Origin of the sequence: Xenorhabdus poinarii G6 (genome assembly GCF_000968175.1) — a bacterium.
Taxonomy (GTDB): domain Bacteria; phylum Pseudomonadota; class Gammaproteobacteria; order Enterobacterales; family Enterobacteriaceae; genus Xenorhabdus; species Xenorhabdus poinarii.
On sequence record NZ_FO704551.1, the window covers coordinates 3,229,033 to 3,459,718 of the forward strand.

Annotated in this window: 175 protein-coding genes, 9 tRNA genes and 5 pseudogenes (1 of these 189 cut by a window edge); 74 read left to right on the top strand and 115 right to left on the bottom strand. The window is 45.3% G+C overall.

The window, feature by feature from the left end; genetic code table 11:
• The first annotated feature begins 194 nt into the window (after positions 1-194).
• The 3 genes from ptsN to npr are packed head-to-tail and all read left to right on the top strand — an operon-like array spanning position 195 to position 1,846.
• Complete coding sequence (ptsN, locus tag XPG1_RS14925) at positions 195-662, top strand: PTS IIA-like nitrogen regulatory protein PtsN (RefSeq protein ID WP_045959811.1); 468 nt, start codon at positions 195-197, stop codon at positions 660-662.
• A gap of 39 nt (positions 663-701) precedes the next feature.
• Complete coding sequence (gene rapZ, locus XPG1_RS14930; protein ID WP_045959813.1) at positions 702-1,553, top strand: RNase adapter RapZ; 852 nt, start codon at positions 702-704, stop codon at positions 1,551-1,553.
• A gap of 20 nt (positions 1,554-1,573) precedes the next feature.
• Entirely contained in the window at positions 1,574-1,846 is a 273-nt protein-coding gene (gene npr, locus XPG1_RS14935) for a PTS phosphocarrier protein NPr (protein WP_045959815.1), read from the top strand.
• Positions 1,847-1,991: 145 nt separating this feature from the next.
• Here npr and XPG1_RS14940 read toward each other — a convergent pair whose 3' ends face one another.
• Complete coding sequence (locus XPG1_RS14940) at positions 1,992-2,531, bottom strand: hypothetical protein (protein ID WP_045959817.1); 540 nt, start codon at positions 2,529-2,531, stop codon at positions 1,992-1,994.
• 80 nt (positions 2,532-2,611) lie between these two features.
• On the opposite strand from XPG1_RS14940, the gene XPG1_RS18595 reads away from it, so the two are divergent.
• From XPG1_RS18595 to rnk, 3 genes are all read left to right on the top strand, one after another.
• Positions 2,612-2,776, top strand: coding sequence for a hypothetical protein (locus tag XPG1_RS18595; RefSeq protein WP_157879514.1), 165 nt, complete (start codon positions 2,612-2,614; stop codon positions 2,774-2,776).
• Between the two features lie 437 nt (positions 2,777-3,213).
• Entirely contained in the window at positions 3,214-4,446 is a 1,233-nt protein-coding gene (alr, locus tag XPG1_RS14945; RefSeq protein ID WP_045959819.1) for an alanine racemase, read from the top strand.
• A gap of 205 nt (positions 4,447-4,651) precedes the next feature.
• A complete protein-coding gene (rnk, locus tag XPG1_RS14950) occupies positions 4,652-5,062 on the top strand; it encodes a nucleoside diphosphate kinase regulator (protein ID WP_045959821.1) in 411 nt (136 codons plus the stop codon).
• Between the two features lie 50 nt (positions 5,063-5,112).
• Here the strand turns inward: rnk and pmbA are convergent, their stop codons facing one another.
• A complete protein-coding gene (gene pmbA / locus XPG1_RS14955) occupies positions 5,113-6,456 on the bottom strand; it encodes a metalloprotease PmbA (RefSeq protein WP_045959823.1) in 1,344 nt (447 codons plus the stop codon).
• 199 nt (positions 6,457-6,655) lie between these two features.
• Here pmbA and yjgA point away from each other — a divergent pair, with 199 nt between their 5' ends.
• Positions 6,656-7,192, top strand: a complete 537-nt coding sequence (gene yjgA, locus XPG1_RS14960) for a ribosome biogenesis factor YjgA (protein ID WP_045959826.1) — start codon at positions 6,656-6,658, stop codon at positions 7,190-7,192.
• Between the two features lie 131 nt (positions 7,193-7,323).
• Here the strand turns inward: yjgA and XPG1_RS14965 are convergent.
• Positions 7,324-7,752 (bottom strand): annotated as a pseudogene (locus XPG1_RS14965) (IS6 family transposase); the annotation flags it as partial.
• 183 nt (positions 7,753-7,935) lie between these two features.
• Between XPG1_RS14965 and XPG1_RS14970 the strand changes: the two are divergent.
• Genes XPG1_RS14970 through XPG1_RS17145 form a run of 4 tightly spaced genes read left to right on the top strand, consistent with a single transcriptional unit; the run spans position 7,936 to position 13,263 of the window.
• Positions 7,936-10,032: a type I secretion system permease/ATPase gene (locus XPG1_RS14970; protein ID WP_231853029.1), complete on the top strand. Its 2,097-nt coding sequence runs from the start codon at positions 7,936-7,938 to the stop codon at positions 10,030-10,032.
• Positions 10,033-10,049: 17 nt separating this feature from the next.
• Entirely contained in the window at positions 10,050-11,519 is a 1,470-nt protein-coding gene (locus XPG1_RS14975; protein WP_052708322.1) for an HlyD family type I secretion periplasmic adaptor subunit, read from the top strand.
• Between the two features lie 20 nt (positions 11,520-11,539).
• Positions 11,540-12,007: a tetratricopeptide repeat protein gene (locus tag XPG1_RS14980; RefSeq protein ID WP_052708323.1), complete on the top strand. Its 468-nt coding sequence runs from the start codon at positions 11,540-11,542 to the stop codon at positions 12,005-12,007.
• Between the two features lie 11 nt (positions 12,008-12,018).
• Entirely contained in the window at positions 12,019-13,263 is a 1,245-nt protein-coding gene (locus XPG1_RS17145) for an SPM autocatalytic domain-containing protein (protein ID WP_052708324.1), read from the top strand.
• A 529-nt stretch (positions 13,264-13,792) separates the two neighbouring features.
• On the opposite strand, the pseudogene XPG1_RS14990 reads toward XPG1_RS17145, so the two are convergent.
• The 9 genes and pseudogenes from XPG1_RS14990 to mreB form a co-directional block, all read right to left on the bottom strand.
• Positions 13,793-14,362 (bottom strand): annotated as a pseudogene (locus XPG1_RS14990) (IS6 family transposase); the annotation flags it as partial.
• A 99-nt stretch (positions 14,363-14,461) separates the two neighbouring features.
• A complete protein-coding gene (tldD, locus tag XPG1_RS14995) occupies positions 14,462-15,907 on the bottom strand; it encodes a metalloprotease TldD (protein WP_045959830.1) in 1,446 nt (481 codons plus the stop codon).
• A gap of 18 nt (positions 15,908-15,925) precedes the next feature.
• A complete protein-coding gene (gene nit1 / locus XPG1_RS15000; RefSeq protein WP_045959832.1) occupies positions 15,926-16,774 on the bottom strand; it encodes a deaminated glutathione amidase in 849 nt (282 codons plus the stop codon).
• On the bottom strand, positions 16,771-20,586 hold the full coding sequence (gene yhdP / locus XPG1_RS15005) for an AsmA2 domain-containing protein YhdP (protein ID WP_045959834.1): 3,816 nt from the start codon (positions 20,584-20,586) through the stop codon (positions 16,771-16,773). Before yhdP ends, nit1 begins: the two co-directional genes overlap by 4 nt.
• Before the next feature lie 94 nt (positions 20,587-20,680).
• A complete protein-coding gene (gene rng / locus XPG1_RS15010) occupies positions 20,681-22,150 on the bottom strand; it encodes a ribonuclease G (protein ID WP_045959835.1) in 1,470 nt (489 codons plus the stop codon).
• Positions 22,147-22,734, bottom strand: a complete 588-nt coding sequence (locus XPG1_RS15015; RefSeq protein ID WP_045959836.1) for a Maf family protein — start codon at positions 22,732-22,734, stop codon at positions 22,147-22,149. The genes rng and XPG1_RS15015 overlap by 4 nt, the downstream gene beginning before the upstream one ends.
• Before the next feature lie 71 nt (positions 22,735-22,805).
• A complete protein-coding gene (mreD, locus tag XPG1_RS15020; RefSeq protein ID WP_045959837.1) occupies positions 22,806-23,294 on the bottom strand; it encodes a rod shape-determining protein MreD in 489 nt (162 codons plus the stop codon).
• Positions 23,291-24,343 carry a rod shape-determining protein MreC gene (gene mreC / locus XPG1_RS15025; RefSeq protein ID WP_045959839.1) on the bottom strand — a complete coding sequence of 351 codons (1,053 nt, stop codon included), beginning with the start codon at positions 24,341-24,343 and terminating at the stop codon, positions 23,291-23,293. Before mreC ends, mreD begins: the two co-directional genes overlap by 4 nt.
• 108 nt (positions 24,344-24,451) lie before the next feature.
• The gene (gene mreB, locus XPG1_RS15030; RefSeq protein WP_010847922.1) at positions 24,452-25,495 is read right to left on the bottom strand and encodes a rod shape-determining protein MreB; all 1,044 of its coding nucleotides are present in this window, start codon (positions 25,493-25,495) and stop codon (positions 24,452-24,454) included.
• Positions 25,496-26,030: 535 nt separating this feature from the next.
• Here mreB and acuI point away from each other — a divergent pair.
• The 9 genes from acuI to fis all read left to right on the top strand — a co-directional run bounded on the left by acuI (position 26,031) and on the right by fis (position 33,820).
• Complete coding sequence (acuI, locus tag XPG1_RS15035) at positions 26,031-27,020, top strand: acrylyl-CoA reductase (NADPH) (RefSeq protein ID WP_045959841.1); 990 nt, start codon at positions 26,031-26,033, stop codon at positions 27,018-27,020.
• Between the two features lie 155 nt (positions 27,021-27,175).
• A complete protein-coding gene (gene aroQ, locus XPG1_RS15040) occupies positions 27,176-27,637 on the top strand; it encodes a type II 3-dehydroquinate dehydratase (RefSeq protein WP_045959843.1) in 462 nt (153 codons plus the stop codon).
• 19 nt (positions 27,638-27,656) lie between these two features.
• A complete protein-coding gene (gene accB / locus XPG1_RS15045; protein ID WP_045959844.1) occupies positions 27,657-28,106 on the top strand; it encodes an acetyl-CoA carboxylase biotin carboxyl carrier protein in 450 nt (149 codons plus the stop codon).
• A 13-nt stretch (positions 28,107-28,119) separates the two neighbouring features.
• Complete coding sequence (gene accC / locus XPG1_RS15050; RefSeq protein WP_045959846.1) at positions 28,120-29,469, top strand: acetyl-CoA carboxylase biotin carboxylase subunit; 1,350 nt, start codon at positions 28,120-28,122, stop codon at positions 29,467-29,469.
• A gap of 187 nt (positions 29,470-29,656) precedes the next feature.
• Positions 29,657-29,899, top strand: coding sequence for a YhdT family protein (locus XPG1_RS15055; RefSeq protein ID WP_045959847.1), 243 nt, complete (start codon positions 29,657-29,659; stop codon positions 29,897-29,899).
• Complete coding sequence (panF, locus tag XPG1_RS15060) at positions 29,889-31,331, top strand: sodium/pantothenate symporter (protein ID WP_045959849.1); 1,443 nt, start codon at positions 29,889-29,891, stop codon at positions 31,329-31,331. Before XPG1_RS15055 ends, panF begins: the two co-directional genes overlap by 11 nt.
• A gap of 35 nt (positions 31,332-31,366) precedes the next feature.
• Positions 31,367-32,248: a 50S ribosomal protein L11 methyltransferase gene (gene prmA / locus XPG1_RS15065; RefSeq protein ID WP_045959850.1), complete on the top strand. Its 882-nt coding sequence runs from the start codon at positions 31,367-31,369 to the stop codon at positions 32,246-32,248.
• Between the two features lie 284 nt (positions 32,249-32,532).
• Positions 32,533-33,507, top strand: coding sequence for a tRNA dihydrouridine synthase DusB (gene dusB, locus XPG1_RS15070; protein WP_071825394.1), 975 nt, complete (start codon positions 32,533-32,535; stop codon positions 33,505-33,507).
• 16 nt (positions 33,508-33,523) lie between these two features.
• Complete coding sequence (fis, locus tag XPG1_RS15075) at positions 33,524-33,820, top strand: DNA-binding transcriptional regulator Fis (protein WP_010847912.1); 297 nt, start codon at positions 33,524-33,526, stop codon at positions 33,818-33,820.
• Between the two features lie 408 nt (positions 33,821-34,228).
• Here fis and XPG1_RS15080 read toward each other — a convergent pair whose 3' ends face one another.
• Entirely contained in the window at positions 34,229-35,143 is a 915-nt protein-coding gene (locus tag XPG1_RS15080; protein ID WP_045959855.1) for a LysR family transcriptional regulator, read from the bottom strand.
• Positions 35,144-35,268: 125 nt separating this feature from the next.
• On the opposite strand from XPG1_RS15080, the gene XPG1_RS15085 reads away from it, so the two are divergent.
• The 3 genes from XPG1_RS15085 to XPG1_RS15095 all read left to right on the top strand — a co-directional run bounded on the left by XPG1_RS15085 (position 35,269) and on the right by XPG1_RS15095 (position 39,010).
• Positions 35,269-36,648 carry an MFS transporter gene (locus XPG1_RS15085; protein ID WP_045959857.1) on the top strand — a complete coding sequence of 460 codons (1,380 nt, stop codon included), beginning with the start codon at positions 35,269-35,271 and terminating at the stop codon, positions 36,646-36,648.
• Complete coding sequence (locus tag XPG1_RS15090) at positions 36,648-37,040, top strand: hypothetical protein (protein ID WP_045959859.1); 393 nt, start codon at positions 36,648-36,650, stop codon at positions 37,038-37,040. Before XPG1_RS15085 ends, XPG1_RS15090 begins: the two co-directional genes overlap by 1 nt.
• A 269-nt stretch (positions 37,041-37,309) precedes the next feature.
• A complete protein-coding gene (locus tag XPG1_RS15095) occupies positions 37,310-39,010 on the top strand; it encodes an NAD(P)/FAD-dependent oxidoreductase (RefSeq protein ID WP_045959861.1) in 1,701 nt (566 codons plus the stop codon).
• A gap of 318 nt (positions 39,011-39,328) precedes the next feature.
• On the opposite strand, the pseudogene XPG1_RS19345 reads toward XPG1_RS15095, so the two are convergent.
• The 4 genes and pseudogenes from XPG1_RS19345 to XPG1_RS15110 form a co-directional block, all read right to left on the bottom strand.
• Positions 39,329-39,539, bottom strand: a pseudogene (locus tag XPG1_RS19345) (DNA primase family protein); the annotation flags it as partial.
• A pseudogene (locus XPG1_RS18600) lies at positions 39,513-39,723 on the bottom strand (hypothetical protein); the annotation flags it as partial. The pseudogenes XPG1_RS18600 and XPG1_RS19345, both read right to left, overlap by 27 nt.
• A gap of 172 nt (positions 39,724-39,895) precedes the next feature.
• Positions 39,896-40,795 (bottom strand): LysR family transcriptional regulator, encoded by a 900-nt coding sequence (locus XPG1_RS15105; RefSeq protein WP_045959864.1) that lies wholly within the window; start codon positions 40,793-40,795, stop codon positions 39,896-39,898.
• Positions 40,796-41,178: 383 nt separating this feature from the next.
• A complete protein-coding gene (locus tag XPG1_RS15110) occupies positions 41,179-44,232 on the bottom strand; it encodes an inverse autotransporter beta domain-containing protein (RefSeq protein WP_045959865.1) in 3,054 nt (1,017 codons plus the stop codon).
• 1,647 nt (positions 44,233-45,879) lie between these two features.
• Here XPG1_RS15110 and XPG1_RS15115 point away from each other — a divergent pair.
• The 5 genes from XPG1_RS15115 (at position 45,880) to XPG1_RS19195 (ending at position 50,224) form a co-directional block, all read left to right on the top strand.
• Complete coding sequence (locus XPG1_RS15115; protein WP_045959867.1) at positions 45,880-46,854, top strand: HlyD family secretion protein; 975 nt, start codon at positions 45,880-45,882, stop codon at positions 46,852-46,854.
• Between the two features lie 13 nt (positions 46,855-46,867).
• Positions 46,868-48,013 (top strand): ABC transporter permease, encoded by a 1,146-nt coding sequence (locus XPG1_RS15120; RefSeq protein WP_045959868.1) that lies wholly within the window; start codon positions 46,868-46,870, stop codon positions 48,011-48,013.
• Positions 48,010-49,194, top strand: coding sequence for an ABC transporter permease (locus XPG1_RS15125; RefSeq protein WP_231853030.1), 1,185 nt, complete (start codon positions 48,010-48,012; stop codon positions 49,192-49,194). The genes XPG1_RS15120 and XPG1_RS15125 overlap by 4 nt, the downstream gene beginning before the upstream one ends.
• A gap of 158 nt (positions 49,195-49,352) precedes the next feature.
• Positions 49,353-50,114 carry an amino acid ABC transporter substrate-binding protein gene (locus XPG1_RS15130; protein WP_045959870.1) on the top strand — a complete coding sequence of 254 codons (762 nt, stop codon included), beginning with the start codon at positions 49,353-49,355 and terminating at the stop codon, positions 50,112-50,114.
• 35 nt (positions 50,115-50,149) lie between these two features.
• A complete protein-coding gene (locus XPG1_RS19195) occupies positions 50,150-50,224 on the top strand; it encodes a hypothetical protein (protein ID WP_157879572.1) in 75 nt (24 codons plus the stop codon).
• A 195-nt stretch (positions 50,225-50,419) separates the two neighbouring features.
• On the opposite strand, the gene XPG1_RS15135 is transcribed toward XPG1_RS19195, so the two are convergent.
• The 4 genes from XPG1_RS15135 to XPG1_RS15150 form a co-directional block, all read right to left on the bottom strand.
• Positions 50,420-52,054 carry a hypothetical protein gene (locus XPG1_RS15135; RefSeq protein WP_045959873.1) on the bottom strand — a complete coding sequence of 545 codons (1,635 nt, stop codon included), beginning with the start codon at positions 52,052-52,054 and terminating at the stop codon, positions 50,420-50,422.
• Between the two features lie 10 nt (positions 52,055-52,064).
• A complete protein-coding gene (locus XPG1_RS15140; protein WP_045959875.1) occupies positions 52,065-53,429 on the bottom strand; it encodes a hypothetical protein in 1,365 nt (454 codons plus the stop codon).
• A 255-nt stretch (positions 53,430-53,684) separates the two neighbouring features.
• Positions 53,685-55,283 (bottom strand): hypothetical protein, encoded by a 1,599-nt coding sequence (locus tag XPG1_RS15145; RefSeq protein WP_045959877.1) that lies wholly within the window; start codon positions 55,281-55,283, stop codon positions 53,685-53,687.
• Between the two features lie 530 nt (positions 55,284-55,813).
• Positions 55,814-57,298 (bottom strand): hypothetical protein, encoded by a 1,485-nt coding sequence (locus XPG1_RS15150; protein WP_045959880.1) that lies wholly within the window; start codon positions 57,296-57,298, stop codon positions 55,814-55,816.
• A gap of 896 nt (positions 57,299-58,194) precedes the next feature.
• Here XPG1_RS15150 and XPG1_RS15155 point away from each other — a divergent pair.
• From XPG1_RS15155 to XPG1_RS15165, 3 genes are read left to right on the top strand one after another with little or no spacing between them, the layout of a single operon-like run.
• A complete protein-coding gene (locus XPG1_RS15155) occupies positions 58,195-58,902 on the top strand; it encodes an amino acid ABC transporter permease (protein WP_045959882.1) in 708 nt (235 codons plus the stop codon).
• A complete protein-coding gene (locus XPG1_RS15160) occupies positions 58,880-59,644 on the top strand; it encodes an amino acid ABC transporter ATP-binding protein (protein ID WP_045959884.1) in 765 nt (254 codons plus the stop codon). Before XPG1_RS15155 ends, XPG1_RS15160 begins: the two co-directional genes overlap by 23 nt.
• A gap of 49 nt (positions 59,645-59,693) precedes the next feature.
• On the top strand, positions 59,694-60,467 hold the full coding sequence (locus XPG1_RS15165) for an amino acid ABC transporter substrate-binding protein (RefSeq protein ID WP_436286813.1): 774 nt from the start codon (positions 59,694-59,696) through the stop codon (positions 60,465-60,467).
• A gap of 81 nt (positions 60,468-60,548) precedes the next feature.
• Here the strand turns inward: XPG1_RS15165 and rraB are convergent, their stop codons facing one another.
• Positions 60,549-60,974, bottom strand: a complete 426-nt coding sequence (rraB, locus tag XPG1_RS15170) for a ribonuclease E inhibitor RraB (RefSeq protein WP_045959886.1) — start codon at positions 60,972-60,974, stop codon at positions 60,549-60,551.
• Positions 60,975-61,207: 233 nt separating this feature from the next.
• Between rraB and argF the strand changes: the two genes are divergently transcribed.
• The 5 genes from argF (at position 61,208) to XPG1_RS15200 (ending at position 78,498) form a co-directional block, all read left to right on the top strand.
• On the top strand, positions 61,208-62,221 hold the full coding sequence (gene argF / locus XPG1_RS15175) for an ornithine carbamoyltransferase (protein WP_045959889.1): 1,014 nt from the start codon (positions 61,208-61,210) through the stop codon (positions 62,219-62,221).
• 338 nt (positions 62,222-62,559) lie between these two features.
• Positions 62,560-63,705 (top strand): trans-sulfuration enzyme family protein, encoded by a 1,146-nt coding sequence (locus XPG1_RS15180; RefSeq protein ID WP_045959891.1) that lies wholly within the window; start codon positions 62,560-62,562, stop codon positions 63,703-63,705.
• A 45-nt stretch (positions 63,706-63,750) separates the two neighbouring features.
• The gene (locus tag XPG1_RS15185; protein ID WP_045959893.1) at positions 63,751-65,178 is read left to right on the top strand and encodes a Na+/H+ antiporter NhaC family protein; all 1,428 of its coding nucleotides are present in this window, start codon (positions 63,751-63,753) and stop codon (positions 65,176-65,178) included.
• Between the two features lie 40 nt (positions 65,179-65,218).
• Complete coding sequence (locus XPG1_RS15190; protein WP_045960827.1) at positions 65,219-66,214, top strand: D-cysteine desulfhydrase; 996 nt, start codon at positions 65,219-65,221, stop codon at positions 66,212-66,214.
• 806 nt (positions 66,215-67,020) lie between these two features.
• The gene (locus XPG1_RS15200) at positions 67,021-78,498 is read left to right on the top strand and encodes a non-ribosomal peptide synthetase (protein ID WP_045959898.1); all 11,478 of its coding nucleotides are present in this window, start codon (positions 67,021-67,023) and stop codon (positions 78,496-78,498) included.
• A gap of 460 nt (positions 78,499-78,958) precedes the next feature.
• On the opposite strand, the gene hpaR is transcribed toward XPG1_RS15200, so the two are convergent.
• Entirely contained in the window at positions 78,959-79,408 is a 450-nt protein-coding gene (gene hpaR, locus XPG1_RS15205; protein ID WP_045959901.1) for a homoprotocatechuate degradation operon regulator HpaR, read from the bottom strand.
• 711 nt (positions 79,409-80,119) lie between these two features.
• Between hpaR and rapA the strand changes: the two genes are divergently transcribed.
• Entirely contained in the window at positions 80,120-83,029 is a 2,910-nt protein-coding gene (rapA, locus tag XPG1_RS15210; protein WP_045959903.1) for an RNA polymerase-associated protein RapA, read from the top strand.
• A gap of 183 nt (positions 83,030-83,212) precedes the next feature.
• Entirely contained in the window at positions 83,213-83,866 is a 654-nt protein-coding gene (gene rluA / locus XPG1_RS15215) for a bifunctional tRNA pseudouridine(32) synthase/23S rRNA pseudouridine(746) synthase RluA (protein ID WP_045959905.1), read from the top strand.
• Between the two features lie 35 nt (positions 83,867-83,901).
• On the opposite strand, the gene djlA is transcribed toward rluA, so the two are convergent.
• Positions 83,902-84,726: a co-chaperone DjlA gene (gene djlA, locus XPG1_RS15220; protein WP_045959907.1), complete on the bottom strand. Its 825-nt coding sequence runs from the start codon at positions 84,724-84,726 to the stop codon at positions 83,902-83,904.
• Positions 84,727-85,102: 376 nt separating this feature from the next.
• Here djlA and lptD point away from each other — a divergent pair, with 376 nt between their 5' ends.
• From lptD to apaH, 6 genes are all read left to right on the top strand, one after another.
• Positions 85,103-87,466, top strand: coding sequence for an LPS assembly protein LptD (gene lptD / locus XPG1_RS15225; RefSeq protein WP_045959909.1), 2,364 nt, complete (start codon positions 85,103-85,105; stop codon positions 87,464-87,466).
• 64 nt (positions 87,467-87,530) lie between these two features.
• Positions 87,531-88,835, top strand: coding sequence for a peptidylprolyl isomerase SurA (gene surA, locus XPG1_RS15230; RefSeq protein WP_045959912.1), 1,305 nt, complete (start codon positions 87,531-87,533; stop codon positions 88,833-88,835).
• On the top strand, positions 88,822-89,814 hold the full coding sequence (gene pdxA / locus XPG1_RS15235) for a 4-hydroxythreonine-4-phosphate dehydrogenase PdxA (RefSeq protein WP_173425880.1): 993 nt from the start codon (positions 88,822-88,824) through the stop codon (positions 89,812-89,814). The genes surA and pdxA overlap by 14 nt, the downstream gene beginning before the upstream one ends.
• Positions 89,807-90,646, top strand: a complete 840-nt coding sequence (gene rsmA / locus XPG1_RS15240) for a 16S rRNA (adenine(1518)-N(6)/adenine(1519)-N(6))-dimethyltransferase RsmA (protein WP_045959915.1) — start codon at positions 89,807-89,809, stop codon at positions 90,644-90,646. The genes pdxA and rsmA overlap by 8 nt, the downstream gene beginning before the upstream one ends.
• A 12-nt stretch (positions 90,647-90,658) precedes the next feature.
• On the top strand, positions 90,659-91,036 hold the full coding sequence (gene apaG, locus XPG1_RS15245) for a Co2+/Mg2+ efflux facilitator ApaG/CorD (protein ID WP_045959918.1): 378 nt from the start codon (positions 90,659-90,661) through the stop codon (positions 91,034-91,036).
• A gap of 2 nt (positions 91,037-91,038) precedes the next feature.
• Positions 91,039-91,860, top strand: coding sequence for a bis(5'-nucleosyl)-tetraphosphatase (symmetrical) ApaH (apaH, locus tag XPG1_RS15250; protein ID WP_045959920.1), 822 nt, complete (start codon positions 91,039-91,041; stop codon positions 91,858-91,860).
• Positions 91,861-92,101: 241 nt separating this feature from the next.
• Here the strand turns inward: apaH and XPG1_RS15255 are convergent, their stop codons facing one another.
• From XPG1_RS15255 to rlmE, 17 genes are all read right to left on the bottom strand, one after another.
• On the bottom strand, positions 92,102-94,003 hold the full coding sequence (locus tag XPG1_RS15255; protein ID WP_045959922.1) for a DEAD/DEAH family ATP-dependent RNA helicase: 1,902 nt from the start codon (positions 94,001-94,003) through the stop codon (positions 92,102-92,104).
• Complete coding sequence (locus XPG1_RS19355; RefSeq protein WP_489981664.1) at positions 93,993-94,073, bottom strand: hypothetical protein; 81 nt, start codon at positions 94,071-94,073, stop codon at positions 93,993-93,995. The genes XPG1_RS15255 and XPG1_RS19355 overlap by 11 nt, the downstream gene beginning before the upstream one ends.
• 100 nt (positions 94,074-94,173) lie before the next feature.
• Complete coding sequence (gene nlpI, locus XPG1_RS15260; RefSeq protein ID WP_045959925.1) at positions 94,174-95,058, bottom strand: lipoprotein NlpI; 885 nt, start codon at positions 95,056-95,058, stop codon at positions 94,174-94,176.
• Between the two features lie 180 nt (positions 95,059-95,238).
• Positions 95,239-97,365: a polyribonucleotide nucleotidyltransferase gene (gene pnp / locus XPG1_RS15265; RefSeq protein ID WP_045959927.1), complete on the bottom strand. Its 2,127-nt coding sequence runs from the start codon at positions 97,363-97,365 to the stop codon at positions 95,239-95,241.
• 241 nt (positions 97,366-97,606) lie between these two features.
• Positions 97,607-97,876: a 30S ribosomal protein S15 gene (rpsO, locus tag XPG1_RS15270; protein ID WP_045959930.1), complete on the bottom strand. Its 270-nt coding sequence runs from the start codon at positions 97,874-97,876 to the stop codon at positions 97,607-97,609.
• Between the two features lie 173 nt (positions 97,877-98,049).
• A complete protein-coding gene (truB, locus tag XPG1_RS15275) occupies positions 98,050-98,991 on the bottom strand; it encodes a tRNA pseudouridine(55) synthase TruB (protein WP_045959932.1) in 942 nt (313 codons plus the stop codon).
• Positions 98,991-99,401 (bottom strand): 30S ribosome-binding factor RbfA, encoded by a 411-nt coding sequence (gene rbfA, locus XPG1_RS15280; protein WP_045959934.1) that lies wholly within the window; start codon positions 99,399-99,401, stop codon positions 98,991-98,993. Before rbfA ends, truB begins: the two co-directional genes overlap by 1 nt.
• A 75-nt stretch (positions 99,402-99,476) precedes the next feature.
• Positions 99,477-102,251 (bottom strand): translation initiation factor IF-2, encoded by a 2,775-nt coding sequence (gene infB / locus XPG1_RS15285; protein ID WP_045959936.1) that lies wholly within the window; start codon positions 102,249-102,251, stop codon positions 99,477-99,479.
• Between the two features lie 25 nt (positions 102,252-102,276).
• On the bottom strand, positions 102,277-103,785 hold the full coding sequence (gene nusA / locus XPG1_RS15290) for a transcription termination factor NusA (RefSeq protein ID WP_045959938.1): 1,509 nt from the start codon (positions 103,783-103,785) through the stop codon (positions 102,277-102,279).
• 21 nt (positions 103,786-103,806) lie between these two features.
• Positions 103,807-104,259 (bottom strand): ribosome maturation factor RimP, encoded by a 453-nt coding sequence (gene rimP, locus XPG1_RS15295; protein WP_045959940.1) that lies wholly within the window; start codon positions 104,257-104,259, stop codon positions 103,807-103,809.
• Positions 104,260-104,480: 221 nt separating this feature from the next.
• A tRNA-Met gene (locus tag XPG1_RS15300) sits at positions 104,481-104,557 on the bottom strand.
• A gap of 58 nt (positions 104,558-104,615) precedes the next feature.
• A tRNA-Leu gene (locus XPG1_RS15305) sits at positions 104,616-104,705 on the bottom strand.
• A 59-nt stretch (positions 104,706-104,764) separates the two neighbouring features.
• Complete coding sequence (gene secG / locus XPG1_RS15310) at positions 104,765-105,103, bottom strand: preprotein translocase subunit SecG (protein ID WP_045959942.1); 339 nt, start codon at positions 105,101-105,103, stop codon at positions 104,765-104,767.
• Positions 105,104-105,286: 183 nt separating this feature from the next.
• On the bottom strand, positions 105,287-106,624 hold the full coding sequence (gene glmM / locus XPG1_RS15315) for a phosphoglucosamine mutase (RefSeq protein WP_045959945.1): 1,338 nt from the start codon (positions 106,622-106,624) through the stop codon (positions 105,287-105,289).
• 86 nt (positions 106,625-106,710) lie between these two features.
• Positions 106,711-107,565: a dihydropteroate synthase gene (folP, locus tag XPG1_RS15320; RefSeq protein ID WP_045959947.1), complete on the bottom strand. Its 855-nt coding sequence runs from the start codon at positions 107,563-107,565 to the stop codon at positions 106,711-106,713.
• Positions 107,566-107,689: 124 nt separating this feature from the next.
• Entirely contained in the window at positions 107,690-109,612 is a 1,923-nt protein-coding gene (ftsH, locus tag XPG1_RS15325) for an ATP-dependent zinc metalloprotease FtsH (protein WP_045959949.1), read from the bottom strand.
• Positions 109,613-109,660: 48 nt separating this feature from the next.
• Complete coding sequence (gene rlmE / locus XPG1_RS15330; RefSeq protein WP_045959951.1) at positions 109,661-110,290, bottom strand: 23S rRNA (uridine(2552)-2'-O)-methyltransferase RlmE; 630 nt, start codon at positions 110,288-110,290, stop codon at positions 109,661-109,663.
• Between the two features lie 136 nt (positions 110,291-110,426).
• Here rlmE and yhbY point away from each other — a divergent pair, with 136 nt between their 5' ends.
• Positions 110,427-110,720, top strand: a complete 294-nt coding sequence (gene yhbY, locus XPG1_RS15335; protein ID WP_045960829.1) for a ribosome assembly RNA-binding protein YhbY — start codon at positions 110,427-110,429, stop codon at positions 110,718-110,720.
• A 109-nt stretch (positions 110,721-110,829) separates the two neighbouring features.
• On the opposite strand, the gene greA is transcribed toward yhbY, so the two are convergent.
• A complete protein-coding gene (greA, locus tag XPG1_RS15340; RefSeq protein WP_045959953.1) occupies positions 110,830-111,306 on the bottom strand; it encodes a transcription elongation factor GreA in 477 nt (158 codons plus the stop codon).
• Positions 111,307-111,586: 280 nt separating this feature from the next.
• Between greA and dacB the strand changes: the two genes are divergently transcribed.
• Positions 111,587-113,035, top strand: coding sequence for a serine-type D-Ala-D-Ala carboxypeptidase (dacB, locus tag XPG1_RS15345; protein WP_045959955.1), 1,449 nt, complete (start codon positions 111,587-111,589; stop codon positions 113,033-113,035).
• Positions 113,036-113,128: 93 nt separating this feature from the next.
• Here the strand turns inward: dacB and cgtA are convergent, their stop codons facing one another.
• The 3 genes from cgtA to rplU all read right to left on the bottom strand — a co-directional run bounded on the left by cgtA (position 113,129) and on the right by rplU (position 115,011).
• Positions 113,129-114,295 carry an Obg family GTPase CgtA gene (cgtA, locus tag XPG1_RS15350; protein WP_045959956.1) on the bottom strand — a complete coding sequence of 389 codons (1,167 nt, stop codon included), beginning with the start codon at positions 114,293-114,295 and terminating at the stop codon, positions 113,129-113,131.
• Positions 114,296-114,424: 129 nt separating this feature from the next.
• A complete protein-coding gene (gene rpmA / locus XPG1_RS15355; RefSeq protein ID WP_045959958.1) occupies positions 114,425-114,682 on the bottom strand; it encodes a 50S ribosomal protein L27 in 258 nt (85 codons plus the stop codon).
• Positions 114,683-114,702: 20 nt separating this feature from the next.
• Complete coding sequence (gene rplU / locus XPG1_RS15360; RefSeq protein WP_045959960.1) at positions 114,703-115,011, bottom strand: 50S ribosomal protein L21; 309 nt, start codon at positions 115,009-115,011, stop codon at positions 114,703-114,705.
• 250 nt (positions 115,012-115,261) lie between these two features.
• Here rplU and ispB point away from each other — a divergent pair, with 250 nt between their 5' ends.
• Entirely contained in the window at positions 115,262-116,233 is a 972-nt protein-coding gene (gene ispB, locus XPG1_RS15365; RefSeq protein WP_045959963.1) for an octaprenyl diphosphate synthase, read from the top strand.
• Between the two features lie 30 nt (positions 116,234-116,263).
• On the opposite strand, the gene XPG1_RS15370 is transcribed toward ispB, so the two are convergent.
• A complete protein-coding gene (locus XPG1_RS15370) occupies positions 116,264-116,644 on the bottom strand; it encodes a DNA-binding protein (protein ID WP_045959965.1) in 381 nt (126 codons plus the stop codon).
• Between the two features lie 75 nt (positions 116,645-116,719).
• Positions 116,720-117,067: a DNA-binding protein gene (locus XPG1_RS15375; protein ID WP_045959967.1), complete on the bottom strand. Its 348-nt coding sequence runs from the start codon at positions 117,065-117,067 to the stop codon at positions 116,720-116,722.
• Between the two features lie 188 nt (positions 117,068-117,255).
• On the opposite strand from XPG1_RS15375, the gene XPG1_RS15380 reads away from it, so the two are divergent.
• Positions 117,256-117,522: a helix-turn-helix domain-containing protein gene (locus tag XPG1_RS15380; RefSeq protein ID WP_045959969.1), complete on the top strand. Its 267-nt coding sequence runs from the start codon at positions 117,256-117,258 to the stop codon at positions 117,520-117,522.
• A gap of 103 nt (positions 117,523-117,625) precedes the next feature.
• On the opposite strand, the gene mdh is transcribed toward XPG1_RS15380, so the two are convergent.
• On the bottom strand, positions 117,626-118,564 hold the full coding sequence (mdh, locus tag XPG1_RS15385) for a malate dehydrogenase (RefSeq protein WP_045959971.1): 939 nt from the start codon (positions 118,562-118,564) through the stop codon (positions 117,626-117,628).
• Between the two features lie 396 nt (positions 118,565-118,960).
• On the opposite strand from mdh, the gene argR reads away from it, so the two are divergent.
• Positions 118,961-119,431 carry a transcriptional regulator ArgR gene (gene argR / locus XPG1_RS15390; protein ID WP_045959973.1) on the top strand — a complete coding sequence of 157 codons (471 nt, stop codon included), beginning with the start codon at positions 118,961-118,963 and terminating at the stop codon, positions 119,429-119,431.
• A 53-nt stretch (positions 119,432-119,484) separates the two neighbouring features.
• On the opposite strand, the gene mpl is transcribed toward argR, so the two are convergent.
• Entirely contained in the window at positions 119,485-120,858 is a 1,374-nt protein-coding gene (gene mpl / locus XPG1_RS15395; protein WP_045959975.1) for a UDP-N-acetylmuramate:L-alanyl-gamma-D-glutamyl-meso-diaminopimelate ligase, read from the bottom strand.
• Between the two features lie 172 nt (positions 120,859-121,030).
• Between mpl and fbp the strand changes: the two genes are divergently transcribed.
• The 4 genes from fbp to ppa all read left to right on the top strand — a co-directional run bounded on the left by fbp (position 121,031) and on the right by ppa (position 130,311).
• Positions 121,031-122,035, top strand: coding sequence for a class 1 fructose-bisphosphatase (gene fbp / locus XPG1_RS15400; protein ID WP_045959977.1), 1,005 nt, complete (start codon positions 121,031-121,033; stop codon positions 122,033-122,035).
• A gap of 373 nt (positions 122,036-122,408) precedes the next feature.
• A complete protein-coding gene (locus tag XPG1_RS17150) occupies positions 122,409-125,822 on the top strand; it encodes an inverse autotransporter beta domain-containing protein (protein ID WP_052708325.1) in 3,414 nt (1,137 codons plus the stop codon).
• A gap of 293 nt (positions 125,823-126,115) precedes the next feature.
• Complete coding sequence (locus XPG1_RS17155) at positions 126,116-129,559, top strand: inverse autotransporter beta domain-containing protein (protein WP_052708326.1); 3,444 nt, start codon at positions 126,116-126,118, stop codon at positions 129,557-129,559.
• 221 nt (positions 129,560-129,780) lie between these two features.
• Positions 129,781-130,311, top strand: a complete 531-nt coding sequence (ppa, locus tag XPG1_RS15415; RefSeq protein WP_045959979.1) for an inorganic diphosphatase — start codon at positions 129,781-129,783, stop codon at positions 130,309-130,311.
• A 71-nt stretch (positions 130,312-130,382) separates the two neighbouring features.
• Here ppa and XPG1_RS15420 read toward each other — a convergent pair whose 3' ends face one another.
• From XPG1_RS15420 to tamA, 3 genes are read right to left on the bottom strand one after another with little or no spacing between them, the layout of a single operon-like run.
• On the bottom strand, positions 130,383-130,739 hold the full coding sequence (locus XPG1_RS15420; RefSeq protein ID WP_045959981.1) for a gamma-glutamylcyclotransferase family protein: 357 nt from the start codon (positions 130,737-130,739) through the stop codon (positions 130,383-130,385).
• A 2-nt stretch (positions 130,740-130,741) separates the two neighbouring features.
• On the bottom strand, positions 130,742-134,527 hold the full coding sequence (gene tamB, locus XPG1_RS15425; protein ID WP_045959983.1) for an autotransporter assembly complex protein TamB: 3,786 nt from the start codon (positions 134,525-134,527) through the stop codon (positions 130,742-130,744).
• Positions 134,524-136,266, bottom strand: a complete 1,743-nt coding sequence (tamA, locus tag XPG1_RS15430) for an autotransporter assembly complex protein TamA (RefSeq protein WP_045959985.1) — start codon at positions 136,264-136,266, stop codon at positions 134,524-134,526. Before tamA ends, tamB begins: the two co-directional genes overlap by 4 nt.
• A 135-nt stretch (positions 136,267-136,401) precedes the next feature.
• On the opposite strand from tamA, the gene msrA reads away from it, so the two are divergent.
• Both msrA and paeA read left to right on the top strand, forming a co-directional pair.
• The gene (gene msrA / locus XPG1_RS15435) at positions 136,402-137,049 is read left to right on the top strand and encodes a peptide-methionine (S)-S-oxide reductase MsrA (protein WP_045959987.1); all 648 of its coding nucleotides are present in this window, start codon (positions 136,402-136,404) and stop codon (positions 137,047-137,049) included.
• A 151-nt stretch (positions 137,050-137,200) separates the two neighbouring features.
• Positions 137,201-138,538 (top strand): polyamine export protein PaeA, encoded by a 1,338-nt coding sequence (gene paeA / locus XPG1_RS15440; protein ID WP_045959989.1) that lies wholly within the window; start codon positions 137,201-137,203, stop codon positions 138,536-138,538.
• Positions 138,539-138,629: 91 nt separating this feature from the next.
• Here paeA and XPG1_RS15445 read toward each other — a convergent pair whose 3' ends face one another.
• Positions 138,630-138,836 (bottom strand): DUF1107 domain-containing protein, encoded by a 207-nt coding sequence (locus tag XPG1_RS15445; RefSeq protein WP_045959992.1) that lies wholly within the window; start codon positions 138,834-138,836, stop codon positions 138,630-138,632.
• 326 nt (positions 138,837-139,162) lie between these two features.
• Here XPG1_RS15445 and XPG1_RS15450 point away from each other — a divergent pair, with 326 nt between their 5' ends.
• A complete protein-coding gene (locus XPG1_RS15450) occupies positions 139,163-139,720 on the top strand; it encodes a YtfJ family protein (RefSeq protein ID WP_045959994.1) in 558 nt (185 codons plus the stop codon).
• Positions 139,721-139,798: 78 nt separating this feature from the next.
• Here XPG1_RS15450 and cysQ read toward each other — a convergent pair whose 3' ends face one another.
• The 18 genes from cysQ to tsaE form a co-directional block, all read right to left on the bottom strand.
• On the bottom strand, positions 139,799-140,542 hold the full coding sequence (gene cysQ, locus XPG1_RS15455; protein ID WP_045960837.1) for a 3'(2'),5'-bisphosphate nucleotidase CysQ: 744 nt from the start codon (positions 140,540-140,542) through the stop codon (positions 139,799-139,801).
• A gap of 238 nt (positions 140,543-140,780) precedes the next feature.
• Complete coding sequence (gene bamJ, locus XPG1_RS15460; RefSeq protein ID WP_045959996.1) at positions 140,781-141,401, bottom strand: BamJ family beta-barrel-assembly machinery protein; 621 nt, start codon at positions 141,399-141,401, stop codon at positions 140,781-140,783.
• Positions 141,402-141,544: 143 nt separating this feature from the next.
• Positions 141,545-141,997 carry a 50S ribosomal protein L9 gene (gene rplI, locus XPG1_RS15465; protein ID WP_045959998.1) on the bottom strand — a complete coding sequence of 151 codons (453 nt, stop codon included), beginning with the start codon at positions 141,995-141,997 and terminating at the stop codon, positions 141,545-141,547.
• Positions 141,998-142,035: 38 nt separating this feature from the next.
• Positions 142,036-142,263 carry a 30S ribosomal protein S18 gene (gene rpsR / locus XPG1_RS15470; RefSeq protein ID WP_000135199.1) on the bottom strand — a complete coding sequence of 76 codons (228 nt, stop codon included), beginning with the start codon at positions 142,261-142,263 and terminating at the stop codon, positions 142,036-142,038.
• A gap of 4 nt (positions 142,264-142,267) precedes the next feature.
• Positions 142,268-142,585, bottom strand: a complete 318-nt coding sequence (gene priB, locus XPG1_RS15475) for a primosomal replication protein N (RefSeq protein ID WP_045960003.1) — start codon at positions 142,583-142,585, stop codon at positions 142,268-142,270.
• Between the two features lie 5 nt (positions 142,586-142,590).
• Positions 142,591-142,989, bottom strand: coding sequence for a 30S ribosomal protein S6 (gene rpsF / locus XPG1_RS15480; protein ID WP_045960005.1), 399 nt, complete (start codon positions 142,987-142,989; stop codon positions 142,591-142,593).
• 203 nt (positions 142,990-143,192) lie between these two features.
• Positions 143,193-143,927: a 23S rRNA (guanosine(2251)-2'-O)-methyltransferase RlmB gene (rlmB, locus tag XPG1_RS15485; RefSeq protein WP_045960007.1), complete on the bottom strand. Its 735-nt coding sequence runs from the start codon at positions 143,925-143,927 to the stop codon at positions 143,193-143,195.
• A gap of 80 nt (positions 143,928-144,007) precedes the next feature.
• Positions 144,008-146,548, bottom strand: a complete 2,541-nt coding sequence (rnr, locus tag XPG1_RS15490) for a ribonuclease R (RefSeq protein WP_045960009.1) — start codon at positions 146,546-146,548, stop codon at positions 144,008-144,010.
• A 44-nt stretch (positions 146,549-146,592) separates the two neighbouring features.
• Positions 146,593-147,012, bottom strand: coding sequence for a nitric oxide-sensing transcriptional repressor NsrR (gene nsrR, locus XPG1_RS15495; RefSeq protein ID WP_045960011.1), 420 nt, complete (start codon positions 147,010-147,012; stop codon positions 146,593-146,595).
• Positions 147,013-147,282: 270 nt separating this feature from the next.
• Positions 147,283-148,581, bottom strand: coding sequence for an adenylosuccinate synthase (locus XPG1_RS15500; protein WP_045960013.1), 1,299 nt, complete (start codon positions 148,579-148,581; stop codon positions 147,283-147,285).
• 276 nt (positions 148,582-148,857) lie between these two features.
• The gene (gene hflC, locus XPG1_RS15505) at positions 148,858-149,856 is read right to left on the bottom strand and encodes a protease modulator HflC (RefSeq protein ID WP_045960015.1); all 999 of its coding nucleotides are present in this window, start codon (positions 149,854-149,856) and stop codon (positions 148,858-148,860) included.
• A 2-nt stretch (positions 149,857-149,858) separates the two neighbouring features.
• Positions 149,859-151,100, bottom strand: coding sequence for an FtsH protease activity modulator HflK (gene hflK, locus XPG1_RS15510; RefSeq protein ID WP_071825396.1), 1,242 nt, complete (start codon positions 151,098-151,100; stop codon positions 149,859-149,861).
• Between the two features lie 327 nt (positions 151,101-151,427).
• A complete protein-coding gene (gene hflX, locus XPG1_RS15515) occupies positions 151,428-152,708 on the bottom strand; it encodes a ribosome rescue GTPase HflX (protein ID WP_045960018.1) in 1,281 nt (426 codons plus the stop codon).
• 98 nt (positions 152,709-152,806) lie between these two features.
• Positions 152,807-153,109 (bottom strand): RNA chaperone Hfq, encoded by a 303-nt coding sequence (hfq, locus tag XPG1_RS15520; protein WP_045960020.1) that lies wholly within the window; start codon positions 153,107-153,109, stop codon positions 152,807-152,809.
• Positions 153,110-153,234: 125 nt separating this feature from the next.
• The gene (gene miaA / locus XPG1_RS15525) at positions 153,235-154,176 is read right to left on the bottom strand and encodes a tRNA (adenosine(37)-N6)-dimethylallyltransferase MiaA (protein WP_045960022.1); all 942 of its coding nucleotides are present in this window, start codon (positions 154,174-154,176) and stop codon (positions 153,235-153,237) included.
• Positions 154,169-156,163 (bottom strand): DNA mismatch repair endonuclease MutL, encoded by a 1,995-nt coding sequence (mutL, locus tag XPG1_RS15530; RefSeq protein ID WP_045960025.1) that lies wholly within the window; start codon positions 156,161-156,163, stop codon positions 154,169-154,171. Before mutL ends, miaA begins: the two co-directional genes overlap by 8 nt.
• Positions 156,164-156,245: 82 nt before the next feature.
• Positions 156,246-157,589, bottom strand: coding sequence for an N-acetylmuramoyl-L-alanine amidase AmiB (gene amiB / locus XPG1_RS15535; RefSeq protein ID WP_045960027.1), 1,344 nt, complete (start codon positions 157,587-157,589; stop codon positions 156,246-156,248).
• 14 nt (positions 157,590-157,603) lie between these two features.
• Positions 157,604-158,068: a tRNA (adenosine(37)-N6)-threonylcarbamoyltransferase complex ATPase subunit type 1 TsaE gene (gene tsaE / locus XPG1_RS15540; protein ID WP_045960030.1), complete on the bottom strand. Its 465-nt coding sequence runs from the start codon at positions 158,066-158,068 to the stop codon at positions 157,604-157,606.
• 214 nt (positions 158,069-158,282) lie between these two features.
• On the opposite strand from tsaE, the gene queG reads away from it, so the two are divergent.
• Positions 158,283-159,440 (top strand): tRNA epoxyqueuosine(34) reductase QueG, encoded by a 1,158-nt coding sequence (gene queG, locus XPG1_RS15545; RefSeq protein ID WP_045960033.1) that lies wholly within the window; start codon positions 158,283-158,285, stop codon positions 159,438-159,440.
• A gap of 548 nt (positions 159,441-159,988) precedes the next feature.
• Here the strand turns inward: queG and XPG1_RS15550 are convergent.
• Positions 159,989-160,064, bottom strand: a tRNA-Gly gene (locus XPG1_RS15550).
• A gap of 371 nt (positions 160,065-160,435) precedes the next feature.
• Here XPG1_RS15550 and XPG1_RS15555 point away from each other — a divergent pair.
• Positions 160,436-163,816, top strand: a complete 3,381-nt coding sequence (locus tag XPG1_RS15555) for an indolepyruvate ferredoxin oxidoreductase family protein (RefSeq protein WP_045960036.1) — start codon at positions 160,436-160,438, stop codon at positions 163,814-163,816.
• 110 nt (positions 163,817-163,926) lie between these two features.
• On the opposite strand, the gene XPG1_RS15560 is transcribed toward XPG1_RS15555, so the two are convergent.
• From XPG1_RS15560 to orn, 3 genes are all read right to left on the bottom strand, one after another.
• Positions 163,927-164,002: transfer RNA gene (locus tag XPG1_RS15560), tRNA-Gly, on the bottom strand.
• Between the two features lie 53 nt (positions 164,003-164,055).
• A tRNA-Gly gene (locus tag XPG1_RS15565) sits at positions 164,056-164,131 on the bottom strand.
• Positions 164,132-164,348: 217 nt separating this feature from the next.
• Entirely contained in the window at positions 164,349-164,894 is a 546-nt protein-coding gene (orn, locus tag XPG1_RS15570; protein WP_045960038.1) for an oligoribonuclease, read from the bottom strand.
• Between the two features lie 111 nt (positions 164,895-165,005).
• Here orn and rsgA point away from each other — a divergent pair, with 111 nt between their 5' ends.
• The 3 genes from rsgA (at position 165,006) to mscM (ending at position 170,466) form a co-directional block, all read left to right on the top strand.
• The gene (gene rsgA / locus XPG1_RS15575) at positions 165,006-166,064 is read left to right on the top strand and encodes a small ribosomal subunit biogenesis GTPase RsgA (protein ID WP_045960041.1); all 1,059 of its coding nucleotides are present in this window, start codon (positions 165,006-165,008) and stop codon (positions 166,062-166,064) included.
• A gap of 93 nt (positions 166,065-166,157) precedes the next feature.
• Complete coding sequence (asd, locus tag XPG1_RS15580; RefSeq protein ID WP_045960043.1) at positions 166,158-167,078, top strand: archaetidylserine decarboxylase; 921 nt, start codon at positions 166,158-166,160, stop codon at positions 167,076-167,078.
• A 25-nt stretch (positions 167,079-167,103) separates the two neighbouring features.
• Positions 167,104-170,466, top strand: coding sequence for a miniconductance mechanosensitive channel MscM (gene mscM / locus XPG1_RS15585; RefSeq protein WP_045960046.1), 3,363 nt, complete (start codon positions 167,104-167,106; stop codon positions 170,464-170,466).
• Between the two features lie 91 nt (positions 170,467-170,557).
• Here mscM and yigL read toward each other — a convergent pair whose 3' ends face one another.
• Genes yigL through recQ form a run of 3 tightly spaced genes read right to left on the bottom strand, consistent with a single transcriptional unit; the run spans position 170,558 to position 174,232 of the window.
• The gene (gene yigL, locus XPG1_RS15590; protein ID WP_045960049.1) at positions 170,558-171,358 is read right to left on the bottom strand and encodes a sugar/pyridoxal phosphate phosphatase YigL; all 801 of its coding nucleotides are present in this window, start codon (positions 171,356-171,358) and stop codon (positions 170,558-170,560) included.
• Between the two features lie 20 nt (positions 171,359-171,378).
• Positions 171,379-172,377 (bottom strand): lysophospholipase L2, encoded by a 999-nt coding sequence (gene pldB / locus XPG1_RS15595; RefSeq protein ID WP_045960052.1) that lies wholly within the window; start codon positions 172,375-172,377, stop codon positions 171,379-171,381.
• 28 nt (positions 172,378-172,405) lie between these two features.
• Positions 172,406-174,232, bottom strand: coding sequence for an ATP-dependent DNA helicase RecQ (gene recQ, locus XPG1_RS15600; protein WP_045960054.1), 1,827 nt, complete (start codon positions 174,230-174,232; stop codon positions 172,406-172,408).
• Between the two features lie 482 nt (positions 174,233-174,714).
• Between recQ and XPG1_RS15605 the strand changes: the two genes are divergently transcribed.
• The 3 genes from XPG1_RS15605 to XPG1_RS15615 all read left to right on the top strand — a co-directional run bounded on the left by XPG1_RS15605 (position 174,715) and on the right by XPG1_RS15615 (position 177,529).
• A complete protein-coding gene (locus tag XPG1_RS15605) occupies positions 174,715-175,200 on the top strand; it encodes a thioesterase family protein (RefSeq protein WP_045960057.1) in 486 nt (161 codons plus the stop codon).
• Positions 175,201-175,532: 332 nt separating this feature from the next.
• Positions 175,533-176,426 (top strand): EamA family transporter RarD, encoded by an 894-nt coding sequence (rarD, locus tag XPG1_RS15610; RefSeq protein ID WP_045960060.1) that lies wholly within the window; start codon positions 175,533-175,535, stop codon positions 176,424-176,426.
• Between the two features lie 302 nt (positions 176,427-176,728).
• Positions 176,729-177,529: a class I SAM-dependent methyltransferase gene (locus tag XPG1_RS15615; RefSeq protein ID WP_045960062.1), complete on the top strand. Its 801-nt coding sequence runs from the start codon at positions 176,729-176,731 to the stop codon at positions 177,527-177,529.
• Positions 177,530-177,882: 353 nt separating this feature from the next.
• On the opposite strand, the gene XPG1_RS15620 is transcribed toward XPG1_RS15615, so the two are convergent.
• The gene (locus XPG1_RS15620) at positions 177,883-179,064 is read right to left on the bottom strand and encodes an MFS transporter (RefSeq protein WP_045960064.1); all 1,182 of its coding nucleotides are present in this window, start codon (positions 179,062-179,064) and stop codon (positions 177,883-177,885) included.
• 124 nt (positions 179,065-179,188) lie between these two features.
• Between XPG1_RS15620 and XPG1_RS15625 the strand changes: the two genes are divergently transcribed.
• The gene (locus XPG1_RS15625) at positions 179,189-180,106 is read left to right on the top strand and encodes a LysR family transcriptional regulator (protein WP_045960066.1); all 918 of its coding nucleotides are present in this window, start codon (positions 179,189-179,191) and stop codon (positions 180,104-180,106) included.
• 11 nt (positions 180,107-180,117) lie between these two features.
• Here the strand turns inward: XPG1_RS15625 and XPG1_RS15630 are convergent.
• The 8 genes and pseudogenes from XPG1_RS15630 to lptM all read right to left on the bottom strand — a co-directional run.
• A pseudogene (locus tag XPG1_RS15630) lies at positions 180,118-180,539 on the bottom strand (AAA family ATPase); the annotation flags it as partial.
• Positions 180,540-180,805: 266 nt separating this feature from the next.
• Positions 180,806-181,756 carry a magnesium/cobalt transporter CorA gene (corA, locus tag XPG1_RS15635; RefSeq protein ID WP_045960069.1) on the bottom strand — a complete coding sequence of 317 codons (951 nt, stop codon included), beginning with the start codon at positions 181,754-181,756 and terminating at the stop codon, positions 180,806-180,808.
• A gap of 88 nt (positions 181,757-181,844) precedes the next feature.
• A complete protein-coding gene (gene uvrD / locus XPG1_RS15640; RefSeq protein ID WP_494545914.1) occupies positions 181,845-184,010 on the bottom strand; it encodes a DNA helicase II in 2,166 nt (721 codons plus the stop codon).
• An 86-nt stretch (positions 184,011-184,096) separates the two neighbouring features.
• Positions 184,097-184,813: a 5-amino-6-(5-phospho-D-ribitylamino)uracil phosphatase YigB gene (gene yigB, locus XPG1_RS15645; protein ID WP_045960074.1), complete on the bottom strand. Its 717-nt coding sequence runs from the start codon at positions 184,811-184,813 to the stop codon at positions 184,097-184,099.
• Positions 184,813-185,727 (bottom strand): tyrosine recombinase XerC, encoded by a 915-nt coding sequence (xerC, locus tag XPG1_RS15650; protein WP_045960076.1) that lies wholly within the window; start codon positions 185,725-185,727, stop codon positions 184,813-184,815. The genes yigB and xerC overlap by 1 nt, the downstream gene beginning before the upstream one ends.
• Positions 185,724-186,428, bottom strand: a complete 705-nt coding sequence (locus XPG1_RS15655) for a DUF484 domain-containing protein (protein ID WP_045960078.1) — start codon at positions 186,426-186,428, stop codon at positions 185,724-185,726. Before XPG1_RS15655 ends, xerC begins: the two co-directional genes overlap by 4 nt.
• Positions 186,429-186,476: 48 nt before the next feature.
• Positions 186,477-187,301 (bottom strand): diaminopimelate epimerase, encoded by an 825-nt coding sequence (dapF, locus tag XPG1_RS15660; protein WP_045960080.1) that lies wholly within the window; start codon positions 187,299-187,301, stop codon positions 186,477-186,479.
• 40 nt (positions 187,302-187,341) lie between these two features.
• Positions 187,342-187,542 carry an LPS translocon maturation chaperone LptM gene (gene lptM, locus XPG1_RS17805; protein WP_045960842.1) on the bottom strand — a complete coding sequence of 67 codons (201 nt, stop codon included), beginning with the start codon at positions 187,540-187,542 and terminating at the stop codon, positions 187,342-187,344.
• Between the two features lie 78 nt (positions 187,543-187,620).
• Here lptM and cyaY point away from each other — a divergent pair, with 78 nt between their 5' ends.
• A complete protein-coding gene (gene cyaY / locus XPG1_RS15670) occupies positions 187,621-187,941 on the top strand; it encodes an iron donor protein CyaY (RefSeq protein WP_045960082.1) in 321 nt (106 codons plus the stop codon).
• Between the two features lie 116 nt (positions 187,942-188,057).
• On the opposite strand, the gene XPG1_RS15675 is transcribed toward cyaY, so the two are convergent.
• Positions 188,058-190,655, bottom strand: coding sequence for a class I adenylate cyclase (locus XPG1_RS15675; protein WP_045960084.1), 2,598 nt, complete (start codon positions 190,653-190,655; stop codon positions 188,058-188,060).
• A 715-nt stretch (positions 190,656-191,370) separates the two neighbouring features.
• Between XPG1_RS15675 and hemC the strand changes: the two genes are divergently transcribed.
• Genes hemC through hemY form a run of 4 tightly spaced genes read left to right on the top strand, consistent with a single transcriptional unit; the run spans position 191,371 to position 195,504 of the window.
• The gene (gene hemC / locus XPG1_RS15680; RefSeq protein ID WP_045960086.1) at positions 191,371-192,312 is read left to right on the top strand and encodes a hydroxymethylbilane synthase; all 942 of its coding nucleotides are present in this window, start codon (positions 191,371-191,373) and stop codon (positions 192,310-192,312) included.
• The gene (gene hemD, locus XPG1_RS15685; protein ID WP_045960088.1) at positions 192,309-193,049 is read left to right on the top strand and encodes a uroporphyrinogen-III synthase; all 741 of its coding nucleotides are present in this window, start codon (positions 192,309-192,311) and stop codon (positions 193,047-193,049) included. Before hemC ends, hemD begins: the two co-directional genes overlap by 4 nt.
• A 20-nt stretch (positions 193,050-193,069) precedes the next feature.
• Complete coding sequence (gene hemX, locus XPG1_RS15690) at positions 193,070-194,296, top strand: uroporphyrinogen-III C-methyltransferase (protein WP_045960090.1); 1,227 nt, start codon at positions 193,070-193,072, stop codon at positions 194,294-194,296.
• 2 nt (positions 194,297-194,298) lie between these two features.
• On the top strand, positions 194,299-195,504 hold the full coding sequence (gene hemY, locus XPG1_RS15695) for a protoheme IX biogenesis protein HemY (RefSeq protein ID WP_045960092.1): 1,206 nt from the start codon (positions 194,299-194,301) through the stop codon (positions 195,502-195,504).
• Between the two features lie 756 nt (positions 195,505-196,260).
• Here hemY and XPG1_RS15700 read toward each other — a convergent pair.
• The 19 genes from XPG1_RS15700 to trxA all read right to left on the bottom strand — a co-directional run bounded on the left by XPG1_RS15700 (position 196,261) and on the right by trxA (position 214,345).
• A tRNA-Pro gene (locus XPG1_RS15700) sits at positions 196,261-196,337 on the bottom strand.
• Between the two features lie 24 nt (positions 196,338-196,361).
• Positions 196,362-196,448: transfer RNA gene (locus XPG1_RS15705), tRNA-Leu, on the bottom strand.
• A 15-nt stretch (positions 196,449-196,463) separates the two neighbouring features.
• Positions 196,464-196,539, bottom strand: a tRNA-His gene (locus XPG1_RS15710).
• A gap of 90 nt (positions 196,540-196,629) precedes the next feature.
• Positions 196,630-196,706: transfer RNA gene (locus tag XPG1_RS15715), tRNA-Arg, on the bottom strand.
• 163 nt (positions 196,707-196,869) lie between these two features.
• Positions 196,870-198,252: a bifunctional threonine/serine APC transporter ThrP gene (thrP, locus tag XPG1_RS15720; RefSeq protein WP_045960094.1), complete on the bottom strand. Its 1,383-nt coding sequence runs from the start codon at positions 198,250-198,252 to the stop codon at positions 196,870-196,872.
• A 276-nt stretch (positions 198,253-198,528) separates the two neighbouring features.
• A complete protein-coding gene (gene wecG, locus XPG1_RS15725) occupies positions 198,529-199,266 on the bottom strand; it encodes a lipopolysaccharide N-acetylmannosaminouronosyltransferase (protein WP_045960097.1) in 738 nt (245 codons plus the stop codon).
• The gene (wzyE, locus tag XPG1_RS15730; RefSeq protein ID WP_045960099.1) at positions 199,253-200,713 is read right to left on the bottom strand and encodes an ECA oligosaccharide polymerase; all 1,461 of its coding nucleotides are present in this window, start codon (positions 200,711-200,713) and stop codon (positions 199,253-199,255) included. Before wzyE ends, wecG begins: the two co-directional genes overlap by 14 nt.
• On the bottom strand, positions 200,710-201,825 hold the full coding sequence (locus XPG1_RS15735) for a TDP-N-acetylfucosamine:lipid II N-acetylfucosaminyltransferase (RefSeq protein WP_045960100.1): 1,116 nt from the start codon (positions 201,823-201,825) through the stop codon (positions 200,710-200,712). The genes wzyE and XPG1_RS15735 overlap by 4 nt, the downstream gene beginning before the upstream one ends.
• The gene (wzxE, locus tag XPG1_RS15740) at positions 201,822-203,072 is read right to left on the bottom strand and encodes a lipid III flippase WzxE (RefSeq protein ID WP_045960101.1); all 1,251 of its coding nucleotides are present in this window, start codon (positions 203,070-203,072) and stop codon (positions 201,822-201,824) included. Before wzxE ends, XPG1_RS15735 begins: the two co-directional genes overlap by 4 nt.
• Position 203,073: 1 nt before the next feature.
• Entirely contained in the window at positions 203,074-204,204 is a 1,131-nt protein-coding gene (gene rffA / locus XPG1_RS15745) for a dTDP-4-amino-4,6-dideoxygalactose transaminase (protein ID WP_045960102.1), read from the bottom strand.
• On the bottom strand, positions 204,191-204,910 hold the full coding sequence (rffC, locus tag XPG1_RS15750) for a dTDP-4-amino-4,6-dideoxy-D-galactose acyltransferase (protein WP_045960103.1): 720 nt from the start codon (positions 204,908-204,910) through the stop codon (positions 204,191-204,193). Before rffC ends, rffA begins: the two co-directional genes overlap by 14 nt.
• On the bottom strand, positions 204,888-205,769 hold the full coding sequence (gene rfbA / locus XPG1_RS15755; protein ID WP_045960104.1) for a glucose-1-phosphate thymidylyltransferase RfbA: 882 nt from the start codon (positions 205,767-205,769) through the stop codon (positions 204,888-204,890). The genes rffC and rfbA overlap by 23 nt, the downstream gene beginning before the upstream one ends.
• An 18-nt stretch (positions 205,770-205,787) precedes the next feature.
• The gene (rffG, locus tag XPG1_RS15760) at positions 205,788-206,873 is read right to left on the bottom strand and encodes a dTDP-glucose 4,6-dehydratase (protein ID WP_045960105.1); all 1,086 of its coding nucleotides are present in this window, start codon (positions 206,871-206,873) and stop codon (positions 205,788-205,790) included.
• A complete protein-coding gene (gene wecC / locus XPG1_RS15765) occupies positions 206,870-208,132 on the bottom strand; it encodes a UDP-N-acetyl-D-mannosamine dehydrogenase (protein ID WP_045960106.1) in 1,263 nt (420 codons plus the stop codon). Before wecC ends, rffG begins: the two co-directional genes overlap by 4 nt.
• Positions 208,129-209,259, bottom strand: coding sequence for a non-hydrolyzing UDP-N-acetylglucosamine 2-epimerase (wecB, locus tag XPG1_RS15770; protein ID WP_045960107.1), 1,131 nt, complete (start codon positions 209,257-209,259; stop codon positions 208,129-208,131). The genes wecC and wecB overlap by 4 nt, the downstream gene beginning before the upstream one ends.
• A 79-nt stretch (positions 209,260-209,338) precedes the next feature.
• Positions 209,339-210,409, bottom strand: coding sequence for an ECA polysaccharide chain length modulation protein (gene wzzE / locus XPG1_RS15775; protein WP_045960108.1), 1,071 nt, complete (start codon positions 210,407-210,409; stop codon positions 209,339-209,341).
• Positions 210,410-210,439: 30 nt separating this feature from the next.
• A complete protein-coding gene (gene wecA, locus XPG1_RS15780) occupies positions 210,440-211,528 on the bottom strand; it encodes a UDP-N-acetylglucosamine--undecaprenyl-phosphate N-acetylglucosaminephosphotransferase (protein WP_045960109.1) in 1,089 nt (362 codons plus the stop codon).
• A 339-nt stretch (positions 211,529-211,867) separates the two neighbouring features.
• Complete coding sequence (rho, locus tag XPG1_RS15785) at positions 211,868-213,127, bottom strand: transcription termination factor Rho (protein ID WP_010845326.1); 1,260 nt, start codon at positions 213,125-213,127, stop codon at positions 211,868-211,870.
• A gap of 891 nt (positions 213,128-214,018) precedes the next feature.
• Positions 214,019-214,345 carry a thioredoxin TrxA gene (gene trxA, locus XPG1_RS15790; protein ID WP_045960110.1) on the bottom strand — a complete coding sequence of 109 codons (327 nt, stop codon included), beginning with the start codon at positions 214,343-214,345 and terminating at the stop codon, positions 214,019-214,021.
• A gap of 121 nt (positions 214,346-214,466) precedes the next feature.
• On the opposite strand from trxA, the gene rhlB reads away from it, so the two are divergent.
• Both rhlB and gppA read left to right on the top strand, forming a co-directional pair.
• Positions 214,467-215,750: an ATP-dependent RNA helicase RhlB gene (rhlB, locus tag XPG1_RS15795; RefSeq protein ID WP_045960844.1), complete on the top strand. Its 1,284-nt coding sequence runs from the start codon at positions 214,467-214,469 to the stop codon at positions 215,748-215,750.
• 92 nt (positions 215,751-215,842) lie between these two features.
• Complete coding sequence (gene gppA, locus XPG1_RS15800; protein WP_045960111.1) at positions 215,843-217,342, top strand: guanosine-5'-triphosphate,3'-diphosphate diphosphatase; 1,500 nt, start codon at positions 215,843-215,845, stop codon at positions 217,340-217,342.
• A gap of 19 nt (positions 217,343-217,361) precedes the next feature.
• Here the strand turns inward: gppA and rep are convergent, their stop codons facing one another.
• Both rep and ilvC read right to left on the bottom strand, forming a co-directional pair.
• On the bottom strand, positions 217,362-219,392 hold the full coding sequence (rep, locus tag XPG1_RS15805; protein WP_045960112.1) for a DNA helicase Rep: 2,031 nt from the start codon (positions 219,390-219,392) through the stop codon (positions 217,362-217,364).
• Between the two features lie 215 nt (positions 219,393-219,607).
• Positions 219,608-221,086: a ketol-acid reductoisomerase gene (gene ilvC / locus XPG1_RS15810; protein WP_045960113.1), complete on the bottom strand. Its 1,479-nt coding sequence runs from the start codon at positions 221,084-221,086 to the stop codon at positions 219,608-219,610.
• 156 nt (positions 221,087-221,242) lie between these two features.
• Here ilvC and ilvY point away from each other — a divergent pair, with 156 nt between their 5' ends.
• Positions 221,243-222,124, top strand: a complete 882-nt coding sequence (gene ilvY / locus XPG1_RS15815; protein WP_045960114.1) for an HTH-type transcriptional activator IlvY — start codon at positions 221,243-221,245, stop codon at positions 222,122-222,124.
• Between the two features lie 114 nt (positions 222,125-222,238).
• Here the strand turns inward: ilvY and ilvA are convergent, their stop codons facing one another.
• The 6 genes from ilvA to XPG1_RS18610 all read right to left on the bottom strand — a co-directional run bounded on the left by ilvA (position 222,239) and on the right by XPG1_RS18610 (position 228,810).
• Complete coding sequence (gene ilvA / locus XPG1_RS15820; protein ID WP_045960115.1) at positions 222,239-223,786, bottom strand: threonine ammonia-lyase, biosynthetic; 1,548 nt, start codon at positions 223,784-223,786, stop codon at positions 222,239-222,241.
• Positions 223,787-223,788: 2 nt separating this feature from the next.
• The gene (gene ilvD / locus XPG1_RS15825; RefSeq protein WP_045960116.1) at positions 223,789-225,639 is read right to left on the bottom strand and encodes a dihydroxy-acid dehydratase; all 1,851 of its coding nucleotides are present in this window, start codon (positions 225,637-225,639) and stop codon (positions 223,789-223,791) included.
• An 86-nt stretch (positions 225,640-225,725) separates the two neighbouring features.
• Positions 225,726-226,655 (bottom strand): branched-chain amino acid transaminase, encoded by a 930-nt coding sequence (locus XPG1_RS15830; RefSeq protein WP_045960117.1) that lies wholly within the window; start codon positions 226,653-226,655, stop codon positions 225,726-225,728.
• A 24-nt stretch (positions 226,656-226,679) separates the two neighbouring features.
• Positions 226,680-226,937, bottom strand: coding sequence for an acetolactate synthase 2 small subunit (gene ilvM, locus XPG1_RS15835; RefSeq protein WP_045960118.1), 258 nt, complete (start codon positions 226,935-226,937; stop codon positions 226,680-226,682).
• Complete coding sequence (ilvG, locus tag XPG1_RS15840; RefSeq protein ID WP_045960119.1) at positions 226,934-228,580, bottom strand: acetolactate synthase 2 catalytic subunit; 1,647 nt, start codon at positions 228,578-228,580, stop codon at positions 226,934-226,936. The genes ilvM and ilvG overlap by 4 nt, the downstream gene beginning before the upstream one ends.
• A gap of 134 nt (positions 228,581-228,714) precedes the next feature.
• On the bottom strand, positions 228,715-228,810 hold the full coding sequence (locus XPG1_RS18610; RefSeq protein WP_157879519.1) for an IlvGEDA operon leader peptide: 96 nt from the start codon (positions 228,808-228,810) through the stop codon (positions 228,715-228,717).
• Between the two features lie 604 nt (positions 228,811-229,414).
• Here XPG1_RS18610 and XPG1_RS15845 point away from each other — a divergent pair.
• Positions 229,415-230,686 carry the 5' portion of a YifB family Mg chelatase-like AAA ATPase gene (locus XPG1_RS15845; protein ID WP_045960120.1) on the top strand. It continues 246 nt past the right edge of the window, so only the first 1,272 of its 1,518 coding nucleotides appear in the window; it begins with the start codon at positions 229,415-229,417; the stop codon falls past the right edge of the window.

The following is a 230,686-nucleotide window of genomic DNA, read 5'->3' on the forward strand; positions in this document are numbered from 1 at the left end:
ATAAAATTACCACTGTTCTCTCTATAAACACCTTTTAGGTAACACCATGCGATCTTTCGGTCGGTGGTGATCTTTCGATTTGTACCGATGTATTTCAAGGTGTTGAACGAACGAAAGTTCGGTTCTGGTGCAGTGAATCAATACCAGATGCCCGTCAGGCATCTGGTAGAACAAGGCCCTAAGTGAATAAAGAAATGAACAACGAAACAGATTTACCCCTAAGCTCAGTCCTTTCACCCGAATGTACACGCCACAATGTACTTTGTTCGAGTAAAAAGCGAGCTTTAGAGATTATCAGCGAACTGGCATCAAAACAGCTTGGCGTATCAGAAAATAGCGTATTTGAGGCTATACTTTCCCGCGAGAAAGTTGGCACTACCGGGATCGGGAACGGGATTGCAATCCCTCACGGCAAATTAGATAAAGAGAGTTCGGCGAATGCCGTTGGGGTATTTTTACATCTAGAACACCCCATTACCTTTGATGCCATTGATAATCAACCTGTTGACTTATTGTTCGCTTTATTAGTGCCATCAGATCAATGTCAAACTCATTTACACTCACTATCATTGATTGCAAAACGTCTTGCAGACAAAAACTTCTGCCGTCGTCTGCGCTCAGCTCTGAGTGATGATGAATTATATAAAATCATTACTGAATAAATAGTGATGACAATTGTAAACATTTAGGAGAGTCACCTCATGGTGCTGATGATAGTCAGTGGTCGTTCAGGGTCAGGGAAATCTGTCGCGCTGCGTGCCCTGGAAGACATGGGCTTCTATTGTGTGGACAACCTGCCGGTTGTGTTGCTACCAGAGCTGGCAAGCTCACTGGTTGAACGCGATATTTCAGCAGCAGTTAGCATTGATGTCAGAAACATGCCGGAGTCACCCGAAATTTTTGAAGAAGCCCTGACGAAACTCCCTGACAGTTTTTCACCACAGCTACTGTTTTTGGATGCAGATCGTAATACCCTGATCCGTCGCTACAGTGACACGCGCCGTTTGCATCCGCTATCCAGCAAAAATCTGTCACTGGAAAGTGCCATTGACCAAGAAAGCGATTTGCTTGAACCACTGCGTTCACGGGCCGACTTGATTATCGACACATCGGAAATGTCCGTTCATGAACTGGCAGAGATGCTCAGAACCCGTTTACTGGGCAAACGGGAACGTGAACTGACAATGGTGTTTGAATCTTTTGGTTTCAAACATGGTATTCCCATTGACGCCGATTATGTTTTCGATGTGCGTTTCCTGCCAAACCCGCACTGGGACCCGAAACTGCGCCCTATGACGGGTTTAGATCGCCCTGTCGCCGCATTTTTGGATCGCCACACTGAAGTTCATAATTTCATTTATCAAACACGTAGCTATCTTGAACTTTGGTTACCTATGCTGGAAACCAATAATCGCAGCTACCTGACTGTCGCGATTGGTTGTACCGGTGGTAAACACCGTTCGGTCTATGTTGCCGAACAGCTAGCCGATTATTTCCGATCTCGTGGTAAAAACGTGCAGTCACGTCACCGCACACTGGAAAAACGTAAATAGCACGCCCCATAAAGCAAAGCATGACAGTCAAAAAGCGGCTTGAAATTAAAAACCGGCTTGGTATGCATGCCAGACCTGCGATGAAACTCCACGACCTTGTGTTGCAATTTCAATCGCAGGTCATTTTGCGCAACAGTCGTCATATTCAGGCTGAGGCTTGCAGTGTCATTGCCATGTTAATGTTAGATTCCGAACAAGGTAGCTATATTGAAGTTGAAGCGACCGGGCCGGATGAAGAGCAGGCTCTGGCGGCGATTACCGAACTTTTCAACGCAGGATTTGATGAGGAATAGTTGCGCATCTATCCAATAGATCAAATTACCCACCCAACCGATAGTGTCATATTAATAACATTAGCCGGCTGATAAGCTATCTTCGCTCATTAGACCACAACATTTTTACAGCGCGTTTTGGAACTCATCTATACAGAAAAAACACTCACTTCTTATAAGGATTGCTTTTTTCTGATTGATCTTCATTTGAGGGCGAGATCTCATAAAACATATCACAATTGCTCGATATGCTATTACGCATTGTTATAAATAATTGACTATTTTCTTTTGTTAAAAAATAATAACTTGGATAATTATTTTTGGGATATAGAGTAGCAAAAACAGGGATAATTTGATTTTTATCATGACAATCAAGATCAGGGAAATACTCTTCGGAGTAAACAATTTCCTTATCTCTGATAAAAATAAATTTCAATCCAACATCAGTAAATCGATATTGCATACCAATAGCATTATTGATCGATTTTGAATTTTTTCCGTCGGGGAAAATATAAGCCCTATCCCAGCTAAAGGGGGTTAAATCTTTAAAATCAACCAAACATTCTTGATTTATCTGGCAATGTTTATTACTGTAATCAACGATAACCTCTTTGATATCCCACTGTCTAAAAGAGAAAAAATAGACAAAAGTTAGAATAGCAAATGCACTTAAAATAAGTAGTATTTTTTTATTACTTACCTTCATTTTTTAATTTCCCTTTACTAATCGATTTGCTCAATAACCAAATTGGTCGCCATATTGGTTTGCACGCAAGCACAAAATCAATGAAGGACTTGGCACTCGTTGTACTGGAGACGTTCCATAAAGAGGGGTTATATATCGCTGTTAAAAACGCGAATGCCTATGACGTCGTAAAAGAAAAAATTAGCGACCATCAATACCATTATATGAAATCCGTCTTCCAAAGCCTCGATGAAAACGGACAATAAAATCCGTATGGTTCCCTGATTAAGATGTGTCCTCAGATTTTTATCTGAGGGCCTTTTATGGGGCCGGAAAATTTTTAACGTGTTGTTACGATATCTGCATTGACTATATGCCATCTCCTTTCTTCACCCTCTCCCGTTCACGTTTTTTGACCATATCCGATTTTGACAATAGCAAGAAACAAGTCATTAAAACTGACAAAAGATAAAAAAACCTTCCTATATCCTGCAAGTAGATCCTTCTTCAATTCTAAAAATGATTGGCCAAAACCATTAACACAGTTAATAAAACTGACTATTTATAAATAGTATTAGATATATAATAAATGTTATCTTTCAATAATTTAAACATGTGAAATAAATTAATAAAAAACTTATCATTAAGTGTTTTTTACGTACCGTGCATTGCACGCATAAATCCTAAACTGGAGATTTACTTCATGCGTTTTAATAAAACCACACTGGCGATCCTTCTTGGTCTGGGTCTGTTTCAAGGTGTTGCCCAAGCAGCACCTGTGCTCTCTTTAGATAACACCCACGCAGAAAGCATCGCAGCAACCAATAACGCTTGGGTTGAAATCAATACCACGACGTTCGAAAACAATATCCACACACTACGAAAAAATCTGAACAAAGGGACTCAATTGTGTGCGGTACTGAAAGGGGATGCGTATGGCCACGGGCTCGGCCTGCTGATGCCGTCTATCATTAAAACTGATGTGTCTTGTGTGGGAATTACCAGTAATGAAGAAGCGCGTCTCGTCCGGGAAAGCGGTTTCAAAGGACAACTCATGCGTGTCCGTACAGCCAATGTGAGCGAAATTGAAAGCACATTGGGCTATGACATGGAAGAGATGGTTGGTGATCTGGAACAAGCTCAGGCTGTTGATGCGCTGGCTAAAAAACACGGAAAACACATTCGTGTTCATCTGGTATTGAATACCGGTCTCATGAGCCGCAACGGGCTGGAAATGAAAACAGAGCAAGGTAAACAAGACGCTCTGAAAATCGCTCAGCTACCTAACCTGAAGCTGGTCGGCATAATGAGCCACCATGCACTCGCTAATCTGGATGCTATCCGTTCCAGTATTAATCACTTCCAGGAACAAACTGCTTGGTTGATCAACGCAGCTAATCTGAACAGAGATGAAATCACGCTGCACGCATCAAGTTCCCTTGCGTCAATGAGCATTCCTGAAGCACAGTTCGATATGGCGCGCGTTGGTAGTGCCCTTTACGGTATTCTGCCCGACAGCCATCCAGAATATAAGCCACTGATTGAATTAAAAACTCGTGTTGCTTCTGTTAAAACCTACCCGAAAGGCAATGGGATTAGCTACAACAACACTTACACACTGACGCGTGATTCCAAACTCGCCAACCTGCCTGTTGGTTTCTCTGATGGCGTAAGCACCAACCTGTCAAACAAAGCCTATGTTCTGATCAATGGTCATCGTGCCCCTATTGTGGGGAGCATCACCATGAACACCGCGATGGTCGATGTGACTGACCTGCCTGACGTGAAGGCCGGCGATGAAGTTGTGCTCTTTGGTAAACAAGGCAATAACGAGATCACGCAGTCTGATATCCAAAAATGGAGTGGTCAGCATATTGTTGAGTTATCTTCCATTTGGGGAGAAACCAACCCAAAAATCGTGGTAAAGGGTCTATAATCAAAGTGCCGGTGATATCTGGTTATTCTTCTTAACCTGTGCTGATGAGCCTTATTTCATTAAAAACACAAAACAGTTCGTGATCATGATCTCTTTATTTTCACGACAGAACAGCCTAATATCATTTTAATCACTTTGAAAATAACACCCCCCTCCTTCGTGGCGTGGGGTGTTATTTTGTATTGAGCCTAATTTGGAGCGTGGTATGACAACACCTAAAATCATTATCAATGAACTCGACGCTGAACGTTTAGATTCTCTGTTAGAACAGCCTGCCTTTGCCAATTCCAGTATTGCCAAAGCGTTGAACGAAGAACTGGATCGGGCTGAGATAGTGGCTCCAGTGGATATTCCGGCGGATATTGTCACAATGAACAGTGAAATTCGTTTTATTGATCTGGGCAGTAATGAAGAACGAGTGCGGACACTGGTCTACCCTGCGTCCTTGCAAGACAGCACAAAGCATCTGTCCGTAATGGCGCCTCTAGGTGCTGCACTTCTGGGTCTACGGGTCAATGATGAAATCACCTGGACATTACCAAACGGCGAAAAAACCCGCATAAAAGTATTAGAATTGCTTTATCAACCCGAGGCCGCCGGCGAATATCATCGCTGATTTTCAGCCAGCTCAGTCATACCGAACTGGCTACTGTTGATTGAGTATCCCTATTGACCGGCGATACTCATTTCCGGCAACAATACCGAACCACACTGAATATTACTGCGCGTTTCAATATCATTACCGATTGTCACCATATTTGCCCACATCTCTTTCAAATTGCCTGCAATGGTGATCTCACTGACTGGGTACTGTATTTCCCCCTTCTCGACCCAAAAACCGGATGCACCACGTGAATAATCCCCGGTCACTGCGCTAACGCCCTGTCCCATCAACTCGGTGACAATCAGCCCTGTTCCCATCTCACGTAACAAATCAGCAAAATCCAGCCCCTGACCGGCAATCTGCCAGTTATGAATACCACCCGCATGACCGGTATTCACCATTCCCAACTTACGAGCAGAATAGGAAGTCAGTAACCAAGTCTGCAAAACCCCATCTTTAACAATCTCACGTGGGGTTGTACGTACACCTTCACTGTCAAAAGGCGTAGAAGCCAATCCACGCAGCAAATGAGGCTGTTCTTTAATCGTCAACCAGGAAGGCAGGATTGGTTTGCCCAGGCTATCCAACAAGAAAGAAGATTGACGGTAAATACTGCTGCCGCTGATCGCGCCAACTAAATGGCCGAACAATCCCGTAGCCACTTCCGCAGAAAAAATAACCGGCGCTTTCATCGTTGATAATTTACGCGCACCCAAACGGGAAAGCGTGCGACGGGCACACTCCTGACCAACCCACTCAGGCGATTTTAATTCGTCAAGACGACGACTCACCGTATAGGCATAATCGCGCTCCATATTGCCATCTTGCTCAGCAATCACACAGCTCGACATCGAATGGCGGCTTGAACAGTAGCTCTGTAACATGCCATGACTATTACCAAATACCCGAATACCATAATGGCTATTGAAACTCCCCCCCTCCGTATTCGTAATCCGTTTATCTGCCTGCACGGAGGCTTGCTCAGCACGGGCAGCCAACTCAATGGATTTATCCGCATCCAGATCCGCAGGATGGAAAAGATCCAGTTCAGGGGCTTCAAAGGCCAATAATTCTTTATCTGCCGGGCCAGCATAAGGATCAGGAGAAGTATAGCGCGCAATATCAATGGCCGCCTGCACTGTACGCGCAATCGCTTCAGGGCTGAGATCCGTGGAGGACGCACTTCCTTTACGTTGCTGGTGATAAACCGTTATCCCCAATGCGCCATCGCTGTTAAACTCAACATTTTCGACTTCACTGAAACGGGTACTAACGCTAATTCCCGTGGTTTTATTGACAGCGACTTCCGCAGCATCACTGCCTGCTTTCGCTAATTCCAGAGCCTGGGCAACCGCATCTTCCAGCCTCTTCCGCTGCTCGGCGATTTGTTGATTGGTGATTATCATTAATTAACCATAATCCAATGAATTAAAAGGTAAATTTATCAGGAAAAATGCGTTCTTTCGGTTCATTGCACGAATGCCGAGTGGTAATCAGGCAATTTTCCCAGTTACAATACACAATATTAGGATGTTAACACCCACCGGACGATAGGTCATGTGCCAAAACACACCTTTATCCGGCCTTTTTAGAAGGAAAACCATTATGGCAAAGCAGCCTGAAGATTGGCTCGACAATTATCCTGCTGAAGAGGAAGAAGAAGAGATAATCTGGGTCAGTAAAAGTGAGATCAAGCGGGACGCTGAAATCCTGAAAAAGTTGGGCGCTGAACTGGTCGAACTCAGTAAAAACCAACTGGAGCGAATTCCTCTGGATGAAGATCTGCTGGCCGCCATTGAACTGGCGCAGAAAATTAAACGTGAAGGGCGTCGCCGCCAATTACAGCTCATTGGTAAATTGTTGCGTGCCCGTGATCCTGAACCCATTACCACAGCGTTAGATAAACTGAAAAATCGCCATAACCAGCAAGTGGTTATCTTACATAAACTGGAAGAGCTGCGTGATAAACTGCTTGAAAATGACGATGCCTTTGAAGAAGTGATCGCCCTATATCCACATACGGATCGCCAGCAACTTCGGACAATGGTTCGTAATGCTAAAAAGGAAAAAGCGGCGAATAAACCACCGAAATCCTACCGCCAGATTTTCCAATATTTGAAAGAGCTGTCAGAATCAGCTTAATCTTCCCTCTCCGCCATTTCGTTAAGAATTGGCGGTCATTTCCTCCCTTCCCTTTCATTATTCATCTAGATTAAGTTACGCTTTGGGTTAAATGTAATGAGAGAATGAACGAAAACAGAATTGATTGATTTTTAATCGGTCAGTTGATGAAAAAAGTCTGCCGGTGAAATCTGACTTTCCGCTCCCCGTGGATATTGTCCTTTACATAACATATTGACCCATTCAATGCCCTCTAGTACGGTCTTGACTCGTCTGAAATGCTTGAATTCCAGCATAGGGCGTGTCCGTCGTTTGACACAACGATGCTCCTGTTCATTCAGCGCGACTGTATTGGCATCGCTCTTATCGATTGTCACCACGTCAGGCCGACTGTGTTGCCTCATCGCTTTTTTAAAGAAACGCAGAGCAGCCTTCTTATCCCGATGCGCGGTTAGCAAGAAGTCCACCGTATTGCTGTCGGAATCCATTGCCCGGTGAAGATATTTCCATTGACCTTTCACCTTAATATAGGTCTCGTCCAGTTTTCAGCAACGCCCGACCGCAGACTTGTCACGTCGGTAACTTCGCTACCCGTACGCGCCTGACCGAGAACAGGGAATTCTAAGGCCTATCTTTTCAGCTCGGGTTAAAACAAGGAAATTTAATAAATTTAAATTATTTATAACTCACCATATTGATAATGAGAATTATTTGATATATTATTTTGAAAGTTAGAAATAATTATTCAGGATGAAGGTATCAGATTGTCTCAATCATTAATAACAGGATTGGTTTTGATTGCTGGGTATCACGGTGTTAATTTGGATAGTTTTTCAATAAAACATCAATTTTCTGATAAAGATGGATACTTCGGTGTAACTCAGTGGTTGCTAGCGGCGAAAGAACATTCGCTCCATGCTAAATTAGTCAAAAAATCAATTGATAGACTTAGATTTTCTCCTTTACCGGCATTAGTTATAGGTGAAAACGAATCTTCGTTTATTTTATTAAAAGCAGAAGATAATAAATATCTCATCTATGATATAAAAGGGAAAAGTAATCGTATTCTTGACAAGAATGAGTTTGATTCCATTTATTCAGGCCAGATTATCCTTATTTCTTCAAAAAAATCAGTTTCAGATAAATTGCAGCGATTTGATTTTACTTGGTTCATTCCAGTAGTTATTAAATATCGTCATATATTTACTGAGGTTTTAATATTATCCATTTTTATTCAGGTTTTTGCATTAGTAACACCGCTTTTCTTCCAAGTGGTTATGGATAAAGTTCTTGTCCATCAAAGCTATAATACTTTAGATGTTATCGCCTTCGCTTTTGTTGTGGTTGTTTTTTTTGAGGTTATTTTAACTGGATTAAGAACATATCTTTTTTCACATACAACAAATAGAATAGATATTGAATTAGGCTCAAAGCTATTAGGCCATATAATAAATCTTCCAATTCGTTATTTTGAAGTTAGGCGGATAGGAGAAACAATTGCCAGGATCAAAGAACAAGAGAATATCCGCCAGTTTTTAACGGGACAGGCGTTTACATCTATCTTAGATTTTATGTTTTCTTTTCTCTTTATTATTGTGATGTGGCATTATTGCCCTCCTTTGACATTAATTGTTTTAATTTCCTTACCAATATATATTACTCTGTCTGTAATTATTAGTCCCATCTTAAGAAAACGTTTAGATAAGCAATTTGCCAGAAATGCTGATAATCAGGCTTTCTTAGTCGAAACGGTAAGCACAGTTTCAACATTAAAATCACTGGCTGCTGAGAGGCAAATCATAAATCGCTGGCATGAATTATTGCCTGCATATATTGGTTCAGCCATGAAAGTAACCCGTTTAGCTATATTTGGGCAACAAGGTGTTCAATTAGTCCAAAAAATAGTTTCGATTTTAATTTTGTGGTTTGGTGCTCATTTAGTGATTAGTAATGAAATCACTGTTGGTCAGCTTATTGCCTTTAATATGTTAGCCTCCCAGGTCACTGCACCTATTATTCGCTTGGCTCAATTATGGCAGGATTTTCAACAAATAGGGATTTCTGTTGCTCGCTTAGGTGATATTTTAAATACCCCTACAGAGCATGCTGACAGTAGTGTAAATTTATCTTCATTGCGAGGAGATGTCACATTTGAAGATGTTTTTTTTCGCTATCAAATGGACGGAAAATGGAACATAAGTAGTTTATCTCTGGATATTAAGGCCGGCGAAATTATTGGTATAGTTGGCCGCTCCGGCTCGGGAAAAAGTACCTTAGCTAAACTTATTCAACGCTTTTATATTCCAGAAAAGGGAAGAATAATGCTTGATGAGTTGGATCTTGCATTAGCTGAACCAACTTGGTTGCGACGCCAAATTGGTGTTGTACAACAAGAAAATGTATTGCTTAATCGCACAATAAAAGAAAATATTGCACTCACTCATCCATCTGCATCTTTACAGTCTATCATTCAGGTCTGTAAACAGGCTGGTGCTCATGATTTTATTATGCAATTACCTAAAGGGTATGACACTCAAATTGGTGAGCAAGGTGTTGGATTATCTGGAGGACAAAGGCAACGCATTGCACTGGCTCGTGTTTTATTAAACAATCCCAGAATACTTATTCTTGATGAGGCAACAAGCGCACTTGATTACGAATCCGAAAAAGCCATTATGATGAATATGCCATTAATTTGTAAAAATAGAACGGTAATTATTATTGCACATAGGTTATCTACAATAAGAAATACAAACCGTATTATTGTTATGGATAAAGGGGAAGTTGTAGAGAATGGATCACATGATCAATTAATGAATATAGAAAATGGTATTTATCGAAAAATGGCTGAATTAGTATAATCTTCAATGAGGTTTTTGTGCAGATATCCGTTTGGTTTAAAGGTGTCAGTGAATTTTTCCACCGTTATAAATCGGTTTGCCTTCTTGTATGGAAGGAGCGTAATAAGCTGACACCTCCGAAGCGTTTAAAGGATGAATATACTTTTTTACCTGACCATTTGGCTTTAACTGAAACACCCGTTTCACCTTTAGCGAGATGGACTGGCCGCTGTATTATCACGTTATCTGCATTGACGATCACGTGGTCATATTTTGGTCAGATAGATATCGATGTCATTAGTCAGGGAAAAGTAATAAGCTACGGACGAAATAAAATCATTCAACCATTGGAAACAGGCCAGATAAAAGATATTTGGGTTATAGAAGGGCAATATGTCCATAAAGGTGATGCTTTAGTCGCAATAGATGTTTTAGGGGCTGAAGAACAACATCAGCAGAATGTATTAGCCCTCAATACTGCATTAATTAACTATCAAATAGGCAATTCAGTATTGACATCGATTTCTGCGCAAAAAAAGGAACTGGAATGGAGTTCTTTATTACCCCATGATAATAAAGAAGAAATACTTTCAATTATTAATTCAATAGAAGATGAACAAAATCAACAAGGCTGGAATATGGCCTATTCTCTATACCAAACATGGATGAATAAAAACAAGCAGTTGATAGAGAAGAGACATCAGTATCAACTAGAGTCTAAATCTGTACAAGAAGAGATTGTATCTTTGAGTAATTCTATTCAACTTGAATTACAAAGAACGGTATCTTATGATAAATTGTATAAACAAAATTATTTATCACGCCACGAATGGCTAAATCAAAGAGATAAACTTTCCAGATTAAAACACCAGCATGAAATTAATAAAAATAGGCATCTTGAACTGGCACATAAAATAAATGAAGTTGAGCGTGAAAAAGAAATTAACACCCAAACAGTGTTAAAAGATGCGAATGAAATGAAAAGGAATGCACATAATGATATTCAGCGATTATTTATTGAGTCTAAAGTGTCAAAAAAAAGAACTCAAACAACTATATTATATAGTCCTGTTGATGGAAGAGTCCAGCAATTAGCTTTCCATACTATTAATGGAGTAGTACCGGCTACCCAAGCAATGATGGTTATTGTACCTGACGAGTCACCACAGGAAATTGAAGTCAGGATCGCAAACAAGGATATGGGTTTTATTCATGAGGGACAATCAGTTGTCATAAAAGTGGATTCTTTTCCCTATACCCGATATGGCTATTTGACTGGCCAGATTAAAAATGTCAGTTATGATTCAGTAGAAGATAAAGAACAAGGTTTTATTTTTCCAGCTATTGTTAGCCTTGATAGTAATAAAATTAAAATTGATGAAGAATTTGTTACATTGAAAGCGGGTATGACGGTGACTGCTGAAATAAAAACAGGAAAACGCAGAGTTATAGACTATATAATCAGCCCATTAAAAACCAAGATGGAAGAAAGTTTTTGGGAAAGATAAAAACAATCCGAGGTGATAGCATGAGAAAAAAGTTTAGTATAATCATACTCCCTATAATTACGTTATTAACTTCCTGCGTTGATAACATAAATTATAAAAACCTTAATGAAGATGAGCTAATCAGAACAGCTGTCAAATTAGATCATGAAGATGAAAATTATCATGAGGCATTTAAGTATTATTTATTAGCGGCAGAAAAAGGCAATGCTGTTGCATTAAATAATCTTGGCTATCTATATGAACAGGGGCTGGGAGTAAAGCAAAATTATACAAAAGCCTTAGATTATTATAACAAAGCGATTAGGTCAGAAAATCCTAAAACGGCTTTACATAATTTATCTAGATTATATTTAGATGGACTAGGAGTAGAAAAAAACAAAGAAAAGGCCCTGGAATTACTTAAAAAATCGGCTGACTTAGGAAATAATCAGGCAATGAGTGATTTGTATTGGTTAACAAATCCAAAATCAAAAAATGAATATAATTAGGAGATAACAGTATGGAAAAAATAATAAATGATTCTGTTAGTGGCGCTGCTTACGATCAAAACTTCATCACTGTGCATGTTGCGAAACCGGGAACAAAGTTAAAAAATCCTGATAATACAACGGGTATATCACGAACAGGTCATGTTTGGATGACGATAGAAAGAGGTAAATATCAAGAATCGACGGATATTGGCTGGTCAACAGGAAGTTCTTTACAAAAGGGTGGATATGATAATGTTAGTTTAAATGATAGCGTTATATATGATAAGAAAACGGTAAAAAGTTATACCGTACAAATACCAGGGGAAAGTAGAGAAAAATTAATGGACTTTATTAATCAAGCTCCTTTAGGGAAAATACCTGGATTTTCTCCGAACTATAATCTTTTCACTAACAATTGCGTGCATTTCGTCAGGAAGGCTCTAAATTACGCTAATGCGAATATAGGCGGATTTTTGTTACCTCACTTTACTCCTAGTAGCAATTATGAAAATATTGCTGAAATGATAGGGGAAAATTATAAAAATGCAGACACTTGGGGTGAAAAATGGAAAGAGAAAAACTATACAGTTCTGCCGCATTCTCCATTAATTGTTGATTTAAATGGAGATGGAGTGATCACCATACCTGAAGGCGATGTATATTTTGATATAAATAACGATGGAGAAAGTGAATCTATTGGTTGGGTCGATAAAAATGATGGGCTTTTAGTTTATGACAATAATAATGATGGAAAAATAGTGTCTGGCAGCCAACTTTTTGGTAACTATAGCATTATTAAGGGTAAAAAAGATTTTACAAATGGATTCGAAGCGTTATCAGAATTGGATTCTAATAATGATCTTATTATATCAAAAGATGATAAAGAATGGGATAGATTAAAAGTATGGAAGGATGAAAATAGTAACGCTATTGTCGATGAAAATGAATTAGTCGGTTTATCTGATATAGGAATTAAGGAAATAAATTTAACGTACAGAGATGAAGCATATGTAGATCAGGCAGGTAATGCACATAAAGAGACCTCATTTGTTACATGGGATAATGGTGAGATAACGGATATTGTAGATGTGTGGTTCCAATCTCACCCTAAGTTAACAAAAGAAGATGCCAGTGCATCGACACAACAAGAAATTCATAAAATGATTAATTCCATGGCTGAATTTAGTATAGAAAGTGTAAGTTCATCAATTAATCAAATAACGCCACGACAGGATACCCCGATGACGGTATTAGCAACACCGCTTGTCGGTTAGAGAAATATACTATTTTTATTTATGAAATAACCCAAATTTTGTTTAAACCGTCACTGGGAAATTTTCTTCTGAATAGAACACCTTCATTGACGGTTTTTTCCATTTAAAGCAATAATCAATTGTCATCCTCCCATTTGCATGGCGGTTAAAAGTAGAATTCAAACTATATATATAAAGTATTATCAGATTTATGAACATAGATATCGCGGTAGATAATAAACAAAATACAATAAACTTATCAAAATAAAAATATTTTTCAGTAAAAAAACGTTAATAAATGGATAACTAAAACAAATTGAAAAAGAAATCATCACTAAGGAAATTATATTTACGATAATACTAGATTTATTTGCATTAACATGTATGAAGATAATAAAACTAATAAAAGATAGCCAAATAGAAGAAAATGAAAAAGAAAGAAATGACATAGATAATCCTTACGAATGTATTTTACACATAATACACGTTGATATTTTTTTGTACAAAAAAATAATAACTTCTTAATTTACCCTAATTCTGGATAAGAAATTGACGTAAAGCCTAACATTGGCCGTATCCGACGTTTGACATGGCGATGGTCTTGCTCAATGCGGTTATTCAGGTATTTATTTTGCCGGATTTCAATCCCCTGCTGAGGCGATCCTTCCGCATTGAGGAGGGTGAGCGCGGCAGTATTGGCCCCACTTTTATCGATAGTCACGACGGCGGGTCTGCCGTGCTGGCATATCGCTTTACGGAAAAAACGCCGGGCTGCCGTTGCATCGCGGCAAGCGGTCAGCAGGAAGTCAATCGTCTGACCATCGGTATCGACCGCCCGGTAAAGGTATTTCCACTGGCCTTTGACTTTAATGTACGTTTCATCCATTCGCCACCGGGAACCAACGGGCTTTTTGCGAGGTCAGAAAGCCTTGCCGAACAGGGGCACCAAACGTAACACCCAGCGAGGTATCGTAACATGGTCGACCCCAATGCCGCGCTCTGCCATCATCTCTTCGAGATTTCGCAGACTCAAGGCATAAGCGAGGTACCAACGAACACATTGGGCCATGATATCGACTGGATAATGCAGACGTTTGAACGCTTTTCGGATAAGGGACATCGCTCTGGACTCGCTCAAAAACAGGGGAGCTTACCTGATGGCCACTTAATGCGACAGAACCACTTGGCTTCCCGCGAAAAGCGAGAAGCCAAGAAAGAGTTAAGCCGTTCCACCTACAGTCAGGTTATCGACTTTCAGTGTGGGTTGTCCAACACCGACAGGGACACTTTGCCCTTCTTTACCGCAGACACCGACACCTTTGTCGAGAGCCAAGTCATTGCCAACCATTGAGATTTGCTGCATCGCCTCAATACCAGAACCAATCAGGGTAGCCCCTTTGACCGGTTTTGTAATTTTGCCGTTTTCAATCAAATAGGCTTCCGAGGTTGAGAAAACAAATTTACCGGAAGTGATATCCACCTGACCACCACCAAAATTGGGGGCATACAGGCCATTCTCAACACTGGCAATAATTTCGTCCGGTGTCGCATTTCCTTGCAACAGGTAAGTGTTAGTCATACGTGGCATTGGCAAATGCGCATAAGATTCACGACGGCCGTTACCTGTCGGAGCAACGCCCATCAGGCGGGCATTGAGTTTATCCTGCATGTAGCCTTTCAAGATGCCATTTTCAATCAATACATTGTATTGTCCTGGCACCCCTTCATCATCCACAGACAGTGAACCACGTCGCCCTTCCATCGTGCCATCGTCAACGACAGTACACAGTTCTGAAGCCACTTTTTGCCCAATCCGGCCAGAGAAGACAGACGTTCCACGACGATTGAAATCCCCTTCCAGACCATGCCCTACTGCTTCATGCAGCAGAACCCCCGGCCATCCTGCCCCCAATACGACGGGCATTGTGCCCGCCGGTGCTGCAACAGCGGACAAATTGATCAAGGCCATGCGCACCGCTTCACGAGCAAACTGTTCTGCCCGTGTTTGTCCCTCTTCAGTGCGTAAGAAGTATTCATAACCATAACGCGCCCCGCCACCACTGCCACCACGCTCACGCTTACCGGCATCTTCCACTAACACACTGACAGAAAGACGCACTAATGGACGGATATCTGCTGCCAATGTGCCATCGGTTGCCGCAACCAGCATTTGCTCATAAACACCGGTTAGGCTGGCATTGACCTCTTTCACCCGGGGATCTTCCGCTCGTGCAATTTGATCAACCCGATGCAACAACGCAATTTTATCTTCCCGGCTCATGCTCTGTAACGGATTCACGGTCGGATAAAGGGCTTTATATGCCACCGCCCCTAATGTATGGGCAGTGCCATTCCCGGTTTCCCGTACAATGCTGCGAGCGGCCTGAGCACTTTGCTGTAACGCATCCAATGTAATTTGATCGGCATAGGCAAAACCGGTTTTCTCGCCACTGATAGCGCGAATTCCCACACCTTGATCAATGTTATAAGAGCCATCTTTGATGATTCTGTCTTCTAATACCCATGTTTCATGGTAGCTGGATTGGAAATAGAGATCCGCGTAGTCCAGACGACGTTCCGATAATTGACTCAGTACAGAAAATAAGTCTTGATGACTCAAATTATTCGCCGTCAGTAAATATTCACTGACATCAGTTAAACTCATATTGATTACTCTATTATCTTAATTGGAATGCTTCTTTATCAAAGAAGTCAGTTGTGGACGGAAGCGATTGTGTTTCACCACTTTGATCTGCTCACGCATGTGAGTCAAACTCTCCTTACGGATATTAAGCAGTAATGCACTGACAGACAGAGGATTTTGTTTGATAACATCCCCCCAACCACTCACTGCCAGGGTGTGTCCCCATGTTCTGCGCGTCCCGTGGACACCAACCTGTGCCGGCGCCAAAATAAGGCACTGATTTTCAATCGCACGCGCTCTCAACAATGGCTCCCAATGCGCCTTACCCGTCAGGCGGGTGAAAGCAGAAGGGACGGAAATCAGTTCTGCCCCCTGTTCACGCAATGCCTGAAAAAGTCCCGGAAAGCGCAAATCATAACAGATAGACATCCCCAAACGACCCACTGGCGTATCAACAACGGTAATATGCTCACCACGCTGGTAAATCGTGGATTCATTGTAAGCGCCGTGTTCGTCATTGATATTGACATCAAACATGTGAATTTTATCGTAACGCGCTCGGATCTCGCCCTGATCATCAAACAACAGGCTACTGCTCGTGATACGTGTTGGATCTTCCCGGCTGACCAGCGGCATCGAGCCAATCAATAGCCAAACACCGTACCGCTGCGCCATTTCGCTCACAGCCTGTTGCAACGGCCCGCGGCCTTGAGTTTCGGCATATTCACGATAAATATCAGCGTCAGCGAACAACAGCGCAAGTTCAGGTGTCAGAACCAGTTTTACTGTTTCTGGTAATTGCTTAATTTGTTGTTCAATTTGCGCCAAATTGTGTTTAACGTTGGTACCACTGCATAATTGTAAAAGTGCAACATTGACATTTTTCATGGCTCTTTATCCCCCTTAAGCTGACGTAAAACTTCATCAATTTTAGGCTGTTCGAGGCTGCCGGTTAACCGATAGCGAATGAGCGATATTTTACTCCAGAGAGGGCTCAGTACTTTTGTCGCAGCAAAAACGGCAGCGCCAACCACCGGGTTGACCGCAAAGGCCGTCGCGACGCTCACTGTAGCCGAAATGTCCGGCGTAATCACCACATCCATATTGAGCTTACGATGAACTAAATCTGTCTGCCCTGTCGCATTAATATCCGCAGCCAATCCATCAATGAGAAAGTTATTGGTATACATAACCCCATTTTTTATGGTTGCATTACCACTTATGGAATCAAAATTGAAATCATTACTGAATGTGTCACTGAAATCCAATTGTAATTTACGCAACAATGCATCAAAACTGATGAATCTTAATAATTGCCCTGCGCTGCCACCACCTAATTTAGCGATAGCCCCTCTTTCCATTTTTCCGCTCAGCGTTCCATTTAACGTCTTGAGATCAAGCTGCCATGGCACGTTTTGCCATTTCAAATCGAAATCAAATTTAAAAGGTGCATCAACAATCGGCACGATAAATCCCAGGTAAGCGGCCATATCATCGAACTGATTTCCCGCTAACGTCCCGGTGATATGGCTATTGTTTCCAATATCATTTTCATACCAGCGACCGGCTAATGCCAGCTTGCCGGCACGGTTCTCCAGTTGCCCATGCGTCAAGACCAAAGCGTCACCTTCGGGCATGATCGAACCGGATACTTTGCCCAGTTTTAGGCCAGCCACCCAACACTCTGTACACTGAACATCCAATGCCGGCCATTTGTTCAAAGAATAATGTGGCACAGAGGCTTTGTCCGACGATAAATGATTACTATCACGCGACGGCGCTGCCGCAAGCCGGGGGTCATAATAAAGATAATGGATGACTGCCTGCATCGGCTTATTTTCTTGAATCAGAAGATTGCCATTAATCTCCTGCCCCTGCGCGCTCACGGTTATGCTGCCATGTTGTCGAGCGACATTGAATGTCAATTGATGCCAACGCTGTCCAGCCAGATCCAGTGCAGGCAATGAAATGTCAACAATTCCCGGCCACGAAAAAACCTGATTTTCCGACGGCGCCCAACGCAGTAGCTCAAGCAACGCCAATAATTTATCACCTTCTATCGCAGGCAACTTTAATGTCAGTAACGATTTTTTCGGTAACTCAGGGAAGTGACTATTGGTGTGAAAAATTCCCCGCTGCAATCGGGTATGAGCCTCGTCCAACGCCCATTGAGTATTAAATGCGTATTGCGTGCCCACGCCCCCTTTTATCTGGAGCTGGTTCATATCGCCTTCGGCATAAAGATTCAACTTATCCCACTCCCTCAGCGAGGTTGTACTCAGGCCAGGTAGTTTACTCTTTAAATGTGACAAATCGGCTTTAACGGCAACACGATATTTCACATCATGATTTGCAGCTGAATCACCAGAAGGTAGGGTAATATTCACATCCCCCCGCCAATTCAGCGTGCCAGATAAGTGGTTGCTCATTTCGACAGGAAGCATCGGGAGTGTCTTCGCCGCCCAACGTGAATCCAGCTTCACATTAACCTGATAATGCTTTGGCAACGCTTGAGTCGAAAATTGCAGGGACAACGGGTGTCCTAACCAGTTAGCGGATAATGCTTCACTTTTTAAGTTTCCATTGTCAAAGCGAAATTTCCCATTGAGATGTTCCATTTTACTCTTCAATGGCTTGATGAAGAGATGCGTATCCTTCAGCACCACGTCTCCACGCGCGGCAACGTTTCCCTGCTTCAGAGGAATGTCCAAATGAAGATGACCACCCACCCGGCCATCAAGCTGCAAACTGTTCAGTGCATTGCCAATCGAGTTCACCATCGGACTTTGATTGAAATACTCATGGAAATGCTTCCCTTCTCCAGAGAGTTCAGCATCAATAAATAGCTTATGCTTGTCATAATCCGCAATAACCGCCGAAACCTGTCTGGCCGCCACTTTCCCTAAATGGGCGTTCTGAGCCTGCATCCACAATCCGTTGTTCTGGAAATTCAGATCAATATCCAAATCAAACAGCGCCGGCCAATCGGGTTGGTATTGAAAGGTGGCATGGCGCAGAGGAACAAGTACCTGAAATTGCCCCTCATTCTGTTTAAACGGGAAATCATGGGGATCACCATGAAAAATGAAGCTGGCATTATCCACGCTTCCCTTAATCAAGGCAGCGGTTAAATAGTCGGTCAGCGCTTCCCCCATCAGCGATTTGGGGAAATAGCGCCATGATTCGCCAATGTCGTTAACACGGATGCCTGCTAACATCGCCAGCACCGGCGGTTTATCATGGGGTTTCAGATAGCGGAAATTCCCATTAAGCCATAGCGATTTTGCCTGTAAATCCAACCCCTGACCCGATATTGCCAGGCCATCGTGCTCCTTTTTCCAGACAATCTTCCCTTCGCTACTGGCAATCTCAAGCGGTGCCTGAAACCTAGCGCCATCATCAATGACACTGTTTTTCAAACCAAACTGAAGCGTTCCCCCCTGTACATTCCCCGCTAACATGCCACTGAAATGGTTGATGGCAGGCAATTCTTTCCAATGTAACCAACTGACATCCCGCCAGTTCAGGCGAATTCCCATCTCGTCGGGAAACGCGGGGGTAATATCGAGGGCAAAACGGTCAATAACCCCTTTCGGCTGGCGGCGCTGCCAATCCTTGACAACATCAGATGTCACAAAGGAGAGCATCGGTAAGATCCCATTCAAGTATTCAAGCTGGATATTATCGGCACGGATACGCCAGTGATCCTGCCCCTGATATTTGGATGCTTGCTTAAGATAGAGTGTCGAAAGCTTCCCCCCAGGCCACGGTTGCCCGTTCGTTTTCAGGCTTGCCAGATCCGGGATAGCAAACAACCAGCCTTCACCCTGGCGGCGCATTTGTAAAAGAAAATCATTCACTGCGAGCTGATGTTTTTCATTGCCGACATGCCAATTGACGCCACCGTGTTTTAGCTGCACGTGTCCGCTATCAATGCGCCCTTCTTTCAGGGTAACCCAGCTCGCTAAACTAAAATGAGCCTTATCCAACCCGGTGTTATCCCTCAGCCAGCGGCTTAACCATGGGCGCATATCCATCTCATCAGCCTGCAAATAAACCGTGCCATTATCCAGCACGCCATTGATATCTTTCAGGTCAAACTTCACCTGAACAATCCCTTCTTGCCCATTAATGGAAGAGAGATTTACGCTGCCTTGTGCCCGATGGCGGTTATCTTTGTTTAACCATGTGAATTGTGGCAATAACAGATCAACTTTTTCCCCCGAGGGTGCCAAAAAGGTTAAGCGACTGTCATACAGGTCAAAATGGTTGAATTGCTCAAGAAACAGGGTAGAGAGTCTGTCTGGTTTAGATAGCCTGTTTTCAGCCTGTTGCCCGAACAATGTCTTATCGTAATTGATTTGAAGCTGATAAAAAGACAAATCACGAAAATACCAGCGCCGCTGTAAAAGTGAACGCCAGATATCCAAAGAAAGCCGGATTTTTTTGGCATGAATCTCGACATTTTCCGCTTTTGCACTGATATCGTGGAGTTCGAGGCTAGGGCCAAAGGATTCCCAACGGCCGTTGATATACCCCATATTGACAGGGGTATTCGTCACGTCAGCAATTTTTTCGACTAATTGCTGACGATATTCATCGATATGTGGCAGGAAAAAACGCAGCCCACTGACAATCAAAGCCACAATGATAATGATTATTGCGGCTGTCGCTAATAAGATCCCCGGCAGTCGCCTCACATCGTTCTCCTTGGTTGTCAGCGCGGTTGCTCTGCAAGCCAGCTTTACACAGCCAGACCCAGATTGATAAACCCAATCTTATAAGATCATGGCGTTACATCATGATCACGTCAAATTGCTCCTGGCTATAAAGCGGCTCTGTTTGCAATTTAACCTGTTTACCAACAAAGAGTTCGACCTCTGCCAGTGCGTGTGACTCATCTCCTTTCAGGGCTTCGCTGATGGCAGGCGAGACATAAACCAGAAAACGATCAGCCGCTATTGCCCGATTGACACGGACAATTTCCCGTAAAATTTCATAACAGACGGTTTCGACGGATTTTACCGTGCCACGCCCCTGGCATGTCGGACAATGATGACACAAAATATGTTCAAGACTTTCTCGTGTACGTTTACGGGTCATCTCAACCAGGCCCAATTGTGAAAAACCATTAATGGTTGTTTTCACTCTATCTTTACTTAATGCCTGTTCCAAAGATGTCAATACACGACGACGGTGTTCTTCATGCCCCATATCAATAAAGTCAATGATAATGATGCCGCCCAAATTGCGAAGCCGTAATTGCCGGGCGATTGCCTGCGTTGCTTCGATATTGGTATTAAAGATAGTTTCTTCCAGATTACGATGCCCGACAAAAGCACCGGTATTAATATCAATGGTTGTCATGGCTTCGGTCTGATCGATGATCAGATAACCCCCTGACTTTAATTCTACTTTGCGTTCCAGCGCCCGCTGAATTTCATTTTCCACGCCATACAGATCGAAGATTGGCTGATTTCCCTGATAATGCTCCAGTTTGGCATTCATCTCAGGAATATATTCATCAATAAATTCCTGCAACTGCACAAATGTCTGGCGGGAATCAACCCGAATACGATCAAGGGAAGCGCCCGCAAAATCACGTAAAACACGCTGCGCTAATTCCAGTTCACCATAGACCTTGTTTTTCGTGATATTGCGTTTTTTACGTTCAATCACCTTACTCCACAGACGCTTCAAAAATGCGGCATCTTGTGCAATTTCGTCGGTCCCCACACCTTCAGCCGCCGTACGGATAATAAAACCGCCGTGTTCATCACAATAATCCATGACGATGCTTTTCAGACGATCACGTTCTTCTGCGCTCTCGATACGCTGTGAAACACCGACATGCGAGGCGCCCGGCATAAAGACCAAATAACGCGAAGGTAAAGTAATATCTGTCGTCAGACGAGCGCCTTTGGTGCCCAGGGGATCTTTCACCACCTGGACAATTAAATCCTGTCCCTGACGAACCAGTTCCGCAATGTCCCTGACATGGAAATTCTTCCGCTCTTCACCGGCAATACATTCCGTATGTGGCACAATATCCGATGCGTGCAGAAAAGCGGCTTTCTCCAGCCCGATATCGACAAACGCCGCCTGCATACCGGGCAAAACCCGGCTCACGCGACCTTTATAAATATTTCCGACAATGCCTCTGCGGGTTTCCCGTTCAATATGAATTTCTTGCAAGATACCACCATCAATATAAGCAACCCGCGTTTCGGATGGTGTTACATTGACTAATAACTCTGCTGTCATGAATAATCCTTCCCATCAGCTAACGCTAAAAATCGTGTGATTAACTCATACGTTTCCACCAGTGGTAAGCCGACAACAGCATGGTAGCTGCCCTGAATTTTTCTGACAAAACAGCCACCTTTACCTTGAATGCCATAAGCACCGGCTTTATCCATTGGTTCCCCGGATGCAATATATTCCTGTATTTCCTGTTGAGATAACTGGCGGAATATCACATCTGTTATGACGATTTCACTCAAGATATGTTGACTGTTCGATAAAGCAACTGCCGTCATGACCTGATGGCACTGACCTGACAAAACATTCAACATTTCTGCTGCCTGTTGCTGATTTCGTGGTTTTTCCAAGATACGGTGATTAAATACCACAATGGTATCCGCGCCCAGAACCGGGCCATCATCTGGTGCAATTGCGACACCTGCCTGTGATTTTTCTCTGGCCAATCGAGTCACATATTGCTGTGGTGACTCCCCTTCATGCCATTTTTCTTCAACCTGAGCAGTCAGGATTTCAAAATTGAAATCCAGCAATTCCACCAGCTCACGCCGTCTTGGTGAGCCAGAAGCTAAATAAATCGTTTTCATCGTGCATTATCCTTAGGCGTCTTTATTATTAGCTTCTTTTCTTCATCTATTGTTATTAGTGACTAATGTTTTTAGTGAACTGAAAATTGACGACGGATTTTCCGCATTAATAAAAATAGCCAGGGCCAGAGAATACCATTGACCACCCCATTCCAGAACACTTCGGGATGAAAGAGCATCTTAGGTAACGAGACATAAGCCAGAAATACGCAACAGTTCATCAAAGTTGAAAGCCCAGCGACAACCAGAGATTGCTGCCAGAGCGGCATATTACGGATAAGCTGAAATTTGAAAGCCACCAGAAAACTGATCAGACTAAAGGCCAGCGCATTCGCCCCCAGAATACTGCCGTGCAACAGATCAGTAATCATCCCCAGTACAAAGCCCGTTCCTACGCTAACGCGATGAGGTAGTGCAAGTAACCAGTAAATTAAACATAACATCAATAAGGTAGGACGAAACATAAAAAACTGTTCCGGCCACGGCATAATTTGTAGAACCATTGCAATCAGGAAAGATAACCAAATGATCCAACCTCTGCGGCGATGATGTTGACTCATTGCTGATTTCCTGTCGCTGATAATGGCGATTTCGGTGTCGGTTTTGCGGTTGATTTTGTTGTCGGTAATGCCTGGCGGTGATGTTTCGCTTGATCAGAATCAGCTGGCATTTCCTGTAATTGCTGTGTCGCATGGGGTGGATTTGGCGATACCTTGGGTAACAGTGGCGTCAAACGTTCATTCGCTGTCTGCGAGACTTTTTCCGGTGATAGTGGCTTAAATGGGTTATTATGAACCCCCCACAATAGCAGCACATAACGCAAACGCCGCAATTCAGCGGAAGGATGCGCCTGAATCACTGCATGCGCTCGCTGATTATCAATTTTAACAGAAGAAACGACAGCGACAGGATAACCTTCCGGAAAACGGCCACCCAACCCTGACGTAACCAGAACATCCCCAACGCGAATATTAATATCACTTGGCAAAGGCTCCAGCAGGAGATCCTCCGAGCATCCGGTGCCATTGGCAATAACTCGAATATCATTGCGTAATACTTGTACAGGAAGGGCATGTGTCGGGTCACAGATCAGCAATACCCGGCTGCTCAGCTGATTCACCGCCGTCACTTGCCCCACAACACCGCGATCACTGATAACCGGTTGCCCTTCATACACGCCATCTTTTGCGCCTTTATCGAGGACAATTTGCGCCCGATAAGGATCCATACCCCCCGAGATGACCTGCGATACCATCATCTGTTCATTCTTAAGCCGGGGTGAAACCAGTAATTCACGTAAGCGGGAGTTTTCTTGTTTCAACTGCGCCAACAATTGCAATTCGCCACTCTGTAACAGCAGTTTATTCCGTAATGTCTTATTTTCCTGTTCAAGAGTCCGACGACTCGTCAGAGAGGCTGAGATACCATCCAGAAACTGACGTGGCCCGCTGGCAAGAAAGTAAAACGGACTCACCGCCGTATCCATGTAGCTACGGACTTTGTTGAAAACACCGAGTCGACTGTCTACCACAATCAAAATAATGGCAATAACGATAGCAAAAAAGAGTCGTATTTGCAGAGAAGGCCCTCTGCTGAAAATTGGCTTCATAAGCGGTGTATTGTCGGGCTATGTTATCTCATTAATGATAAAACTCCGGAACAATCAGCAAGGAGGCACCCATAAAACCTATTCACCTCCCAGCTCACAGAGTTACTTTCAGTCTTCGCTAAACAGATCGCCACCGTGCATGTCGATCATTTCTAACGCCTTACCGCCACCCCGGGCGACACAGGTCAGTGGATCTTCAGCAACAATAACGGGAATCCCGGTTTCTTCCATCAACAAACGGTCAAGGTTACGCAGTAAGGCACCACCACCGGTCAGCACCATGCCACGTTCAGAAATATCGGAAGCCAATTCAGGTGGACATTGTTCCAGCGCGACCATAACAGCACTGACAATACCGGTTAATGGCTCTTGCAGCGCTTCAAGAATTTCATTGGAGTTCAGTGTAAAGCTGCGGGGTACCCCTTCCGCCAGGTTACGACCACGCACTTCGATTTCACGTACTTCATCCGTCGGATAAGCAGAGCCAATTTCATGCTTAATACGTTCTGCGGTTGCTTCCCCGATCAAAGAGCCATAATTGCGGCGAACATAGTTGATAATGGCTTCATCAAAACGATCACCACCAATACGCACAGAAGACGAATATACAACCCCATTGAGGGAGATAACCGCAACTTCTGTGGTTCCGCCACCGATATCGACGACCATTGAGCCAGTGGCTTCGGAAACAGGTAAACCCGCACCAATAGCTGCTGCCATCGGTTCTTCAATCAAAAATACCTCTCTGGCGCCCGCGCTTTGGGCGGATTCACGAATGGCCCGACGTTCAACTTGTGTCGCGCCGACCGGGACACAGACCAACACACGCGGACTTGGGCGCATGAAACTATTGTTATGAACCTGTTTGATAAAATGTTGCAGCATTTTTTCAGTCACATAAAAATCAGCAATGACCCCATCCTTCATCGGGCGGATAGCGGCGATATTACCTGGAGTACGCCCTAGCATTTGTTTTGCTTCCAGTCCTACTGCTGCAACACTTTTTGGTGAGCCGGCTCTGTCCTGCCGAATCGCAACGACAGAGGGTTGATCCAATACGATCCCTTGACCTTTAACATAAATAAGGGTATTGGCAGTACCCAAGTCAATGGACAAATCGTTGGAAAACATGCCACGAAATTTCTTTAACATAACGAAAGGATAATCCTGCAAGCTGGGGACGGAGATTAACCGTCTACTCTACCAACCACATGAAGCAGCGACAAGGCGCATAATTAACTACTTTTACTACTTCAATAAAAGTGGCTACGTTATTTACATCAGAATGACAATATTCTACGTTACTTTTCTCTAACGGAGCAGAAAAAAACTGCCTAAAAATGGGTTAATTTAACCAATAACTTCATCATCACCCTCAAAAACACGGAATACACCAAAAAACCAACATTATAGTGCATATTGAGAGACTACTACCCGCTTTTCACCCCCCGTATTACCTTATGATCATTTCAGTAACTTCAGCTAATATTCCCATTTTCTTAAAAATTTTCTGCGTCCTTTTGCAACCCGTTATCACAATATTGTAGTTTGCCCGTTTCAGGACATCAGATTTTATCTATATTGTGGTCATCCCCCAACATCACCCCAAACCTCAGCCAGAACTAAAATGACGATGAGATAAAACAACGTATAGCACCTGGCCAATATCCAGCAAGGGAGAATGATCATGAAAGCACTATTACTGGAACAACACGTACGGGAACAACACGAAACATTATCAGCATCCATTCAAGATATTGAGACTTTTCAATTGCCATCAGGTAATGTGGTCGTTGATATCCATTGGTCGTCACTCAATTACAAAGATGCGCTGGCGATTACCGGCAAAGGGAAGATTATCCGTCAATTTCCGATGGTGCCAGGCATCGATTTCGCCGGTGTTATTCATCACTCCGAAGATCCGCGTTTTCATATCGGACAGCACGTTTTGCTGACCGGTTGGGGAGTAGGAGAAACGCACTGGGGTGGGCTGGCAGAACAGGCAAAAGTATCCGGTGAATGGCTGACCCCCTTACCGCAACAATTAAGCGCCCGGCAAGCCATGATTATTGGTACAGCCGGTTTCACGGCTATGTTATGTGTCATGGCTTTGGAACAAGGGGGCGTGACACCGGAAAGTGGAGAGATTGCCGTAACAGGTGCCAGCGGTGGTGTTGGAAGTACCGCAATTACCCTGTTGTCACAACTGGGTTATTCCGTCACCGCAATCAGCAGCAAACCGGACAATCAAGATTATCTATTGTCGTTGGGGGCGAAAAAAGTTTTGCCTACCCGTGAATTCGATCAGCCATCACGCCCGTTGGCAACACAACGTTGGGCCGGTGTGATCGATACGGTTGGCGGCGCAATCTTAGCCACGTTACTGGCACAAATGCGTTACAACGGTACAGTAGCCGCCTGTGGCATGGCAAATAATAGCACACTCACCACCAGCGTTATGCCCTTTATTTTGCGTAATGTGCGTTTACAAGGCGTGGAATCGGTAACTGTGCCGGCCTCGAAACGCCTTGCCATTTGGCAACGGCTGCAAACATTACTGCCGGATTTCTTTTATCAACAGGCGTCAAACGAAATTACATTAGGGCAAGTTGTCGAATATGCCAATAAACTGATAAACAATCAAATTACAGGCAGAACAATCGTAAAGATACGCTGATAAGACCAGTATTTAGCTGCTAAATGCCACGATATGTTTATAATGTCGGGCTTTATCGCCAAATTTACCCCGCTCGATATCAGAAAGAGATGACAAACGGTTGACATCGAGTTATCTTGGTCGATTGTTGACAGATTGCCGGAGATACCCGCACAATGGCAGACAAGTTTCGCATTTTACTCTTGAATGGCCCCAACCTGAATCTGTTGGGAACGCGAGAGCCAGAAACCTACGGTACGTTAACGCTTGATGACATCGTTAACACGCTGTCACAAGACGCTCAGCAATTGGGCACTGAATTATCCCATCTGCAATCCAATGCAGAATCGGAACTGATTGAGAAAATTCATTCAGCGCGGGGCAATACAGATTTTATTTTGATTAACCCTGCGGCATACACGCATACCAGTGTCGCATTACGCGACGCACTTCTGGCGGTAGATATCCCATTTATTGAGATTCACCTTTCCAACGTGCATGCCCGCGAACCCTTCCGCCATCACTCCTATCTTTCCGATATTGCAGTTGGGGTTATCTGCGGATTGGGGGCGGATGGTTATCGTTTTGCATTACAGGCAGCGGTCAACCGCTTGTCAACATCTAACTCATTGACTTAAAAAGTACGGAATCACACTCATGGATATTCGTAAGATAAAAAAACTGATCGAGCTGGTTGAAGAATCAGGCATTTCTGAACTGGAAATTTCTGAAGGCGAAGAATCAGTACGCATCAGTCGCACTGCGGCAGCCCCCGTAATACCGGTGACACAGCAATACCTGTCCTCGCCTGTTCAGGCCGCAGCGCCCGCACCGGTAGCGCCAATAGTCGCTGATAAACCAGCAGAAATCAGCGGTCACACCGTTCGCTCCCCAATGGTGGGTACGTTCTATCGTTCACCAAGCCCGGATGCAAAAGCGTTCATCGAAGTGGGTCAGCATGTCAATCAGGGCGACACCCTGTGCATCGTTGAAGCCATGAAAATGATGAACCAAATCGAAGCGGACAAAACCGGCGTAGTGAAAGCGATTCTGGTCCAGGACGGTCAACCTGTTGAATTCGACGAGCCACTGGTCATCATCGAATAACGAGGCGTACCTCATGCTTGAGAAAATTGTCATTGCTAACCGCGGTGAAATTGCACTGCGTATCCTGAGAGCCTGTAAAGAGCTTGGGATCAAAACGGTTGCTGTGCACTCTGCGGCAGACCGTGACCTGAAGCACGTTCTGCTGGCAGATGAAACCATCTGCATCGGCCCGGCGGCCTCAGCCAAAAGCTACCTGAACATTCCTGCCATTATTTCTGCGGCAGAAATTACCGGGGCGCAAGCGATCCACCCGGGTTATGGCTTTTTATCCGAAAACGCTGACTTTGCTGAGCAAGTTGAGCGTTCCGGCTTTATTTTTATCGGCCCGAAAGCAGACACCATTCGTTTGATGGGGGACAAAGTTTCCGCTATCTGTGCGATGAAAAAAGCGGGTGTTCCTTGCGTGCCCGGTTCTGATGGCCCGTTGGGTAGCGATACCGAGAAAAACAGAGCTGTTGCTAACCGCATCGGTTATCCGGTGATTATCAAGGCATCGGGCGGCGGTGGCGGTCGTGGTATGCGTGTCGTACGCAGCGACAAAGATCTGGAACAATCCATTGCCATGACCCGCGCAGAAGCAAAAGCGGCCTTCAACAACGACATGGTGTACATGGAGAAATTCCTTGAAAATCCACGTCACGTTGAAATTCAGGTTTTAGCGGACGGTCAGGGCAATGCGCTTTATCTGGCTGAACGCGACTGCTCCATGCAGCGCCGTCACCAGAAAGTGGTGGAAGAAGCACCGGCACCAGGAATTTCATCCGAATTGCGTCGGAGTATTGGTGAGCGTTGTGCCAACGCCTGTATCGAAATCGGCTATCGCGGAGCAGGTACGTTTGAATTCCTGTATGAAAACGGCGAATTCTACTTTATCGAGATGAATACCCGTATTCAGGTTGAGCATCCTGTGACGGAAATGATCACCGGTGTTGATCTGATCAAAGAACAGTTGCGCATTGCAGCAGGTATGCCACTGTCCATTAAGCAAGCAGATATCAACATCCAGGGTCATGCGATCGAATGCCGTATCAATGCAGAAGATCCGAAAACCTTCCTGCCAAGTCCGGGCAAAATCACGCATTTCCACTCACCGGGTGGGTTTGGTGTACGTTGGGAATCCCATATCTACGCGGGATATACCGTTCCACCTTACTATGATTCCATGATCGGTAAGCTGATCACTTATGGTGAAACCCGTGAAGTCGCCATTGCGCGGATGAAGAACGCCCTGGCTGAGTTGATCATTGACGGCATCAAAACCAATATTGATCTGCAACTGGCCATCATGAATGACGAAAACTTCCAGCAAGGTGGAACCAATATCCACTATCTGGAGAAAAAACTGGGATTACAAGAAACGTAAGTTTTTTGGCATCCGCATTCAAAATAAGCCAGTCTGCATGAATAACAACCCATCTTTACCAGAAAAAGATGGGTTGTTTAATTCACCGGTATTTTGATTTTCTCAACACATTTTCCTCCTGAATAAATCAGCACATTACCGTACAATCCCCTCTCATATTGTTTCATGTAAGTTACCCGGAGAACGGATGGACGGACGATTTGTTCAATCCCATAAAGAAGCACGCTGGGCAGTATTCCTGACGTTAGCTTATTTGATTGGCTGGTTGCTATGTGCCTATCTACCCAGTAGTTCTATTGGCTTAACTGGACTACCGCACTGGTTTGAACTGGCTTGCCTGCTGCTACCCGCCTTATTTATCATCCTCTGCTACGTGATGGTGACATTGATATTCAAAAATATTCCGCTGGAGGATGAAGATGCAAAGTGAAGTCATTCTGCCTCTCGCGGGCTATATGGCACTGGTTTTTTTGCTGTCAGTCTACGCCTATCGCCGTCGGCAATCCGGCGAATTCTTAAATGAATATTTTCTCGGCAACCGCTCTATGGGGGGATTTGTACTGGCAATGACCATTACCGCCACCTATATCAGCGCCAGCTCGTTTATTGGTGGCCCGGGGGCAGCTTATAAATACGGTATCGGTTGGGTATTGTTATCATTAATCCAACTGCCCGCGATATGGCTTTCCCTGAGTGTACTAGGCAAAAAATTTGCCATTCTTGCCCGACGTTACAATGCCGTCACGCTCAATGATATGCTCTATGCCCGCTATCAGAGCCGATTTTTGGTCTGGTTTGCCAGTATCAGCCTGCTGGTCGCCTTTATCGGCGCAATGACAGTACAGTTCATTGGCGGGGCGCGTTTACTGGAGACTGCTGCGGGTATCCCGTATGATACCGGGTTGCTGATTTTTGGCATCTCGATTGCCCTTTACACCGCATTTGGCGGATTCAGAGCCAGTGTCCTGAATGATGCCTTGCAGGGGCTAGTAATGCTGCTAGGGACTGCATTATTACTGACAGGCATTATCTACAAAGCTGGCGGATTATCAGCAGCCATTACGACACTGCGTTCGATTGACCCTAATCTGGTTTCCCCCCACGGGGCCGATAACATCCTCACAGGGCCATTTATGGCCTCTTTCTGGATATTGGTCTGCTTTGGTGTTGTTGGGCTGCCACACACCGCTGTACGCTGCATTTCTTATAAAGACAGTAAGGCGGTTCATCGCGGAATTATCCTTGGCACCATCGTGATGGCCATCCTGATATTCGGTATGCACCTGGCAGGGGCACTTGGCCGGGCTATCATTCCTGATCTGACGATCCCCGATCAAGTGATCCCAACCTTGATGATCACCGTACTGCCTCCTGTCGCGGCCGGTGTTTTCCTGGCTGCCCCCATGGCTGCAATTATGTCCACCATTAATGCCCAACTGCTGCAATCTTCAGCCACCATCGTCAAAGATCTCTATTTGAATCTGTACCCACAACAGATAAAACAGGAGAAAAGGTTATCGCGCATTTCCAGCTATTCCACCCTGTTTCTGGGTGCATTATTGTTGCTGGCCGCATGGCACCCACCTGAGATGATTATCTGGCTGAACCTGCTGGCATTTGGGGGGCTGCAAGCCGTTTTCCTCTGGCCGTTGGTTTTAGGGTTATACTGGGAAAAAGCCAATGCCAGTGGCGCAATCAGCTCAATGCTGACCGGGGCTGCAAGTTATACTTTGCTGGCAACTTTCAATATCCAGTTTCTTGGTTTCCATCCCATCGTGCCATCCCTCTTATTGAGTTTGCTAGCATTTTGGATAGGAAATCTGATGGGTAATAGACACACACAACAAACCGCGGCTTCTTAATCATGCCCGCGAGATCCACACAAAGAGAATTTTTTATGCCTTGGATACAACTAAGATTAAACACAACAGGACAACAAGCTGAAGCCTTAGGTGATGAGCTGATGGAAAGTGGCGCAGTCTCCGTCACTTTTCAGGATAGTCACGATACCCCCATTTTTGAACCTCTGCCGGGCGAAACCCGTTTATGGGGCGATACTGACGTGATTGGCCTGTACGATGCTGAAACGGAGATGAAAGCGGTTGTCAGCCAACTGGAACAAGTGCCACAATTGGGCAAGGGTTTTATCCATAAAATTGAGCAACTGGAAGATAAAGACTGGGAGCGTGAATGGATGGACAATTTCCATCCCATGTGCTTTGGCAGACGTCTATGGATTTGCCCTAGCTGGCGTGATGTGCCAGATCCTGAGGCCGTGAATGTGATGCTTGATCCCGGTTTGGCTTTCGGAACCGGTACTCATCCCACCACATCGCTCTGCCTGCAATGGCTCGATGGCCTCGACCTGGCAGGTAAAACGGTGATCGACTTCGGTTGCGGTTCAGGGATATTAGCTATCGCAGCCCTGAAACTAGGTGCAAAACACGCTATTGGTATTGATATCGACCCACAAGCGATCCAAGCCAGCCGGGATAACGCTGAACGCAACGGTGTATCTGACCAATTAACGCTCTACTTATCTAAAGATCAACCCAAAGACCTTGAATGCGATATCGTGATTGCCAATATCCTGGCAGGCCCGCTACGCGAACTCGCCCCGATCATCGGCTCACTGCCTAAATCGGGTGGCTTATTGGGTTTGTCCGGCGTTCTAGCCAGTCAGGCCGAAGGCGTTGCTCATGCCTATGACAATGAATTTATTATCGATCCTATCGCAGAGCAAGAAGAATGGTGCCGCATCACAGGGATTAAAAAATAATCATTTAACACCTATTGAAAAGCGAGATTATCCACTAAAATGATTTTCTAGGAGGTCAATGGGGGGTAATCCGCTCTCTTTATGATGAGAAATACCGGTAATAACAAATTTCATTAATAACATGTAACTTACTGTTATTTAAGGTTAATAAACCAATTCTGAAAAAATCAACTGGAAAAAATCCGTTATAAATATCGATTCGCTCAAAGTTTGGCCTTTCATATCTTGTGAAAAATGCGTAATATACGCGCCCTTAGTCACAGTTGACCACTCTTTCTTCGTTTATGCGTATCGGACAATACCAGTTGAAAAACTGTCTTATTGCGGCGCCTATGGCCGGCATAACAGATCGCCCGTTTCGATCTCTTTGCTACCATATGGGTGCAGGAATGGCAGTCTCAGAAATGCTTTCTTCCAATCCCCAGGTTTGGAAGACGGATAAATCTCGGCTACGTATGGTTCATAGCGACGAACCGGGGGTGCGTTCTGTACAAATTGCTGGCAGTGATCCTGATGACATGGCAGCGGCAGCAAAAATTAACGTTGCCAGTGGTGCTCAGATCATCGATATCAATATGGGGTGTCCAGCTAAAAAGGTGAATCGTAAGCTGGCAGGTTCTGCATTACTGCGTTACCCGGCATTGGTCGAAAAAATCCTTTCCGCGGTAGTCAATGCAGTTGATGTCCCTGTCACTTTGAAGATCCGGACAGGATGGTCACCGGAAGAACGTAACTGTGTAGAAATTGCCCAATTGGCCGAGCGTTGTGGTATTCAGGCTCTTACCATACATGGCAGGACACGTGCCTGCCTGTTTAACGGTGAAGCCGAGTACGACAATATTCGGACAGTTAAGCAGACTGTTGCCATGCCAATTATTGCCAATGGTGACATCACTGACCCGCTAAAAGCCAGAGCAGTGCTTGAATACACCGGGGCTGATGCCCTGATGATAGGCCGCGCTGCTCAGGGAAGACCCTGGATCTTTCGGGAAATCCAGCATTATCTGGAAACAGGAGAACTGCTGTCACCGATGCCACTTGGCGAAGTGCAGCGTTTAATGAGCGAGCATGTACGAGAGCTGCATGACTTTTACGGTCAAGGCAAAGGAGTTCGTATTGCACGCAAGCATGTCTCTTGGTATCTCAAGGAACATGCCCCTGCTAACCAGTTTCGGCGCACATTCAACGCCATTGAGGATGCCAGCGAACAGCTGGAGGCGTTGGAGGCATACTTCGAAAATTTTTGCGTAAATAAATAAAAGAGCTGACAGAACTATGTTCGAACAACGCGTAAATTCTGATGTACTAACCGTTGCTACTGTTAATTCACAAGATCAGGTAACTCAAAAACCTCTGCGTGATTCAGTTAAACAAGCACTGAAGAACTATTTTGCTCAACTGAACGGTCAAGACGTTAATGACCTGTATGAGCTGGTACTGGCTGAAGTAGAACAGCCACTGTTGGACATGGTGATGCAATACACCCGTGGCAACCAAACTCGCGCAGCACTGATGATGGGAATCAACCGCGGTACTCTGCGTAAGAAACTGAAAAAATACGGCATGAACTGATCCTAGTCTGAGATCATGTTGTTATAAAAGCACTTTCTCTTTTAGGGGAAGTGCTTTTTTGTTTCTGTTTATACAAATGTTTATACACAGAAAAATGTTTATTCCGTTGGAGATAAGCAAGTAGGCAATGGGATAACTTGAAAACAAAGAAAAAGCCATGAGAACAAAAACAGCTTCTTTGTTATCTCAGGGCTTAAAATTTCAGATGGTGACTTTTTGTCTGATTAAGATTCACCATGATCACATTCAATCACATTGTTGTGGTATTTGATTTGTCGATATTCAACATGAAAGGTTGTTAACCTTTAAGAGGGGGCTCGCGATAAGTTTGTTGTCACTCCGTTTTTTCTCTTGAATCACTCGTCACGAGTTTTGCTAATGTGTTTGAGATTGACTGTTTAGATTTTGTTATTGTTTGCTGTTGATCTTTTCGATCTGGCTTTGTAAGAAATTGATAAATGTCCGGACGTTCTCGGAGACATGGCGGGTATTGGGATAGAGCGCGTAGATACCTTGTCTGGGAAAGCGGTGGTCAGGCAGTAATTGGGTTAAACATCCGTTGGCAATATCTTCTTGCACCAGCCAAGCGGGCAGTAACGCCACGCCTGCGCCGCTACGGGCAAATGCCAGCAATGAAGCCGCGCTGTCAGCCATGATCATGGGAGGAGCGTCTGCCCTGAACAGCACATTGTCGCCTGCAGGTGTAAAAATCTGCCAGTTTAACGGTGTGGCAAGGCGGCTATGTGCGATCCAGCGCGCGCTTTGCAATTGTTTCAGGTCAGTGAGGGTATTGTCATGATGCGTCGTTAAATATTCTTTTGAAGCGACAGGTAAAATATCGAACCAATCGATCAGCTTCGCATGGTGAGTGGAGTCCGCCAATTGGCCAAGACGTATCGCCACATCAAAACGTCCGGAGATCAGATCATCATTTTTTGATGAAGAAACGTGCTGGATGCGTAGTTGCGGATGCAGGGCGGCAAATGCCGAGAGCACGGGAACCACGACTCTGGCCCCATATTCCGGCGTGGTGGTGATACGCAGCATGCCTTTCAGGCCGGTATGATCGCTGCGGACATCATCCAGGATTTTTTCCACATCCTGCAACAACTGTAGACAGTGCAGATAAAAACGCTCACCGGCATCGGTGACGGCCACCTGCCGGGTACTGCGGGTGAGCACGGAAGTGCCTAATGTCTCCTCAAGCTGTTTGATATTAAAACTCACTACCGCTTTGGTCAGCCCCAGTGTCTGCGCCGCGCCGGTAAAACTGCCGGCTTCCACTACCGCCACAAATATCTCCAGACGTTGCATATTCAGCATGGATCTTCCTTATAAATTTAGATTACTGTAAAAATAATTTTGACAGTGTAATTACAAAACGTCGATTTATCTTTTTTTTCCTAACTGTATACTATGCCCATTATGCTGTTTTTCATGAGAAATCTATGAATTATCGGGTGCGTGTCGCTAGCGTCTATCTGCTGGGTTTTTTCATCGATCTGGTCAATATGTTTATTGCCAACGTCGCCTACCCTGATATTGGCAGGCAGCTTAATGCGCCGGTCAGTCAGCTGGCGTGGGTGAGCAATGGCTATATTCTGGGATTAACGTTAGTTATTCCCCTGAGTCGTTGGCTGGCAAAACGAATGGGCTCAAAGCGCTTGTTTATCCTCTCACTGATTCTTTTCATCATCGGTACCTGCGGTGTGGCTGGCGCCTCCCAGATTGAGCAACTCATTGCCTGGCGTGTGGTGCAGGGGCTGGGCGGGGGGCTGCTGATCCCTGTTGGTCAGACAATGACCTATGCTCTTTATCGCAGTCATGAACGGGCAAAACTCTCTTCGGTCGTTATGCTGGTCGCCTTAATGGCGCCAGCGCTCTCTCCGGCCATCGGTGGCGTGTTGGTAGACAACGTCAGCTGGCGCTGGGTATTTTTAGCCAGTTTGCCCCTGGCGTTCGTCACATTGGTTCTCGCCGCTTGCTGGCTGAAGAGTGATGTGCTTGCCACCAATGCCGAACGGCTGGATTTCAGCGGTCTTATCTCGGGCTGTCTGGCGCTGACTTTGATTCTGCTAGGCCTGACTTACATGGGCGAATCCGGTCGCCTGGGCTTGGGAGCGGCGTTACTGGTCTCAGGTATTGCGCTGATGGGCTGGTATGTACGCGCTTCATTACGTAAAACACAACCGTTGCTCAATCTGCGTCTGATCCAGGAGCCGATGCTGCAAACCGCGATGCTTATCTACCAACTTATTCCGGGCATTTTTACCGGCGTCAGCCTGATTGCGATGCTGTATTTGCAGGATCAGTTGGGGATGCATGCCACCCTGGTGGGCGCGATGATGCTTCCCTGGGCGATAGCCTCATTTGCTGCTATCTCCCTCACTGGCAAAAAGTTTAATAAGGTCGGGCCGCGCCCACTGTTTATCATTGGTTGCCTGGTGCAGGGGATCGGTATTGGATTATTACCTCTGATTGGCAGTGCCGATGACGTGATTTTGGCGGCTGTCGCTTACGCGCTAATGGGGTTCGGGGGAAGCCTGTGCAGCAGCACCGCGCAGAGTTCGGCGTTTATTCAGGTACACGATACCGAGCTGGCGGATGCCAGTGCACTGTGGAACATCAATCGTCAGCTCAGTTTCTGTTTTGGTGTGACATTAATCAGCTTATTACTGAACGTGTTACTCAACATGTCAGGCATTCAGCAAACCCAGGCTTATCGTCTGTGCTTTGTTCTAGCGGCACTTAGCGCTGTCATTCCCGTCTTACTCTGCCTACGGATAGCGAATAGCAGAGTCATTCTTATGTTTAATCAGGAGAAATGATGAATCACTACTTTCAGGAAGTCTTAGATGCTCACGTGCTGATCCGCCGTTGGCTCGGTGATGCCAGCAGCCCCGCCGAGGTGTGTGAAGATTTGTTGGCGCGTTTCAGCCCGGCCTATTCCATGGTGACGCCAAATGGCGGCCAGCTTGATTACACGTCACTAACTTCGTTTTTCCGTACGCAATGCGGCGCAAAATCGGGGCTGGAGATTGAAATCGACAATATGCAATTGATTGCAGAGAGTACTACAGGGGCTACCGTGACTTATCGGGAACGGCAGCAGCTGCCAGGCCAGGACGCAACGCTGCGCTTTTCGACCGTGGTGTTCGAGTTGGGGATGGATAATCAGGTGATATGGCGCCATCTGCATGAGACAGCACTTCCTTTATAAGCATTCTCATTGGATTAATTTTCTTAAATCGGCGGGATATTTGGGAACAAGTATTCAGCCGTGTTACGCAATACAATCCATGTTGTTTTATGCAAAGACGTAGAATTAAGTCGTATCAATATTAACAAATGTATTTTCTCTGGAGGGCATTGGTGTAATTAAGCGCAATGCGTTAGAAAACGTGTGGGAGCGCTTTCTTTAACTGATTAATTAAGAACTCAATGTAGATAACCTCATATAAACTAAAAACAGATTAAGGGAGATAGTCTATGCTAGATAAAAGCATCAACACCGAAAAAACGCGTGCTTTTCCATATATTGATTCGTTATTCGATTACGGCACCTATCTTTACCGAGTAAAGGCCAAAGGGGCAATTGGACAATTTGCCACACCCTGTAACGAGCGTGTGGCCATTATCGGAGCAGGGCTAAGCGGTATGGTTGCCGCCCGCGAGTTGCTAAAAGCCGGGGTACGTCATGTCACTCTGTTCGAAGCCGAAACAAACCGACACGGCGGCCGGCTGTTAAGCCAGCAATTTGATGCTGAGATGCCTGAATATATTGCCGAGATGGGTGCGATGCGTTTCCCGCCTTCCGAAGTTGGGTTATTCCATTATTTGGATAACTTCAATATTGATACCGCATCCGTTTTCCCCGATCCTGGGGTTGTTGATACCGAAATTCATTTCCAGGGCGACGCCTTTACATGGCAAGCAGGCTCACCACCGCCATCCTTGTTTCACCGTGTTGACCGCGGCTGGAAAAGCTTTTTACAAGAGGGGGGTGTACTGGATGGTAAGCAGCTGATTGCGCCATTGGCTATCACCCAGGCGTTACGAGAAGGGCGGCTGGCTGATGCCAAAGAGGCATGGCAAATCTATATTGATGTCTTTGGCGATAGCTGTTTTTACTCTTCATTGGTAAGAATTTTCACCAGTTCCAATCCGCCAGGCGGAGAACATTGGGAGAAACCTAACGATTTTGTGCTGTTTGGTTCACTTGGCATCGGCTCCGGCGGTTTCCAGCCGGTATTCAGGGCGGCATTTATTGAAATCATGCGTCTTGTTGTCAATGGCCTGGAGGAGGATCAGCGTCTGGTGCCGGATGGTATTAGCACGTTAACTGACCGCATGGGCAGTGAAGTACTCGCGGATAAGCCGTTGGCCGACCGCATTATCTATCAGAAAGTCACTGATATTTCCCAACAGGACGATGGACGCTTTATTATCGACACCGATGACGGCGCACAGGCAGAATTTGACCGTGTAATCGTGACGGTTTCAACACGTGCCATGCAGGTTTCATTAAAACTTTCACAACGCAATAAGTGGCTGGGTGCAGACGTTTCACGCGCAATTAATGAAACACACCTGATTGGCTCGTCAAAGCTATTTCTCCTGACACAGACGAAATTCTGGCTGAAAGAACAGCTGCCGCGGACTATTTTGACCGATACCCTGGCTAAAGGGATCTACTGCCTGGACTATCAGCCTGAAAATCCCGACGGGCATGGTGTCGTTTTGATCAGTTATACCTGGGAGGATGATTCTCACAAACTGGTGACATTGAGTAATAAGCGCGCCCGACTGGATCGCCTGGTTGATGAGCTGCGTCAGACCGCGCCGGAATTTGCCAAATATCTGGTGCCGCTGAATGATGACTCTAAATATATTCAGGAATACGATTGGCTGACGGATGCCAATGCTATGGGGGCATTTAAGCTCAATTACCCGGGTAATGACCACTATTCAGAAGCGCTGTTTTTCCAGTTCCAGACGGCTGTTGATACGCAGAACGATCCGGGACTGTATCTCGCTGGCTGCAGCTGTTCATTTACCGGTGGGTGGGCGGAAGGAGCTATCCAGACAGGGATTAACGCAGCCTGTGCTGTGGTGCATAGCCTCGGCGGCGCGTTGATGGCTGATAATCCGCTGCACAACATGTCTCACCACTATCACTACCATCACTAATCAACTGGTCTTTATAAATGGATACGAAACGTCAATGATCATTGGCTGAAAGCGTGGCCAGAAATCTGCAGCCCCCGGGTTGCAGGAAAATAATCACTATCATCTTTCCCGGTATCATCAAACTTGCGGCAACAATGCTTTTATTGCATTTTGGTGATTATTACGCTATTTGCCCTGTCCAATATCGCTTCATGGTTGCTAAATAAGTTACACATTCTCCCCGTATTTAAATAAACCGTCGATAAGAATGTTTGTCTCTCAGTCCCGCACTTAATGCGGGACTAAGTAACCGTCTTAAACGTCAAGAGCTGAAGTTAATTATTTTTGCTTTATATTTTTCATCGTAAGGTTGCTACGAATGCCGTATTTGCTTTTCTTACGCAGGTATTGCTGCCAATGCGCCCAGTATATCCATACCAAAGCGGGTAACAGAAACGGGGTTATTCAGATTATTGCCTTTCATATAGGCAAGATAGAGATACTTACAGGGATTGAAGGGCATAATTTCCGCATTACCTACTTTAGCGCCTGCCGCATGAGGATAAACTTTAATATGGCTGGCATCAATCATCAACCATTCGAAATCCGGTTCAGATATCAGTTATTCAAGTAGAGCTTCCCATCCCCCCTTATCTCGCCACCAGCAAATGTGGCTCAAGTAAGTTCCAAATATGATCTGAAATATCATGACGGTGGTGTGCGGGTGTGTTCATTGTCAAGCCGCTCTATTTAGGGAATAAATATTGATTATTGCACTCATATTTCATGACGATACTGTGTAGGGGAAGTGCTTTTTTGTTAGGAATACCCCACCTAAAAATCCTCAGCATTGAAAATAAAGATTACACACATAAAATTATATACGTAACCCCAATTCACTTATGATTAAAATTTAGGATTCTTCCACTCATGAGTTAAGTAATCAATAAAAGTTCTTACCCTTCGGGGAATCGGCTCCCTACTCGCTCGGATTATGTTTATCGTGACTTCTTTTTCTTTCCAGTCTGGCAGGACTCTAACCAATTTACCTGTACTTATCTCGTCACTAACATCCCATTTTTCCCTCAATGCTATACCTAATCCAGCAAGACACCACGCCTTGATAGCTTGACTATTGTCACTCCGCAAATTACCTGACACGATAATTTCAGTTTGTTGTTCAGATTTATGTAAACACCATGTTTGTTGAAGAAGTCCAGGATAAGAGAACAAAAGGCAATTATGATTTTTAAGTTCATTAGGTTGTGATATGAGGTGATCTTTCACGTATTCAGGAGAAGCAACAAGTATCCGCTCGCTAGTCGCTAGAGGTGTGGCAATTAATTGAGAGTCTGTCAGTTGACCAAAACGTAGAGCAAGGTCTAAATTATTACTGTATATATCAAGTATTCGATCAGTCAGTTGCAAATCAAAATTAACACCAGGGTATTTATTTACAAAAGAAACAATTTCTTTTGTAATATATTTCTCGCCAAATGCGACTGGCGCTGTTATTTTAATGTTTCCTTCTAGATTGGCGTTCCTTTTATTATCTATATCAGAAATATTTTCCAATATGGTTAACAGGGTCCGTACATGCTTAGCTACAGCTAATCCTTCGTCGGTGATTTTTATTTTTCGCGTATTTCGTTTAAATAAACTGATATTAAGGGTGGATTCCAGCCGTGCTATCTGTTTGCTGACGCTGGAAGGAGATTGGTTCATTATCCGTGCAGCAGCTGAAAAACTGTTAGAATCCACAACGGTTAAGAAAGTCACCAGGTCATCAAGGTTATTCAGCGTCATAAAATGATTCCATTCTGGAAAAAGAGATAGTCTGTTTTATCTTTTAGAGATTGCGTATCAACCTATTTAAACTGTAAACCGTTTTGTCATCTGATGAAAGCCATTCTCCTGACAATTATTTTTCCAATAAGGTCATCATCATGCCGCTTGCACTATATGCGTTAACTGCCATGCGTTAACTGCCGGAGCGTTTGGGATTGGTGTCACTGAGTTTGTTATTATGGGGTTATTATAGATCATGAACCTAGTTTATCTTACACGCCTATATTTTCTACTTTAATAACGTTATCTGCAGTAGGGGGGATTGATATCAATAAAAAAAGCATTACCCGCCTCTATCAAGAGGCGGGCATTTTCACGAATATTGACTAAACAACGCACGGTTACTCGATACAGGCAACATAATCGGGAACAAGGCCATCTCTGGCAAAATGTACCTGACCGTCATCGATGTTCACTGAGTAGTGCCCTTCGTGACCTTGATCATCGGTTCCCGAAGTCGAAGAGCGGTAAGCACGATTTTGCGGCCAGCCATAAACGTCATACATTTTATTTTGTGGGTAGGCGTTATACAGTGCCTCCAAATCCTCTTTTGTTGGCAAAAACTTATGGACTGCGTTGCAGTACCATACGGCTCCCTTGTAGACAAGACGCGCCCATATCTCCCCATTTTCCTTATAGGGGGAGGAACTGTCATGACCTAGCTTTTTGAGTTCTGCTGACAATTGTGGTCGCGCAAAAACTACGCCATTTGCAGCGGTGACAGTTTCAGGCATATGTCCCCAAAAGTTGGCGACGGGAACGTCTGGGCTGGTCGCGACAGTAAAGATGACATCTTTAGTTTCAGGGCCGATTGGGCCATCTGCCTTAATAGAGATTGTCGTCTTCACACCAAGCCCATGTGGATCCGTCACCGTAATAGAGTGAAGCCCCTGATCATTACTGAATCCCTGATATAGACCTGATTGGTGATTGAGCAATACCGAGACATCCTGACGCTTATTCTGGCGGTTTAGTGCTACGATGGCTTCCGCATTTATAGCCACATTTCGGACTGGCTTCCCATGATTCAACGTCTTGATTGTCAGCGTGATTTCACTGTCTTTTTTCACCTTATCGGCACTCGCTGTCACCTCTATCTTGTCAGCAAGTCCTTCGACTGTGCCGCCTCCGCCGCCGCCACTTGTCTGATTGCCTGCTCCGTTTCCCATGCTGCTATCAACGATTTGGGTATTCCCGATCAAATCCAGTCCATTTCGCGCCTGTACAGCAATGGCTTTTACTTTCCCTGCATCGGATTGTGTCAAAATATAGGCAGGAATCTTGCCTGATTCGGTAATCGTGCTGGCCTTGTCAAAGTCAAACTTATTGCCTTTTTCACCCCATATATAACGTGAGTTATCTTTTTTCTCACCATGATTAGCATAAAAAGTATATGTTGCTCTCAGTTTCTGTCCCATTTCTAAATTACCCGTTAAAGTTAAATTTTTAACCGTGGGGGCATAGGAATGAACAAATGTAATCTCGACAGGATTAATGGTCACACCTTGCACTTCTGGTGTAATTTTCAGGACACCGACTTTTTGACCGGCAGTCAGTATTGCGCGATAAACACCGGGTTGCTCTTCTTTTATTGTTGCGATCGTGGGATCGCTGCCTTCTCCCGCTAATTGGTTAGTGACAAGTCTGATATCTGAAGCAATACCCTGGATAGGATTATCATCTTTGTCCTTTAAGGTTAACGTCAGGATTGTAGTGGCATGTCCATTCGCCAACATTTCTGTCTCTTCGGTCGTAAAAGAGGAGTGAATACTATTGACCGCGCTCTGGAGTACCTGTACCTGAATTGCCACGCGTTTGGAAGCATTGCCCTGATTATCATAAGCGGTGGCGTCCACCGTATAGATATTATTACCCTGAGTTTGGTATTTTGGTAACGTCAGCAGATAATTGAACCCGCCCTGGTGTGTGATTTTCCCGCCATTGGCAAACAACCTTGCTGCATTCCAGGTAATTTCTTTAAATTCATACTTGCTGTTGACACGGACATGCGGATTCTTCACCTCGCCTGTGTAGCCAGTCATTTGACTGTCCATTGTCAACGAGATCACTTCGCGTTTACGGTATTCCAGCACGATTTGATTATTACGTTCAACCAGATCATAGCGGCCACCTTGTAAAGTACGTTTGGTCGCGACTGCATCCGGATCAATCTGTTTTGACCACGGCGCACCTATTTCATAATTCAGTGCCATACTGAACTGCGTATCGCCTCCGCTACCGGATATACCCTGTTTACGGTCAATACCGAAAGTCAGTAATGGAATAGGGGTATAGTCAACCCCGACAGTGAAAGCAGAAGGATCTTTTTTGCGATGCTCTTGATTTATCAGCCCGACTTCATTGCCGAAGTATTGCTCATACATCAATTTACCACCGAGCTGTGGCAGAGAAGGACAATAACCTTGTATTCTCAGATCGAATCCATTGGCAGGACGTTCATCATAATCGGTCAAAAGATGCGATTCTTTCCAATTAGTTAAACGAAAATAGCCGTTTGTGGCCAGTTTTAGGTAATTACGGGCATATTCTGCACCCAGGCCGAGCCGACTATGATTACCCGTGATATCGTGGTCGAAGAAAGCATTATAGCCCAACATCCAATCGTCAAAAAAATGACGTTGCCCAAAGCCAATATTGACGGTGTTACGTTTATCAATATGGCGTATGCCAAATTGCGTAAACGCCATCTGGTCACGGGTATCATACAGTGGCAACAACATATCAAATTGGCTGTTATCCAAATGACCATGAGTGTCCATACTTGCCTGCACACGGGTTGTACCGTAGTGTCCCAACCAATTCTGGATTTTCTGACTGGCTTCTCCCATGGCTAAATTGCTCAATTGGCTGGCTGCGTTACCTTTAATATTGTCACTACTCAATAATTGGCCAATTTGAGCGGAAACTTCAGCCAGGTGTTTGGTATTGTCGTCTGTATTCGCTTTTTGCTCTTCAGTCGTTGGTGACTGGTTGAATAAAGGCTGGTGTAACGGAGATTCGTGTAGCGAAGAATAGTTAAAGGGAAGAAATTTATTGTGGCGCGGTTTTGGCACATCAATCTCACTACCGACACCGAGTACCGTAAAAGGCTTATCAAACGTACGGTGCTGGTTGATTTTTTTTAAGTCAGGAACACTTAATCCATAACGTTTGGCTATGCTACTGACCGTCTCCCCGGATTTCAGGACATAATGCTCTGTCGGTAACCCCCATTTTTCATTTTGAAAAGTCGAATCTGTTTTGGCAGTAGCGAGAACGGGAGTGAATGCCACCGCAATGGGAAATACACATTGGGTGGCAATGTTCATCCAAGCGACATGCTTTAAGAACTCTTGCTGATTTTGTAGCCACGGCTTATCAAGTTTTTTGTTCATAGCTATAAACCTGTAACAATAAAAAACATCAGGCAACAACAGGCAGTAAACCACCCCTCTCCATTTCAGTTCAGAATGTTATTTTCTATTTACGACCTGCTATGAGTGGTACGATCAGGAAAAAAAACGCCAAAAAGTAGCACCATAAAAGGTGATAACACGGCATACCTGATTTTAAGAACAACAAAATAGTTAACAAATTTTGATTAGTCGTTAACTCCTAGATTATTGATCTGACATTTTGTCTTTATTGGGTTTTTTATTCCAACATAAAATAATTTATTGATCAATATCACTTTCGTTATCAATCATTACCAATAAAACAAGGAATTAGAGGAAAAATAGCGAAACTAACCTCATTAGGCATTATTTCGGTATTCCAGACACTTTTCTTTAAGATAACTAATTAAAAACAAATAGTTATAATATCCATTTATATTTTGTTAACATTATTTTTCAGATGAAAATAAAATAATCATAAAATATAAGAAAATATAATTTGTTAAATATTGGCGATTATTCCGTGTTTATTTTCGTTTTCTTCTTCTCATTATTATTGATTAAATCATGTATACCTATTACTTGGATGACAGTGTAAAAAATACGTTTTTAGCAATGAATCTTCAAATATCAATGAAGCGAAGTTGGTGTGAGATTAAAAAAACACATAAGAAATAATATGATAATTCTTGGTACGAAAAGGCCTGCGCGGTTCATTGTTCATGAAAACTGTTTATTCTATTTTTTGTTATTTAAAGATTATTGATATTCAACAAAATCGCACATAAGCCATCCCATGAATAAAGTTAAAATTCTTTATGCGATAAACGCAGAAAATGCTCTCCGTATCATGATTCACTGACATTGATCAGACGGATTTTTATTCCATTAACAGGAATAAAGATAACGATATTCTTATTATGTCGCTGTTTTGCTCAGATAAACTGGAAAGATCACAGTTATCTGCCCGATTTTTTTTACAGATTACAGTGAAAAATCAAACAAATGCAATGACAATAAGAACGGCATCGCTTATGTCAAAATATTTTATTTAGGATAAATTCCATTATCTTTTTTAGCATCAATAATCACTCTCTGATGACAAGAATACCGATATTCATTGATCTCTTTTGGTAGCAATGGATATCAATACAATGTTTAAACCTCACTTTCATGATAATGCATATCAATATCACTTATTTTTCTTGTGTATTGCTTGCCATCAAATTCATTTACATAAATATCATTTAACAAAATGATTTTATATTCACTATTCAGATCCACATAAAAATAGGGTGTCACTTTATATGGAATGAAATTTCCATTAATATTGCATGGACTTATATCAATTATTCGTTATTTAATGATAATTAAATTGATTTTTTAGTGTTTATAACCAGATTGACGGAATTTCCACCATATCGATGCTAAAATTTAGGCACGATGAAAAAGGACGCCAGAAGGCGCTGTTTAACGTGTTTTTGTGCATATTTATTTTTGTCCATGAGCAGGCACACGGATTGATAAAAAATTGAATTTAGTGCTGCCATACGACAACCGCTAAACACGGTCATGAACATCATGACTGAACGGTTAATTTTATCGACAATTTTGCTTTGATCGTCGGCTTGAGGCTCGCAGAATATAATGAAAAAAAGAACACTTTTTACCCTATTACTGATCATTTTTCTGATCGCGATGGCGGTACTTTTTCGTTCCCATAACCAAGCGCTCTTATTACAGGGAGAGGTCGAAGCACCAGAAGTCATCGTCACCTCCAAAGCGGCAGGTCGGGTCGTTAAAATTCATGTTAACCGGGGAGAGGATGTGAAGGCCGGGCAGCTAATGGTCAGTCTTGATAGCCCTGAACTGGCTGCGAAGGTGGCTGCGGCGCAAGCCGCACGCGATCAGGAGAAAGCAAAACTGGCGTTATCGCTGCAAGGGACGCGTGAGGAAACCATCCGAAATTTAGCAGCGGTTTTTGCCCAGGCTCAATCAGCGTACCACAATGCGCAACGCGAATGGGATCGCCTTAACAATATGTCAACTCACGGTTATCTCTCTGCCAGTGAACTGGATAACGCGCGTAATGCGCGGGATATTGCCTATCAGAAAATGTTAGGAGCCAAAGCGGAGCTGGATGCCGGGAAAAAGGGAGATCGCATGGCGTTACGGCAGCAGTATTTGTCGGCAGTGAAGGAAGCAGAAGAAAAGTTGCGTGAATTGCAAATACAACGCGATGACCTACAAGTCAAAGCCCCGGTCGGTGGTGAAGTCGGGCCATTACCCGCAGAAGTCGGGCAACTCTTTAACATCAACAGCCCATTGGCGACATTAGTCCGTATTCCCCAAGCTTATTTCGTTTATAACCTGCGCGAAGATATTTTGGCGAAGGTGCGCAAGGGCGACAAAATTCAACTGCGTGTACCGGCACTAGGCCATCACAAACCGATTGAGGCTGAAATCCGCTATATCGCACCAATGGGCGATTATGCGACAAAACGGGCAACCCGCGCGACGGGGGATTTTGACCTGAGGACATTTGAGGTCAGGTTATACCCGTTGCAACCCGTTGATGGCTTACGTCCGGGAATGAGTGCGTTATGGCTTTGGGATAAATAAAAGGGGCGGCTGAATGAACAGAAAAGCTGCGTGGCACAGTTTTGAACAGGCGTTTACACGAGAACTTAGCGCGGCAATTCACAGCCCGGTGTTTCACTGGTTGAGTTGGTTATTCCCTTTATTATTGTTTATCTTAATCAGCGCTAATTTTTCAGAAGGAACATTGTTCAACCTACCGGTTTCCGTTGTGGATAACGACCATAGCACCCTATCGCGCGCCCTGAGTCGTAACCTGAATGCCGCGCCACATGCGAATATCACATTTTATGACAATAACTTGCCTGAATCGCAGGAACGTTTGAGCCAGGCACAAGATTATGCCCTGCTTTATTTACCTGAACACCTTGAAAAAGAGGCGTTAAGCGGAAAACAACCAACAGTACGGATGTATTACAATGCACTGTTTTATGGTGCAGGCCGTTACTCCGTTCAGGATTTCAGCGGATTGATGGCAGAAATGAACGCAAAATACCGAACAATCATTGCTGCTGAAATAGGCCGCCCATTACCGCCATTAGTCAACGCCACTCTGTCTTATGACAGTTTGTTTAACGCCAGTGGCAGTTATATTTATTACCAACAATTTGCCGCGATCATTCATCTATTACAGCTTTTCGTCGTCACTTCTACCATCTACACCATGGCCAGAGGAAAGCCGCTACTGAGCACACAATCTTTTGTCGGGGCATTGTTCGGAAAATTAGTGCCTTATACCTTCATTTTCACACTGCTGTTGATGGTGGAAATTACCGCGCTGGTGGTTTTCTCCGGTGCAAAAGTCACCGGTAACCCACTGTACATGCCGATTGTCGGATTTTTCTATGTGATTGCCGCGCAGAGTATCGGCCTATTGCTGTTTACCTTCACCAGCAGTGCAATAATGGCTTACTCTTTGATTGGACTGTTAGTCAGTATTGCGATGACGTTTTCAGGTATGGCGGTTCCCGAATTATCCATGATATTACCAGCAAAGATTATCTCCAATATGGAGCCATTAACCCACGCTTTAAATGCCATGTTTGATATCTTTCTGCGAGAAGTGTCACCCCAGATCATTTTGCAGGTCTGCCTGATCTTGATGATCTACCCTGTCGTCTGTGGCCTTCTGATTCGTCACCGTTTATGGAAACGTTTAAATCAATCAGCGGGGTTTTCATGATGTTAGCTAATGGGCAAGCCAATCTTAAATTGTACTGGCAAACATTCCGCGACGTATTTTGGGGTATGTTAGAAAAGCCCATGTGGTTGCTGTTGATTGCCTCGTTGTGTGTGATGAGTCTGGTTTACGTTCATCCCGCTTTATGGGACTTACCGATTGCCGTGATTGATCAAGATAACAGTCATGCAAGTCGCACCTTGATCCGGCATATTGATTCCACCGCAAAAGTGAAAATCCAACGCTACCACAGCCTCTCCCAAGCTCGTCACGACATGCTACAACGAAAGATCTTTGTCATTATCATTGTGCCAGCGAATTATGAAAAACACCTGTTAAGCGGGCAGCAGATCACCATACCGGTTTATGGTGATGCAACCAATCGTCTGGCTAATGGGCAGATCCAACAGGATCTGGCTCAGGCTTACCAGCAACTTTTATCAGAATATAACGGCAAGTTGCTGCTGCAATCGGGTTTCAGCATTGAACAAGCGAAAGTGTTGTTACAGCCGATCCGCAGCGAAACTATCGGCTTATTTAATCCGGGGGTTAGCTATGCGGCGATCATCTTTCCCGGTTTATTAGTCATGTTGTTGCAACACTCTTTATTAATTTCTTGTGTGCGTGCCAGTATTGCCATACGAGAAACGCCGAAAGGCAATCCACCACTTCCTGTCTACTTGGGTGCCTTGTCCGCGTTAATCCCGATCTGGCTGTTCCTGTCCGTGGTCTTTTTTGTCCTGTGGCCATGGCTATTGGGATATCGGCAGGATGCGCCAATTTACCTTGTGCTTTTGCTGACATTTCCCTTCTTGCTAGTGGTATTAGGGCTGGGTAAATTGGTGACAGAATGCCTGCGTAGCGTAGAAATGGTTTATCTGACATTGGCCTTTATTACTACCCCGATTTTCTATATTTCCGGCACCATTTGGCCGGTACAAGCAATGCCTGAATGGGTCAGGCTAATTTCATCGGCCCTCCCATCGACATGGGCGACAAAAGCGATAGCCGGCGTTAACCAAATGGGATTGTCATTGCACAATATCTATAAAGATATCGGCATGATGCTGCTGCTGGGGGTGATATATATGGTTTTGGGTATTATCGTCGGAATGCTGCGCAATGGTGAATTTCGCGCTATCACTCAGCGTCTTAAACAATTTTTTTCTGCATCAAAACAATAAAGAATAGCCAACCTGACTTAATACCCATATCAGTGATGTATGGAAATCATATACCACACACCAATATTATATAGCTTTATTTTATATATAACTCTTTTACTATTCCCTTTATATTAATAATCACCTTCAAAAAAACGATTTTCTCCTGGAGAAACAAAATGAAAACCGTCATCAATATATTATTGGCTGGCCTTATCCAATTTGCTTTTACCCATCTCACCTATGCACAATCCACACTTGAACAGATTCAATCGACAGGGATATTCAGAATTGGAACAGAAGGTGCTTATGCGCCATTCAGCTACCATGATCCTTCTGGCAAACTGACCGGATTTGATGTGGAAATTGGCCGTGCAATTGCGTTACGTATGAAAGTCAAACCTGAGTTTGTTGAAAATAAATGGGATGGTTTAATTAGCGGTCTTGATGCCAGACGTTTCGACGCCGTGATGAATCAAATAGCCATCACACCAGAGCGTGAGAAAAAATACACGTTTTCTTTACCTTATGTTATTTCAGCAGCGGTACTAATGACCCGAGAAGATAACAACCAGATTAAAACATTCCATGATCTGAAAGGAAAAAAATCGGCACATTCCCTGACCAGTAATTTTGCCCAGATTGCCAGACATTATGGTGCAGAAGTTGTCAGTACTAATGGCTTCAATCAGGAAGTCGAACTGGTGATTACAGGCCGTGCAGATGCAACAATCAATGATAAACTCTCTTATCTCGACTACAAAAAGCATCGCCCGGATGCACCGATAAAGATTGCTGCTGTGGATACTCAGGGGGCAAAAACCGCCGTGCTCCTGCGCAAAAATGACAGTCAATTAAAAGCGGCTATCGATAAAGCCCTGACTGAGATAAAAGCAGATGGTACTTATCAACGAATTTGGGGTAAATATTTTTCTGAGTGAAATAGAAAAAAATGGCTTAGTGATCCAGGGTTAATATGGCGCTGAATAACCCCAGTGTTCTGAATTCAACCCGGATCCTAAAGAGTGGCATTAATACCATTCTTCGCTGATTAAAAACTCAGTCATGGTTGCAATTTGCGAGTCAGTCTTGCCAAACGCTGATGGATATTCAGCAAACAGTCACTTTGGTGTTCGGACGACATGCGGTATAAAGTGCATTCAAGTTGCCAGGAATAACAGCAGGACCGACAAAGGTAACTAACCTCAACTCTGATGAAAAAGAGTTGAGGTAAAGTTAAATTTATTTAGTGGTTACTACTGCTATCTGTGGTTTCTCCCAGAGTAGGAGGATCCCCCATAAAAGGTGTATTAACCCGCTTAATAATCCAACGATTTTTATCCGTAGTCTGTAGCAATAAATATTCATATCCATTATTATCATCATATATTTCAAATGGAATTTGATATTGATAGAAGGTATCCAAATGACAATGCACGTTTTTAACGTCCATTCTTATATCTCCACCCAATATAGGAAAACCCCTCCATTCTTTGTCATTAAAACACTGCATTGCACAATAATGATATAAAGAGCAACCAGGACAAAGATATTCATGATCAGCTGAATTTGCAAACTGAACTTCGCAATAAGGTTCCAAGACACCACTTTGTATCATTTCTCCTATTGATCCATTTTCTTCTAATTCATACACAAAGAAACTAAAGTCAGCTTCAGCCTGACCATAAAAATAGGTTTTTCCATCCAGTGAATAGCAAAACGTGGGTCCATAAAAATTTGCCCAGTCACTATCTGTTTTTATTGGTCCCATTTCTCCATTATCGAAAATTTCTCGTATTATAAAATTATACCTTCCTTTAATATTACTATTTTTGCTATGAAGATAGATAAAATTTTTATCACCAATTGTATACGCAAATCCTACATCATATACGCTATCCCAATAACCATGTTCTACTATTTCTTTGTGTCCATTTTTATCTAGCTTTGCAATCATCCAATAGGTTTTATGTGTATTCTCTGACATATTAATAAAATGCTTAGCTAACCCAAAAATATATTGTTCTTTCTCAATCACAAAAGGGAATATCAGATCATAAAAATTGGTCCACTTCTGCCCAGTCGAAACTAGCTCTCCTTGCTTTCCACCAGAGATCAGCTGGTGCACAGTAACCAAGTGATCACACTCACGCTGACGAAAAAGATATCGCTGATTATTAATGGAATAAGTAAAAATTGTTCTGATATATTCTCCGTTATCAGGAGGAAAAGCATCACAATCCAGAGCACGCTGAAAATGGAGTTGCTGAGTTGCCCGGGTGACTTTACTGCCATCTAAGAAACCGGTAAGTGTGACAGTCTCACCTTCTTGATTGGTGTCATAAAGTTCAATACTTGCATTTCCAGATGTGTCAGTCTCCACCGTCGTGGATTGAATTAACTGACCTTTCTTAAAGGAAGCAGAACCTGTAACACTTAAATCCAATTTACGCTTGTAAAGATTCACTCCTGAACCTGTTCCAGTAAGAATGACATTCACTTTATTACTGTGCACACCATCGGACATTGCATGGTTATTCATGACATTAAAATTAAGCGCGTAATGTGCTGTGGCCTTGAAATGATAGGGCTGTACACCAATCTTTTGACCATTTCCCTGAGAAACAGTCAATTGACCATCACCACTGGTATCTGAGCCAATGATCACAACAGAAGCTTCTCCCATATTCCCCGTATGACAAGAAAGTTTTTGTTGACCTGTATCCTGACCGTTCACGACAAAGCTACCTAATGAACATTCAAAAATTAATCCTAAATCAGCTAATGTAATAACCCCTTCATAAACAATAACCTTAATACTAGTAACCGGTTTGCCTTGGATGAAACTATAAGATTGATAAAAACTGGCTGAGATTTTCATATTATTTTACTCATAGTGTAAGAGGATCCACAAAAACAATCGTATTATTAATTTGCGCCATAGAAACACCACCGACATTAATAGTAAACCCCGCTCGAACAGCCACGCTGGATGTCAACGAGCAAGTTAATATCTTATTACTATCCGCAATCGATGTTTTTAATATATTAGATTTACTACCATTAATCATAATATCATTGCTATCGAATACCACCGTAATATCAGTAATTTTGCTTAATAAAGGTTTAATCAGAAGAAAACATTGGCAAACCCCATCTGCAACACCATAAGAACTATAGGTGTAAGATAACTCTCCGTTTGAAGACATCATCCAATTTGAAAAATCCAACGGAACTTTATAAGCTATTACAGGATCTAAATAATTAATCGTTAACACACTATTTTTAGTAATATCATCACTATAGATATTAAGATAACTTACACCATTCTCATCTATATTGCTCAGTTGTGTACTACTAGAATCATCACTAAAATGAGCATTTGTTAAATGTGCATTAATAAAACGAGAATTATTTAAATCTGTATATATTACCGCAGTTAGGAAAGGTTTTACATTTTGATCATCATCAAGTTTGACACCAATGTTTTTAGTTGTTTGAACTTTAACATTGACATTATCCAAATCATCAAAAATGGAAGCCTGTGAATAATCAGAAGTTATACTCTTATCAAGAACGGAAAATTTAGCAATGAAATATTTTGCTTCTGCAAGATTCAATTTATCTGTTTTTAGTGTATAGTCAACATAATTAGAATTTACTTGCTCTTTATCCAAGGTTATCTTTGTAGGTTCCAGAGTGTCTAATTCAGCATGATTTATATCCAAAGTTTTAGCGGTGATAACGATAGTATCAAAAATTGCTAAGCTTTTGAATTTTGCACGAACCAAAACACCTTTGTTAGCGTTAATTTCATGTAAACTCAATATGGATTTTTTAGCATCTGGAAAAATAAGTTCGTAATCTGAGTCAGCCATATCATCATTTCCTAATATATTAATATTTGATGTCATCGAATAGAGTACATTTTTATTAAGATCTGTTACTTTATATTTAGCTTCACATAAACCAAAAAAATTCATATCGCTCACATGAAACAATATAAAATAACAATCATCATTTATTTTATCTGGCGTTATATAGTAAGGAATGCTATTAACTTTATCATTGACATTATTTTTTATATATATTTCACCTTCTATTTTATCTAATAGCGTAGCTTCTTTATACTTATCCACCTGCATAACGATATATTTAACATCCATAGCTATAATGTCTGGAATACTAATTACGTCATCGGAATTAGCCTGACGAAATTTAGGTGGGGGTAAGGGGTTTCCTTTTTTCTCGTTCATACGCTACCTTTTTGTCAAAATTTACAAAAAACAATTCTAATATTATAAAAAGTGATAGTGGAATTATCATCTATATTTTCATCAGATAATAATATCACTGCGAATAAAAAACCTTGTTCTATTATCAAGTTACCATTATTAGGAAAGAAAAAAAACAATAGTACCAGACATATCGATGCCCCCCTTATTTATATGATAAATAATCAGATATAAGAGCGCCATTATAGTCAGCGTTCATCTCTTTTTTATTATAAATTAATTGTTATCTTTATAACCTGGTTCTGGAACAGTTTCAATATTTGCTCTCCAACCCACACTATATTCTAAATTTTCATTTAGATAAAACTGATAATCAAAACTAATATTACCAACGCCTCTTACATCAACGATATCGTCATAAGGAATATGAAAGAAAATAGAATTTTTATTACCGTCACTACCGATTTTATTTAAGGGAATTTGCTGATTATACGTTTTTTGGAAATTTTTATTGTCTGAATTTATATACATATTTAGGGTAATATCCGTTATGCTTAACGGAACTGATTTTATTTTTGATTTAGGATCATGAGTGTTAGCGCGTACAATCTCAACAAACAATCCATCGTATTGATATTCAGGATATTTTATTATTGCATCGATATTAACATAGATACCATAACCAGATGGTATGATGTTATCATGCCCAACACCTAAGCTGGTATGAACTATACAAGCCTCATATTCTCTATTGACATCTGGATCAGGTTCGTAAGGAACGCCTCCTATATAGGTCAATGATAATGGTTCAGAAAATAACGCATTTCCATTCTCTTTAACCACAGAATAAGAAAGTTCAGATGGTTCACCTCGTTCAAATATAGAATAAGGAAGTCTTATACTAGGTTGATCTAATTGCTTAGCTTTATCCTTAAGTGTCACAGCATGGCCGGTGTAATGACCATTAACAAAAAACAATATTACATCACCATTTACTGCACCATCGTAGCTGTTTACAATTGTTAGAAAATATCTCAATCCATCATTTGCGTATAAGTTACCCATAGAAAACCATGGAATATTTGGTGTACCGATAGAATTCATATAACCAGGGTTACTATAGTTAACTACATAAATCATTTGTTTAGCGACGATATCAGCCACATTACCTAGAATAACCGTCTTTAATAAAAGTGTGGTTATCTCTGACACTTTAGGATAGAGATAAAATTTCAATAACCCACGACTATCTGAAGTAATCAATATTCCTTTATTAGGGCCCATTTCCTCCGGCGGAATATCAATGAGATTAGTAGCATCTTTGAAATAAAAGTCATTCATTTTATGAAGAATAGATGATGTAATAAATACGGGCGTGCCAGCTAATAACTTCCCTGATTTACTTTTCAACGTTGTATATATTGGTGTATAGTTATCTTTTTCCGATGGTTTATGACTACTTGTGAGTGGTGTTGTCAAATAGGGTTTTTTAACAAAAAGCACTAATGAAGCTATATCAATTTCATACGCTTTACCAGAAAATTTTTTAGATGGAAAACCACGCCCACCTGCGGTCGCATCAGTATCGACTTCGAATGTAATAGAAGCACCATCTTGTACCGAGATACCACTCACCTCCTGAAGTACAGTAAATCCTAATCGCGCAGAAGCCTTGAGTCCATTGATTTCGAGTTTAAGCAAAGCAGAAATATTATCCAATTTTATATTATTACTGGCACTTTTTATAATTATATTTTTTGATGGAAGAATGGGTTTGTCCGAACTTAATGTTACAACAAAACTAACATATTGACCGATGACTAAATCAGCGTTAGTGAGAATTGAAATATCCATATTATTGTTTTTATCTGGCATTTTATCACCCCATTTTGTAATTAATATTAGTTATAGTTTATTACCGGTTTAGTCAATCAAGATTCACTATATTTATTTTTTAACATTAAAATTATATAATAACAGGGAGCGAGCAAACCAAAGAGTTAAAAAAACAACATTGACATTTTAAGTCAAAATATTGATAAAAGTATGCTAGCGACTTGTATATAATAACTCATCATGATTATAATTAAAATAAACTTGTAATCCTGCCGTTTAGAGTAAGTCTATTAAAATCAAAAAACCAATGAAAAAAAGTTATCATTTGATAACTTTTTTTCATTGTGGAAAATGATATATTTTTAGTGGCTATCCTAGATAACTAATATAATCTAGGATAGTCCTCTTATAAATTAATTTAAAAACCATCTTAAAAAGGTATACCAATCGTACTTCAAGATGCTTTTATTCTCCCTCATGAAGCGCGGGAAAATAAGACTTATTTGTGTTTTATCTATGTAAGTTGAAGTTTATTGGATATAGATTACACCGCTGAATTGTTTTAAAAATCACTCTAAATTTATGGTGTCTTTTTCATAAGTAGAAAGTGGTAAATTTAATATCTTAGAATAAACAGGGGTATCGGTGGATGCAAATGGTATAACCTTATAATCAACTTGAAAAGTACCAGAAGATCCTTCAGCATTGCTGGAATAACCCAAGAGATCACCATTAGCAACCGTGATAGGAATTTCAGCCGTAAGATTGTCTTTATTTACTTTGATGTCATCATATGTAATGACATCACGTTTTTTTACATTGGTGTTATCTTTATAGCCATCCAGGTAAACAGTAACGTAAATTTTGTCACCTACAGCTTTATTGGTATAATTAGGAATTGTGAGGTGTAAATCTCCCATAGTAGCGGAAAGATTGACAAACGAGGCTGTCGTCTCCGGGGCTGCCAGCGTGCGCAAAATAACAGGATCTGGCATTAATACTGTACTGCCTACTGCCGTGAAGTTTTGTACCGAGGAAGAGAAACTATCACCATTTTCATTAGTTAAAAGATAATAGATCGTATTATCGGTAGTCGTATTAATATAATTTTTTGTTAATGAAACACCTTCTATTAATTTCCTTAACGTATTAATTTTTACCACTTTATCGTTTACTACAATCGCTCCTAGTGTTCTTTCTTCATCAAAGTGTAAGTTAGTAGTTAAACTTGATGGCAGATTAGCAGGGTAATAATTTCCTGAATATTCATCTAAATCCAGCACATTATCAATATCTAATGGCAAAAATAAAGGAGGTAAATCTCCCCCTGGCTCTGTATCAAGAAAAATAACTTGAGTTAGAACATGACTCTTATAGAGACTACTACCTGAATAGTATGCAGCTGTAATATTAAATATTCCAGGCATAGTTGCTCCCAGATAGATGGTAGCCACGCCTTGAGGATCTGCCTGGACTTGGAATCCTAAACCATTATCTTTTTTCAACTTGGTATTTTTGTCTAGACCTGAGAAAAATTGTACTGCAGAACTAGGGGTATCAAAATATATTTTAGCTGCTTTTTTTGGATTTCCTGGTGTACCATCAGCTTTTGCCTCGGTTACCTTGACTGTTAACTGCAGAAAAAAACCGCTCTTGCCAATATCAGCAATATCGGAAAAAGTACTGTAGGCTTTTAAGCCGAGTGGATCTTCTAACGGGGATAACAGGACGTCATCATAAATATAGGTAATTGTATCAATTTGTTTTTTATTATTTCCATCGGTGATATCTGTAATTTTAAAAATAACTTTATCCCCAACTTTTACATCACTCAGAGGGCGAAGAATATTAGTCGTTTCCCCATGTTTGTCGACGGGTAAAATTGAATAATGAAATTCTGCAATTTTTGCTGAGGATTCATCAAGTTCCCATTGCAATTTCTTATTTTGATTTTCGTTACTGCTGATATCATCAATATAATTTATTTTTACCATCACGGATTTATTTTTTATATCAATTGTTTCATTTTTGTTAGGAATTATTGTTATAGACATGATTTTCTCCGTATTTATTTAATTAAAAAACATAATAAATCACATACGAATCATTCAAAAATAATCTCAGACATATCGCGTGTTTCTTACCCCCTGACAAATCACTATTGTATTATTCATAAAATGGTTAAAAATATTATCATTCGTAAAAATAAAATCATATTAATATAGTAACCACATGTTCTTATTACATCTAAAAAAACAATAACTATAACCATCCGTTTTAAATATCAGTTTTTTTTACTACATTAACGGATAAAAGATTTCACTATTTTACACTAAAATTTAAAAAAGATGATTTAATTAAAACACACTTATTTTTATACAATAATTATAGCGCACGTTTATTATAAATCTTCATAGATATTATAAAACTGTCATTGCAGTGTCTTAGATTTAAACAAAAATCACAACCCTCTTAACCAAAAAAAAATCAAATATTGATATGAAATGTTATTTATATATCTACTCGTATATTTATTGGTAAATAATCAATTAAATTATATTTATACCCATCTGTATGTAGTGATATGACGGACTCACCCTCTTCAACCGTAAACAATCATAGTTGAATCTTTATACTTACCATCAGTGATATTTACTATTTTGACGGCAGACATTTTGTATGCAAATATTTGGATTTCTCCGTTTTTTTCTGGCGTCAATCAAAATAGTGAGAAAAGGCATCACTCCCTACAAGAAACATCCAGAAAAATGACAATCCTCTCAACCCCAAAAATCACATGTTGTCATAAGATGTGATTGATATAACTAACCGATACCAAGGTTCTAAGCTATAACTTTATTGTATATCGCTATCTTCTTTTCTTGCCATATCATCGCTAAAGCAACTCTATAAAAAACAAACATATTTTAATCGCAACTAGGATGAATGTATGACCCCAGACTGGCTCAATTTAGCACTGGATTCCCTATGGCCGATGCTTTATGCCGGCCTGACATTGACGATTCCCCTGACCCTGATCACTTTCGTACTGGGTATTTCGCTGGGGTTTATCGTTGCTTTAATCAGATTGTATGGCCCTAAGCCATTGATTGCGCTGGTGCGCTTTTATGTCTGGTTAATACGTGGCACACCTTTATTGGTACAACTCTTTCTGATCTTCTACGCGCTGCCTAGCGTAGGTGTTACCTTGGACGCCTTCACGGCGGCGATTATCGGCTTTACCCTGAATGTCGGTGCCTATACTTCAGAAGTTATCCGTGCTGCACTGACTTCTGTTCCCAAAGGGCAATGGGAAGCCTCTCACTCTATTGGTATGAGTTGGTGGCAATCTTTGTGCCGGGTCATTCTCCCGCAGGCGGCGAGAGTTTCAATTCCCCCCTTGTCCAATACCTTTATTTCTCTGGTCAAAGATACGTCCCTGGCTTCCGTGATTACGGTGCCGGAAATGTTTCTGGCAGCACAACGTATCGCCGCCGTGACCTATCAACCGCTGATTCTCTATACCGAAGCGGCCATTCTCTACCTTCTCCTGAGTTCAGTGTTATCAGCACTGCAAGTCCGGTTAGAAAAGAAATTCGCTCAACAAAACAGCCGTATTAATCAGGATGCCAACGATGATCCAACTCACCAACATTGAAAAAAGTTTCGACGGGCAACCGGTGCTGAAAAATATTAACTTGACAATAGAGGAAGGTAGTCTGACGGCTCTGATTGGCCCTTCCGGTAGCGGGAAAAGTACGCTGTTGCGTTGTATTAATTTGTTAGAGATCCCGCAGGCCGGGATGCTGAAAATAGGCAAAGAGCAAATAACGTTTAATGGTAAGGAGCGGTTACCACATCGGGAAATTCAACGCATTAATCTGCAAACCGGTATGGTATTCCAGAACTTCCAGCTTTTTCCTCATCTGACAGTCATTGAGAACATTATGGCAGGGCTGATTTGGGTACAGAAGTGGTCACGCGAACGTGCCAAAGAACGCGCATTAGCGTTACTAAAAAAAGTGGGGATGTCACACAAAGCAGATGTTTGGCCGCACACCCTATCAGGTGGCCAGCAACAGCGAGTGGCCATCGCCAGAGCAATGGCACCCTCGCCCAAAGTCTTGCTGTGTGATGAACCAACGTCAGCCCTCGATCCTGAGTTATCCAAGGAAGTCGTTTCTGTTTTAAAACAGTTAGCCAAAGAAGGCACCACGATGTTAATGGCAACGCATGATTTACGTCTGGCGGCTAATCTCGCCCATGAAGTCATATTTCTGGAAACCGGTGAAATTATTGAATCCGGTTCGGCAAAAACCCTCTTTACTCGCCCCAGTAAGGTACGTACTGGGGAGTTTATTTCTACCCTGACGGAAACTTTACCGGATTGGGAAATCTAGCGAGCAGTCACGTTTACTATCAGAAAAATTATTGATTCGGAGAAATACAGTGAAAAAATTTTTGCGTTTGTTATTGGCGGGAGCCGCTGTTCTGGCTATTTCTTACCCTGGTTATGCCGGCGAAGATTTCGATGCGATAAAAGCCACTGGCGTTTTTAAGGTTGGTACAGAAGGCACTTATCCCCCCTTCACTTATCATGATCCCAGCAATAACTTAACCGGCTTTGATGTGGATATTGCACGGGAAATTGCCCGTCGTTTGAAGGTCAAAGCAGAATTTATGGAAGTCAAATGGGATGGATTGATTGCCGGGCTAGGTGCCAAACGTTTTGATGCCGTGATCAATCAAGTAGGTATCACCCCGGAACGCGAAGCAAAATTCAGTTTTTCCATTCCTTACACCAGCGCTCAGGTTGTGTTGATCACCCGCAAGAATAACAGTGATATTAAAACGTTTACTGATATTAAAGGAAAACGCGCCGCCCAATCACTGACCAGTAACTACGGCCAACTGGCAACCTCTTATGGTGCGACCTTAGTGAGTACAGATGGTTTTAACCAGGCAATTGATCTGGTCGCTACCGGGCGGGCGGATGTCACGCTAAATGATCGTCTGTCATTCCTCGATTTCAAAAAACAGCGTCCGAATGCGCCGGTAAAAATTATCGCCCAGCAAGCCGATGCCAGTCAGTCAGCTGTTTTACTGCGCAAAGGGGATCCAGAACTGCTAAACGCCGTCAACCAGGCGCTGCAAGGCATGAAGGATGACGGAACTTATCGCCGTATTTCCGAGAAATATTTCGGTGTGGATATTTCGAAGTAAGTCAGGATGATCAAAAACCTGTTACACCGATAACCATCAATCAACCCCACTTGGACGGTGGGGTATCTGGTTCAAACGGCATTAATGAAGTTTGTGCTCATCTTCTTCCGGGGGAAAGAGATCACCCTCATCCTCGTCATCATCTGACTTGTTTGGATCTTCAAAGTACGTCCCCCAGCCGTCATAATTGATGCCAAGCTTTTCAGTCAGATCCATCAGTTGTTCCGTCTGTGCGATGATCAATTCAGCCTCCAGGCGGCTTTCCGTCAGCACATCACAACACACCAAAACAACGCCATCTTCTGTTTCCAGCTCTTCGGCATCCGAGACTTCATAACCTAATTTAAAGGCTTCGAGAGCGGCTTTCTCCAGTTGATCAAAGTCTTCTGCCGAAAAGTGGTGTTCAATAATATAAAGCGCATCGGGATCGCTGCCATCTTCCAATAATTCTTCGATGATTAAGCGAGTTTCTTCGCGCTGTTCTTCTAAAGCATGTGGGTCTGCCATGCCAATTTCCTCACTCAGTTGGCTGTCCTGTTGGGTATTCTCCCATCTTTTATACGCAAAGGATATCCCTAACTAATTTTGTTTAAGAAGACGTTTACCTCCTAACCGACTGATTTATCATTAATCTTAATATATTCCCTTTCTTAGACGCTGAAAACAGGGCTTGTAATTGGATTTTTTATCGATATATATTGAATAGATATTCAATATATCACTGATGGAGACAATCCCTAATGAACCCATTTTTTAAGCGCTCTTTTCTAAGACTACTGGATATTACTCCGATAGAAATCAACTCACTTTTAACGCTGGCTCATGCATTAAAAGCGAATAAAAAATCGGGTTCTGAGTCTCCCTTACTCACGGGAAAAAATATTGCGTTGATCTTTGAAAAAGACTCTACCCGTACACGTTGTGCATTTGAAGTGGCAGCCCATGATCAAGGGGCAAATGTCACCTATTTAGGCGTCAATGGCAGTCAGATCGGACACAAAGAATCCATCAAAGATACCGCTCGGGTACTTGGGCGTTTATACGATGGGATTCAATACCGTGGATATGGGCAGCAGGTTGTCGAAACACTGGCGCAATACGCCAATGTTCCGGTTTGGAACGGCCTGACGGATGAATTTCATCCTACCCAACTTTTAGCCGATTTATTGACAATACAAGAACACTGCCCAAAACCGCTGTCTGAAATCACATTTGCCTATCTAGGCGATGCGCGCAATAACATGGGCAATACCATGTTGGAAGCCGCCGCATTAACGGGAATGCATCTCCGTTTAGTCGCACCAAGATCCTGCTGGCCAGACGACAGGCTGGTGGCAGAATGCCGGGAACAAGCGAAGAAAACGGGCGGTCAGATTACGCTGACAGAAGATGTTGCACAAGGTGTCAAAGAAGCGGATTTTCTGTATACCGATGTTTGGGTATCGATGGGCGAGCCCAAATCGGTCTGGCAAGAGCGGATTGCCTTACTGAAACCCTATCAAGTGAATATGCATGTAGTGACACTCACGGGGAATCCAAACGTAAAATTCCTGCACTGCCTGCCTGCTTTTCACGATGAAGAAACAACGCTCGGTAAGCAACTGGCGGAGGAATTTGGTTTATCTGGTGGTCTGGAAGTGACGAATGAAGTGTTTGAATCAAAGCACAGTCTTGTCTTCGATCAGGCTGAAAACCGAATGCATACCATTAAAGCCCTGATGGTGGCTACGCTGGTGGAGGCGCTGGATTTGTGACAACCGAATTCAGCGTTGCTTGCGACAACGGAAAAATAAGCCCATATCGCATTTTGTATTGGGCCTCCCTCCTACCTACTTTCCTGTTAAAAATCAGAAAATAACGCTATCACTCTGCATAAAATTCCAATATATTGATAGTCATCACATTCAATCAAACCCGTTTAATTATTTGATTTATATCATAAATTATGACTTACAGAAAAAATCTTCTCTAAATCAAACAAATACCGGGATTTTTTGGAAAAAATTTTCTATCTCTCTGTGTCATATTCTTTTTTTCAAGAGTACGATATTTCCCCTAAAAATATTCATCATTCATTTATAGGACAACAAAAATGATAAAAAATATAGCGACCGCATTAATCCACGGTGGAAAACAGCAGGACAAAGAAAACCATGCCATTTTTCCACCTATTACAACAGCCAGTACGTTTGTCCAAAAAAATTTGTCTGAACAGGGTGAATATTGTTATTCCCGTTGCAGTAACCCAACACGCTACGCTTATGAAACATTATTAGCCGAAATAGAAGGTGGTGTTTATGCAACCGCCACTGCATCAGGTGTCGCCGCCACCGCGTTAGTGTTAAATCTATTACCGAAAGAATCCCATATTATTGCAATGAAAGGTGTCTATGGCGGCACGTTTCGTTTATTTGAACGAGTCGCTATTGAAAATAATGGTCATCAATTTGATTATGTTGATTTAAATAATCTCACGGAAGTTGCATCCAAAATAAAAGATAATACCCGTTTAATTTGGATAGAAAGCCCAACGAACCCATTATTAGAATTAGTTGATATTAAGCGTATTTGTGCATTCGCAAAAAATCACAATATTTTAACGTGTGTTGATAATACTTTCTCAACGGCATGGAATCAAAAACCCCTCGAATTAGGGGCTGATCTCATTATATTATCGACAAGTAAATATATTGGCGGCCATTCGGATCTGATTGGTGGTGCAGTGATTACACATCAAAATCATTTAGCCGATAGGTTAGACTTTTTAAAGACGACCATGGGCGCCATTGCTTCTCCCTTTGATGCTTATCTGGCACTGCGGGGCTTAAAAACACTCGCGTTAAGAATGTCCGCGCAATGTGCCAATGCACTTGAAATTGCCCGCTTTCTTCAGTCTCACGCCAAAATTGAACAGGTCTATTATCCCGGTTTACCCACCCATCCACACTATGCCATTTGTCAGGAACAAATGCGCTCAGGGGGTGCCGTCGTCACGATCCGATTAAAGGGCGATCTGACCGACACAAAGCGATTTTTAAGTAAATTGCGCTATTTTGTTTTGGCGGAATCGCTCGGTGGTGTCGAGAGTATGGTTAACCATTCAGCCACGATGTCACACGGTTCAATGACAAAAGCAGAGCGTGAAGAGATTGGTATTTATGACACGGTATTACGTTTATCCATAGGGATTGAAGATATTCGCGATTTATTAGCTGACCTTGAGCAAGCATTAGAATAAATTGACTTGATATAAAAAATAACAAAAAAATAAGGTGAGTAAAAAATGAATGATTACGGTATTTGGACGATCATTACGCCCGTTGTTACAATTATTTTAGCGATATTTACACGCCAGGTTATTCTATCATTATTACTGGGCATATTAGTGGGTTTTACTGTTATTCATGATCATAATATTCTATTAGGCATAAAAGGAACGATTGAAGGTATTATTAATACTTTTTCCTCTGCAAGCAGTACAAAAACGATCATCTTCATATTGATGATTGGCGGAATCATGCGGCTGGTGGTGGTGACCGGCGGAGTACGATCTTTCGTTCGTTTACTGACGGACAAGACGCAGCTTATTAAAAATAAAAAATCTGTTCAATTTTTGTCAATGATCATTACATCCTTAATTTTCATTGAAAGCTCAGTGAACCAATTGATCGCGGGGGCATCAACAAAAAAATTAGCCAAAAATTATGGTATTCCACCCGAAAAAATGTCTTACATTATCCAAACATCCTGTGTTTCGGTCTGCTCCTCGGCCATGATTAATGGTTGGGGCGCCGCAATGATGGGGGTTATCGGTGTACAGATTACCAGGGGCCTAATCAATGGTGAGCCATTTGATATTCTGGCAGATTCGATGGTTTATAATATTATGGCCTGGTTGTCACTGGCTTCGGTCTTATTCTATATTTTTTCTAATGTGTCTTGGGGGCCGATGAGAACCGCGGAAACGCGATCTTTAAATGAACGCTTAAATCATGGCACGGAGAAAGACAAACACAGTGAAGATAATGATGAGGTTATTGAACACCCCAATTGTCATACGTCATTAAACTTTTTTATTCCTATTTTATCGACAGTATTTATGCTCCCCATCGGCCTCTATATCACAGGTGAGGGTGATTTTAGTCAAGGTAGCGGTTCAACGTCTATCTATTGGAGTGTGATGTTCGGAACGACCGTCTCTTTTTTCTGGTTTCTATTACGCCGCGTTTTGACCATCGAAACTTTTTTTAAAGAGCTTTATATTGGTTATGCCAGCATGATAAAAATCAGCTCTGTGATGGTATTAGCCTTCTTAATGGGGAACGTTTCCGCTGATTTAAATACCGGTGCTTACATTGCACAAGTGACTTCGGGGATTATTCCGGCCGGTTTTTCCATCGGTTTTATTTTCTTGATTAGTTCTATCATGTCATTAGCCACCGGCACGTCATGGGGGACATTCGCCATTATGATCCCCATTGGTGTACAGCTAGGGGTTTCAGTGGGGATGCCGCCTGAATATATGATTGGGGCCGCCATTTCGGGTTCTATTTTTGGTGATATGACATCCCCCATTTCCAGCGATGCTATCGTTGCCTCAATGGCAACCGATTGTGATCATATTGAACACATTCGAACCCAAATGCCCTATGCCTTGGTCACCGCCAGTTTCGCTCTTATCATCTATTTATATTTAGGCTTGACTTATTAATTTACGATCCACCGAGGATACTATGTCTTTAGAAAATACGATGTCTTTAAAAGAAAACTTAGCAAAATTTGCCCGGGTTGATTTACTGAAAACAGTCACCATGATGGATAAATTAGAGAATTTATCCCGCTATTTAGGGCGAGATATTTATATTAAGCGAGATGATTTAACGCCCCTGGCGATGGGGGGAAATAAATTACGTAAACTGGAATATTTGATTGCCGATGCATTACAAAAAAAAGCGAAAGTGATTGTGACCGCAGGAGCAATTCAATCAAATCATGTGCGACAAACCGCTGCGATGGCGGCGAAATATGGCTTAAAATGTGTTGCTTTATTAGAAAATCCCATCCAAAACCAAGATAATAATTTTCTAAATAATGGCAATAAGCTGCTCACGGAATTATTCAACACCCAATGTGTGATGTGTGATGAGTTGACTGATCCAAATCGGCAAATGCAGGCGTGGATTGATCAACACCATCTGGAAGCAGCTTATATTGTGCCCGTCGGTGGCTCCAATGCGTTGGGTTCATTGGGGTATGTGCGCTGCGCATTAGAAATTGCTGAACAACGTCCGCAAGGGATCGAGTTTGCGGCCGTTGTTGTCGCTTCAGGAAGCGCAGGTACACATGCCGGATTGGCTATCGGGTTACAGGCCGCTCTACCACAAACCCCCGTCATCGGTGTGACTGTCTCACGTGTTACCGCCGAGCAAGCCCCAAAAGTGAATCAGTTACAACAGGAGATCAGTTCACTCTTAGGCCAAACAGCTTGTCCAGATATCCAGTTGTGGGACCATTATTTTGCACCCAGGTATGGTATGCCAAATAAGCAAGGGTCAGATGCGATTACGCTATTGGCACAAAAAGAGGGCATTTTATTAGATCCGGTTTATACCGGAAAAGCCATGGCGGGATTAATTGATCATGTGCTGAATAAGACGATTGACGGTCAGAAGCCACTGCTCTTTGTGCATACCGGCGGTGCTCCAGCCTTGTTCTCCTATTCAGGAATAGAAGCCGTCACCCAATAAAAATTAACGAACAAAGGACGAAGATTTCATCTCGTTGGCTATCAACCTCCTCCTACTTAACAGAAAAAACAGCTAAAAATAGCTGTTTTTTCTGTTTTTATCCGATATTTTTCTTTTTGTTGGACAGCATCAGCACCGATGGCATGTATTGCATCGTTAAAGAGATGCCATACCCTCACTTTGTAAAGTGATGTTATTTTTATATATAAAAATAATCACGTAATTATTTTATTAAAAATGCATATTATAAAATTATCTATATATTGGAATATTTTTTGATTCATGCATTATTTAAAATAATATTTATTTAATTTTGTTATGAAAGTATATTTTTTAAAACCAACCATTCCAAAACAATAACTGTAAATTAAAATTACGATTTGAAATTAATTTTATTTCCCTTTTCAGGTCACAAATAACCTTTTTTATGGGCTCAATAACCTTCTGTAATTCAGAAAACCTTTGAGGCCACATATCACTGTACCAAAACACACCTATACCAGGGATATCTGAGATATTAAGATGGATGCAACAAAAATAGAAAGAATCAATATTAAGGAAAAATGACTTATTCCAACATAAGAATAAGCAGCGTGCGCTTTGCAAATAGCACCGTCATCCAATTCATAAAAATCAAAAAAAACAATAAATAACGAAAATTGCCAGCCAATTAATCTAAGCATAATGGCTGGATTAGGTATTTCTTTGCCAATGTAACACCAGGATTGATTGAAAAGACGCTCACCTGATTTTTGTTCAAGTGAGCCGGTTTTTATTTAACTCTCAAATCCTAAGGACATATTTGTATGGATAATATCTTGGCCTCTCCATCTACCTATCTTTTCTGGAATGAATGGACGCTTGATCCTGATTCATTTAAATACAACATGGTGATGGATCAAACGATTCATGGCAATTTGGATAAAAATAAATTGCGTCGTGCGTTACAGGCATTGTTGAACCACTATCCTTTATTGAACGCACGGCTCACGGAAGAAAATGGCGAATTATATTGGGAATTGTCTACTCATCACGAAAATCCCCTGGTAATGATTGATAATGAAGAAAATCTTCAACCATTTTCTATGTTGCCATTTGACTTAAAACAAGGACCACTCATTCGGTTCGGGTTATTTCAGCAAAGTGAACAGCATTTCCAACTGATTATTGTTTTGCACCATATCGTGGTGGATGGCGAAAGTACGCAAGAGCTCTATCACGCGATATCTGATCTCTATAACCAACGACCACTGCGCCATTCCCCGCTGACACCAGAACAAATTGCAGAAAAATTTGCGCAATATCGCAGACAGGGAGATCGATTAGAAGCGCATCATCCCGAACAATTTTGGAAAACCTGTCTGGATGGCATGAATGCCAGCAACGCATTACCCTATTTGTCAGTAAAAACACCTTCAGCAAAAAAAACCGCTGAGCAGACGTTGATTGAGGAATTCCGTTTCAGTCTGCCATTCAAGCAGTGGCAACCTCTTAAACACGCGGTACGACACAGCACCCCTTTCCTCATTTTCAAGACGGTATGGGCGGCGTTAATTGCCCAATATTCTCCCGATAAGAAAGCCCATATCAGTTATCCCATCGCCCTGCCAGACAGTGAATCGCTCTCATTGGGCGCGCAAATCAATACCGCCGTCTTCCCTCTTCAACTGGATGACACAGCGACTTTTTCTTCCCTGTATCAACAAACGCTCAATTACACATCATCATTAAAAGCCGCACCTGGCCTGCGCTTCTCATCCTGGCCGATTTTTCAAGTTCTCCGCTCTACGGCTGTGTGTCAATTGAATGTGACGTTATCTCAAGCTAACCTCAAGGATATTTGTCTGGAACTTGAGGGGTGTGAAGTCCATTACAATCACCGTTTCAATCATGATTTAGCAAATTCAGAATTGGTACTGGAATATCAGCAACACGCTGAACAATGGTCCTTTCGCATTCGCTATCTGCCTGACCGTTTTCATCCAACCCAAATCGCCGTCTTGGGAGAACAATTCCAGCAATTGCTGGTTAATGCGCTGACGGCGCCAGACGTACCGCTCCGACAATTTCCTTTTTTACCCCCCAATCAAAGTCAAGCGCTACTGGCCTTCGGGAATCCAGGGAAACCCATCGATATCCCGGCAAAAACGCTGCATGATGTTGTTCAGCAACAGGCAAAACAACATCCACAACGTATTGCCCTGATCGATAACCGGCAGAAGGTGAGTTATACGGAACTGGAACAACGCAGTAATCAGTTGGCTCACCTGATACAAACACGCTATCAACAGGCAACAGGGCAGCCATTATCCCCTGATACCTTATTGCCCATTTGCCTGAACCGCGGGGTCGATATGGTCATTGCCATGCTGGCGATAATGAAGGCAGGCGCGGCCTATCTGCCGCTCGATCCACAAACACCGTCCCAACGATTGGCCTATATCCTGACAGACAGTCAGGCTCGGCTGGCCATTACACAACTGGCACACCAAGCCAGGCTGCGCGACCACGGCCAGGATCTGGCTCTGCTGTCACTGGATAATCCCAACGATGATTATCGCCACCAACCAGACTGTGCGCCCGAATCGGCCGCGAATTCCCGTTCTCTGGCCTATTGTATTTATACCTCTGGAACAACAGGACGTCCCAAAGGAACGCTGTTAGAACATCGTGGTGTCTTGACGATGCTTCAGGGCGAGTATGCGGTTCTCACTAAAAAGGGTGAAATGCCTCAATGCTGGCTGCAATTTGCTTCCGTGGCATTTGATGCGCATGTGTTCGAAACTTTTATTAGCTTATGTTTTGGTCATACCCTGGTGATTGCGTCGGAAGAAGAGCGTCATGACCTCGACCTATTGATAAAATTAATTGAACAATATCAGGTAGACGGCGCCATTTTTCCACCGACGCTACTAAAAACGAAACCCGACTTGCCGGTGAAACTGCAAACGATCCTGGTTGGCGGTGAAGCAACCCCGCAAGCCATTTTGGCTCATTACACCCGGCAAGGACGGCGGGTGTTCAATGCGTATGGGCCAACAGAAGCCAGTGTGTGTGTCTCGATGCACCATTATCAGGGGGATGGAGACAGTGATCGCAACATTGGTCAACCGCTGCCGGGTGTTCATGCTTATGTATTGGATAAACAGCTACAATTGGTGCCAATGGGAATGGGGGGCGAGTTGTATCTTGCTGGGCCGGTGCTGGCCAGGGAGTATCTGGAACAACCTGAGTTAACCGCAAAAGCCTTCATCGCCAATCCTTTTACACAGCATACCGACGATCAACGCCTCTACTACACTGGTGATCAGGCTCGTTGGCTGCCAACCGGCGAACTGGAATACCTGGGACGCACCGATTTTCAGGTAAAAATCCGTGGACATCGGATCGAGTTATCTGGAATTGAACAGGCGTTTATTGCCGCATCAGGGTTAAGTCAATGCGCTGCGCAGGTTCGCGGTCAACAAAATCATCCCCACATCGTCCTCTACTATGTATCAGACATGACGCTGAGCGAGGATCATCTCCGTCGCACATTACAGCTTTCTTTGCCGGATTACATGATGCCATCCGCCTTTGTGCAGTTGGAAGCGCTGCCAATCACCCTCAATGGTAAGCTGGACACCGCCGCATTACCCGAACCTGATTTTAAACAGAGTCATCACTTTTACCGTGCGGCAACCACCGCACTGGAGCATCAACTGCAAGTTATCTGGCAGCAGATCCTGGGCGTGGATAAAGTCGGCGTGGATGATGACTTTTTCCATCTGGGCGGCGATTCGATTTCGGTTATCCGTCTGATTTCAGAAATGCACCGCCAGCAATTACCTTGCAGCACGAAGTTATTGCATCAGTGCCGTACCATTGCCAAACTGGCAACACAGTTAACAGAAACCACTGAAAATCAGATACAGCCCGCCGAACAGGGCGTATTAACGGGCGACTTTCCTCTGCATCCGATTCAGCATTGGTTCTTCGAACAAAAATTTCCTCATCCCAATTATTGGAACCAGGCTTTCCTGATTCGAGTTCCCCCACTGATACCACAGCGATTAGAAACAGCCATTCAAGCGCTGACAGAACGACACGATATGCTGCGCGCCCGCTTTCCCTCTACTGAACAGCAATGTTATCGGGATCTCACGCAGATAACCCCCACGGCATTAGCGATCTGCCACTATGATCAGATTCATCAGGATCCGTTTAACCGTGATCCTTTGAATCAAGGCGAGCTTTATGACGGTCTGGATCGCTGGCAATGTGATTTCGATATCGCCAATGGCCCGTTATGGCGCTTTGCGTATATCGATGGCTATCCCGATGGCTCAGCGCGTATTTATTGCGCCCTACATCACCTGATTGTGGATGCCGTTTCCTGGCGCATTCTGCTGGATGATTTGAAACAGCTTTATCATGGTGAAGCGCTCGGCGCTAAAACAGCCAGTTATCGGCAATGGCAATCTGCACTGGCAGAGCAAACACCCCACTTTGGATCTCAACAGACATTCTGGCAACAACAGTGTGTTGCACAATATGACTACCGTCCGTTGCTGGATACCTGCCACACACGCCAATATCTGTGGCAAACGTTACCTGCCGCAGACAGTCTCCGTCTGCTGAATGCGATCAATGACCGTGTTCAATATCATCCTCAAAACTATCACCCCAATGAGATCTTGCTGACGGCGCTGCTGCATACACTAAGCCATGTCAGTGGTGTCTCAAATCATACCTTGCTACTGGAAGGACATGGCCGCCAGCTTGCATCGATACCGTTGGATGTGGGGCGTACCGTGGGCTGGTTTACGGCACTGTATCCCCTGCATTTTTCTGCCAACGGTGAAAAGGTCATTTCGTTGCAGCAAGTTCAGGCGGTCCTCGCCGATATCCCGGATTCAGGTATCTCATACAGCTTCCTGCGCAGCGCATTACCCTTGCCTTATCCGGCGGTCGTGTTCAACTATTTAGGGCAGTTACAGACTAATGACAGTGATTGGCAAATCACCGCAGAAACGGCCGGTCAAACCATTCATCCCAATAATATGAATGGGGCTGGCAGTGATTTACTGACCCTTAATGTCTGGTTTATCGGGCAAGCATTACATTATCGTTGGGATGGTTTGTTAAGCCAGTCACAGCTTGCACAATGGGATCACCATTTCCAAGCGGCATTAATGCAGTTAGTCAACAAGATCACCGCGCCTTCCGAGACGTTGCTCAATTCAATGCATGATGGCATGGATACCGCTTTACTGGCGCGCTTACCAAGCGGATTAACGCCAGTTTGGGTCTCCACGGCCAATAGCCTGCAACAGGGATTTATCCACCATCATCTGAGCCATCCGCAGAATTCAACCTACCACTTTCAGTTTATATTGGATTACGCCCAGCCTATCGAGCCCCATCATTACCGTCAGGCCTGGCGATGCGCGCAACAAAAATATCCCCTATTGCGCACCGGCTTCGACTGGCAAGATCAGCCTCAACAAATTGTGTTCCAGCAGGTTGAACTGCCCTGGCAATACCACGATTTGAGTGACCACGCGGATCCAGAACACGCATTGATTGCACTTAGTCAACAGCAAAACCGTCAGCCTTTCGACCTGCATCAACCGGCGTTAATACGGATTTGTTTGGTGAAGCTGGCAGCAGATCGATACAGCCTGATCCATACCAGCCACCATATTATTATTGATGGCTGGAGTAACCAGCTCTTGCTGGCATATGTTCATCAGACTTATCAGCAACTTCTGGTAGGTCAGACGCCTGATATCCGCCTTGATACCGCTTATCTAGCTACCCAACGTTACTACATCCAACAGGCAGAAGAGTGTCGCAATCACTGGCAGCAGCTCGCTGTCCAGCATTGGGAAAGTACCGATATTTCGCTATTGTTGAATGCGCCTGATAATGGCATCTCAGAAACTCAGGCTATCACGCATCTGACATTACCTGATTCAGTTGCTTTGTCATTGCAGGAAACCGCCCGCAATCATGGGTTGACACTCAATGTGATGTTGCAGTTCGCCTGGCACAAGTTACTGCATCTGTTTAGCCAACAAACTCAAACCATCATTGGTGTGACGTTATCTGGCCGAAATCACCCGGTCGCAGGCATCGAAAATAGTGTTGGTCTCTTTATCAATACATTGCCTTTAGCCATGGATTGGGAACCACAACTAACTTGTCTGCAACAGCTCCGTACCCTTCACCAACGCATGATTGATTTGGATACTTACAGTTTTCAGCCTCTGGCAGAACTCCCTTTCAGTGGTGAAAAACTGTTTCAGACGCTTTTTGTCTATGAAAACTACCCCACCACCGAACTGGAAACCATGCAGGCCAGTGTCAGAACCGCCAAAGGCGATACAGATTATCCACTGAACCTGATTGCAGAAGGCAATGTCGAACACGGTCTGACACTTTCTCTGGCTTACAAACCCAGTTGCCTGAAGACAGAACGCGCCAATGCTATTTTAGACATGTTAAGCGTATTACTGGCTCGTCTGCCTTCTCACCTCCACTATTCGCATCAACGGTTATCCGCACTGAGTGACAATCAACGCAAACAACTCCTGGAAGAGTGGGTATTTTCTGCTCCCGAACCGGAGACATGGGAACCCTGTACCCTGCATGGTTTACTGGAACGGCAGGCACAACGGACTCCCGATCTTCCCGCCTTAATGGATGATCAACGAGCGCTGAGTTATCAAGCATTAGATGAAATGTCATCGCGTTATGCCGTTCAGCTTCGTACCCTATACCGCCAGCGTTTCCAGCGTGAACTGGCGCCCGGTGAACTGATCGGCCTGTGCTGCAAGCGCAGCATCGACATGGTTGTCGCCTTATTAACCATACTGAAAGCCGGCGCCGCTTATGTTCCAATGGACACCAAATCGCCAGCAGAACGGTTGGATTACATCTTACAGGACAGCAAAGTCCGGTTAGTGTTGACGGAACCGGATCTGGCCTCACTGTTTGAACGTGATAACCTGCAACCGCTGTCCCTGACTGCCCTGGCGGAGACAGAAACGCCCGATGATATCTCGTCGTTTCTGCCGCAGGTTGAACCCGAACAACTGGCTTATGTCATTTACACGTCCGGCACCACCGGGAAACCCAAAGGTACATTAATAGAACACCGTGGCCCTGCACTCATGGCTCGTAGTCTACTCTCCAGACTGGGGTTGGGTTCCGCACAACCGGGGCTTCGCTTCCTGCAATTTGCGTCCATTGTCTTTGATGCGCATTTAATGGAGAGTTTCCCGGCTTTTGCTGGTGGTCATGCGCTGGTCGTGGCGTCGGATACCCAGCGTTATGATTTACAGGAACTGCAAACATTAATGCAAACATGCCAGGTCAATTACGCGATGCTGCCGCCCGCCCTGCTCAAACTCAAACCCCTATTGCCAGCGAGTCTGCAATGGTTGGCAATTGGCGGTGAGGCCGTTTCTCAGGATGTGCTGGATCACTATAGCAATCAGGGACGCAATGTGTTTAATTGCTACGGCCCCACCGAAGCCAGTGTGTTAACGACCGTTAACCCCTATCGTTACAATGGTGCCGCCAATATCGGCAAGCCTTTGACACAGTACGGCGTTTATGTGTTGGATACGGATCTGCAACCGGTGCCGGTCGGCGTACCGGGTGAGTTGTTTATCTCCGGGATTAGCCTGTCACGCGGTTATCTGCATCAACCCGCGCTGAGCCTGGAAAAATTCATTGCCAATCCTTATCAGCAACATATTGACCATTCACGCTTATATCGTACTGGCGATATGGTTCGTTGGCGGGAAGAAGGCACATTGGAGTATCTTGGCCGTAACGACAATCAGGTAAAAATTCGCGGGCATCGGATCGAACTTGGTGAAATAGAGAGTGTCCTGGCGACAATCTCCGGTGTTGATCAAGCGGTGGCCATTATTCATGACAAAGCCTCCCCCCGCATTGTTTGTTACTACACATCAGCCAGTGGCGCAGAACCCGATGAAATCCGAAAATCGCTGGTAGACATATTACCTAACTATATGCAACCCAGTGCGTTGATCCCACTGCCTCTCATTCCGATGACCATCAATGGCAAACTGGATCGCCGTCAGTTCCCTGCCCCCACTTTCGCTGATTTACAGCAAGGATATGCTCCCGCAGAAACCCCTTTGCAGCAGCAATGCTGTGATATTTGGGCAGAGCTGTTGTCAGCTGAACAGATCGGGATAGACGATAACTTTTTCCAACTGGGCGGGAATTCTATCATGGCCATTCAGTTGAGTAACCGTCTCAGTCAGGTATTGCAAAACCAGATACCGTTAACCGTTTTTAACCGGCATCCGACGATCAGATCACTGTGTACTTTCCTGACGGCTCATTCAAACCAGCTGGAACAACTCGACACAATACCCAAACGGGGTCTGTCACGCAGTGTTCTCTCTTTTTCGCAACAGCGGCTTTGGTTTATCGAAACCCTGATGCAAGAAAATAACACCTACCATATCCCGCTATTATTCAGTTTGCGTGCCGATACGCAGTTCACGAGTTTTATCCTTAGCTTGCAAGCGGTTGTTCACCGGCATCAGGTGTTGCGCTGTACGTTTACCCCCAATACCCAAAATAATGTTGAGCAAGATGATACTGAAACCTGTTACCTGCAAACCCATGATGAAGCATTGCCGGTGCCCAGTGTTGACGTGCCAGCCGATGAGTGGCCTAGTTTCTTGCATCAAGAGATTTTCCAACCCTTTGATCTGAGAAAAGAATACCCCATCAGAGCCAAACTGTTGCAACGCATTGACGCGGACGGAAATATCGCGCATTTCTGCCTAATCAACCTTCACCATATCAGTTTTGACGGCTGGTCACTGAATCTATTGTTAAAGGAATTAGCGGCGTTTTATGTTGCAGAATTGAACCAACGTCCACCCGCATTAGCCCCCTTACCCATTCAATATCTGGATTATGCTGCCTGGCAACAGCAATCGCTGTCCGGCGATAAACTGGCGTCGCTAAAACAGTTCTGGCAACAACAGTTGCAACACTGCCCTCAATTAGAACTGCCCTATGACTACCCACGTCCGCCTCTTTTTGATCACCGTGGCCGCACTGTGTCTTTTTCCATCGCCCCCCCATTGAGTCACCAACTGCGACAATTGGCACGTCAATTGGGGGTCACCCTACATGCGGTCTTATTGACCGGAGTTAATTGCCTGCTGGTCAGATATAGTGGTCAGCAAGATATTCTTGTCGGCAATCCGATTGCCAATCGTTCACATCCACAGTTAGAACCGCTGATTGGTATGTTCGTCAATATGCTGGTATTGCGTAACCAGATAGCCCCACACTGGAGTGTGACTGAACAAATCCGGCAGGTATTTGCCAACACCATCACCAGCCAGCAACATCAGGATATGCCTTTCGAAAAACTGGTTGAGATGTTGCATCTCAAACGTGACTTATCGCGCCACCCACTGTTCCAGGTCTCTTTCTCCGTGGAACAAAAAGCAGAGGATCTTGATGCCAGTGTGCCGTTTGTCATGCAGAGTCTGGTGGATGTTTATGATGTTGCTAAGTTTGACCTCGGCTTCTACTTTGAAGAGGGGGATGAGGCTCTGTCTGCCCACATTAACTATGCCACCGCGCTGTTTGCCCCAGACACCATTAATGGCATGATCAAACAGTTGCAGAATATCTTGAGGCAGATGGTGACACATCCTGAGCAATCAGTGAAAACCATCAGCCTCTATTCGCCGGAAGAAAGAATCGCACTGTTGAAGCCGCCTAGGGAAACGCAGGCACCCGCGCTCTATAGCCAGCCACTGTATCAAGGGTTTCTTGATTGGGCAGAGCAACATCCCCATGATATCGCGTTGATTGATGACATCGGTCAATGCAGCTATGCACAATTGCGCCGGTCGGCACAAACATTGGCGACACAAATTCAGCAACATTCGCATCATCAATCTGAACTGATCGCGGTTCAGATCAGCAAAGGCCGGGCACAATTCATTGCTGTTCTGGCCATTTTACTGGCTGGGCGGGCTTATGTCCCGATGGATATCGCCTGGCCGCCCTCACGTTGCCAGAAACTCATTGAACAAACGGGAATACAATTAATACTCAGTACCAAATCATGGGCGGCCGACATCGCTGAAACCCTCCAAATTAGCGCTGACGGATGCGCTTTGCACCTGCCGACACCGGCTTCTCTGTCGCTGCCTGTCCCCATTCGCGGTGACAGCCTGGCCTATGTGATTTTCACATCGGGATCGACAGGCACACCAAAAGGGGTCGCTATCCAGCATGCTGCCGCGAATAATACCCTGGTAGACATCAACCGTAAGCTTAATGTTGTGCCGGGAGATACCTTACTGGCGATCAATGCCTTGTGCTTTGATCTGTCCGTTTATGACCTCTTCGGCATTTTGGGTGTGGGTGGGAGAGTGGTGATTCCCAACGAGGAACAGCGCTATCAGCCTGATGCCTTATTGAGGCTGATCCGTGATCACCATGTCACGATCTGGAATTCGACACCCGCATTATTCGAACTGGTATTACGGGAAGCAGAAACATTACAGGAAGCAAAAACATTACAGGAAACGGAAACATGCAATCAAATTGTCATGGACAGAGTACTGTTATCCGGTGATTGGATCCCGGTTAACCATATACCGCGTTGCCGTCATTGGCTACCTGACTGCCGTATATTCAGCGGTGGCGGCGTAACGGAAGTCTCACTCTGGTCAGCATTATTCGAAGTCCCCCAAGGCGCCAGCTATCACCAAAGCATCCCTTATGGCAAAGCATTAGCCAATCAGGTTCTCCTGCTGCTGGATAATGATCTGGAACCGGTTCCCGCTCAGGCGATCGGGGAAATGTACATTGGGGGCGTCGGATTGGCGACAGGCTACTATCGAGATCCGATCCGCACAGAAGAGCGTTTTATCCAACACCCGATCAGTGGTGAACGCCTGTATCGCACCGGTGATTTAGGCCGTTGGCTGCCGGATGGCAATATTGAATTCTTAGGCCGAATCGATAATCAGGTAAAAATCAATGGCTTTCGGGTTGAGTTAGGAGAAATTGAAAATACTCTGATGGCAGTGGAAGATATCCAGCAATGTGCGCTCGTCAAAGTCCGTGGTTCATCAGATCGCCTGGTCGCCTATTATGTCAGTCGAGTGCCTCTGGATGAAGCGGATTTACGTCAGCATCTTACCCGGACACTACCGCCGTATATGGTGCCAACCGTTCTGGTGCAGATGCCGGAATTGCCACTGAATTCCAGTGGCAAAATTGACCGTAAGCAATTGTCGGCGCTCACTCATTTCGCGCCAACACCGCTTCACTATGACGCCCCACAAACCGAACAAGAGCAGCAACTTTGTCGGCTCTGGCAACAGAAACTGGCGTTGGATCACATCGGTGTGAGCGATGATTTTTTTGAATGTGGCGGGACGTCAATTCTGGCCATATCTGTCTGCCAACAGATGTCCACTTTACTCGGGCAAACTATCCCGGTCATGACACTGTTCAAACAACGCACTATCCGTGGCATTCTGAGCAGTCTGGCATACCGTTTAATCCAGCCATTAAACAAAAAAATGGCTCAGCAAACATTGTGGATGATCCATCCCGCTATGGCCGGGTGCGAAGTTTATCTGGATATCGCCAGGACACTGGAAGAACACTGGCATTGTGTCGGCGTGGATAATTACAACCTGTACCATCGGCCATTGATCACCTCATTGCATGACATTGCCCGCTTCTATCTGGCGCAAATGGAGCAATCGCAACCGTTGGCACAAGGCCCCGTGCATATTTTAGGCTGGTCAATGGGAGGCGTGATCGCGCTGGAGATCGCCGCTCAATTGGAGGCCAGGGGGATCACGGATATCCACCTCTATCTGCTGGACAGTTTCTATCAGGTCAGATTAAGTGCCATGCATCCAAGCTGGCGACAAACGTTATTGCAGGAATTGGGATTGGAAGGCGATGCCGCGGCACGAGCACTGGAAGCAAGCCCGGCAGATGATGCCATTTGCCAGCATGAGATTTCCCAACGCTTACAACATAGTCAGGTCACGCTGTTCAAAGCGACCCGCTTACCGACATTCCATGCTCAGTTAGCGAAGAACGAGATGACATCCGCGGCAAAAGCAATGTATGCCAGTGACAACCATGTCGGGCAGGCTTGCCAGCATCTGTCCGTCATTCCCCTGTGTTGCGATCATCACAATATCATTGAGCAGAAATCAGACATTATGGAGGCCATGTTAACGATGGCAGATTAACGCCATATGTTGTAAAGAAAGACGCCATTTTTGGATAAGGAAATCCGTTAATGGCGTTCCCGGTGACGGGACCTGAAACGGTAACATGTTAATTCAGATAAAAATAGGTATATCCGCGACAATCAGCAAGAAACACCCGAAAGAAATCAACGGAATATGCCCGTCATCATGAAGATTGATGATAGATAACAGGAATAATATCGCGATATCGATAATATACGCAAAAATCATTGGAAATAATGAAGATCATACTTCAATTTTTCTACTAAAAATAATCAATACGCTTAAAATAGTCTCTCCAATTTTTCTTATACTTGTTTAATGACTTTTATTCAAAAAGCAAAAACCGCTGAAAGAGATTATATTTTTTATTTTACGACTAATGTATTGTGGCAGCGGTTTTTATATTCCATTCCATTAATTAATCAGACAATCAATGAATACATTAATAAGCTTTGGTCTATGGCTCAGATTTTTCATCCAAATCTTCTGGAAGGTGAGGTCTGATAGCATTAAATTCATTTAACAACGCCAGAAATTGCGCCATTTTTTCTGACGTAAATGCATTCTCCATGGCCTGATAACCTTCTTCTACCAGCTCTTTTACCTGTTCATAACGCGTTACCCCTTCTGAATCCAAGGTAATATACAGCTTACGCTGATCACTCATCGGTTTCATACGTTTGATCAGTTTCTCACGCTCCATGCGTGTCAAGATCCCCGTCAAACTTGGCCGCAAAATACAGGTGTTACGCGCCAGATCATTAAAATCAATTGAACGTTTATCCGCAAGTACGCGAATAATTCGCCATTGCTGCTCTGTCAATCGATACTGCTTTAAGGCAGGCCGAAAATAAATCATGGCGGTTTCTCTCGCCTGGAGTAATAAAACTGTCAAAGATTGGTGCATAATTAACTCTGTTGGCTACTGGTGACTGTCTATCGTGTTAATGCCTAAGCTTTAATGCATCAGTTTTAACACGTAAATTTTAACACATCGGTTTTAACACATCGGTTTTTACACGTCAGTTTTAACACATGCGCGATATATTATAAAAATAAAATAATAAAGCGTCGAAAATAGCAACATATGACTCATTATCTGCAAGAAAAAATACTTCAATGTTAACAAACAAATATCTTATTCTTTTCCCGATGAAGCCCAAAAAAATCCCTGCCAATTCCAAATCAGGTTGATTAAGCGATAACAGTTTGCACTTGATGCTGGAAAAAATAGTCATCCGTTGAAGTCGATGGCTGACAGCATGTTGCTATTTATTTAAGATGACTTTATGCCCCGGCTAACAGATCAAATGCGCCTGTCTTGCGAATAATGGTGATTTTTGCAGGTGACGATTTGCCCTGCTTCAATTAACATATCGCACCTTAAAATAGCGTAGGCGGCAGTGCTTTTTGCTCTCGTGATCAGAAAACGGCGTTGTGATGTGCTGTTGAAAACGGGGGGCATGCAAAACAAAAGCGATGAAAAACAAGACTTATTAAATGCCAGACCTATTGAAAAACTATCTCTATCGACAGCCAATGATGATCGATATCCAACAAAAGCAGCCACTCTGCAACCGTTAATAATATTGTCTAACAGAAAACTGAGTCGAAATTTATGCCATTTACTCTTGGTCAACGCTGGATAAGCGATACAGAAAGCGAACTTGGATTAGGTACCGTCGTCGCGCTTGATGCGCGTATGGTGACGTTACTTTTCCCTGCCAGCGGAGAAAACCGTCTTTACGCACGCAATGATTCACCCATTACCCGCGTTATGTTTAATGTAGGCGATACGGTGACCAGTCACGATGGCTGGAAGCTCAAGATTGACGATGTTCAGCAAGATAATAACCTGCTGATCTATGTCGGTACTCGTCTGGACACTGAAGAAGAAAATGTCTGCTTACGGGAAGTTTTCCTGGATAGCAAGCTAACGTTTAATAAGCCACAAGATCGCCTGTTCGCGGGGCAAATAGACCGAATGGATCGCTTTGCTTTGCGTTTTCGCGCCCGTAAACACCAAAGTGAGCAGTTCCGTCTGGCAGAAAGCGGCCTGCGTGGTATTCGTGCCAGTTTGATCCCTCACCAATTACACATTGCTAATGAGGTAGGTAAACGTCACGCACCTCGTGTATTGCTGGCAGATGAAGTGGGGTTGGGTAAGACCATTGAGGCGGGGATGATTATCCATCAGCAATTAATGGCCGGACGCGCAGAGCGGGTATTAATCATTGTGCCAGAAAGCCTGCAACATCAATGGCTGGTAGAAATGCTGCGCCGTTTTAATCTGCGTTTTTCGCTGTTTGATGATGGCCGCTACAGCGAAGCGTTGCTTGACAGTGACAATCCATTCGAAACAGAGCAATGGGTGATCTGTTCCCTGGATTTTGTTCGCCGCAATAAACAACGTTTTGAACTGCTGCTGGAAGCCAGTTGGGATTTGATGGTCGTCGATGAGGCTCACCATCTGGCATGGAGCGAAAAATCCCCCAGCCGTGAATATCAGGTGATTGAACAATTGGCAGAACAAATTCCGGCCGTCTTGCTACTGACCGCGACGCCAGAGCAGTTGGGACAGGAAAGCCACTTTGCCCGTCTGCGCCTGCTAGATCCCAACCGTTTCCATGATTATCAGTCGTTTATTGATGAACAGCAACAATATCGCCCGGTGGCAGATTCCGTCACGCTGCTGTTATCCGGTGAAACACTGAATAATGATCAACAAAATGCGATTGTCGAATTGATCAGTGAACAAGATATTGAACCACGGCTGAAAGCGGCAAACAGTCATCAAGGTGAAGAAAGCGAAAATGCCCGCCGTGAATTGATCACTATGCTGATGGATCGCCACGGCACCAGCCGATTGCTTTTCCGCAATACCCGTAGTGGCGTGAAAGGCTTCCCACACCGTGAATTACGTGAGATCAAGTTACCCTTGCCCGCGCAGTATCAAACGGCAATCAAGGTTTCTGAAATCATGGGAGCCAAAAAAACCGTAGAGGCGCGCGCCAAAGATATGCTCTATCCTGAGCGGATCTATCAGGAATTTGAAGGGGAAAACGCGACATGGTGGAATTTCGATCCCCGCGTAGAATGGCTGATGGGTTTCTTGATGGCAAACCGCGATGAGAAAGTGCTGGTGATCTGTGCCAAAGCAGAAACGGCACTGCAACTAGAGCAAGTGTTGCGTGAACGCGAAGGTATCCGCAGTGCAGTGTTCCACGAGGGGCTATCCCTGCTAGAACGTGACCGGGCGGCGGCTTACTTTGCGTCTGAAGAAGAAGGGGCACAGGTACTACTCTGTTCTGAAATTGGTTCAGAAGGGCGTAACTTCCAGTTTGCTAACCAACTGGTCATGTTTGATTTGCCATTCAACCCGGATTTGCTGGAACAGCGTATCGGCCGTCTGGATCGTATCGGTCAGAACCGCGATATCAACATCAGTGTGCCTTATCTGGAAAATACCGCGCAATCCATTCTCCTGCGCTGGTATCACGAAGGGTTGGATGCGTTTGAACATACGTGCCCAACTGGCCGCGCCATCTATGATAAATATTATGAAACCCTGCTGAATTTCCTTGCCAAACCCAATGTGCAAACCGGATTCAATGAATTTATCATCGAGTGTCGCGAGCATCATGAAAAGCTCAAACAGCAATTGGAACAAGGGCGTGACCGCCTGTTGGAAATGAATTCTAACGGGGGTGAACAAGGCCAGAAACTGGCTGAAAAGATTGCGGCACAGGATAATGATACGGATCTGGTGAATTTTTCCCTGAATTTGTTCGATATTATTGGTATCAATCAGGAAGATCGCTGCGACAATATTATTGCCCTGCATCCCTCCGATCATATGCTGGTGCCTGATTTCCCAGGGTTACCCAAAGATGGCTGTTCTATCACATTTGACCGCGAAAAAGCCCTATCCCGCGAAGATACTCAGTTCCTGAGCTGGGAACATCCGATCATCCGTAATGGGCTGGATTTGATACTGTCAGGGGATACCGGCAGTTGTGCCGTTTCTATTCTGAAAAACAAAGCATTACCCGTCGGTACTTTGTTGGTTGAACTGATTTATGTGGTGGAAGCTCAGGCACCGAAGCATCTGCAATTGACCCGTTTCTTACCACCAACGCCAGTGCGGCTGTTGCTGGATTTGAAAGGCACCAACCTGGCTCCGCAGGTCGAGTTTGAAAGTTTCAACCGCCAGCTCAATGCGATTAACCGTCACAATGCCAGCAAGCTGGTCAATGCGGTACAGAAAGAAGTGCATACTATTTTGCAGTTATCGGAATCACTGGTGGAAGAACAAGCAAGAGCGTTGATTGAAAAGGCGAAGAAAGAGGCTGATGATGTGCTGTCAGCTGAATTATCACGTCTGGAAGCGCTGAAAGCGGTTAACCCTAATATCCGTGATGATGAGTTAGCAGCGACTGAAGCCGAGCATAAGCATCTGCTACTTAATCTTGACCAGGCTAACTGGCGTCTGGATGCCATTCGTTTGGTGGTTGTTTCTCATCAATAATTCCCCGTCATAGGGGATCAATTTCCGCGTTATTGTCAGCGCCGGGACGCTTGCATCAGGTGTCCCGGCGTTTTATCTGAAAAACACTCGACGATTTAGGGTCATACACTGATAGAATGCGCCCCGTCATTTTTCTGATTTTATTATTTTCCGAGCCAATTTTTCCGACCCATTGGAGCCGCTATGCTGGAGTCTTATCATCCCCCGACAGATCCTTGGTTATATGTGCTGTATCAGGATGAACACATTATGGTTGTTAATAAACCCAGTGGATTACTTTCTGTGCCGGGTAAAGCAGAAGAACACAAGGACAGTATTATGACACGGATACAAGCTGAGTATCCGACCGCCGAGTCCGTCCATCGATTGGATATGGCGACCAGTGGTATTATGGCCGTTGCTTTGACGAAAGCCGCCGAACGTGAGTTGAAACGCCAGTTCCGTGAACGTGAGCCGAAAAAAGTCTATATCGCGCGGGTATGGGGAAAGATGGCGCAAGAGAAAGGATTGGTGGATCTGCCGCTAATTTGCGATTGGCCAAACCGGCCGAAACAAAAAGTCTGTTTCGAAACGGGAAAATCCGCACAAACTGAGTATCAGGTACTGGAATATGAAGCTCAGTCAACACGTGTCAGATTGTCACCCATCACCGGCCGCTCTCACCAGCTTCGGGTTCACATGCTGGCGCTTGGCCATCCCATTCTGGGCGATAGATTTTATGCTCATGAGCAGGCAAGAGAGTCAGCTCCTCGCCTGCAATTACATGCCCAAGCCTTGTTCATTACCCATCCGGCTTATGGCACGCCAATGCATTTTGAGTGCGAAGCCGAATTTTAAGGTCGGTTCCTTCGGACATTAAATTGGAGTCAGCGTTATTTAAACCCCTTCTCTTTTTTAATCCAATCATAAGCCGCTTGAATGGACTGTGCTTTCTGTTTCGCCAGCTCCATCATTTCTGGTGGTAAACCTTTTGCCACCAGCTTATCGGGATGATGCTCACTCATCAGTTTTCGATACGCCCGCTTAATGGTTATGGCATCATCCTGTTCATTGACGCCCAATACCTTACAAGCATCGGCTAATGTCGCACGCGGCTGTCTATGGCCTTGATAATGCCCATGCTGTTGGTACTGCCCCCCAAAATCATGCGCATCGAAATGGCGGCCGCCTTCCATCATGGCAAGAAATTGTTCAAATTGAATACGGGAAATCCCTAATTCTTCGGCGATGACAAACAGCACCGTTCTTTCATTAGGATGCAGTTCGCCATCCGCAAATGCGGCTTGTAACTGAATTTCCAAAAACATCCGAATCAGATCAAAACGACCGAGGCAAGCACGCCGTAATTGCCGTAATGTTTCACGTAAAGGAAATTCGGGCTGTTTGCCTTCACGAAACGCCTGCTGGGCGGAAAGCCGCGCTTCCCCATGCAATTGCATTCTATTCATCAGCTGAGTAGCGAGCTGAATATCTGTTTCTGTCACCCGACCTTTTGCTTTGGTCAGATGTCCCAATACCTGAAAAGTGCTGCGGAAAAACAGCGTCTGTCGGGTTGGGCCTTGCGGGGTCATCCCCAATTTTTTCGCCCTGACTTTGTCGAGGATATGACCCAGCAACAAGCCAATCACAATTCCCCAAAACCCAGTGCCAGACGCAATCCCAAAGATTAAGCCAAATAATTTTCCCCAATACTGCATATAGTCTTTAATTCCCCAATGCCCTGAGCGCGATTTTGCATTATCATACTATTCATTAAGCTCTGTGCCTAACGGCAAGATTAGCAAAGTTAAACTTTACTCTGGCGTGTATATCCAATAGATTTCAGTTGCAACGCGGCGGCGAGGGGACAAAGCCCCGATCGCATAGCGAGCCGGATGACCAGGCTGTATGGCCTGATTATGTGATCTGACTTCACGATACCACCTGATTATGCAGCCTGACTATGCGACAAGAGTGAGAAAACGCAGCCAACAAAGCAGCAGCTTGAAAGAGAAAAGATATCTATCTCAACTGTGTTAGTCTCTGAACATTTGCCGGCACGATGCCACTGATGACGGAACCGCATAAACATCTATGAATAAATGTTATCCTACCCTGCTGGCCACCATGGTATGGGCAGCGCTTTACAGTCAGCAGGCTCATGCTGACCTTGCAGCACAATGTATGCTGGGTGTCCCTGTCTACGATAAGCCGATTATCACGGGCGATCCCAATAAAATCCCTGTTCACATTACGTCCGACGATACTCACGGTGAATACCCCAATGCCGTTGAATTCACGGGGAATGTGGATATTCAACAGGGCAATAAAACGCTGACGGCCGATAAAGTCTGGCTCGAACAGAATCAGGAGCAGGATAAACGCCCCTTTCGTTCGGTAACCGCAACCGGCAATGTGCATTACAGTGACCCTCAGATCATCTTAAAAGGGCCACGCGCCTGGGCTAATCTGAATAATAAAGATGCCGATGTGGAACAAGGCAATTATCAGATGGTGGGTCGTCAGGGACGTGGTAGCGCAGACAAAATGAGTCTGCGCGAACAAAACCGCTATACCATTTTAGATAATGGAATATTCACGTCCTGCCTGCCCGGTAATGATAGCTGGAGTGTGGTGGGTTCCGAAGTCATTCTTGACCGTCAAGAAGAAGTGGCTGAAATCTGGAATGCCCGTTTCCGCGTGGCGAATGTCCCAGTGTTTTACAGTCCCTATTTGCAGTTGCCGATCGGCGATAAACGTCGTTCTGGTTTCTTAATTCCCAATGCCAGTTTCTCCAATAAAGATGGCTTCCAATTCTTTTTGCCCTATTACTGGAACATTGCGCCTAATTATGATGCCACAATAACCCCCCATCTCATTACCATGCGGGGATTAAAGCTAGATAATGAATTCCGTTATTTAACCCAGGCGGGAACAGGCACTGTTGCGCTGGATTGGATTGGCCGTGATCGTTTATATAAAGAGGATAAAAGCCTCAACATCAGACCTGAACGGGATAGTCATAGCCGCTGGTTATTCTACTGGAATCACAGTGGTGTGATGAATCAGGTTTGGCGTTTCAGTGCCGACTATACCAAAGTCAGTGATCCGAACTATTTCGGTGATTTCAGTTCACAATATGGTTCCAGCACCGATGGTTATGCAACCCAGAAATTCAGTATTGGTTATGCTCAACAGAACTGGAATACCACACTGACAACCAAACAGTTCCAAATATTTACCCCCAGTGAAGGCAGAAAAGCTTACCGGGCTGAGCCACAGTTGGATTTCAATTACTACAAAAATGATCTGGGGCGATTTGATTTTCATACCTATGCTCAGGTGGCGAAATTTACCAGTGTTGGTAATCTGTGGCCAAGTGCCACGCGCTGGCATTTTGAACCGGCCATCAACTTGCCGCTCTCCAATGGCTGGGCAAGTATCAATAATGAATTTAAATTAATGGCCACGCATTATGAGCAGGATCTTTCTGATACCATCAAACAAAACGCCCAAACGGCTTCATTAGAAAGGTCGGTAAACCGTGTTCTGCCGGTGTTTAAGTCAGATGCGAACATGGTGTTTGAACGCGCCATGTATTTTAATCAGAATTACACCCAAACGCTGGAGCCACGCGTTCAATATCTCTATGTCCCCTATAAGAATCAGAGTAACATTAACAACTTCGACTCTTCTCTGCTACAGTCGGACTATACCGGGTTATTCCGTGACCGCTTCTATAGTGGCTTAGATCGCATTTCATCTGCTAATCAATTTACTACCGGTATGACCACCCGCGTCTATGATGAAAATCTAGTTGAACGTTTTAGCTTATCTTTAGGTCAAATTTATTACTTTGAACGTCCGCGAACCGAAGATACCGAACGTGATTCAGGTAGCAAGGATATCATGGGTAATAAAAAGGGAACGGGGGCGACAACATGGGCTGGAGATGCGCACTGGAAAATCAATGATTCCTGGGGTCTCAAAGGCGGACTGCAATATGATAACCGTCTGGGCAGTTTAACGATGAGTAATGCCGTCATGGAATACCGCCGTGACGCAGACAGCATGTTACAGTTGAACTACCGTTTTGTTGATCGGGATTATATTCAAGCTACGCTCGGACAATTACCTGCTTATCAGCAAGGTATTTCTCAGGTGGGGATGGTAGCAAGCTGGCCATTGTCAGATCGCTGGGCGTTTGTCGGGGCTTATTATTACGATACTAAAGAGAAACAGCCAGCAAGCCAGATGGTTGGTCTACAATACAACACTTGCTGCTGGGCCGTGAACGTGGGTTATGAACGCAAGATCGTTAACTGGCGCTTCGGTAGCAGCCAATATGACAACAAATGGTCATTCAATGTTGAACTTCGTGGCTTAAGTAATAATCATAGTTTAGGCAGTCAGAAAATGTTGCAGCAAGGTATTCTTCCATACCAACGCGCATTCTGATACCGATAAACGCAATGTAAACAAAATAACCCCGCCAAGGCGGGATTGACAGGATAGGAAATGTATGAAGAACTGGAGATCGCTCATTCTCGGATTGATGTTTTCAGTGAACTCTATCGCAATGGCGGCGCCACAAGAGCTTAATAAAGTGGCGGCTGTTGTTAACAATGATGTTGTGCTGGAAAGTGATGTCAACGGCCTTTTACAATCCGTTAAACTCAATGCAAAACAAGCAGGCCAGCAGATACCGGATGAGAAAACATTGCGTCACCAGATCCTTGAACGCCTGATTATGGACGATATTATTCTGCAAATGGCTAAGCAGATGCAGATTGCTATCCCGGATCAAGCCTTAGATGCTGCGATCACAAATATTGCGGCTCAGAACCATTTGAGCCTCGCCCAATTGGAACAAAGCCTGACCGCAGAGGGCGTGAACTTTGAGACCTACCGTCATCAAATCCGTAAGGAAATGATGATTGCAGAAGTACGTAACAATGAAGTACGTCGCCGCGTCAATATTCTGCCACAGGAGATTGATTCTCTGGCTAACCAAATCGGCAGCCAAAATAGTCAGGACACGGAGCTGAATATCAGCCATATCCTGATCCCGCTACCGGAAAACCCTAGCCAGGAACAGGTAGAAACAGCAGAAAGCACCGTCAGAAAAATCTTATCTGAACTCAAGAATGGCGTGGATTTCGGTAAGTTAGCGCTTACCTACTCCGGTGATACCCAGGCTCTGAAAGGGGGCAATATGGGCTGGAATAAACAACAAGAATTGCCCTCTTTGTTTGCGGCACAACTCCAGTCCGCACATAAGGGGCAAATTGTTGGCCCCATTCGTTCCGGGGTGGGTTTTCACATTCTGAAAGTGAATGATATCCGTGGGGGTCAGATGCCAATCGCCGTGACGGAAGTCGATGCCCGCCATATTTTGCTGAAAACCTCACCTGTTTTGGACGATGAGCAGGCACGCAATAAATTGATTCAACTCAGAGAAGAGATTTTAAGTGGCAAAGTATCATTTGAAAAAGCGGCAAAAGAGTATTCTGAAGATCCGGGTTCCGCGATGCGCGGGGGAGAGCTAGGTTGGAACTTACCGAGCGCCTATGATCCCGCTTTCCGTGATGCGCTCATCAAGCTGCAAAAAGGTGAAATCAGCCAGCCTATTCACTCTGCTTTCGGTTGGCATCTTATTCAACTGATTGATAGCCGCAAAGTTGATAGAACCGATGCTGCCCAAAAAGATCATGCTTACCGCCTGCTGTTTAACCGTAAATTCAATGAAGAAGCACAAAGCTGGATGCAAGAATTACGCGCCTCCGCTTATGTGAAAATTTTAGATGGTAGCAATGCACAACAATAAACCCATCATCATCACCCCCGGCGAGCCAGCCGGGGTTGGCCCTGATTTAGTCATTTCCCTTGCGCAAAAAACATGGCCCATCCAATTGGTTGTTTGTGCCGATCCAGCGCTGATGCTCTCCCGTGCCAGACAATTAAATTTACCCCTACAGCTACAAACTTATTCCCCTGAACACATCTCTTCATCACAAGCCGCCGGAACACTCACTATCCTGCCCGTTCAACTCCAATCTCCGTCTGTAACGGGAGAGTTAAACCGGCAAAACGGGATATATGTCACGGAAACCTTAGCGAAAGCCTGCGAAGGGTGTTTAAACGGGGAATTTTCAGCGTTAGTGACGGGGCCTGTACACAAAGGGGTCATCAATGATGCCGGGGTGTCTTTTACCGGGCATACGGAGTTTTTTGCTGACCACAGCCAGTGCTCAAGAGTGGTTATGATGTTAGCAACAGAAGAACTGCGAGTGGCACTGGCAACAACACACCTGCCAATTCTGGATGTGCCCAAAGCCATCACATTTGATTCGCTCAGGGAAGTTATCACCATCCTCAATCACGATCTGAAAACGAAATTTGGCATTCCCCGCCCTCATATCTATGTTTGTGGCCTGAATCCTCATGCGGGTGAAGGGGGGCATATGGGGCGTGAAGAAATCGATGTCATTATTCCGGCTTTAGAGAGCCTGAGAGCAGAAGGGATATGGCTGGAAGGCCCATTACCTGCGGATACCTTGTTTCAGCCCAAATATTTGCATCATGCCGATGCCGTGCTTTCGATGTATCACGATCAAGGGCTGCCCGTGTTAAAATACCAGGGTTTTGGCAGAGCGGTGAATATTACACTGGGTCTGCCATTTATCCGAACTTCTGTCGATCATGGTACAGCTCTGGAGCTGGCTGGGACAGGTCAAGCTGATGTGGGTAGTTTTATCACCGCATTAAATCTAGCAATTAAAATGATACAAAACAGTAATGAATAATAAAGTCCATCAAGGGCATCATGCCCGTAAACGTTTCGGGCAGAATTTTTTAACCGACCAATTTATCATTGACAGTATTGTCGATGCGTTCAACCCACAGGCGGGTCAAGCCGTAGTGGAAATCGGCCCGGGGTTGGGCGCACTGACTGAGCCGGTCGGTGAACGGATGGATAAAATGACTGTCGTCGAGCTTGACCGTGATCTGGCGGCTCGTCTGCATGTCCATCCCCGCTTGAAAGAGAAGCTGACCATCATTCAACAAGATGCAATGACCGTCGATTTTGGTCAGATTGCCAGAGATCATGGTCAATCTCTGCGTGTATTTGGTAATTTGCCTTATAACATTTCGACACCGTTAATGTTCCACCTTTTCAGCTATACTGATGCTATCGCTGATATGAACTTTATGTTGCAGAAAGAAGTGGTGAATCGTCTTGTCGCAGGACCGGGTAGTAAAGCCTACGGACGTTTAAGCGTGATGGCACAATACTATTGTCAGGTCATCCCTGTTCTTGAAGTACCGCCGACCGCATTTACGCCAGCGCCGAAAGTAGACTCTGCCATTGTCCGTTTGATCCCACACAAGAATATCCCTTATCCGGTTCAAAACATTCGCGTGCTAGCCCGGATCACAACACAGGCCTTTAACCAGCGGCGCAAAACGATCCGCAATAGCCTTGGAAATCTTTTCTCTGTTGAACAACTGGCTGAGCTGGGTATTGATCCAAGTACACGAGCTGAAAATATCGCTGTCGAGCAATACTGTAAAATGGCAAACTGGTTATCATCTCAACCTGACATTGCCGAAGTGAATAAACAGGCGTTGCAGTAACAGGAGGCACCTATGCTCAATGAACCAAGAGTTTATATTCAAGTACAAAGTACTTATGTAGAAAGTCAATCACAACCGGAACAACAACGTTTTGTGTTTGCTTATACAATATCAATTCACAATCTTGGGCATTTCCCTGTGCAACTGATTAGCCGTTACTGGCGAATTACTAACAGTGATGGCCACCTAACCGAAGTTCAGGGTGAAGGGGTTGTGGGACAACAACCTTTGATCCCACCGGGAACCGAATATTGCTACCGTAGTGGTGCTATTTTGGAAACGCCTCTGGGAACGATGGAGGGCTACTATGAAATGCTTGATCACAATGGTCGTCCATTCCGTGCCCCTATCCCCGTCTTCCGGCTGGCTATTCCAACGCTGATAAATTAATTATGGCTACATACCTTATTGGCGACATTCACGGTTGTTATCGTGAATTTCGCGCTTTGTTAGAACAAGTCGATTTTAATCCCAATGAAGACACATTATGGCTGACAGGCGATCTCGTTGCTCGTGGCCCGGATTCATTGGCGGTACTTCGTTATATCAAACAACTGGGTTCTGCAGTTAAATTGGTATTGGGCAATCATGATCTCCATCTGTTAGCGGTTTACGCTAAAATCAGCCGTAATAAGCCCAAAGATTTACTGGATGAATTACTGGCAGCACCGGATGTCGATGAATTGATTAATTGGCTGAGAAAACAGCCCATATTGCAAATCGATAATAAATTAAAACTCGTCATGGCACATGCCGGGCTGACCCCACAATGGGATTTGGAAACGGCCCAAGTTTGTGCCCGTGAAGTAGAAGCGATTCTGCGTAGTGACAGTTACCCGCTGTATCTCAATGCCATGTATGGCGATATGCCAAATAATTGGACACCAGAGCTAAGCGGCCTGGCCCGATTACGTTACAGTACCAATGCGTTGACCCGGATGCGTTACTGTTTTCCAAATGGTCAATTGGATATGATCTGCAAATCCAAACCCGAAAGTGCCCCTGCCCCGCTGAAACCCTGGTTCGAATTACCACGCAATATTCCTGAAGATTATTCTATTATCTTTGGCCATTGGGCAGCACTGGAAGGCCAGGGAACGCCGGCAGGTATCTATGCGCTGGACACCGGGTGTTGTTGGGGGGGAAAACTGACCCTGCTGCGTTGGGAAGATAAGCACTATTTCAGCCAGGATGCATTCCGCCAAACGCAATAAGTGAAATGCACGCGAGTAGACATCGAATGCGTAATACTGCGCAATAAAATAAAGAGAGTTAACATCACGGTAAAGCGACATGTGAAAGCGGATCATCATCTCATTGAAATGCATGTGGATTTGTCGGGTATGGAAATAGTAAAAGCCCTTTCTCCCTAAGGAGAAAGGGCTTTATTTAACCCATCATGATGATATTTTCAACGCAATGGGTCACGCAAACCCATCAGGCATTCGCTGATGTTTAGGCGTTGCCATTATTTGAACGACGGCGAGGTGCACCACCATTGGCATCATCGTTGCCACGACCACGGAAAGCACCACGCTCACCGCCACCACGACGTTCGTTGTTAAAACGACGACCACCATTATTATTGCCGAAACCCTCACGATCACGACGTGGGCCATTGCCGCCATTACCACCATTGCTACCATTACGGCCACCACGACGCTCACGGCGTTCAAATGGTTGTGCTTCACCCAATAACTGCATATTCAATGGCTTGTTCAGAATACGAGTACGGGTAAAGTGAGACAGTAATTCTCCCGGCATGCCTTTTGGCAGTTCGATCGTAGAATGGGTCGCAAACAGTTTGATATTACCGATATAGCGACTGCTGATATCCCCTTCGTTTGCAATTGCCCCCACGATATGACGAACTTCAACACCATCATCACGGCCAACGTCAATGCGATACAGTTCCATATCACCCACGTCACGACGTTCACGACGAGGACGATCGCCTTTGTCACGTTCACCAACACCATTGTTGCGACGACGGTCATCACGATCATTAAATTCACGGCGAGGACGACGTACAGGATCTGGTGGCAGAATCAGCGGACGCTCACCTTGAGCCATCTTCAGCAGGGCTGCGGCCAATGTATCCATATCCAGTTCATCATTGGTTCCCAGCTTAGACAGCAATGCACGGTATTGCTCCAGGTCACTGCTTTCCAGTTGTTGTTGAACATTTGCCGCAAATTTTTCCAGACGACGCTGGCTCAGCAGTTCTGCATTCGGCAATTCAACTTCCGGGATAGTCAGTTTCATGGTGCGTTCAATATTACGCAGCAAACGACGCTCACGGTTTTCAACAAACAACAGGGCACGGCCGGCACGGCCGGCACGACCGGTACGACCAATACGGTGAACATAAGATTCTGCATCCATTGGGATGTCATAGTTCACAACGAGGCTGATGCGCTCAACATCCAGACCACGAGCGGCAACATCCGTCGCAATCAGAATATCCAAACGACCATTTTTCAGGCGCTCAAGTGTCTGCTCACGCAGTGCCTGATTCATGTCACCATTCAGAGCCGCAGAGTTGTAACCATGACGCTCCAGCGTTTCGGCAACTTCCAGCGTTGCATTTTTGGTGCGCACAAAAATAATCGCAGCATCAAAATCTTCGGCTTCCATGAAACGCACTAACGCTTCATTCTTGCGCATACCGTAAACAGACCAGTAGCTTTGGCTAATGTCAGGACGGTTTGTCACACTGCTCTGGATACGAACTTCCTGTGGCTCATTCATAAAGCGACGAGTAATACGACGAATCGCTTCTGGCATCGTTGCTGAGAACAACGCCGTTTGATGTTCAGCAGGGATCTGGCTCATGATGTTTTCAACATCTTCGATAAAGCCCATACGCAACATTTCGTCAGCTTCATCCAGAACCAAACCTTTCAGGTTGGACAGATCCAATGTGCCACGTTTCAGGTGATCGAGCAGACGACCCGGTGTGCCCACCACGACCTGCGGTCCCTGGCGCAGAGCGCGCAATTGAACGTCATAACGCTGTCCACCGTAAAGTGCAACAACATTCACGTTGCGCATATGCTTGGAAAAATCTGAACATGCTTCAGCAACCTGTACCGCCAGTTCACGGGTTGGCGCTAACACAAGGATCTGTGGAGCTTTAAGTTCAGCATCAATGTTATGCAATAAAGGCAAGCTAAAAGCCGCCGTTTTACCGCTACCAGTCTGTGCCATACCTAGCACATCACGACCGTTCAGCAGGTGGGGAATACATTGTTGTTGAATAGGAGATGGCTTTTCATAGCCCAAGTCTCCCAGTGCAGAAAGAATAGGTGCTGATAAACCTAAATCAGCAAAAGAGATTTCAGTCTCAGTGGTCATGTAATGGTGCCTCATTGATCGTGGCGGCCAGTCTACATAACACAGTGAAAAGAATTTCTGTCATTTTCATTTAAAATGTGAACTGGCTCAAATTATGTTATTAAACGAACAAATAAGCCCCCACCTCTAAAGATGTGGACTTTAAAATCTGTCGTGAATATGTTCGTCAGCTATTGTTGGTTCGATTCCGATAAGTCATCTTGTTTTTGGCCTAATAGCGCCAATTCCAACAATGCGTAGCGGTGCTCAACAAAGTAATGGACGTTGTTAGCCACCGTCAGTTTGAATAACGCAACAGCGCTATCCTCATCCCCCAGACTTAGGTAATGTTTACCTAAATAGAAGTCAGTTTCACTGAGATGCTCAGCGAGCGAAGTGTTATCTGTTGAAGCCTGCTTTAGCCGCGCCATCAATGTTTTTTCACTGATTTTGCTCAAATAGAATTCAACGATATTCCAGCCCCATTGCCCCCGGTTCGCTTTGTCAAAATGGTTCGACAAATTTGTCATTGCAACTTTAGGATCGATTTTCTCTTCCACAAGGTACAGCCACAGCGAACGGAAGGGATCATTTGGATCGTCTTGATAAAACGCCTGCAGATCATCCTGCGCCAATCGATAGCGGCCACCGTAATACAGTGAAATGCCACGATTCATTCGCGCGTACTTGTAAGTTGGATCAAGCTCTAAAACAGAATCAAACGCTTCATAGGCAGAATCAAAATTGCCTGCCTGCGTAAAATAAATACCCAGATAGTTAAAAATATCAGGAATATCAGGACGGATAGACAAAGCCACTGAAAAATCATTCTGCGCCAATGCCTTCAGTCCGAGGCTATCATACAGCACACCTCGTTCATATAAAAGCTGTGCGTACTCATCTTCCGTCAGAGACCGACTCGCCAGTATTTGTTCCATACGAGCCAGAATAACCTCTTGCTGCAATGCAGGCTGTAATGGAATAGCAAGAACTTCGTTTTTACGCCACCCATTGCTGCTACACCCCATAAGGGTAAAAATAGCTGCAATATAGCACCAGCGCAGAAAAGAATTCATTTCCCACTCCCGAAGTCAGACATCAATCAGAATGCCCTATTACTCCACCCACATTGTCTATTTTAGGCTTCCTGCCCAAAATCAATTTTTGCTCAATATTCAGGCAATAGTAAACCACCACCCAAAATATATTGAGATAAACGGCGCCCTTTTTACAGGACGCCGTCCTTTACGTCAAACTTATTCTACGGATAAGTCCTGTTCAGCAGCCGTCGTCACCGCTTCTTTCATGCTCAAGCGGACACGACCTTGACGATCAATTTCCAATACCTTCACCGGAACTTCCTGACCGACTTGCAGATAATCAGTCACTTTCTCTACACGTTTGTCTGCGATCTGAGAAATATGAACCAATCCTTCTTTACCACCACCGATAGCAACAAAAGCGCCAAAATCAACAATACGAGTAACCTTACCCGCATAAATACGGCCAACTTCGACTTCAGCGGTGATTTCTTCGATACGACGGATAGCATGACGTGCTTTATCACCATCCGTTGCCGCAATCTTCACTGTACCATCATCTTCAATTTCAATGGTGGTCCCTGTTTCTTCTGTCAATGCGCGGATCACAGAGCCACCTTTACCAATCACGTCTTTGATCTTGTCCGGGTTGATCTTGATCGTGTGGATACGTGGGGCAAATTCAGAAATGTCATTGCGTGGGCTTTGGATTGCCTGTTCCATCACATTCAGGATGTGTAAACGGGCACCTTTCGCCTGATTCAACGCGATCTGCATGATTTCACGAGTAATACCTTCGATTTTGATGTCCATTTGCAATGCGCTGACACCATCACGGCTACCCGCAACTTTAAAGTCCATATCGCCCAGATGATCTTCATCACCCAGAATGTCGGACAGAACAACAAAGTTCTCCCCTTCTTTGACCAGACCCATGGCAATACCGGCAACAGCCGCCTTAATTGGCACACCTGCATCCATCAGTGCTAGTGAAGCACCACAAACAGAAGCCATGGAAGAAGAACCATTCGACTCAGTGATTTCAGACACAACACGCACAGTATACGGGAATTCGTTGATATTTGGCATCACAGCCAACACACCACGCTTCGCCAAACGACCGTGACCAATTTCACGACGTTTTGGTGAACCGACCATGCCTGTTTCGCCGACAGAGTATGGAGGGAAGTTATAATGGAACAGGAAGCGATCTGTACGCTCACCCATCAGTTCATCAATCACCTGAGCATCACGTTCTGTACCCAGTGTCGCCGCTACCAGCGCCTGAGTTTCACCACGGGTGAACAAAGAGGAGCCGTGAGTACGTGGCAGTACACCGGTACGCACGTCCAGAGCGCGAACCATGTCTTTCTCACGACCGTCAATACGAGGCTCACCACGTAGGACACGACCGCGAACAACATTTTTCTCCAGAGCAGACAGAACGTCAAGAATTTCTGTTTCTTCCAGTTCAACGCCTTTTTCCGCAAACTCAGCCAGGATGATTGCCGTGATTTCTTCTTTGATGATATCAACCTGAGCGTAACGTTCCTGCTTCTCAGTAATGCGGTATGCATCACCCAGACGGCTTTCTGCCAGTTCGGCAACACGATCGTGCAACGGCTGATTAATCGGCTCTGGTGACCAATCCCACTTCTCTTTACCGGCTTCTGCAACCAATGCATTAATACTATCAATCACAATCTGTTGTTGCTCGTGACCAAACACAACGGCACCCAACATTTGTTCTTCAGTCAGCAGCTCCGCTTCAGATTCCACCATCAGTACCGCATTTTCCGTACCTGCAACGACCAGATCCAGGCGGCTGTGTTTCAGTTCATCGCTGGTTGGGTTCAGTACGTACTGATCATTGATATAACCAACACGCGCAGCACCAATTGGGCCATTGAACGGGATACCCGACAACGCCAGTGCAGCAGAAGCGCCAATCATAGCAACGATATCAGGATTGACTTGCGGGTTAACAGAAACGACCGTCGCGATGATTTGAACTTCATTCAGGAAACCTTCCGGGAACAGCGGGCGCAGAGGGCGGTCGATAAGACGAGCAACTAATGTTTCACCTTCTCCCGGACGTCCTTCACGACGGAAGAAACTGCCCGGAATACGGCCCGCAGCGTAAGTACGCTCCTGATAGTTAACGGTCAGCGGGAAGAAATCCTGACCTGATTTGACTTTTTTCTGACCGACAACGGTGACAAATACCGCTGTGTCATCCATATTAACCATAACGGCTGCCGTTGCCTGGCGAGCCATCATGCCAGTTTCGATGGTCACCGTGTGTTGACCATACTGGAATTTACGAACAATCGGATTCAGCAAAATAATTTACCTTTTTGAGTATTGCCGCACTAAAAGAACGGCAACGATGGGTTTTCTCTTCTTGCTACACCCTCACGACTAATGACAATACTCACACCTTTAAGCACTCTCATTAGCCGCGCGAGTCACTGTAGCGGAAGAGGTTTACATTTTAGAAATGGTAGAAATCGCCTTTAAATCTCTCCATTCCGTTTCCTAGAAGAAAAGGGGCCATAGGCCCCTTTCCACTGAAACTCATCGATTAGCGACGCAGTCCCAGGCGCTCAATCAGAGCAGTGTAACGTGCCAAGTCTTTACGCTTCAGGTAGTTTAACTGCTTACGACGTTGTGCAACCTTTCTCAGCAGACCACGACGGCTGTGGTGATCTTTTTTGTGCTCTGAAAAGTGACCTTGCAGATGGTTGATGTCAGCAGTCAGCAGTGCGATCTGAACTTCGCTGGAACCACTGTCGTTAACGCCGCGACCAAATTCAGCAATAATCTGCGCTTTTGCAGCAGTACTTAGAGACATAGTATAACTCCAAATATGTAATTTAAAATGACGAGTGCCGATCTCTAATTCAGCAACTCAGATAGACGCGGTATTCTACGCTGCAAATAGGTGAAGCGCAAGACAGCACAATCGCCGTTATTCTGCCTCTTTTTGCCATTTGCTTGCTTTGAATTCCCGGTCAAGTGCGATGATTATTCGGTTTCAACAACCAGACGGCGTGGTGCCACTAAGCCATCATCATCAATGACCGCAATACCGATGAATTTATTTTCATCGCCTTCGGTGACCCTGACCCATTCATTGGAAGACAAATCATGTTTGCTTCGCACTGGCTGGCCTTGTTTAAAATAAGACGCAACCACCGAGGTTAAATGAATGGCAGGAAAATGAGTCACTGCCGTATCCATAGGCAACAACAGTGGATCAAGCAATTCCCACGCTTCAATCGCTTGATTATCCGCTTGTTGTTTCAATGCATGTAACTGTTCCAACGTGACCATTCTTTGATTGGGGTAATTGGCAACCTGCAAACGACGCAGGTAAATGACATGCGCACCACAACCCAACAGTTCGCCTAAGTCATCAATGATAGTGCGAATGTAAGTTCCCTTGGAACAGTGTATTTCCAATTCCAGCTCATTGCCTTCCCAACGAATGAACTGCAATTCATAAACAGTGATAGGACGTGCTTCACGCTCAACTTCAATCCCCTGACGGGCATATTCATAGAGCGGTTTTCCCTGATGTTTCAAGGCAGAATACATGGAAGGAACCTGCATGGTGTCCCCACGAAATGTATCCAATGCTGCATCAAGCTGAGGGGAGGTGATGTTGACTTCGCGTTCACTTATGATGACTCCATGTGAGTCCGAAGTATCTGTACGCTGCCCCAAACGAGCTATCACACGGTAGCGTTTATCAGAATCCAGCAAAAATTGGGAAAATTTGGTCGCTTCACCAAGACAAATCGGTAACATGCCCGTTGCTAATGGATCTAATGCACCCGTATGACCCGCCTTGCTGGCATTGAAAATCCGCCTGACTTTCTGTAACGCATCATTGGAGGAAATATCCTGAGGCTTATCCAGCAACAGTACACCGTGTATCGCACGGCCTCTACGACGGCGTCCCATTATTTTTCCTCATTGTTATCCGCTGATGCGCGACGTTTCTCATCATTTTTAACAACGTTGCTGACCAGACTTGACATACGCATCCCTTCCACCAAAGAACTGTCATAAGAAAATGTCAGCTCAGGAATAACACGCAGACGCATCGCTTTCCCCAACAAAGAACGGATAAAACCAGAGGCTTCGTTTAGTGCCTTAATACCTTCATTAACCAGACCTGAATCATGCCCTTCGACCAATACATTCAGAAAGGTTACAAATACTTTGGCATAGGCCAGATCGCGGGAAACCTCAACACCAGACACGGTCGCCATCCCGATACGAGGATCTTTGACTTCACGCTGTAAAATAATGGCAATTTCTTTTTGCATTTCCTGTGCAACACGTTGAGTACGACTGAATTCTCTTGCCATGGTTATATCTCCTGACATTTTGGGGGGCATTAAGCCCCCCAAGAATGGAATAAATCGACTGAATAGATAATGGTATTAATCGATAGTACGTTTAATTTCAATGATTTCAAAGACTTCAATCATGTCGCCAACACGAACATCATTATAGTTCTTCACGCCAATACCACATTCCATACCATTACGGACTTCGTTAACGTCATCCTTAAAGCGACGCAGGGATTCCAATTCACCTTCGTAAATCACGACGTTATCACGCAGCACGCGGATCGGATTATTACGCTTGATGGAACCTTCAACCACCATACAACCAGCAACGGCACCAAACTTCGGTGACTTAAAGACGTCACGAACTTCGGCAAGACCCATGATCTGCTGCTTATATTCTGGTGCCAGCATACCGCTCATCGCCTGTTTGATTTCATCAATCAGGTTATAGATAACGGAGTAGTAACGCAGATCCAGGCTTTCATTTTCGATGACGCGACGTGCTGAAGCGTCCGCACGAACGTTGAAGCCCAGAATAATTGCGCTGGATGCCGCTGCCAGTGTGGCATCAGTTTCAGTGATACCACCCACACCAGAACCGATGATTTTCACTTTCACTTCATCAGTCGAGAGTTTCAGTAGTGAGTCACAAATGGCTTCGCAAGTGCCCTGAACATCCGTTTTCAGAACGATGTTCAGTTCAGATACTTTACCTTCTTCCATATTGGCGAAGATATTTTCCAGCTTAGATTTATGCTGACGAGCCAGTTTCACTTCACGGAATTTACCCTGACGATACAAGGCCACTTCACGTGCTTTCTTCTCATCACGTACAACAGTTGCTTCATCACCCGCAGATGGCACATTGGACAGACCCAGAATTTCGACTGGAATCGATGGGCCAGCAGACATCACTTCACGGCCAAGTTCATTACGCATCGCACGGATACGGCCATATTCAAAGCCGCACAGAACGATATCGCCTTTATTCAGTGTACCTGACTGAACCAGAATAGTGGCAACCGGACCGCGACCTTTATCCAGGAAGGATTCGATGACCACGCCGTTTGCCATGCCAGTACGTACAGCTTTCAGCTCAAGCACTTCAGCCTGAAGCAAGATGGCTTCCAATAATTCATCAATCCCGATACCTGCTTTGGCAGACACATTGATGAACTGAGTTTCACCGCCCCAATCTTCTGGAATGATGCCATATTGTGACAATTCATTCTTCACCCGATCTGGATCAGCTTCTGGCTTATCGATCTTGTTCACCGCAACAACAACCGGCACGTTGGCCGCTTTCGCATGCTGAACAGCTTCGATGGTCTGAGGCATCACACCATCATCTGCCGCAACAACCAGAACAACGATATCTGTTGCTTTCGCACCACGAGCACGCATGGAAGTAAACGCAGCATGGCCCGGTGTATCCAGGAAGGTGATCATGCCTTTTTCAGTTTTCACATGATACGCACCAATGTGCTGAGTGATCCCACCCGCTTCACCAGAAGCCACTTTCGTGGAACGGATATAGTCCAGCAGCGAGGTTTTACCGTGGTCAACGTGACCCATAATAGTAACAACCGGCGCACGAGATTCGGCCAGTGTTTCACCGGTATCACGATCACTCATCAGCGCTTCTTCCAGCTCGTTTTCACGACGCAGGATAACTTTATGCCCCATTTCTTCGGCAACCAGTTGCGCCGTTTCTTGGTCGATAACTTGGTTGATTGTTACCATTGCACCCATGTTCATCATGGTCTTGATGACCTGAGCACCTTTAACGGCCATTTTGTTAGCCAGCTCAGCAACAGTAATTGTTTCACCAATCACGACATCACGGTTAACCGCGACGACAGGCTTATTGAAGCTCTGCTGTAGCGTACTTGGCTTATGGCGTTGTTTACCTTTGTTACGACCCACTGCACGCGCTTCTTCGCGATCAGCTTTCGATTCAGAATGTTTGTTATTCTTCTTCTGGCGGGTTGCTTTACCACCACGGGAGCGGGAACGACGATCGCCTTCTACTTTGGCGTCATTTTCATCTTCCGCATCACGAGCATAGCGGGAAGTGGTTACATGATAGTCACTACTTTCAGTGTTATCAGACTCGTTAGACCATTTGTCTTTATTTTCTTCTGCCATTCGACGCGCTTCTTCTGCAACACGCTTCGCTTCCGCTTCCACCTTACGGCGCACTTCTTCTTCAGCTTTACGTTTTAAGTTTGCAGCTTCCGCTTCACGACGCGCTTTCTCACTTTGCGCGGCAGAGTCAGTCTGAACTGATTTTGGTTTATTTTCGGTATGTTGCTTAGTCACTTTTTCTTTTTCCGCCGCCTCACGCTGAGACAGTTTAGCCTCTTCACGTTTGGCTTTTTCTTCTGCTTCACGTCGAGCGCTCTTTTCCGCTTCACGCTTCGCCTTTAATTCAGCGTCACATTTAGCTTGCTCTTCAGCGAGTTTTTTCGCTTCAGTTTCAAGCCGCGACTTCTCTTCTGCCTCGCGCCGAGCCTGCTCTTCCGCTTCACGCTTCGCCTGTTCTTCCGCTTTCGCCTGTTCAACGGCATCACGGTTTACATATGTGCGCTTTTTGCGGACTTCAATCGCTACCGATTTACTTTTGCCACCGGTGCCAGGAACGTTCAGTGTACTGCGCGTTTTACGCTGTAGTGTTAATTTACCCGGCTGACCGCCAGAACCGCCTTGTTCGCGGTTCAGGTGAGCCAGCAAAGCTTCTTTTTCTTTCTGAGAAACAGAGTCAGCTGCGGTTTTCTGAATGCCAGCATCAGCGAATTGCTGAATAAGACGTTCTACCGATGTCTGGATCTCTTCTGCCAGTAATTTTACGGTTACCTCTGTCATTCTGTTCCTTCCTGCTACAGTTTATTTATGCATCATCGCCAAACCAACAGATATTACGGGCTGCCATAATGAGTGTCCCAGCTTGCTCATCATTCAGTTCTTCGATATCAGATAAGTCGTCGATACCCTGCTCGGCAAGATCTTCCAGAGTACAGATGCCACGGGCAGCCAGGTTAAACGCCAAAGTACGCTCCATGCCTGGCAGATTCAATAAATCTTCGGCGGGTTGCTGATCACCAAGACTCTCTTTCTGAGCCAGTTCCAGCGTCGTTAAGGCCGCTTTAGCGCGTTCACGAAGCACTTCAACAGTGTCTTCATCAAGGCCTTCTACTGCCAGAAGCTCCTTAATTGGCACATACGCCAACTCTTCTAACGTAGAGAAGCCTTCCTCAACCAATACAGTGGCGAAATCTTCATCAATGTCGAGATGCTTAGTAAAGGTATCAATAGAAGCATGTGCTTCTGCCTGATGTTTTGCTTGTAGCTCTTCCGCAGTCATGACATTCAGTTCCCACTTATCATCACCACGATGCTTTTTCAACAGCTGCGCCGCCAGACGAACGTTTTGACCATTACGTCCGATCGCCTGAGCAAGATTGCTGTTTTCTACGGCAACATCCATTGTGCAATTGTCTTCGTCAACCACAATAGAGGCAACATCCGCCGGAGCCATTGCATTAATAACAAATTGTGCAGGATTATCATCCCACAGCACGATGTCAATTCGTTCTCCGCCAAGCTCGCTGGAAACGGCTTGTACCCTTGCACCACGCATACCGACACAAGCCCCAACAGGGTCAATACGCTTGTCGTTGGTTTTCACTGCGATCTTTGCGCGGGAACCCGGATCACGGGCAGCCGCTTTGATCTCAATAATCTCTTCACCAATCTCAGGCACTTCGATGCGGAACAGTTCAACCAACATCTCCGGACGGGAGCGAGTAATGAAAAGCTGTGCACCACGCGCTTCAGGACGGACATCATACAGGACACCACGGATGCGGTCACCTGGACGGAAATTTTCCCGTGGCAACATATCTTCACGCAAAATGACCGCTTCAGCATTATTACCTAAATCCAGCGTAATATTTTCGCGGTTCACTTTTTTGACCTGACCGGTCACAATTTCGCCTTGTTGTTCACGGAATTGATCAACAACCATGGCACGCTCAGCTTCACGGACTTTCTGTACAATAACCTGTTTTGCCGTTTGTGTCGTGATGCGATCAAAGGTCACTGATTCAATTTGATCTTCAATATAATGACCCAGTTCAAGCTCTGGATCTTCATATTTTGCCGCTTCCAGTGTGATTTCACGCGTTGGCTGAGTGACTTCATCGACAATTAACCAACGACGGAAGGTATCAAAATCACCTGATTTACGATCGATGCAAACACGAACATCGATCTCCTGCTCATACTTTTTCTTGGTGGCTGTCGCCAGTGCAATCTCTAATGCTTCGAAGATTTTTTCGCGAGGGAGAGATTTTTCATTAGAAACCGCCTCCACAACAGCCAGAATTTCTTTATTCATCCTAGTTGCCTCATCCGAACTTTAAAAGTGGGGTACCAGGTTCGCTTTCTGGATGTTGCTCAGTGCGAACACTTCGTCTTTTCCATCCACCGTAACCGTTATCATTTCACCATCAACAGCCTTGATGATCCCTTGCCATCTGCGACGGTTCTGCATTGCCATACGTAAAACCAAGCTGGCTTCTTCACCGATAAAACGCTGGTAATGTTCAGCCTTAAACAGTGGACGCTCAAGCCCTGGTGAAGATATTTCCAGGTTATAAAGTACTGAAATCGGATCTTCAACATCAAGCACTGCACTGACCTGGTGGCTAACATCAGCACAATTATCAACAGTGATACCCTCTTCACTATCAATATAGACCCGCAGCGTTGATACACGAGCGCGAATAAACTCCAGGCCAACTAATTCAAAACCCAAAGCTTCAACTGGTGCTGAAATCATCTCTGTTAATTTTTGCTCTAATGTGGACAAGCCCACCCCCAAGACATAAAAAAAGGGCTATATTAGCCCAGTAGTTCTGCTGTCAAATAACAAAAAACCCCGATACCCGGGGCTTTATGCAACTGGACCCTGTTTACTGCCAGCGGTCTAAACCAACTTCTTTCTATACCTTTCTAAGCAGCCTGTCAAATCAGGACCGATATCTCAATGGCGGCTAAGTTATGACGGTTGAAAAGGTACATATTCAGAAGTGGTTGCGGGAGCCGGATTTGAACCGACGACCTTCGGGTTATGAGCCCGACGAGCTACCATGCTGCTCCATCCCGCGTTCGAAAACGTGGCAAATCTTACGCTGATAATACTAAAAACGCAAGTTTCTAGATTAATGGTGCCGAGGACGGGACTTGAACCCGTACGCCCGTTGTTTAGGCACTACCACCTCAAGGTAGCGTGTATACCAATTTCACCACCTCGGCACTGATTTTTTGTAGGACTGTTAAACCCAACAACCCTATCTCAATTCTTTTACTGAAACTTACTGAGGGATATCACTATTTGGTTTTGCTGGTACTGCCGGAACGTCTGCACTTTTCTCAACGTTTACAGGTTCGCCAAGATTATCCCATTTACTGCTGGAACCGGTCTTGTTGCTGGTCATGTTACCCAAAATCAGACTGATAACAATAAACAGCGTGGCAAAAATAGCTGTCATGCGGGTCATAAAATTACCGGAGCCCGATGAACCAAACAGCGTGTTAGATGCACCCGCGCCGAAAGAAGCACCCATATCAGCACCTTTACCCTGCTGTAGCAGAACCAGAGCAATTAGCCCGATACCAACCAGCAAGAATATACCTAAAAGAGCTTCATACATATGTTGTACCCGTTTCTTTCCTCGTGGAATTGACCACAATTTCGTAGCGACGTTATCTTGCATCACCCGCTCACAAAATTAAAAAAATTAACTTATTGAGCGGGTGTGAATACTAACCAAAGCGTATCAGACACGCAAGATTAATTTTAAATACTGCATCTGATTGAAGAAAAAAACAACAAATCAACCGATTTTTTTCACCGCATCTGCAATACGATGTGCTAACGCGGTGACCTGATCTTTATCTTCACCTTCCACCATGACACGAATCAATGGCTCTGTCCCCGATTTACGTAGCAAAACACGACCACATCCCTCTAATTCTGATTCAACTGATTTGACAGCTTCCTGCACTGATTCTGCTTGCAGCGGATCGTGATCCCCCGTAAAACGGACGTTAACCAAAATCTGCGGTAAAAGTTTCATGCCACTGCACAGATCATGCAAACTCATCGTATTGCGTACCATTGCACTCAATACTTGCAATCCAGCGACAATGCCATCACCCGTTGTGGTCTTATCCAGCAAAATCACATGGCCTGAGTTTTCTGCCCCCAAACGCCAGCCTTTTTCCTGCAACTTCTCCAACACATAACGATCACCGACTTTCGCGCGTTCAAATGGAATGCCAAGCTGCTTGAGTGCCAATTCCAGCCCCATGTTGCTCATCAATGTTCCCACAGCACCACCACGTAGCTGACCTTGCCTCAATGCTTCACGGGCAATGATATAAAGGATCTGATCACCATCAACTTTTTGCCCCAAATGATCAACCATGATGATGCGATCACCATCACCATCAAATGCCAGACCAACGTGAGCCTGCTCTTCCAGTACACGCCGTTGCAACAGGCTAACATCCGTTGCGCCGCATTCTTCATTGATGTTGATGCCATTCGGTTCACAACCTACGGTAATCACTTCCGCACCCAGCTCTCTGAGTACGTTCGGAGCAATATGATACGTGGCCCCATTGGCGCAATCTAAAACAATTTTCAACCCATTTAAACTTTGTTCACTCGGGAATGTCCCTTTACAAAATTCAATGTAACGACCCGCCGCATCAACGATTCGGTTTGCTCGCCCTAACTCGGCAGATTCCACACAAGTCAGCGGTTTTTCCATTTCGGCTTCAATCGCTTCTTCAACATCATCAGGTAATTTAGTCCCATCAATAGAGAAGAATTTAATACCGTTATCATAGTAAGGGTTATGGGAAGCTGAAATAACAATACCTGCTTCGGCACGGAAAGTTCGTGTCAGATAGGCCACGGCAGGCGTTGGCATAGGGCCAGTAAAGGATGCCGATAATCCCGCAGCGGCGAGTCCCGCTTCCAGGGCAGATTCCAGCATATAGCCTGAAATTCGGGTATCTTTACCAATGATAATCTTGCGAGAACCATGACGTGCCAGCACTTTTCCCGCCGCCCAACCCAGTTTCAAGACAAAATCAGGGGTAATTGGCGTATTGCCCACTTTGCCACGGATACCGTCAGTACCAAAATATTTACGGTTACTCATTAATTTCTTTTTCCTTTGCTGAACGTATTTCTCTGCTCACAGCGAATGTTGCTGACAACCTGTTCTTTTCAATCTTGCCTTCATTGTCAGATATCGTCTTTCTTGCCGACAAGGTTGGCAGATAAAGTTGCCTGAACGATTTGCATTGCCTGAACGGTTTCTTTCACATCATGTACACGGATAATCCGGGCGCCTTTCATAGCTGCAATAACGGCACACGCGACACTGCCAGTCACACGATCGGGTGGCGGGACATTAAGCAATTGACCAATCATCGACTTACGCGACATTCCCGCCAGAATCGGCAAACCAAAATGGTGGAATTCTTGCAAACGAGCCAATAACTGATAATTATGCGATAAGTTCTTACCAAAACCGAAGCCAGGATCAAGAATCAGATTATTTTTTGCGATACCCGCCGCAGTACAACGTTCAATTTGTTGCATCAGGAATGTGCTTACTTCCGCGAGGACATCTTCATAATGGGGGTGGGCTTGCATGGTGCGAGGCTGCCCTTGCATATGCATTAAACAGATCGGCAAACCACTTTGTGCTGCTGCTTCAAGCGTTCCCGGTTCCTGCAAGGCACGTATATCATTGATAATATGCGCACCCGCTCTGGCTGATTCCCGCATAACCACTGCTTTTGACGTATCCACGGAGATCCACGTGTCAAAGCGCTGAGCCAAAGCCTCAATCACCGGAACAACCCGATCCAGCTCTTCCTGCTCACTAACTTCATCCGCGCCGGGTCGAGTTGATTCTCCCCCGATATCAATAATGGCAGCTCCCTCAGCGATCATCTTAGCCGCATGTTGCAATGCCGCATCAAAGGTATGATGCGTTCCACCATCAGAGAAAGAATCGGGGGTAACATTCAAAATTCCCATTACTTGGGGGCAGGAAAGATCGAGGGCTCGGCCTCTGGCTGTCAGTTTCATTACTCGATGCCTTAATATCAAAACCCCAGGACAAGCCTGGGGTTTAATTTAAGAAGTACAATCTTCAAATTCAACAAGGCAATCACGTAAAGTTGCCCTTAGTTTCGTCAGACTACTAACCAGGTTATGCGGTTGGATTATCATCCGCAGGTTTTGGCGTTGGCTGCGGAGATGGTGTGTTATGACGGTTACTGCTATTACCGCCATTCTTATTGTCACCTTCCCAACCTGCTGGCGGACGTACTGTTGTACGATTCATCAGATCATCAATTTGAGGAGCATCAATAGTTTCATACTTCATCAATGCATCTTTCATTGAATGAAGAATATCAAGATTATCCATCAGAATCTGACGAGCACGGAGGTAATTACGATCAACGATAGCCTTCACTTCCTGATCAATCAGGCGCGCAGTGTCTTCAGACATATGTTTTGCCTTAGCCACCGAACGACCGAGGAAAACTTCCCCTTCTTCTTCCGCGTACAGCAATGGCCCCAGTTTTTCTGAAAAGCCCCACTGTGTCACCATGTTACGCGCAATTGAAGTCGCCACTTTAATATCATTGGACGCACCCGTCGAAACACTATCCACACCATAGATAATTTCTTCAGCTAAGCGGCCACCGTATAAAGTTGAAATTTGGCTTTCCAGTTTCTGACGGCTGGCACTGATCTGATCACCCTCAGGCAAGAAGAACGTCACACCTAACGCACGACCACGAGGAATAATCGTCACTTTGTGGACAGGATCGTGTTCTGGCACCAGGCGACCGATAATCGCATGGCCTGCTTCATGGTATGCCGTAGATTCTTTCTGTTCTTCTGTCATCACCATTGAGCGGCGCTCTGCGCCCATCATGATCTTATCTTTGGCTTTTTCGAACTCCACCATGGAAACAACGCGCTTACTACCACGAGCGGCAAACAAAGCGGCTTCATTCACCAGGTTAGCCAAATCTGCCCCTGAAAAACCCGGTGTACCACGAGCAATGATCGATGCATCAATATCAATATCCAGCGGGATACGGCGCATATGCACTTTCAGAATTTGCTCACGGCCACGAACATCCGGCAGACCAACAACAACCTGACGGTCAAAACGACCCGGACGTAACAGTGCAGGATCCAAAACATCAGGGCGGTTAGTTGCTGCGATAACAATAATACCTTCGTTACCTTCAAAACCATCCATCTCAACCAGCATCTGGTTCAGTGTCTGTTCACGTTCATCATGTCCACCGCCCAGACCCGCTCCACGCTGACGACCTACTGCGTCAATTTCGTCAATAAAGATGATGCAAGGCGCTGCTTTTTTCGCCTGTTCAAACATATCACGAACACGGGAAGCACCAACACCAACAAACATTTCAACGAAATCAGAACCTGAAATGGTGAAGAAAGGCACTTTTGCTTCACCCGCGATCGCTTTCGCCAACAACGTCTTACCCGTACCCGGAGGACCCACCATCAGGATACCTTTCGGGATCTTACCTCCCAGTTTCTGGAAACGGCCAGGCTCACGCAGGTATTCAACTAATTCGCCCACTTCTTCTTTCGCTTCGTCACAGCCAGCGACATCAGCAAATGTGGTTTTGATCTGGTCTTCCGTTAACATGCGGGCTTTACTTTTGCCGAAAGACATCGCGCCTTTACCGCCACCCCCTTGCATTTGGCGCATAAAAAAGATCCAGACGCCAATTAGCAACAACATTGGGAACCATGAAATAAAGATGTTCGTCAGTAAGCTTTGTTGCTGCGGTGGTTCACCAATCACTTTTACTTGCTTATTGATCAGGGTATCCAGCAGCTTTTCATCTTGAATCGGCATATAAGTGCTGTACTTTCCACCACCCTCTTTCTTAGTGAAATTAATGTCACGACCCGAAATTTGCACTTCACTGACTTGATTCTGCGATAATTCATTGATGAAATTAGTGTAATCTACCCGACGACCACTAGAATCGCTGGGACCAAAACTCTGGAACAATACCATCAAGACAACTGCGATGACTAACCAGAGAATCAGGTTTTTCGCCATGTCACTCAAGGGATTAACCTCATATTACAACTGTGTTAACAAATAGTAGTCAGGGTACTATACTTTCCGCCCTGTCGCTACAATGTATACTTCACGTGATCGTGCCCGCGAAGCTTCTGGTTTACGAATTTTTACCTTCGTAAAAAGGGAGCGTATTTCCCTCAGGTATTCATCAAAGCCTTCCCCCTGAAACACTTTGACAATAAAACTACCGCCAGGAGCCAGCACATCACGACACATATCCAACGCTAATTCAATCAGATACATGGATCGGGGAATATCGACCGCGGGGGTTCCACTCATATTGGGAGCCATATCCGACATGACGACCTGGACTTTATTACCACCAACTCTCTCAAGTAATGTTTTCAACACCAGTTCATCACGAAAATCTCCTTGAAGGAAATCGACTCCAACTATCGGATCCATCGGCAAAAGATCACAGGCAATCACTCGCCCACTATTACCGATCTGAGTCACTACGTATTGAGACCACCCACCCGGAGCAGCACCTAAATCAACAACGGTCATGCCCGGCTTAAAGATTTTGTCACTTTGCTGTATCTCATCAAGTTTAAACCAAGCGCGAGAGCGAAGCCCTTTTTTCTGCGCCTGAAGAACATATTTATCACTAAAATGTTCCTGTAACCAGCGGCTTGAGCTTGCTGAGCGTTTTTTATTGGCCATTGTTCTTTCCAACTATACTAATAGAGCGTTTTCTTTTTTATTGCTCTCTTATCAAATCACACCACACTTTTATGGTGATAGATATGAGATGGCGGTAGAATATGTTGTTTTCAATCCCAACGTAAGCAAAAAAACAATGACTCTTAACAAGAAACAAGTCCAACACCTGAAAAGTCTCGCTCATTCATTAAAGCCAGTCGTTATGATTGGCAACAATGGGTTAACCGAAGGCGTGTTAGCTGAAATCGAACAAACTCTTTCACATCACGAGCTTATCAAAGTCAAGGTTGCGGGCGAAGACCGCGAAATAAAAACTTTGATCGCTGAAGCGATTGTTCGTGAAACAGGTGCACATAATGTGCAAATCATTGGAAAAATGTTAGTTCTCTACCGTCCGTCAGAAGAACGCAAAATTAGTTTACCTAAATAATTACGGCATATTTATACAAAAGTGCCATCTTGATAATATTAACTACGATAAAAAGGCCAAAACCGGGCCTTTTTCCATCTCAACGAACCTGCCGATTATCATGGATCTTTTAGAGATAATCTACGTTCAAAACTTCATATTCTACCTGGCCGCCCGGCGTGGTGATCACAACAACATCATCCACTTCCTTACCAATCAGGCCACGGGCAATCGGTGAATTGACGGAAAGCAAATTTTCTTTAATATTCGCTTCATCATCCCCGACGATACGGTAAGTCTGTTCTTCATCAGCATCAACATTCAGAACCGTCACCGTTGCACCAAAAATAACCCGGCCATTATTTGTCATTTTCGTGACATCAATCACCTGAGCATTAGAAAGTTTAGCCTCAATCTCCTGAATACGGCCTTCGCAAAAACCCTGCTGCTCACGAGCGGCATGATATTCTGCGTTTTCTTTTAAATCACCGTGCTCACGCGCCTCAGCAATTGCGGCAATAATTTGAGGGCGACGTACATTTTTCAACTGTTCTAATTCTTCGCGCAATTTATCTGCGCCGCGTACTGTCATCGGAATTTGTTTCATTTATCAAACCTCTAAATCGATCCTAAGCCCAAACACATCTTCCTGATTTTTCTAGTAAAAGCACAATAATCTTACCCTATCAGGCGGGTCTCCAGGCAATAAAAGGCGCGTAAACCCAGCATAATCTGAAGTTCACCTGCATATTTACCTGCTAACCTATTATTCTAACGTAGAGTTGATAACGGATCATCGTTTACTTTTCCTTTGTATTGCACCTGAGTATGATGAATTATTCATACCTATATTGTTGAAATACCTTCACCTTACCTATACGAGATCTATGACCCTTTTAAAAATTACTGGCAAAATAGCGTGTATGCTCAGTTTAAGTCTGAGTATTTTTAGTGCAACTGCCTCCACTCTTGAGAAAAGTGCCCAATATTTACCGACGGGAACTCACCTTTCATTTCTCGCCCAACCCGTTGGCGCAAAAGCGCCCTTAATTGATTACCATGGGCAACAAATGGCCTTACCAGCCAGTACGCAGAAAATTGTGACAGCGCTGGCAGCACTATTACAACTTGGCCAGGATTACCGTTTTACAACGACATTGGAAAGTAATGCTAATATCACGCAGGGTATCTTAGACGGTAATCTGACCGCCCGTTTTGTCGGTGATCCAATGCTGACGCGCTCGCAACTGCGCAATATGGTTGAAACCTTAAAACAGTCTGGCATCAAACAGATCGATGGCGATCTCATCATAGATGTGTCAATTTTCTCCAGCCACGATAAAGCGCCGGGTTGGGTATGGAACGATATGACCCAATGTTTCAGTGCGCCTCCGTCAGCCGCCATTGTGGATAAAAATTGCTTTTCGGTTTCACTTTCCAGTGCAGAGCAACCCGGTAAACTGGCGCTTGTCCGTATTCCCTCATTTTATTCTGTCCGTGTTTTCAGCGAAGTCAAAATACTGGCCAAAGGTTCACCAGAGGCAAAGTACTGTGAGTTTGATGTCACATCCGGTGATTTGAATCGATATACTCTCACCGGCTGCCTAACCCAACGTGATGAGCCACTCCCATTAGCATTCGCTATTCAGGATGGCGCCAGTTATGCAGGCAAGATCCTGAAAAATGAACTGAGCAACGCAGGCATTGTGTTGAAAGGCGGTATACGACGTCAGTCACTGCCCCAACCACCGGAAACAACACTCGCACTGAATCGGTCTGTACCGTTAAGTCATATGCTCAAAATCATGTTGAAAAAATCAGATAACATGATCGCAGATACCCTTTTTCGTACCCTCGGTCACCGTTACTACAATGTACCGGGTACATGGCGCTCTGGCGCGAATGCGGTTCGTCAGATCCTAAAACAGAAAGCGGGCATTGACTTGAGCAATACCGTCATGGTGGATGGTTCGGGTCTTTCGCGCCACAATTTAATGGCTCCCGATACAATGATGGCAATATTGCAATTTATTGGCCAGCACAATCATGAGCTGAATTTCATCTCCATGCTGCCGCAAGCAGGACATGATGGCACATTGGCTTATCGCCCTAGTCTGCATGAATCAGGCCTTGATGGTAAGGTTTTTGCCAAAACAGGATCACTACAAGGGGTTTATAATCTGGCCGGATTTATGACGGCGGCCAGTGGACAGCAAATTGCCTTTGTCCAATTTGTTTCTGCATACTCCGTTTTGCCTGAAGATCAGAAAACGCGCCGTGTTCCATTATCTCGCTTCGAACACCATTTATATAAATCGTTATACCAGAACCATTAATCAGTCTGCATTATTCAGAAAATAATGCGAAAAGAGCATCAAAAAGGGCGCTGTACTGAGCGCCCTTTTGTTCTATTCGGTTTCTACGCGAGATCAGCGTTTATAAATAACCTCAATGCCTTCATCATCTTCTTCGTCCCAGTCATCATCCCAATCTTCATCAGATGCTTCCTGTAACTGTTCTTGATGATAGTCATCCCACATAAATTCCACTTTTTCAGGTCGAGATTCTTCTGACGTCTCCAGGCTACGTGGTTGCGTCTTCATGAATTCCATAATATCCCAACAAAGTTCTTTCACGCCCTGACGGTTAACGGCTGAGATCATGTAATAATCGCCTTCCCAACCCAGCGCATCTGCAATTGCTTTTGCTCGCAGCTTAGCCTCTTCGGGATCGGTGAGATCGACTTTATTAAACACTAACCAACGCGGTTTTTCTGCCAGTTTTTCACTGTATTTGTGCAGCTCTTTGATAATGATGCGCGCATTTTCAATCGGATCAGATTCATCAATCGGGCAGAGATCAATCAAGTGCAGCAATACACGGCAACGTTCCAAGTGTTTCAAGAAACGAATACCCAAACCCGCGCCTTCCGATGCGCCTTCAATCAAACCGGGAATATCCGCGACAACAAAGCTTTGCTCATTATCCATACGCACGACGCCAAGGCTCGGCACCAAAGTGGTAAATGGATAATCAGCGACTTTCGGTTTTGCTGCCGATACTGCGCGAATAAACGTGGATTTACCGGCATTTGGCATTCCCAACATACCCACATCTGCCAGCAACATCAGCTCCAGCATCAAATCGCGACTTTCTCCGGGAGTTCCCATCGTTCTTTGGCGAGGCGCACGGTTCACCGACGATTTAAAGCGGGTATTGCCAAGTCCGTGGAATCCCCCTTTTGCGACCATAAAACGTTGCTCATGGCGTACCATATCGCCAACCACTTCGCCGGTGGCAATATCACGCACACGCGTTCCGACCGGGACTTTTATGGTAATGTCCTGACCACGTTTTCCCGTACAATCGCGGCTTTGTCCATTTTGACCACGTTCAGCACGGAAGGACTTTTCAAAACGATAATCAATCAGTGTATTGAGGTTCTCGTCTGCCAACAGGTAGACATCACCACCGTCACCACCGTCACCCCCGTCCGGCCCACCTTTGGGAATATATTTCTCACGACGGAAGCTGACGCAACCATTGCCACCATCTCCCGCTACAACCAGAATCCTGGCTTCATCTACAAATTTCATCATTTTTCTCCGTAGGATAGCCACTATAAAGCTGGATGGCTGATGTACCCAGAGATGGCGTAATCCAAAATATAAAAAGCCCCGCAACACGTATTGCAGGGCTTCCGATTCGACTAAGATTCAAAAAACTTATTCAGCTTCGATGCTGATAAATTTACGGTTTTTTGGGCCTTTAATTTCGAATTTAACTTTTCCGTCAGCTAATGCGAACAGGGTGTGGTCACGGCCACAACCTACGTTGTTGCCGGCGTGGAATTTAGTACCACGTTGACGAACGATGATGCTGCCTGCTAAAACAGACTCACCACCAAAACGTTTTACACCCAGACGTTTACTTTCAGAATCGCGACCGTTACGAGTCGAGCCGCCAGCCTTTTTGTGTGCCATTAATCTGCTCTCCTAAAATCTTAAGCGATGCCAGTGATTTTAACATCAGTAAACCACTGACGGTGGCCCTGCTGCTTGCGGCTGTGTTTACGGCGACGAAACTTAACAATTTTAATTTTCTCGCCACGACCGTGAGCAACAACTTCCGCTTTAACTTTAACGCCTTCAATTACTGGAGCGCCGATTTTGATGTCTTCACCATTAACGACCATCAGCACTTGGTCAAACTCAACAGCTTCACCAGTTGCGATGTCCAGCTTTTCCAAGCGAATTGTTTGTCCTTCGCTTACTCGGTGTTGTTTACCACCACTTTGGAAAACTGCGTACATATAAACTCCGCTTTCCGCGCACCCCCTACAATGCTTCCCAGAGCGCGCTATAAAATATTCACAATAGGGCGCGAATTCTACGCAAAAACCGCCTGGAAGACAAGTGCAGAATTAGAACAGATGAGAAAAAAACAGAGTTTTTCAATTGTCATTTATTTGAACGGTTTTTCAAGTACAATCGATATATCGTGATATCTCTTGATATGCTAATTAATGAGCACAGCTCTAAATCAGAGTCCAAAGCCAAGACATGAATTTAGAATCGATAATTAAACTTACCGCTACGGATATGACCGCGGTTAATGACACCATTCTTCACCAATTAAATTCTGATGTTACGCTGATCAACCAACTGGGTTATTACATTATCAGCGGTGGTGGCAAACGCATTCGGCCAATGATTGCCGTACTCGTGGGCAAAGCACTTCGTTGCGAAGATGAAAAACACATCAAAGTTGCTGCTTTGATTGAATTTATCCACACGGCCACCTTGCTGCATGATGATGTCGTTGATGAATCGGATATGCGGCGTGGCAAGGCGACAGCCAATGCCATTTATGGTAATGCGGCCAGTGTGCTGGTGGGTGATTTCATCTACACGCGTTCATTTCAAATGATGACCGATCTTGATTCCATGCGCGTATTGAAATTGATGTCTGACGCGACCAATGTCATCGCGGAAGGCGAGGTCATGCAGTTGATGAACTGCAATGATCCGAATGTTTCAGAAGATGACTACATGCGGGTGATTTACAGTAAGACGGCGCGTCTGTTTGAAGTCGCAGCCCATTCAGCCGCTATTTTAGCTAACGCCACGCCTGAGCAAGAAATGGCATTGCGTGATTACGGTCGTTATTTGGGAACCGCATTTCAACTGATCGATGATCTGCTGGATTACGACTCAGATAACAACACGCTCGGCAAGAATACCGGGGATGATCTGAATGAAGGCAAACCCACCCTGCCGCTTTTGCATGCAATGCATCATGGCACACCCGCACAATCCGCGGTGATCCGAAATGCGATTGAACAAGGTAATGGCCGCCATTTGCTGGATACCGTACTCGCAACAATGAAACAATGTGGTTCACTTGAATACACCCGCCAACGGGCGGAGGAAGAAGCCGATAAGGCAATTTCAGCATTGCAGGTACTGGAAGACTCTCCATACAAGGCGGCGCTTGAGGGATTAGCTCATGTTGCCGTACAACGACTGTCCTGAGCCGAATAAGCAAACAGCCCCCCGGATAACTCAATCCGAGGGGCTGTTTTTACTATCAATATCTTGGATGCCGACATATTGAACAAGGCTGGCCAACCCGTTTCTTAAAATGAATTTAACCATGCGCTCTCTTTCTGATTTGCTCAACTGATAATACGCTTCCACCCAGATCATAAAGGGATCCTGTCGCTTATTCCGGTAGTACTCAACCGAATTTTCACTGACAGTCAGGATATTCAGAACGTCTTCAGGCAGGCTATGGACGCTATATTCAAGCGCTTTTCCCTGCACGCCACGCTTACGACGTTGTTCCCAGCCCTCGCGTCTTGCCATGAGATTAACGCCTTGGGGAGACGATGGCAGCCCTGCGAGACCCGTCAGTTCCTTTGCAGAATACCATTCTTTTCTCATCTCTTTCTCCTCGCTTTGTACTAGAGCAGTGAAGAGAAAGCCAAATTTTAACCATCTGACTTTTCAAAAGCTGCCTCAAGTAGCTATGATTTTTTCTAAAAAACTTTTTATGCCATCTCGTAATATCACTTCAGTAATTGCCTCCTTTTCCTCCTCGGTGAGTAAATTAAATGCGCTTACCCAAATAGAGAGAGGATCTTGTTTCTGCACCTGATATTCCGTTGACGTTTCATTCAGTTCTAAAGCCGTTAACGTTGACTCTGGAAAACAAGAGTAATGGTATTCAATCGCTCTGCCTTGAACACCGGCCCGTTTTTGTCTTAACCACTCTTCACGCTTTGCCTTAGCATTTACTCCTTGTGGTGATCTAGGTAACTCACCTACACCGGTCAACTCCATTGCCGTATACCACTCTTTTTTCATAAAGTTTCTCTGTGTTTTGTAACCAAGTTCAAAAAAGACGTTATTAAGAAAGAATTAGAAATATTTTTAGAAAAAATGATGTTATTTTATTTTCTTAATAACAGATCCGTGTTCGTTATTAATTTCACATTAACGCTTTAGTTATACCACTAATGTGGCTTCAAATTTAATAGGAAGGGATTAAAAAAATGATCTCGATGAAATCGGATTGGCATCCTGCTGATATTATTGCCGCTTTACGTAAACGTGGAACAACATTAGCAGCCGTTTCTCGTGAGGCAGGGTTAAGCTCATCAACTTTGGCGAATACACTTTCTCGCCCATGGCCCAAGGGAGAATGGATAATAGCAAATTACCTAGAATTACATCCGTCTGAAATATGGCCAAGCCGTTATTTCAATCCACACACAGGAGAGCTATTAGATAGGAAAGTTCGAGATAAAAAAAATAATTAGCTATCAATATAATTATTGAAAAAAACCGCTAGTGCTTTGAACTAGCGGTTTAAGTTAGCTAATATATTTAACTTAATTTCTATATTAATGAATCATTAATAAATTATTCGTTAATAAATTTTTCGCCTAATTCAATATCTTTCTTCAAAACAGCCAACATGTTATCCAGTGATTGTTGTTCAAAGTCACTCAGTTTGCCAATAGCTAAACGTTCTTCAATGCCGTTTTTACCTAAGCGAACAGGTTGAGCAAAGAAGCGAGCATATTGACCATCACCTTCAACATAGCTGCACTCAATCACATTGCTTTCGCCTTGCAGACCCCGGATCAAAGACAGCCCCAAACGTGCGGCAGCCTGCCCCATAGACAGGGTTGCGGAGCCACCACCCGCTTTCGCTTCAACAACTTCAGTACCTGCATTCTGGATACGCTTGGTCAATGCTTCAACTTCTTCCGCCGTGAAGCTAACACCCGGCACTTGGGACAGCAGAGGCAAAATCGTCACACCAGAATGCCCGCCAATAACCGGCACCTCGATTTCTTCCGCTTTTTTGCCTTTCAGTGCCGCAACAAACGTATTGGAGCGGATAATATCCAGGGTTGTCACACCAAACAGGCGGTTTTTATCGTACACGCCCGCTTTTTTCAGCACTTCAGCCGCGATCGCAACCGTCGTATTCACTGGATTGGTAATAATACCAATGAGTGCTTTTGGCGACGTTTTCGCAACCTGCTCAACCAGATTACGAATGATACCCGCATTGATGTTAAACAGATCGGAGCGATCCATACCCGGTTTACGAGCCACACCCGCAGAAATCAAGACGACATCTGCACCGACCAGTGCCGGAGTTGCATCTTCTCCAGCAAAACCAGTGACATTCACTTCCGTTGGAATATGGCTCAGATCGGCAGCCACCCCTGGGGTCACCGGAGCAATGTCATACAAGGAAAGTTCTGAACCTGAAGGAAGTTGGGTCTTAAGTAGAAGGGCAAGTGCCTGACCAATACCACCGGCTGCACCGAGAACTGCAACTTTCATCCTGATACTCCTTAAATAAGTGCGATAAAATAAAAAAACAATCTGTTAACAGTCAGATTATCCACCTAATGGCTCGATGATGGAATAGCAAAGTTGCTCCATTTTAGATAAAAGGCTTATCTGTTAATGAGATAACGGGCACTTTTTGGAGAATAATTTCCGTTGTATTCCCCACCAATGGGTGGATAACTGTCCGCTTCCCTTTCAACCGAAACAATCCCATTTAATTAACAATACATTTACTATGCTTAATCGGGTGAAAAGGAAAGGTGATTGATCAGCAGAGGATATCCCTCTACGGTATACGCTATCTGTTGGTTTTTCTTCTCTTTCTTGAATAAAAATGCACGCTTTTGCATAATGTCGACCTGATAATGGATTCAACGAGGGTGAAATATGCGTATTTCTTCGAAACAGGAAGATTTGGTAAAAGCGTTCAAAGCATTATTGAAGGAAGAAAAATTCAGCTCTCAAGGTGAAATTGTTTCAGCACTGCAAGAAGAAGGGTTTGAAAACATCAACCAATCTAAAGTTTCCAGAATGCTGACAAAATTTGGTGCCGTCCGAACCCGTAACGCCAAAATGGAAATGGCCTATTGTCTACCGGCAGAACTGGGCGTTCCCACCGCGACCAGCCCCTTAAAAAATCTGGTATTGGACGTCGATTATAATCATAGCATTGTCGTCATACGCACCAGCCCCGGCGCGGCGCAATTAATTGCACGCCTGCTAGATTCCTTAGGGAAAGCGGAAGGGATCCTCGGCAGCATTGCGGGTGATGACACTATTTTTTCTACACCAGCACAGAACTTTACAACCAAACAGCTCTACGAAGCGATTCTCAACCTGTTTGAACAGGAACTGTAATCTGTGGCGCAGCCGTATGCTCATCCAATCCAATTGCATACGGCTGCGCATAATCAATAAACCACACGGGTTTTCTTCGTCAATTCAGCCAGCAGCTTCTGATGGATGCCATCAAATCCACCGTTACTCATAACCAGAATGTGATCGCCCGGCTGTGCCGTTTCGACAATCATTTTAACTAATGTATCGATATCCGCACTCCAGCGGGCGGGTTGAATGCACTGCTCCGCAATTTCAATCACTTGCCAGGGAATATTGCTCGGTTGATAGAGGAAAACCTCATCAGCCCTCCCCATTGCAGGCGCAATCTCATTTTTGCCCATTCCCATTTTCATGGTATTAGATCGAGGCTCCAGTACAGCCAGAATACGAGCCATGCCGCCCACTTTACTTCTCAGCGCTTCCATTGTCGCTAAGATGGCCGTTGGATGATGAGCAAAATCATCATACACCGAGATACCATTAACTTCGCCGCATAACTCCAGACGACGACGGGCATTGATAAATTTACCCAGCGCCCGACAAGCCTCCTCAGGCTGAACACCGACATGATGAGCGGCCACAATCGCGATCAAGCCATTATGCATATTGTGTTCACCCACTAATGACCACTTCACTTCACCCTGCAATTCACCACGATAAAAGACTTGATAGTGACTGCTATCGTGACTGACTTTCTTCGCCTGCCAGTGACTACTTTCTCCGACCTGTTCCAGCTCACTCCAACATCCCATCGCGAGTACTTGTTTCAAATTCACATCATTATCAGGAACAATGATCTTACCGATACCTGGCACGACTCTGACGAGATGGTGGAACTGTTTTTGAATAGCCGCTAAATTTTCAAAAATGTCAGCATGATCAAATTCAAGATTGTTCATGATCAGTGTACGAGGACTGTAATGAACAAATTTCGAACGTTTATCAAAAAAAGCACTGTCGTATTCATCGGCTTCAATCACAAAAAACGGGCTTTCACCGATTTTTGCTGAAACCTCGAAGTTACCCGGCACACCGCCGATCAGAAACCCCGGTTGATAGCCACAATGCTCCAGAATCCAGGCCAACATGCCCGCCGTTGTTGTTTTACCGTGTGTGCCTGCAACAGCCAATACCCAACGCTCCGGCAAAACATGATCATGCAGCCATTGTGGGCCTGAGGTATAAGGAATGCCACGATCCAGCACGGCTTCGACACAAGGATTACCGCGCGTCATCGCATTACCAATAATCACCAGATCCACAGCAGGATCGAGTTGTTCCGGGTCGTATCCTTGGATCAACGCAATCCCCTGTTTTTCCAACAACGTGCTCATTGGTGGATATACATTGGCATCAGAGCCCGTCACTTCATGGCCCAGCGCCCGTGCGAGGATCGCCAGTCCGCCCATAAAAGTACCGCAAATGCCGAGAATATGAATACGCATTTATTTCTATCCGATATCATGAACTGTATCACTATTCTAACCATCCAGCCTGAGATTAGAAGCGCAATCACCTATGAATCATCCGATTCTTTAGCTAAACTGCCCGTGCATAAGTGCGACACCAACGTGACGCTCGCTTCCTGAAACCACAATCAAATGCAAGGCCTTTGTCATGAAAACATTAGGCGAATTCATCGTCGAAAAACAGCAAGATTTTCCTCATGCTACCGGTGAACTGACCGCCCTGCTGTCGGCCATCAAGCTGGGTGCCAAAATCATTCATAGAGATATTAATAAAGCTGGCCTGGTCGATATTTTAGGTGCCAGTGGCGTCTCTAATGTCCAGGGCGAAGTTCAGATGAAGCTGGACTTATATGCCAATGAGAAACTCAAAGCTGCCCTGAAAGCGCGTGGCGAAGTCGCCGGCATTGCTTCTGAAGAAGAAGACGACATCGTTATTTTTGATGGTGACCGCGCCGAAAATGCGAATTATGTTGTTTTAATGGACCCACTGGATGGTTCTTCGAATATTGATGTAAACGTTTCCGTCGGGACTATTTTCTCGATTTACCACCGAGTCACCCCGATTGGTCAGCCTGTCACCGAAGAAGATTTTCTGCAACCGGGCAGCCAGCAAGTTGCAGCCGGTTATGTGGTTTATGGTTCCTCCACGATGCTGGTTTACACGACGGGCTGTGGTGTCCATACTTTTACTTATGATCCTTCCCTCGGTGTATTCTGTCTGACCCATGAAAAAGTGCAATTCCCGGAAAAGGGCAATATGTACTCGATCAACGAAGGGAACTACATCAAATTCCCGCTGGGGGTCAAAAAATACATCAAATATTGTCAGGAGCAGGATGAGGCAACCCAACGCCCTTATACCACCCGTTATATCGGCTCGCTGGTTGCAGATTTCCACCGCAATTTACTGAAAGGTGGCATCTATATTTACCCAAGTACCGCCAGCCATCCCACCGGAAAATTGCGTCTATTATACGAGTGCAACCCCATTGCCTTTCTTGCTGAACAGGCGGGGGGCAAGGCCAGTGATGGTGCAAACCGCATTCTGGATATTGTGCCGACGAAATTGCATCAACGTGTCCCTTTCTTCGTAGGCACTCAATCAATGGTAGAAAAAGCCGAAAGTTTTATGGCTGAATTTCCAGATGAGTAAGCCGTTCAATTAAGTATTGCATATAAAGGGGCAAGATCTTGCCTCTTTCACTATTTTCCCTCTTTCAAGCCTTCACATTATTCACTGCCTATCCTTATTCCAACCACACGGTTATTAATATGACGACAAGCCCCTTTTTATGATTAAAAGGAAACCAAGCTCTCGTCCCCATACAGCGATAACTTTTATTCAGCAACTGATAATTATTTTTTATTACGCAGAATTACAAGATCTTTCCTAATGTATATAAGTATTAGAAATATCTCTTTTTTATCTTAATAAATAGCCATGCCCAATGAAATCGGGGCGTTATACATCAAAGTATTCATGATTAAGCACTGGCGACAGATCCTATTTTATGAGGAATTCATCTATGGATTCGAGCATCAGTCATAAAGTTATTCGGCTTTCTGTTCTTATCTATTCGTTTTGTTTACCGTTTACGCCAATGAATGCATTTTCGGCCGCGGAAAAAACCTCGGATAATAAAACAGCAAGCAATGTGTTATCGACATCAGAAAATAACGTTCAGCCCAGTTCGACGGAAAGGGATCAAGCAGGTCTAATTGCGCAGAATGTCCAAAGAGTAGGGCAACTCCTCTCTTCTTCCCCTGCTCAGTTGACGGAACAGGCGAAATCCTATGCGCTGGGGAAAATCAATAACACCTTCTCCAGCGAAGCCCAAAAATGGCTGTCTCAGTTTGGCACCGCCAAAATTCATTTTGCCCTCGACAGAAAAGGGAAACTGGATGACGGCTCGCTGGATCTGTTATTACCCCTCTACGACAATAAAACAGACTGGTTGCTGTTTTCCCAATTAGGTTATCGCAATAAAGATAGCCGCCATACCCTGAACCTGGGGCTAGGCGGACGTTATTTTACGCCCAAGTGGATGTATGGCTTAAACGCCTTCTTTGACCATGACGTTACCGGGCAAAATAAACGCTTAGGGTTGGGCGGTGAAGCCTGGACGGATTACGTTAAACTATCCGCCAACACTTACTGGCGCCTGAGCAATTGGCATCAGTCACCGAAAGAGCGGGACTACGAAGAACGCCCCGCTAATGGGTTTGATCTCAACAGTGAGTTCTTCTTACCGGCTTACCCAAATATTGGCGGTAAAATCAGTTATGAACATTATGTTGGCGATAACGTCGCACTGTTCGATCGTGATACCCGGCAGAAAGATCCGAGCATGGCCCGGTTTGGTCTGAATTATACCCCGATCCCGTTGGTAACGATGGGCGTCGATTATAAGCTCGGCAGTGGCGGACACAGCGAAACCCTCTTTCTGGCGAATCTGAATTACCGTTTTGGCACACCGTTCGGTGCCCAGATTTCACCGGATAACGTTGCGTCTATGCGCACCTTAGCCGGCAGTCGTTATGATATCGTTGAGCGAAACAACAATATCGTCCTGGATTACCAGAAAAAGCCGACAATAAACATTACCCTGCCCAATACCCTCAACGGGTATGACGGTCAGCCTGTTGAGGTCACGGCTCAGATTGCCACTGATAAACCCCTCAAACAGGTGAGCTGGAAAATCGATCAAGCCTTCACAAACAACAAAGGGCTCCTGTTACCTGATGGGGGTAAGGCTGGACTTGTGTTGCCGCAATATGTGCGTGACGGACAAAACAGCTATACCCTGTCTGCCACCGCAGAAGAAGAGGGGGGTAAATCGAAAACAACGCAAATGGAAATCGTTGTTGATCCTTTTGTCGTTAAAGCACAAGGCATTCAACCGGCAGGAAAAGGACCCGTGATTGCTGATGGCAAATCCGCTTATCAACTGGCGGCCACCATCACCCACGGCAATGCAGGCAATACGCCAATCAAGAACAGGGCAATCCGGGGCGTAAAATGGAGCCTTGAGCCCGAGAACCCCAATGCAAAATTGGTTTGGGATGAGTCAGGATCCACCAATGATCAGGGGCAGTTAACCGCCACACTGACCAGTACAGAACCACTTGCCGCGGACTCGAAGGTATTTCTGGAAATGGATGGTATGCCGAAAATGGCGATAACCAGCCAGGGCAACACGCCTCTCACGTTTGCCCCTGTTGACACCGAATACCAGATCGTCTTGCAGCCGGTGGAACCTGCTGGCCCGCTCTCCATCCATAACCCAGAGGATATCTACACCCTGGTCGCCACAATATTGGATAAAGACCAGCACCCACTGCGGAATAAAAAGATTAAAGCCACCTGGACAGCGACCCCCAACGATGGTGTGACATTGACAGCGGAAGACACCACCGACAAGGAAGGGAAATTGACGGCAACCCTGAAAAGTAGCAAAGCTCAGGCCATCACCGTTAAACTGTCTATCGATAAGGGTCCGAATAAATCGTTTAAACCGGTCAGCTTTGTCGATGATGCCAGCGCCGCCGTTCATATCAAAGAATTTACGTTTGATGAAAAGGGGCCTTATGAAGCCACAGTAGATAACAAGGTGACTGTCCATGCGCTATTAGTCAAAAAAGACGGCAGTCCGCTGAAAAATACCGCGGTGAAAGTAAAATGGTTTACCGTCCCAGATTCGAAAGCTCTGCCCGGATTCACACTTGATCCAGACAAAGAAACCGAAGTGACCACCGATAAGGATGGTAAGGTCAAGGCCACGTTCAGCAGTTCCGAAGCGGTGAAAGACGCCAGAATCGGATTATCCCTCAATGGGACAGAAGTGTTATCGGATCCGTTCGATTTTACCCCCGACACAAAACTGGCGGCCTCCCTTGATAAGAAGGAGCAAATCATTGCACCTGACAAGCCATTGAGCGATGAATTGACCATTGACAGTAAGAATAATCGCTTTAAGGTCAAAGTCCTGAATGGAAATGGGCAGCCAATACCAAACCAAACCGTTTCGGGGGTGACCTGGAGTATACAAAACAAAAGAGCGCAGAACGATATTGAGATGGTGATATCTGATCAGAACACGGACGAAGAGGGGTATTTGACGGCTTCTTTGGTGAGAAAGGACAAAAGCAAAGCTGGTTTTGACCATATTGTTGTCACCGCCACCTTAGGTTCATCCAATGTCGAATCTCCTGCGGTGAATATTGAGGCGATAGCACAAAAAGCAGGGATTCGGATGAGCACAAAACACACAAACCCGGTACAGTTTAAGGATATCCACTCTGAAAGAAACCCCTTTAACGTCCATCCTAACCTCATCATTTCCCTACTGACACCAGAAGGCAAAGAGCTGCTCAAAGATAAGGATAACCCGGATCGGGTACGCATCGAGTCTACCAAGCCCGACGTCGCGAAGGTAGATCATATTACCGGTCAGATCTCATTCCCGATTGAGAGTTTTGCCTTAGGCGAGATAACAGCGACAGCCACCGTCACCAATCAGGCCACCGGCGGAAAGATGATCTATAGCTATCTGTTCGACCCCAAAAGATATCTATTTAATCCGCGCAATGATACAGGGGGTCTCTTTTTTACCGTTATTTGTAGCTCGGCGTTAGTTCCGGTCGACACTGGTAACCGCGAAGCAAAACTTGTAAGGGATGATGAGTTTGGAGCAACACCAGAGCTCCGCACAGGTGTTACATTCCTTTATGAATATGACCAAAAGAATTTCCCCGACTTTGTTCTTTTTCCTGTGAAAACAGCGGGTGAAATGCCGAACATTAAGATCTTGGCAGTCGGAAACGAAGAAGGTAAGTCTGAGATATATAATTTTCGGACATGGGAATTCGTACCCTTTGATAGTGATAAAGACTCAGAGATGAAACCTTATATAAAACGACTCTGTCAGCTTAAGTTGTAAAAGAGAAAATCATCGCGGCTTAATCCACAATTAAGCCACCACCAGCACAGACGCCATCATCGGGTCTGTGCTTTTTTACGCCCTCTCCAGACAGCGATAACTTTTGTTCAGCAACTGATAAATATTTCTTATTACGCAGAATAACAAAATCTCTTCTAAGGTTTATAAGTGTTAGAAATAGCTCTTTTTTATCTTAATCAGATAGCTATACCCAATAAAATTGGGGCGTTATACATCAAAGTATTCATGATTAAGCATTGGCCGACAGATCCTATTTTATGAGGAATTCATCTATGGATTCGAGCATCAGTCATAAAGTTATTCGGCTTTCTGTTCTTATCTATTCGTTTTGTTTACCGTTTACGCCAATGAATGCATTTTCGGCAGCGGAAAAAACTTCGGATAATAAAACAGTAAGCAATGTGTTATCGACATCAGAAAATGCCATTCAGCCCGGTATGACGGAGGGAGATCAAGCAAGCCTGATTGCGCAAAATGTCCAAAAGGTAGGTCATCTCCTTGCCTCTTCCCCCGCTCAGTTGACCGAGCAGGCGAAATCTTATGCACTGGGGAAAATCAATAACACCTTCTCCAGCGAAGCCCAAAAATGGTTGTCTCAGTTTGGCACCGCCAAAATTCATTTTGCCCTCGACAGAAAAGGGAAACTGGATGACGGCTCGCTGGATCTGTTATTGCCCCTCTACGACAATAAAACAGACTGGTTGCTGTTTTCCCAATTAGGTTATCGCAATAAAGATAGCCGCCATACCCTGAACTTTGGCCTCGGCGGACGTTATTTCACCCCCGAGTGGATGTATGGCTTAAACACCTTCTTTGACCATGACGTCACCGGGCAAAATAAGCGCTTAGGGTTGGGCGGGGAAGCCTGGACGGATTACGTGAAATTATCCGCCAATACCTACTGGCGTCTGAGCCGTTGGCATCAGTCACCGAAAGAACGGGACTATGAAGAACGCCCTGCCAATGGGTTTGATCTCAACAGTGAGTTCTTCTTACCGGCTTACCCGAATATTGGCGGTAAAATCAGTTATGAGCAGTACTTTGGCGATAACGTCGCGCTGTTCGATCGCGATACCCGGCAAAAAGACCCTAATCTTGCCCGGTTTGGCCTGAATTATACCCCGGTTCCACTGGTAACGATGGGTGTCGATTATAAGCTCGGCAGTGGCGGGCACAGTGAAACGCTCTTTCTGGCGAATCTGAATTACCGTTTTGGCATGCCGTTCGGTGCCCAGATTTCGCCGGATAACGTGGCCACGATGCGTACCTTAGCCGGCAGCCGTTATGATATCGTTGAGCGAAACAACAATATCGTCCTAGATTATCGGAAAAAGCAGACACTCACCATTACATTGCCTAGTACCCTCAGCGGCTACAATGGTCAACCCATTATCGTCAAGGCTCAGATTGCCAGCAATAAATCCCTCAAGCGGGTAACCTGGCAAACCGATCAAGCCTTCATCGACAACAAAGGGAGCCTGTTATCCAATAAGGATCAGGCTGAACTCGTGTTGCCACAATATGTGAATAAAGGCGAAAACCGCTACACCCTGTCTGCCACCGCAGAAGACGAGAGCGGTGAATCCAAAACAACGCAAATGGAAATCGTTGTTGATCCTTTTGTCGTTAAAGACCAAAGCGTTCAGCCAGCAGGAAAAGGGCCGGTGATTGCCGATGGTAAATCCGCTTATCAACTGGCGGCCACCATCACCCACGGCACAGCCAGTAATGCGCCGATCAAGAGCCAAGTGATCCCGGGGGTGAAATGGAGCCTTGCGCCTGAGAACCCCAATGCCAAATTGGTTTGGGATGAACACGGCGCCACCAATGATCAGGGGCAGTTAACCGCCACGCTGACCAGTACAGAACCGCTTGCCGCGGACTCGAAGGTGTTTCTGGAAATGGATGGGATGCCGAAAATGGCGATAACCGGCCAGGGCGACACACCGCTTACTTTTGCCTCTATTGACACCGAATACCATATCGCCTTGCAGCCAGTGGTGCCTGATGGCCCGCTCTCTATCAATAACCCGCAGGATATCTATACCTTTGTCGCTACTCTATTGGATAAAGACAATCAGCCACTGCAGAATAAAAAGATTAAAGCCACCTGGACAGCCACCCCCAATGATGGCGTGGAATTGAAACCGGGCGACAGCACTAACGGCATCACCGATGATCAGGGACAATTGATGGCAACCCTGAAAAGTAACAAAGCTCAGGCCATCACCGTTAAACTGTCTATCGAAGATGGCCCAAGTCAAACGTTTAAGCCGGTCAGTTTTATTAATGATGTCAACGATCCCGTTCAAATCAACTCCTTTACGTTTGAGAAAGACGGGCCTTACCAAGCAACAGCAGATAACAAGGTGACTGTCAAAGCGCTAATCTTCAAGGATAACAAGCCGCTGCCACCAAATACCACCGTGAAAGTGAAATGGTTTGCCGTCACAGAGCCGGAGAATCTGCCCGGATTCATACTCGAGTCGGCAAACGAGACCCAGGCGACCACCGATCAGGCTGGCAAAATTCAGGCCACGTTCAGCAGTACCACAGCGGTGCAAGACGCCAAAATCGGATTGTCCGTCAATGGCGGGGAAGAATCGTTATCGGCCCCATTCGATTTTGATCCGCCCAAAAATCTGAATGCTGTCCTCAAGGGGGAAATCAAACCACCTTATGATAAAACATTGAGCGGTAAGTTGACCGGTAAGGATGGGAAAAATCGCTTTAAGGTTCTCGTCGTTGATGCAACAAGTGGGCAGCCGCTGCCAAACCAAACCGTTCCGGATGTTACCTGGAATATAGAAGGCGATCCAGAGCCGAACCGTTTGAAGATGGTGATGGATGATAATCCACGCACAGACGCAGAAGGTTATTTGGCGGCTTATTTGCAGAAAAATGCCAATTTCGGTGCTGACAATCTAGTTGTCACTGCCACCTTGGGTTCATCCAATGCAAAAGCTTCTTCCCCGGTGACCATCATCCCGATAGAAGTACCCGTGGGGATTACTATCGTCGCAGAGAAAGATAAAGGCCAACCTGGTCTTAATGTGGAGGGTAAATACAGCGTCTTTCCCGAACAACAAGGTCAACCCCTTAACGTCCATAATCAGCTAGGTATCATACTAACAATGGATCTCAATGACCAAATCACAGGGTTGCCAGAGGGTGAGTATAAGGACGACGCTGGGAAAACTTTGTCTATAAAACTCACACATCATACTGACGTCACGGCGACAGATGAGAATGGTTATATCGTCTTCCCTAGGAATAAGTTTAAACCCGGCCCGGCAAAAGTCACCGCCACCGTCACAAGAGACGGCTTAAGGGGGATCTATACTTATACGTTCCATCCTGAAAGGTATCTATTTGCTTCGCCTAAGTTAGACAATCTTAGTGAATACGGGTATAAGTGTGAGAACATGGTCGGAAAAATAGGAGACGTTCCCAGTGGGGCTAAAACTGCCACGAATAAGGATGTCGGACTGTATCAAGAAGATCAAACTGGTAAGACATTAGTGGATGAATATCCAAGAGCGAAGTTCCCGGATTTTCATCTCAGTCCAGGGGATCCGGGTGTTCTATTCTCTTACTTGGACCCGACCCCGAACTCGGAGAAGGTTACACCTATGGGCATTAATCTTGATACATATGAAAGAATTAACGAAAACGAGGTTCAACTCCACTTAATGCTGTGTAAACTTGGGAATTAAAACAGGACTTCAGGCTGAATTAAGCCACAATTAAGACAGCACAAGCACAGACGCCCTCATCGGGTCTGTGCTTTTTTTATGAGGTACTTCTACGCGGTTTTATCGGCATCTTCCTTCGCTTCTCTGTCACTGTCTGCCATCGAAAAATCCGAGGACATGAAGCCGGTTTTGGCTATAATAGCCCGCATTCCATTTTGGTTTGAACTTGAAGGAAACTTTTTATGAGCCTGAACAACGTACCGGCGGGAAAAGCACTGCCAGAAGATATCTATGTCATCATTGAGATCCCGGCAAACGCCGATCCAATCAAATATGAAGTTGATAAAGAATCCGGTGCTCTGTTTGTTGACCGTTTCATGTCAACGGCGATGTTCTACCCATGTAACTACGGTTACATCAATCATACGTTATCCCTTGACGGTGACCCGGTTGACGTATTGGTGCCAACACCTTATCCATTACAGCCGGGTTCTGTGATCCGCTGCCGTCCGGTTGGTGTGCTGAAAATGACTGATGAGTCCGGTGAAGATGCCAAATTGGTCGCTGTTCCGCATACCAAACTGAGCAAAGAATACGATCACATCAACGATGTGAACGATCTGCCGGAACTGCTACGCGCCCAAATCACGCATTTCTTTGAACACTACAAAGATCTGGAAAGCGGTAAGTGGGTTAAAGTCGATGGATGGGATAACGCTGACGCCGCCAAAGCGGAAATCCGCGCCTCTTTCGAACGTGCTGCCCAAAAATAATGGCTGATTTAAAAAACCGCTGCCCTTCTCAGGGCAGCGGTTTTTATTGGCCTTTCGATGACAACATCATGTCACTCGTTTTCTTCTTCTCCGTGACGTTTCAGCCAGTCACCACTGGTTATTCTCTGTAATCCTTCGACAGACAACTGATAGAGATAAATCCATGCCTTGCCATAAGGCGTTTCAATCAATTCCCTTTGGTACTCCTGAGCATTCTTTTTTAATGCATCCAACTCGGTCAGGATGGGGGGCGTAATACGATAGACTTCACATTCGATGGTTCCTTCGCCACGGATAACCGCCGGATAGTGCCCCAGATCATAAATTTCATAACCGTCTAATCTGTGTTCTCCTAACAATTGGGCATCCGTCATCCAGTGGTGATTACCTTGTTTTCGCCTCAGGCTACCATAAACAATAACTCGCATTTTTAAAACTCAAACTCATAGAGCAAATCTAAAGCCTGATCAATACCAGATACTGCTTCCAGATACAATCTTGGCATCACCCGATAGCGTAATGTCAGTGTCGCCAAAGAATCAAAAATACCCACTCCATACTTCACTTGTAAGTCATTGGTTATTCGACCACTGACAACCACTTGAGATTTATCCCCCGCGCCCTGAGTATCCAAAGCCAAATCAGAAACGCCAAATGTCTCGCCGATCTTACCGACTAACTGGCCACTCTGCGCGATCCCCAATCCAATCAGCATGGCTGTCATTTGCGAGTTGTCAGAGTTGCCTTTCTCCAGACCTTCGCCACGTAGCAGATAAGATAAGGCTTCCTGTTGTGATTTGACCGGATCAGAAAAGACTTCTACTTTCGGTTTATCGGCCAGACCGGTGACACGCACGCCTGCAATCACTCTGTTGGCTGTCGATTCAGGATTGCGGATGGCTTCAATATTCAACAATGGCTGATCCGGCGGCCCGGAGAACAAAATGGTTCCCTTACGGACGAGCAAATCTTGCCCATAGGCATGGAAACGCCCTTCCGGGATATCAATCTGACCATTCAGTCCTAATCCCTGTTGATCCTGCAGGACTTTCAAATCGCCTTTAAGCTGAGCTTTCAGGCCAAAGGCGCTCAACTGCACATCATGACCAATATGAATATTTAAGTGACTTTGGATCTGAATCGCGGATTTTTTCTTCGTTATTGGCTGGAAATGGTTATCCAGCATCACTTCATCAGCAGAAACCCCGACCGCCGATTCCGGTAATTCCTGCACCTTAATACGCGCCCACGGAATCGCCACATTCCCCTCAAGATTCAGTCGATCGGGTGTCGCTTCCAACCGTAAATTGGGGCTGACATCCACCTTGACCATTGGCGGCACCGTAACACGTAATTTGTCACCCGCCACCGCAATGCTGGCATACCATTGCGCCAGATTGCGCCAGTCAGCGTAACCATGCAGGTTTAATTGCCCCTGAGGGGTCTTAATCATGCCGCTCAGGTCGGAACTGGTACCGGCAAAATTCACCGCCAGCTGGCTTTGGGTGATTTCGAATGGCAGCCAATAGCTGCTGATTTTCAGGCTATCCGCTTTCAGTAAACCAAATAGCAGCGGGTGCTTAGCATTGCCACCAATGCGTAAATTCGCATTTACCCCGCCCTCCGCCTTTTCGCCTTTCCCCAACATCGGCTTCATCAGTGCTAAGGAGAGCGCCTGAAGATCGATATTTCCCGATAGTTTCCGCTGACCGGTTACATCCGCAACCTGTACATCCCCTTTCAACTGTCCATTGCCAGCCAGTTTAACTAACCATGACACATTCGCCTTGCCATTTGCCAGCCCTGCATTCACGGTGAGTGTTTCAAAATCAATCGGTAAGGTATTCCCTTCGACAATCTGACGCACCGCTACCCCGGTTCCCTGCAGCGCAACGTTTGCCTGTGGCAATCCCTGTTTTTCTGTCCATTTGATATTGGCATGACCACTGAACACCCCACTGAGTTGGGTGTTTTTATCCAAAAATGGCTGGATCATCGCTAAGTTAAAATGTTCAAGTGCCACTTGCGCATGACCGCTGGCGCCCGCTTCAATTGGTTTTGAAATACAAAGACGGGCATTGGGATTTAACCAGCAATGCGGGCCAATCAGGGCTTTTTGTTGCAAATGCCAGTAATCAACAGAGATTGCTCTGCTTAAACGCCATTCACCGACAGGGGTATCAACGTCCGTTTTGTTGATGCTACCTGTCCAGCGCGCTTTCTGACGATCAAAATGACCATGAAGGGCTAACTGGCCGGATACCGGCGTACCCTCGATGTTCAGTTGTAAATCATGTTTGCTTTCTGAACCTTTCGCGTTAAGTGTCAAGTGATTGATGGTTAAATCGGCCTGTTTCAGTTGGCGCACAACAACCGATAATTGGCCTCGGATCTGGTCTGATGAACGAATATCCCCCTTGATCGTCGCACTATCGACCTTGATATCATCCTGCCAGCGCAACCCGCGCGCCTGTAAATCCGCAATAATTTGGGGTGATTTCATATTGCCACGCAGTTTAACCTGACCGGTCATCAAACCCGCCAGACCGGGAAGGACACCATTTAGGTGCTGAGCATTTATTTCCCCATCGAGTTTCCACGCGTGATCCGTCAATCTGCCCTGGACATGAAGGGTATTACGCCCAACGGTCAGATTGAGTTGCGGGATGTCCCATTGCCCCGCCGCGTTGCCTGATGCCTGACCATGGGCTTTAATGATGTTTTGCTTCACATGCCCATCAAGAGCCATTTCAGGCACCTGAAGCTGCCAGCTGCCACCGTACATACTGCCCCGTACCGCTATTTTTCCCGCCAGTTTGGCAGGCCATTCCGGCCACTGTTTGGCGGTATTTATTCCCGCTAACGTGAGATTGGCATGCCAGCTCACGGCCTTACGCCAGTCAAGCACCCCTGACACATCGGCTTTCCCCTGTAAGGCTGCCAGACGTAAACGGGTTAATTTGAGTTGTTCTTCATTGCCTTTCGCATCCAGCAGCAGTGATGCCGGAGGAAGATCATGGCCCTTGATCGCCGAGCGCAGGGAAAGATCGTAACGACTAACTTGACCATTCAAACGCAATCTGACCCCCTCAAGCTGATAGGCAGGCTGACCGCGCAATGGCCACTGCAATTGGCGGCTGGTCAAGGTCATCCGTACCGGCAAGCCGGCTTTTGCCAATTCAGCCTGTGCATCCAGACTGGCGGAGACAGGGCCGGAGAGCTTTACGGCCAGATCAAGTTGCTGCAACAATGCCCCTTTTAGCGCTAACTGCACCTGTTGCCCTTTAAAATCGTCCAGATTGAGATGACTTAAATTATCGATGTGCCCCTTCACCGAAACATTGACCGGCCATTGTTCAGACAGTTTGGCCGTTCCCTGTATGGCCAGCGCCCCTTCCGGCGTCTGTAAATTCAGGGTTGAGATATGCACCTGTTGCCCCTGATTGCTGGCCTGTAGTCGCAACGCATTAATTTTGATGTCAGTATCCCCCGTCAAATGCAGTTGACTACCACGGAGATCTTCCAGCGTGATATCAAGGGGAAGTGGGATCGGGGGCAGCTCCGCTAACAGCGGCCTGGCAAATAACGCTTTCAACGTTTCACTCAGGGGTTGCTCAGTGTCAGCCTGTGGCACTCTGTTTTGTGCTGTCCCGCTTTTTTCGGCGGCGTGTTTGGGTAATGCCACGGACAGGTGCTGAATGTTCGTCGGTTTTACGATCAGTTGCTTATCCTGCCACTGTGCCCCTGTTTTCAATTCATCCAATGCAATGGCGATATCGTCTACCTGTACATGAATATTTTTCAGGGAAAGCAAGCCCAATGAAATGGGGTACAGCGTTTTTAATTCGGTGAGGGGTTCTGATGCCACAACTGGCGCTGATGGGGGAAGTTCTGCCGTCTTCACCGAAACGGTCACCCCTTCCGTCGTCAAGGCATTGACACAAACCTGGCTGTGTTTCAGGCAAGAAAGCCGTACAGAGAGGTGCAGATTATCCGCCTTCACGTTGACTCCCGGCATCTGGTATTTCACGCCCTTTAGCGTTAAATCACGCCAGCCTCCGTTAACGCTGGCTATCTCTAATCCGGGTATCCAACGTGCCGCGTTGTTAACCATAAAATGCAGACCGGTTTGTGTGCCGACCAATCCCACTATAAGCACCAATAACAGGCCGACAATCAGCAGGAAAGCGATACTCCCTCTTTTTACCCACTTCATAGTTCAGCCCCTAACCCGATATAAAATTCGACATTATGGTTATCCCGCTCTCCGATTGGCGTCGCTAAATCAAATTTTATCGGCCCGACCGGTGAAGCCCAGCGCACCCCCATGCCTACGCCTGTTTTTAGGTTACTCTTTCTGATGTCATTCACCGCTTCACCTGAATCGACAAATAAGGCACTCCACCAATTCCCATAAATATTATATTGGTACTCCAACGATCCCACCGCTAACTTTGATGCCCCGGTTAACTGACCACGACGGTCTGTCGGTGAGATTTTCTGGTATTTATACCCACGAATACTGCGATCTCCCCCGGCAAAGAAACGCAGATCCGGTGGCACTTTGTCGAATTCATTCGTTTCTATCCAGCCTAAATCCGCCCGCACGACAAAACGGTGATTCTCCCGATATGTTCTGATCCAAACGTGATGTGCCTGCAAGACAAGAAAATCGACATCGGATTTCCAGTCGGTGTCAGAAATATCCAGCGAGTAACGCTGACTATCTCCCCAAGAGGGCATCGCACCGCCACGTTGACGAATACGGCTGACACTCACACCCGGATACAGCAACATCGTGGTGTTGGTGACGTTGGCCTGTGTAAAGTGGCTCAGGCTCCAGCGCAGATTAAAACTGTATTGCCAACCGGTAAACCGATCCCAGTTACGGGAAAAGTTCAAGGTTGCGGTATCTGAAATCGTGTCGTTAATATCTTTACGTTTATAACCCGTTTGTAGCTGATAATATTCTTCGAGCGGATTGACCTTCAGCGGCATTTTGTAAGCACCGTCAATGAGCTGCTCGCGTGAAGACACGTTAAGGCTGGTACTCAAACTGTGCCCCCGGGAATTGATCCAGGGTTTCTTCCATTTTGCCTGAACACGCGGCCCAACATCGGTCGCATAACCGCCCCCCAATTCGACATAGTTCGCAGAGCGGGGGACTAAGGACGCCTCCAACGGCAATATTTTGTCTTTGCTCGCACGCCCCTGTTTAAAATCAGGCACCACAACCGCAGAGTTAAACCATCCGGTATTGACTAAACGGCGATTAAATTCGGCTAATTGCTCTGAGGTATAGTCTTCCCCCGGTTTGAAAGGGATGAGGTTGTTCAAATAAGTTTCTCTAATTTGCGATCCGTGAAATCTCACCGGGCCAAAGCGATAACGTTGGCCACTATCGAAATCGAAATCCCAAATCGATTCATGCTGTGCGGCTGATACCCCCAACTCACTTTTCTTCATCACGGCATCAAAATAGCCTTTTTTAACCGCCAAATTCGTCAAGGCACTTTTAAAATTTTCATATTCGCCGTGATTGAGTATCGCTCCCGGTTGGGGCATATTTTTTTTGATCAGCGCGGGATAATCTGCATCTGTTTTCGCGCCCCCTTCCAGCTCAACATTGACGCTGACCACTCTGACCGGCTCGCCAAGCGTGACGTTGGCTGTCAGAACAGGGCGGGAAGGCGGGGTATATTCTTGATAGGTAAATGTAATGACAGGATCATAATATCCCAACGGACGAAGCCCCTGACGTATGGCTTTCGCCACCCTGGCCCGAAAACGACCATCAGGCGAGACTTCATCGGTACTGATATTCGAAAGTTGTACTCTGGCATTTTTTTCTAATTCGCCAGAAAGTCCTTCTACTTTCAACCGTAAATTTGCACTATAAGCCGACGGAGTCATACTAGAGACAAAAAGTGCACATATGAGGGGATACCGTGACACTCGAACTCCTAATGTTGATATCTGTACGATAAAATCCAACGATATAAGCATGCTGCAATAAATTAATTCTGGTAAAGTTTTAACGATATACAAGCAGCACATCATTATAAAATTCATGCATAACAGGAGATAATCTTGCCAAATTCAGTTAATGAAAGCCAACATGTTGCTTCACCGACGATCCCATCTGGTCGCCCTACCCCGCTGACCGTATCACCCTACCATGTCATTACAAAGCATGCGATAGATAATATCCCGGAAAATATGGAAGTCGCCTATGTCGGCATGGGCTGTTTCTGGGGGGTTGAACGCCTGTTTTGGCAGCAGGAAGGGATTTACACGACGTCTGCCGGTTACAGTGGTGGCACAACACCAAATCCCACTTATGAAGAGGTTTGTACTGGCTTAACCGGCCATGCAGAGATCGTCAGGATCGTCTTTGATCCAACCCGGATAACGTATGCGCAATTACTGACGTTGTTCTGGGAAAATCACGATCCCGCCCAAGGTATGCGCCAGCACGGGGATATTGGGACACAATATCGTTCAGCGTTGTACACCGTGTCACCACAACAGTATGCGCAGGCCATTACCAGCCGGGATCAATACCAGCAAGCCATGAAGCAAAATAGCGACCAACGCCCTATCACAACAGAAATTAGCGCAGCCGGCGCATTCTATTTTGCCGAAGATTATCACCAGCAATATCTTCACAAAAACCCTGAAGGGTATTGTGGATTAGGTGGTATCGGTGTTTGTTTCCCTCCAACGCACAAAAACTAGCCGCTTTAGTTAGCCCGATGTTATACTCATTGGGCTAAACTTACTGATTTTTCGGCATTAAGCCGTCATTTTTTGTACAATTTTCTTTCTCCTCTCCGGTATTCTTCAAAAAAAACCTACCTTACCGCTGGAGATAAAACACGGATACTTTATGTTAAACAGTTTATTAATCATACTTTTGCTTTGTGCCATCAGTGCATTTTTTTCTTTATCAGAAATTTCCCTGGCTGCTTCAAGAAGAATCAAACTAAAACTGATGGCCGATGAAGGAAACCTCAATGCCGCCCATGTCCTTAAGCTACAAGAAACACCTGGCATGTTTTTTACCGTCGTGCAAATTGGCCTGAATGCCGTCGCAATCCTTGCCGGGGTTGTGGGGGAATCCGCCTTTTCTCCCGCCCTGAAAACGCTGTTTATGAAATTTATGCGCCCGGAATGGGCCGACCAACTGGGATTTATCTGCTCTTTTATTCTCGTCACCAGTGCTTTTATCCTGCTGGCTGATTTGACCCCTAAACGTATTGGCATGATTAAGCCTGAAGCCGTTGCCGTGCGGATTGTCAATCCAATGCGTTTCTGCCTGACCGTTTTCCGTCCTCTGGTCTGGTTATTCAATGGCCTCGCCGATGGCATCTTTAAGATCTTTAAAATCCCGATGGTACGTAACGAAGACATCACATCTGATGATATTTACGCGGTTGTTGAAGCTGGCGCGATTGCCGGTGTATTGCGTAAACAAGAACATGAATTAATTGAAAATGTTTTTGAACTGGAATCCCGTACTGTACCTTCGGCCATGACTTCCCGTGAAAGTGTGGTGTATTTTGACAAGCGCGAAGATGAAAACAGCATCAAAGAAAAAATCTCTACCCAACCTCACTCGAAATTCCTGGTTTGTGATGGGGATATTGATCATGTGCTGGGTTATGTGGACTCGAAGGATCTGCTTAACTGCGTCCTGAGCGGGCAACGCCTTAATCTGGCAGAGGGTATCCAAATCCGCAATGCGCTGATTATCCCTGACACGCTTTCACTCTCTGACACACTGGAAAGCTTCAAAGCCACCGGCGAAGATTTCGCCATTATTCTCAATGAATATGCGTTGGTCATGGGCGTTATCACACTTAATGACGTCATGACGACCTTAATGGGCGATTTAGTGGGTCAAGGTCAGGAAGAGCAAATTGTTATCCGGGACGAAAATTCATGGCTGGTTGAAGGGGGAACGCCGATTGAAGATGTGATGCGGGTACTGGATATCGATGATTTTCCAGATTCCAGTAACTATGAAACGATCGCAGGTTTTATGATGTTCCGCTTGCGCAAAATTCCAAAACGCACGGATTCGGTAAAATTTGGGGGCTATAAGTTTGAAGTCGTCGATATCGATAACTATAAAATCGATCAACTGCTGGTGACAAAAGTTATCGATAATCTCACACCATCCAATCCTCTCAACGCCGAGCAACCGCATGACGCGCAGGCCTAACCGATAAAACCAAAAAACGGCCGTCAGGCCGTTTATGATATCACACATTCATTTTAGGGCATTTTTATCAGACAATGAGAATGACCAATGGTTACCCTAGTTCAGTCTGTAAGCGGAGTACTTGCTGGTTAACTTCACTCATGACATGGAAATGGCGTTTATCTTTTATCTTCGGGGGTAAAATTTTTCCATAATTAAATTCAAAAGCACCCATGTCCTTAATGTATAACCGCCCGCGAAATAGCGTTTTTACGTAGAGAGCAATTTTTAGTGAGTTATAATGGCGAAAGATTTTCATCTCGGTTTTTTCCTCCCATGCTTCTTACGATACTATTTTATTGCATAACGTCATCAGTACCGCAAACGATCGACGATTGCTATGCAGAATGTATAGACTCCATAGAGCGACATTTGTTCCCCAACTCTCAAGATTCAATCACTCTTTTTATATAACATAATGATATTAATGATTATAATGTTACATAAATCACGGTATTAACTAATGACTTATCCTAAATGTTATCAAGTTGTTTTATTTATTGCAGGACAGAACGGTCAACAAACGCTATGCTGAGTAGGATGTTCCCTGATAACATGCAGCACCATGATAAATGAGGAATAAACATGATGAAAAACATTGCGTTATCTGCAATATTGAGTCTAATGTCACTCTGTGCATTCGCCCATAACATCACATTGGAACAACACGTCCCCGCTGTCAGTGTGACCGATAAAGGCGAACTGTTACTGAACGACGGTAAGTTCAGTTACCAAAATTGGAACACCGCTGAGCTGGTGGGTAAGGTGAGAACGATCCAGCATATTGCGGGGCGTAGCAGCGCCAAAGAGATGAACGATCCGTTGATTCAAGCATTGAAAAATGCAAATTTACCCAAGGATCAATATCAGACCACCAGCATCGTGAATACCGATGATGCGATTTTTGGTACTCGTGTTTTTGTCCGCAATAGCCTCGAAGACAGTAAAAAAGCCTTTCCGTGGTCACAATTTATTGTCGACAGCCACGGGCTGGTTAAACAAGCCTGGGGGCTGGAACCCAAAAGCTCAGCAATCATTGTGTTGGATAAAAACGGCAACGTGAAATTTGTCAAAGATGGCAAGTTAAATAACGAAGACATCACACACGTTATGCGCCTCATCGAAGACGAATTGAAAAAATAAATGCGGTCTTCAACCACCGTCACATTTATGATCGTAAGGTGATAATGGCTTCCCACAGTCAGCCATATCACCTTAATATCAGAAAATACTGACTCTGAATCCCGGATTCAAAAAGGATTCACGGGGGCTATAATTGAGCGTTTTCCCTTCCCAATCGGTGACGTGTGCGCCCGCCGCGATGACAATCGCATGACCTGCCGCCGTATCCCAAATATTCGTTGGCCCAAAACGTGGATAAAGCTGAGCTTTTCCCTCTGCAACCATGCAAAATTTGAGTGAAGATCCAACTGACAGCGTGTGGTGCACGCCTAACTGGGAAAGGTAGTCTTTTAATTCCTCATCATCCTTGTGAGAGCGGCTGACAACCACGACAGGAGCTTGCGCAGTGTGTGCTTTGATCGGCAGGGTTTGGCCATGAATCTCTTTCCTCGCCTGCCGCCCCTGTCCTGAATACAAGACATTCTGTGCCGGCACATAGACCACCCCCATCACCGGTACACCGTTTTCTATCAACGCGATATTGACAGTAAACTCGCCATTGCGACGAATAAATTCTTTCGTGCCATCCAGCGGATCAACCAACCAATAACGCTGCCAGTGTTTCCGCACTTCCCAGGCCGGGGGATCTTCTTCTGATATTAATGGGATATCAGGCGCAATACGTAACAATCCCGCCTTAATGATCTGATGAGCGGCAATATCCGCGGCCGTCACTGGTGAATCATCCATTTTATGTTCAACCTGCAACGGTTGCTCAGCCTGATATACCTCCATGATCGCCGCGCCTGCTTCCCGTGCCAATTGGCAGATCTGTCGTAGCATCATACACCTCTACATTCATTGTTCAGCTATCCCTTCATCCTTTCCAATTTCAGCCTTTGATTGTCTGTACATGGAATTAATGTCGGGTATGTTGGGTATATCACTTGATAGCGACATTTTTAGCGCATTTTTCATTGGATTGGCGAATACTTTATTCTTTTATGATCCCCTAACCTGCGTAAAAAATAGCCGGCTAACCGGCTATCCTCACTATCAATACGATCACAGGGCACTAAAATTACAAGATTTCCAGCAATTCGACTTCGAAGATAAGCGTGCTATAAGGAGGAATGGATGCACCTGCACCTCGTTCACCATAAGCCAGATTATGAGGAATATAGAGTTCCCATTTAGAACCTACTGGCATTAAAGTCAATGCTTCAATCCAGCCGGGGATCACACCACTGACCGGAAATTCTGCGGGCGTACCGCGCTGTACTGAGCTATCAAATACCGTACCATCAATCAGACGACCGGTGTAGTGAACACGAACACGGTCAGTACGGGCAGGAATAGTTCCATCACCTTGTGTCAGGACAGAAAATTGCAGACCGGATTCTGTGCTGCTTACCCCTTCACGCTGAAGGTTTTCTGCCAAGAATTTTTTGCCTTCTTCTGCCATCACTTGCTGACGTTCACGACGAACACTATCAGCACGTTCATGTATTTCACGTAACGCACGATGCAGCTCTTCTACAGGAATCGCAGGTGTACGGCTTTCCAGCGCATCACATAATCCAGCCAACAGTGCTTCTGGCTCTAACCCTTGTAAGCCAGATTCCTGTAATTGTTGCCCAACCTGCAAGCCAATACCGTAACTCGCCCGCGCTTCAATCGATTCAAAAGAAGGTTTTGTCATGAAAATACCTGTTATGCAATAAATGAAGCGTCAAGCATAACAGTACTACCCGGATGGGTAAACGTGTGAGAGGGGGCAAATAAAACAAAAAACGCTGGCAATGCCAGCGTTCTTTGTCACATCTTCGTCAACCTAATCAGGGATTAAGCTTCTGGAACGATGTTAACGTTCAACTGTGCGAATACATCGCTATGTACCTGGAAGTGAACTTCGTGCTCACCAACAGTACGCAGAACGCCGTTTGGCAGGCGAACTTCGCTCTTAGATACTTCAACACCAGCCGCAGTGACTGCATCAGCGATGTCACGCGTACCGATAGAGCCGAACAGTTTACCTTCATCACCCGCTTTAGAAGCGATAGTGACAGAGCCCAGTGCAGTGATTTTCTCTGCATGAGCTTGTGCTGCTGCCAGAACGTCAGCCAGTTTAGCTTCCAGTTCAGCACGGCGAGCTTCGAAGAATTCGACGTTTTTCTTAGTAGCAGGAACAGCTTTGCCCTGTGGTACTAAGTAGTTACGAGCATAACCCGCTTTAACGTTAACTTGGTCACCCAGGCCACCCAGGTTCGCTACTTTATCAAGCAGAATAACTTGCATTACCTTATCCTCTCAGAGTCGTTAATGGACTGAGCCTATTACTGATGGCGATCAGTATAAGGCAACAGAGACAGGTAGCGTGCACGCTTGATAGCACGAGCGAGCTGACGCTGGTATTTTGCACGGGTGCCAGTAATACGGCTTGGTACAATTTTACCGCTTTCGGTAATGTAGTTTTTCAGCGTAGCAATATCTTTATAATCGATTTCTTGTACGCCTTCCGCGGTGAAGCGGCAGAACTTGCGACGACGGAAATAACGTGCCATTTGGCTAGTCTCCAGAATCTATCAATTCAATCTGCTCGGCATGAAGAACCAGTTTACTCAGACCATTACGCCCATAATGGGAATTAATGAATCCTGAAACGGTTATTCGACTGCCGACCGTTATACTGTGAGTATGTTCCTGTAACAACTGTCCGCTGGCAATGACGGGCATTCTGCACCATGACTGCCTGCTGAATCCGGCTTCCTGTTGCTGTGAACGATGTTCAAGCACAAACTGACAATGGGGAATACCAGATGGACTGACTTTTCGTATCGGTGCCTTGCACACTGTGCCAGAAAGCACCAAACGATTAGTTGTCACCGTAATTACTCTTCAGAATCCCCAGCTTCATCAGCATCATCAACCAGGTCTTCTTCCAGGATCGGATCACGGCTACGACGTTCGTCTTTAGCCTTAACCATTGGTGATGCTTCAGTTACTGCGTGCTTAACGCGCATAACCATGCTGCGGATAACGGCGTCGTTGAAGCGGAAGTTAGTTTCCAGCTCATCAATCGCTTCTTGTGGCGCTTCAACGTTCATCAGAACGTAGTGAGCCTTGTGCAGTTTGTTAATTGGGTAAGCCAGTTGACGACGACCCCAATCTTCCAAACGGTGAATCTGACCTTGCGCGTTAGTGATAGTCGCACTGTAACGCTCGATCATGCCCGGAACCTGTTCGCTTTGGTCAGGATGGACCATAAAAACGATTTCGTAATGACGCATTAGCATTGCTCCTTACGGATTATTCAGCCTCCTGTCAGGGTCAGCCGTGGCCCATGGAGGCAAGGAACTTGTTTAGTACGGCTGAAAAATCGACGCGTCACTATACCCGCACAACATAAAAAACTCAAGGTACGGGCAGAGAAAAACTCATTTAATCTTATTTCCGATCCGCGTGCCGATCATTCGGGACCAATAACGCATTTTCAGACGTTTCTCTGGCGTACGATTTCAAACAAGCCTATCCCGGTTGCAACCGAGACGTTCAAAGAAGAGACTGAACCCGCCATCGGAATACTGATCAATTCATCACAATGTTCACGGGTCAAGCGACGCATCCCTTCGCCTTCCGCCCCCATGACCAAAGCCGTCGGGCCAACCAACTTGCTTTCGTATAACGAATGAGTCGCTTCGCCCGCCGTACCGACCACCCAAATATTGTGTTCTTGCAATAAACGCAATGTCCGGGCGAGATTGGTCACCCGGATCAGCGGTACACTTTCTGCCGCGCCACAGGCCACTTTTCTGGCCGTCGCATTCAATTGCGCCGAACGATCACGGGGAACAATCACCGCATCAACCCCTGCGGCATCTGCTGTACGCAAGCACGCACCCAAATTGTGCGGATCAGTCACACCATCGAGTACCAGCAGGAGTGGACGCGCCAGACGGGATAACAAGTCCGGCAAATCATTTTCCTGATACTGACGTCCAGGTTTGACCCGTGCAATGATCCCCTGATGAACCGCCCCTTCTGTTTGTGCATCCAACCATTGACGATTGGCGATTTGTACCGCAATACCGATGCTTTCCAATTCCTGCAATACTGGCGTCAAACGACGATCTTCGCGCCCTTTTAAGACATAAACTTCCATGAAACGTTGTGGATCGCGCTCCAACAAAGCGTTAACGGCATGGATACCGTAAATAATTTCACTCATGACTCACTGATACCTTAAACGATACCTAAAAATAGTGGGCGGCAGAATCCGCCCTGATTGACGATAAGATGGATGAAGATTTACGGCTTAACCTTAACTGACAAGGAATCCGCGTTTTGTTTCGTGCGTTTTGCTTTCAGTTTTGCCGTAATTTTTCTCGTCTTGTCTGACGGTTTTTTCTTTTTGTCCTGTTGATGACTCTGTTTAGGATGACCTGACTTCACCGCGCCGGCCTGTTCCGTCCTTTTCTTTTTACGGGGGACGCTATCAGATTCAACATTTGCTAATTTTTTACGATCACGACTTTTTCTCGCCGGTTTACGCGCTGACGTGTCTTTTGTCATCTTATCGCGTTTTTTGGCTTTATCACGCGCCGTTTTTCCCCGATTACGGGCTTTATGCGTTGCTGAAAGCAAAGCGAAATCAATATTACGCTCATCCATGTGAACGGCGACAACACGAATTTCGACTTCATCACCCAGTTGATAAGTTTGCCCGGAAGATTCCCCGATCAAACGCTGGCCAATATTATCATATCGGTAATAATCATTATCCAGCGTCGAAACATGCACCAGGCCATCAATGAACAGATCATGCAAGCGGACGAAGAAACCGAAGCCGGTTACGCTGGTGATCAATCCGGTGAAAACATTACCGACCTGATCTTGCATGAAATCACATTTCAGCCAGTCTGCCACATCCCTTGTCGCTTCGTCAGCACGACGCTCCGTCATAGAACAATGGTTACCCAATTGCAACATCTGTTCCAGATCATTGTGCCAACCGCCTGTTGCCGTCTCACTCGGCTCAACGACATTCGGTGTTTGTGTCAGGGCTTGTTGCGTCGATTCTGCTTGTTGTGCCAATAAATACTTGATTGCCCGGTGCAATGCTAAATCCGGGTAGCGACGGATCGGCGACGTAAAGTGAGAATAGGATCGCAAGGCCAAACCAAAATGCCCCCGGTTTTCCGGTTCATAGATCGCCTGCTTCATGGAGCGCAATAACAGCGTTTGCAGCAATTCATGATCTGGCCTGTCCGCGACTTCTTTCATCAATTGCGCATAGTCTTTCGGTTCTGGTTTCATGCCACCTAACAGACTTAACCCCAACTCATTGAAGACCGAACGCAGGTTCAGAATACTCTCTTCTCTTGGTCGATCATGAATGCGATATAACGCAGGTTCACGGTGTTTCTCAACAAAACGGGCGGCCGCGATATTTGCCAAAATCATGCACTCTTCGATCAGCTTATGCGCATCGTTGCGTAAAACCGGCTCTATACGTTCAATGCGCCGCTCGGCATTAAAGATAAATTTGGCTTCTTCTGACTCAAATGAAATCGCACCACGCTGCTCACGAGCATTATCCAGCGCCTGATAAAGTTCATGCAAATATTCAATATGTTTCACCAGCGGTTTGTAGTGTTCCCGCAATGCGGGATCGCCCTGCAAAATCTTCCACACTTTTGTATAGGTCAAACGCGCATGTGAATTCATCACCGCTTCGTAAAATTTGTAGGAGGAGAGCTTACCCTGCGCGGAGACGGTCATTTCACAAACCATACACAGGCGATCGACTTCCGGGTTGAGAGAGCACAATCCATTGGACAGTACTTCCGGCAGCATCGGGATGACCTGAGACGGGAAATAGACCGAGTTACCACGGCTACGTGCTTCTGCATCCAGCGCCGTTTGCGGACGAACATAATAACTGACATCGGCAATGGCAACCCACAATCGCCAACCGCCGCCCGGTTTTCTTTCACAATACACGGCATCGTCGAAATCACGGGCATCTTCGCCATCAATGGTGACCAGCGGCAAATCACGTAAATCGACACGGCCTTGCTTGGCGGATTCCGGCACATTTTCATTCAGATCAGCGACCTGTTTTTCGACCATTGGCGGCCAGCTATGCGGAATTTCATGGGTACGCAGCGCCATTTCAACCGCGATGTTTGTTCCCATCGTCTCGCCCAAAACTTCAACAATTTTACCGATCGCTTTAGTTCGGCGAGTCGGGCGGTTGGTTAATTCAACCACCACGATATTCCCCATTCTTGCGCCACAAATCTCTTCTTTTGGGATCAAGATATCGAAACACAGGCGGCTGTCATCAGGAACGACAAACCCCATGCCTGCATCAATAAAGTATCGACCAACAATCTGGCTGCATTTGGGTTCCAACACTCGCACAATACGTACTTCAGTACGACCTTTCCTGTCTGGCTGCAAAGGCTGAGCCAGTACCACATCCCCATGAATTGCCATTTTCATCTGATCGGCGGGCAGATAAAAATCGTCTTTGTGGCCTTCCGCACGCAGAAAACCATAGCCATCACGGTGTCCAATCACCGTGCCTTTCAATAAATCCAGCCGCTCCGGTAGCGCATAGCATTGACGGCGGGTGAAAACTAACTGCCCATCTCGTTCCATTGCCCGTAAACGGCGGCGCAATGCTTCTTGGGCATCTGGCGTGATTAACTGAAGTTCTTGTGCTAATTCCTGACGGCTTACCGGGATGGTGTGTTTAGAAATGATATCCAAGATGTATTCACGGCTTGGGATAGGAGATTCGTATTTTTCAGCCTCTCGTTCCTGAAAAGGATCTTTTGACATCGTCATTCCTCTGTTGTCATCAGCAAGCTGTTTATCCCCTTGCTTCACTTAGTCAAAAGCAGTTGATAAAGGGGACGATTGTCTTTGACCAGATCGGCCAAAGTATGTTTATCCAACTCTTCCAAAAAATTTTGTACCGCTTGGTTCAAGACTGATTTTAAACGGCATGCAGGGGTGATGTGGCAGGCACTACAATCGACCAATGAAAGCGGTTCCAGTGAACGAACCACCTCACCAATTCTGATCTCGTCGGCGGGCTGACCTAAACGAATGCCGCCATTTTTTCCTCTGACAGCATTGACCAATCCTAAGTGGCTAAGTTGGTTAATGATTTTTACCATATGGTTACGTGAGACACCATAAACTTCAGTGACTTCTGTAATACTCGTCATTTGGCCTTCAGGTAATGAAGCCATATAAATCAGGGCACGTAATCCATAATCGGTAAAACTGGTTAACTGCACACTTACCTCTGGGAGATTGAAGATAACGGAATTTATTGGGAACCAAAAAATATAGGATGATTGGTTTTCGTTAGTTGGTCATCATTATGTGGTTATTTTAACAATTAATCAAAACAGGCGACTTTCTTCTTTATTGCTGCCCCGTACTTCTGCCTGACTTCGCCGAAGCAAAGAGGCACACGTTTAAAAAGCAAACGTGCTTATAAAAACAAACGCGCTTATAAAAACAAAAACCGGGCATTAAGCCCGGTTATCTGTACTTAAAATCAATTAAGCATCAAATGGATCACGCAGAATCATTGTTTCTGCCCGATCCGGGCCTGTAGAAATAATATCAACAGGCACACCTGTCAGCGCTTCTACCCGTTTGATGTAGTTCAACGCTGCCTGTGGCAATTGGCTGTGCTCTTTTACGCCAAACGTGCTTTCATCCCAGCCCGGCAAGGTTTCGTAAACGGCTTCAAGCCCTTCCCAGTTTTCTGCTGCCAGTGGTGTGGTATCAATGACCGTGCCATCTGCCTGACGGTAGCCAACACAGATTTTCACTTCTTTCAAACCATCCAGTACGTCCAGTTTGGTCATGCAGAAACCAGACAGGGAATTGATTTGGATTGCGCGACGAATGGCAACGATATCCAACCAACCTGTACGGCGGCTACGGCCGGTGGTTGCGCCAAATTCCTGACCTTTCTGACGCAGGTATTCACCCGTTTCATCAAACAGTTCAGTCGGGAATGGGCCTGCGCCTACACGGGTAGAGTAAGCTTTGATGATACCCAGTACATAATCAACATAACGTGGTCCCAGACCGGAACCCGTCGCAACACCCCCTGCGGTTGTGTTGGAAGACGTCACATAAGGATAAGTACCGTGATCGATATCCAGCAAAGTGCCCTGCGCACCTTCAAACATGACCCGATCACCTTGCTGAGTTGCCTTGTAGAGCAGATCAGAAACGTCAACCACCATTCCCGTCAGGATATCGGCAACAGCCAGAATGTCATCCAGCGTTTTCTGGTAATCAACGGCAGGTTCATTGTAGTAGTTAACTAACTGGAAGTTGTGGTAATCGATGATTTCTTTCAGTTTGACAGCAAAAGTGTCTTTATCAAACAGATCACCGACACGCAGTCCACGACGGGCAACTTTATCTTCATATGCCGGGCCAATACCACGGCCAGTTGTACCAATCGCCTTAGCGCCACGCGCTTTTTCGCGAGCGTTATCCAGTGCTACATGGTAAGGCAGGATCAGCGGACAAGCTTCAGAAATAAGCAGGCGCTCACGAACAGGAACCCCACGTGATTCAAGCTCTCTCATCTCTTTCATCAACGCATCTGGTGCTAAAACGACCCCATTTGCGATAATGCTAATGACATTTTCACGTAAGATCCCGGATGGAATTAAGTGGAGAACGGTTTTTTCACCGTTGATGACCAGTGTATGGCCCGCATTGTGGCCCCCCTGATAACGAACTACGTATTTAGCCCGTTCAGTCAGCAAGTCGACGATTTTACCCTTGCCCTCGTCACCCCATTGGGTGCCCAATACGACAACGTTCTTACCCATTTCAAAAGTTCACTCGGTTGCTTAAAAATGGATTCTAACATCTCATTTAGCACCTTTCAGTATTTTTTGTTACTTCTGTTATTTCTATTCGTAATATAAATAGGCTGATAAGTAGACATTAGTAATGAAAATAACAGACAAAAAGCCACTATATGTTTTCTTACAGTGGCTTAGGGTGCGGCCAGACATGCTGGCCGCTATTGGTCTATTTTTTGCAATTGACTTTTTGCAATGGGTCATGAAAGCAGATTGAAGGTGGTCTGCCCGTCAATTCCCTTACTCACTTGCATGATCTTTCTGCTTAGAAGGCGCTTTCATATAACGGAAGAAATCGCTATCCGGGCTGAGCACCATGATGTTGCCATCATTTTTAAAGCTCTTTTCGTAAGCACGCAGGCTACGGATGAATGCGTAGAATTCTGGATCTTGACTGAAGACGTCGGCAAACAATTTCGTTGCTTCCGCATCCCCTTCACCATGTAATACCAATGCCTGACTTTGTGCTTCTGCCCTGATTTCAGTCGCAGTTTTATCAGCCGCTGCACGGATTTTCTCAGCTTCTTCCAGACCTTGTGAACGATGGCGACGTGCGACAGCTTCACGCTCTGCGCGCATACGCTGATAAATGGCATCTGAAACTTCATCCGGCAAGTTAATTTGCTTGATACGAACGTCCACCACCTCAATCCCCAATGCCGCCATACTGTTCGAGTTCAGGGCTAATGGTTTGACTTTTGTCTCTTGCTCTACCCGCGCGGCAGCCGAAGCAATCTCACTGTCTGCGGTATCAGCATCACGTGTGCCAAGGTTTAACGCATCACGCACATCGGTTGTCAAACGTCCGCGGGAATCGGTCACAATACCACGCACATCCAAACGACCAATCTCAGAACGTAGACGGTCACTGAATTTACGTTTCAACAGCAATTCAGCTTGAGCAATTTCTCCGTTACCGGTTGCCAGATAATATCGGCTAAAATCGTTAATCCGCCACTTCAGATAAGAGTCAACGATCAGATCCTTATTTTCACTGGTCAGGAAACGGTCTGCTTTGATATCCGTCGTCTGAATACGCGCATCAAGTGTTTTAACCGTTTCAACAAATGGAATTTTGAAATGCGGGCCCGGTTGATAAACCACCGGTTTATTTTCAGCATCACGCACCACTTTGCCAAAACGCAGCACAATGCCACGCTGACCTTCATAGACAATAAAGATCGACGAATACAGCACAACCAATATGGCGGCAATAGCAAAGACGAACGACTTACGCATGATTATGGTCTCCCTTGTCTTAGCGTCTCACTACGCAGGCCGTTTAAATCCCCGTAGCCTGAATTGCCATAGCCAGAACTGTTATAATTTGAGCGCCCTTGTGTCGAAGCAGGCGGTGTTGTGTTACGCGATTCTGGCGTTACCGTGGTGCCCTGAGGGGATTTTGGCACAGCAGACTGTTTACTCAGGATTTGATCCAAGGGTAATACCAGCATGTTGTTACTCTTTTCGTTTGCAATCACTTTACGGGTATGGCTCAGTACTCGCTCCATGGTTTCAATGTAAAGACGTTCACGCGTAATTTCCGGCGCGGCTTTATACTCAGGGAGAATTTTGGCAAAACTGGCCACTTCACCCTGTGCCGTTAATACCACACTGACTTTATAGGCTTTAGCATCTTCAATGATACGTTGAGCCTCACCCTTAGCGATTGGCAGAACAGAGTTGTTGTAAGCTTCAGCTTCACGAATGGTTTTTTGTTCTTCCTCGCGCGCAGCGATAACATCATCGAATGCGGCTTTCACCTCTTCTGGCGGACGCGCCGTCTGGAAGTTTACGTCCAGCAAAGTGATCCCCATCTTGTACGGACGAATTGTTTCTTCCAGTACTTTTTGGGTATCGTTACGTACAATGGTACGATCTGCTGTCAGAATTTTTTCCATTGTGTATTTGCCAACCACGCCACGTACAGCACTGTCCGTTGCCTGGTGCAAACTATTATCAGGATTGGTGACATTAAAAAGATAAGCCGCGGGATCAGTGACGCGGTACTGAACGTTCATCTCAGCACGAACCACGTTTTCATCTGACGTCAGCATAACACCCGATGTTGCCAGTTCCCGGACAGATTCGACGTTAACAGCACGAACGCGATCGATAAATGTCATTTTCCAGTTCAAGCCAGGCTGAACAACGTGGCTGAATTTACCCAGGCGGGTAACAACACCACGTTCGGTTTCTTTAATGGTATAGAAACCACTGACAACCCAAACAACAACTGCAGCAGCAACGGTAAGACCAATAAAACGCCCACCAAATTTAGGGTTCTGTTCAGAACCATTTCCACCTTTGTTTCCACCGAGACCACCGAGCTTTTGACTCAGTTTACGGAACAGATCGTCGAGATCAGTTGTCCCACGGTTACGACCACCTTTATTGTTGCCGCCGGAGTTGCCGCCATTATTATTGCTGCTTCCCCACGGGTCGCGGTCCTGTCCGTTATTACCGGGCTGATTCCACGCCATGTTTTAGCTCCACTTTTTAGTTTTTACTGGTTTTTCAGAGGTGACTGCTATCCACCCTGATGGGTGAGGCTTCCCACTTCACGGGCTGCTGTCTGTCCCTGACGAGTCTGACAGTGGCCTCCGTGGGCAGAAACGATGGACTTCATCGTTTTGTAAGCAACCAATATTATTGGGTGATATTTTCGACAGTGCACATTCTGTCACTGCAATTCTGGCACAGTCCGTTCATCACCATCACCGCCATTTCATTTCTGCTACGCCATGACTATCAGCACCTTGAAATGGCGGATAAAAATGATACCTTGTTTGTTGTCTTGAGCCAATCAATCAGACAATATAACCGGGCAAGCTTGGGTCTTTTTTGCACAAACGACGCCAATCAACCATTGGCATCCTGACTTCAATACCCACTTGACCATTCTCTTCCATCCATTCACATTCAATGGCCTGAAGCTGATAAAAACGGCTACGCAAGCGCCCCGCTTCAGGGGGAAGATGCAATTTATAGTGTGCAATTTCACCGGATAAGCGCTCAGTTAACGCTTGCAGTAACAGTGGGATACCTTCACCCGTTTGTGCCGATAACCAAACTCTGACCGGCCGATTTTCTTCATCACGATCAATACGGGGAATAAAATCTTCCAGCATATCGATTTTATTCATGACCCGTAACGCAGGGATCTCATGTGACTCAATCTCTTCAAGTACATTGTCAACCGCGATAATGTTTTGATCAAGACGATTATCTGCCGCATCAACCACATGTAACAATAACTTCGCCTGGCGGGTTTCTTGCAAAGTCGCCTTAAATGCGGCCACCAAATCGTGGGGCAAATGGCGAATAAAACCCACCGTATCAGCCAACACAACCGTGCCAACATCCTCCACCGCGATTCGGCGCAATGTTGGGTCCAGTGTGGCAAAGAGCTGGTCAGCCGCATAAACGTCAGAGGAAGTGATGGTATTGAATAGACTGGATTTTCCGGCATTGGTGTAACCGACAAGCGAAACGGTGGGGATATCTGCTTTATTGCGTGCTTGTCGCCCTTGTTCACGCTGTTTTTCAACTTTGTTGAGACGCCCCAGAATCTGTTTGATTTTGTCACGCAGCATACGGCGGTCACTTTCCAACTGGGTTTCTCCAGGCCCACGCAGCCCGATCCCCCCTTTTTGGCGTTCAAGGTGAGTCCATCCCCGAACCAGACGGGTAGACAAGTGGCGCAATTGTGCCAGTTCAACTTGTAACTTACCTTCATGCGTTCTTGCCCGCTGGGCAAAAATATCCAGAATCACGCCGGTGCGATCAACAACACGGCATTGGCACAAACGTTCAAGATTACGTTCCTGAGCCGGGCTAAGAGGATGGTTAAACAACACCACATCTGCACCACTGTTTTTGACAGCGTCAGCAATTTCCTCTGCTTTACCTTCTCCGACAAAATATTTTGGATGAGGTGCCTTCCGGCTTCCCGTGACAATCTGCACAGGAGAAACACCTGCGGAAGTCACCAATGACTCAAATTCACTGAGATTTTCCGTATCTTTTTCCTGCGAGAAGAAAACATGCACCAGAACAGCTAACTCTCCGCCTTCATAACGATCAAACAACGGTGCAACCCCTCAGGTTAAGTAAAAACCCAATATGAAAAAACATAGGTAAAGTCTCCCTACCTATGTTTTTATTTATGTCAGGCACAGCCACTGATTTACTCAGCGCCATCACTTTCCTGTTGTGCTACTGTGCTACTGCCAGCATGATAATTCCCAACACCAGTTGGCACATTCTGGTTGCTACCATGATGAGAGACTGGACGGGAAGGCACAACAGTCGAAATGGCATGTTTATAAACCATCTGGCTGACCGTGTTTTTCAGTAAAATGACAAACTGGTCAAAAGATTCAATCTGACCCTGTAATTTGATGCCATTGACCAAATAAATAGAAACCGGAACCCTTTCACGCCGCAAAGCATTCAGGAATGGATCTTGCAGAGATTGCCCCTTAGCCATTCTATATTTTCCTTCATTTTGTTTGTTGTTGCTTAATTAAGAATCGATTGGTTCGAAAAAATAACTACTCAAAAATGACACTTTTACTGATCAATTCACTGATCAATTGTACACAATCAATAAACTTATGTACTAATAACCTGCATGACTGTATTTAAGGCTTGTTCAGGTTGATCACTATCCAACCAAGTCACATCACCCCAACTCCTGAGCCACGTGATCTGGCGCTTCGCCAATTGACGAGTCGCACAGATACCACGATAAACCATCTCATCATGAGATATTTCGCCCGCAAGGTAAGACCACATCTGACGATAACCAACACAGCGAATGGAGGGTAAATCTGTATGCAAATCCCCACGAGCATAAAGCGCTTTTACTTCATCTTCAAACCCTGATTTGATCATTTGCTCAAAACGGGTCGCAATACGTTGATGTAACATTTCACGACTGGCTGGTGCAATCGCAAATTGATGAACTCGATAAGGTAATCCTTCACCCGCCGTTTCCGTCAATTCTGTTAAAGTTTTACCCGAAATCCGAAAAACTTCCAGTGCGCGAGTCAAACGTTGTGGATCATTCGGGTGGATCCTGGCCGCAGAAACCGGATCAATCGCCCGTAATTGCCGATGCAGCGTATCCCACCCAAGCTCTGCCGCCTGCTGTTCAATCTGCGCTCGAATTTCTGGCCTCGCAGAAGGCAAAGGTGATAATCCTTCCAACAATGCTTTGAAATATAGCATGGTTCCACCAACCAGGAGTGGAATTCTCCCTGCGGCCGTAATTTCCGCCATTTCTTGCAACGCATCACGGCGAAAATCAGCCGCAGAGTAAGCGTCCACAGGGTCAAGGATATCAATCAAACGATGAGGTGCCTGTGCCTGCTCTTGTGCCGACGGTTTTGCTGTCCCAATATCCATTCCACGATAAATCAACGCAGAATCGACACTGATTAATTCAACCGGAAGGTGCTTACGCAAGGCGATCGATAACGCCGTTTTCCCGGAGGCCGTCGGCCCCATGACAAAAATGGCTGTCGGCAGATATTGAGTTTTTAAATCACTCATGATTAAGACGTGCCACCACTGCTTGTAAATCCATTAATTGTAATAATCCCTCCGGCGGTGATCCCACCAGTTGAGGGCAAAGACGTTCGACATCAGCCAAAAGCTGAACAGCCTGTGCGATGTTCCATGTTTCATGCTCGCTACCCACCTGACGGGAAAGCCAAATAGCAACCTGCTCAGCAGAAGCCCCTGACTGCTCCCCAAGATAGCCCAACAGCGCCGGCAGGAGTTTCGGCAGGTTCTGTCGGCGCAAAGGCAACGATACCGCATGAATGGTTACTTTTCCATGTACGATTGTCGATTCGATGCCAAAAGTCCTTAACAGATCACTATTCGACCTCAAAACGTCCATTTCTGATGGAGTAAGGGCAAGCTTTAGCGGAATCAATAAGGGTTGGGGTTTTAGTCCCTGCTCCCCCGGCGTCAGTTGCGCCTGTTTCAGCCAGCGTTCAGCCACTGACAGAGAAAGCAGGCCAATCCCCAATGGGGATTCGGTCAAGGCATACTCCCCCGCATAGATGCACAATACTTTTCCGAAACTGTATTTTCCCTGCCCTGCATTGACCGATGTCACAGGGACAGAAACCGGACTGGAAATCGGCGTATTCAGCCCCGGAGGAAGGCTTTCCGGTTTGATGGAGTCATGACTCAACGGTGTACTTTCCTTCTCCTTCCGCTCTGGAAATAATGGCCGTTTTTCTTCCAGTGAGGACTGCATCAGCGTTTGATACAATGCGCCCTGCTTTTTCTGATACTTTTCTCGATGGGCGTTTTCTCCCTGATGCGTGTATTGTGTACCGCCCAAGTGTTGATGCTGTCCGGTCGTCAGTTTTTCGCCCGTGGTTTTTTGACTGTTATCATGAGGGCGTGAGGAAGAAGCATCATCTGACTGCGCCCGGATAAAGTGATTTTCTCCCGCCGCAGGGCGGTTCTCCGGCACCCAACTCGCGGCACGCTCTTGGCATCCCAATGCCAACTCATCGCCCGCGCCGCGTTGTTTAAGTACCGCCGCCACGCCCTGGTAAATAAAATCATGTACCAGGCGAGCCTGATGAAAACGCACTTCATGTTTGGCCGGATGCACATTGACATCGACTTGACGCGGATCGATGTCGAGATACAAAACATAGGCGGGCTGTCGATCCCCCTGAATTAAGTCCTGATAAGCTTGACGAATCGCATGATTAATCAGGCGATCCCGCATCATGCGCCCATTGACATAACAGTATTGAATCTCACTGACTGCCGCAGTATTCACCGGGTCAACAACCCAGCCCTTAATGGATAAACTATCATGCTGCCATGACAACGCCAGAGCCTGCTGCACAAACGCTGTCCCACAAATAGCGGCCAAACGCCGTTCATATTGTGACGCCTCTTTAGCAGGGCGATACTGACGGACTAACTTTCCATTGTGATTCAGATTAATCGTGACATCTAATCGTGCCAGCGCTATCCGCCGCACCACTTCATCAATATGACCAAATTCCGTTTTTTCTGTTCTCAGGAATTTGCGCCGGGCAGGTGTATTGTAAAACAGATCCAGCACTTCCACCGTTGTCCCGACAGGATGAGCCGCCGGTTTCACCGTGACGGCCATATCACGGCCTTCCGCATAGGATTGCCACGCTTCGGTCTGGTTTTCAGGACGGGAAGTTAATGTTAGCCTTGAAACAGAACTGATACTCGCCAGCGCTTCTCCACGAAACCCCATACTGACAATCGCTTCCAAATCATCTAATGAAGCTATTTTACTGGTTGCATGGCGTGCCAGAGCCAACGTCAGATCCTGCTGACTGATCCCACAGCCATTATCGCGGAGCCGGATCAACTTCGCACCGCCCCGTTCAATATCGATATCAATCCGGGTTGCGCCAGCATCAAGGCTATTTTCCATCAATTCTTTTACGACTGAAGCCGGGCGTTCTACGACTTCACCGGCAGCAATCTGGTTTGCCAACTGTGGGGGGAGTATTTTGATAGCCATCTTTGACCTTATTTACCCTTTAGCGCCTAATCACAATACCGAGCCTATCGTATTTATTCCGATAGCCCTACGCTGATTACTTTTACTTTGGCGCAGCCTGCAACGGATTAGCCAGAAAATAGTGACGTAATCCCAAATGAATGGCCTGAGCCAATTTTTCCTGATATTGATTGGAATTCAATAAGGCTTCTTCAGACGAGTGACTGATAAAACCGGTTTCGACTAAAATAGACGGAATATCTGGCGAGCGTAACACGCCAAGACTTGCATGTTCAGGTGTGCGCTTATGCAGCGAACCCATTTTAGATAACTGATTCAGCACCTGCACGGCGACCGCATAACCCACCCGTTGGGAATGCCCGAATTGCAAATCCAGCACCGCCTGACTCAGATAAGGATCGGCACCATTGGCCAGCGCATTTCCCGCACCACCCAGTAATTCCGATTGTTTCTCATGCTGTTCCAGCCAATTCCCCAGTTCACTGTTTGCCCGACGATTGGAGAGAACCCAGACAGACGCGCCTCTGGCACTGCGATTCGGTGCTGCATCCGCATGAATCGAAACCAACATATTAGCTTGATATTGACGGGCAACTTCAGAACGTCCCGCCACCGAGATAAAATAATCACCCTTTCGCGTCAATACCGGTGTAAACATGGGATCACGCTGCAAAAGGGCTTCCAATTTACGCGCGACACTCAGCGTGACGTTTTTCTCTTTTAACCCCCGCTGCCCAATCGCCCCGGGGTCTTGCCCGCCATGCCCGGCATCAATGGCAATAACAACGGTACGGGCATCCCTGGCTTTCTTTGCCGTTTGAGTCACCGGTTTCGTGATACCTTGTTCACGGTGATTCAATGTGGACGAGGTTTCTTTACTTGCTGCACCTGCTGTTTTTCCCAGCAACGGGGCATTATTTTCTGAAAGTAACCACTTACTTTCATTTTTTGAGGCACGCTGATTGGATGCAGGTGGATTGATTCCCGCCTCCTTCGCTTTCAGCGTCATCACCACTTGCGACTGATTGCCGGCATGTTTCACCGTCGCTGTCGTCGTGGCCTTATGTGACAATTCCAACACCACTCGCTGATGATGTGCATCAGATGCCTGGCTGGCTCGCACTATTTTTATCAGATTCTGACCGGATAAACGCATAGGCAACCCAGCAATTTTACTGGCCTGGCGAATATCCACCACCAATCGTTCAGGAGCGTGCAAAGGAAAGAACCGATAATCAGGAGACCCGCCCGCGAATTCCAACGTGACTACCGACTCAGATGGGCCACTCTTCACATGGATATTTGCCAGTGTAGACGCCGCGGCTATCGTCATCACCAACTGGCTCAACATGAAAAACAAAACACTGGCCATCACCCAATGGGGATGCCATTTTTTTATCACATTCACGAAAAAGGCATTCATCATGGTCGGGTATTCCTTCATAAGGACTGCAAATTATCCAACAGACGCTCACCGTATGCCGATAACGCAACAAAACGTGCCTGTCGCCCTTCACTGTCATAACTCAAGTGCAGCTCAATATCCGCATCAGGCAAAACGCCTTTTCCCTGCTGAGGCCACTCCACCAAACATATGGCGTCTTGATGAAAATAATCACGAATTCCCATAAATTCCAGTTCTTCGGGATCAGCCAGACGGTAAAGATCGAAATGATAGACAGGCCGTGGTTGCAGGGTGTAAGGTTCAACCAGAGTATAAGTTGGGCTTTTCACGTGCCCCTGATGGCCAAGAGCTTGCAGAAAACCACGGCTGAATGTCGTTTTTCCCGCACCAAGATCACCATATAAATAAATAACATAGCCACGATCGCCAACAGCCGCCACAGTATGACCCAATGCGACTGTCGCCTCTTCATTCGGAAGTGATAAAACGAGTTCTTTCATCGAAAAATATCTATTTTGATTGATTAAATTAGAGAATAATCAAGTAGAAATATCAGTTAAGGCGCTTAACTAATAACCATAACATAAATTCAGACCTGACCCCTCAATATCTTCTACATCGTCATAACATCATAACGACCACACGTCGCATTTTTGTATTCAAACCTTGCTGTGTTAAGCTACACGCCTCCTTTCAGCCGTCATTTGATATACCATGACTACCCCTCTCGATCTGAATATTCTGGCTACAAACATCAAGCAATGGGGTTCTGCCCTCGGCTTCCAGCAAGTCGGCATCTGTGACACCGATTTATCAACAGAAGAACCAAGACTACAAGAATGGCTTGATAAGCAATATCACGGCGAAATGGACTGGATGGCGCGCCACGGCATGATGCGTGCCCGCCCTCATGAATTGCTGCCGGGTACCTTGCGGGTTATCAGTGTACGGATGAATTATCTGCCCGCGAAAGCCGCCTTTGCCAGCACACTGAACAATCCGCAAATGGGCTATGTTAGCCGCTATTCGCTCGGCAGAGATTATCATAAACTGCTGCGTCAACGTCTCAAAAAATTGGGCGATCAGATCCAAGAATATTGTCATGCGCATGAATATCAGGGAACGCTGAATTTTCGTCCTTTTGTCGATTCAGCCCCCATCATGGAACGCCCGCTGGCAGAAAAAGCCGGGCTTGGATGGGTTGGTAAACACTCACTTATATTAAATCGTGAATCAGGCTCCTGGTTTTTCCTTGGCGAATTACTGATTAACCTCCCCCTGCCTGTCGATACTCCGCAAGAGGCGCAATGTGGACGCTGTGTTGCCTGTATGACCACATGTCCAACCGGCGCCATTGTTGAGCCTTACACCATTGATGCCCGGCGCTGCATTTCTTATCTGACCATTGAATTAGAAGGCGTTATCCCGGAAGAATTTCGCCCACTGATGGGCAACCGGATTTATGGCTGCGACGATTGCCAGCTTATTTGCCCCTGGAATCGTTTTTCTCAATTAACGGATGAAGCAGACTTTAGTCCACGTGCTGCACTGCATACACCTGACCTCTTAGATCTGTTCAATTGGAGTGAAGAAAAGTTCCTGCGTATCACTGAAGGTTCGGCAATTCGCCGTATCGGGTATATGCGCTGGCTTCGCAACATTTCTGTCGCCCTGGGCAATGCGCCGTATCAAGATGATATTGTTTTGGCGCTGGAAAACAAAGTGGGATTAAGCGCGGTTTTGGATGAACATCTCCATTGGGCGATTGCTCAACAAATGACCCGTCGGAATGCGAATACCATTGAGGTGCAAACGTCAAAACAAAAACGGTTGATACGCGCAATCACTAAGGGTCTGCCCCGGGATGCTTAATATTCAATCAGTCGAATTTCTTGTGAAAAAAACGGATTATTGCCTTGTGAATAAAATAAGAAAGCGTCGCTGAACAACGCATAAACAGAACATAAATACCAATCAAGCAATCGTTAAATCAGGTTAATTATTTTAATTAATCAACAAGTTAAGTTTAAACTGTTGTTTTGGATAGTAAATAAAAAAAACAAACACGAAGAAGCCTCCTGTGGATAACTCTGTGTAATAAGTCGAGCATCATCAGGTAACCTAATCAAGCAGTCATGTTAAATACTGTGGATAAAAAACCAGAATTGAATTCGAGTAAAAAACACCAGAAATCAGCAGCGAAACCATCATCCACTCATCTATTCTAGACGCTGGTGGAGAAATTTTCCTCTGCCCTTTCAAAAATGAGGCGGCATTATGGACCTGTTGGTGCAGGATAGCAAGCGCTTTATTGACAATTTATTTTTAGCTGGCGTTGTATTGCACAGGGGGCTGCGACTCAGGCAGAGATAACGTAAAGGCTCGAATACCGCCTCTTTTAAAAGACAAAACAAGAAAACTGGAGCGGGAAACGAGACTCGAACTCGCGACCCCAACCTTGGCAAGGTTGTGCTCTACCAACTGAGCTATTCCCGCATAACAGAGGATAAGAATGATTAACCAGAGATCACTGAACACGGTTTCTAATCCGGTTAACAATATGATGCAAAAACCGGTGTTTCAGAATGGGCGTCATTATGAACATGTTCAAATAAGATGACAAGCCCTTTACCTCCACGGCCACGCTAAACGTTCAAAAGATATCCGTCCCGGCTTGATGCGAAAAATTCCTGCCATAACCCCAATCGTTATCTGAAATATTAAACCGTCAAAAATTAACACTAAACAAACAAACAGCCAACATCTAATAAGATTTATGCTTGTCGTCACTCTCTTGCAGCAATAGATTAGCATCAGTTTTTTGGTCATTACTGAGATGACTATTCTCCTGAGAGAGGGTCAAAAATATGGCTCAATATTATCAATCTAAATTTGTCACGGGTACGGAAGCGCTGGTCGACCTTCTACTCGCTCAAGCTGAGCTAGATGAAAGCCATAATCTCAACACCGCAGGCTTTGTTTCAGGCTATCGCGGTTCGCCTTTAGCCCGTTTAGATCAAGCATTATGGCAACACAGCAAGGCACTGATTCAAGCCAATGTTCGTTTTCAACCGGCTGTCAATGAGGATCTGGCCGCCGATGCATTAATCGGTACACAAAAAGTCGAAACCGATCCAGACAGGCAAGTTAACGGCGTTTTTGCGATGTGGTATGGCAAAGGGCCTGGGGTTGATCGTTCTGGAGATGCACTCAGACATGGTAATGCCTATGGCTCTTCTCCACACGGTGGTGTTCTTGTTATCGCCGGGGATGATCATGGCTGTGTCTCTTCTTCCATGTCCCATCAATCCGATCTCACCATGATGGCGTGGAACATGCCTATCTTACACCCGGCTTCAATTGCGGATTATCGTGATGTCGGCTTATGGGGTTGGGCGGCATCACGTGTCAGTGGTACATGGTTTGGCTTCAAGGCAATCAGTGAAGTGGTGGAAAGCAGTGCCATCATAGCAAGTCAACCACTTCCCGATTATCATATGCCCCAGGTCGATCCCGGCCCTGACGGGCTACATTGGCGCTGGCCTGATCTTCCCGGCCCGCAGATTGAAAAACGCTTAGCCTATAAACTGAAAGCCGTCGAAGAATTTGCCAAACTTAACCCTATTGATTATCTGCTCGTCCCTTGCCAGCATCCACATGCTTTATTGGTCACTGTCGGCAAAGCGCATAAGGATGTTATGGAAGCGTTGCAGGCCGGAGGGTTAACACCTTCAAACCTGGCTCAACAAGGCATCGCCCTGCTCCATGTCCGTTTAGTGTATCCTTTATCACCGCGCCTCAGTGAACTCGCGACTCAAGTCAGTCATATTTTTGTGATTGAAGAAAAAGCCGCTATCGTTGAAATGCTGCTGGCACACCGATTAGTAAAATTACAAAAAAATATCACGTTGATCGGTAAGCATAACGCCCTTGGTGAAAAATTATTGCCCACTGACGTTGAATTACGCCCTTCACGGGTTGCCATCCCCCTGTTCGGGTGGTTGCAACAATTTAATGTATTTCTTTCCGTACCGCCCGAATGGTCTACAGATCCCACGCCGCATGACACCACATTGCCCAAACGCACCCCTTATTTCTGTGCCGGATGCCCCCATAGCACGTCAACTCGCTTACCGGATGGCAGCCAGGCTCAGATTGGTATCGGCTGTCATGTGATGGCGGCGTGGATGGATCGCAACACCGGAAGCGGACTCTTACCTATGGGGGGAGAAGGTGTCGACTGGATCGGGCATGCCCCGTTTGTCAATCGCTCCCATGTTTTCCAGAATCTGGGTGATGGCACCTATTTCCATTCCGGCCACCTGGCCATTCGCCAGTCTGTTGCCGCAGGCAGTCACATTACCTATAAATTGCTGTTCAATGACGCCGTGGCAATGACCGGCGGGCAGCCATTGGATGGCAATATGACGGTATCGCAAATGGTTTCTCTGATGCTGGCAGAAGGTGTGAAAGAAGTCGTTGTTGTGACGGATGATCTTGATAAGTACAAAGGTAAAAACAGCCTGCCTGCTCACGTGAAAATCTACGCACGGGATTATCTCGAAGCTGTTCAGATACGTCTGAGAGATATCGTTGGCGTCACCGTGATCATCTATGATCAAGCCTGTGCCACCGAACTGCGCCGTAAAAGAAAGAGAGGTCTGGTGCCGAAAGCAACGATCCATACCGTCATCAATGAGTGGGTTTGTGAGGGGTGTGGTGACTGCCAGACACAATCGAACTGCCTTGCCGTTATTCCAGTCAAGACGCCTTTAGGCACGAAACGCACGATAGATCAACACATGTGCAACTCAGACCTTTCCTGTCTGAAAGGATTTTGCCCCAGCTTTATTACCGTCGAAAATGCGAATTTACATACTGATATCAGCAAAATGATCTCACAATCTGAGCTAGATAACCTGATCCGCCAATTACCACAACCAACGCTGACTTCGGCCACAGTTCCTTATGAAATCCTGTTAGTCGGGATTGGCGGTACCGGGATCATTACCGCAGGGCATCTCCTTGCCCATGCCGCACAATTAGATAATGGCTGCGCCAGTTTGTTAAATTTTACGGGTTTTGCTCAAAAGGGAGGAGAAGCCATCGCCCATGTCCGACTCTGCGATGATCGGGACAAACTACATCAAGTCAGGATTGATCGCGGACGTGCTAATCTGATTATCGCGGCTGATTTAGTTGCAGCAACGGGGCCAAATGCGCTGGAAGTGATGTCGAGGGGATCAACAAAATGCATATTGAACACCCATGAAACCCAAATCGGCCCGATGCTCCGCGCACCCATGCTGAATTTGGATCAACACCACATGCTAGACACCCTGAATCAACACACACAGACATTGCTTTCCATTGATGCAGAGGCAATGGCCGATCATCTGGTCGGTGACAGAAACCAAACCAATATCCTATTAATCGGCTATGCCTGGCAACTCGGCAAAATCCCCATCGCATTATCATCTATTAACAAGGCTATTCATCATTTAGGCGCTTCATCAGATAATGCTCAGCGGGCGTTCTGTATAGGTCGCATCGCAGCAGCACAACCCGAGCTTCTGCAAACGTATTTCCATATCACACCACAAGAAAATGCCAAAAGTCTGGATGATATTATTATGCATCGGTATCAATTTTTGGTGGACTATCAAAATGAACGCTATGCGATGCGCTATCTCAGCCGTATAGCCCAAATTCAAATGGCCACTCAGCAGATCGACGCAGAAGACATCACGAAATCAATTGCTGAAAATTTATTTAAATTGATGGCCTATAAAGATGAATATGAAGTCGCTCGTCTCTACGTTAAAACGGATTTTCTCGATAAACTGCGCTCGCAATTCGATAATACCAAAACCCTCCGCTTTCACCTTAGCCTTCCCCTGTTCAATCGTAAAGATCCCCGGACAGGCCAACGCGGAAAAAAAGAATATGGCGCGTGGATCATTCCTGTATTTCATTTCCTGGCGGCATGTAAACCTCTGCGTGGCACCATCTTCGATATTTTCGGCTATCAGGCAGAGCGTAAGCAGGAACGAAACTTGCTGCTTGAGTATGAGCAATTAATCGATATTTTGATCGAAAAAATGGATCGCAATAATCTGGGCATCTGTCAGCAACTTGCAGATCTGCCTAATCACGTGCGTGGTTTTGGTCATGTGAAACAAAAAGCGATAAAAAACATGCTGGAACGTAAGGAAACATGGCTAAAAGCATTGCAAAAAGCCGGCTAAAGCGCAGTATCACTGATTCGTTGGTGAGCGACGTTTGAAAACAAAAAAAGCACCTGAAGGCGCTTTTTTTGTGACTGGCAGACTTTACTAAAAGTCTACCGTCCTGAATTTGGAGCGGGAAACGAGACTCGAACTCGCGACCCCAACCTTGGCAAGGTTGTGCTCTACCAACTGAGCTATTCCCGCATTTATCGTGGTGGCTGTTGCCCACTTTCTTCACACCTAAACAACACTGAATTTGGAGCGGGAAACGAGACTCGAACTCGCGACCCCAACCTTGGCAAGGTTGTGCTCTACCAACTGAGCTATTCCCGCATCTATTTGGTGTGCCGTACTTTTGAAATTCTTCATCGGTACGGGGAGCGCATTATACGAGAAATAATTTCACTGACAAGCCCTTCAACACAAAAAATTGTATTTTTTCGCTGATTGATGATTAAACCAACGATCCGTCGACTTAACCATCAATCCAACGATGCATTTATGTACAAAGCGGGTATCAAACCCCGCACCTGCTTGCGGGAAAAAAATATTATTTCTGGATAAAGTGCTCACGATAGTACACTAATTCAGCAATGGATTCCCGAATATCATCCAATGCCTGGTGAGTATTTTTTTTGCTAAACCCTGACAACATCTCTGGCTTCCAACGACGAGCCAATTCTTTCAGCGTACTGACATCCAAATAACGGTAATGAAAATATTTTTCCAGTTCAGGCATATAACGGAATAAAAAACGACGATCCTGTCCCACACTGTTACCACAAATGGGCGATTTTCCTGCCGGTATCCATTGCTCCAAAAAAGCCAGAGTGGCTTTTTCCGCTTGCGCTTCATCAAACTGGCTCTGCTTGACCCGCGCCACTAATCCACTCGCCGTATGCGTCCGTACATTCCAATCATCCATCAACGCCAATTGTTCATCCGGTTGATGAATCGCCATCACCGGCCCTTCTGCAAGGATATTCAATTCCGAATCGGTAACAATAACCGCAATTTCAATAATGCGATCGCGTTCGGGATCTAACCCGGTCATCTCCAAATCTATCCAGATAAGATTGTTCTCACTTTTTGACATGATATATCCTAGTTTCCTTCAAAAGAGATAGTCTCTGTTCATGGTGTATCATAGCGTTTTTGATCACCTACAGCGATAATCAGCAAGATAGGTGAAATTAAGTGAGGTTAGGTGGCTAAAAATAAACTGTCAAAAGGGCAACAACGCCGTGTGCAAGCCAATCATCAGCGCAGGCTGAATAAGGTAGATTCCAATAAACCAGAAATGGATGACAGCCTGTTTGGTGAACCACAAGAAGGGCGGGTGATCAGCCGATTCGGGCAACATGCCGATATTGAAGCAGCAGATTCGTCCATACAGCGTTGCAACATTCGCAGGACAATACGCTCATTGGTCACGGGCGATCGCGTTGTATGGCGTCCCGCGCTGCAATGTCAGTCTGATGTCAAAGTGAATGGGATCGTCGAAGCCGTCCATGAACGTACTTCCGTACTTACCCGTCCTGATTATTATGATGGTATCAAACCCATCGCATCCAATATCGATCAAATCGTGATTGTTTCCGCTATCTTGCCTGAACTCTCATTAAATATTATCGATCGCTATTTAGTTGCCTGCGAAACGCTCAGTATTGAGCCGGTGATCGTACTGAATAAAATCGATCTGTTGGATGCCGAAAGCCGTGAGTGGGTCAATGATGTGATGGATATCTATCGTCGTATCGGGTATCGCGTACTGGAAGTTTCCAGTTATACCGGGGAAGGAATGCCTGAACTGACTGCTCTGTTGACTGATAAAATCAGCATCTTTGCAGGGCAATCCGGCGTTGGAAAATCCAGTTTGCTCAATACCCTGCTGCCTGACAATCACGATGATATTTTGGTCAATCATGTTTCTGATAACTCCGGGCTCGGTCAGCATACCACGACCGCCGCGCGCCTTTACCATTTCCCCCTGGGGGGCGATGTGATTGACTCGCCGGGTGTTCGTGAATTTGGCTTGTGGCATCTCACGCCAGAACAAGTCACACAAGGTTTTGTCGAATTCCGTGAATATCTGGGGGGATGTAAATTCCGTGATTGCAAACATCAAGATGATCCCGGATGTGCCTTAAAGGAAGCGCTGGAGCAAGGTGCCATTGCAGAAGAACGGTTTGAAAATTATCACCGGATTCTGGAAAGCATGGCACAGGTTAAACCGCGCCGAAATTTCACAGAGGGTCAAAAATAGGGCAATCATTAAGAACCCCTGACATTCAAAATAATGGCAGGTACAATAGTTACCTTTTGTCCAATTTGCCAGAAAAAGCTCCAAGAGGTTCACGTGCTGGATAATTTTAAAATCAGGCTACAATATTTACTTCCAAAACAATGTATTACAAATATGGCGGGCTGGTTTGCCAGTAAAAAAGCAGGCTGGCTGACGCAGCTTGCTATCAAGGCTTTCGCTAAAGTCTATAAAGTGGATATGAATGAAGCGAAAGATCCTTCATTCACGGCTTACTCAACATTCAATGAATTTTTTATCCGTCCTCTGAAAGAGGGCATCCGTCCTGTCGTTAATGAGCCTCATCAATTGGTGCTGCCGGCAGACGGTACAGTCAGCCAGCTTGGTGCGATCCGAGAAGATCAGATTATCCAAGCCAAAGGCCACTATTATACGATAGAGGCTCTGCTGGCTGGACAGCATCAACTGGCTAAACAGTTCTGTCATGGTCAATTTATCACGACTTACTTATCACCGAAGGATTATCACCGAGTGCACATGCCATGTGACGGCGTGCTCAAAGAGATGATCTATGTTCCCGGCGATCTGTTTTCAGTTAATCCACTCACGGCGGCTAATGTTCCTAATCTGTTTGCGCGTAATGAGCGTGTGATTTGTTTATTTGAAACCGCATTCGGGCCAATGGTACAAATTCTGGTAGGTGCTACCATTGTGGGTAGTATCGAAACAGTTTGGAGCGGCTGTGTTACACCACCGCGTGAAGGTATCATCAAGCGCTGGACCTATCCGGCTGAGGGTGAAGAAGGTGCCATTTCCCTCAAAAAAGGCGAGGAGATGGGGCTATTCAAACTCGGATCAACGGTTATCAACCTGTTTGCTGCCAATCAGATTAGTTTTGCCAACACCTTATACAGCGGTTCACAAACCCGTATGGGTGCGCTGATGGCACAAACGCTGATTTCAGAAGAATCGACAGTGAAGACTGACGCATCGATAACCAGAGATATCGTCAGCTAATTTTATCCCCAAGGAGCCCCTGATTGTGCGCCTGATTATCAGTTTACTTTTCAGTCTGTTAATGACGCATTCCGCTTATGCTTTTGTCATGTCGTTGGATGAAAACCAACTGAAACAAGAGCTAAAGCAGATTGAAGATAACAAAAACTTCCAAGATCCTGAAATCGCTAAAGCACTTCAAGGGGCCATCGATTGGATCAACAAAGCAAAATTTGCCAATGCGAATGCGCAAAAATATCAGCAATCCATTGATGAATTTTCTAATATCATCAAAACAATACGTCAGGACATTCTTGCTGAAAGCAATATCACGACATCCATTCCGGTCAATCAAACCATCAGCAAGTTAGACCAGCAAATTACCGAGACAAATAAAGAATTACAGGAGCAAGAACGCCAATTACAGCAGGAACAAGTTGAAATCCAAAAAATCAGTGATTCCATCAGCCTGTTACCGCAACAACAAGCGGAAGAAAAACGCTTGCTGACTGAGGCGACGACCCGGCTTCAGTCTCTTGATCTCCCTTCCACCCCTCTCGCTAAAGCACAATTGATGCAGGCGCAGGCAGAAGTCGATGCCCATAATGCGATCATTAATGAACTGAGTATCGCGCAATTTTCTGCCAATAGCCGTCAGGAAATTGCGCGCATGCGAGCCGAATTATTAAAAAAACGTCAGCAACGACTGGATAATAAACTCCTGCAATTACGCAGCCAGTTAAATATCCAGCATCAGCAGGAAACAGAATTTGCTTTGGAGTATACCGAAGAACTGGCTGCACAAAGTGGGGAAAAAACGCCAAAGTTCTTGCTGGATGAGCTACAAAAAAACCGCCAGTTGTCACAAATACTCAATCAGCAAATAAAGGGCATGGAAGAGCTGGGTTTACAACAACGCAAAGTAACCAGCGATATCCTCCAGGCTCACGAAACACTCAACACCATCCGGGCACAAGCGCAACAGACACAATGGCAAAATTCGCCCACGATCATTAGCGAAAAGTTGCGAGCCAGAATTTCCCATCCCCTGGAAATGCCAAAACCCCAACAAATTGACAGAGATATTGCCGAATTAAGTGCCGATAAACTGAAATATGAAGAAATGCTGGATGTGACACAACGCTCACAAAGTCTTCGTGAGCAAGCATCTTCGCCTTATCTTTCACTGACGCCAAAACAAAAAATAATCTATGACTCACTGATTCGCACAAGAGAAAAGCTATTAACTTCTTTGCTCTCAAGATATAACGATAAAATACTGGAACTGGCAAAATTTAAGGTCACGACCAACCAATTATATGATGTTTTAAAAGAATTAAATGATGCGGCTCACCGCTATCTGTTCTGGGTGGCCGATGTCAAGCCCATCTCACTGGAATACCCGCTGATGGTCGTGCAAGATCTATCACGCTTGCTGTCTCTGAATACCTTCTCGGAGCTGGGTCTTGCCATCCATGAGATGCTGACCACAAAGAATACGCTGCTCTATTTACTCGGCGCGTTGCTACTGGTGATTTTCAGTATTAGCTCACGCCGTCAGTATCACGCGTTTCTTGAACATTCCAGCAACCGTATCGGCAAAGTCACCCAAGATCATTTTTCCCTGACAGTACGAACCGTTTTTTGGTCTACGGTTGCCGCATCACCGTTACCCATGCTCTGGTCAGCCATTGGCTACGGCTTGCAAAGTGCGTGGCCATATCCGATAGCAGCAGCCATAGGCAGTGGTATCAGCGCAACAACGCCGATCCTGTGGGTCTTTATGCTGAGTGCCGCTTTTGCTCATCCAAATGGCTTATTTATCGCCCATTTTCGTTGGCCGGAAGAACGGATAAAACGGGCGATGCGTTTCTACCGTCTTTCTATTTTCCTGATCGTGCCTCTTATGATGGCAGTGATCGCCTGTAATAATTACAATGACACGATATTTCTCCCGACGCTTGGCAGACTCTGTTTCTTCATGCTGTGTATTGCGCTGAGTTTAGTCACCAATAGCTTAAAGCGTGCCGGTATTCCTCTCTATATGGACAAACACGGCTCCGGCGAAAATATCATTAATTCGGTGCTATGGTGGGTTCTGCTCTCTGCCCCAATTCTGGCCGCCCTTGCTTCGCTTCTGGGTTATCTGCAAACGTCTCAGGCGCTATTGGCGCGTCTGGAAACATCCGTGGCGATCTGGCTCTTTCTACTGGTCATTTACCACATTGTGCGGCGGTGGATGCTGATCCAGCGGCGCAAAATCGCTTTTGAACGGGCAAAACAACGCCGGGCAGAGATATTAGCCCAACGTGCCAAAAATGAAGATGATTCTGCCAACATAAATAGCAGTGTAGAAGGTTCAATCGAAGTTGAGGAGCCAATCATCGACTTGGATGCCATCAGTGCTCAATCGTTAGGATTAGTCCGTTCAATCCTGACCATGATTGCGCTCGTTTCTTTGATCCTGTTGTGGTCTGAATTACATTCAGCGTTCTCGTTCCTGGAAACTATCCAGCTCTGGAACGTGAGCACAAACATCAACGGTGTCGATAGCATTCAGCCAATCACACTAGGCTCTGTGCTCATTGCGATCTTAGTGATTATCATTACGACTCAGCTTGTCCGTAATTTACCCGCGTTGTTGGAACTCGCTCTCTTACAGCATCTGGTACTGACCCCGGGAACCGGTTATGCCATCACGGCACTGACCAAATACAGTATTACACTCATTGGCGGCTTGGTTGGCTTTTCCCTGGTGGGGATTGAATGGTCGAAAATACAGTGGCTGGTTGCTGCAATGGGGGTTGGGCTGGGTTTTGGTTTGCAGGAAATTTTCACCAATATCATTTCCGGTCTGATCATTTTATTTGAAAAACCCATCCGCATTGGGGATACCGTGACGATCCGAGGTCTGACAGGTAGCATCTCAAAGATCAATACGCGGGCAACAACATTGACTGACTGGGATAGAAAAGAAATTATCGTTCCCAATAAGGCATTTATTACAGAGCAATTCATTAACTGGTCATTATCTGACACGATCACACGTATCGTCCTGACAATCCCGGTACCGGCTGAGGTTGACTCTGCCCATGCCACCGACATATTACTCTCTGTTGCTAAACGCTCACCATTCATTCTTGATAACCCTGTGCCGGAAGTCTATTTAGTGGATTTACAGCAAGGCATCCAGATTTATGAATTACGCGCCTATGCCGCAGAGATGGGGCACCGTATGCCTGCCCGCCATGAAATACACCAACACATTTTGCAGGAATTCAGCAAACAGAATATCACCTTGCCATTCCCGCCATTCCAGGCGCGAGTTGATATTTTCGGGCAAGAGATCCGCAGCGCGACAACGAACTACACCGGTCGAAATCCCCCACGTAAACCGGGAGAACTGTAACCTTACGGCGACATGAACCAGAAAACCGCATCATATCAGATGCGGTTTTCCAACAATATTCAGATGGTTAGATTCAGACTTAATATTGGATTCAAACTTGATAGAGGTTCCGCAAATAACCCGCAACGGCATCGTCCGCATTGGAACCAATGACTTCCATATCCGGGAGAATATCTTTCAAACGCTGATGTGCGCCCTGCATAATGCAGCCCTTGCCTGCGACACTCAACATTTCCCGATCATTCATACCATCACCAAAAGCAATGCAATCATGCAATGAGTAGCCAATCAATTGGCAAACGTGTTCCAATGCATGGCCTTTAGAAACATGACCCGCCATCACTTCCAAACAATTTCGCAGGGAAAAGCTGACATTGACCTTTCCTCCCCACCGCGCTTTGATTCTCTCTTCCAACGCCACCAGGTAATCATGATCTTCACTGGTGTAATAGACTTTGCACACACCATCAGTAGGAAAGGTATCGCGTTGAAAAAGTTGGTAATGGAAAACGGACTCCTGAAAAAACACTTTCTGTTCAGGGGACTCTCTATTGATGAACCAATCATCATTATTGAAGTAATTCGTCAGGATATTGGGGTTATCAAATTCCAATAAACACAAATCATGGGCAATTTCAGGATCTAAATTATGGCTGAAAACTAATTCATCCTGACTATTGTGAACTCTTGCGCCGTTGGAGGTGATCATATAAGCGTCAATACCTAACCCATCACGGATCTGCCCCACATCAATATGATGACGCCCTGTCGCAAAAATAAAATGAATCCCTTGCTCGGTCAGAAAGTTCAGCGTTTCCTTAGTATACGCGGTTAATTTATGGTCGGGGGACAACAATGTGCCATCTAAATCTGAAGCAACAACATGATACATGGTTATGATTCCTAAACTGATCAGTTCTGGTCAAAAAAATCACAAATGGCATTGAGAGCCTGCGCGCGCAGTACGTCTTTTTCGAACAAAATTTCGTGATAAGCCCCCTGGATAATCAGCGGGTTTTGTTCTTTTTTTCCGGTTTCTGCTTTTTGGTGTAATTCACAAAAAGCCAATAACGCCTGATTACTTACTATCTTATCGGCACTCGCTTGCAAGACAATGAGTGGGGTCTGAATTTTACCTGCATTTTCAATCAGATTATCTCCCATTCGCAGACTTTCACGCATCCAATGGTAAGTTGGCCCGCCAAGACGTAATTCAGGGTAATCGGCATAGTAGCGTAAATAACGCTGGTAACGTGCATAACTGTGCGTTAATAAATTAATAAAATAGGGTAATGGCCGCCATTGCCCTGTTGACAGAGCATAAGCGTTACGCCTTTTGAGAGAGGGTTCGGCCTGATTAACCAGAAAATTAGCCAACCAACGCGGCATCGGTAAATGAATACCAAACATCGGTGCACACAGCGCGACAGCACAAAAAACAGACGTCGGGTAACGCATCAAAAAACGGCTTAAAATCGCACCGCCCATTGAATGAGCCAACGCATAACAACGATGAGATTGGCGAGAGACCACTTCAAGCTCAATCAATGTCGCAAGATCATCCACATAATGATCAAACGCTTCAACGTGGCCTTTTTGCCGATCACTCAACATTCGCCCGGATCGCCCTTGCCCACGATGATCAATAATGAAAATATCGTAGCCCAAGTGGTAAAAATCGTAAGCCACTTCCGGGTATTTCATATAGCTTTCACTTCGGCCGGGCAAAATCACCAGGGTTTTATCATGGAAGGGAGAACAAAAGGAGACATAATGGATGGGAATGTCATCAATGCCCATAAATTGCCTCTCTTCCCTCGTTCGCCAAAAATCCAGTAACAATCCGTTTGTAAAGGCAGAGAACTGAGCTTCACGGTTTAACCAGCTTGCTTTCAATTTCTCAGACACCATTCATCGTCCTCTGCCAGTGATCCTTTGGTTATTCAACCTCGTCAAAATGCTCACGAATTAATGTCATAAACGCCTCCCCAAAGCGTTCTAATTTCCTCTGCCCAACACCGTTAATTAGCAACAGCTCATCCGGTGTTATCGGACACTGTTCTGCCATTTCAATTAATGTCACGTCATTGAAAACGACAAACGGGGGAATGTTATTTTCATCAGCAATGGATTTACGCAATTTGCGCAACTTGGCAAACAATTTACGATCATAGTTCCCACTGTATGATTTGTTTTGCTGATTGCGGCTTTTCAAGTTTTGGATGCGTGGTACAGCCAGTGGTAAAGGGACTTCACCGCGCAAGACTGGCCGCGCCGCTTCTGTCAGTTGCAGGGCTGAATAGTTAGCAATGTTTTGCTGAATCAGCCCCAAATGAATGAGCTGACGCAAGACGCTCATCCAATGTTCCTGGCTCTGTGCTTTACCAATGCCGTAGACAGGCAGCTTGTCATGCCCAAATTCTCTAATGCGTTGATTATTTGCCCCTCGTAGCACGTCGACAATATAACCAACCCCGAAACGCTGTCCAACACGATAGATGCAGGACAGCGCTTTCTGAGCCTCGACCAAACCGTCATACCGTTTGGGGGGATCAAGGCAAATATCACAATTGCCACACGCTGTTTGACGACTTTCACCAAAATAATTCAGCAACACCAAACGCCTGCAAGTCTGCGCTTCAGCAAATGCCCCCATCGCATTCAGTTTATGTCGTTCAATATCCTGCTGTTCACCCGCCGGTTTCTCTTCCAGGCAACGACGCAGCCACGCCATATCCGCAGGATCGTAAAACAATACCGCTTCGGCAGGTAAGCCATCCCGCCCTGCACGGCCGGTTTCTTGATAATAGGATTCGATATTACGGGGAATATCAAAGTGCACGACAAAACGCACGTTAGGTTTGTTTATTCCCATCCCAAAGGCAACGGTTGCTACAACAATCTGCAAATCATCCCGCTGGAAGGCATCTTGTACCCACGCACGTTGATTGTTTTCTAGTCCGGCATGATAAGGGGCAACACTTAACCCCCGTTTTTGCAAACGCTCCGCCGTGTCTTCCACTTTATTGCGGCTATTACAGTAAATAATGCCACTTTTTCCCTGCTGACCACGGACAAATGACCAAAGCTGATCAAGAGGTTTGTATTTCTCGACTAACGTGTAGCGAATGTTAGGACGATCAAAGCTGCTGATATGAATAATCGGCTCACGCAACGCCAATAAACGCACGATATCCTGACGGGTCGTTTTATCTGCCGTCGCGGTTAAGGCAATGACGGGAAGATGGGGGAAATGGTGGCGAAGTTGCCCTAGCGCACGATATTCTGGGCGAAAGTCATGCCCCCATTGAGAAATACAATGCGCTTCATCAACAGCCAGTAAAACAGGCTGCCAGCCGTGAAGTTGCTCCAGAAAATTATCCGTGACCAACCGTTCTGGGGCAATATAAAGCAGTTTAATCATCCCCTGGCGGCAACGTTGCATAATATCAACTTGCTGTTCACGGCGTTGGGTTGAGTTCAGGCACTCCGCTTCAACGCCATTCGCCCGGAGTTGATCAACTTGATCTTTCATCAATGAGATTAATGGAGAGACAACCAGCGTCAGCCCATTTTTAACCAACGCGGGGATCTGGTAGCACAGCGATTTACCGCCTCCCGTTGGCATAACAACCAGGCAATCACGCCCGTCAAGCACGGCGTTAATCACTTGCTGCTGTCCTGGCCGAAATTGCTGGTATCCGAATGTTTTTCGTAATGCTTGTTCAGCCCGCGATGCCGTGCTGATGAGTTCTGCGGTAGACACGCCTTTCCTCAATCGTTAAACGCTAATCCTTAAAAAAGCCTAAAAGCAGGCTGTAAAAATACAGCCGCAATCCGGGCGCCTGCATATATTCTGCTGCTGCACGTTGACATCCTGTTCACCCTGAACATTGTGAATAAGATGTGTCCGGTATCACGATAAATTGCCGATGTCTTAATTTTAGAGCCAGAAGTCTCAATAATGTCATTCGTATTACAGGGATAAAACATAAGGGATCTTTTCCCGCTCTTATTGAGGGTACACGTTCTCTCACTTCATCACACTCTCACTGCATAACATTGTTTTAAATCACCGCTTATTCTACACGCTACATGATTATTTTTTGTATTTTCCGTGAATGGTTTTTTCGAAGCGCTTCGCAGACTGGTAAAGTCGATAACGAAAGCATAAACTTAACAATTGATTAACCCAAGACACCCATTTAATATCATTGATCTTTACGTTTTATTATCAGGAAATCTGCTATGGAAAACAGACTGCGAGCAAACCTCACCTTAACGCCAGAAGAAGCGCGTAAATTTATTGGTGAAATTTTTATTTATCATATGCCATTTAACCAAGTGTTGGGTCTCGAACTGCTCCGCTTCGAACAAGACTATGTCGAATTGCAATTTCGCTATCAAGAAAAATTGGTTGGTAATATAATGCATAAGATTCTGCATGGCGGCGCGATCGCTTCCATATTAGATGTTGCAGGCGGGCTGGTTTGTGCCGGTAATATGCTGACAGCAATGGACGCGCTGACCACCGAAGAACTCCAGAAACGTCTCACCACACTTGGCACAATCGATCTACGTGTAGATTACCTGAGACCCGGACGCGGTGAAGTCTTTACCGCCAGTTGCAACATTATCCGTGCTGGCAATAAAGTGTCTGTCGCCAGAATTGAATTGCATAATGAAAAACAAGTCCATATTGCCAGTGCCGTTGGGACTTATTTGGTTGGTTAATTTTTATTTATTTCAATTTAATCGATTGATCATAGTTCATTGATTTAAATAATTATTTATTTTTTCAATAAATTGTTATTTGAAAAAGTCAGAAGGTGAGTTACGAATCCCCAAAACCAAACAGAACAAGAAATTATGTCAGCTTCCTTGCTGATATAGGAAACTTATGGCAATACTCACTCAATTGTATAATGAATTAAGAAATAATGGTCACCCATACCATTAACTACTTGTAAATTGTTCATCCCAGTGACACATTGTATAACGCTATGGGCTATCATCTAATAGGCTTTTCTCATTTTCTGAACACGCTCTAAACATTCAAGGACATTATGAGTAACCAACAGACTGCCAAAGGTATCTTGTATGCCTTAGGGGCTTATCTTATTTGGGGGTTAGCACCCATCTACTTCAAATCCATACAATATGTGCCACCTGATGAAATCGTGTCACACCGTGTTATCTGGTCAGTTTTCTTTATGGTATTGATGTTGACCATGACTCGTCACTGGCGTCAACTCTGGGCAGTGGTCCGACAACCGAAAATCCTGCTGCTGTTAGGCATCACGGCCTTCACGATTACCAGTAACTGGCTCACTTATATTTGGGCGGTAAATAATAACCATCTGCTTGAAGCGAGTCTGGGGTATTTTATTAATCCCCTGGTGAGTGTGCTGTTCGGCATGACTTTTCTTGGTGAACGCTTCCGACGTATACAGTGGATTGCTGTAGGATTAGCCTTTACTGGCGTACTGATCCAGGTATGGCAATTTGGCTCTGTCCCCGTGATTGGCTTGTACTTAGCAACGACATTTGCTGTTTATGGATTGATCCGCAAAAAGCTGGGCGTGGACGCACAAACAGGGATGTTGATTGAAACAGTCTGGGTGTTCCCTGTCGCACTCATTTACCTGCTGTTCTTCGCCCATAGCCCGACAAGCAATATGCTGGATAATACGTTCTCTTTGAATCTCATGCTGATTGCGGCGGGTATCATCACCACGGTTCCGTTGTTGTTCTTCACCGCCGCTGCCGCACATCTGCGTTTATCCACCCTGGGCTTTTTCCAGTACCTTGGCCCAACACTGATGTTCTTGCTGGCAACTCTGGTTTATGGAGAAGAAATCGGTCCCGATCGCTTGATTACTTTTGGCTTTATCTGGGCTGCGTTGATTTTGTTTACGTTGGATGCGCTTTATACGCAGCACCGTTTACGACATCAGTAACCAAACGCTGGCAAACCGCCTATGCCTGAACTGACCCTGCATATGATGCATAAATGGGTCAGTTTTTCCGTGAGTTCATCGGTGATTTGATTTATCACAAGTATATAACAAAGATGACCCAACGGGTGAGACCAGGACGACACTATCCACGAAAATCGATGAACCCCCGAACACGGTGGAACCCTTTTGATGCGCCGGCAAGATCTTAACCGAATGCCATTGATGAGCACAATCCCCAATTAAAGATCAATATTGAATGACTGGGAAAATCGACATCTAGGGAACATATATGAGGATTTCGAATGACGGATTTTGAACACGCTGTAGAAAGCAACCGGCGCGCCTGGGACGCGTCCGCCGACAGCCACCTGCGTACCCACAGCTGGAAGGGGCTGCTGCAGGCCGTGCAAGGCGAAGACTTCAGTTGCCTAGACGAGACGCTAGGTGGCGTGCTACGCGAGCTGGATCTGGTCGGCAAGGCGGTGGTTCAGGTCGGCTGCAACAACGGCCGGGAAGTGCTGTCGCTGTACGCCTTCGGCGTCGAGCGAGCGGTGGGGATCGACCAGTCCGCCGCTTTCCTCGCCCAGGCACGGCAACTGGCCGAGAATTCACCGCATCAGCCCCGTTTCGTCGAGGCCAACGCCTATGACTTGCCGGCCGAGCTGAATGGACAGTTCGACCTGCTTCTGATTACCATCGGCGTGCTGAACTGGATGCCTGACATTGAGCGCTTCTTCGCCTCGGTGAGCGGGCTGTTGAAGCCGGCCGGACACCTGGTGATCTATGAAACCCACCCCTTCCTAGAAATGCTCGAACCCGAGTCGGAGCGACCGTTCGAACTGCGCAACGACTATTTTACCGCTAAGCCTTATGTGTCCCGAGAAGCCATCATCTACGAGGGCTGCGGTAGCGATACCGGCGTCGCCAGCTATTGGTACGTCCACGAACTCGGCAGCATCCTTGGCGGGCTGCTCAGCGCGGGTTTGCGGCTGAGCCACTTCAAGGAATACCGTCACTCGAACCGCGAAGAACTCTACGACCTCTACGAGAGCGGCCCGCTGACGCTCCCGATGTGCTACACGCTGGTCTCGGTCAAGGTTTGACATCCTTCTCGTCTTTTAGTGCGGGGAGGATGTCAATGGCTTGAACTAACGTTAAATTTAATATATTAATGATATAAATTTCTCCCTAGAGGACGAAGCTCTCTATTGAATTTTTTATGATAAAGGTTGTAGTTACTTCTTTGATGCTTGGAATAAAAACCCCTATGCATATTCAAACCTACTGGAATTTTAATTTTTCCTTTATCATATATCCATGTCCAGAAAAATATAAAACAAGTTAGTAATATCGGGTATGTTTTCCCGATTAAATGACTCCAAATATAAAAGATATAATTAGAAACTTTTTAAATGAAAATCCCCATTGTTTCAAATGGGGTTTCAGCAATTTAACGTTACTCAGAGTAATGTTTTTTCCTGTTAATAACAATAAATACAAATGAAATTAAAGCAATCACTCCTGCTATAAATGTATTATTTAACAAACCATATTTATCGACCAAGTAACCGCCAAGGAAAGAACCTAATGCAATTGCAATATTGAAAACTGAAATATATAAAGATGTAGAAATTTCTATAGCTTTAGGCGATGATTTCATCATCCAAGTCATTAATGATACGGACACACCTCCATAAGATAATCCCCATAATAATATAACTATTGAACTCCCAATGTAAGAAGAACCTAATATAGGAAATAATATAATAGAAGTAGTTAAAAAAATTGATATTAAAATCATTGTTAAAATAATATTTCGAGCAGAAATAATACCAGCAATAAAGTTTCCGATGATTCCCAAAATCCCATACATAAATAAGATTGGACCAATCCAATAACTTGGAAATTCAGAAACAAATTGAAGTAATGGTCGAACAAAAGTATATGCCATAAAATGACCACTTACTATAAAAAGTGTAATAGTAAGTCCTATTAAAACTTTTTTATCAACTATTACTTTCATATATTGCTTAAACGTGATTGAACCTGATACAGGTAGAGAAGGCAGTGAACTATAAAGGAGAAGTAACACTATAGATGCAAAAATGGCCATACAGAAAAATGATGTTCGCCATCCAAATGCATCGCCAAGAAGCGCGCCTATTGGTACACCAAAAACGGATGCTGCCGCAACGCCACCAAAAATAATGGATGTTGCAAATCCTATAGAAGAAGGAGTTACTAGACGTGGAGCCAAACCACCTGCTATCGCCCAAATCCCTCCCATACAGAATCCTACAGCAATCCGTGCAACTAAAAGCCAAGCTAGGCTCGTTGATATTGCCGATACAATATTTGCAATAACAAGAAGCAACATCAATAAGCATAAAATACTACGGCGATCTATTCTACCTGATACGAGAACAACTAAAGGAGCAAATAAGGCGGCAAACAATGCGGGTAGTGAAATCATTAATCCAGCTGTACCCACAGATGTTCCAAGTGAGTCTGCAATAGGATTTAAAAGACCCACGGGTAACATTTCTGTGGTCACAACGGAAAATGTTGACAATCCTATGGATGTAACAGCAAACCAAGGTCGTGTAGTAATATGATTATTATCTTTATTAGATACCATTTGATTTCCTCTATAGACTATTACCATTTTTCGTAAAAACAACATATTGTGTTTAGTATTATTAATATATCTTATGAGGTGCTTGTGATAAACTATATCTTTGTAGCAATACTGGGGACAAATAGTGTCAAATAGAACGCTTATTAATAATATCTCTGACATTTTGGTGTTTGTGAAAGTTGCCAATGTTCGTAGTTTTACTACAGCAGCACAGTTACTAGGAATTTCACGTTCTGCAGTAGGAAAGAGTATCAATAGATTAGAAGAGCAACTTTCTAGTCGTCTTATGTATAGAACTACTCGCAGTATAAATTTAAGTGAAGAGGGAGTCATATTTTATGAACATGCATTAAAAATCATTAACGAAGTGGAAGAAATAGAAAGTACTTTAAATAAGAGAAATAAAACCCCAGAGGGGCGTTTTCGAGTTGATCTTCCAGTCTCTTTTGGACGTATGCATGTAATACCTATTCTATTCGATTTTTTATCAAAATGGCCAGAAGTGGAGGCTGAAGTCACTTTTTCTGATTATTACAGCGATCTTGTACGTGATGGTATTGATCTAGCAATACGTATTGGAGGAAATGATGACAGTCGTCTTATTCGTAAAGTTCTTGCTCCACATAGATTAATTACCTGTGCATCACCAAACTATCTAAAAAATAGAGGGGTCCCGGAAACTCCAGATGATTTATTCGATCATGAAACGTTAGTATTTTTACATCAAGGTATGCCTGTTTCATGGCACTACCAAATTAATAATCAATGTCATGACTATCGATTGAAAAGTAGAATGCTTTTTCATAATTCTGAGGCTTTAAGAGATGCAGCATTAGCTGGATTTGGGTTAATTCAGGTAGGCGCATTTTTAGTAGGAGAGCAAATAAGAAAGGGAGAGTTAATACCTGTTCTGGAATCATTTTGCCGAGAAGAAAAACCTATTTGCGCGGTGTATCCTACGAGACATCATCTTTCTCAAAAGGTAAGAAAATTCATAGAGTTAATTGATGACAAATGGAAAGGAAAAGCCATTTGGGAATGATTTTACACATGTTCTATCTTGCGTGTAACGAGAAACCGCACCGCAACTTTGCGACTGTAAGCTTGGGCTTCTAGTACAGAACACGACCAGCGGCAGAGAAATCTAACGGACTTGGTGTTACTGGAGTAATCACGAGGTCACTGACCATAACAGCCGAAGATGTGATGACTGACAGTGATCCAGCGCCGTCGACGATAACAAAATCATATTCAGCTAAATCTTTTCTGATTCCGTACACATCTTTTTCTGAAACTGCTGTGAATACGTCAAAAGTGGCTTTACCTAATTTGCTCCAGTTCGTCAGGCTCATTTGAGGATCTGTATCGACAACAGCAATATTGAATCCTGAGCGAGATAGTGAAGTACAAATGTTAATCACGGTGGTTGTTTTACCTGAACCGCCTTTTGGATTTAGAAAAGAAATAACCTTCATACTCAAATACTCATTTACTCCAATCAGTGATGTTTTATTATCCTTTAAATAAAAGAGTAAAAAAGTATTGATGCGGGCGAATTATACTGATGCAAATCAGGATACTTTCATTGTTTATGATGGTTTGTGATTTGACTGCTTGACTGGTGGTAGTTAACACAGGTAGATCAAATTGAGATGAAAGGTAAAAATTCTATGGTAACTGTTTTTTTGACATCCTCCCACCCTAAAGAGGATGTCAATCGCCAGATCGCTCAGACAGATCACTACAGCCAGTTTTTCCGCTTAAAGTAGAGGTAAGGGGCTAGACCCGCTGCAATCATTAAGCCAATGGCCGCAGGGTAGCCGAATGTCCAGCTCAGTTCCGGCATAAATTGGAAATTCATCCCATAACTGGACGCCACCAGCGTCGGTGGCAGGAATACCACGGAAACAACGGAGAAAATTTTGATAATGCGGCTCTGTTCGATATTGATAAAACCCATTGCTGCCTGCATTAAAAAGTTAACTTTCTGAAACAGTGATTCATTGTGCGGCAACAAGGATTCAATATCCCGCAGAATTTCACGCGCCTGTTCCAATTGATTGGTCGGTAAGCGGGCACGGCGCACAAGAAAATTCAGCGCACGCTGGCTATCCATCAAACACAAACGCACTTTCCAGCCAATGTCTTCCTGCTCGGCCAGATTAGACAACGCAGAATCAAATTCATCACCCTGCTTCCCCTTCATAATGACCCGGCTCAGGGACTCCAGCGCACTGTAGATATTTTCAATCACATCAGCCAATTGTTCGATTTTGGTTTCGAACAAATCCATCAGCAGTTCATAGGCGTTCCCGTCAACCATCGTCTGATTACGGGCACGCATCCGGTATAATCGAAATGCAGGGAGTTCACGCTCTCGCAATGTGTAGAGACGACCGTCACGGATAGTAAATGCGACAGTCGAGTTGCCAGCATGGTCTTCGGCATCTTCAAAATAGAAGAATGAATGGACATGCATACCATCTTCATCTTCAAAAAAACGCGCGGATGCCTCAATATCATCCAATTCCGTGCGGGTTGCCAGGACTTGTCCCAGCTCATTTTGGACACGGAGGCGATCATGATCCCCCAGACCCACTAAGTCAACCCACATGGCGTCAGATAACTGATCACCTTCTTCAACTTCAAGACGGAGCAGGCGATGATTCTCTAATTTAAATGCGTTCAGCATGTACCATAAGTCTCCTTATACCCCCTACGTTTATCGTAAGGCGCGAATGTTACGCTTAGAAGAAAAATCCTGTCAACTCTCAACCGGATTATTGGCTCGTTTCCAGCCTGGCATAAGCGGCTACCAGCCATTTAATCCCTTCACCCTGAAACGCAATTTGCAACCGGCAATGTTCCCCGCTGCCTTCTATATTGATAATCGTCCCTTCACCAAATTTAGGATGACGTACACGCTGCCCAAGCGCGTAACCACTGTCACTGGCGCTGATTGGCGTACCAAGCCGTTTGTGACTAACCGGGCGGGAGACGGTTGCCCGCAGGCGAACTTCTGCCACGCATTCCACCGGAAGTTCACCGATAAAACGCGAGGGACGGTGATGCACTTCCTTACCATATAACCGACGACTTTCCGCATAAGTCAGTGTCAGTTTTTCCATCGCTCTGGTCACACCGACATAGGCCAGACGGCGCTCTTCTTCCAACCGGCCGCCCTCGTCAATGGACATCTGGCTCGGAAACATGCCTTCTTCCATACCGACAATAAAGACTTGTGGGAATTCCAAACCTTTCGCTGAATGCAAAGTCATCAGTTGCACCGCATCCTGACTGGCATCTGCCTGACTTTCACCCGATTCAAGTGCGGCATGGGACAGGAAGGCCTGCAATGGCAGCAGATTTTCATCTTCGTCCTGATAGCTGAATTGGCGGGTTGCGGTGACGAGTTCTTCAAGGTTTTCAATACGCGCCTGCGCCTTTTCGCCTTTTTCCTGTTGATACATCGCCCATAAGCCAGAATCACGGATAATACGATCGGTCTGTACATGCAATGGCATTTCCTGAGTCTCTGTTTCCAGCGCTTCAATTAACTCAATAAAACGCTGCAAAGCAGAGGCCGCCCGACCCGCCAGCACTTTTTCCTGTATCAATAATAAGCAACTTTCCCACAAGGTTTTTTGCTGATCACGCGACACCTGACGCACAACATCGAGTGTTCTGTCACCAATGCCACGGGTTGGCGTATTGACCACGCGTTCAAAAGCCGCATCATCGTGACGGTTTGCGACCAAGCGCAAGTAAGACAAAGCATCTTTGATTTCCTGACGCTCGAAGAAGCGCTGACCACCGTAAATGCGGTAAGGCATGGCAGCCTGCAACAGTGCTTCTTCCAAGACACGGGATTGCGCATTGCTTCGATACAGGATCGCACACTCTTTCAGTGCCCCGCCGTTATCCAACCAATGCTTAATACGGCTGACAACATAACGGGATTCATCCAGCTCATTGAAGGCGCTATAAAGGGCAATCGGTTCCCCTTCACGCCCTTCTGTCCATAAATTTTTACCCAAACGATCATGATTATGGGCAATCAGGGCATTAGCCGCCTTGAGGATATTGCTGGTCGAACGATAATTCTGTTCCAGACGGATTGTTGCCGTTGCCGGAAAATCGGTGAGGAAGCGCTGAATATTTTCGACCTGAGCCCCACGCCAACCATAGATGGACTGATCATCATCCCCGACAATCATGACCTTGCCACTCTCACCAGCCAGAAGACGGATCCAGGCGTATTGAATACTGTTCGTATCCTGAAATTCGTCCACCAGAATATTGGTGAAACGTGTACGATAATGTTGCAGGATCGGCGGCTTGTTCAACCAGAGTTCATGCGCTCGCAGCAGTAATTCCGCAAAATCCACCAATCCAGCGCGATCACACGCTTCCTGATAGGCCTGGTAGATTTTCAGCCAGGTCGCCTCGACCGGATTGCCATAATTTTCAATGTGCTGTGGGCGTAAGCCTTCATCTTTTTTGCCATTGATGTACCACATTCCCTGACGGGCCGGCCACTGTTTGTCATCCAGATTCATCGCTTTGATGATGCGTTTGATGAGACGATGCTGATCTTCGCTATCGAGGATCTGAAAATCCTGCGGCAAATTAGCATCCAGATGATGAGCGCGTAACAAGCGGTGAGCAAGACTATGGAATGTGCCAATCCACATGCCTCCCTGACTGGTGCCAATCAGGTTTTCAATGCGATGCCGCATCTCAGCCGCCGCTTTATTGGTAAACGTAACCGCCATGATAGAAAATGGCGCCGCATTTTCAACTGAGAGTAACCATGCGATCCGGTGAACCAATACACGCGTTTTACCACTGCCAGCACCGGCCAGAACCAGCATGTTACTGCGAGATGCTGCGACCGCTTCGCGTTGTTTGTCATTGAGACTTTCGAGCAGATAAGAAACGTCCATAATTACCATCAGTTGTCAGCGGTGACTGGTTTAACATCATAAGATCAACAAGTCAGGCTGTTTTTTATAGAGATTACAGCCTGAAATTATATCAGTGCTATTAAAGAAGCTAAATCAGAAATCTCAACATGTGGGATCAGACGCCCTTCCGGTTCTTGCATCAAATTTTTATTCCCCATGTTGATCCAGCAAGACTGCATACCACAATAAAGCGCCCCTTTGACATCGGTATTCAGATTATCCCCCACATGCAGAATCTGATGTACAGGTAGGTTCAGGCGCTCTGCCGCCACATGGTACATATCAGGGTAAGGTTTAGCACGCCCATCAACGCCCGCTTTCAGAACAAACGCAAAATAAGGTGCCAGCCCACAGGCGGCCGGTTCCGCATTCCCATTGGTAATTGCCACCAACGGGATTTTTTCCGCCAATACCGCCAACGTCTGATGAGTCGATTGTGGAACAGGAATTTGATTACGCCAGTAGGTAAAGCAAGACATGATTTCATCTGTACCACGGACGGCTTCCTCATGATTGAAACCATAATGGGTAAACATGAGTTCTGCGGACTGGCGACGCCATAATGTCATATTGTGGTAAATATCCGGTTCCCGTTCAAGAATGGCCTGACGGTACACATGCAGATCTTCATGCTCAAAATGACCGAACCGAGCATCGTACTGCCTGATAAAACATAACACTTCTTTTTCGGTTTTCTCGATGACAGGATGATTATCGTAAAGGGTATCATCCAGATCGAAAGTCATCGCAGCAAACGGCGCGAGCGGCCGATAAAAACGCATTATGATTTCCCTCGTTTGGCTCTGGGGTGCGCCACATCATAAACTTTTGTCAGGTGTTGAAAATCCAAATGGGTATAGATCTGGGTGGTCGACAGGTTCGCATGACCCAATAATTCTTGTACTGCCCGCAGATCACCACTGGATTCCAGAATATGTGTGGCAAAAGAGTGACGTAATTTATGGGGGTTGATGTGACTGCTAACACCTTGCCGAATCCCCCACTGTTCAAAGCGTTTCTGTACGTTACGGGCCGAGATGCGTTTCCCGCTCTGGCTGGAAATAAAAACCGCATCATCTTCCGGTTTAAATAATTCCCGCATTTCCAGCCAACGCTGGAGCCATGCCTGCGCCATACGGCCAAACGGCACTTTTCGCTCTTTGCTACCCTTGCCATGAACCCAGACTTCCCCACTTTCCAAATCCAGATGACGACAATCAAGCCCGACCAGCTCAGACAAACGCAATCCCGCACCATACATGACTTCCAACATCGTTCTGTCACGCACTGACAGCGGATCATTCAAATTAATGTTGAGCAGTTGATTCACTTCGTCCACATCCATATTTTTAGGCAAGTGGCGTTTTTTGCGCGGGGTACTGACTGTTTTAGCGGGATTTGCCTCCAGTTTATTTTGCATGACCATCCAGTCAAGAAAACAACGCAGAGAAGAAAGACGCAGGGCAAGGCTGGCAGACTGTAATCCCGCTCGACGACTGCGGGTCGTCAACATTCTGACTTTAGCCGGGTCCAGATCCGGCCACTGATCGATGCCCATCTCCAGTGACATTTGCGCCAAAACCACCAAATGACGTCGGTAGTTAGTAATGGTGACGGGGCTTAAGCGTCGTTCAACCCGCAAATAGAGCAGAAAGTCTTCCACAGGAGCTAACAGTAAATCAATCGGTTGGCTCATGCGCGTTCAATCCAACGGGACAATAACCCCGGTAGCAGCTTCGCCAAATGGTCGAGCATGTCAGTCCCCATGTCTTCGTGATAATGCTGTTTATTGTGGCTATTGAAAATCACCATGCCTAAATCCCCGTGTGATCCCAGCAGGGAAATTGCCACAGAACCCACATGGCGCGCCTGTGGCATTAACAGGAGGATCTCCGGGCCATGTAAGCGACCAAGATAATGATTTTTTTCACCAAATCGTTTAATACGGACAGTTTCAAAGGCGTAACGGGAAATCGCCAACTCAGGGGCGTTTTGTGGTGCCCCCAGATGCCATTTATCACTGAATAACCGAATATAACTGTTACTCAATCCAAGTGCTTTTGACCATGAACTCAGACAGGAGAGAAACGCCTGCAAGCTCTGAACGCCAGAGAGATCAGACAGAAGTTGCAATAAACGGCTAAACAGTATTTCATTCTGCTTCGCCTGCTCGACCAAGTGGTTCAGGTCGTCTTCCAGATAACAGATGCGTTTCCTCTGGCGATTCATATGCCATTCCATCAAAGAGATACATTCCCGTACCGGATGGGGAATCTTGATCTTATCGACCATACTCGCATTACGGATAAAAAATTCCGGATTATTCACCAAATAATCCACTACAGCTTGATCATTCAGTCTTTTTTCGATGTGCAATGGATCGTTTTTTTCACTCATTTTCCAGTGCCCCATATTTCAGGAATGACTCAGTCAACACAGAATCAATCACAAATGAATCGTACCATCATAGATGTGGGTTGCTGGCCCGGTCATAAAAAGGGGGTTACCCGGCCCATCCCAACGAATTTGCAATATCCCCCCTGGAAGATCAACTCGAACTTGCTTATCCAGCAGATCCTGTTGAATACCGACTGCGACAGCAGCACAGGCTCCGCTACCACATGCCTGCGTCTCACCAACACCACGCTCAAAGACACGCAAGCGGATATGCCCCCGGTTCATTATCTGCATGAAACCAATATTAGCCCGTTCAGGAAAACGTTCATGGCTTTCTAATACAGGCCCCAAGATTGCCACTTCGGCCGTGTCTACATCATCAACCGCTATAACGCAGTGAGGATTCCCCATTGACACAACCCCACAGAGCACGGTGCGTTCGACAGCGCGAATAATATAGGTTTTCTCCGCTTTATGCGCGCGGAAAGGAACACGCTGCGGTTCAAAAACCGGTTCTCCCATGTTGACACAGACTTGATCATCATGTGTGATGCTCAACACCATCCGCCCTGCTTGCGTACTGACCTTGATGTCACGTTTATTGGTCAGCCCCTTCAGACGAACAAAACGAGCGAAGCAACGTGCACCATTACCACACTGAGAAACTTCACTACCATCAGCGTTAAAAATGCGATAGTGAAAATCTAAGTCAGGATCATAGGGGGCTTCAACAATCAAGAGCTGATCAAAGCCGACCCCCGTATGTCGATCAGCCAGACGACAAATTAACTCTGGAGAAAAATAAACATTTTGGGTCACTGCATCAACGACCATAAAGTCGTTGCCAAGACCATGCATTTTGGCGAACTGCATATATGACTCCAAGATAGCTCACTGGCGCGAGCCACTCTCACTAAGCACCCATTGATATATTGTCTTTTGATCCCCGGTTTTCTGATGCCAGGTTTTTTGACCATTTTTCTGGCTGTGCCTTATCCATGTTGTGCATAGAAACCGATGCCGCAGGGGGAAAATAGAGCGGACCTTTCAAGCCACAACCTGTCAGAGAAAGTAATGTTATGATAGTCAGTGACCAACGAAGTTGTTTTTTCATCATATTAATGCCTGTGATTCATATGCTAATACTCTCTATAATCGCAGCTAGGCCCTGAAAAGCAAATAGGAAATAAACATGAACGATAGTGAATTTCATCAATTGGCCGACCAATTGATGCTTCATCTTGAAGAGCAACTGGATAATTACGATGGCGATTCAGATATTGACTACGAAACAAACGGGGGGGTGATGACGCTGAGTTTTGAAAACGGCAGTAAAATCATCATTAATCGTCAGGAGCCTTTCCATCAGGTATGGCTGGCAACCAAAAGCGGCGGCTACCATTTTAATTATCGGGATAACCAATGGATCTGCGATCGCAGCGGCAATGATTTTCTTGCCATGCTGGCACACGCCATCACTGAACAGAGCGGTGAGTCCTTTCAATTTTCATGAGCCTCTTTCACTGGCAGCGATAAAACAGTGATCCCATAAAAACAATCGTTTAATAGCAACAGGCGCCTAATGTACTGTGGGCGCTTGTGTTAACAGGATGAATATCTTCATTTTTATCAATAATGATACAGTGAACGATAAGGTTCATTCGCACATGTTTCATCACGTTGCCCATCAACATGAGTCCTTTCATTATCCACGTCAATACCATCCACCGGGAACACGCCATCGATAAATGGTGCAACATGGGTACGTTCACCTTTTTGCGCAATTTGATAGAACTGCGGCAAGTTGAAGTTGATAAAACTGGAACCATAAGTAAAACGATCATGCGATGATGAATAAAAACGGCTGATATCCTGCACTAACTCTTCTTTGCTGCCTTCACAATGAGAATAAATTTCTACCCGATTGGATTCATCAAGAATATAAATATTGAACCCCTGTTCTTTTTCAATATCCTCGAAAAAGAACTGAATAATCCCCTCACAGGCAAAACCATCAATGACTGACGGTAAATGTTTTTCTTTAGTATCAATTTTAACAGGTAAACCATGCAGTTTCGTATTGGAAATCGCGCCGTAGAACTCTATTGCGTTTTCCAATTTTTGCACCGATACGTTTAACCGTTCGAAAAACAGCCCCCATGTTTGCCCTGAAATCCGTAACGCCTTAAAGCGATTTGGATCTTGTCGATTACTGGACAAACGTAGCTCTATACATTCGGAAATTAATTGCTGGATACGTGTACGGATCAAACCACGTAAGTGTGCGCTATAACAGAAAACTTCAACATCAGCAGGTGGTGCTGCATCTCGATGCATTTTACCCAATATGGTTTTTAAGGCTTCCAGTACTGATTGTTCCCCACTGAAATGTAAGGTTCTCACTTCGTTCCACGAATTGCGATACAGTAAATCAATGCTCCCGACCAGACATTGTTGCGATTCGCCAAAACTGAAAACATTCAGATTTCTTAAATCAAAGCGGACAATGTGCTCGGAAAAAGCAGCCGTTGGATCTTGCTCTAAATTAACAATAATCGCCAAGTGACGAATTTCACAAGGGCTGTATAACGCTTTTGGTGTGGGAGCGGGTAAGCGGATCGGGAAATGCGTCGCAATATCATCCACCAAATCACCCAGTTTTTTCCTGTCACACTGGGATTGCCCATGATGCATATAGAGTCGGGTTTCTTTGGTCAGCAGGCCATTGAAATAAGTCCAGGCAACCAATTTATTCAGGTAACGGTTATATTCCAATGGCTGATGACCCACGATTGATTCAATCGTGGGAGCATGATTGTAAAGATACCAGCCACTGCGGTTTGCCCGCCCCGGCGGCACATAAATGAAGGTCAAATCTTTTTCTGACAGATCCGGTGATATCTGAGGATTCACCAACGTCACTTTACCGGGCAAGGCTTCAAAAGCCGCATACAATTTACGGGTCAATACACCAATATCTTGCGGGCTGGCACTGATACTCAAATTATTACGGCGGGCAAAACGGATAAGGTTGCGATAACTCTGCATCATGGTATCAAGCAATTCATTATGGGCGTCACGCACCTGCTCAATTTTCCATGCGTTACGATTATCCAGCATCGTCAATTTACTTTCATCCCAACCCCACTCACGCACTAACTGGGATATCACCTGCCGACGCCATCCAGTACAACCTTGATCATCCCGGCTTTCCAGCACTTTCTCGCATACCTTCAGATAGAAACAACGACGCGCCAAATCAAGGCGCGTAAGGTCGTTCGTAGCAACAAGATAACGGGTTACACGCTCCAGCATCATGCTATAGGCATCAAGCCCAAAGGAAACTATTGCGCCATCATGAAAATGTTGCTTCATTTCCATCGCCAACAGTTTTCCATTGGGGTATTCCCATGAATACGCTTCCAGCAATAGGCTTTTCAATACGGCTTTATACGGCGAATCCACACTTTTATAAAGCTGCCAGAGACTCGCGCCAAAATATTCTTCTGCAGATAACTCGCTCAAGCCGCCCAGATCTAACCACTCATTGGGAGTCAATACGCCCTGAGCATAGAGCGAAAGCACATATTCATCGTAATGTGCTTCCTCTTCCACCGGCACCATGGCCCAAAGCAAACGTTTACCCGCCATGCAAACCGCCGTGCGATAAAATTCATCAAGCAGAAGAATATGTTGGGTAGAGCCGCAGTCTTCACCATTCAGACTGCCGCTGGCGTTATGCCGAAAACGGTTTTCATCAATCAGAAAAAAGGTCACTTCAATACCCTGTGAAGCGGCCCACTGCGTTATCAAGGTGCATTTTTGTTCCAGCAAGGCTTTCTCATCATTGTCCAACCAGGATTGATGACAAACCCAAATATCGACGTCAGAAGAACAACTTTGCCCGATCGAAGAGGTGCTGCCCATAGAGTAAATGCCCGTAATCGGTAATTCACCATTGGATTTATGCGATGAAACCGCTGGCAAAGCAGCAATAAGTTGGCTGTCCAAAAACGGTTGTGATTCATCAGGCATAAAAAAGCAAACGCCATGAGGAATATCGCCTTTGATATAACCGGGCATCATTGGATGATGGTAATGTAATAATACTGGAATTAAATTATAAACTTGCTTAAACACATCGCCCATTAAGCTGGTGGCGCGTTCTAATCTAAGTTGGTTAATTGCATCCAGTCGCTGCTTTAGCGTTTCAATATAGAGATACAAGAGTTTCGCCTGATATCAGTTCCAGTGCCTAAAGTAGTCCCCTGTTTCCGATCATGCGTGGTCTTAAAAGAGCATCTAGAATTATTTTTACAAACTTATTGTCGGAAACGTGATCAATTTAACACCTTGCAGTCAAAGCGTAAAGCCTGCCCTACCATCTTTTCCTGTTCACTGCAATAAGCAAAATAGAATTAACTCGTTGTAAAATATTAAGTTAATCACGAAATAAACATAATAATCTATTTTTTAACCTCACAATTTAAACACGTTCTTATCATTCGATAATTTTTCCTATCGCGGAAGTAACGCATTGTCAGTACATCACGTCTTCCATCCTTTATTTAATCTCATCTTTTTTTATTGTTAAATATCTTCACTGTATTTTTATTATCAAGTTGAACATAAATGTCAATCTGCTTTTAAATCAAGCTGTTTGTTTATTTTCTCCATCCAAAAAAAATATTATTTTAATCTTTAAAATTCTTTTTATCTTATAACCTGTCTATCCATAGACTCTTTCAATCTTTCCTGGCTTCTTCGTCACTGGAAAAAAAATCATTGAAATGTTAAAACTGACACTATTTTCTCACTAACTGGTGGTTAAAAACGACGATTCCCAAACAACGCCAGCTTGTTCAGCGATCAATAAAACAACAAGTGGGCAGGGAAATAATTAGAAACCATGAGTTAATACGATTATTCAATATATTTATCCATGACAATGAAAACCATTCGCATCGCTACCCGCCAAAGCCCGCTGGCTATGTGGCAAGCACAATATGTTCAAAAACAATTAGAACACTTTCATCCAGATCTGCACGTTGAGCTGGTTCCGATGGTAACTCGTGGTGATGTGATCCTCGATACGCCATTGGCAAAGGTAGGCGGTAAGGGGCTGTTTGTAAAAGAGCTGGAACTGGCACTACTTGAAAAGCGCGCTGATATTGCCGTCCACTCAATGAAAGATGTCCCTGTCGAATTTCCCGATGGTTTAGGGTTGGTCACCATCTGCGAACGGGAAGATCCACGCGATGCTTTTGTTTCAAGCGCCTATGCTTCCCTCGACGACTTACCCGCAGGCAGTGTTGTTGGTACATCCAGTTTACGTCGCCAATGTCAAATCCGTCAGCGACGGCCTGATCTTGTGGTTCGTGACTTACGCGGTAATGTCGGCACTCGGCTGAATAAGCTCGATAACGGCGATTATGATGCCATTATTCTGGCCGCTGCCGGCCTGAAACGTCTCGGCCTGGAAGCACGAATCCGTATGCCGTTAGAGCCAGAGTTCTTGCTGCCCGCTGTCGGTCAAGGTGCGGTAGGTATTGAGTGTCGGCTCAATGATCATCAGACTCGTGCGCTGTTATCCCCTTTGAACCATGCAAGAACAGAAGTTTGTGTTCTCGCTGAAAGAGCGATGAATACCCGTCTTGAAGGTGGCTGTCAGGTGCCAATTGGCAGTTACGCCATCTGGCAGGAAGACGCTATTTGGCTACGCGCGCTGGTCGGTCATCCTGATGGATCAGTGATCGTGCGGGGTGAACGGGTGATATCACCCAAAGAGGCTCGTCAGGCGGGTGTCGCATTGGCGGAAGAATTGTTGGAGAAAGGCGCACGCCAGATCCTGGACTGCGTATATCAGAGGAATTCACCCGAATGAGTATTCTGATCACCCGCCCTGCTCCCACTGGAGAGGCATTGGTCAGGCGGCTGCGTGGTCTTGGCAAATCCGCCTTCAGCGCCCCTCTCATCGAAATTTATCCGGGAGCTGATTTGCCGTTACTGTCGCAAAAACTGCAATGGCTATCCGCGGGGGATCTGGTTTTTCTATTATCAAAAAATGCTGTCCATTATGCGAATGAACAGCTTATTCAAGAAGGCCAGTTATGGCCTAATCAGCTATCCTATTATGGTATTGGTAAATCCACTTCCCTGATGTTTCATCAATGCACGGGGTTGGAAATAGCCTACCCTGAGCAAGGTGAAACCAGTGAAGATCTGTTACAGCTTCCTGCCCTACAGAGCATGAGCAATAAAAAGATATTATTGCTCCGAGGCAATGGTGGCCGCGAAGTCATTGCTTCAACACTCCGGTTTCGGGGAGGTGAAGTCGATTACTGTGAATGTTATTCTCGTCAGCCAGTCAAATACGATGTATCTGGTTTCAGTCGTCATTGGCAGCGATGTGGTATACAAACCATCGTTGTCACAAGTGGCGAAATGCTGCAACTGTTATATAACTTAGTCACTGATAGCGATAGAAAAGCGTGGTTATTGCGTTGTGACCTGATTGTGGTCAGCGAACGCCTTGCAAATATTGCCCAAACATTGGGCTGGCAAACAATAAAAGTCGCTAAGAGTGCAGACAATGATGCCTTAATCCAGGCGCTGGAATAAATTAATATGGGATGTCCATAATGACGGAACAAAAGCAATCCACAGATGCTGCTGAAACCAAACTCCCTCAGCAGGATGCAACACCGCCCCGAAAACCGAAACAGCGTGGATGGGTCAGCAGTACGCTCTCAATCGCCATTTCGCTGGCGATAGGTATCGGTGGTCTTTATCTTTATTATCATCATCAACAGCAGAACGCGGAATTAAGTGCTGACAGCCTCACTCTCCGACAAGAAGTTGCCTCGCTGGTACAACAGCAGTCTGCCAATGAGCAACGTTTTGCTAGCGAACTCCAGGAACTAACAACGGCCTTACAACAAGCCAGTTCGCAGAACCAGCAGCTCAATAGCCATGTGGCTGAACTGCAAAACCGTATTTCAGCACTTTCAAATACAGACATCGAAAACTGGCGACTGGCACAAGCAAGCTCTCTCATTAAAATGGCTGGCAGGAAGATATGGAGCGAACAGAATATCACCACGGCCATCGCCTTGCTGAAAGATGCCGATCAAAACCTTGCTGAAATGGGTGATCCTAGTTTGCACTCTGCCCGTAAAGCGATCATGGTAGATATCGATTCTCTGACCAAAATAAAACAGATTGATTTGGATGGCATTATCCTGATGCTAAATCAGCTAGCAAACCAAGTCGGGAATTTGCACCTTGCCAACAAAATCGAACAAGCGGCATCGGAGAAAGCCAACCAACATGATATTACGACCTCACTGGCTGATTGGCGTCAGAACCTGAGCAATAGCTGGCACAGCTTTATGGATAATTTTATTACTATTACCCCGCGTGATGACAGCAAAGCACCGTTGTTAGCCCCCAATCAGGGCGTTTATCTTCGTGAGAATATTCGTGCCAAACTGCTGATCGCCGCACAAGCCGTGCCACGCCAGCAGGTTACAATTTATCAGGATGCATTGACGGATGTTCAATCCTGGGTGAAGGCTTATTTTGATCTCTCTAATCCGGAAGCAGAACACTTTTTGAACAGTGTTGATTCACTGCAAAAAAGACCGCTCTCTATTGATGTTCCTGAACAGCTAAGCAGCCAACCCATATTGGCAGAGCTGGTACGTAAGCGGATCTACCATTTACCGCCTGCCGAAGTGTCACCTAAGACCAAACCATTACCTCATTCCACCCAATACCAAACAGGTGACCCATCAGAAACTCAGCCTGAAGCGCAATCACTGTCAACGACAAGCGAAACCACCGATCCCGCAGCAGAGGAGATCTGAACATGCTAAAAGTGTTATCACTGTTCATTGTCCTTATTGCCGGGATTGTACTCGGCCCGTTAATGGCGGGTCATCAAGGGTATGTTTTAATTCAGACGGATAAAAATAATATCACCACCAGTATCACCGGGCTGGTGATCATCTTCCTGCTGTTGCAGTTTCTGCTGATTTTTATCGGTTGGTGTTATCGTCGATTAAAACGTACCAGCACGTTCACCCATCGCTGGATCTTTGGTGGATATAAACGTCATCGTGCTCGTTCTCAGACGAAACAGGCATTGCTGAAATTCGCGGAAGGCGATTTCAAACAAGTTGAGCGTCTGATGACACGCAATGCCAACCATGCAGACGAGCCTGTCGTCAACTACTTACTGGCAGCGGAAGCCGCGCTGCGACGTGGTGATTATTTCAATACCCATCAATATATTGAACAGGCGGCAGACGTGGCAGGTAAAGACCAACTTCCCGTTGATATTACCCGTGTCCGTATCCAACTGACACAAGGCGACATTCATGCCGCACACACGGGGGTAGATAAACTGTTAGAACATGCCCCTCGTCACCCTGAAGTACTGCGATTAGCAGAAAAAGCTTATTCTCTTTCAGGGGATTACCAATCTTTGATTGATCTTTTGCCCGCTATGCGAAAAGTTAATCTGCACACTGAAGAAGAGATCCAGAAACTGCACCAACAAGCCTATATTGGGTTAATGAATCAGATTATCGCGGAGAAAGGCAGTACTGGACTGAAACGATGGTGGAAGGATCAAAGCCGAAAAATTCGCCATGACATTATGCTACAAACCGCCATCGCCGAACATTTCATTGAGTGTGATGATCACGAAGCTGCTCAGGAAATTATTTTAAATGGATTAAAACAGCAGTATGACGAACGTTTCTTGCTCTTAATTCCCCACCTTAAGACAAATGACCCTAGCGCCATACAAAAAACACTCTCTCACCTGTTAAAGCAGCACGGCGCAACCCCGCTGCTCAATAGCACCGTGGGACAAATTGCTTTACGTCATGGTGAGTGGGCGAAGGCTGAATCAGCATTTAAAGCAGCGCTGACACAACGACCAGATGCTCATGATTACGCGTGGCTTGCCGATGCGTTGGACAAATCGCACAAGCGAGAAGAAGCCATCCAAACCCGCAGCAAAGGCTTTATGTTGATCTTAAAGCGTGATGATGACACCGCAGCATAAAAGCACCTCACGGCACACCTCGGTTAACAATCATCTGCACCTGGAAGCAATTGAGTGGTTAACCCAGGTGTCTCTAGATAAAAAAAACACCTGTCGAAAAAGACAGGTGCATAAATACAATCAGGTCTACAGACGGAGAGTGCCTCACTCAACGTTGTGTCCGGTTTGCGATGAAAAGACATGATGCTTACTCATCTATAACATGGACGATAGGCACTGAAAATCAGCTCTACATCATCTCGGGGTTTATGAAGCGGTAAGCTGTCATAACAAGTGAGATGAGTATCTACAATCTTATATCTTGCATTTTACATGCCAACTTTTCCTATCAGGATCAATAGCCCTGAGCTCAGGGTTAACTGACTTTCCATAATTGATAGTCTGACTTTCACCAAATATCGTTAAAATACCGTCTCTCATTTGCGACGCACATCGGGCCGTTTACATATAGATGATATAAATCATTCAGTTAAATGTCTCCTATTTGAGACATTTCGGTGTCTGGTTTGTCGTTGAAATACAACAAAAACACAAATAAATATTAAAAACAAAAAGTTGCAATCTCACTCACAACAAAAACAGGGAATGTTGTGCTAAAAAAATTAAACAGAAATTAAAAGAAATAAAGAGGAAATTTTTCATTAACCGAAAAAATAGAGAAAAGACCAAAACGGGAGGCAAGCAGAAAAAACGTATGCAAATAAATCCGTTAATCATAAAAGAAAAACCCCGCTATATGCGGGGTTTTTCAGAATCTGGTCGGCGAGAGAGGATTCGAACCTCCGACCCACTGGTCCCAAACCAGTTGCGCTACCAAGCTGCGCTACTCGCCGAAATCTATCTTTTTATCTCTTTTATGGTGCGAAGGGGGGGACTTGAACCCCCACGTCCGTAAGAACACTAACACCTGAAGCTAGCGCGTCTACCAATTCCGCCACCCTCGCGTTTCATAAAAAAGATGGGGTGGCTAACGAGACTCGAACTCGCGACGACTGGAATCACAATCCAGGGCTCTACCAACTGAGCTATAGCCACCATAACAGTTATCTTTTTACATACTGCTATCTTTCACAACAACGCCATTAACCACGATAACCCATTACCACTGCTCTTGCACGCTTTAAATGGCGCGCCCGACAGGATTCGAACCTGAGACCTCTGCCTCCGGAGGGCAGCGCTCTATCCAGCTGAGCTACGGGCGCTTAACGCCGTTGCGGTGGAGGATAGTACGGATTTAATGTCGTACTGTCCAGTGCTTTTTTAAAAGAAATGATGCGTTTGATTGCTCTTTGCTCATTTAGTTGATAAAGACAGCACATCGCCACCGCAATATCATCATAAACAGTTTTACTGTGCAAAATTAAATCAGGAAAACGACATTGATTTTTTTTGTGAATACCATTTATGCAGCCAATAAATTAATGACACGATCAACAAAAATACGCCCCCGACTATCAGTGAAAAACGGGTATCAGGGTTAACGGCCATTCCCACCAAGACACAGAAAAGGAAAACCAATGTCAGATAATTGACATAGGGGAATAGGATCGATTTGAACTGATGCTGCTTCATCGCTTCCTCATGATGCTGACGGAAACGTAATTGACTGACCAGAATCACAAACCACGGCACCATACCCGGTAATACACTGGCACTATAAACGTAAACAAATACGGATTTCGGGTTTGGGATCAGATAATTCAGGCTGGAGCCGGCAATCAGACAACCAATCGTGATAGCAACACACCTGACCGGCACACCATTTTTCGACAACTTCAGCAATGAAGCTGGCAATTGACGATTCTGCGCCAAGGCATACAGCATTCTGCCGCCGCTGTACATGCCACTATTACAACCTGAAAGCGCTGCGGTCAGCACAACAAAGTTAATCACCGCCGCCGCAGAAACAATACCGACTTTCGCAAAAGTCATCACAAACGGGCTGCTATGTGAGCCGACTTCTGTCCACGGGAACAACGTCACAACAATAAAAATGGCACCGACATAAAAAATCAGAATACGCCACAAAATATTGTTGATCGCTTTTTTCAGGGTAACCTGTGGTTTTTTCGCTTCACCGGCAGTAATACCAACCAGCTCTACCCCCTGATAGGAAGCAACAACAATACAAAGCGCAAACAAAAAGCCTTTCCAGCCCCCGGAGAAGAAACCACCATGTGAAGTCAGGTTATCCAAACCCATAGGTTGCCAGTCATTGCCCAGGCCAAAGAAAATCAAACCAATACCAATCAAAATCATCACAATAATCGTTGTGACTTTGATCATGGCAAACCAAAACTCTAACTCACCATACAACCTGACCGCCGCCATATTAGCTAAAGCAACCAATCCAACCGCGAGCAGTGCCGACACCCATTGAGGCAAGTCAGGGAACCAAAATTCAGCATAGACGCCCACGGCAGTGATTTCCGAGATCCCCACAGAAACCCACATAAACCAGTAGCCCCACGCTGTCAGGTATCCCCAGTAAGGGCTGATGTACTTATGCCCAAAAGCGGCAAAAGACCCTGTTACGGGTTCAAGAAACAACATTTCTCCCATCGAACGCATGATGAAAAAAACAAAAAGTCCAGCAATAATGTAAGCCAGTAAAACTGAGGGACCGGCCCATTTCAACGTACTGGCTGACCCCATGAACAACCCTACGCCGATTGTGCCGCCTAGCGCAATCAGCTCAATATGACGTGCCTCAAGTCCCCTTTGCAGGCTCTGTTTTGAATCACTCATAAAACTCCCTATCCACTTTTATGATGTCTATATTTGCAAACAGAAAAAATACAGGAATTGATAATCAATCGTTGTAAAGAATGCCGGGATCAAAGCACGTTTTGCCAATCAGTGGAATAAAAAATTATAAAAATGGGGCAATGTCTGTTTTATGTAACATCGCAGTTGAGAAGAGCCATCCACTGTGACGGCTTTTTGAACACACAACAAGATGACTTTTTCATGTTTTTAGAAACATAAAAAACGCTGTTTAATACCGCGGGTATCAAATCAAGATTACAGCTTGCCGCTGTAATAATAACCAAGAAATTTCAACAACTTGAACTGTCTACGAATACGACTTGGCTGAGAAAGCAGACGATATAACCACTCCAGACCTAAATTTTGCCAGATTTTCGGTGCACGTTTGACCAGCCCGGTGAAGACATCATATGTTCCACCAACCCCCATATACAAAGCATCAGGATGAACTTTGCGGCAATCGCGCATAAAAATTTCCTGTTTAGGTGATCCCATGGCGACAGTAATAATTTCAGCACCACTGGCTTGAATCCGCTTAAACACCTCATCACGCGTTTCTGGCGTAAAGTACCCGTCTTGACTGCCCACGATATTGACATTCCATTGACGGCGTAATTTGTTCTCTGTCTGTGCCAATACATCCGGTTTACCGCCAACCAGGAAAACCGGAATACCGGCACGCCCGGCTCGTTCCATCAGAGCTTCCCATAAATCAGCACCTGCAATGCGCGATACCTCCGTATCAGGGTATTTACGGCGTATGGCGCGTACAATACTAATCCCATCTGCGTATAAATATTCCGCCTCGTCCAATAACCTATTCAGTGCATTATCTTTTTCCGCTGTAAGCACTTTTTCTGCATTAATCGCAACCAAAGTCCCTGTTTTTACTTGCTCATTCTGAAAAAGATGGTCAAGGAAATGTGACATGCTACGGAATCCCCAGATACTGAGACCCCGAATGCGGTATTTGGGAATGTTATTCAACGCCATTTTCTTTCCTTACATCCAAAAGAACAGATGTTTTTCGCGACACAGCCAAATTATTGACCACTAATTTTCGAATCAGCCCCGCACTTTCAAACAGCCAATACAGCAATTTCGCCGCCACCAGACACAGGCCGAAGATAATACAAAAGAACACAACCCGCGAAACGAAAGAATCGACACCTTCACGGGCGAGCACAATCATGTTAAATATTGCACCAAAACAGAAAGCCTGCAAAATGGCCGCTTTATAGCGGTTGCTTTCTTGTTTCCCTGCTTCATAAATCCAATCAAACCATTTGATCAGAAAGCCGACGACGATGGCTCCCAGTGGGATAAAAAATACCCCCCCCATCACCACCAGAGAACCAATCAATGTGGGTGAAATCGCCAGACCAGAGTGGTTATTCAATACATCCCACGTGAAATAGTTAGCCGTATTCCAGACCAGATTGGGTCTGTCCGGCCATACCCAATTGGGAATAAAAACATAAAAATCGCGGATAATCGGAGCCAGTCCCTGAAAATCTATTTTGCTGTAATTATCCAGTAACAGCGCCAGGTTTTCCCACGGAGAAAACGTATCTCGCGTCAGATACAAAAACGTATAAAATGCTTCCGCTCCGCTCACCTCCAGGCCATAGCGCTTCAATGCCAGCCAGAACATGCCGACAACACCCATCATCCCGGCAGCAAACAGCATCCACAGTGTGATCCAGCCGCGAACAATCCCGATAAACAGAAACAATGCAAACGCAATAATAATGTTAGCCCGTGTTCCCCCGACGATCACATAAGTCAGGATACCAAACCCGACTGTTCCCACTAAAAAACACAGCCATCGGGCTTTAGTCGGTTTCAGGAAAAAGACCACCAGCATGGCAGGAATAAAGAAATAGAAGAACCGTTTGAGCGCGACACCAGAAACTTTACTGGAAAATATCTGGTTATAAGACTGTAACTTAAACAACAAAAAACCATTCTGCATAAAGAACAAACCGACCGTCACGATAGCAATACCAGCAAGCAGCAGCCACGCCAGATTCGTTTCCACCCGGTTCATCGTAAATAAAGGCTTACGCGGTGAAGTCATCATTAAAGTTCCAGGCTTTAAAGGATCACGATGAGCACAATGGCCAATGTGTGCCTCATTATCAGACCGAGTTTTATAAGTCAGTCGTGTTTTATAAGCCACATAGTAAATCGCGTAAAAACAGCCAGATGCCAGCATCGCATGTAATAGTGAATCGACAGGGACTATCTCTACATCAAACTGAAAGACCAATACGCTGGTCAGTGGAAAGCCAAAATAGAATGTCAGCAAATACAATAATGAGAAAAAGATATTAAAGTTAAAACGGACACGTCGAAACTCTTGATAGATTAAGATGAGGATAAAGGCCAGTGAGATCCCGTACACAACGAAAAGCCCACCGAATTGTGTCAAGGTCATTGAGACTCTCCAGATGCATCCGACAGGGCCGTTTTCCACCCTTCAATGAAGTTGGGATCAAAAAAAGCAATCATTTTTTTGTCGAGGGACAGCATCTGGCGCTGTGCTTCCTGCACCCAGTGTTTATTGAGTTCATCACCATCAAACAGAACAGGTATTTTCTGCTCGGTTAAATCATACCAGAAGGGATTTTGACGACTCAGTACAAACGGAATACCCAATTGAATCAACAAGCAAAGTGTTCCAATACCCTGTTGACGCTTGAAAATGAAATACCCCAAATCACATTGGCGCAACAGTGACACGTATTCATCAAACGCTAATTTATCTTTTACGATATGAACGTGTTGCGCTGGAAACAAAGATAATGCCGCCTGCTCCACACGTTGGATATAAGCCTGGTTATGATCAGGATACCCCATCGGTATCATCACTCTCGCCTCATCACCAAACTGGCGATGGATCTTGTGCAAGGCATCAATATGGCGATTAGATTGATCGCCTGAATTCCCCAATAAGATGGTCATGCCTGCCGGCGATGATGTTTTTTCCTGCAGCGTCAACGCAGGTTCCATCCGGGTCGGAAAATAGAGCAACGAGGATGGCACAGTCGGTTTGTTCTGATTCGAACGAACAGCCTGTTGAGAACCATGCTGGAAGAAATAGTATAGATCACCACGTGTGGCAAAAATATGCCCCACTCGCTTCTGTGCCAAGCGACGAAATAAGTAGAACAAACGAAACTTTAGTTGACGGGATTCTTCATATAAATCAGCACCCCAAACATGCCAAAAAAATTGGTGTCGCTTGATCTTTCCCACCAGTAAAGCCAACCATAAAGCCGCATTAAACTGCCCGTGGAAAAAGAATCGGGCAGTTCTATTCATCTTGGCTTGCTTTATTACCGCCTGTGATAAGGCGGATTTGTCGTTATAAAGTGCAATGCTCAGATTGGGGTAATGCCATTGCCATGTATGGTCCTTGGACACCACCATAAAACACGGTTTGGCAGAAAAATGGATTTCCTGCGCCAGAACGTCATTAAAGAAACGCAGTAACGTTTGATTGTGATGTGGGATATCCGATCCCAAAACGTGAGTTAGGGTTGTCATGCTCGCCTGCGGTAAATAGTAAATACGCTACAACAAAGAATGAAATAAACAATGTAAGTTGCCATATATGACTGAGCAGCGCCCAAAGCGCCATTTACAGGGATCAGCCAATGAGAAAAACCCGTTAGTAAAAGAAATTGGCTGACTTCAGTCAAGACATAAAAACGCAGTGCAGCTTTCGCTATAACCAGATAACCAAAAACATAAGCGCCAACTTTCAACACGTCGCCCACGAATTGCCACGCGAACAGATCCCGCATAGCCATAAATTTATCTGAAAATAGCAGCCAAATAACGAAATCACGCAACAACCAGACCACAAAACTGACCGCAGCCACCGCAGGCAACACAAATTTCAGTGCCTTGATAATTTCACGGGTAATTTCTTGTTTACTTTCCAAACGAGAAAGTGTCGGCAATAAATAGACCGTGAAAGACGCGGTAATAAATTGTAAATACGCATCCGAAATACTGCTCATTCCCTGCCAAATACCCACTTCTTCCCAGCTATAACGCGCTGCCAGCAAGTTTCGCATCATGATATAAGCAACAGGTAATGTTATCGACGTCAGCAACGCCATCAGGGTAAATTTACCCAGATTACTAGCCACCGCACGATCCCACATCGGTTTCAAAACCGAGAACGTTATCACGTTATGATGCAGTATCATCAACCCGGCAGGTAAAACCACTAATGCCGGTATCAATGCCAAACCTGCCAGTGCTCCTTCGTACCCCCCCAGCCAATAACAGAGACCATAGGCTATCACCCCTGTCAAGCTGCCTAAAATCATTGCCAGCGCATTTCCCTTAGCATCCCTGAACCCTTTCAGGATAGCCAGAAAATAATTGGCATAAGCGATCCCCATTTGAATAAATGCGAGCGCCTGCACAACGGTTCGGTAATGCTTGTGGCCGAACAGACCAATACTTATCACCTCACTGAATAAGAGAAAGACCAATGCCAGTAAGGTTGAAAATCCCAAGATCATGGAGGATGAGGTACCCAATATTGTCCTGAGTCTTTCCGGTTGCTGATGATGTTCTGCCACGTATTTGGTGACGCCATTAAAAATTCCGGCACCAGAGAGCACGCCTAGTACGGTAATGAGTTGGCGAAAATTACCCGCTTGCCCAACCCCCGTTGGGCCAAAAGAGACCGCCAGTAGTTTAATGACCAACAACCCCACACCAATCTTGATCAGTGTGGAGCCAGCCGTCCAGACAGAAGATTTAGCCAGTGACATATCAGGCAAAAAATTCTTTGATACGTTGGATAACGATTTGCTGTTCTGCACCAGTGATATTGTAGAACATCGGCAAACGCACTAAACGGTCACTTTCTCGGGTGGTAAAACGATCCTGGTCGTGGAAACGGCCGAATTCCTTACCCGCAGGGCTGGTATGCAATGCCACATAGTGAAATACACTGAGGATACCATGCGCTTTCATGTAGCTGTTGAATGCACTGCGTTCTTCTACCTCTTTGAGCTTGATATAGAACATGTGAGCATTGTGTTCCAAATCTCCCGGGATAATGGGCAAAGACAAATGCCCGGCATCAGCTAACGGTTTCAGCGCTCGATAATAGGTATTCCATAACGCCAGCCGACGCTGGTTAATTTCGTCGGCACGTTCCAGTTGTCCCCACAGGTATGCCGCTTGCAGATCAGATAACAGATAACTGGAGCCGATATCACGCCAGGTGTATTTATCCACTTGCCCACGGAAAAACTGACTGCGGTTCGTTCCCTTTTCCCGAATAATTTCAGCACGGGAAATCATTGACTTATCATTGAGTAATGTCGCCCCACCTTCCCCACCTGCCGAATAGTTTTTCGTTTCATGGAAGCTGAAACAACCAATATGTCCAATTGTACCTAATGCGCGCCCCTTATAGGTGGACATCACCCCCTGTGCCGCATCTTCCACGACATACAGGTTATATTTTTTCGCCAATGCCATGATAGTGTCCATTTCACAAGCCACACCGGCATAATGCACTGGTACGATAACGCGGGTTTTCTCTGTTATGGCCGCTTCAATTTTATTCTCATCAATGTTCATGGTATCAGGACGGATATCCACAAAAACAATGGTGGCACCACGCAAAACAAAAGCATTGGCGGTCGAAACAAAGGTATAACTTGGCATGATGACTTCGTCACCCGGCTGGATATCCAGCAATATGGCTGCCATTTCCAGTGAAGCGGTACAAGAGGGGGTCAACAAGACTTTCGGGCAGTGAAAACGCTGCGCCATCCATGTTTCACACCGTTGGGTAAATTCGCCATCACCACACAGTTTACCGCTAGCCATTGCCTGTTGCATGTATTCAAGTTCAGTGCCGACTACGGGTGGTTTGTTAAATGGAATCATTTCGTCCTCTATATAACCAATATGCGGTGCTTTCAATGAGGGCACCACGACGTGTATAAAGACGCAAGGCAGTGGTATTGCTGATTTGCGTAGCCACTCTCAACCGTTGTATCTGGTGATTCTGACACCACTGTTGCGCCGCCGACATTAATTTTGTCCCAATCCCTTGATGATGATTGCCCGGTACAGCAGCCAATAAACCAATGCGGGCTTCACGATTACCCAAGTCTCTTAGCGTGACAAAGCCCACTATTTGATCATGTTCATCATTGAGAAGTAGGCATTCATGATCAAACGTACCCAAAACGGCTTTTTCAACCCAAACGGCATAGAATCGGCCACTGTCATCCGGTTGATACCAGGGAATGCGAAAACGGCTGGCCGTAAATACACGGGCAGCCACTGCCTTCAATACGGGGATATCTTCTTTTTTGGCAGAAAGGAGTGCTTGTTCAGGATGAATATCCTCCGATCCAATCGATAACAGTAAATCGATCTCACCTTCAACGAAAGAAAATCCCAACGCAGACAACCCATCAATTATGGCCGTTTGTTGGCTCGCCACCTTGGCTTGCACCAAGGCATATTTATCCAAATCGGCCACCGTCAATGCGGTTGATCCCGATGAAAAATTCAGGCGTGCCGTAGACAAACCAAAAAACTGACTCTCCCAGGCGAGTGATTCAAGGTTGGCGTGAATAGACATCGAGCAAATCCATAAGATATTTGCCATAACCCGTTTTCGCCAGATCCGCAGTTGCCGCTTTTAACTGCTCAGCACTGAGCCAATTATTGCGCCATGCGATCTCTTCCAAACAGGCAATTTTGAAGCCTTGTCGTTTTTCCACGGTCTGAACAAAAGTACTGGCTTCAATCAGGCTGTCGTGGGTACCTGTATCTAACCAGGCAAAACCACGCCCTAATAATTCAACATTCAATTCACCGCACGCCAGATACATTTGATTGATGCTGGTGATTTCCAGTTCCCCACGGGCAGAAGGTGTGACTTGTTTAGCAAAATCCACGACTTTGTTATCGTAGAAATAGAGGCCCGTTACCGCCCAATTGGATTTAGGCTGTGCCGGCTTTTCTGCAATGGACAGTACCCGATATTGTTCATCAAATTCCACGACACCAAACCGTTCCGGATCCATCACTTGGTAACCGAAGACTGTCGCACCGGTTTTTCGGGCAGAGACGGCTTGCAGTTTCGGGCTAAATGCCTGACCAAAAAAGATATTATCGCCCAATACCAAACAACAATCATCATGACCAATGAACGCTTCCCCAATCAGAAAGGCTTGTGCCAGACCATCAGGTGAGGGCTGTGCTGCATAGCTAAGATGAATACCAAATTGTTCACCAGTGCCGAGCAATCGCTTAAAAGCAGGCAAATCCTCCGGCGTGGAGATAATCAAGATATCGCGGATGCCTGACAGCATTAAAACTGACAGCGGATAGTAAATCATCGGCTTGTCATAAATCGGCAATAATTGCTTTGATACACCACGCGTTATCGGGTACAAGCGCGTACCAGAACCACCAGCCAGTACAATGCCTTTCATCTGCTCCTCCTGTCGGGCTTATTCATTGCCGAGCCCAAGACGCTCCCCGGCATAAGACCCATCTTGCACTCTGCGCCACCAATGTTCATTTTCCAGATACCATTGAACGGTTTTACGAATACCGGATTCAAATGTTTCCTGAGGTGTCCAACCCAGTTCGCGTTCAATTTTTGTCGCATCAATGGCATAACGCATATCGTGCCCTGGTCGATCAGTGACATAAGTGATCAAGTCTCGGTAATGTGAGATCCCCGCTGGCTTTTCAGGACACCATTTTTCCGCACAAAACGCTTCCAGCAATTCACAAATCGTTTCCACAACCTCAATATTTCGGCGTTCATTATGACCACCGATATTGTAGGTTTTACCCGGCTCTGCCTGGGTAACCACTAAATATAACGCCCGGGCATGATCTTCCACATACAACCAGTCACGAATTTGTTCGCCCTTGCCATAAACTGGCAAGGGTTTACCCGCCAGTGCGTTAAGGATCATCAACGGGATCAATTTTTCCGGAAAATGATAAGGCCCATAGTTATTCGAACAATTCGTTATCACTGTCGGCAAACCATAGGTACGCTGCCATGCTCTGACCAGATGATCACTGGATGCTTTCGAGGCGGAATACGGGCTGCTTGGTGCATAAGGTGTGGTTTCAGTAAAGAGGCTCTCTGTTCCGTGTAAATCACCATACACTTCATCGGTTGAAATATGGTGGAAACGGAATGTGGCCTGTTGTTCCTGAGCCAACTGTGACCAAAAGGCACGGGCTGCTTCCAACAAAGTATAAGTTCCCATGATATTGGTTTCGATAAATGCCGCCGGGCCGTCAATCGAACGGTCAACATGGCTTTCTGCCGCCAAATGCATCACGGCATCCGGCTGATATTGCTGGAATACGCGATCCAGGGCATCACGTTGGCAGATATCCACCTGCTCAAATGCATAGCGGGGATGGTTAGCCACTGAAGCCAGTGATTCTAGATTTCCGGCATAAGTCAGGCTATCAACAACAACAACACGGTCTTCAGTCTGGTTAATAATATGACGAACAACCGCAGAACCGATAAAACCGGCGCCGCCTGTAATCAGAATACGCTTCAACGCCAAACTCCTTTTGTATCCACAATCCACTTTTGTTTTATGGTAGAACCATTAATGGCTTTAAACTGGCGATGATCCACCAACATCAAGACAATGTCAGCCTCTTCTAATGCCTGGTTCGTCTCCATCAATTGCACCTTATTTTTCAATGAATCAGGTAACTCATGCACATTTGGCTCCACCGCGATGGTTTGCCCCGTATGCCATTGTGCAATCAGGTTGGTAATATGCACCGCAGGGCTTTCACGTAAGTCATCAATATCCGGTTTGAAAGCCAGGCCAAAACAAGCAATGGTAATCTCATACGCACGTTTGCCACTCGCTACCAGGCAATCAGCAACGGCAGCTTTCACTTGATCCACAACCCACAACGGCTTGCCATCATTCACCAAACGCGCAGTATGAATTAAACGAGACTGCTCAGGATTCTGAGAGACGATGAACCACGGATCAACGGCAATACAGTGTCCCCCGACACCAGGGCCTGGCTGCAAAATGTTTACACGTGGATGGCGGTTTGCCAGACTAATCAGTTCCCACACATTGATCCCCTGCTCGGCACAAATCAAGGAAAGCTCATTAGCAAAAGCGATATTGACATCACGGAAACTATTTTCTGTCAGCTTGCACATTTCCGCCGTTTTGGCGTTGGTGGTCACACATTCCCCTTCAAGGAAAATCTTATACAGTTCACTTGCCCGGCGGGAAGATTGCGCTGTCATTCCCCCCACGACGCGATCATTTTTGATCAGCTCTACCATCACCCGTCCCGGTAAAACACGCTCAGGGCAATAGGCGATATCGATATCTGCGTTTTCCCCTGATTGTTGGGGGAATGTGAGGTCAGGGCGGGCGGCAGCTAACCATTCTGCCATCTGCTCCGTCGTCCCGACGGGAGAGGTCGATTCCAAAATAACTAAATCACCTTTTTTTAAGACAGGAGCGATTGATTCCGCCGCAGAACGCACATAAGCCATATCGGGCTCATGTTCTCCTTTAAAAGGTGTTGGCACAGCAATCAAAAAAGCATCTGCAGTTTGAGGAACCGTCACGGCTCGCAAAAAACCAGCGTCTACCGCAACTTTCACAACCTCATCTAAATCCGGTTCAACGATATGAATCGAACCACGGTTAATCGTTTCTACCGCGTGTTGATTCACATCCACACCAATAACCGTCTTTTGGCGGGAAGCAAATGCCGCTGCAGTGGGTAAGCCAATATAACCCAAACCAATAACAGAAATGGTTTCAAAACTCATAATATCACCCGATTTTTTTTCAGTGCATCCAGAATTCGCTGGCAAGCCTGCCCATCGCCATAAGGGTTATGGGCATGACTCATTTGCTGATAGGCGTTAACGTCCGTCAATAACCGCGTTACTTCCGCAACAATAGTCTGTGTTTCTGTTCCCACCAAGCGCACTGTCCCTGCATCAACAGCTTCCGGTCGTTCAGTGGTATTTCGCATGACCAGAACCGGTTTTCCCAGTGAAGGCGCCTCTTCCTGAACGCCCCCGGAATCCGTCAGGATCAAATAAGCGTGATTCATCAAATAGACAAATGGCAGATAATCTTGGGGTTTGATCAGGATAACGTTATCAATATCATGCAAAATACGCTTAGCCGGCTCACTGACATTTGGGTTCAAATGAACAGGATAAACCACCTGAACATCAGGATGTGCCTTGGCAATCTGTGCTAACGCTTCACAAATGCGCTCAAACCCTTTACCAAAACTTTCCCGGCGATGACCCGTCACCAAAATCATTTTTTTACTCGGGTCAAGAAAAGGGTAAAGCTTGGCAAACTGCTCACACATGGCTTTATCATTTACAATGCGATCACGTACCGATAGTAGCGTATCAATCACCGTATTCCCCGTGACAAAAATACGCCCTTCTGCCATGGATTCTTTTAAGAGGTTGTTTCGGGCGTTTTCCGTCGGTGCAAAATGGTACATGGCCAAATGTCCCGCAATCTTACGGTTGGCCTCTTCCGGCCACGGAGAATAAAGATCGCCGGTTCTCAATCCCGCTTCAACATGCCCCACCGGAATATGTTGATAGAACGCCGCCAGACTCGTTGCCATGGTCGTTGTCGTGTCACCATGCACGAGCACCACATCGGGTTTGAATTCTTCTAATACCGGCTTGATGCCTTGCAGGATACGGCATGTGATATCCGTCAGATCCTGCCCTTTTTGCATGATATTAAGATCAAAATCCGGCGTTATCCCAAACAGATGCAGTACCTGATCCAGCATTTCCCTATGCTGAGCGGTGACACACACTTTTGCTTCAAAGGCAGTATCCATCGCCAACGCATGTACCAACGGCGCCATCTTAATAGCTTCCGGTCGAGTACCAAACACAGTCAACACTTTCACAGTGACTCTCTTATTTTGTCAATCATTGCAGTGAATTCCAGGAAAGGAAGATAGTTAATGAGAGATTATTCACATACTGTCATTTACACGGACTACCGGCGCGCGGATACCTTACCAAAGCAACACCAGCCCCCACTAACAAACCAACCGCGCCCCATAAAATCATCATGAAAGCACGACGGGGACTATCTCGGGTGACCGGTTCCTCCGGCGTTCTGAGATAACGGTAAGTCAGGAAAGAATCTTGCAAAGTCGGGCCAACATTCAATGTCGTCAACATTGCAATATTTTGATCATAATCCGTGCTGTAATCCGGGCCTATCGCTTTCAATGTTTCGATTTGAGCTTGCAACAATGACGTGCCTAGCATAAACATTCTGAATTCAGGGAGTTCTTTGATAGGGGTATCGGTTTGATTGCGATGAATACCCTGTTTCTCCGCTACTTTCAGCGATTGTTGCAGGACATTCAGTTCACGATGGTACATCGCCTGTGCCACGATCTCCTGACGTTTAACCAGCGCTTTCATCGACTGGGTACGTGTTGCCCATGCACCCTTAATTTCATTGTTCAGGTGACTGCCCGCGCGTTGGTTAGCAAACGCAATATATTGACGCAGAAGCCGATTTGCATCGGCCGCAGTTTCTGCCATCAATTTAATACTGCCATTTGACGACGTTTGATCCTCATGACGCGTGATTTTAATATCGTTAATCAATTCTTCCAACAAGACGGCATCCGCCTTGCCATTCCCTTCTTTGCGCTGCGTGTAGTAATCAGACTGCAGCCAAAACTCACGGCGGGTATCATACGCTGAGGCTTGTGTCATGAATTCGTTGTATGCTCCGTCTGGAATGGTCGGTAATTGCCCCTCCGGCGAAGCATTGATATGGGTATCTAAATTACGCAAAAATTGTTGTTGCGAATAATAACTCCCCAAGTTATTAGTTGTTGGTAAATCTACTGTAGCGGTTGCGCTCCATTTCTGCTGCATCAGATAAGAGGCGCCTAAAGCGGCGGCAGCGAAAATGATTGTCAGTGCGATAATCCATATCTTTCCATACCACAAAGCATAACATAGTGCCCGAATATCCAGTTCATGCTCTACGGCAGGTTGATCCTGTTTAGATTTCGTTTCTGAATTTATCACTGCACAAAACCCCTTTGATAGTCGATATTTTTAATGATGACTTGATGCCCGACGCAGACGGCGCTTACATCGTTTGATAAAACGGGCGACCCGCCATGCGCGTTTGATACAATAGCCATACAATATAAATGCAAGCAAAAATAATGCCAACATCATCCATTCAGGAATGATAATTAACCGTTCAGCAATGATTCCAACCGATGCCAATAAAGCCGCTGCCAAAGTAATTAAGATAAATGCCTGACGGGAGGTAAATCCAGCACGCATAATCAAATGATGAAGGTGCTGACGATCCGGGGAAAATGGACTCATTCCCTTACGCAACCGACGATACATAATGGCGACCATATCCATCAGTGGGATAGCAATGATCCATAACGCTGTCACAGGACTAATTGCCGGATGTTGCCCCTGCGTCGCTTCAGTCAATAACCAAATAATCGTAAAGCCGATTAAGGTACTCCCCGCATCCCCCATAAATACCTTGAAACGTTTTCCTAATATGCCAAGATTAAGGAAGATGTAAGGCAAAATCCCTGCGATAAAGGCAAAACACCAAAATGCCAGTGCCAGATTGCCACTTGCATATAACAAGATGCCCAATGCACCGAAAGAGACACAAGATAAGCCGCCCAACAAACCATCAATACCATCCATCATATTGAAGGCATTGATAGCGGCCCAGACAGCAAATAGGGTCACAACATAGCTAAACGGCCCCAATGACATTTCCCACGGGCCGAATGTATGCCCCAAGCTATTAAGCTTCAAGCCAGCAAAATACATCATGCTAATCCCAACCAAAGCCTGGACAACTGCCCTAATCTTCACACTAACATCAAAACGATCATCCAGCACACCAACAGAAACCAATACACTAGCACAAGCTAAATATGGCCATTTATGTGGGATAAACACTTTTGTGAGTGTAAATGCAAAACAAATGCTAAAAAACAAGGAGATACCACCGACCAACGGAATTAATCCTTGGTGATACTTGCGATAATTTGGCTTATCAACCAAGCCGATATTTTTTGCGACCTTACGCGCGATAAACAAAAACGCGAATGAAAATACAAATACGTAAAAAATTTCGGCGCTCATCCTGGAAATATTCACAATAACAACTCTCTGCAAAAATAACGATGGGCCATCTATTATTGATAAACTTATAGATACTGATGACTCTATAAGTTGGTATTTACAAAATAATGAGCACTACCACACATAAAAACCCAACACATGGAAGATATTGGCCAGAGTCCATGCGGAATGTTCGTAATAAATTGACTTAGCAATGCATCCATCCAATTACACATAATTTATGCAAAATATGTGCCACCTATCAACTAAACACGTTAACTTTCATAAAATGCATACCTATAAAAAACGCCACAAAAATGTGGCGTTTCAGCAAAATAGATATGGTTTTATTATGGATTATCAATCTAAAGAAAACTATGAACGTTTCATAAAGTCGAAAAATTCTTCGTTTGTCTTCGTCATAGCCAGTTTGTTGATAAGGAACTCCATCGCATCAATTTCACCCATCGGATGAATGATCTTACGTAAGATCCACATTTTCTGTAGCTCATCCTGTGTCGTGAGCAGCTCTTCTTTACGTGTCCCTGAGCGGTTGTAATCAATCGCTGGGAAGACACGTTTTTCAGCAATCTTACGGGACAGGTGTAATTCCATGTTACCTGTACCTTTAAATTCTTCGTAAATAACTTCATCCATCTTGGAGCCAGTATCAACCAACGCAGTCGCGATAATGGTCAAACTCCCGCCTTCTTCAACGTTACGGGCAGCACCAAAGAAACGTTTCGGACGATGCAGCGCATTCGCATCTACCCCCCCCGTCAACACTTTGCCGGAAGCTGGAACCACGGTGTTATAGGCACGAGCCAGGCGGGTGATAGAATCCAGCAGGATAATAACGTCTTTCTTATGTTCAACCAAACGCTTCGCTTTTTCGATAACCATTTCGGCTACCTGAACGTGGCGGGAAGCCGGTTCATCAAAGGTTGAAGCAATAACCTCACCTTTGACCAAACGCTGCATTTCGGTGACTTCTTCTGGACGCTCATCAATCAGCAACACCATCAGAACGCAATCAGGGTAGTTATGGGCAATGTTAGCTGCAATATTCTGTAGTAACATCGTCTTACCCGCTTTGGGTGGTGCAACAATCAGGCCACGCTGACCACGACCAATTGGCGCAGCCAGATCCAGAACGCGAGCCGTCAAATCTTCAGTCGATCCATTACCGCGTTCCATGCGCAAGCGGTTGTTGGCATGAAGTGGAGTTAAGTTTTCAAACAGGATCTTACTGCGAGCATTTTCAGGCTTATCGAAGTTAACTTCATTAACTTTCAGCAGAGCAAAATAGCGTTCACCCTCTTTGGGTGGGCGGATTTTACCTGAAATGGTGTCACCGGTACGGAGGTTAAAACGGCGGATTTGGCTAGGAGAAACGTAGATATCATCGGGGCCTGCAAGGTAAGAACTGTCTGCGGAACGGAGGAAACCAAATCCATCCTGCAATATCTCCAGCACACCATCGCCGAAAATATCCTCTCCACTTTTCGCATGCTGTTTGAGAATAGAGAAAATGATGTCCTGCTTACGCATACGAGCCAGGTTTTCCAGCCCCATATTTTCGCCGAGAGTAATCAACTCAGATACCGGCGTATTCTTTAATTCGGTAAGATTCATAATGGTGGGTTCTTTAACTCGGGGTATATCTCGAACTATGAACGTGAATGGTATGGCAGCATTATCGATGCCTGTTTATTTGTACCAGAAACGAATAAGACCTTCTAACTTAAATTACAAGGCAATAGTTTGAAGTACTCAGATTAATTGCAAAATAGGGCTGACAATCCGTCAAAACGTCACTGAGATAATAGAGAAACAAGGTTAATTTCAATCAAAGAACTATCTCGACGTAAACTTTATCTCGGTATGGGTACTGTTGATAACTACCTTCTGGCTATTCACGTGCCATATGTTATCACCCTTTATAATGTCAATACCATTTGATAATGTAACCACAGTATAGGGCTATAGAATTGATGCCATCTTAGCATTCACGTTTAGCGCCAATCCGTTTAACATAAACGATATTTAGCATAAGCATGTTTTAAGCAAACATTTTTTTAACAAAAAACTGTTGGCAAAGACCACACTAAGCACTTAACTGCAGGGGGTTCAACATAAAAAACGTCTCGGATGAAAACACGCTGCTTTAACGGTATTTAACACCAGGATGCCACGAGTATACTAAGCTATATACCGGATGACTCGTATATAGTCTCAGAAATTTTACCAAATGCGATATATCATCAGATACTTCAGGTGACACAGAGATAACAGATTTATCAGACACTACAGATTGTTTAGTATGCAACATGCTTAATGTCAACTCTTTATCCTCATTGTATCAATAAATATCAATACCCCTTTAGAATAAAAATTCGCTCAAGCAAAGCTTCATACAAGCACGTAGCCGCTAACTTACCATGCTTCGTAGCGGACGTCTAGCGGTCAATGGGATAAATCACTTTATACGCTAAACGCCCGTAATTACTGTGATCCAATTCTAAATTAGAGATGTGGTTCCAAAAACTCTTTCAGTTGAGTTTTTGACAAAGCCCCCACTTTTACCGCAACCTTTTCACCACCTTTAAACAGAATCAAGGTTGGAATACCACGAATACCGTACTCTGGGGCGGTCGCAGGGTTATCATCAACGTTCAGCTTGGCAATTGTCAGTTTTCCTTCGTATTCTGTGGCAATTTCATTCAGAATAGGGGCAATCATTTTACAAGGACCACACCATTCAGCCCAAAACTCAACGAGAACCATACTTTCCGCTTTCAGAACATCATTCTCAAAACCAGCATCAGTTAGATGGATAATATTTTCACTCATTTTTTTGCTCCAAAAGTAAAATCATTTACAGTGTCAGTGTACATTAACCAACATCAAGGTGTCTTTATTTCAGCGGATACACTTTCTTAAAGCAATAGTTAACTGATATTCTACCATGACTATGAGCAAAACACATTTGACAGAAAAGAAGTTTTCCGACTTCACATTGCACCCCAAAGTATTAGAAGCCCTGGATAAAAATGGGTTTTCAAACTGCACGCCGATACAGGCGCTAACATTGCCTTTTACTGTCGAAGGCCGAGATGTTGCGGGGCAAGCACAAACCGGAACGGGCAAAACGCTGGCATTTCTGGCGTCTACTTTTAATTATTTGTTAACTTATCCTGCTGCAAAAGAACGTAAAATCAATCAGCCAAGAGCGCTGATTATGGCCCCGACCCGTGAATTGGCGGTTCAAATATATTCTGATGCAGAAGAGTTAGCAGAAATCACCGGCTTGAAAATGGGCCTTGCCTATGGCGGTGATGGTTATGATAAACAGCTTAAAGTATTAGAAGCCGGCGTCGATATCGTGGTTGGTACGACAGGACGTCTCATCGATTATACAAAACAGGGTCATGTCCATCTTGGCGCCATTCAAGTTGTCGTGCTTGATGAGGCTGACCGCATGTATGACCTGGGCTTTATCAAAGATATTCGCTGGTTATTTCGCCGACTACCGGCTGCCACAGAGAGAATGAATTTACTGTTTTCCGCAACGCTGTCTTATCGGGTGCGTGAGCTGGCTTTTGAACAGATGAATAATCCTGAGTATGTGGAAGTAGAACCCCTGCAAAAAACAGGACACCGAATCCAGGAAGAGCTGTTTTATCCTTCAAATGAAGAGAAAATGCGTCTGCTACAGACCCTGCTGGAAGAAGAGTGGCCGGATCGCTGTATCATTTTTGCCAATACCAAACACCGCTGCGAAGATATCTGGGCTCATTTGGCGGCTGATGGTCACCGCGTTGGCTTACTCACGGGTGATGTTGCCCAGAAAAAACGCCTGCGTATTCTTGAAGAATTCAGCCAGGGGAATCTGGACATTCTGGTTGCCACCGATGTTGCTGCTCGTGGGCTACATATCCCCTTAGTGACACATGTATTTAACTATGATCTACCGGATGACTGTGAAGATTATGTTCACCGAATTGGCCGGACAGGTCGTGCCGGAGAAAGCGGCCATTCTATCAGTCTGGCGTGTGAAGAGTATGCGCTGAACTTACCGGCCATTGAAGAATATATCCAGCATCAGATACCGGTCAGCAAGTATGACAGTGATGCATTGCTAAATGACCTGCCAGTGCCTAAGCGCCATAATCGCACTCGCTCTGGCGCTCATCCTCGGCGTACCAGCATGCCGCGCCGTGGCAATGCCACGCGCAACCGTAAGCGCACCAACTAACATGATGTAACACTGAAAATAGTTCAATATTGAAATAACGTCATGTTGAAATAAAACACGACGCTGAAACACCACAAGCTGGAATAAATACTATGCTGAGTGCTTCTTCGCTTTATGCGGCCATCGATTTAGGCTCAAACAGTTTTCATATGCTGGTTGTCCGTGAAATATCCGGCAGCGTTCAAGTCGTCACCCGCATCAAACGCAAAGTCAGGCTGGCGGCTGGGTTGGATAACAATAACCGCTTATCACAACAAGCAATGGAACGAGGGTGGCAGTGTTTGCACCTATTCTCCGAATACTTGCAGGGTATTCCTGCTACGCAGATCCGCGTTGTTGCTACAGCAACATTGAGACTCGCAGAAAACTCAGGAGAATTTGTCAGAAGCGCCTCAGAGATATTAAACGCCCCTGTCAATGTGATCTGCGGCGAAGAAGAAGCTCAGCTCATTTATCAAGGTGTTGCTCACACGACAGGCGGGTCAGACAATCGACTTGTCGTCGATATTGGTGGCGCCAGTACCGAATTGGTCACCGGTATCGGTGCCAAGGCAAATCAGCTATTCAGCCTTGAAATGGGCTGTGTTACCTGGCTGGAACGTTATTTCAATGATCGCAGCTTGACAGAGGAAAACTTTGCCCACGCAGAGGCGGCCGCACATGATATTCTCCGCACTGTCACTCCTAAGCTGCTTGAACAAGGCTGGGAAATTTGTGTGGGTGCTTCCGGCACAGTACAAGCCTTACAAGAAATTATGATTGCCCAAGGTATGGATGAGCTAATCACCCTCCCTAAGCTCCAGCAGCTCAAACTTCAGGCGATGGAATGCAGCAAGTTGGAAGAGCTAGAAATCGATGGGCTGACGTTGGAGCGCGCATTGGTTTTTCCAAGTGGATTAGCCATCTTAATTGCCATTTTTCAAGCCCTGAATATCGAAAGCATGATATTGGCAGGGGGTGCACTACGTGAAGGTTTGATTTACGGAATGCTGGATTTACCGATTGAACAAGATATCCGTGCAAGCACCCTGCGCAGCATTCAGCAACGATTTCAACTGGATATGGAACAGGCACAACATGTCAAACAGTTAGCAGAAAATTTTTTCCAGCAAGTGGCCAGACCATGGAAACTGGACGAACGCTGTCGTGAGTTACTGGCGGGTGCATGTTTACTCCATGAAATAGGCCTGTTTATTGATTTTCGTCAGGGGCCAGCACATTCTGCTTATTTAATCAGCCACTTAGATCTACCGGGTTATACTCCTGCCCAAAAACGACTGCTGGCGACCTTGTTGAAAAACCAAAGCGGTCCCGTGGATTTAGCTTCACTCAACCAGCAAAATGCCGTGCAGCCATTGCAAGCACAACGGTTATGCCGCTTATTACGCCTGGCAATTGTTTTCGCCAGCTGCCGACGGGATACTACTTTACCCGTTTTGCGATTACAGGTGGAAAATGAAACGCTTTTTATCACTCTTCCCCATCAATGGCAGATAAAGCATCCGCTCAGGGCGGAAGCATTACAGCAAGAAATGAAGTGGCAAAGCTACGTCCAATGGCTGTTGTTCTTTAAAGAACAACATAATCGTTGATGGAGAGGGGCTTATCGTACTATTTATTGCCAATTTTCTGCCCAATGCCTAAACGGGATTTAATGTCGGCAAGGCGCGATTGCCCCTGTATCATCCTTTCTTCCGCACTGATCACTCGCTTACCTTGCGGCCAATGCAAATCATCTTGCGGCAGTTCAAGCAAAAATCGGCTCGGTTGTGGACGAATCAATTCACCAAACTGACGACGTTCTTTGCTGAGAGTGAAAAAAAGTGCTCTTTGCGCACGAGTAATTCCTACATAAGCCAAACGGCGCTCTTCCTCAATATTGTTTTCATCAATACTGCTCTGATGTGGTAACAAACCTTCTTCCATACCCACCAGGAAAACATAAGGAAATTCCAGTCCTTTGGACGCGTGTAGCGTCATCAATTGAACCTGATCTAACTGCTCATCTTCCTCGCCTCTTTCCAGCATATCCCGCAACGTAAAACGCGCCACAATCTGGGAAAGCGTCATTGGCTCATTCAAATCATTCCCCTCAAGCATTTCACTCATCCAAGTGAAGAGCTGATTAACATTCTTCATTCTCATTTCAGCCGCTTTTGGGCTAGGGGACGTTTCATATAACCAACTTTCGTAATCTATACCCCGCAGTAAGTCTCGCACTGCCAGTAAGGGTTCTCGTTGCGCCTGACGAAAGATTCCATCCATCCAATGAGTAAAGCGTTGCAATGCGGCCAGACCTCGCCCGGTTAAATATTGTTCTAACCCGAGATCAAAACTGGCCTGATACAAGCTCTTGTTACGCTGACTCGCCCACTCGCCCAATTTTTGGATTGTGACGGCACCAATCTCTCGCCGGGGGGTATTAACGATACGCAAAAAAGCACTGTCATCCTCAGGGTTGGTCAAAACACGCAAATACGCGAGTAGATCTTTGATCTCCGGCCGGGAAAAGAAGGAGGTTCCTCCCGTCACCCGGTAAGGAATACGGTTTTGTATCAACATTTTTTCGAAGATACGAGATTGGTGATTACCACGATATAAAATAGCGTAATCTTTATATTCCGTTTTATTGATAAAATGGTGAGCAATCAACTCCCCCACAACGCGCTCCGCTTCGTGATCTTCGTTATTTGCTTCAATCACGTTGAGCAATTCACCATATCCCAACGCTGAAAAGAGTTTTTTCTCAAAAACATGAGGATTGTTGGCTATCAGAATATTCGCCGCTTTCAAGATCCGCCCTGATGAACGGTAATTCTGTTCCAGCTTAATGACATTCAATTGCGGGAAATCGTCTTTCAATAGGATCAAGTTCTGTGGCCGAGCACCACGCCATGAATAAATCGACTGATCATCGTCGCCAACCACCGTGAAACGTGCGCGATTACCCACTAACAATTTCACCAGTTGGTACTGACTGGTATTGGTATCCTGATACTCATCCACCAGCAAGTAACGAATTTTATTCTGCCAACGTTCCCTGACTTCTTCATCGCGCATTAACAGCAATGTTGGTTTAGTAATCAGATCATCAAAATCAAGGACATTACAACTGGTTAGATGCAGGTCATAGCGGCGGTAGCACTCCGCAAACTGGTGTTCCTGCGCTGAACGAGCCATCCCCATCACCTGCGCAGGTGACATTAAGTCATTCTTCCAGTTAGAAATGCTCGAAATTAATTTTTGGAGCAAATCCTTGTCTTCTTCCAACAAATCTTCTGTCAGATCTTTTAACAAAGTCAGCTGGTCTTGATCATCAAACAGTGAAAAATTACTTTTCATTCCCAGTGCCTGATATTCACGTTTGACGATCTCCAGCCCCAGAGTATGGAAAGTCGAAATCATTAATCCGCGAGTTTCCTTGCGACCCAAGGTCTGTGCAACACGCTCTTTCATCTCACGTGCGGCCTTATTGGTAAAGGTCACGGCGGCAATATGGCGTGCCTGATAACCACAAGTACGGATCAGATGAGCGATTTTATTCGTTATCACACGGGTTTTGCCGGAGCCAGCACCTGCCAGTACCAGACAAGGCCCTGTTACAAATTCAACCGCGTGTTGTTGGCTTGGATTTAAACGCATACTGTTTCGAAAGCTATATCAGGATGAAAGATCGGGGGATTAGAATTGTAGCAGAAAGTCAGGCTGACCAAGCGCTTTTCTTTGTCTCAGTGAACCATGACAAGATACGATTAAGAAGAACTTCAAGGTAGCTAACTGACTCAACTCAGTATTGACGCTAAGGAGTAAACGTGTTCCTGCCCGACAAAATAATCTCGGGCAGGATAAGCATGATATTAGCCACCGACAGCAATGCGTTTCATATCCATCATATAGCCACGCAGAGTACGACCGATTATTTCAATCGGATGGTTACGGATTGCTTCATTGACATCACGTAACTGCGCATTATCGACACAACGATCTGCAACGGCTTTGCCTAAATCTCCAGCCTGGAGCGTCGCCATAAACGTCTCTTGCAACAGCGGGACGGCAACATAAGAGAACAGGTAGTTACCATATTCCGCCGTATCAGAAATGACCACGTTCATCTCATACAGACGCTTGCGAGCAATGGTATTCGCAATCAGAGGCAGCTCATGCAACGATTCATAATAAGCTGATTCTTCAATAATGCCGGTATCTATCATTGTTTCGAATGCTAGCTCAACCCCTGCCTTGACCATTGCAACCATTAATACACCATGATCGAAATATTCCTGCTCACTGATGTGCCCCGTATAGTTTGGATAATTCTCAAAGGGGGTATTGCCAGTTTCTGCACGCCAGGTCAGCAGATTTTTATCGTTATTCGCCCAATCCGCCATCATTGTGGAGGAGAATTCACCCGAAATGATGTCATCCATATGTTTCTGGAACAACGGAGTCAGCAGGGTTTTCAGTTGTTCAGATAAGGCATACGCCCGCAATTTTGCTGGATTAGAAAGGCGATCCATCATTAAGGTAATCCCGCCCTGCTTCAGTGCCTCAGTGATCGTTTCCCAACCAAACTGGATGAGTTTTCCGGCATACCCCGGTTCAGTGCCATCAGCCACCAATTGATCATAGCACAACAGAGAGCCCGCCTGTAACATGCCACATAAAATCGTCTGTTCTCCCATCAGGTCAGATTTAACTTCTGCCACGAAAGAAGATTCCAGCACGCCAGCCCGATGCCCTCCTGTGGCGGCCGCCCATGCTTTCGCAATCGCCATCCCTTCACCTTTTACATCATTTTCTGGATGTACAGCAATCAGGGTAGGCACACCGAATCCACGCTTATACTCTTCACGAACTTCCGTCCCCGGACACTTAGGCGCAACCATTACAACGGTAATGTCTTTACGTATCTGTTCACCCACTTCGACAATATTGAAACCGTGGGAATAGCCTAGCGCAGCGCCTTCTTTCATCAACGGTTGAACGGCCTTAACCACCGCTGAATGCTGTTTGTCTGGTGTCAGGTTGATAACCAAATCGGCTTGTGGAATAAGCTCTTCATAAGTACCGACCTTGAAACCATTTTCGGTCGCCTTGCGCCATGACGGCCGTTTTTCATCAATGGCTTCTTTGCGTAGCGCATAGGTAATCTCTAAACCGGAGTCGCGCATATTGAGGCCCTGGTTTAGCCCTTGCGCACCACAACCAATAATCACCACCTTTTTGCCTTTTAAATACCCTGCTTCGTCAGCAAATTCTTCCCGTGCCATAAAACGACATTTGCCCAACTGCGCCAACTGCTGACGCAAGTTCAACGTATCAAAATAATTAGCCATGGTGACTCCGATATAATGAGATGTGAGGTTGTTTGCATAGAGACAATATAGGCCATGCAAGCCATTGCTTAAATTGATATATTAACAAGACTATCTTGCAGTTTATGCAACACACGTTCTCCCGGCGCAATTCCGCCAGTGAAAAGGCTATAAACGATGGATCTACGTGATTTAAAACTGTTTTTACACCTTGCTGAAAGTTGTCACTTTGGGCGTTCAGCCAAAGCCATGCACGTCAGCCCATCCACGCTTTCACGCCAAATTCAGCGTCTGGAAGCATCGTTGGGGCAAGCACTTTTTCTGCGAGATAACCGAACCGTAAAATTGACTTCTGCCGGTGAACAACTCAAACAATTTGCGCAACAAACGCTGCTGCAATATAAGCAGCTACAGCATTCATTAAACCACCAAAGCCCATCATTGACGGGAGAGTTGCGGCTATTCTGCTCGGTCACGGCGGCGTATAGCCATCTACCACAAGTTTTGGATAAATTTCGGGCAGAGCACCCTTTGGTGGAAATCAAACTGACAACCGGCGATGCTGCCGATGCGGTTGATAAAGTTCAGTCTGATGCAGCAGATTTGGGCATTGCCGGCAAACCAGAGAAACTACCTGATAATATTCGCTTTACCAAAATAGGCGAAGTGCCGTTAGTACTCATTGCGCCCTCACTGCCTTGCACGGTGAGAACCCTCGCTATCCAGAACTCCCCCGACTGGAATAACATCCCTTTTATTCTGCCTGAGCACGGCCCCTCCCGCAAACGCATTGAATGTTGGTTTCGACGCCATAAGATCTTGCATCCCATGATCTATGCAACCGTTTCTGGTCATGAAGCGATTGTTTCAATGGTAGCATTAGGTTGTGGAATTGCCTTAATCCCTGCGGTTGTGGTCGAAAATAGCCCTGAACCTGTACGTAACCGCATTTCACTGCTAGACAATGTTTCACTGGTCGAGCCATTTGAATTAGGTGTCTGTGCATTGAGTAAGCGCTTAAATGAACCATTAATTAAAGCATTTTGGGCGCTTTTATAAGCGGGTCATCACTATCTTCTGAAATAGATCATGCTAAAAACCAACTCAGAATATTTTTAGGCATCGACACAAAGCATAAAGCCAGCAAAATACCCCCATAAAGGGGGCTATTGATTATGTCAAAAATAATTTAAATGAAGGATTATTGGTTTCATCATGATATTCATAGCCCAACGCATCTAAATGACGATCAAAACGCACTTCCGGCTCTGACAGTTCAAAAGCAGCCAATACACGTCCATAATCCATGCCATGACTACGATAATGAAACAGCGTGATATTCCAATACGCCCCCAATGTTTGCAAAAATTTCAGTAAAGCGCCCGGCGATTCAGGAAACGCAAAGCTAAACAACCGCTCCTGCAATGGCTTAGATGGCCTGCCCCCAATCATGTAACGCACATGTAGTTTAGCCATTTCATCATCAGTAAAATCGGTGACTTGATAACCCGATACCTTTAATTCTTCAATGATTTCTCGACGTTCGGCATTTCCCCGATTCAATCTGATACCAACAAAAATACAGGCTTGGTTTGGATCTGTCGCATCTGAATAACGATAGCTGAATTCAGTGACGACACGCGAACCCAATGTCTGGCAAAACTGCAAGAAACTCCCTTTTTGTTCAGGAATCGTTACCGCCAATAAAGCTTCACGTTGTTCCCCTAGCTCACAGCGCTCTGAAACGTAACGCAAACCGTGAAAATTCACATTGGCACCAGAAAGAATATGCGCTAATCGTTCTCCTTGGATCTGATGCTGCTGGATATATTTCTTCAACCCAGCCAGAGCCAGGGCGCCGGAAGGTTCTGCAATCGCCCTGACATCTTCAAAGATATCTTTCACGGCAGCACAAATAGCATCACTGTCTACCGTAATGACATCATCGACATATTGTTGACATAATCGAAATGTTTCATCGCCAATGCGTTTAACTGCCACACCTTCCGCAAATAATCCCACTCTTGGTAAATCGACCGGATGACCCGCCTTCAACGCAGCGTTCAAACACGCAGAATCTTCAGCTTCCACCCCGATGACTTTCATTTCAGGGACAAGCTGTTTAATGAGTACGGCAACCCCCGCAATCAATCCACCGCCGCCCACCGGGACAAAGATGCGATCAAGATGGACATCTTGCTGTAACAGTTCCATCGCTAATGTAGCCTGACCGGCAATCACCACAGGATGATCAAAGGGTGGCACAAAGGTATAAGCGTGCTCTTTTGCCATCTCGATAGCTTTTGCTTTCGCTTCATCGAAATTCGCACCATGCAATAGCACTTCGCCACCAAAATTGCGAACGGCATCGACTTTAATATCCGCTGTCGCTGTCGGCATCACAATCGTCGATTTGACACCCACTTTACTGGCCGATAATGCAACCCCTTGCGCATGATTACCTGCAGAAGCCGTGATCACGCCTCTCTTTTTCTGCTCGTCTGTCAAACCCGCAATCATCGCGTACGCACCACGCAATTTAAAACTATGCACTAACTGGCGATCTTCCCGTTTAACCAAAATCGTATTGCCTAAACGAGCAGAAATTTTTTTCATTTCCTGTAAAGGGGTCACTTGGGCAACATCATAAACCGGTGCACTTAATGCAGCCTTAAGATATTCCGCCCCGTTGGGTTCAGTATTAAGAGAATAAACCGCCACAATCAGCTCCCCAGTTTGGTTTTATCACGCACCGCGCCTTTATCAGCGCTCGTTGCTAATGACGCATAAGCTCGCAATGCAAAAGAAACCTGGCGTTCACGAGAATGAGGCGTCCACGCTTTATCACCGCGAGATAATTCAGCCTGTGTTCGCTTGGCAAGCTCGGTGTCAGGCACATTTAACTGAATGTTACGGTTTGGAATATCAATATCGATGATATCACCGTCCTGAATCAGCCCAATCAAACCGCCATTTGCCGCTTCTGGTGAGACATGACCAATAGATAACCCCGATGTTCCTCCAGAGAAACGCCCATCAGTAATCAATGCGCAACGTTTGCCCAATCCCATGGATTTTAAATACGTTGTGGGATAGAGCATTTCCTGCATACCCGGTCCCCCTTTCGGCCCTTCATAGCGAATAACAACGATGTCACCTGCCACAACATTTCCACCGAGAATCGCGTTGACGGCATCTTCCTGACTCTCATAAACTTTGGCCGGACCGCGAAAAGTCAGAATTTCTGCATCAACACCGGCTGTCTTCACGATGCAACCATCCATTGCAATATTGCCAAACAAAACGGCCAACCCACCATCCTGACTGTAAGCATAAGCACGCTCACGAATACACCCGGTTTCACGATCAGTATCCAATGATGGCCAACGACATTCCTGTGAGAAAGCCTGTGTCGTGCGAATTCCGGCTGGTCCCGCTGAATACATGCGCTTAACTCGTTTATCTTCTGTCAGCATGATGTCGTATTGAGCCAATGTTTGGGGCAAATCCAAGCCCAAAACATTTTTCACATCACGGTGCAAAAGCCCGGCGCGATCAAGTTCACCCAGGATCCCCATCACGCCACCAGCACGGTGTACATCTTCCATATGGTATTTCTGAGTACTCGGTGCAACTTTACATAAATGAGGTACCTGACGGGACAGGCGATCAATATCTGCCATAGTAAAGTTAATTTCACCTTCTTGCGCAGCAGCCAGCAAATGCAGAACGGTATTAGTTGAACCACCCATCGCAATATCCAGTGTCATGGCATTTTCAAAGGCCGCTTTGGACGCAATATTACGTGGGAGAGCACTGTCATCATTTTGCTCATAGTAACGTTTCGTCAGTGCAACAATGTGTTTTCCCGCGTTGATAAACAAGGATTTACGATCGGCGTGTGTCGCAAGCAGAGAACCATTACCCGGTTGTGAAAGCCCAAGGGCTTCCGTCAGGCAATTCATCGAATTCGCTGTAAACATCCCCGAACATGAACCACACGTCGGACATGCCGAGCGTTCAATTTGATCACTTTGTTCATCGCTGACATTGGGGTTCGCCCCCTGAATCATGGCATCGACCAAATCCAGTTTGATCAATTGCTCGGATAATCGGGTTTTCCCCGCTTCCATTGGGCCACCAGAAACAAAAATAACCGGAATATTTAAGCGTAACGATGCCATCAACATGCCGGGCGTGATTTTGTCACAGTTGGAAATACACACCATCGCATCAGCACAGTGAGCATTGACCATGTATTCCACCGAGTCAGCGATCAACTCACGCGAAGGTAATGAATAGAGCATTCCGCCATGCCCCATCGCAATACCATCATCAACAGCAATGGTATTGAATTCTTTCGCAACCCCCCCTGACGCCTCAATTTGTTCTGCCACCAATTTACCGAGATCACGCAAATGTACATGCCCCGGTACGAACTGCGTAAACGAGTTAACAACCGCAATGATCGGTTTTCCAAAATCTGCATCAGTCATTCCTGTGGCTCGCCATAAAGCACGAGCTCCCGCCATATTACGGCCATGTGTCGTCGTGGCAGAACGATATTTAGGCATTATCTCTACTCCCGTGTCTGTCTTATTAATTAGCTTCGACCATCAAAAACAGGCGGGGAACGACCGCCTGCTGAGTTTTGTATTTTTTATTCAGGATTAATGGGATCCAACCAGCCCCATTTGTCTTCTGTCGTACCATTAAATAGGCCAAAGAACGCACTTTGAATTTTTTTCGTGACCGGACCACATTTCCCAATGCCGACCTGAATGCCATCGACACTACGTACCGGGGTGATCTCCGCCGCCGTTCCTGTCATGAAGACTTCATCCGCTAAATAAAGTGATTCACGCGAAAGCGTCTGTTCGCGTACTTCCAGACCAAGATCCTGCGCCAATTTGATGATGGCATCACGGGTGATCCCCGGCAGGGCAGATGATGTAAATGGCGGGGTGAATAAAATTCCATCCTTCACTTCAAAGAGGTTTTCACCTGCACCTTCAGAAATATAACCATGCACATCCAGTGCAATACCTTCCTGATAACCATGACGTCTTGCTTCACTTCCCACCAGCAAAGAAGAGAGATAATTTCCACCTGCTTTGGCACCTGTAGGGATCGTATTTGCAGCCATGCGATTCCATGAAGAAACCATGGCATCAATGCCCTGTTCCAGCGCTTCCTCACCGAGATAAGCTCCCCACGGGAAAGCAGCAATAATAACGTCTGTTTTATAACCCGCTGGCGGGTTAACGCCCATGCCAACATTCCCTACAAATACCAATGGTCGAATGTAAGCACTGACTAATTTGTTTTTACGGAGTGTTTCACGGCAAGCTTCCATCAATTCATCAATACCTTGACTCACTGGAAAACGGTAAATTTTGGCTGAGTCACGCAAGCGCTGCATATGTTCACGATGGCGAAAAATCACCGGCCCTTTGTGGGAATCATAGCAACGAATACCTTCAAATACCGAGGTACCATAGTGTAAGGCATGGGACATAACGTGAACTTTAGCATCTGCCCAAGGCACCATTTCTCCATTGAACCAAATATAATCCGCTTGCTTTGTCATTCTCAGTTTTCCTTCAATGGCGCATTATGCGCTTATTAATCGTGATTCTTTGTGTTTGATCTCGACACCAGCAACATCCACCAATTTCATCAATTGAGAAAAAAGTAAATTGACTGAACGCTGACTTGTCACAGTGAGCTCAATACTTACATTATCACTATCTGTTATATGATCCATATTCAATGCATATATCTGGAATCCGCGGTGACGAGTAACCCGCAGAATCCGTTCTAAAATTTCAGGACAGAACCGTGCCTTAATGGCGAGCTGATGCTGTATCATAATGACCCCTCCAACATGTTTCCATTGCTTGCGCCTGGTGGAACTAGTGGCCAGACATTCTCTAATTCATCAATAGACACGTGTAATAAATACGCGCCTTCGCTGTTGAACAAAGCATCTAATGCTTCATCCACTTGTGCTTTATCAGTAATTTTCTGCCCCGGAATACCAAAGGCCTGTGCCAACGTAAGAAAATCGGGATTATCCGTTAAGAGAGTTTCGCTATAACGCTTGTCAAAAAACAGTTCTTGCCACTGACGAACCATACCCAACCTTTGGTTGTCCAATAAGATCAATTTAACAGGCAGTTGTTTACGTTTAATGGTGCCCAACTCCTGAACATTCATCATGAAAGAGCCATCACCCGATATACAAATAACACTATCTTTCGGGCGAGCCATCTGAGCACCAATCGCGGCGGGAATGCCGAATCCCATCGTGCCTAACCCACTGGATGTAATGAAATTTTCTGGCTGACTAAAAGTCATGTGCTGAGCAACCCACATCTGATGCTGCCCGACATCGGTTGTGATAACGGTACTCGGTGAGGCGCGTTCAGAAATTTGTTTTAACAGCAACGGTGCATAAATACGCTTGCTTTGAGAGTCATAATGACACGCATGTTCATGCTTCAACTGTTTAATTTCTTGCTGCCAGGCGTGGATCGATAAGGGTTGCTGTAAGTGAGGCAAGAGGACTTTTAAATCCCCCAATAACGACACATGAGTTTGGCGTAATTTGTTAAATTCAGCGGGATCAATGTCCAAGTGAATCACTTTGGCATGAGGTGCAAAGGTATTCAGCTTCCCGGTAACACGATCATCAAAACGCGCCCCAACCGCAATTAATAAATCACAGGCTTGAACAGCAAGATTCGCCGCTTTCGTCCCATGCATCCCTAACATTCCCAAATAACATTCATGTTCGAAATCTGCGGCACCCAAACCTTTCAATGTGCAAACGACAGGGATACCTGTTTCTGCAACAATGTTGCGCAATTCAGGAACAGCACCAGACATGCCAACGCCACCACCCACGTACAAAATAGGTTTTCGAGATGAAGCTAACAAATGACGCGCTAATGCCAGCTCTTGCTCCGGGAGAGAATATTCAGGCGATGCCGGTATCAAGTATGGTACAAACTCGCCCTGAGCCAGTTGAATATCTTTGGGTAAATCAATCAGAACAGGACCGGGGCGACCGCTCATGGCAATGATAAAAGCATCGGCGATGATTTGAGGTAATTTTTCTAGTGAATCAACAAGAAAACTATGCTTGGTACAAGAAAGGGACATGCCCAGTATATCAATCTCCTGGAAGGCATCTGTCCCTATAAATTCGGAGCTGACCTGACCAGTGATGGCGACAACAGGCACAGAATCCAATAATGCGTCAGCCAATCCCGTGATTAAATTTGTCGCCCCCGGGCCTGATGTCGCAATACAAACACCCGGTTTACCACTTGCTCTTGCATAGCCGATTGCCGCCATAACAGCGCCTTGTTCATGGCGGCATAAAATATGTTCAATGCCACCATCATACAATGCATCATAAACTGGCATGATGGCGCCACCAGGATAGCCAAAAATTTTTTCAACACCCTGCGTTCGTAACGCCTCTACAACCGACTGTGCCCCGTTCATTGTCATCCTCCCCGTATAGTATTTACTTATGATTGTCTGTTGTGATGTTTTTTATATTCGCTTCTACGTATCAAGCCTAAAAAAAACCCCGCGCCTTTCGGTGCGGGGTTCTTGGAATCTGGCTGTTTTTCTGTCTAAGCCGTTCTTCGTCCAAGTGCAGCCCCGCACGGTGGAATAATCACCACCACGCTTTCAATAATTAGGCTAATCACTAGGACAAATGCGTTCATAATTTTATGTGTTTTTAACTCGTATGCTTGATGTATATTTAAGAGTTATCACTTTCTATGCATGTTTACAACGATTATTTTTATTTTTTCATCACAAAATTATTTTTTCCATATTTTTCATTTAGATAAAACAACAAACAGATAAATTCACTAAAACTCACGCACTTTTCGCTCAGAAAAAGAGGCTATTTATTTGTTTAGCAAAATAATTAAGAAATAAAAGAACAAAAAAACAAGTTAATTGTCTGAATTTTTTCACATGACGAAGATCGATGCCAAACGACACTTTGTAGGTTAATCACTATCATGATTAACAATATATACCATCAAAATATATCAAGTTAAATTTATATATTTTCTTAGTTATATTTACTGCATGATTTCATTTATTATCGTCTGAAATTTCTTTGGCACAAAAGTTCCAGTCAATCAAATTATTCATATATAACATAATGTTACTATTAAGATTAAAACAAACTAATGATTTTCAGTACAGCCATAACGATAAATATATTTACGAGTTTCATCGCAAAATAACGAAAGATGACTTTTTATTATTTTTAATCGATCCATGATAGTCACTTTCTTGCTAAGGAGAGCAGCAATGACACTTGCCGTTATTCATACACGGGCAACAATCGGCATTGATTCCCCCATTGTCACGATAGAGGCACATATCAGTAATGGCTTACCCGGTCTCACCCTTGTGGGCTTACCTGAAACCACCGTTAAGGAAGCCAGAGATCGTGTCCGAAGTGCGCTTATCAATAGTGGTTTTACCTATCCACCCAAAAGGATTACCGTCAATTTAGCTCCCGCCGATCTTCCCAAAGAAGGGGGAAGATATGACTTACCCATTGCGATCGCGATCTTAGCCGCATCGGAGCAAATCACGACAGATAAGCTGCATCATTATGAATTTTTAGGTGAATTAGCACTCTCAGGCGAAATACGGCGGATCATGGGAGCCATTCCGGCAGCATTGAGTGCCAAAAAAGCAGGAAGGCAACTTATTCTTTCCTCAGAAAATGAAGCTGAACTGGCAATTTTGTCCCAAAAAGAAACGTTGATGGCTCATCATTTAATTCAAGTTTGTCACTTCTTACAAGGAGAAAAAACGCTTTTATCTCCGCCTTCCCCTGTCGAGCCGCAAACTGAATCATTTGTTTTAGACATCCAGGATATTATTGGACAGGAACAAGCTAAACGGGCATTAGAGATTACCGCCGCAGGTAGTCATAATCTTCTGCTACTCGGCCCGCCAGGTACAGGTAAAACCATGCTTGCCAGCCGATTATGCAGCCTGTTACCACCATTAACGCACCAGGAGGCTTTAGAGGTCGCTGCAATCAGTAGCTTAAGCGGATACCCGCTAAATGCCCAAAAATGGCACACACGTCCATTTAGAGCGCCTCACCACAGTTCTTCAATGGCAGCACTTGTTGGAGGTGGTTCAATACCTAAGCCGGGAGAAATTTCCCTTGCCCATCATGGCGTATTATTCCTGGACGAATTACCCGAATTTAACCGTAGTGTTCTTGATGCCTTACGTGAACCATTGGAATCTGGTGAAATAGTAATATCGCGTGCCAGGGCAAAGGTCTGTTTTCCTGCCCAAGTTCAACTCATCGCAGCCATGAACCCTAGCCCAACCGGTTATCATCAGGGAATGCACAACCGAAGTAGCCCACAACAAGTATTACGCTATCTTTCCAAACTTTCAGGTCCTTTTTTAGATCGCTTTGATCTCTCCATTGAAGTGCCCCTTCTCCCCCCAGGTATTTTAAGTCAATCATCAATAAAACAGGGTGAAAGTAGCCAGGACATCAAAAAACGTGTAGTAAGAGCGCGAAAAATACAAATTGAGCGATGCGGA

Coding starts and splice junctions, on each gene's coding strand:
- rpsR (WP_000135199.1), bottom strand. CDS start 142,263: ATGGCACGTTATTTCCGTCGTCGCAAGTTCTGCCGCTTCACCGCGGAA.
- rbfA (WP_045959934.1), bottom strand. CDS start 99,401: ATGGCAAGAGAATTCAGTCGTACTCAACGTGTTGCACAGGAAATGCAA.
- XPG1_RS15120 (WP_045959868.1), top strand. CDS start 46,868: ATGAACAGAAAAGCTGCGTGGCACAGTTTTGAACAGGCGTTTACACGA.
- cysQ (WP_045960837.1), bottom strand. CDS start 140,542: ATGCTACGACAGATCTGCCAATTGGCACGGGAAGCAGGCGCGGCGATC.
- XPG1_RS15620 (WP_045960064.1), bottom strand. CDS start 179,064: ATGGTATCTAATAAAGATAATAATCATATTACTACACGACCTTGGTTT.
- XPG1_RS18610 (WP_157879519.1), bottom strand. CDS start 228,810: ATGAACGCATTTGTCCTAGTGATTAGCCTAATTATTGAAAGCGTGGTG.
- XPG1_RS15830 (WP_045960117.1), bottom strand. CDS start 226,655: ATGACAAAGCAAGCGGATTATATTTGGTTCAATGGAGAAATGGTGCCT.
- orn (WP_045960038.1), bottom strand. CDS start 164,894: ATGTCAAAAAGTGAGAACAATCTTATCTGGATAGATTTGGAGATGACC.
- apaH (WP_045959920.1), top strand. CDS start 91,039: ATGGCTACATACCTTATTGGCGACATTCACGGTTGTTATCGTGAATTT.
- trxA (WP_045960110.1), bottom strand. CDS start 214,345: ATGAGTGAAAATATTATCCATCTAACTGATGCTGGTTTTGAGAATGAT.
- XPG1_RS15200 (WP_045959898.1), top strand. CDS start 67,021: ATGGATAATATCTTGGCCTCTCCATCTACCTATCTTTTCTGGAATGAA.
- XPG1_RS15080 (WP_045959855.1), bottom strand. CDS start 35,143: ATGCTGAATATGCAACGTCTGGAGATATTTGTGGCGGTAGTGGAAGCC.
- aroQ (WP_045959843.1), top strand. CDS start 27,176: ATGGCAGACAAGTTTCGCATTTTACTCTTGAATGGCCCCAACCTGAAT.
- hfq (WP_045960020.1), bottom strand. CDS start 153,109: ATGGCTAAGGGGCAATCTCTGCAAGATCCATTCCTGAATGCTTTGCGG.
- hpaR (WP_045959901.1), bottom strand. CDS start 79,408: ATGCACCAATCTTTGACAGTTTTATTACTCCAGGCGAGAGAAACCGCC.
- rpsF (WP_045960005.1), bottom strand. CDS start 142,989: ATGCGTCATTACGAAATCGTTTTTATGGTCCATCCTGACCAAAGCGAA.
- prmA (WP_045959850.1), top strand. CDS start 31,367: ATGCCTTGGATACAACTAAGATTAAACACAACAGGACAACAAGCTGAA.
- ilvG (WP_045960119.1), bottom strand. CDS start 228,580: ATGAACGGGGCACAGTCGGTTGTAGAGGCGTTACGAACGCAGGGTGTT.
- rraB (WP_045959886.1), bottom strand. CDS start 60,974: ATGGCAGACCCACATGCTTTAGAAGAACAGCGCGAAGAAACTCGCTTA.
- XPG1_RS15110 (WP_045959865.1), bottom strand. CDS start 44,232: ATGAACAAAAAACTTGATAAGCCGTGGCTACAAAATCAGCAAGAGTTC.
- fis (WP_010847912.1), top strand. CDS start 33,524: ATGTTCGAACAACGCGTAAATTCTGATGTACTAACCGTTGCTACTGTT.
- rffC (WP_045960103.1), bottom strand. CDS start 204,910: ATGTCTATTCACGCCAACCTTGAATCACTCGCCTGGGAGAGTCAGTTT.
- rlmB (WP_045960007.1), bottom strand. CDS start 143,927: ATGAGTGAAATTATTTACGGTATCCATGCCGTTAACGCTTTGTTGGAG.
- rlmE (WP_045959951.1), bottom strand. CDS start 110,290: ATGGCCAATAAAAAACGCTCAGCAAGCTCAAGCCGCTGGTTACAGGAA.
- tamB (WP_045959983.1), bottom strand. CDS start 134,527: ATGAAGTGGGTAAAAAGAGGGAGTATCGCTTTCCTGCTGATTGTCGGC.
- rep (WP_045960112.1), bottom strand. CDS start 219,392: ATGCGTTTAAATCCAAGCCAACAACACGCGGTTGAATTTGTAACAGGG.
- rfbA (WP_045960104.1), bottom strand. CDS start 205,769: ATGAAAGGCATTGTACTGGCTGGTGGTTCTGGTACGCGCTTGTACCCG.
- XPG1_RS15055 (WP_045959847.1), top strand. CDS start 29,657: ATGGACGGACGATTTGTTCAATCCCATAAAGAAGCACGCTGGGCAGTA.
- lptM (WP_045960842.1), bottom strand. CDS start 187,542: ATGAAAAAACAACTTCGTTGGTCACTGACTATCATAACATTACTTTCT.
- rsmA (WP_045959915.1), top strand. CDS start 89,807: ATGAATAATAAAGTCCATCAAGGGCATCATGCCCGTAAACGTTTCGGG.
- XPG1_RS17150 (WP_052708325.1), top strand. CDS start 122,409: ATGGATTCGAGCATCAGTCATAAAGTTATTCGGCTTTCTGTTCTTATC.
- dacB (WP_045959955.1), top strand. CDS start 111,587: ATGACCCTTTTAAAAATTACTGGCAAAATAGCGTGTATGCTCAGTTTA.
- XPG1_RS14940 (WP_045959817.1), bottom strand. CDS start 2,531: ATGAAGGTAAGTAATAAAAAAATACTACTTATTTTAAGTGCATTTGCT.
- wzxE (WP_045960101.1), bottom strand. CDS start 203,072: ATGTCACTGGCTAAATCTTCTGTCTGGACGGCTGGCTCCACACTGATC.
- lptD (WP_045959909.1), top strand. CDS start 85,103: ATGAATAAATGTTATCCTACCCTGCTGGCCACCATGGTATGGGCAGCG.
- XPG1_RS15380 (WP_045959969.1), top strand. CDS start 117,256: ATGATCTCGATGAAATCGGATTGGCATCCTGCTGATATTATTGCCGCT.
- rho (WP_010845326.1), bottom strand. CDS start 213,127: ATGAATCTTACCGAATTAAAGAATACGCCGGTATCTGAGTTGATTACT.
- ilvC (WP_045960113.1), bottom strand. CDS start 221,086: ATGGCTAATTATTTTGATACGTTGAACTTGCGTCAGCAGTTGGCGCAG.
- XPG1_RS18595 (WP_157879514.1), top strand. CDS start 2,612: ATGAAGGACTTGGCACTCGTTGTACTGGAGACGTTCCATAAAGAGGGG.
- XPG1_RS15015 (WP_045959836.1), bottom strand. CDS start 22,734: ATGAAAACGATTTATTTAGCTTCTGGCTCACCAAGACGGCGTGAGCTG.
- XPG1_RS15500 (WP_045960013.1), bottom strand. CDS start 148,581: ATGGGTAAGAACGTTGTCGTATTGGGCACCCAATGGGGTGACGAGGGC.
- mreC (WP_045959839.1), bottom strand. CDS start 24,343: ATGAAGCCAATTTTCAGCAGAGGGCCTTCTCTGCAAATACGACTCTTT.
- rnk (WP_045959821.1), top strand. CDS start 4,652: ATGACAACACCTAAAATCATTATCAATGAACTCGACGCTGAACGTTTA.
- corA (WP_045960069.1), bottom strand. CDS start 181,756: ATGCTGAACGCATTTAAATTAGAGAATCATCGCCTGCTCCGTCTTGAA.
- rhlB (WP_045960844.1), top strand. CDS start 214,467: ATGAGCAAAACACATTTGACAGAAAAGAAGTTTTCCGACTTCACATTG.
- mdh (WP_045959971.1), bottom strand. CDS start 118,564: ATGAAAGTTGCAGTTCTCGGTGCAGCCGGTGGTATTGGTCAGGCACTT.
- XPG1_RS15615 (WP_045960062.1), top strand. CDS start 176,729: ATGACGGATTTTGAACACGCTGTAGAAAGCAACCGGCGCGCCTGGGAC.
- accC (WP_045959846.1), top strand. CDS start 28,120: ATGCTTGAGAAAATTGTCATTGCTAACCGCGGTGAAATTGCACTGCGT.
- nit1 (WP_045959832.1), bottom strand. CDS start 16,774: ATGAAAAATGTCAATGTTGCACTTTTACAATTATGCAGTGGTACCAAC.
- XPG1_RS15090 (WP_045959859.1), top strand. CDS start 36,648: ATGAATCACTACTTTCAGGAAGTCTTAGATGCTCACGTGCTGATCCGC.
- ispB (WP_045959963.1), top strand. CDS start 115,262: ATGAATTTAGAATCGATAATTAAACTTACCGCTACGGATATGACCGCG.
- bamJ (WP_045959996.1), bottom strand. CDS start 141,401: ATGACAAAACCTTCTTTTGAATCGATTGAAGCGCGGGCGAGTTACGGT.
- hemX (WP_045960090.1), top strand. CDS start 193,070: ATGACGGAACAAAAGCAATCCACAGATGCTGCTGAAACCAAACTCCCT.
- yigB (WP_045960074.1), bottom strand. CDS start 184,813: ATGCGTTTTTATCGGCCGCTCGCGCCGTTTGCTGCGATGACTTTCGAT.
- yjgA (WP_045959826.1), top strand. CDS start 6,656: ATGGCAAAGCAGCCTGAAGATTGGCTCGACAATTATCCTGCTGAAGAG.
- rplI (WP_045959998.1), bottom strand. CDS start 141,997: ATGCAAGTTATTCTGCTTGATAAAGTAGCGAACCTGGGTGGCCTGGGT.
- tldD (WP_045959830.1), bottom strand. CDS start 15,907: ATGAGTTTAACTGATGTCAGTGAATATTTACTGACGGCGAATAATTTG.
- amiB (WP_045960027.1), bottom strand. CDS start 157,589: ATGATGAATGCCTTTTTCGTGAATGTGATAAAAAAATGGCATCCCCAT.
- XPG1_RS17145 (WP_052708324.1), top strand. CDS start 12,019: ATGGAAAAAATAATAAATGATTCTGTTAGTGGCGCTGCTTACGATCAA.
- XPG1_RS15180 (WP_045959891.1), top strand. CDS start 62,560: ATGATAAAAAATATAGCGACCGCATTAATCCACGGTGGAAAACAGCAG.
- nusA (WP_045959938.1), bottom strand. CDS start 103,785: ATGAATAAAGAAATTCTGGCTGTTGTGGAGGCGGTTTCTAATGAAAAA.
- mutL (WP_045960025.1), bottom strand. CDS start 156,163: ATGGCTATCAAAATACTCCCCCCACAGTTGGCAAACCAGATTGCTGCC.
- queG (WP_045960033.1), top strand. CDS start 158,283: ATGACTACCCCTCTCGATCTGAATATTCTGGCTACAAACATCAAGCAA.
- mpl (WP_045959975.1), bottom strand. CDS start 120,858: ATGCGTATTCATATTCTCGGCATTTGCGGTACTTTTATGGGCGGACTG.
- folP (WP_045959947.1), bottom strand. CDS start 107,565: ATGAAACTGACAGCCAGAGGCCGAGCCCTCGATCTTTCCTGCCCCCAA.
- XPG1_RS15115 (WP_045959867.1), top strand. CDS start 45,880: ATGAAAAAAAGAACACTTTTTACCCTATTACTGATCATTTTTCTGATC.
- hemY (WP_045960092.1), top strand. CDS start 194,299: ATGCTAAAAGTGTTATCACTGTTCATTGTCCTTATTGCCGGGATTGTA.
- wecG (WP_045960097.1), bottom strand. CDS start 199,266: ATGGCGTTGAATAACATTCCCAAATACCGCATTCGGGGTCTCAGTATC.
- ppa (WP_045959979.1), top strand. CDS start 129,781: ATGAGCCTGAACAACGTACCGGCGGGAAAAGCACTGCCAGAAGATATC.
- XPG1_RS15255 (WP_045959922.1), bottom strand. CDS start 94,003: ATGACCACTGAGACTGAAATCTCTTTTGCTGATTTAGGTTTATCAGCA.
- argR (WP_045959973.1), top strand. CDS start 118,961: ATGCGTATTTCTTCGAAACAGGAAGATTTGGTAAAAGCGTTCAAAGCA.
- dapF (WP_045960080.1), bottom strand. CDS start 187,301: ATGCAGTTCGCCAAAATGCATGGTCTTGGCAACGACTTTATGGTCGTT.
- XPG1_RS15555 (WP_045960036.1), top strand. CDS start 160,436: ATGGCTCAATATTATCAATCTAAATTTGTCACGGGTACGGAAGCGCTG.
- panF (WP_045959849.1), top strand. CDS start 29,889: ATGCAAAGTGAAGTCATTCTGCCTCTCGCGGGCTATATGGCACTGGTT.
- argF (WP_045959889.1), top strand. CDS start 61,208: ATGAACCCATTTTTTAAGCGCTCTTTTCTAAGACTACTGGATATTACT.
- rarD (WP_045960060.1), top strand. CDS start 175,533: ATGAGTAACCAACAGACTGCCAAAGGTATCTTGTATGCCTTAGGGGCT.
- secG (WP_045959942.1), bottom strand. CDS start 105,103: ATGTATGAAGCTCTTTTAGGTATATTCTTGCTGGTTGGTATCGGGCTA.
- yhbY (WP_045960829.1), top strand. CDS start 110,427: ATGACTCTTAACAAGAAACAAGTCCAACACCTGAAAAGTCTCGCTCAT.
- uvrD (WP_494545914.1), bottom strand. CDS start 184,010: ATGGACGTTTCTTATCTGCTCGAAAGTCTCAATGACAAACAACGCGAA.
- XPG1_RS15375 (WP_045959967.1), bottom strand. CDS start 117,067: ATGAAAAAAGAGTGGTATACGGCAATGGAGTTGACCGGTGTAGGTGAG.
- XPG1_RS15150 (WP_045959880.1), bottom strand. CDS start 57,298: ATGTCTATAACAATAATTCCTAACAAAAATGAAACAATTGATATAAAA.
- rapZ (WP_045959813.1), top strand. CDS start 702: ATGGTGCTGATGATAGTCAGTGGTCGTTCAGGGTCAGGGAAATCTGTC.
- rapA (WP_045959903.1), top strand. CDS start 80,120: ATGCCATTTACTCTTGGTCAACGCTGGATAAGCGATACAGAAAGCGAA.
- XPG1_RS15085 (WP_045959857.1), top strand. CDS start 35,269: ATGAATTATCGGGTGCGTGTCGCTAGCGTCTATCTGCTGGGTTTTTTC.
- rpsO (WP_045959930.1), bottom strand. CDS start 97,876: ATGTCTCTAAGTACTGCTGCAAAAGCGCAGATTATTGCTGAATTTGGT.
- hemC (WP_045960086.1), top strand. CDS start 191,371: ATGACAATGAAAACCATTCGCATCGCTACCCGCCAAAGCCCGCTGGCT.
- cgtA (WP_045959956.1), bottom strand. CDS start 114,295: ATGAAATTTGTAGATGAAGCCAGGATTCTGGTTGTAGCGGGAGATGGT.
- pmbA (WP_045959823.1), bottom strand. CDS start 6,456: ATGATAATCACCAATCAACAAATCGCCGAGCAGCGGAAGAGGCTGGAA.
- rplU (WP_045959960.1), bottom strand. CDS start 115,011: ATGTACGCAGTTTTCCAAAGTGGTGGTAAACAACACCGAGTAAGCGAA.
- dusB (WP_071825394.1), top strand. CDS start 32,533: ATGCGTATCGGACAATACCAGTTGAAAAACTGTCTTATTGCGGCGCCT.
- acuI (WP_045959841.1), top strand. CDS start 26,031: ATGAAAGCACTATTACTGGAACAACACGTACGGGAACAACACGAAACA.
- wzyE (WP_045960099.1), bottom strand. CDS start 200,713: ATGACCTTGACACAATTCGGTGGGCTTTTCGTTGTGTACGGGATCTCA.
- pdxA (WP_173425880.1), top strand. CDS start 88,822: ATGCACAACAATAAACCCATCATCATCACCCCCGGCGAGCCAGCCGGG.
- mreB (WP_010847922.1), bottom strand. CDS start 25,495: ATGTTAAAGAAATTTCGTGGCATGTTTTCCAACGATTTGTCCATTGAC.
- XPG1_RS15105 (WP_045959864.1), bottom strand. CDS start 40,795: ATGACGCTGAATAACCTTGATGACCTGGTGACTTTCTTAACCGTTGTG.
- yigL (WP_045960049.1), bottom strand. CDS start 171,358: ATGTATCATGTTGTTGCTTCAGATTTAGATGGCACATTGTTGTCCCCC.
- pldB (WP_045960052.1), bottom strand. CDS start 172,377: ATGGTGTCTGAGAAATTGAAAGCAAGCTGGTTAAACCGTGAAGCTCAG.
- infB (WP_045959936.1), bottom strand. CDS start 102,251: ATGACAGAGGTAACCGTAAAATTACTGGCAGAAGAGATCCAGACATCG.
- djlA (WP_045959907.1), bottom strand. CDS start 84,726: ATGCAGTATTGGGGAAAATTATTTGGCTTAATCTTTGGGATTGCGTCT.
- XPG1_RS14980 (WP_052708323.1), top strand. CDS start 11,540: ATGAGAAAAAAGTTTAGTATAATCATACTCCCTATAATTACGTTATTA.
- nlpI (WP_045959925.1), bottom strand. CDS start 95,058: ATGAATTCTTTTCTGCGCTGGTGCTATATTGCAGCTATTTTTACCCTT.
- rpmA (WP_045959958.1), bottom strand. CDS start 114,682: ATGGCACACAAAAAGGCTGGCGGCTCGACTCGTAACGGTCGCGATTCT.
- greA (WP_045959953.1), bottom strand. CDS start 111,306: ATGAAACAAATTCCGATGACAGTACGCGGCGCAGATAAATTGCGCGAA.
- gppA (WP_045960111.1), top strand. CDS start 215,843: ATGCTGAGTGCTTCTTCGCTTTATGCGGCCATCGATTTAGGCTCAAAC.
- npr (WP_045959815.1), top strand. CDS start 1,574: ATGACAGTCAAAAAGCGGCTTGAAATTAAAAACCGGCTTGGTATGCAT.
- XPG1_RS15370 (WP_045959965.1), bottom strand. CDS start 116,644: ATGAGAAAAGAATGGTATTCTGCAAAGGAACTGACGGGTCTCGCAGGG.
- XPG1_RS15145 (WP_045959877.1), bottom strand. CDS start 55,283: ATGCCAGATAAAAACAATAATATGGATATTTCAATTCTCACTAACGCT.
- ilvY (WP_045960114.1), top strand. CDS start 221,243: ATGGATCTACGTGATTTAAAACTGTTTTTACACCTTGCTGAAAGTTGT.
- XPG1_RS19355 (WP_489981664.1), bottom strand. CDS start 94,073: ATGAAAATGACAGAAATTCTTTTCACTGTGTTATGTAGACTGGCCGCC.
- XPG1_RS15125 (WP_231853030.1), top strand. CDS start 48,010: ATGATGTTAGCTAATGGGCAAGCCAATCTTAAATTGTACTGGCAAACA.
- XPG1_RS15735 (WP_045960100.1), bottom strand. CDS start 201,825: ATGACAACCCTAACTCACGTTTTGGGATCGGATATCCCACATCACAAT.
- XPG1_RS15185 (WP_045959893.1), top strand. CDS start 63,751: ATGAATGATTACGGTATTTGGACGATCATTACGCCCGTTGTTACAATT.
- rng (WP_045959835.1), bottom strand. CDS start 22,150: ATGACAGCAGAGTTATTAGTCAATGTAACACCATCCGAAACGCGGGTT.
- XPG1_RS17155 (WP_052708326.1), top strand. CDS start 126,116: ATGGATTCGAGCATCAGTCATAAAGTTATTCGGCTTTCTGTTCTTATC.
- mreD (WP_045959837.1), bottom strand. CDS start 23,294: ATGAGTCAACATCATCGCCGCAGAGGTTGGATCATTTGGTTATCTTTC.
- XPG1_RS15160 (WP_045959884.1), top strand. CDS start 58,880: ATGATCCAACTCACCAACATTGAAAAAAGTTTCGACGGGCAACCGGTG.
- truB (WP_045959932.1), bottom strand. CDS start 98,991: ATGGGACGCCGTCGTAGAGGCCGTGCGATACACGGTGTACTGTTGCTG.
- XPG1_RS15420 (WP_045959981.1), bottom strand. CDS start 130,739: ATGCGAGTTATTGTTTATGGTAGCCTGAGGCGAAAACAAGGTAATCAC.
- wecC (WP_045960106.1), bottom strand. CDS start 208,132: ATGAGTTTTGAAACCATTTCTGTTATTGGTTTGGGTTATATTGGCTTA.
- xerC (WP_045960076.1), bottom strand. CDS start 185,727: ATGAGCCAACCGATTGATTTACTGTTAGCTCCTGTGGAAGACTTTCTG.
- surA (WP_045959912.1), top strand. CDS start 87,531: ATGAAGAACTGGAGATCGCTCATTCTCGGATTGATGTTTTCAGTGAAC.
- alr (WP_045959819.1), top strand. CDS start 3,214: ATGCGTTTTAATAAAACCACACTGGCGATCCTTCTTGGTCTGGGTCTG.
- XPG1_RS15655 (WP_045960078.1), bottom strand. CDS start 186,428: ATGAGTGAAAAAAACGATCCATTGCACATCGAAAAAAGACTGAATGAT.
- XPG1_RS15605 (WP_045960057.1), top strand. CDS start 174,715: ATGGAAAACAGACTGCGAGCAAACCTCACCTTAACGCCAGAAGAAGCG.
- XPG1_RS15095 (WP_045959861.1), top strand. CDS start 37,310: ATGCTAGATAAAAGCATCAACACCGAAAAAACGCGTGCTTTTCCATAT.
- tsaE (WP_045960030.1), bottom strand. CDS start 158,068: ATGAAAGAACTCGTTTTATCACTTCCGAATGAAGAGGCGACAGTCGCA.
- cyaY (WP_045960082.1), top strand. CDS start 187,621: ATGAACGATAGTGAATTTCATCAATTGGCCGACCAATTGATGCTTCAT.
- fbp (WP_045959977.1), top strand. CDS start 121,031: ATGAAAACATTAGGCGAATTCATCGTCGAAAAACAGCAAGATTTTCCT.
- thrP (WP_045960094.1), bottom strand. CDS start 198,252: ATGAGTGATTCAAAACAGAGCCTGCAAAGGGGACTTGAGGCACGTCAT.
- apaG (WP_045959918.1), top strand. CDS start 90,659: ATGCTCAATGAACCAAGAGTTTATATTCAAGTACAAAGTACTTATGTA.
- ptsN (WP_045959811.1), top strand. CDS start 195: ATGAACAACGAAACAGATTTACCCCTAAGCTCAGTCCTTTCACCCGAA.
- rluA (WP_045959905.1), top strand. CDS start 83,213: ATGCTGGAGTCTTATCATCCCCCGACAGATCCTTGGTTATATGTGCTG.
- XPG1_RS15190 (WP_045960827.1), top strand. CDS start 65,219: ATGTCTTTAAAAGAAAACTTAGCAAAATTTGCCCGGGTTGATTTACTG.
- hemD (WP_045960088.1), top strand. CDS start 192,309: ATGAGTATTCTGATCACCCGCCCTGCTCCCACTGGAGAGGCATTGGTC.
- hflC (WP_045960015.1), bottom strand. CDS start 149,856: ATGCGTAAGTCGTTCGTCTTTGCTATTGCCGCCATATTGGTTGTGCTG.
- hflK (WP_071825396.1), bottom strand. CDS start 151,100: ATGGCGTGGAATCAGCCCGGTAATAACGGACAGGACCGCGACCCGTGG.
- glmM (WP_045959945.1), bottom strand. CDS start 106,624: ATGAGTAACCGTAAATATTTTGGTACTGACGGTATCCGTGGCAAAGTG.
- XPG1_RS15130 (WP_045959870.1), top strand. CDS start 49,353: ATGAAAACCGTCATCAATATATTATTGGCTGGCCTTATCCAATTTGCT.
- XPG1_RS15450 (WP_045959994.1), top strand. CDS start 139,163: ATGATGAAAAACATTGCGTTATCTGCAATATTGAGTCTAATGTCACTC.
- rnr (WP_045960009.1), bottom strand. CDS start 146,548: ATGTCAAAAGATCCTTTTCAGGAACGAGAGGCTGAAAAATACGAATCT.
- XPG1_RS15155 (WP_045959882.1), top strand. CDS start 58,195: ATGACCCCAGACTGGCTCAATTTAGCACTGGATTCCCTATGGCCGATG.
- ilvM (WP_045960118.1), bottom strand. CDS start 226,937: ATGATACAGCATCAGCTCGCCATTAAGGCACGGTTCTGTCCTGAAATT.
- rffA (WP_045960102.1), bottom strand. CDS start 204,204: ATGATTCCATTTAACAAACCACCCGTAGTCGGCACTGAACTTGAATAC.
- XPG1_RS15135 (WP_045959873.1), bottom strand. CDS start 52,054: ATGAAAATCTCAGCCAGTTTTTATCAATCTTATAGTTTCATCCAAGGC.
- miaA (WP_045960022.1), bottom strand. CDS start 154,176: ATGAGTGATTTAAAAACTCAATATCTGCCGACAGCCATTTTTGTCATG.
- XPG1_RS15140 (WP_045959875.1), bottom strand. CDS start 53,429: ATGAACGAGAAAAAAGGAAACCCCTTACCCCCACCTAAATTTCGTCAG.
- XPG1_RS15445 (WP_045959992.1), bottom strand. CDS start 138,836: ATGAAAATCTTTCGCCATTATAACTCACTAAAAATTGCTCTCTACGTA.
- ilvD (WP_045960116.1), bottom strand. CDS start 225,639: ATGCCTAAATATCGTTCTGCCACGACGACACATGGCCGTAATATGGCG.
- accB (WP_045959844.1), top strand. CDS start 27,657: ATGGATATTCGTAAGATAAAAAAACTGATCGAGCTGGTTGAAGAATCA.
- paeA (WP_045959989.1), top strand. CDS start 137,201: ATGTTAAACAGTTTATTAATCATACTTTTGCTTTGTGCCATCAGTGCA.